Source organism: Actinoplanes sichuanensis, from assembly GCF_033097365.1.
Taxonomy (GTDB): Bacteria; Actinomycetota; Actinomycetes; order Mycobacteriales; family Micromonosporaceae; genus Actinoplanes; species Actinoplanes sichuanensis.
Genome location: NZ_AP028461.1, coordinates 10,129,918 through 10,353,559, shown reverse-complemented (window position 1 = coordinate 10,353,559; position 223,642 = coordinate 10,129,918). Strand labels below are relative to the sequence as shown.

Annotated in this window: 220 protein-coding genes, 2 tRNA genes and 2 pseudogenes (2 of these 224 running past the window's edge); 96 read left to right on the top strand and 128 right to left on the bottom strand. The window is 69.7% G+C overall.

Features of this window, described 5'->3' with window-relative positions; translation table 11 throughout:
• The 3 genes from Q0Z83_RS47675 to Q0Z83_RS47665 all read left to right on the top strand — a co-directional run.
• A protein-coding gene (locus Q0Z83_RS47675; protein WP_317790210.1) for a fumarate reductase/succinate dehydrogenase flavoprotein subunit crosses the window boundary here: on the top strand, window positions 1-1,085 show its 3' portion. 811 nt of this gene lie to the left of the window's left edge; only the last 1,085 of its 1,896 coding nucleotides appear in the window; its start codon lies off the left edge, out of view; the stop codon is at window positions 1,083-1,085.
• Window positions 1,082-2,038, top strand: a complete 957-nt coding sequence (locus Q0Z83_RS47670; protein WP_317790209.1) for a succinate dehydrogenase/fumarate reductase iron-sulfur subunit — start codon at window positions 1,082-1,084, stop codon at window positions 2,036-2,038. The genes Q0Z83_RS47675 and Q0Z83_RS47670 overlap by 4 nt, the downstream gene beginning before the upstream one ends.
• A gap of 161 nt (window positions 2,039-2,199) precedes the next feature.
• Window positions 2,200-2,778, top strand: a complete 579-nt coding sequence (locus Q0Z83_RS47665; RefSeq protein ID WP_317790208.1) for a GNAT family N-acetyltransferase — start codon at window positions 2,200-2,202, stop codon at window positions 2,776-2,778.
• Between the two features lie 73 nt (window positions 2,779-2,851).
• On the opposite strand, the gene Q0Z83_RS47660 is transcribed toward Q0Z83_RS47665, so the two are convergent.
• On the bottom strand, window positions 2,852-3,622 hold the full coding sequence (locus Q0Z83_RS47660; protein ID WP_317790207.1) for a TetR/AcrR family transcriptional regulator: 771 nt from the start codon (window positions 3,620-3,622) through the stop codon (window positions 2,852-2,854).
• An 89-nt stretch (window positions 3,623-3,711) separates the two neighbouring features.
• Here Q0Z83_RS47660 and Q0Z83_RS47655 point away from each other — a divergent pair, with 89 nt between their 5' ends.
• From Q0Z83_RS47655 to Q0Z83_RS47600, 12 genes are all read left to right on the top strand, one after another.
• Window positions 3,712-5,277 carry an MFS transporter gene (locus tag Q0Z83_RS47655; protein ID WP_317790206.1) on the top strand — a complete coding sequence of 522 codons (1,566 nt, stop codon included), beginning with the start codon at window positions 3,712-3,714 and terminating at the stop codon, window positions 5,275-5,277.
• A gap of 9 nt (window positions 5,278-5,286) precedes the next feature.
• Window positions 5,287-5,922 carry an alpha-ketoglutarate-dependent dioxygenase AlkB gene (locus Q0Z83_RS47650; RefSeq protein WP_317790205.1) on the top strand — a complete coding sequence of 212 codons (636 nt, stop codon included), beginning with the start codon at window positions 5,287-5,289 and terminating at the stop codon, window positions 5,920-5,922.
• Between the two features lie 127 nt (window positions 5,923-6,049).
• The gene (locus tag Q0Z83_RS47645) at window positions 6,050-6,757 is read left to right on the top strand and encodes an ABC transporter ATP-binding protein (RefSeq protein WP_317790204.1); all 708 of its coding nucleotides are present in this window, start codon (window positions 6,050-6,052) and stop codon (window positions 6,755-6,757) included.
• Window positions 6,758-6,930: 173 nt separating this feature from the next.
• Window positions 6,931-7,650: an ABC transporter ATP-binding protein gene (locus Q0Z83_RS47640; protein ID WP_317790203.1), complete on the top strand. Its 720-nt coding sequence runs from the start codon at window positions 6,931-6,933 to the stop codon at window positions 7,648-7,650.
• Between the two features lie 2 nt (window positions 7,651-7,652).
• Window positions 7,653-8,531: a branched-chain amino acid ABC transporter permease gene (locus Q0Z83_RS47635; RefSeq protein WP_317790202.1), complete on the top strand. Its 879-nt coding sequence runs from the start codon at window positions 7,653-7,655 to the stop codon at window positions 8,529-8,531.
• The gene (locus tag Q0Z83_RS47630) at window positions 8,528-9,553 is read left to right on the top strand and encodes a branched-chain amino acid ABC transporter permease (RefSeq protein ID WP_317790201.1); all 1,026 of its coding nucleotides are present in this window, start codon (window positions 8,528-8,530) and stop codon (window positions 9,551-9,553) included. The genes Q0Z83_RS47635 and Q0Z83_RS47630 overlap by 4 nt, the downstream gene beginning before the upstream one ends.
• Window positions 9,550-10,824 (top strand): ABC transporter substrate-binding protein, encoded by a 1,275-nt coding sequence (locus Q0Z83_RS47625; protein WP_317790200.1) that lies wholly within the window; start codon window positions 9,550-9,552, stop codon window positions 10,822-10,824. The genes Q0Z83_RS47630 and Q0Z83_RS47625 overlap by 4 nt, the downstream gene beginning before the upstream one ends.
• A gap of 44 nt (window positions 10,825-10,868) precedes the next feature.
• Complete coding sequence (locus Q0Z83_RS47620) at window positions 10,869-11,615, top strand: SDR family oxidoreductase (RefSeq protein WP_317790199.1); 747 nt, start codon at window positions 10,869-10,871, stop codon at window positions 11,613-11,615.
• 11 nt (window positions 11,616-11,626) lie between these two features.
• Window positions 11,627-12,397, top strand: coding sequence for an SDR family oxidoreductase (locus Q0Z83_RS47615; protein WP_317790198.1), 771 nt, complete (start codon window positions 11,627-11,629; stop codon window positions 12,395-12,397).
• Window positions 12,394-13,374 (top strand): phosphotransferase family protein, encoded by a 981-nt coding sequence (locus Q0Z83_RS47610; protein ID WP_317790197.1) that lies wholly within the window; start codon window positions 12,394-12,396, stop codon window positions 13,372-13,374. The genes Q0Z83_RS47615 and Q0Z83_RS47610 overlap by 4 nt, the downstream gene beginning before the upstream one ends.
• Window positions 13,374-14,573, top strand: coding sequence for an acyl-CoA dehydrogenase family protein (locus tag Q0Z83_RS47605; protein ID WP_317790196.1), 1,200 nt, complete (start codon window positions 13,374-13,376; stop codon window positions 14,571-14,573). Before Q0Z83_RS47610 ends, Q0Z83_RS47605 begins: the two co-directional genes overlap by 1 nt.
• The gene (locus tag Q0Z83_RS47600) at window positions 14,570-15,172 is read left to right on the top strand and encodes a TetR/AcrR family transcriptional regulator (protein ID WP_317790195.1); all 603 of its coding nucleotides are present in this window, start codon (window positions 14,570-14,572) and stop codon (window positions 15,170-15,172) included. The genes Q0Z83_RS47605 and Q0Z83_RS47600 overlap by 4 nt, the downstream gene beginning before the upstream one ends.
• A 137-nt stretch (window positions 15,173-15,309) precedes the next feature.
• Here the strand turns inward: Q0Z83_RS47600 and Q0Z83_RS47595 are convergent, their stop codons facing one another.
• From Q0Z83_RS47595 to Q0Z83_RS47580, 4 genes are all read right to left on the bottom strand, one after another.
• Window positions 15,310-15,873, bottom strand: coding sequence for a DUF6886 family protein (locus Q0Z83_RS47595; protein ID WP_317790194.1), 564 nt, complete (start codon window positions 15,871-15,873; stop codon window positions 15,310-15,312).
• A gap of 75 nt (window positions 15,874-15,948) precedes the next feature.
• Complete coding sequence (locus Q0Z83_RS47590; RefSeq protein WP_317790193.1) at window positions 15,949-17,037, bottom strand: alcohol dehydrogenase catalytic domain-containing protein; 1,089 nt, start codon at window positions 17,035-17,037, stop codon at window positions 15,949-15,951.
• The gene (locus tag Q0Z83_RS47585; protein ID WP_317790192.1) at window positions 17,034-18,446 is read right to left on the bottom strand and encodes an aldehyde dehydrogenase family protein; all 1,413 of its coding nucleotides are present in this window, start codon (window positions 18,444-18,446) and stop codon (window positions 17,034-17,036) included. Before Q0Z83_RS47585 ends, Q0Z83_RS47590 begins: the two co-directional genes overlap by 4 nt.
• Window positions 18,443-19,072 carry a TetR/AcrR family transcriptional regulator gene (locus Q0Z83_RS47580; protein WP_317790191.1) on the bottom strand — a complete coding sequence of 210 codons (630 nt, stop codon included), beginning with the start codon at window positions 19,070-19,072 and terminating at the stop codon, window positions 18,443-18,445. The genes Q0Z83_RS47585 and Q0Z83_RS47580 overlap by 4 nt, the downstream gene beginning before the upstream one ends.
• A 102-nt stretch (window positions 19,073-19,174) precedes the next feature.
• Here Q0Z83_RS47580 and Q0Z83_RS47575 point away from each other — a divergent pair, with 102 nt between their 5' ends.
• Window positions 19,175-20,710: a long-chain-fatty-acid--CoA ligase gene (locus Q0Z83_RS47575; RefSeq protein ID WP_317790190.1), complete on the top strand. Its 1,536-nt coding sequence runs from the start codon at window positions 19,175-19,177 to the stop codon at window positions 20,708-20,710.
• On the opposite strand, the gene Q0Z83_RS47570 is transcribed toward Q0Z83_RS47575, so the two are convergent.
• A complete protein-coding gene (locus tag Q0Z83_RS47570; protein ID WP_317790189.1) occupies window positions 20,707-21,132 on the bottom strand; it encodes a (deoxy)nucleoside triphosphate pyrophosphohydrolase in 426 nt (141 codons plus the stop codon). The two genes, Q0Z83_RS47575 and Q0Z83_RS47570, sit on opposite strands and share 4 nt — an antisense overlap.
• A 184-nt stretch (window positions 21,133-21,316) precedes the next feature.
• Between Q0Z83_RS47570 and Q0Z83_RS47565 the strand changes: the two genes are divergently transcribed.
• Both Q0Z83_RS47565 and Q0Z83_RS47560 read left to right on the top strand, forming a co-directional pair.
• Entirely contained in the window at window positions 21,317-21,628 is a 312-nt protein-coding gene (locus tag Q0Z83_RS47565) for a 4a-hydroxytetrahydrobiopterin dehydratase (protein WP_317790188.1), read from the top strand.
• 48 nt (window positions 21,629-21,676) lie between these two features.
• The gene (locus tag Q0Z83_RS47560; protein WP_317790187.1) at window positions 21,677-22,039 is read left to right on the top strand and encodes a PH domain-containing protein; all 363 of its coding nucleotides are present in this window, start codon (window positions 21,677-21,679) and stop codon (window positions 22,037-22,039) included.
• A 9-nt stretch (window positions 22,040-22,048) separates the two neighbouring features.
• Here the strand turns inward: Q0Z83_RS47560 and Q0Z83_RS47555 are convergent, their stop codons facing one another.
• Window positions 22,049-22,948, bottom strand: coding sequence for a hypothetical protein (locus Q0Z83_RS47555; RefSeq protein ID WP_317790186.1), 900 nt, complete (start codon window positions 22,946-22,948; stop codon window positions 22,049-22,051).
• A 284-nt stretch (window positions 22,949-23,232) separates the two neighbouring features.
• On the opposite strand from Q0Z83_RS47555, the gene Q0Z83_RS47550 reads away from it, so the two are divergent.
• The gene (locus tag Q0Z83_RS47550; protein WP_317790185.1) at window positions 23,233-23,388 is read left to right on the top strand and encodes a hypothetical protein; all 156 of its coding nucleotides are present in this window, start codon (window positions 23,233-23,235) and stop codon (window positions 23,386-23,388) included.
• Between the two features lie 144 nt (window positions 23,389-23,532).
• On the opposite strand, the gene Q0Z83_RS47545 is transcribed toward Q0Z83_RS47550, so the two are convergent.
• Window positions 23,533-24,366 carry a nucleotidyltransferase domain-containing protein gene (locus Q0Z83_RS47545; RefSeq protein WP_317790184.1) on the bottom strand — a complete coding sequence of 278 codons (834 nt, stop codon included), beginning with the start codon at window positions 24,364-24,366 and terminating at the stop codon, window positions 23,533-23,535.
• 66 nt (window positions 24,367-24,432) lie between these two features.
• Window positions 24,433-25,365: a G5 domain-containing protein gene (locus tag Q0Z83_RS47540; RefSeq protein ID WP_317790183.1), complete on the bottom strand. Its 933-nt coding sequence runs from the start codon at window positions 25,363-25,365 to the stop codon at window positions 24,433-24,435.
• A gap of 201 nt (window positions 25,366-25,566) precedes the next feature.
• Between Q0Z83_RS47540 and Q0Z83_RS47535 the strand changes: the two genes are divergently transcribed.
• Window positions 25,567-26,016, top strand: a complete 450-nt coding sequence (locus Q0Z83_RS47535; RefSeq protein WP_317790182.1) for a MarR family winged helix-turn-helix transcriptional regulator — start codon at window positions 25,567-25,569, stop codon at window positions 26,014-26,016.
• A gap of 66 nt (window positions 26,017-26,082) precedes the next feature.
• A complete protein-coding gene (locus Q0Z83_RS47530; protein WP_317790181.1) occupies window positions 26,083-26,706 on the top strand; it encodes a phosphatase PAP2 family protein in 624 nt (207 codons plus the stop codon).
• An 84-nt stretch (window positions 26,707-26,790) separates the two neighbouring features.
• Here Q0Z83_RS47530 and Q0Z83_RS47525 read toward each other — a convergent pair whose 3' ends face one another.
• Window positions 26,791-27,393 carry a TetR/AcrR family transcriptional regulator gene (locus Q0Z83_RS47525; RefSeq protein ID WP_317790180.1) on the bottom strand — a complete coding sequence of 201 codons (603 nt, stop codon included), beginning with the start codon at window positions 27,391-27,393 and terminating at the stop codon, window positions 26,791-26,793.
• 65 nt (window positions 27,394-27,458) lie between these two features.
• Here Q0Z83_RS47525 and Q0Z83_RS47520 point away from each other — a divergent pair, with 65 nt between their 5' ends.
• Together Q0Z83_RS47520 and Q0Z83_RS47515 are read left to right on the top strand one after the other, a co-directional pair.
• The gene (locus tag Q0Z83_RS47520) at window positions 27,459-27,935 is read left to right on the top strand and encodes a GNAT family N-acetyltransferase (RefSeq protein WP_317790179.1); all 477 of its coding nucleotides are present in this window, start codon (window positions 27,459-27,461) and stop codon (window positions 27,933-27,935) included.
• Between the two features lie 4 nt (window positions 27,936-27,939).
• Window positions 27,940-28,518 carry a Uma2 family endonuclease gene (locus Q0Z83_RS47515; RefSeq protein ID WP_317790178.1) on the top strand — a complete coding sequence of 193 codons (579 nt, stop codon included), beginning with the start codon at window positions 27,940-27,942 and terminating at the stop codon, window positions 28,516-28,518.
• Between the two features lie 3 nt (window positions 28,519-28,521).
• Here Q0Z83_RS47515 and Q0Z83_RS47510 read toward each other — a convergent pair whose 3' ends face one another.
• From Q0Z83_RS47510 to Q0Z83_RS47500, 3 genes are all read right to left on the bottom strand, one after another.
• Entirely contained in the window at window positions 28,522-28,812 is a 291-nt protein-coding gene (locus Q0Z83_RS47510; RefSeq protein WP_317790177.1) for a DUF1905 domain-containing protein, read from the bottom strand.
• Window positions 28,813-28,932: 120 nt separating this feature from the next.
• Entirely contained in the window at window positions 28,933-30,018 is a 1,086-nt protein-coding gene (ychF, locus tag Q0Z83_RS47505) for a redox-regulated ATPase YchF (RefSeq protein ID WP_317790176.1), read from the bottom strand.
• A 22-nt stretch (window positions 30,019-30,040) separates the two neighbouring features.
• Window positions 30,041-30,835, bottom strand: coding sequence for an alpha/beta fold hydrolase (locus Q0Z83_RS47500; RefSeq protein WP_317790175.1), 795 nt, complete (start codon window positions 30,833-30,835; stop codon window positions 30,041-30,043).
• 111 nt (window positions 30,836-30,946) lie between these two features.
• Between Q0Z83_RS47500 and Q0Z83_RS47495 the strand changes: the two genes are divergently transcribed.
• From Q0Z83_RS47495 to Q0Z83_RS47480, 4 genes are all read left to right on the top strand, one after another.
• Complete coding sequence (locus Q0Z83_RS47495; protein WP_317790174.1) at window positions 30,947-32,419, top strand: DNA-3-methyladenine glycosylase 2 family protein; 1,473 nt, start codon at window positions 30,947-30,949, stop codon at window positions 32,417-32,419.
• A 142-nt stretch (window positions 32,420-32,561) separates the two neighbouring features.
• Window positions 32,562-33,056, top strand: coding sequence for a methylated-DNA--[protein]-cysteine S-methyltransferase (locus Q0Z83_RS47490; protein WP_317790173.1), 495 nt, complete (start codon window positions 32,562-32,564; stop codon window positions 33,054-33,056).
• Between the two features lie 41 nt (window positions 33,057-33,097).
• On the top strand, window positions 33,098-35,635 hold the full coding sequence (gene valS / locus Q0Z83_RS47485) for a valine--tRNA ligase (protein ID WP_317790172.1): 2,538 nt from the start codon (window positions 33,098-33,100) through the stop codon (window positions 35,633-35,635).
• Between the two features lie 23 nt (window positions 35,636-35,658).
• Window positions 35,659-36,198 carry a hypothetical protein gene (locus Q0Z83_RS47480; RefSeq protein ID WP_317790171.1) on the top strand — a complete coding sequence of 180 codons (540 nt, stop codon included), beginning with the start codon at window positions 35,659-35,661 and terminating at the stop codon, window positions 36,196-36,198.
• A gap of 211 nt (window positions 36,199-36,409) precedes the next feature.
• Here Q0Z83_RS47480 and Q0Z83_RS47475 read toward each other — a convergent pair whose 3' ends face one another.
• Window positions 36,410-37,162, bottom strand: coding sequence for a hypothetical protein (locus tag Q0Z83_RS47475; RefSeq protein WP_317790170.1), 753 nt, complete (start codon window positions 37,160-37,162; stop codon window positions 36,410-36,412).
• 54 nt (window positions 37,163-37,216) lie between these two features.
• Between Q0Z83_RS47475 and rmuC the strand changes: the two genes are divergently transcribed.
• Window positions 37,217-38,350, top strand: a complete 1,134-nt coding sequence (rmuC, locus tag Q0Z83_RS47470) for a DNA recombination protein RmuC (protein WP_317790169.1) — start codon at window positions 37,217-37,219, stop codon at window positions 38,348-38,350.
• On the opposite strand, the gene Q0Z83_RS47465 is transcribed toward rmuC, so the two are convergent.
• Entirely contained in the window at window positions 38,343-39,386 is a 1,044-nt protein-coding gene (locus Q0Z83_RS47465) for a 4-hydroxy-3-methylbut-2-enyl diphosphate reductase (RefSeq protein ID WP_317790168.1), read from the bottom strand. The genes rmuC and Q0Z83_RS47465 overlap by 8 nt on opposite strands.
• A gap of 47 nt (window positions 39,387-39,433) precedes the next feature.
• On the opposite strand from Q0Z83_RS47465, the gene Q0Z83_RS47460 reads away from it, so the two are divergent.
• Genes Q0Z83_RS47460 through Q0Z83_RS47445 form a run of 4 tightly spaced genes read left to right on the top strand, consistent with a single transcriptional unit; the run spans window position 39,434 to window position 41,859 of the window.
• The gene (locus Q0Z83_RS47460) at window positions 39,434-39,889 is read left to right on the top strand and encodes a hypothetical protein (RefSeq protein ID WP_317790167.1); all 456 of its coding nucleotides are present in this window, start codon (window positions 39,434-39,436) and stop codon (window positions 39,887-39,889) included.
• A gap of 9 nt (window positions 39,890-39,898) precedes the next feature.
• Complete coding sequence (locus Q0Z83_RS47455; RefSeq protein WP_317790166.1) at window positions 39,899-40,420, top strand: hypothetical protein; 522 nt, start codon at window positions 39,899-39,901, stop codon at window positions 40,418-40,420.
• Window positions 40,421-40,429: 9 nt separating this feature from the next.
• The gene (gene xseA, locus Q0Z83_RS47450; RefSeq protein ID WP_317790165.1) at window positions 40,430-41,656 is read left to right on the top strand and encodes an exodeoxyribonuclease VII large subunit; all 1,227 of its coding nucleotides are present in this window, start codon (window positions 40,430-40,432) and stop codon (window positions 41,654-41,656) included.
• Entirely contained in the window at window positions 41,656-41,859 is a 204-nt protein-coding gene (locus Q0Z83_RS47445; protein WP_317790164.1) for an exodeoxyribonuclease VII small subunit, read from the top strand. Before xseA ends, Q0Z83_RS47445 begins: the two co-directional genes overlap by 1 nt.
• On the opposite strand, the gene Q0Z83_RS47440 is transcribed toward Q0Z83_RS47445, so the two are convergent.
• Window positions 41,856-42,419 (bottom strand): DUF4245 domain-containing protein, encoded by a 564-nt coding sequence (locus Q0Z83_RS47440; RefSeq protein ID WP_317790163.1) that lies wholly within the window; start codon window positions 42,417-42,419, stop codon window positions 41,856-41,858. The two genes, Q0Z83_RS47445 and Q0Z83_RS47440, sit on opposite strands and share 4 nt — an antisense overlap.
• Before the next feature lie 41 nt (window positions 42,420-42,460).
• Here Q0Z83_RS47440 and glpX point away from each other — a divergent pair, with 41 nt between their 5' ends.
• Entirely contained in the window at window positions 42,461-43,537 is a 1,077-nt protein-coding gene (gene glpX / locus Q0Z83_RS47435; protein ID WP_378079241.1) for a class II fructose-bisphosphatase, read from the top strand.
• 66 nt (window positions 43,538-43,603) lie between these two features.
• Here the strand turns inward: glpX and Q0Z83_RS47430 are convergent, their stop codons facing one another.
• The 4 genes from Q0Z83_RS47430 to Q0Z83_RS47415 form a co-directional block, all read right to left on the bottom strand.
• Window positions 43,604-44,221, bottom strand: a complete 618-nt coding sequence (locus Q0Z83_RS47430) for a rhomboid family intramembrane serine protease (protein WP_317790161.1) — start codon at window positions 44,219-44,221, stop codon at window positions 43,604-43,606.
• A gap of 44 nt (window positions 44,222-44,265) precedes the next feature.
• A complete protein-coding gene (locus Q0Z83_RS47425) occupies window positions 44,266-45,042 on the bottom strand; it encodes a S1 family peptidase (RefSeq protein ID WP_317790160.1) in 777 nt (258 codons plus the stop codon).
• Window positions 45,043-45,108: 66 nt separating this feature from the next.
• On the bottom strand, window positions 45,109-45,798 hold the full coding sequence (locus tag Q0Z83_RS47420) for an aggregation-promoting factor C-terminal-like domain-containing protein (protein ID WP_317790159.1): 690 nt from the start codon (window positions 45,796-45,798) through the stop codon (window positions 45,109-45,111).
• A 198-nt stretch (window positions 45,799-45,996) separates the two neighbouring features.
• Window positions 45,997-47,409, bottom strand: a complete 1,413-nt coding sequence (locus Q0Z83_RS47415; protein ID WP_317790158.1) for a PhoH family protein — start codon at window positions 47,407-47,409, stop codon at window positions 45,997-45,999.
• 277 nt (window positions 47,410-47,686) lie between these two features.
• On the opposite strand from Q0Z83_RS47415, the gene otsB reads away from it, so the two are divergent.
• Window positions 47,687-48,493, top strand: a complete 807-nt coding sequence (gene otsB / locus Q0Z83_RS47410; RefSeq protein ID WP_317790157.1) for a trehalose-phosphatase — start codon at window positions 47,687-47,689, stop codon at window positions 48,491-48,493.
• 434 nt (window positions 48,494-48,927) lie between these two features.
• Here the strand turns inward: otsB and Q0Z83_RS47405 are convergent, their stop codons facing one another.
• Complete coding sequence (locus Q0Z83_RS47405) at window positions 48,928-49,698, bottom strand: isoprenyl transferase (protein WP_317790156.1); 771 nt, start codon at window positions 49,696-49,698, stop codon at window positions 48,928-48,930.
• A gap of 157 nt (window positions 49,699-49,855) precedes the next feature.
• Window positions 49,856-51,664 carry a phosphoenolpyruvate carboxykinase (GTP) gene (locus tag Q0Z83_RS47400; protein WP_317790155.1) on the bottom strand — a complete coding sequence of 603 codons (1,809 nt, stop codon included), beginning with the start codon at window positions 51,662-51,664 and terminating at the stop codon, window positions 49,856-49,858.
• Window positions 51,665-51,976: 312 nt separating this feature from the next.
• Here Q0Z83_RS47400 and Q0Z83_RS47395 point away from each other — a divergent pair, with 312 nt between their 5' ends.
• The 3 genes from Q0Z83_RS47395 to Q0Z83_RS47385 are packed head-to-tail and all read left to right on the top strand — an operon-like array spanning window position 51,977 to window position 53,871.
• The gene (locus tag Q0Z83_RS47395) at window positions 51,977-52,741 is read left to right on the top strand and encodes a sigma-70 family RNA polymerase sigma factor (RefSeq protein WP_317790154.1); all 765 of its coding nucleotides are present in this window, start codon (window positions 51,977-51,979) and stop codon (window positions 52,739-52,741) included.
• A complete protein-coding gene (locus tag Q0Z83_RS47390; RefSeq protein ID WP_378079240.1) occupies window positions 52,722-53,276 on the top strand; it encodes a GtrA family protein in 555 nt (184 codons plus the stop codon). Before Q0Z83_RS47395 ends, Q0Z83_RS47390 begins: the two co-directional genes overlap by 20 nt.
• 37 nt (window positions 53,277-53,313) lie before the next feature.
• Window positions 53,314-53,871 carry a GtrA family protein gene (locus Q0Z83_RS47385; RefSeq protein ID WP_317790152.1) on the top strand — a complete coding sequence of 186 codons (558 nt, stop codon included), beginning with the start codon at window positions 53,314-53,316 and terminating at the stop codon, window positions 53,869-53,871.
• Here Q0Z83_RS47385 and Q0Z83_RS47380 read toward each other — a convergent pair.
• The 3 genes from Q0Z83_RS47380 to Q0Z83_RS47370 are packed head-to-tail and all read right to left on the bottom strand — an operon-like array spanning window position 53,835 to window position 56,013.
• A complete protein-coding gene (locus tag Q0Z83_RS47380; protein ID WP_317790151.1) occupies window positions 53,835-54,392 on the bottom strand; it encodes a PH domain-containing protein in 558 nt (185 codons plus the stop codon). The genes Q0Z83_RS47385 and Q0Z83_RS47380 overlap by 37 nt on opposite strands.
• Before the next feature lie 4 nt (window positions 54,393-54,396).
• Entirely contained in the window at window positions 54,397-55,218 is an 822-nt protein-coding gene (locus Q0Z83_RS47375; RefSeq protein WP_317790150.1) for a biotin--[acetyl-CoA-carboxylase] ligase, read from the bottom strand.
• Between the two features lie 9 nt (window positions 55,219-55,227).
• On the bottom strand, window positions 55,228-56,013 hold the full coding sequence (locus Q0Z83_RS47370) for a hypothetical protein (RefSeq protein WP_317790149.1): 786 nt from the start codon (window positions 56,011-56,013) through the stop codon (window positions 55,228-55,230).
• A 124-nt stretch (window positions 56,014-56,137) separates the two neighbouring features.
• Here Q0Z83_RS47370 and Q0Z83_RS47365 point away from each other — a divergent pair, with 124 nt between their 5' ends.
• A complete protein-coding gene (locus Q0Z83_RS47365; protein ID WP_317790148.1) occupies window positions 56,138-57,700 on the top strand; it encodes an acyl-CoA carboxylase subunit beta in 1,563 nt (520 codons plus the stop codon).
• Here Q0Z83_RS47365 and Q0Z83_RS47360 read toward each other — a convergent pair.
• The 3 genes and pseudogenes from Q0Z83_RS47360 to Q0Z83_RS47350 form a co-directional block, all read right to left on the bottom strand.
• Entirely contained in the window at window positions 57,697-58,440 is a 744-nt protein-coding gene (locus Q0Z83_RS47360; RefSeq protein ID WP_317790147.1) for a M50 family metallopeptidase, read from the bottom strand. The two genes, Q0Z83_RS47365 and Q0Z83_RS47360, sit on opposite strands and share 4 nt — an antisense overlap.
• A gap of 23 nt (window positions 58,441-58,463) precedes the next feature.
• Window positions 58,464-58,679: a hypothetical protein gene (locus tag Q0Z83_RS47355; protein ID WP_317790146.1), complete on the bottom strand. Its 216-nt coding sequence runs from the start codon at window positions 58,677-58,679 to the stop codon at window positions 58,464-58,466.
• Window positions 58,680-60,205: 1,526 nt separating this feature from the next.
• Window positions 60,206-61,477, bottom strand: a pseudogene (locus Q0Z83_RS47350) (serine/threonine-protein kinase); the annotation flags it as partial.
• 101 nt (window positions 61,478-61,578) lie between these two features.
• Between Q0Z83_RS47350 and Q0Z83_RS47345 the strand changes: the two are divergent.
• The 7 genes from Q0Z83_RS47345 to Q0Z83_RS47315 all read left to right on the top strand — a co-directional run bounded on the left by Q0Z83_RS47345 (window position 61,579) and on the right by Q0Z83_RS47315 (window position 68,826).
• A complete protein-coding gene (locus Q0Z83_RS47345; protein WP_317790145.1) occupies window positions 61,579-61,776 on the top strand; it encodes an acyl-CoA carboxylase subunit epsilon in 198 nt (65 codons plus the stop codon).
• Window positions 61,777-61,862: 86 nt separating this feature from the next.
• On the top strand, window positions 61,863-62,312 hold the full coding sequence (locus Q0Z83_RS47340; RefSeq protein WP_317790144.1) for a hypothetical protein: 450 nt from the start codon (window positions 61,863-61,865) through the stop codon (window positions 62,310-62,312).
• Window positions 62,312-63,616, top strand: a complete 1,305-nt coding sequence (locus Q0Z83_RS47335) for a hypothetical protein (protein ID WP_317790143.1) — start codon at window positions 62,312-62,314, stop codon at window positions 63,614-63,616. The genes Q0Z83_RS47340 and Q0Z83_RS47335 overlap by 1 nt, the downstream gene beginning before the upstream one ends.
• Window positions 63,617-63,775: 159 nt before the next feature.
• Window positions 63,776-64,759, top strand: coding sequence for a S8 family serine peptidase (locus tag Q0Z83_RS47330; RefSeq protein WP_317790142.1), 984 nt, complete (start codon window positions 63,776-63,778; stop codon window positions 64,757-64,759).
• A gap of 238 nt (window positions 64,760-64,997) precedes the next feature.
• Complete coding sequence (locus tag Q0Z83_RS47325) at window positions 64,998-65,612, top strand: Maf family protein (RefSeq protein WP_317790141.1); 615 nt, start codon at window positions 64,998-65,000, stop codon at window positions 65,610-65,612.
• 517 nt (window positions 65,613-66,129) lie between these two features.
• Window positions 66,130-67,875, top strand: coding sequence for an acetyl/propionyl/methylcrotonyl-CoA carboxylase subunit alpha (locus tag Q0Z83_RS47320; RefSeq protein WP_317790140.1), 1,746 nt, complete (start codon window positions 66,130-66,132; stop codon window positions 67,873-67,875).
• A gap of 294 nt (window positions 67,876-68,169) precedes the next feature.
• A complete protein-coding gene (locus tag Q0Z83_RS47315) occupies window positions 68,170-68,826 on the top strand; it encodes a DedA family protein (protein WP_317790139.1) in 657 nt (218 codons plus the stop codon).
• Here the strand turns inward: Q0Z83_RS47315 and Q0Z83_RS47310 are convergent.
• Entirely contained in the window at window positions 68,780-70,180 is a 1,401-nt protein-coding gene (locus tag Q0Z83_RS47310) for an NAD(P)H-quinone dehydrogenase (RefSeq protein ID WP_317790138.1), read from the bottom strand. The genes Q0Z83_RS47315 and Q0Z83_RS47310 overlap by 47 nt on opposite strands.
• 87 nt (window positions 70,181-70,267) lie before the next feature.
• Between Q0Z83_RS47310 and Q0Z83_RS47305 the strand changes: the two genes are divergently transcribed.
• A complete protein-coding gene (locus Q0Z83_RS47305) occupies window positions 70,268-70,729 on the top strand; it encodes a gamma-glutamylcyclotransferase (RefSeq protein WP_317790136.1) in 462 nt (153 codons plus the stop codon).
• Here the strand turns inward: Q0Z83_RS47305 and Q0Z83_RS47300 are convergent.
• Entirely contained in the window at window positions 70,726-71,730 is a 1,005-nt protein-coding gene (locus tag Q0Z83_RS47300) for a GNAT family N-acetyltransferase (RefSeq protein WP_317790134.1), read from the bottom strand. The genes Q0Z83_RS47305 and Q0Z83_RS47300 overlap by 4 nt on opposite strands.
• Before the next feature lie 219 nt (window positions 71,731-71,949).
• Here Q0Z83_RS47300 and Q0Z83_RS47295 point away from each other — a divergent pair, with 219 nt between their 5' ends.
• A complete protein-coding gene (locus Q0Z83_RS47295; protein ID WP_317790133.1) occupies window positions 71,950-73,482 on the top strand; it encodes a methionine--tRNA ligase in 1,533 nt (510 codons plus the stop codon).
• Here the strand turns inward: Q0Z83_RS47295 and Q0Z83_RS47290 are convergent.
• The 3 genes from Q0Z83_RS47290 to Q0Z83_RS47280 all read right to left on the bottom strand — a co-directional run bounded on the left by Q0Z83_RS47290 (window position 73,439) and on the right by Q0Z83_RS47280 (window position 75,834).
• Complete coding sequence (locus Q0Z83_RS47290; RefSeq protein ID WP_317790131.1) at window positions 73,439-74,176, bottom strand: SCO6745 family protein; 738 nt, start codon at window positions 74,174-74,176, stop codon at window positions 73,439-73,441. The two genes, Q0Z83_RS47295 and Q0Z83_RS47290, sit on opposite strands and share 44 nt — an antisense overlap.
• 73 nt (window positions 74,177-74,249) lie before the next feature.
• A complete protein-coding gene (locus Q0Z83_RS47285; RefSeq protein WP_317790130.1) occupies window positions 74,250-75,200 on the bottom strand; it encodes a hypothetical protein in 951 nt (316 codons plus the stop codon).
• A gap of 1 nt (window position 75,201) precedes the next feature.
• Complete coding sequence (locus Q0Z83_RS47280; protein ID WP_317790128.1) at window positions 75,202-75,834, bottom strand: MBL fold metallo-hydrolase; 633 nt, start codon at window positions 75,832-75,834, stop codon at window positions 75,202-75,204.
• Window positions 75,835-75,941: 107 nt separating this feature from the next.
• Here Q0Z83_RS47280 and Q0Z83_RS47275 point away from each other — a divergent pair, with 107 nt between their 5' ends.
• Window positions 75,942-76,880, top strand: coding sequence for a DUF4349 domain-containing protein (locus Q0Z83_RS47275; RefSeq protein WP_317790126.1), 939 nt, complete (start codon window positions 75,942-75,944; stop codon window positions 76,878-76,880).
• Between the two features lie 167 nt (window positions 76,881-77,047).
• Here the strand turns inward: Q0Z83_RS47275 and Q0Z83_RS47270 are convergent, their stop codons facing one another.
• Both Q0Z83_RS47270 and Q0Z83_RS47265 read right to left on the bottom strand, forming a co-directional pair.
• Window positions 77,048-78,304 carry an amidohydrolase gene (locus tag Q0Z83_RS47270; RefSeq protein WP_317790125.1) on the bottom strand — a complete coding sequence of 419 codons (1,257 nt, stop codon included), beginning with the start codon at window positions 78,302-78,304 and terminating at the stop codon, window positions 77,048-77,050.
• Between the two features lie 217 nt (window positions 78,305-78,521).
• Entirely contained in the window at window positions 78,522-80,087 is a 1,566-nt protein-coding gene (locus tag Q0Z83_RS47265) for an acyl-CoA mutase large subunit family protein (protein ID WP_317790124.1), read from the bottom strand.
• A 206-nt stretch (window positions 80,088-80,293) separates the two neighbouring features.
• Between Q0Z83_RS47265 and Q0Z83_RS47260 the strand changes: the two are divergent.
• Window positions 80,294-82,230 (top strand): annotated as a pseudogene (locus tag Q0Z83_RS47260) (protein kinase domain-containing protein).
• 51 nt (window positions 82,231-82,281) lie between these two features.
• Here the strand turns inward: Q0Z83_RS47260 and Q0Z83_RS47255 are convergent.
• Entirely contained in the window at window positions 82,282-82,563 is a 282-nt protein-coding gene (locus tag Q0Z83_RS47255) for an SH3 domain-containing protein (protein WP_317790123.1), read from the bottom strand.
• A 129-nt stretch (window positions 82,564-82,692) separates the two neighbouring features.
• Between Q0Z83_RS47255 and Q0Z83_RS47250 the strand changes: the two genes are divergently transcribed.
• Entirely contained in the window at window positions 82,693-84,342 is a 1,650-nt protein-coding gene (locus Q0Z83_RS47250; protein WP_317790121.1) for a phospho-sugar mutase, read from the top strand.
• Between the two features lie 42 nt (window positions 84,343-84,384).
• Here the strand turns inward: Q0Z83_RS47250 and Q0Z83_RS47245 are convergent, their stop codons facing one another.
• The 3 genes from Q0Z83_RS47245 to Q0Z83_RS47235 are packed head-to-tail and all read right to left on the bottom strand — an operon-like array spanning window position 84,385 to window position 90,546.
• On the bottom strand, window positions 84,385-85,071 hold the full coding sequence (locus Q0Z83_RS47245; protein ID WP_317790120.1) for a GOLPH3/VPS74 family protein: 687 nt from the start codon (window positions 85,069-85,071) through the stop codon (window positions 84,385-84,387).
• 17 nt (window positions 85,072-85,088) lie between these two features.
• Entirely contained in the window at window positions 85,089-88,424 is a 3,336-nt protein-coding gene (locus Q0Z83_RS47240) for a CDP-glycerol glycerophosphotransferase family protein (RefSeq protein WP_317790119.1), read from the bottom strand.
• Complete coding sequence (locus tag Q0Z83_RS47235; RefSeq protein ID WP_317790118.1) at window positions 88,417-90,546, bottom strand: bifunctional glycosyltransferase/CDP-glycerol:glycerophosphate glycerophosphotransferase; 2,130 nt, start codon at window positions 90,544-90,546, stop codon at window positions 88,417-88,419. The genes Q0Z83_RS47240 and Q0Z83_RS47235 overlap by 8 nt, the downstream gene beginning before the upstream one ends.
• Window positions 90,547-90,794: 248 nt before the next feature.
• Here Q0Z83_RS47235 and Q0Z83_RS47230 point away from each other — a divergent pair, with 248 nt between their 5' ends.
• Window positions 90,795-91,283, top strand: coding sequence for an NUDIX hydrolase (locus Q0Z83_RS47230; RefSeq protein ID WP_317790116.1), 489 nt, complete (start codon window positions 90,795-90,797; stop codon window positions 91,281-91,283).
• Window positions 91,284-91,340: 57 nt separating this feature from the next.
• Here Q0Z83_RS47230 and upp read toward each other — a convergent pair whose 3' ends face one another.
• On the bottom strand, window positions 91,341-91,973 hold the full coding sequence (gene upp, locus Q0Z83_RS47225; protein ID WP_317790115.1) for a uracil phosphoribosyltransferase: 633 nt from the start codon (window positions 91,971-91,973) through the stop codon (window positions 91,341-91,343).
• A gap of 60 nt (window positions 91,974-92,033) precedes the next feature.
• On the opposite strand from upp, the gene deoC reads away from it, so the two are divergent.
• From deoC to Q0Z83_RS47195, 6 genes are all read left to right on the top strand, one after another.
• A complete protein-coding gene (deoC, locus tag Q0Z83_RS47220; protein ID WP_317790113.1) occupies window positions 92,034-92,963 on the top strand; it encodes a deoxyribose-phosphate aldolase in 930 nt (309 codons plus the stop codon).
• Between the two features lie 5 nt (window positions 92,964-92,968).
• Entirely contained in the window at window positions 92,969-94,393 is a 1,425-nt protein-coding gene (locus Q0Z83_RS47215; protein WP_317790111.1) for an aldehyde dehydrogenase family protein, read from the top strand.
• Window positions 94,386-95,222 (top strand): aldehyde dehydrogenase family protein, encoded by an 837-nt coding sequence (locus tag Q0Z83_RS47210; protein WP_317790109.1) that lies wholly within the window; start codon window positions 94,386-94,388, stop codon window positions 95,220-95,222. The genes Q0Z83_RS47215 and Q0Z83_RS47210 overlap by 8 nt, the downstream gene beginning before the upstream one ends.
• Before the next feature lie 93 nt (window positions 95,223-95,315).
• Window positions 95,316-96,179, top strand: coding sequence for a DNA primase (locus Q0Z83_RS47205; protein WP_317790107.1), 864 nt, complete (start codon window positions 95,316-95,318; stop codon window positions 96,177-96,179).
• Window positions 96,180-96,210: 31 nt separating this feature from the next.
• Complete coding sequence (locus tag Q0Z83_RS47200; protein ID WP_317790105.1) at window positions 96,211-98,670, top strand: transposase; 2,460 nt, start codon at window positions 96,211-96,213, stop codon at window positions 98,668-98,670.
• Window positions 98,671-98,979: 309 nt separating this feature from the next.
• A complete protein-coding gene (locus Q0Z83_RS47195) occupies window positions 98,980-99,684 on the top strand; it encodes an HAD family hydrolase (protein WP_317790103.1) in 705 nt (234 codons plus the stop codon).
• Window positions 99,685-99,822: 138 nt separating this feature from the next.
• Here the strand turns inward: Q0Z83_RS47195 and Q0Z83_RS47190 are convergent, their stop codons facing one another.
• The 5 genes from Q0Z83_RS47190 to Q0Z83_RS47170 form a co-directional block, all read right to left on the bottom strand.
• Entirely contained in the window at window positions 99,823-100,410 is a 588-nt protein-coding gene (locus Q0Z83_RS47190; protein ID WP_043533378.1) for a GTP-binding protein, read from the bottom strand.
• A gap of 1 nt (window position 100,411) precedes the next feature.
• Window positions 100,412-100,792 (bottom strand): DUF742 domain-containing protein, encoded by a 381-nt coding sequence (locus Q0Z83_RS47185; RefSeq protein WP_317797319.1) that lies wholly within the window; start codon window positions 100,790-100,792, stop codon window positions 100,412-100,414.
• A 131-nt stretch (window positions 100,793-100,923) separates the two neighbouring features.
• Entirely contained in the window at window positions 100,924-101,328 is a 405-nt protein-coding gene (locus Q0Z83_RS47180) for a roadblock/LC7 domain-containing protein (RefSeq protein ID WP_067706828.1), read from the bottom strand.
• A complete protein-coding gene (locus Q0Z83_RS47175) occupies window positions 101,325-104,765 on the bottom strand; it encodes a sensor histidine kinase (protein WP_317790097.1) in 3,441 nt (1,146 codons plus the stop codon). The genes Q0Z83_RS47180 and Q0Z83_RS47175 overlap by 4 nt, the downstream gene beginning before the upstream one ends.
• Window positions 104,766-105,219: 454 nt before the next feature.
• Entirely contained in the window at window positions 105,220-106,341 is a 1,122-nt protein-coding gene (locus Q0Z83_RS47170; RefSeq protein ID WP_317790096.1) for an adenosine deaminase, read from the bottom strand.
• A 26-nt stretch (window positions 106,342-106,367) separates the two neighbouring features.
• Here Q0Z83_RS47170 and Q0Z83_RS47165 point away from each other — a divergent pair, with 26 nt between their 5' ends.
• Window positions 106,368-107,171, top strand: a complete 804-nt coding sequence (locus Q0Z83_RS47165) for a putative RNA methyltransferase (protein ID WP_317790094.1) — start codon at window positions 106,368-106,370, stop codon at window positions 107,169-107,171.
• Here the strand turns inward: Q0Z83_RS47165 and Q0Z83_RS47160 are convergent.
• The 12 genes from Q0Z83_RS47160 to trpS form a co-directional block, all read right to left on the bottom strand.
• Window positions 107,168-107,848, bottom strand: a complete 681-nt coding sequence (locus Q0Z83_RS47160; RefSeq protein ID WP_317790093.1) for a DUF4272 domain-containing protein — start codon at window positions 107,846-107,848, stop codon at window positions 107,168-107,170. The genes Q0Z83_RS47165 and Q0Z83_RS47160 overlap by 4 nt on opposite strands.
• Window positions 107,849-107,854: 6 nt before the next feature.
• Window positions 107,855-109,132, bottom strand: a complete 1,278-nt coding sequence (locus Q0Z83_RS47155) for a thymidine phosphorylase (RefSeq protein ID WP_317790092.1) — start codon at window positions 109,130-109,132, stop codon at window positions 107,855-107,857.
• Window positions 109,129-109,845 (bottom strand): cytidine deaminase, encoded by a 717-nt coding sequence (locus Q0Z83_RS47150; RefSeq protein WP_317790091.1) that lies wholly within the window; start codon window positions 109,843-109,845, stop codon window positions 109,129-109,131. The genes Q0Z83_RS47155 and Q0Z83_RS47150 overlap by 4 nt, the downstream gene beginning before the upstream one ends.
• Before the next feature lie 115 nt (window positions 109,846-109,960).
• Window positions 109,961-111,229: an ABC transporter permease gene (locus Q0Z83_RS47145; RefSeq protein WP_317790090.1), complete on the bottom strand. Its 1,269-nt coding sequence runs from the start codon at window positions 111,227-111,229 to the stop codon at window positions 109,961-109,963.
• Window positions 111,230-111,233: 4 nt separating this feature from the next.
• A complete protein-coding gene (locus Q0Z83_RS47140; RefSeq protein WP_378079179.1) occupies window positions 111,234-112,373 on the bottom strand; it encodes an ABC transporter permease in 1,140 nt (379 codons plus the stop codon).
• A gap of 56 nt (window positions 112,374-112,429) precedes the next feature.
• Window positions 112,430-113,911 (bottom strand): ABC transporter ATP-binding protein, encoded by a 1,482-nt coding sequence (locus tag Q0Z83_RS47135; protein WP_317790088.1) that lies wholly within the window; start codon window positions 113,909-113,911, stop codon window positions 112,430-112,432.
• A gap of 159 nt (window positions 113,912-114,070) precedes the next feature.
• The gene (locus Q0Z83_RS47130) at window positions 114,071-115,168 is read right to left on the bottom strand and encodes a BMP family lipoprotein (RefSeq protein ID WP_317790087.1); all 1,098 of its coding nucleotides are present in this window, start codon (window positions 115,166-115,168) and stop codon (window positions 114,071-114,073) included.
• A 200-nt stretch (window positions 115,169-115,368) separates the two neighbouring features.
• A complete protein-coding gene (locus tag Q0Z83_RS47125) occupies window positions 115,369-115,596 on the bottom strand; it encodes an SCO4848 family membrane protein (protein ID WP_317790086.1) in 228 nt (75 codons plus the stop codon).
• A gap of 21 nt (window positions 115,597-115,617) precedes the next feature.
• Window positions 115,618-115,989, bottom strand: a complete 372-nt coding sequence (locus Q0Z83_RS47120; RefSeq protein WP_317790085.1) for a hypothetical protein — start codon at window positions 115,987-115,989, stop codon at window positions 115,618-115,620.
• A gap of 7 nt (window positions 115,990-115,996) precedes the next feature.
• Window positions 115,997-116,917, bottom strand: coding sequence for a YihY/virulence factor BrkB family protein (locus Q0Z83_RS47115; protein ID WP_317790084.1), 921 nt, complete (start codon window positions 116,915-116,917; stop codon window positions 115,997-115,999).
• Between the two features lie 21 nt (window positions 116,918-116,938).
• Window positions 116,939-117,469, bottom strand: coding sequence for a 2'-5' RNA ligase family protein (locus Q0Z83_RS47110; RefSeq protein ID WP_317790083.1), 531 nt, complete (start codon window positions 117,467-117,469; stop codon window positions 116,939-116,941).
• A 6-nt stretch (window positions 117,470-117,475) separates the two neighbouring features.
• Window positions 117,476-118,501: a tryptophan--tRNA ligase gene (gene trpS, locus Q0Z83_RS47105; RefSeq protein ID WP_317790082.1), complete on the bottom strand. Its 1,026-nt coding sequence runs from the start codon at window positions 118,499-118,501 to the stop codon at window positions 117,476-117,478.
• 133 nt (window positions 118,502-118,634) lie between these two features.
• Here trpS and galE point away from each other — a divergent pair, with 133 nt between their 5' ends.
• The 3 genes from galE (at window position 118,635) to Q0Z83_RS47090 (ending at window position 121,682) form a co-directional block, all read left to right on the top strand.
• On the top strand, window positions 118,635-119,609 hold the full coding sequence (gene galE / locus Q0Z83_RS47100; RefSeq protein WP_317790081.1) for a UDP-glucose 4-epimerase GalE: 975 nt from the start codon (window positions 118,635-118,637) through the stop codon (window positions 119,607-119,609).
• A complete protein-coding gene (galK, locus tag Q0Z83_RS47095) occupies window positions 119,606-120,751 on the top strand; it encodes a galactokinase (protein ID WP_317790080.1) in 1,146 nt (381 codons plus the stop codon). Before galE ends, galK begins: the two co-directional genes overlap by 4 nt.
• A gap of 112 nt (window positions 120,752-120,863) precedes the next feature.
• A complete protein-coding gene (locus Q0Z83_RS47090; RefSeq protein WP_317790079.1) occupies window positions 120,864-121,682 on the top strand; it encodes an ATP-binding protein in 819 nt (272 codons plus the stop codon).
• Here the strand turns inward: Q0Z83_RS47090 and cysN are convergent.
• From cysN to Q0Z83_RS47040, 10 genes are all read right to left on the bottom strand, one after another.
• The gene (gene cysN, locus Q0Z83_RS47085) at window positions 121,666-122,964 is read right to left on the bottom strand and encodes a sulfate adenylyltransferase subunit CysN (RefSeq protein WP_317790078.1); all 1,299 of its coding nucleotides are present in this window, start codon (window positions 122,962-122,964) and stop codon (window positions 121,666-121,668) included. The genes Q0Z83_RS47090 and cysN overlap by 17 nt on opposite strands.
• The gene (gene cysD, locus Q0Z83_RS47080; protein WP_317790077.1) at window positions 122,964-123,875 is read right to left on the bottom strand and encodes a sulfate adenylyltransferase subunit CysD; all 912 of its coding nucleotides are present in this window, start codon (window positions 123,873-123,875) and stop codon (window positions 122,964-122,966) included. Before cysD ends, cysN begins: the two co-directional genes overlap by 1 nt.
• 55 nt (window positions 123,876-123,930) lie before the next feature.
• Complete coding sequence (locus tag Q0Z83_RS47075) at window positions 123,931-124,803, bottom strand: 3'(2'),5'-bisphosphate nucleotidase CysQ (RefSeq protein ID WP_317790076.1); 873 nt, start codon at window positions 124,801-124,803, stop codon at window positions 123,931-123,933.
• Between the two features lie 30 nt (window positions 124,804-124,833).
• Complete coding sequence (locus Q0Z83_RS47070) at window positions 124,834-126,549, bottom strand: sugar transferase (RefSeq protein WP_317790074.1); 1,716 nt, start codon at window positions 126,547-126,549, stop codon at window positions 124,834-124,836.
• Window positions 126,550-126,648: 99 nt separating this feature from the next.
• The gene (gene pth, locus Q0Z83_RS47065) at window positions 126,649-127,236 is read right to left on the bottom strand and encodes an aminoacyl-tRNA hydrolase (protein WP_317790073.1); all 588 of its coding nucleotides are present in this window, start codon (window positions 127,234-127,236) and stop codon (window positions 126,649-126,651) included.
• Between the two features lie 85 nt (window positions 127,237-127,321).
• Window positions 127,322-127,927 carry a 50S ribosomal protein L25/general stress protein Ctc gene (locus tag Q0Z83_RS47060; RefSeq protein ID WP_317790072.1) on the bottom strand — a complete coding sequence of 202 codons (606 nt, stop codon included), beginning with the start codon at window positions 127,925-127,927 and terminating at the stop codon, window positions 127,322-127,324.
• A gap of 398 nt (window positions 127,928-128,325) precedes the next feature.
• Window positions 128,326-129,306, bottom strand: a complete 981-nt coding sequence (locus Q0Z83_RS47055) for a ribose-phosphate diphosphokinase (protein ID WP_317790071.1) — start codon at window positions 129,304-129,306, stop codon at window positions 128,326-128,328.
• Between the two features lie 111 nt (window positions 129,307-129,417).
• Window positions 129,418-130,857 (bottom strand): bifunctional UDP-N-acetylglucosamine diphosphorylase/glucosamine-1-phosphate N-acetyltransferase GlmU, encoded by a 1,440-nt coding sequence (gene glmU / locus Q0Z83_RS47050; protein ID WP_317790070.1) that lies wholly within the window; start codon window positions 130,855-130,857, stop codon window positions 129,418-129,420.
• A gap of 86 nt (window positions 130,858-130,943) precedes the next feature.
• A tRNA-Gln gene (locus Q0Z83_RS47045) sits at window positions 130,944-131,015 on the bottom strand.
• A gap of 17 nt (window positions 131,016-131,032) precedes the next feature.
• Entirely contained in the window at window positions 131,033-131,884 is an 852-nt protein-coding gene (locus tag Q0Z83_RS47040) for a helix-turn-helix domain-containing protein (RefSeq protein ID WP_317790069.1), read from the bottom strand.
• A gap of 245 nt (window positions 131,885-132,129) precedes the next feature.
• Between Q0Z83_RS47040 and Q0Z83_RS47035 the strand changes: the two genes are divergently transcribed.
• Window positions 132,130-132,732 carry a TetR/AcrR family transcriptional regulator gene (locus Q0Z83_RS47035; RefSeq protein ID WP_317797318.1) on the top strand — a complete coding sequence of 201 codons (603 nt, stop codon included), beginning with the start codon at window positions 132,130-132,132 and terminating at the stop codon, window positions 132,730-132,732.
• Window positions 132,733-132,767: 35 nt separating this feature from the next.
• Here the strand turns inward: Q0Z83_RS47035 and Q0Z83_RS47030 are convergent, their stop codons facing one another.
• The 5 genes from Q0Z83_RS47030 to rsmA form a co-directional block, all read right to left on the bottom strand.
• Window positions 132,768-133,229, bottom strand: coding sequence for a DUF4383 domain-containing protein (locus tag Q0Z83_RS47030; RefSeq protein WP_317790068.1), 462 nt, complete (start codon window positions 133,227-133,229; stop codon window positions 132,768-132,770).
• A 78-nt stretch (window positions 133,230-133,307) separates the two neighbouring features.
• Complete coding sequence (locus Q0Z83_RS47025; RefSeq protein ID WP_317790067.1) at window positions 133,308-135,107, bottom strand: ABC-F family ATP-binding cassette domain-containing protein; 1,800 nt, start codon at window positions 135,105-135,107, stop codon at window positions 133,308-133,310.
• A gap of 7 nt (window positions 135,108-135,114) precedes the next feature.
• Window positions 135,115-136,068, bottom strand: coding sequence for a 4-(cytidine 5'-diphospho)-2-C-methyl-D-erythritol kinase (locus Q0Z83_RS47020; protein WP_317790066.1), 954 nt, complete (start codon window positions 136,066-136,068; stop codon window positions 135,115-135,117).
• Window positions 136,065-136,640, bottom strand: a complete 576-nt coding sequence (locus Q0Z83_RS47015; RefSeq protein ID WP_317790065.1) for a Uma2 family endonuclease — start codon at window positions 136,638-136,640, stop codon at window positions 136,065-136,067. Before Q0Z83_RS47015 ends, Q0Z83_RS47020 begins: the two co-directional genes overlap by 4 nt.
• Window positions 136,637-137,524 carry a 16S rRNA (adenine(1518)-N(6)/adenine(1519)-N(6))-dimethyltransferase RsmA gene (rsmA, locus tag Q0Z83_RS47010; protein ID WP_317790064.1) on the bottom strand — a complete coding sequence of 296 codons (888 nt, stop codon included), beginning with the start codon at window positions 137,522-137,524 and terminating at the stop codon, window positions 136,637-136,639. The genes Q0Z83_RS47015 and rsmA overlap by 4 nt, the downstream gene beginning before the upstream one ends.
• Window positions 137,525-137,604: 80 nt before the next feature.
• Between rsmA and Q0Z83_RS47005 the strand changes: the two genes are divergently transcribed.
• Window positions 137,605-138,027 (top strand): hypothetical protein, encoded by a 423-nt coding sequence (locus Q0Z83_RS47005; RefSeq protein ID WP_317790063.1) that lies wholly within the window; start codon window positions 137,605-137,607, stop codon window positions 138,025-138,027.
• Window positions 138,028-138,069: 42 nt separating this feature from the next.
• Here Q0Z83_RS47005 and Q0Z83_RS47000 read toward each other — a convergent pair whose 3' ends face one another.
• The gene (locus Q0Z83_RS47000; protein ID WP_317790062.1) at window positions 138,070-138,966 is read right to left on the bottom strand and encodes a TatD family hydrolase; all 897 of its coding nucleotides are present in this window, start codon (window positions 138,964-138,966) and stop codon (window positions 138,070-138,072) included.
• A 79-nt stretch (window positions 138,967-139,045) separates the two neighbouring features.
• On the opposite strand from Q0Z83_RS47000, the gene Q0Z83_RS46995 reads away from it, so the two are divergent.
• On the top strand, window positions 139,046-140,080 hold the full coding sequence (locus Q0Z83_RS46995; RefSeq protein ID WP_317790061.1) for a hypothetical protein: 1,035 nt from the start codon (window positions 139,046-139,048) through the stop codon (window positions 140,078-140,080).
• A 49-nt stretch (window positions 140,081-140,129) separates the two neighbouring features.
• On the opposite strand, the gene Q0Z83_RS46990 is transcribed toward Q0Z83_RS46995, so the two are convergent.
• Window positions 140,130-141,380: a PKD domain-containing protein gene (locus tag Q0Z83_RS46990; protein ID WP_317790060.1), complete on the bottom strand. Its 1,251-nt coding sequence runs from the start codon at window positions 141,378-141,380 to the stop codon at window positions 140,130-140,132.
• A 142-nt stretch (window positions 141,381-141,522) separates the two neighbouring features.
• Window positions 141,523-143,328 carry a methionine--tRNA ligase gene (gene metG, locus Q0Z83_RS46985; protein ID WP_317790059.1) on the bottom strand — a complete coding sequence of 602 codons (1,806 nt, stop codon included), beginning with the start codon at window positions 143,326-143,328 and terminating at the stop codon, window positions 141,523-141,525.
• Between the two features lie 120 nt (window positions 143,329-143,448).
• Between metG and Q0Z83_RS46980 the strand changes: the two genes are divergently transcribed.
• Window positions 143,449-144,408 (top strand): hypothetical protein, encoded by a 960-nt coding sequence (locus tag Q0Z83_RS46980; RefSeq protein WP_317790058.1) that lies wholly within the window; start codon window positions 143,449-143,451, stop codon window positions 144,406-144,408.
• A gap of 60 nt (window positions 144,409-144,468) precedes the next feature.
• On the opposite strand, the gene rsmI is transcribed toward Q0Z83_RS46980, so the two are convergent.
• Window positions 144,469-145,326 (bottom strand): 16S rRNA (cytidine(1402)-2'-O)-methyltransferase, encoded by an 858-nt coding sequence (rsmI, locus tag Q0Z83_RS46975; protein ID WP_317790057.1) that lies wholly within the window; start codon window positions 145,324-145,326, stop codon window positions 144,469-144,471.
• 75 nt (window positions 145,327-145,401) lie between these two features.
• Between rsmI and Q0Z83_RS46970 the strand changes: the two genes are divergently transcribed.
• Window positions 145,402-146,985, top strand: a complete 1,584-nt coding sequence (locus Q0Z83_RS46970) for a dolichyl-phosphate-mannose--protein mannosyltransferase (protein WP_317790055.1) — start codon at window positions 145,402-145,404, stop codon at window positions 146,983-146,985.
• 441 nt (window positions 146,986-147,426) lie between these two features.
• Window positions 147,427-150,309: a bifunctional polysaccharide deacetylase/glycosyltransferase family 2 protein gene (locus tag Q0Z83_RS46965; protein ID WP_378079178.1), complete on the top strand. Its 2,883-nt coding sequence runs from the start codon at window positions 147,427-147,429 to the stop codon at window positions 150,307-150,309.
• Here the strand turns inward: Q0Z83_RS46965 and Q0Z83_RS46960 are convergent.
• Window positions 150,238-151,482: a GAF domain-containing sensor histidine kinase gene (locus tag Q0Z83_RS46960; RefSeq protein WP_317790054.1), complete on the bottom strand. Its 1,245-nt coding sequence runs from the start codon at window positions 151,480-151,482 to the stop codon at window positions 150,238-150,240. The genes Q0Z83_RS46965 and Q0Z83_RS46960 overlap by 72 nt on opposite strands.
• Window positions 151,483-151,598: 116 nt before the next feature.
• On the opposite strand from Q0Z83_RS46960, the gene Q0Z83_RS46955 reads away from it, so the two are divergent.
• Window positions 151,599-152,102, top strand: a complete 504-nt coding sequence (locus tag Q0Z83_RS46955; RefSeq protein WP_317790053.1) for a DUF2199 domain-containing protein — start codon at window positions 151,599-151,601, stop codon at window positions 152,100-152,102.
• 9 nt (window positions 152,103-152,111) lie between these two features.
• Window positions 152,112-152,567, top strand: coding sequence for a GNAT family N-acetyltransferase (locus Q0Z83_RS46950; protein ID WP_317790052.1), 456 nt, complete (start codon window positions 152,112-152,114; stop codon window positions 152,565-152,567).
• Here Q0Z83_RS46950 and Q0Z83_RS46945 read toward each other — a convergent pair.
• The 10 genes from Q0Z83_RS46945 to Q0Z83_RS46900 all read right to left on the bottom strand — a co-directional run bounded on the left by Q0Z83_RS46945 (window position 152,564) and on the right by Q0Z83_RS46900 (window position 161,320).
• Window positions 152,564-152,773, bottom strand: coding sequence for a helix-turn-helix domain-containing protein (locus Q0Z83_RS46945; protein WP_317790051.1), 210 nt, complete (start codon window positions 152,771-152,773; stop codon window positions 152,564-152,566). The genes Q0Z83_RS46950 and Q0Z83_RS46945 overlap by 4 nt on opposite strands.
• Before the next feature lie 35 nt (window positions 152,774-152,808).
• On the bottom strand, window positions 152,809-153,252 hold the full coding sequence (locus Q0Z83_RS46940) for a hypothetical protein (protein WP_317790050.1): 444 nt from the start codon (window positions 153,250-153,252) through the stop codon (window positions 152,809-152,811).
• A gap of 98 nt (window positions 153,253-153,350) precedes the next feature.
• Entirely contained in the window at window positions 153,351-154,187 is an 837-nt protein-coding gene (locus Q0Z83_RS46935) for a hypothetical protein (protein WP_317790049.1), read from the bottom strand.
• A complete protein-coding gene (locus Q0Z83_RS46930; protein ID WP_317790048.1) occupies window positions 154,165-155,211 on the bottom strand; it encodes a type IV toxin-antitoxin system AbiEi family antitoxin in 1,047 nt (348 codons plus the stop codon). Before Q0Z83_RS46930 ends, Q0Z83_RS46935 begins: the two co-directional genes overlap by 23 nt.
• A 101-nt stretch (window positions 155,212-155,312) precedes the next feature.
• Window positions 155,313-155,386: transfer RNA gene (locus Q0Z83_RS46925), tRNA-Ala, on the bottom strand.
• A gap of 199 nt (window positions 155,387-155,585) precedes the next feature.
• Window positions 155,586-156,344 (bottom strand): divisome protein SepX/GlpR, encoded by a 759-nt coding sequence (sepX, locus tag Q0Z83_RS46920; RefSeq protein ID WP_378079180.1) that lies wholly within the window; start codon window positions 156,342-156,344, stop codon window positions 155,586-155,588.
• Between the two features lie 118 nt (window positions 156,345-156,462).
• Window positions 156,463-157,101 (bottom strand): GNAT family N-acetyltransferase, encoded by a 639-nt coding sequence (locus Q0Z83_RS46915; RefSeq protein ID WP_317790046.1) that lies wholly within the window; start codon window positions 157,099-157,101, stop codon window positions 156,463-156,465.
• A complete protein-coding gene (locus tag Q0Z83_RS46910; protein WP_317790045.1) occupies window positions 157,102-158,415 on the bottom strand; it encodes a molybdopterin molybdotransferase MoeA in 1,314 nt (437 codons plus the stop codon).
• On the bottom strand, window positions 158,412-159,302 hold the full coding sequence (locus Q0Z83_RS46905; protein WP_317790044.1) for a UTP--glucose-1-phosphate uridylyltransferase: 891 nt from the start codon (window positions 159,300-159,302) through the stop codon (window positions 158,412-158,414). Before Q0Z83_RS46905 ends, Q0Z83_RS46910 begins: the two co-directional genes overlap by 4 nt.
• Before the next feature lie 41 nt (window positions 159,303-159,343).
• On the bottom strand, window positions 159,344-161,320 hold the full coding sequence (locus Q0Z83_RS46900) for a diguanylate cyclase (RefSeq protein WP_317790043.1): 1,977 nt from the start codon (window positions 161,318-161,320) through the stop codon (window positions 159,344-159,346).
• 81 nt (window positions 161,321-161,401) lie between these two features.
• On the opposite strand from Q0Z83_RS46900, the gene Q0Z83_RS46895 reads away from it, so the two are divergent.
• The 3 genes from Q0Z83_RS46895 (at window position 161,402) to Q0Z83_RS46885 (ending at window position 163,813) form a co-directional block, all read left to right on the top strand.
• The gene (locus tag Q0Z83_RS46895) at window positions 161,402-162,133 is read left to right on the top strand and encodes a 5-formyltetrahydrofolate cyclo-ligase (RefSeq protein WP_317790042.1); all 732 of its coding nucleotides are present in this window, start codon (window positions 161,402-161,404) and stop codon (window positions 162,131-162,133) included.
• Between the two features lie 312 nt (window positions 162,134-162,445).
• On the top strand, window positions 162,446-162,799 hold the full coding sequence (locus Q0Z83_RS46890) for an FmdB family zinc ribbon protein (RefSeq protein WP_317790041.1): 354 nt from the start codon (window positions 162,446-162,448) through the stop codon (window positions 162,797-162,799).
• Window positions 162,800-163,303: 504 nt separating this feature from the next.
• Window positions 163,304-163,813: a hypothetical protein gene (locus Q0Z83_RS46885; protein ID WP_317790040.1), complete on the top strand. Its 510-nt coding sequence runs from the start codon at window positions 163,304-163,306 to the stop codon at window positions 163,811-163,813.
• 267 nt (window positions 163,814-164,080) lie between these two features.
• Here the strand turns inward: Q0Z83_RS46885 and Q0Z83_RS46880 are convergent, their stop codons facing one another.
• Window positions 164,081-164,260, bottom strand: coding sequence for a hypothetical protein (locus Q0Z83_RS46880; RefSeq protein ID WP_317790038.1), 180 nt, complete (start codon window positions 164,258-164,260; stop codon window positions 164,081-164,083).
• A 64-nt stretch (window positions 164,261-164,324) separates the two neighbouring features.
• Here Q0Z83_RS46880 and Q0Z83_RS46875 point away from each other — a divergent pair, with 64 nt between their 5' ends.
• Entirely contained in the window at window positions 164,325-164,651 is a 327-nt protein-coding gene (locus Q0Z83_RS46875; protein ID WP_317790037.1) for a translation initiation factor 2, read from the top strand.
• A gap of 220 nt (window positions 164,652-164,871) precedes the next feature.
• On the opposite strand, the gene Q0Z83_RS46870 is transcribed toward Q0Z83_RS46875, so the two are convergent.
• On the bottom strand, window positions 164,872-165,351 hold the full coding sequence (locus Q0Z83_RS46870; RefSeq protein ID WP_317790036.1) for a DUF2231 domain-containing protein: 480 nt from the start codon (window positions 165,349-165,351) through the stop codon (window positions 164,872-164,874).
• 187 nt (window positions 165,352-165,538) lie between these two features.
• Here Q0Z83_RS46870 and Q0Z83_RS46865 point away from each other — a divergent pair, with 187 nt between their 5' ends.
• Window positions 165,539-165,973: a Fur family transcriptional regulator gene (locus Q0Z83_RS46865; protein WP_317790035.1), complete on the top strand. Its 435-nt coding sequence runs from the start codon at window positions 165,539-165,541 to the stop codon at window positions 165,971-165,973.
• Between the two features lie 280 nt (window positions 165,974-166,253).
• The gene (locus Q0Z83_RS46860) at window positions 166,254-167,108 is read left to right on the top strand and encodes an oxygenase MpaB family protein (protein ID WP_317790034.1); all 855 of its coding nucleotides are present in this window, start codon (window positions 166,254-166,256) and stop codon (window positions 167,106-167,108) included.
• A gap of 120 nt (window positions 167,109-167,228) precedes the next feature.
• On the opposite strand, the gene Q0Z83_RS46855 is transcribed toward Q0Z83_RS46860, so the two are convergent.
• From Q0Z83_RS46855 to Q0Z83_RS46825, 7 genes are all read right to left on the bottom strand, one after another.
• A complete protein-coding gene (locus tag Q0Z83_RS46855) occupies window positions 167,229-168,116 on the bottom strand; it encodes a RecB family exonuclease (RefSeq protein WP_378078123.1) in 888 nt (295 codons plus the stop codon).
• A 32-nt stretch (window positions 168,117-168,148) separates the two neighbouring features.
• Window positions 168,149-168,766: a MarC family protein gene (locus Q0Z83_RS46850; RefSeq protein ID WP_317790033.1), complete on the bottom strand. Its 618-nt coding sequence runs from the start codon at window positions 168,764-168,766 to the stop codon at window positions 168,149-168,151.
• A 139-nt stretch (window positions 168,767-168,905) separates the two neighbouring features.
• Complete coding sequence (locus Q0Z83_RS46845) at window positions 168,906-169,760, bottom strand: PHP domain-containing protein (protein WP_317790032.1); 855 nt, start codon at window positions 169,758-169,760, stop codon at window positions 168,906-168,908.
• A gap of 41 nt (window positions 169,761-169,801) precedes the next feature.
• Entirely contained in the window at window positions 169,802-170,614 is an 813-nt protein-coding gene (locus Q0Z83_RS46840) for a PH domain-containing protein (RefSeq protein WP_317790030.1), read from the bottom strand.
• 9 nt (window positions 170,615-170,623) lie between these two features.
• Complete coding sequence (locus tag Q0Z83_RS46835) at window positions 170,624-170,782, bottom strand: hypothetical protein (protein WP_170167336.1); 159 nt, start codon at window positions 170,780-170,782, stop codon at window positions 170,624-170,626.
• Window positions 170,783-170,913: 131 nt separating this feature from the next.
• A complete protein-coding gene (locus Q0Z83_RS46830; protein ID WP_317790029.1) occupies window positions 170,914-171,576 on the bottom strand; it encodes a DUF6758 family protein in 663 nt (220 codons plus the stop codon).
• 78 nt (window positions 171,577-171,654) lie between these two features.
• On the bottom strand, window positions 171,655-172,287 hold the full coding sequence (locus Q0Z83_RS46825; protein ID WP_317790028.1) for a TrmH family RNA methyltransferase: 633 nt from the start codon (window positions 172,285-172,287) through the stop codon (window positions 171,655-171,657).
• A 560-nt stretch (window positions 172,288-172,847) separates the two neighbouring features.
• Here Q0Z83_RS46825 and trxA point away from each other — a divergent pair.
• The 4 genes from trxA (at window position 172,848) to Q0Z83_RS46805 (ending at window position 176,639) form a co-directional block, all read left to right on the top strand.
• Complete coding sequence (gene trxA, locus Q0Z83_RS46820) at window positions 172,848-173,309, top strand: thioredoxin (RefSeq protein WP_317790027.1); 462 nt, start codon at window positions 172,848-172,850, stop codon at window positions 173,307-173,309.
• A 126-nt stretch (window positions 173,310-173,435) separates the two neighbouring features.
• Complete coding sequence (locus Q0Z83_RS46815) at window positions 173,436-175,355, top strand: intein-containing Rv2578c family radical SAM protein (RefSeq protein WP_317790026.1); 1,920 nt, start codon at window positions 173,436-173,438, stop codon at window positions 175,353-175,355.
• A gap of 225 nt (window positions 175,356-175,580) precedes the next feature.
• Complete coding sequence (locus Q0Z83_RS46810; protein ID WP_317790025.1) at window positions 175,581-176,018, top strand: CoA-binding protein; 438 nt, start codon at window positions 175,581-175,583, stop codon at window positions 176,016-176,018.
• 150 nt (window positions 176,019-176,168) lie between these two features.
• Window positions 176,169-176,639: a DUF4190 domain-containing protein gene (locus Q0Z83_RS46805; protein ID WP_317790024.1), complete on the top strand. Its 471-nt coding sequence runs from the start codon at window positions 176,169-176,171 to the stop codon at window positions 176,637-176,639.
• A gap of 311 nt (window positions 176,640-176,950) precedes the next feature.
• Here Q0Z83_RS46805 and Q0Z83_RS46800 read toward each other — a convergent pair whose 3' ends face one another.
• The 3 genes from Q0Z83_RS46800 to Q0Z83_RS46790 all read right to left on the bottom strand — a co-directional run bounded on the left by Q0Z83_RS46800 (window position 176,951) and on the right by Q0Z83_RS46790 (window position 179,586).
• Window positions 176,951-177,889: an SDR family NAD(P)-dependent oxidoreductase gene (locus tag Q0Z83_RS46800; RefSeq protein WP_317790023.1), complete on the bottom strand. Its 939-nt coding sequence runs from the start codon at window positions 177,887-177,889 to the stop codon at window positions 176,951-176,953.
• Window positions 177,890-177,979: 90 nt separating this feature from the next.
• On the bottom strand, window positions 177,980-178,600 hold the full coding sequence (locus tag Q0Z83_RS46795) for a hypothetical protein (protein ID WP_317790022.1): 621 nt from the start codon (window positions 178,598-178,600) through the stop codon (window positions 177,980-177,982).
• A gap of 80 nt (window positions 178,601-178,680) precedes the next feature.
• Window positions 178,681-179,586: a DMT family transporter gene (locus tag Q0Z83_RS46790; protein ID WP_317790021.1), complete on the bottom strand. Its 906-nt coding sequence runs from the start codon at window positions 179,584-179,586 to the stop codon at window positions 178,681-178,683.
• Between the two features lie 134 nt (window positions 179,587-179,720).
• On the opposite strand from Q0Z83_RS46790, the gene Q0Z83_RS46785 reads away from it, so the two are divergent.
• On the top strand, window positions 179,721-180,419 hold the full coding sequence (locus Q0Z83_RS46785) for an HAD family hydrolase (protein WP_317790020.1): 699 nt from the start codon (window positions 179,721-179,723) through the stop codon (window positions 180,417-180,419).
• A 95-nt stretch (window positions 180,420-180,514) separates the two neighbouring features.
• Window positions 180,515-181,009, top strand: a complete 495-nt coding sequence (locus tag Q0Z83_RS46780) for a hypothetical protein (RefSeq protein ID WP_317790019.1) — start codon at window positions 180,515-180,517, stop codon at window positions 181,007-181,009.
• 67 nt (window positions 181,010-181,076) lie between these two features.
• Here the strand turns inward: Q0Z83_RS46780 and Q0Z83_RS46775 are convergent, their stop codons facing one another.
• A complete protein-coding gene (locus Q0Z83_RS46775; RefSeq protein WP_317790018.1) occupies window positions 181,077-181,946 on the bottom strand; it encodes a PhzF family phenazine biosynthesis protein in 870 nt (289 codons plus the stop codon).
• 27 nt (window positions 181,947-181,973) lie between these two features.
• Between Q0Z83_RS46775 and Q0Z83_RS46770 the strand changes: the two genes are divergently transcribed.
• From Q0Z83_RS46770 to Q0Z83_RS46760, 3 genes are all read left to right on the top strand, one after another.
• The gene (locus tag Q0Z83_RS46770; RefSeq protein WP_317790017.1) at window positions 181,974-183,242 is read left to right on the top strand and encodes a magnesium transporter MgtE N-terminal domain-containing protein; all 1,269 of its coding nucleotides are present in this window, start codon (window positions 181,974-181,976) and stop codon (window positions 183,240-183,242) included.
• Window positions 183,239-183,784, top strand: coding sequence for a DUF1003 domain-containing protein (locus Q0Z83_RS46765; RefSeq protein WP_317790016.1), 546 nt, complete (start codon window positions 183,239-183,241; stop codon window positions 183,782-183,784). Before Q0Z83_RS46770 ends, Q0Z83_RS46765 begins: the two co-directional genes overlap by 4 nt.
• 76 nt (window positions 183,785-183,860) lie before the next feature.
• Complete coding sequence (locus Q0Z83_RS46760; protein ID WP_317790015.1) at window positions 183,861-185,012, top strand: Mrp/NBP35 family ATP-binding protein; 1,152 nt, start codon at window positions 183,861-183,863, stop codon at window positions 185,010-185,012.
• Here Q0Z83_RS46760 and Q0Z83_RS46755 read toward each other — a convergent pair.
• A complete protein-coding gene (locus tag Q0Z83_RS46755) occupies window positions 185,009-185,428 on the bottom strand; it encodes a Sec-independent protein translocase family protein (RefSeq protein WP_317790014.1) in 420 nt (139 codons plus the stop codon). The genes Q0Z83_RS46760 and Q0Z83_RS46755 overlap by 4 nt on opposite strands.
• A gap of 71 nt (window positions 185,429-185,499) precedes the next feature.
• Window positions 185,500-186,762, bottom strand: a complete 1,263-nt coding sequence (locus Q0Z83_RS46750; protein ID WP_317790013.1) for a S1C family serine protease — start codon at window positions 186,760-186,762, stop codon at window positions 185,500-185,502.
• Window positions 186,763-187,014: 252 nt separating this feature from the next.
• Here Q0Z83_RS46750 and Q0Z83_RS46745 point away from each other — a divergent pair, with 252 nt between their 5' ends.
• Complete coding sequence (locus tag Q0Z83_RS46745) at window positions 187,015-187,623, top strand: O-methyltransferase (RefSeq protein ID WP_317790012.1); 609 nt, start codon at window positions 187,015-187,017, stop codon at window positions 187,621-187,623.
• On the opposite strand, the gene Q0Z83_RS46740 is transcribed toward Q0Z83_RS46745, so the two are convergent.
• Together Q0Z83_RS46740 and Q0Z83_RS46735 are read right to left on the bottom strand one after the other, a co-directional pair.
• Window positions 187,620-189,011 (bottom strand): leucyl aminopeptidase family protein, encoded by a 1,392-nt coding sequence (locus tag Q0Z83_RS46740; RefSeq protein ID WP_317790011.1) that lies wholly within the window; start codon window positions 189,009-189,011, stop codon window positions 187,620-187,622. The genes Q0Z83_RS46745 and Q0Z83_RS46740 overlap by 4 nt on opposite strands.
• 77 nt (window positions 189,012-189,088) lie before the next feature.
• Window positions 189,089-189,256, bottom strand: coding sequence for a DUF3117 domain-containing protein (locus Q0Z83_RS46735; protein ID WP_317790010.1), 168 nt, complete (start codon window positions 189,254-189,256; stop codon window positions 189,089-189,091).
• Between the two features lie 274 nt (window positions 189,257-189,530).
• On the opposite strand from Q0Z83_RS46735, the gene Q0Z83_RS46730 reads away from it, so the two are divergent.
• Together Q0Z83_RS46730 and Q0Z83_RS46725 are read left to right on the top strand one after the other, a co-directional pair.
• Window positions 189,531-190,331: a PaaX family transcriptional regulator gene (locus Q0Z83_RS46730; protein ID WP_317790009.1), complete on the top strand. Its 801-nt coding sequence runs from the start codon at window positions 189,531-189,533 to the stop codon at window positions 190,329-190,331.
• 29 nt (window positions 190,332-190,360) lie between these two features.
• A complete protein-coding gene (locus Q0Z83_RS46725) occupies window positions 190,361-191,161 on the top strand; it encodes an enoyl-CoA hydratase-related protein (RefSeq protein WP_317790008.1) in 801 nt (266 codons plus the stop codon).
• Between the two features lie 3 nt (window positions 191,162-191,164).
• On the opposite strand, the gene Q0Z83_RS46720 is transcribed toward Q0Z83_RS46725, so the two are convergent.
• Genes Q0Z83_RS46720 through ndhC form a run of 5 tightly spaced genes read right to left on the bottom strand, consistent with a single transcriptional unit; the run spans window position 191,165 to window position 193,599 of the window.
• Window positions 191,165-191,668, bottom strand: a complete 504-nt coding sequence (locus Q0Z83_RS46720; protein WP_317790007.1) for a hypothetical protein — start codon at window positions 191,666-191,668, stop codon at window positions 191,165-191,167.
• Between the two features lie 4 nt (window positions 191,669-191,672).
• Window positions 191,673-192,245, bottom strand: coding sequence for a DNA-3-methyladenine glycosylase I (locus Q0Z83_RS46715; RefSeq protein ID WP_317790006.1), 573 nt, complete (start codon window positions 192,243-192,245; stop codon window positions 191,673-191,675).
• Complete coding sequence (locus Q0Z83_RS46710) at window positions 192,242-192,712, bottom strand: SRPBCC family protein (protein WP_317790004.1); 471 nt, start codon at window positions 192,710-192,712, stop codon at window positions 192,242-192,244. Before Q0Z83_RS46710 ends, Q0Z83_RS46715 begins: the two co-directional genes overlap by 4 nt.
• Window positions 192,709-193,167 (bottom strand): DivIVA domain-containing protein, encoded by a 459-nt coding sequence (locus tag Q0Z83_RS46705; RefSeq protein ID WP_317790003.1) that lies wholly within the window; start codon window positions 193,165-193,167, stop codon window positions 192,709-192,711. The genes Q0Z83_RS46710 and Q0Z83_RS46705 overlap by 4 nt, the downstream gene beginning before the upstream one ends.
• A 54-nt stretch (window positions 193,168-193,221) precedes the next feature.
• Complete coding sequence (gene ndhC, locus Q0Z83_RS46700) at window positions 193,222-193,599, bottom strand: NADH-quinone oxidoreductase subunit A (RefSeq protein WP_317790002.1); 378 nt, start codon at window positions 193,597-193,599, stop codon at window positions 193,222-193,224.
• Window positions 193,600-193,771: 172 nt separating this feature from the next.
• Between ndhC and Q0Z83_RS46695 the strand changes: the two genes are divergently transcribed.
• Together Q0Z83_RS46695 and Q0Z83_RS46690 are read left to right on the top strand one after the other, a co-directional pair.
• A complete protein-coding gene (locus Q0Z83_RS46695; protein ID WP_317790001.1) occupies window positions 193,772-195,637 on the top strand; it encodes a 2-oxoacid:acceptor oxidoreductase subunit alpha in 1,866 nt (621 codons plus the stop codon).
• Window positions 195,630-196,640: a 2-oxoacid:ferredoxin oxidoreductase subunit beta gene (locus Q0Z83_RS46690; RefSeq protein WP_317790000.1), complete on the top strand. Its 1,011-nt coding sequence runs from the start codon at window positions 195,630-195,632 to the stop codon at window positions 196,638-196,640. The genes Q0Z83_RS46695 and Q0Z83_RS46690 overlap by 8 nt, the downstream gene beginning before the upstream one ends.
• Here the strand turns inward: Q0Z83_RS46690 and Q0Z83_RS46685 are convergent.
• On the bottom strand, window positions 196,637-197,653 hold the full coding sequence (locus tag Q0Z83_RS46685) for a potassium channel family protein (RefSeq protein ID WP_317789999.1): 1,017 nt from the start codon (window positions 197,651-197,653) through the stop codon (window positions 196,637-196,639). The genes Q0Z83_RS46690 and Q0Z83_RS46685 overlap by 4 nt on opposite strands.
• A gap of 102 nt (window positions 197,654-197,755) precedes the next feature.
• On the opposite strand from Q0Z83_RS46685, the gene Q0Z83_RS46680 reads away from it, so the two are divergent.
• A complete protein-coding gene (locus Q0Z83_RS46680) occupies window positions 197,756-198,223 on the top strand; it encodes a phospholipase (RefSeq protein WP_317789998.1) in 468 nt (155 codons plus the stop codon).
• Between the two features lie 310 nt (window positions 198,224-198,533).
• Here Q0Z83_RS46680 and Q0Z83_RS46675 read toward each other — a convergent pair whose 3' ends face one another.
• Both Q0Z83_RS46675 and Q0Z83_RS46670 read right to left on the bottom strand, forming a co-directional pair.
• Entirely contained in the window at window positions 198,534-201,161 is a 2,628-nt protein-coding gene (locus Q0Z83_RS46675; protein ID WP_449701850.1) for an ATP-binding protein, read from the bottom strand.
• A gap of 496 nt (window positions 201,162-201,657) precedes the next feature.
• Window positions 201,658-201,879 carry an FmdB family zinc ribbon protein gene (locus Q0Z83_RS46670; RefSeq protein WP_317789996.1) on the bottom strand — a complete coding sequence of 74 codons (222 nt, stop codon included), beginning with the start codon at window positions 201,877-201,879 and terminating at the stop codon, window positions 201,658-201,660.
• Between the two features lie 342 nt (window positions 201,880-202,221).
• Here Q0Z83_RS46670 and Q0Z83_RS46665 point away from each other — a divergent pair, with 342 nt between their 5' ends.
• A complete protein-coding gene (locus tag Q0Z83_RS46665; RefSeq protein WP_317789995.1) occupies window positions 202,222-203,817 on the top strand; it encodes a lytic transglycosylase domain-containing protein in 1,596 nt (531 codons plus the stop codon).
• A 109-nt stretch (window positions 203,818-203,926) separates the two neighbouring features.
• Window positions 203,927-204,946: a GNAT family N-acetyltransferase gene (locus Q0Z83_RS46660; protein ID WP_317789994.1), complete on the top strand. Its 1,020-nt coding sequence runs from the start codon at window positions 203,927-203,929 to the stop codon at window positions 204,944-204,946.
• A gap of 164 nt (window positions 204,947-205,110) precedes the next feature.
• Here the strand turns inward: Q0Z83_RS46660 and hemB are convergent, their stop codons facing one another.
• The 8 genes from hemB to Q0Z83_RS46620 all read right to left on the bottom strand — a co-directional run bounded on the left by hemB (window position 205,111) and on the right by Q0Z83_RS46620 (window position 213,253).
• Window positions 205,111-206,097 (bottom strand): porphobilinogen synthase, encoded by a 987-nt coding sequence (hemB, locus tag Q0Z83_RS46655; protein ID WP_317789993.1) that lies wholly within the window; start codon window positions 206,095-206,097, stop codon window positions 205,111-205,113.
• Window positions 206,098-206,152: 55 nt separating this feature from the next.
• On the bottom strand, window positions 206,153-207,739 hold the full coding sequence (locus Q0Z83_RS46650) for a bifunctional uroporphyrinogen-III C-methyltransferase/uroporphyrinogen-III synthase (RefSeq protein ID WP_317789992.1): 1,587 nt from the start codon (window positions 207,737-207,739) through the stop codon (window positions 206,153-206,155).
• Window positions 207,736-208,659, bottom strand: a complete 924-nt coding sequence (gene hemC / locus Q0Z83_RS46645; protein ID WP_317789991.1) for a hydroxymethylbilane synthase — start codon at window positions 208,657-208,659, stop codon at window positions 207,736-207,738. The genes Q0Z83_RS46650 and hemC overlap by 4 nt, the downstream gene beginning before the upstream one ends.
• Window positions 208,656-209,951 (bottom strand): glutamyl-tRNA reductase, encoded by a 1,296-nt coding sequence (locus Q0Z83_RS46640; protein WP_317789990.1) that lies wholly within the window; start codon window positions 209,949-209,951, stop codon window positions 208,656-208,658. Before Q0Z83_RS46640 ends, hemC begins: the two co-directional genes overlap by 4 nt.
• Window positions 209,948-210,694, bottom strand: coding sequence for a redox-sensing transcriptional repressor Rex (locus Q0Z83_RS46635; RefSeq protein ID WP_317789989.1), 747 nt, complete (start codon window positions 210,692-210,694; stop codon window positions 209,948-209,950). Before Q0Z83_RS46635 ends, Q0Z83_RS46640 begins: the two co-directional genes overlap by 4 nt.
• A gap of 232 nt (window positions 210,695-210,926) precedes the next feature.
• On the bottom strand, window positions 210,927-211,565 hold the full coding sequence (locus tag Q0Z83_RS46630; protein WP_317789988.1) for an HAD family hydrolase: 639 nt from the start codon (window positions 211,563-211,565) through the stop codon (window positions 210,927-210,929).
• A gap of 9 nt (window positions 211,566-211,574) precedes the next feature.
• A complete protein-coding gene (locus tag Q0Z83_RS46625) occupies window positions 211,575-211,820 on the bottom strand; it encodes a glutaredoxin family protein (protein WP_317789987.1) in 246 nt (81 codons plus the stop codon).
• Window positions 211,817-213,253 (bottom strand): class I adenylate-forming enzyme family protein, encoded by a 1,437-nt coding sequence (locus Q0Z83_RS46620; protein WP_317789986.1) that lies wholly within the window; start codon window positions 213,251-213,253, stop codon window positions 211,817-211,819. The genes Q0Z83_RS46625 and Q0Z83_RS46620 overlap by 4 nt, the downstream gene beginning before the upstream one ends.
• 394 nt (window positions 213,254-213,647) lie before the next feature.
• Between Q0Z83_RS46620 and Q0Z83_RS46615 the strand changes: the two genes are divergently transcribed.
• Both Q0Z83_RS46615 and Q0Z83_RS46610 read left to right on the top strand, forming a co-directional pair.
• Window positions 213,648-214,571: an ECF subfamily RNA polymerase sigma factor, BldN family gene (locus Q0Z83_RS46615; protein WP_317789985.1), complete on the top strand. Its 924-nt coding sequence runs from the start codon at window positions 213,648-213,650 to the stop codon at window positions 214,569-214,571.
• A 175-nt stretch (window positions 214,572-214,746) separates the two neighbouring features.
• Window positions 214,747-215,895: a DUF5667 domain-containing protein gene (locus Q0Z83_RS46610; RefSeq protein WP_317789984.1), complete on the top strand. Its 1,149-nt coding sequence runs from the start codon at window positions 214,747-214,749 to the stop codon at window positions 215,893-215,895.
• 127 nt (window positions 215,896-216,022) lie between these two features.
• On the opposite strand, the gene Q0Z83_RS46605 is transcribed toward Q0Z83_RS46610, so the two are convergent.
• From Q0Z83_RS46605 to Q0Z83_RS46585, 5 genes are all read right to left on the bottom strand, one after another.
• Window positions 216,023-217,024, bottom strand: a complete 1,002-nt coding sequence (locus tag Q0Z83_RS46605) for a lysophospholipid acyltransferase family protein (RefSeq protein WP_317789982.1) — start codon at window positions 217,022-217,024, stop codon at window positions 216,023-216,025.
• Window positions 217,021-218,085 (bottom strand): NAD-dependent epimerase/dehydratase family protein, encoded by a 1,065-nt coding sequence (locus tag Q0Z83_RS46600; RefSeq protein WP_317789981.1) that lies wholly within the window; start codon window positions 218,083-218,085, stop codon window positions 217,021-217,023. The genes Q0Z83_RS46605 and Q0Z83_RS46600 overlap by 4 nt, the downstream gene beginning before the upstream one ends.
• Before the next feature lie 76 nt (window positions 218,086-218,161).
• Window positions 218,162-218,263 (bottom strand): 30S ribosomal protein bS22, encoded by a 102-nt coding sequence (locus Q0Z83_RS46595; RefSeq protein ID WP_007465623.1) that lies wholly within the window; start codon window positions 218,261-218,263, stop codon window positions 218,162-218,164.
• Between the two features lie 163 nt (window positions 218,264-218,426).
• On the bottom strand, window positions 218,427-218,639 hold the full coding sequence (locus Q0Z83_RS46590; protein ID WP_014447695.1) for a helix-turn-helix domain-containing protein: 213 nt from the start codon (window positions 218,637-218,639) through the stop codon (window positions 218,427-218,429).
• Between the two features lie 184 nt (window positions 218,640-218,823).
• Window positions 218,824-219,744: a proline dehydrogenase family protein gene (locus Q0Z83_RS46585; protein WP_317789978.1), complete on the bottom strand. Its 921-nt coding sequence runs from the start codon at window positions 219,742-219,744 to the stop codon at window positions 218,824-218,826.
• Window positions 219,745-219,829: 85 nt separating this feature from the next.
• Between Q0Z83_RS46585 and Q0Z83_RS46580 the strand changes: the two genes are divergently transcribed.
• Window positions 219,830-220,369 (top strand): CGNR zinc finger domain-containing protein, encoded by a 540-nt coding sequence (locus tag Q0Z83_RS46580; protein ID WP_317789977.1) that lies wholly within the window; start codon window positions 219,830-219,832, stop codon window positions 220,367-220,369.
• Here the strand turns inward: Q0Z83_RS46580 and Q0Z83_RS46575 are convergent.
• Window positions 220,356-221,165: a sugar phosphate isomerase/epimerase family protein gene (locus tag Q0Z83_RS46575; protein ID WP_317789976.1), complete on the bottom strand. Its 810-nt coding sequence runs from the start codon at window positions 221,163-221,165 to the stop codon at window positions 220,356-220,358. The genes Q0Z83_RS46580 and Q0Z83_RS46575 overlap by 14 nt on opposite strands.
• An 85-nt stretch (window positions 221,166-221,250) precedes the next feature.
• Between Q0Z83_RS46575 and Q0Z83_RS46570 the strand changes: the two genes are divergently transcribed.
• Window positions 221,251-222,093: a hypothetical protein gene (locus Q0Z83_RS46570; RefSeq protein ID WP_317789975.1), complete on the top strand. Its 843-nt coding sequence runs from the start codon at window positions 221,251-221,253 to the stop codon at window positions 222,091-222,093.
• A gap of 32 nt (window positions 222,094-222,125) precedes the next feature.
• On the opposite strand, the gene Q0Z83_RS46565 is transcribed toward Q0Z83_RS46570, so the two are convergent.
• The gene (locus Q0Z83_RS46565; RefSeq protein ID WP_093619604.1) at window positions 222,126-222,809 is read right to left on the bottom strand and encodes a response regulator transcription factor; all 684 of its coding nucleotides are present in this window, start codon (window positions 222,807-222,809) and stop codon (window positions 222,126-222,128) included.
• 29 nt (window positions 222,810-222,838) lie between these two features.
• Window positions 222,839-223,642 carry the 3' portion of a sensor histidine kinase gene (locus tag Q0Z83_RS46560; protein ID WP_378079108.1) on the bottom strand. 477 nt of this gene lie beyond the right edge of the window, so the window shows 804 of its 1,281 coding nt (coding positions 478-1,281); its start codon lies off the right edge, out of view; the stop codon is at window positions 222,839-222,841.

The following is a 223,642-nucleotide window of genomic DNA, read 5'->3' as shown; positions in this document are numbered from 1 at the left end:
GTGACGGCGGGGTGCTGCGCAACTCCGAGGGCAAGCGGTTCATGTTCGACTACGTCCCCGACGTCTTCCGCAAGATGTACGCGGAGACCGAGGAGGAGGGCGACCGCTGGTACACCGACCCGGACAACAACCGCCGCCCGCCCGAACTGCTGCCCCGTGACGAGGTGGCCCGGGCCATCAACAGCGAGGTCAAGGCGGGTCGCGGCAGTCCGGCCGGCGGTGTCTATCTGGACGTGTCGACCCGGATGCCGGCCGAGCAGATCATCCGGCGGCTGCCATCGATGCACCACCAGTTCAAGGAGCTGGCCGACGTCGACATCACCAAGGAGCCGATGGAGGTCGGCCCGACATGCCACTACGTGATGGGTGGGGTCGAGGTCGAGCCGGACACCGGTGCGGCGCTCGGCACGGTCCAGGGTCTGTTCGCGGCGGGTGAGGTGTCCGGCGGCATGCACGGGTCCAACCGGCTGGGCGGCAACTCGCTGTCCGACCTGCTGGTCTTCGGCAAACGGGCCGGGGAGCACGCGTCGGCCTACGTGGACGCGCTGCCGGCCCGGCCGAAGCCGTCGAAGGTCGACGTGGCGGCGGCCGTCGAGGTGGCGCTGGCGCCCCTGGTGAATGCGGGGGGCGAAAACCCGTACACCTTGCAGCAGGATCTTCAGGCGGTGATGGGTGACCTGGTCGGCATCATCAGGCGCGAGGGCGAACTGTCCGACGCGATGAAGAAGCTCCAGGAGTTGCGGGTCCGCGTCGCGAACGTGGGCGCGACCGGCGGCCGGCGGTACAACCCCGGCTGGCACCTGGCTCTCGACCTGCGCAACATGCTGGTCGTCTCGGAGTGCACGGCCAAGGCGGCGCTCGAACGGGAGGAGTCGCGCGGCGGCCACACCCGCGAGGACTTCCCGAAGATGAGCCCCGAGTGGCGGCGCGTCAATCTGGTCTGCTCGCTGGAGGAGTCCGGCGAGGTGCACCTGGAACGCAAGCCGGTGCCGCGGATGCGCGACGAGCTGTTCAACCTGTTCGAGCGCAGTGAGCTGGCCAAATACCTGACCGAAGAGGAACTGGCCGAGAGGGAGGCAGAGTGAAACGCCGATTCCGTGTCTGGCGCGGCGACGCGTCCGGCGGCGACCTGCTCGACTTCGACGTCGAGGTGAACGAGGGCGAGGTCGTCCTCGACATCATCCACCGGTTGCAGGCCACCGAGGCGCCCGACCTGGCCTGCCGGTGGAACTGCAAGGCCGGCAAGTGCGGCTCCTGCTCGATGGAGATCAACGGCAAGCCCCGGCTCGGGTGCATGACCCGGATGTCCACGTTCGAGGAGAACGAGACCATCACGATCACCCCGATCCGGACCTTCCCGGTGATCCGTGACCTGGTCACCGACGTGTCCTTCAACTACCAGAAGGCACGGGAGACGCCCGCGTTCGCCCCGCCGGCCGGTGTCGCCCCCGGCGAGTACCGGATGCAGCAGGTCGACGTGGAGCGCAGCCAGGAGTTCCGGAAGTGCATCGAGTGCTTCCTCTGCCAGAACACCTGTCACGTGATCCGCGACCACGACGAGAACAAGCCGGCCTTCTCCGGCCCGCGCTATTTCATCCGCGCCGCCGAGCTGGACATGCATCCCCTCGACTCCCTCGAGGACCGCAAGGAGTACGCGCAGGCCAGCCAGGGTCTCGGCTTCTGCAACATCACCAAGTGCTGCACCGAGGTCTGCCCCGAACACATCAAGATCACCGACAACGCGATCATCCCGATGAAGGAGCGCGTCGTCGATCGGCGTTACGACCCGCTGGTCTGGCTGGGCCGCAAGATCCTCCGCCGGGACCAGCTCGAACACTCCGGCGCCCCGTCCACTGTCAACCCGTCGCTGTCCAGCGCCCGCCTTCCCGAGGGCGCGCCCGTCGGTCCCGACGGCCACATGGACATCGCCGAGCTCGCGGCACCCCTGCAGGGCGGCCTCTCGCCGTTCGGCGAGGACATCGAGTTCCCCCTCCCGCCGGAACAGGTCACTTACCACCATCCGGATCCGAAACCCTGAAACCCCCATGCGGTACGGGGTGGACAGCCCCACCGAACCACCCCGTCCCGTCGGCTACGACGCGACGCCTCAGCCCGGCCCGGCCGAAACGCGGCCGCCGGGCTGAGGCGGCGGCTCCCGCGCCCCTGCTGTCCGGTCGCCTGCTGTCCTAGAGTCGACGGGTGCCCTCGCTTGTCACGCCCGCGCTGCCCGCGGGTTCTCTCGCGTCCATGGACCAGGCGGTGATCACCGGAGACGGCGTGCTCCTGCGAGCATGGACGACCGCCGACATCCCGTCCGTAGTAGCCGGATTCGCCGACCCCGATATCCAGCGATGGCACTGCCGAAGCCTGGACGACGAGGAGGCGATGGCCTGGATCGCCAGATGGCGGGTGGGCTGGCTGATGGAGACCGAGGCATGCTGGGCAGTCGAAGTCGACGACGTGGTGGCCGGGCAGATCGGCCTCCGACAGATCGACCTCGCCGAAGGCACGGCAGCCATCTCCTACTGGACACTCCCGAACGCCCGGGGGAAACGAGTCGCCCCGAGAGCCCTGGAGGCACTGACCACCTGGGTTTTCGCCGAGCTGGGCCTACACCGGCTAGAACTGAGCCACTCCACCGCGAACGCCCCGTCCTGCCAGGTGGCCGTCAGATGCGGCTACCTGCTGGAAGGAACCAAACGCAGCGAGGCTCGCCACGCCGACGGCTGGCACGACATGCACGCCCATGCCCGCTTGGCCACTGATCCCCCCGCCTGACCGCCCAGCCTGATCCCACGGCTCGCTACCTCAGCCGGACCGCCTTGCCGGTCCGGCCTTCAGGATCCGGCCTTCAAGATCCGGCCGGGGCCCCGCCGCCGCCCTCGCCGGCTGCCGAGCTGCCTGCGCCGGCCAGCCAGAGTTCGAGGCCGTCGAGGATGCGCTCCAGGCCGAAGGCGAAGCTCTGGTCCCAGACCTTGTCCGGCTCCATCTCGATGACGCCGCTCTCCTCCCGCCACTTGGCGTACTCCGGATACTCCCCCGCCGCCTTCTCCATGAACGGCTCCAGGCTCTTGCGCAGCTCGGCCGCCGACTGCCCAGATCTGATGACCGCGGCGCCGACCGCCGCCTCGGTGGTCGCCGAACCGATCACATGCGCCGTGATCAGCGAATGCACATGGGACAGGGTCGGCCCGGTGAACCCGGCCGCGGAGAACAGCCCGACGCTCCGATTACTCATCCGCATCACGTTGGGCCCGATGGTGGGCCGCACCCCGAGCATCCCGATCACCCAGGGATGCCGCAGCAGCATGGCCCGCATCCCGCCGGCCATCACCGAAACCCCGATCCGCCAGGGCGCGTCACCGGCCTCCGGAACGTAGACCTCCCCCATCACCTCGTCGACGGCCAGTTCGAGCAGATCGTCCTTGGTGGCGACGTGCCAGTAGAGCGACGTGGCGCCGGAGCCGAGCCGGGCACCGAGCCGGCGCATGCTCAGCCCGGTGGTGCCCTCGGTGTCGAGCAGCTCGATCGCCGCTCGAACGATCTGCTCACGGCTAAGCGTCGGCTGGCCGGTACGCGCACGGGCGGGGCGGGTCCACACCGAGTCGGTGAAGTCGGGCATGTGTTCATCTTAAGGGTCCTCGCACACTGTTCGAGTCGAGTAGTACAGTGTTCGAGCCAACCCGAACACTGTACGAGGGAGGAGTTTCGATGGCCGATCGTCACCCGCGACGCTGGCTGATCCTGGGCGTTCTCTGCCTGAGCCTGCTCGTGGTCGTCGTGGACAACATGGTCCTCAACATCGCGATCCCGTCATTGATCCGCGATCTCGGCGCGAGCACCGCCGACATTCAGTGGATCATCGACGCGTACATCCTGGTCTTCGCCGGTGTGCTGCTCACCGCCGGCAGCCTCTCCGACCGGTACGGCCGCCGCCGTGGCCTGGTCATCGGCCTGGTGGTCTTCGGTGGCGCTTCGGCGCTGGCCACGCTCTGCCAGACCCCCGGCCAGCTGATCGCGGTCCGTGGCGTGATGGGCCTGGGAGCCGCGTTTCTGATGCCGGGCACGCTCGCCATCCTGACCACGGTCTTCGCCGAGGATGAGCGCAAGAAGGCGATCGCCATCTGGAGCTCGGTCCTGATGCTCGGCGCCCTCGGTGGCCCGACACTGGGCGGCCTGCTGCTGGAGCACTTCTGGTGGGGCTCGGTCTTCCTGCTCAACATCCCGATCGCGATCCTCGGGATCATCGCCGCCCTGGCGATCATCCCGGAGTCGAAGGGTCCGGCCACCCGCCCCGACACGGTCGGCGCGCTGCTCTCCACGATCGGCATGGCCGCCCTGGTCTGGGGTGTGATCTCGGCACCCGGGCACGGCTGGGAGTCACCGCGCACCGCGGGCGGTTTCGTGGTCGCCCTGGTCGCGCTGATCGGGTTCGTCCTCTGGGAGCGCCGGGTCGACGAACCCATGCTGCCGCTGTCGCTCTTCGGCGATCGCAACTTCCGGGGTGCCAGCCTGTCTCTGGTACTGCTCTCCTTCTCGGCCGGCGGGGTGATGCTGGCGATCACGCAGTACCTCCAGTTCGTTCTCGGTTACGAGCCGATCCGGGCCGGGGCCGCCTTCATTCCGATGATCGTGACGACGATGGCCTTCAACGGCATCGGCGTGGTGGTGGACAAGCGGTTCGGCGCGCGGGTGGCGCTGGCGGCCGGGCTCCTGCTGGTGGCGGGTGGATTCGCGGTGCTGGCGTCGCTGGATCCCGCGGACGGCTACCTGAAACTCGCGGCCGCCCTGGTGATCATCGGAATGGGCAGTGGAGTGGCGTCGCCGGCCGCGGTGGGAACGCTGCTCGGAGCACTACCACCGGAGCGGGCCGGCGTCGGGTCAGCGGTCAACGACACGGTGCAGCAGGTCGGGACCGCGCTGAGTGTCGCGGTGCTGGGCAGCGTGCTGACCACCGCCTACCGCGCGGCCATGCCGTCCGGCACCACCGGTCCGGCACGGGACTCGCTCGGTGACGCCCTCGGCGTCGCGGCCGCGACCGGTGACGCCGGGCTGGCCGATGTGGCCCGGGCGGCGTTCGTCGACGCCATCGCGGTCACCTCTCTCATCGGTGTGGTGGGCGGGATCGCGGCGGCGGTGCTGGCCGCCGCGGTGTTGCGCCCGAAGCCTGCCACGATTCCGGGCGACCCCGATCCGTTGTCCACAGAAGCCGTATCCGGTCCGCCGTTGTCCACAGACACGGAGCCGAAACCGGCCGGGATCGAACGCCCGTACTAAAGTGGCGCCATGACCAGCGCTTACCAGCCATCGATGTTCGACCTGATGTCCGGGCCGGCTGAGGCGGTCACGTCCTTGACCGGCCGCCTCACCCGGCATCGACTCACCGCCGGCGCGTGGGTCGACGTGCTGCCCGGCTGGCTGCACGGCTCGGACGCCGTCTTCGAAACCCTGCTCGGCATCGACTGGCGGGCCGAGCGGCGCAAGATGTATGACGACGTCGTCGACGTCCCCCGGCTCCTGCGGTGGTTCGGCCCGCGGGAGCAACTGCCACATCCCGCCCTGGTGGCGGCGCGGGGCGAGCTCAACCGGCACTACGCCGAGGAGTTGGGCGAGGAGTTCGTGACCGCGGGCATGTGTCTCTACCGCGACGGCCGCGACAGCGTGGCCTGGCACGGTGACACCATCGGCCGGTCGGCCACCGAGGACACCATGGTCGCCATCGTCTCGTTCGGGTCGCCCCGCAACCTGCTTCTTCGACCACGGGCCGGTGGCCACGAGACGCTGCGGTTCCCGCTCGGGCACGGCGATCTGATCGTGATGGGCGGGTCCTGTCAGCGCACCTGGGAGCACGCGGTGCCGAAGACGGCGAAAGCGGTCGGACCGCGGATCAGCGTGCAGTTCCGGCCGGCCGGAGTGGCCTGATCAGAGCTCGTCGGTAACGCGGACATTGCAAGTGGTTGACGAGTCCGCCGAGAAAGTTACACTCCAAGTGTAAATAGTTGATGCTCCATCTCCCTTACAGGACTTCCACCGGTCCGGCGAGGCGGTCATGTCAACAGATTCCCAGCTCAAGGAGCTTGCGCTCCACGACATCACGGTCCGCTTCGGCGGCCTGACCGCCCTCGACAATGTGTCCCTGCGCGTGGCGCCGGGACGGATCGTCGGCGTCATCGGGCCCAACGGCGCGGGCAAGACCACCCTTTTCAACGTCATCTGTGGTTTCGTGCAGCCGACCTCCGGGTCGCTCACTCTGGACGGGAGCCCGTGGCGGCCCCGCCCACACCACCTGAACCGTCTGGGCATCGCCCGGACCCTTCAGGGGGTCGGCCAGTTCGCCGGCATGACCGTGCTGGACAACGTGATGGTCGGCGCCCGTCACCGGCACGCGGAGTCCGAGGCGCTGGCCGCACTGGACCGGTGCGGTGTCGCACGTTATGCGGGCGCCTATCCGGGTGCACTGCCATACGCGATCCGTAAACGCATCGAGCTGGCTCGCGCCCTGGTGGCGAAGCCGCGCATTCTGATGCTCGACGAGCCGGCCGGCGGCCTGGACGCCGACGAGATCGCCTGGCTCGGCGCTTTGATCAAGGAGACCGGCACCACCGTGCTGTTGGTCGAGCACCACATGGACCTGGTGATGTCGGTCTGCGACGAGATTCTGGTCCTCGACTTCGGAAAACCGATCGCAATCGGCTCCCCAGCCGAGATCAGCGCGAACCCCAAGGTCACCGAGGCCTACCTCGGCGCGGCGGCCTGATCTTCCTCAGCTTCATCTGTGTCACGGGGGCCTGACCGGCCTCTGACTTCGCATATCCGGAAAGCCGGTCGTGTCCCGGCTCTCTTCGGCATACCCGAAACACGTCTATGAGCGGCCCCGAAGGAAGGAGCGCCGATGATCACGCATACCCCGGAGTCGGCCGGAGAAGGCCGATGAGCGGCGCATTGCTGCAGGTCGAAGGCCTGACCGCCGGGTACGACGCGGCGCCCGTACTGCATGACGTCGACCTCACCGTCCAACCGGGAGAGATCGTCGCCGTGCTCGGGGCGAACGGTGCCGGCAAGACGACTTTGCTGCGCACTCTGTCCGGTCTGGTCCGCAGCACACGCGGCCGGGTCATGCTGGACGGCGACGATCTGGCCGGCACCAAAGTGGAGCATCTGGTGCGGCGGGGCATCGCGCACGTCCCCGAGGGCCGTGGCGTGGTCACCGAGCTCACCGTCGACGAGAACCTGCGGCTCGGCGGTCTGTGGCGGCGCGACCGGGCCGACGCGAAAGTCGCTCTCGACGAGGTCTACGACCTGTTCCCGCCCCTGGCGCAACGCCGGACCTTCGCCGGGCACCAGTTGTCCGGCGGCGAGCGGCAGATGCTCGCGCTCGGCCGGGCGCTGATCGGCCGGCCGCGGTTGCTACTGCTCGACGAGCCGTCCCTGGGCCTCGCGCCGAAGGTGACCCGGCACATCATGACCCTGCTGCGTGACCTGCGGGAACGTACCGGGCTCGCGGTTCTGCTGGTCGAGCAGAACGTACGCAGCGCCCTCTCCATCGCCGACGAGGGCGTGGTGCTCTCGCTGGGCCGGGTGGTGGTGCGCAACAAGGCGTCGGTGCTCCGTGACGACGCCGACCTCCGTCACGCCTACCTGGGGTTCTGAACATGAGCGAGTTCATCTACCTCACCTTCGACGGGCTCAGTCGCGGGCTGGTCTATGCCGCTTTCGCGCTGGCCCTGGTGCTCATCTGGCGGGCCGCCCGGATCGTCAACTTCGCACAGGGCGCGATGGCGGTGTCCACCGTGTACGTCGCGTACTCGGTCACGAACGCCACCGGTTCGTACTGGCTGGGGTTCGCGGCGGCGCTGCTGGCCGGGCTGGCGCTGGGCGTCACCGTCGAGCGGGTGGTGATGCGGTTCGTCGACCACTCGTCTCCGCTCAACGGGGTGGTGGTCGCGCTCGGGCTGGTCCTGATCATCCAGGGCGTGCTCGGCATCGTCTACGGCAACGAGTTCCTGCCGTTCGCGACGCCGTTCAGCCGGGACGCGTTCGAGGTCGGTGGGGTGGCGATGCTGTCCCGGTACGACCTGTTCGTCTTCGCGGCGGTGGGCACCGTGGTCGTCGCTCTCACGCTGCTGTTCACCCGTACCGCCATCGGGTTGCGAATGCGGGCGGCGGCCTTCGCTCCGGACGTGTCCCGGCTGCTCGGGGTTTCGGTGGGCGGCATGTTGACGCTCGGCTGGGCGCTGGCGGCGGCGGTGGGCTCACTCGCCGCGATCCTGGTCGTCCCCACCGAGCTGGGTGTGCATCCGACGGCGATGGACGTGGTCTTCGTATCGGCGTTCGCGGCGGCCGTGGTCGGTGGCCTGGACAGCCCGATCGGCGCGGTCGTGGGTGGGCTGATCGTCGGCGTCCTGCTGTCGTACGTCAGTGGATACATCGACGTCACGGTCGCCCCGATGGCGGTTCTCGCCCTGCTCGTCGTGGTCCTGCTGGGCCGGCCGGGCGGGCTGTTCTCCAGCTCGAAAGCGAGGGTGGCATGACCGCGATCGAGGCCCGGCCGGAGACCGGGGCGAAAGCACTACCCGAAGCGAAGCGTCGCCGGCGCGTGCATCCGGTGATCGTGATCGCGGCCGCCGCGGTCCTGGTGGTCGTGCTGACCTACGTGCTGCCGCCGTTCCGGAACTATCAGCTGGCCACGGTGGGCGCCTACTTCTGTGTGACCGCCGGGCTGACCGTCCTGACCGGACTCAACGGTCAGTTGTCTCTGGGCCACGGCGCACTGATGGCCACCGGCGCCTACACGCTGGCACTGACTCAGAACAAATGGGAGAACCTACCGGTCAGCTTCGCGGCCGCGGTGCTGGTCACGACCCTGTTGGGCGCGATCATCGGCCTGGCCGCGGCCCGGTTGCGCGGTCCCTATCTGGCCGGGCTGACGCTCGCCGTGGCGATCGTGGTCCCGTCGGTGACCAGCACGTTCGACGAGACGTTCAACAGCGATCAGGGCCTGTCGGTGTACCTGAACCCGCCACCCGAGCAGTATCCGATGGAGCAGTGGCAGGCCTGGCTGTGCTGGAGCGCGGCGCTGGTCGTGGTGCTGCTGCTGGCGCTGCTGGTGCGCGGCCGGTTCGGGCGTGACCTGCGTGCGGTCCGGGACGACGAGACCGCCGCCAAGCTGGCCGGGATCAACATCGCACGTACCCAGGTGCTGGCTTTCGTGGTGAGCGCCGCCTGCGCCGGGGTGTCCGGCGCTCTCTTCGCCTACCTCGCGCAGAGCGTGTCGCCTGGCGCGTTCCCGTTGACGCTCTCCCTGTTCCTGGTCATGGCGATCGTGATCGGCGGGCTGGGGAGCCTGTTCGGCGCATTGTGGGGCGCGCTGCTCCTGGTCGTGCTGCCCACGTTGTCCCAGTCCCTCGGCGAGCAGGCCGGTTCGCAGCGGTTGGAGGGCAACCTCGCGCTGATCGTCTTCGGTGTCGTGCTCGTCGTCGTCATGCTCGCCGCCCCGGGCGGCCTCGCTTCGATCCCATCCCGAATTTCACGCCTGATCAGGAGGAACCGATGAAACGGATAACGACGGCGGCTCTGTCCGTCGTGCTGCTGGCCGCGGCCACGGCCGGCTGCACGAACGACGGCGGCGGCAGCACTCCCAGCGGCAGCACGAACGTGCCCGGGGTGACCGACACGGAGATCGTGGTCGGCACGCACATGCCACTGACCGGCCCGGCCGCGGGCGGCTACTCGAAGATCGCGCCGGCGACGAAGGCGTACTTCGACTACGTCAACGCGAACGGTGGCGTGCACGGCCGCAAGATCACCTACAAGATCAAGGATGACGGCTACAACCCGGCGAACACCCAGACCGTGGTGCGTGAGCTGGTGTTGCAGGACAAGGTCTTCGCGATCCTCAACGGCCTCGGCACGCCCACGCACACCGGCGTGCTCGACTTCCTCAAGACCAACCGGGTGCCCGACCTCTTCGTGGCCAGCGGCAGCCGGAGCTGGAACCAGGCCGACAAGTACCCGGGCACGTTCGGCTTCAACCCGGACTACACGGTCGAGGGGAAGATCCTGGGCACCTACATCAAGGAGAACCTGGCCGGAAAGAAGACCTGCTTCCTCGGGCAGGACGACGACTTCGGGCGGGACAGCCTGGAGGGCGTGCAGAAGATCCTCGGCCCGGTCGCGGCCAAGGAGAGCTACGTGACCAGCAACCCGAACGTCGGGCCGCAGATGGGCGCGCTCAAGGCGGCCGGCTGCGAGGTGGTCGTGCTGGCGACTGTGCCCGGTTTCACTGCCCTGTCGATCGGTACCGCTGCGAAGATTGCGTTCAAACCGCAGTTCGTGGTCAGTAACGTCGGCGCCGACCCGACCACCGTCGGGAAGACGCTGGGTGCCGCCGCGCCCCTGATGGAGGGCCTCGTGGCAGCCAACTACCTGCCGCTGAACACCGACGAGGCCAACCCGTGGATCCAGCTGTTCAAGAAGGTCAACGCGGAGCACAACGGCAATGCCGAATTCGACAACAACATCGTCTACGGCATGTCGGTGGGCTACCTGTTCGTGCAGGCGCTCCAGTCGGCCGGCAAGGACCTGACCCGCGAGAAGATCACCGAGGCCGTGCAGAAGAACGGCTTCCAGGGTCCGGGCCTGGTGCCGCTGCGCTTCTCCGCACAGGATCACTCGGGGTACGCCGGCGAGCAGCTCACCAAGGTCGAGAACGGCAAGGCCGTGTACTTCGGCACCCCGTACACCACCGACGACGGAGACGGTCCGGTCACGGCATACCAGGGGCAGGCCGTGACACCGCCACAGAGCGGCGTGCCTACCGCGTAATATCTGCACACAAACTGCAAAAACACGACTCAGGAGGTTGAGCGATGGCTGACCAGGTAGCAATCGTGACCGGAGCAAGCCGGGGGATCGGGTTCGCCATCGCGCAACGGTTCGTCACCCAGGGGACGAAGGTCGCCGTCACCGGACGTGACGCCGACGCCCTCGAGGCCGCCGTGAAGGAGCTCGGCGGCCCCGAGGTGGCGATCGGTGTGGCCGGCAAGGGTGACGATCCGGCGCACCGGGCCGCCGTGGTCGACGCGGTGCGGGAGCGGTTCGGGCCGGTCACCACACTGATCAACAACATCGGGATCAATCCGGCGTACGGCCCGCTGGCCACCCTCGATCTGAACGCCGCCCGCAAGATGGTCGAGGTCAACCTGATCGGCACGCTGGGCTGGATCCAGGAGGCGCTGCGCGGTGGCCTGGCCGAGACCGGCGGCTCGATCGTCAACATCTCGTCGGTCTCCGGTGTCCGCCCGGCGCCGGGGATCGCGTTCTACGGCACCACCAAGGCCGCCCTCATCCACCTCACCGAGGAGCTCGCGGTCGAGTTGGCCCCGAAGATCCGGGTCAACGCGGTCGCGCCCGCGGTCGTGAAGACGCGGTTCGCCACCGCCCTCTACGAGGGGCGGGAGGCGGAGGTGGCGGCCACGTATCCGCTCCAGCGGCTCGGCAACACCGATGACGTGGCCGGCACCGTGGCATTCCTCTGCTCACCGGAGGCCGGCTGGATCACCGGCCAGACCATCGTGATCGACGGCGGGCTCACCCTGACCGGGGCCGTCCAGTGACCAACGGATCGGTGAAGCGGGTCGTCGTGACGGGCGCGGGCGGCGGGATCGGGGCGGCACTGGCCCGCCGGTTCGCCGCCGACGGCGCAAAGGTCGTGGTCAACGATCTGAACGCGGAAGCGGCCCGCTCGGTCGCCGGTGAGATCGGCGGGCTCGCGGTGCCCGGTGACGCGGCCAGTGAGCAGGACGTTGCGCACCTCGTCGACACGGCCTGGGGCGAACTGGGCGGGATCGACCTGTTCTGCTCGAACGCCGGGGTGCTGTCGGCCGGCGACGAGACGACACCGGACGCCCAATGGCAGCGCGACTTCGGGGTCAACGTGATGTCGCACGTCTACGTGAGCCGGGCGCTGCTGCCGCGCTGGCTGGACAGCGGTGAGCCGAAACGGCTGCTGATCACGGTGAGCGCGGCCGGTCTGCTGACCCTGCTCGGGAGCGCCACCTACTCGGTGACGAAGCACGCTGCTCTGGCCTACGCGGAGTGGTTGCGGGCCACGTACGCCCATCGGGGTCTGATCGTGCAGGCGCTGTGCCCGCAGGGTGTCCGCACCGACATGCTGACCCGCGGAAACGATCGCGGCAGTGGCGCGGCCTCGCTGCTCGCCGAGGGCGCGCTGCCGCCGGAGGCGGTGGCCGACCTGGTCGCCGGAACGCTTACCGACGGCCGGTTCTTGATCCTCCCGCATCCTGAGGTCGAGGGCTACTACCGCTTGCGCGCGAGCGATCCGGACCGTTGGCTGGGGGGCATGAACAAACTCCAGCGCGGATTCGAGTCCAAGTGAGGGGCCTTGACCTGGAGAAACTCCAGGCCTATCTGGACAGCCCGCCGCTATCCGGGACGATGTTCGCGGGCGGTAAGTCGAACCTGACCTACGCGGTCACCGACGGCGTCAACCGCTGGGTGCTTCGCCGGCCGCCACTCGGGCACGTGCTGCCCACCGCGCACGACATGGTGCGGGAGCACAAGGTCCTCGACGCCCTCTCCCAGGCCGGGTTCCCGGTGCCGAAACCGGTGCGACTCTGCACCGACACCGAGGTCATCGGGGCGCCGTTCTACCTGATGGAGCACGTCGACGGCACCATCTACCGGGACGCCGCGCTGATCGAGAAGATCGACTTTCGGGCGCTGACGTTCACCCTCGTCGACACGCTCGCCGATCTGCACTCGCTGGACCCGGCGGCGATCGGGCTCGGTGACTTCGGCAAGCCGGAGGGCTTCAACGCCCGGCAGGTCCGCCGGTGGAAGCAGCAGCTCGACGCGTCCCGCAGCCGGGAGCTCTCCGGCATCGACGAGTTGCACGCCCGGCTGGCCACCGACATCCCGGCCGGCGGCCCCGGCGCCGTCGTGCACGGTGACTTCCGCCTGGACAACGTGCTGGTCAGCGACGAGTTGGCGGTCAACGCGGTGCTGGACTGGGAGATGTCCACACTGGGCGATCCGCTTAGTGACCTGGCGTTGATGCAGATCTACGCCGGCCGTCCGCTGTTGGAGCGCGACGGCAAACCGTTCGCGCCGATCGACATCCCCGGGCACCCCACGCTCGACGAGATCGCCGCACGCTACGCCGAACGCAGCAAGCGTGACGTCAGCGACCTGCACTGGTACGTCGGCTTCGCCGCGTTCAAGCTCGCCGTCATCCTCGAGGGCGTGCACTTCCGTTACACCAAGGGTCAGACGGTCGGCCCCGGCTTCGACACCGTGGGGGCCATGGTTCCCGCCCTGGTCGAGCAGGGCCACCGAGCGCTGGAAGGACACTGATGGACTTCGAGTACGACGCGAAGACCGAGGATTACCGCAAGCGGCTACTCGCCTTCATGGACGAGCACGTCTATCCCGCGGAGGCCACGTTCCACAGCGACGGCTGGGGCCCCCCGGCCGCCCTGGAGGGCCTGAAGGCGGCCGCCAAGGAGGCCGGTCTGTGGAACCTCTTCCTCCCCGGCGACCACGGCGCCGGCCTCACCAACCTGCAGTACGCGCCGCTGGCCGAGATCACCGGCCGCAGCCCGGCGGTGGCGCCACCCGCGCTGAACTGCGCTGCTCCGGACACCGGCAACATGGAGGTGCTGGCCGACTTCGGCACCGACGAGCAGAAGGAGAAGTGGCTCAAGCCGCTGCTGGCCGGTGAGATCCGGTCCGCCTTCGCGATGACCGAGCCGCAGGTCGCCTCGTCGGACGCCACCAACATCGGCACCCGGATCGACCGGGACGGTGACGACTACGTCATCAACGGGCACAAGTTCTACATCACCGGCGCGATGAACCCGAACTGCAAGATCTTCATCGTGATGGGCAAGACCGACGTGAACGCGCCACGGCACCTGCAGCAGAGCCAGATCCTGGTGCCGCGGGACACCCCCGGCGTGACTGTCGAACGGGGCATGACGGTGCTCGGCTACACCGACGGCGACCACGGCGGTCACGCCGAGGTGATCTTCGAGAACGTACGGGTGCCGGCCACCAACCTGATCGGCGAGGAGGGCGGCGGTTTCGCCATCTCCCAGGCTCGTCTCGGGCCGGGTCGGATCCACCACTGCATGCGGCTGATCGGCATGGCCGAGCGGGCGCTGGAGCTGATGTGCACACGGGCGCTGGTCCGGACCCCGTTCGGCAAACCGCTCGCCGAGCAGGGCGTCATCCAGGACTGGATCGCCGAGTCCCGGGTCCGGATCGAGCAGGCCCGGCTGCTGGTTCTCAAGGCGGCCTGGCTGATGGACACGGTCGGCAACAAGGGCGCGCACACCGAGATCCAGTCGATCAAGATCGTGGTGCCGTCCACCGTGGAGTGGATCGTCGACAAGGCGATCCAGACGCACGGGGCGGCCGGGCTCGGGCAGGACTTCCCGCTTGCCGGACTGTTCGCCAGCGCCCGTATGCTGCGACTCGCCGACGGGCCGGACGAGGTGCACAAGCGTTCGCTGGCCCACCGTGAGCTCAAGCGTTACCGGAGTGGTTCGTGACCAACCCACCGACGCGCGTCGACGGGCGTACCGCGCGGTCCGAGCGGACCCGCAACGCGATCATCGACGCGCATCTCCAGCTGATCGGCGAGGGGGACATGCGCCCCACCGCCGATCGGGTGGCCAAGCTGGCCGGGGTGTCACTGCGCGCCCTGTGGAGCCACTTCGCCGACATGGAAGCGCTGATGGCGGCCAGTGGCCAGCGTGTCCTGGAGCAGCGCGACGCGTCGTACCGGCCGATTCCGGCGGATCTTCCGCTGGCCGACCGGATCGAGGCGTTCTGCCATCAACGGGCCCGCCTGCTGGAGGAGATCGGGCCCGCGGCGCGGGCCTCCGCGCTGAAGGAACCGTTCTCGGCCGGGTTGCAGCGTTACCGCAAACTGCACACCTCTCGGGTACGCGATGAGTTGACCTCCACCTTCCCGGCCGAGATCGGCAGTGACGAGGAGTTGCTCAACGCGCTGACCGCGGCGAGCCTGTGGCCGACGTGGGCTACCTGGCGTGACGCGATGGGCCTGCCGGTGGAGAGCGCCCGCGCGGCACTCGCCCGGATGGTGACCGCCCTGATCAACCCGGCCGGCGCCTCAGCCACCCGCTGAGCACGGCGCACCGAAGATCAGGACACTGAAGAGCGGTCCACCGCAGGGCGGGGCGCCGAAGAGCGGCCCGCCGGAATGTGGGACGCCGAACGGCGGCCCGCCGGAAAGCCGGACGCCGAAGGGCGACCCGCCGCAGATCAGGGCATCGGAGAGTGGCCCGCCGCGGGGCGGGGTGCCGCGTTCCCGAGGCGGATGCCGCTGAAGGCGACCGTGCTGGCGGTGACCCGGTCCCAGAACGGCCACAGGTTGTCGAGCAGACGCAGCTGGATTCCGGCGGCGGCGTGGCATTCGATCAGGTCGCCGACCGGTTCCGGTGGGCCGAGCGGCTCGACCGGTTCGGTGGCCACGTGCGCGTGCGACTCCGGCTCCCCGAACGGGCGGAACGGCCCGGCGGGGAGCCGGTACACGTACAGCCTCGTGGTGCGCAGCGCCTCCCACCAGGCGTATTCGATCGCGTGGACGCGTTCGCCGCAGCCCGCCCCGATGATCCGGTCCCGGTCGTGATCGGTGGTGACGCCGGGCCGCACCCAGGCGAGGGCGCGCGGGCACTGCCGCGGGAACCAGTAGTCGGGCGCCCGATCATGATCGAGCGCCCAGACGTAGGCCTCCGGCTGTTGCGCGGTGGCCGCGACGTGCGGCACGAACCGCGTGATCGTCGGATCCTCGGAGAAGTGCAGCACCTGACCCGGTTCCGGACGCATCCTTCTTTCCTATCGCACCGCGGCCCGGCCGGTCCGCCGTCGTCCCGTGAAGTGCGAGACAGCGGCGGGTGCCGGTCAGAGGATGGCCACCGAGCGGGCGCCCTCGCCTCGGGACATCCGGTCGAAGGCGGCCGGCACGTCGGCCAGCGTGATGCGATCGGTGATCAGGTGGTCGAGCGTGAATTTGCCGTCGAGCACGTCGCGGGCCAGGGCCGGGATCTCCAGGTCGGTGTCGGCCTGCCCGTAGACCGAGGCCCGCAGGGTTCGCGCCGACGAGAAGATGTCCAGCGCACTCAACTGGACCATGTCGTCGGCCGCGCCCATGCCGACCACGGTGACCTGGCCGCCGGACCTCGTGGCCCGCCACGCGGCCCGGATTGTCGAGGCTCGCCCGACACATTCGATCGCGTGGTCGGCGCCGCGCCGCTCGGTGCGGCCCCGGATGTCCTTGGACAGGTTGTCCGACGAGACCACGAAGTCGGTGGCTCCGGCCGCTTCGGCGAGCCCCTTCTTGGCTTCGGTGACGTCCACCGCGATGACCTGCGCCGCACCGGCGGCCCGGGCCGCGGTGACGACCGACAGCCCGACTCCACCGAGCCCGATCACCACGACCGATTCGCCGGGCGCGACACGGGCGGTGTTGCGCACCGCACCGGTCCCGGTCAGAACCGCACACCCGAGCAGCGCGGCGAGATCGAACCCGAGTTCGGACGGTACGGGGATGACCGCGTTCTCCGGCACCACGACCTGTTCGGCGAACGCCCCCACGCCGAGTGTCACGTGGACCGGTGCGTCGTCGAGGGTGATGCCGTTGGACAGTGCCGCCACACCGTGCGAGGTGCTGCACAGCCACGGTTCGCCGTGTTCGCAGTACCAGCAGTTGCGGCAGGCCGGCTGCCAGTTCAGCACCACGTGGTCACCGACGGCGGCCCGGGTGACGTGCTCGCCGACCTCGACCACCTCACCGGCCGCCTCGTGCCCGAGGATCAGCGGGTGCGGCGGACGCAGCGTGCCGTTCACCATGGACAGATCGGAGTGGCAGACCCCGGCGGCCCGCACCCGCACCCGGACCTGGCCGGGACCGATCTCGGGCAGCCGGAGTTCGGCGAGTTCGGCGGGAGCGCCGGCGTCCCGGACGACCAGGCCGGTCATGTAAGCGGTCATCGCTGAATCGCCTTCACCTGCTGGAACTCGGTCAGCCCGTAGGCGCCCAGCTCACGACCGATACCTGACTGCTTGTAGCCGCCGAACGGCGCGAACGGGTTGAACGAGCCCCCGTTGACGTCGACCGCGCCGGTGCGCAGCCGACGGGCCACCGCTACCGCCCGCGCGTCGGATCCCCAGACGGCGCCGGCCAGCCCGTACTTCGAGTTGTTGGCGATCGCCACCGCCTCGTCGTCGTCGCCGAACGGGATGATCGACAGCACCGGCCCGAAGATCTCCTCCTGGGCGATTTCACTGTCCGGATCGACGTCGGCGAAGACGGTCGGTGCGACGAAGTGCCCCTGGCCGGGAACGGGAGCGTCGAGGCCACCGGCGACGAGCCTGGCCGTGGCGCGCTCGATGAAGCCGCGGACGCGTTCCTTCTGGGCCGCCGAGGCGAGCGGTCCGAGGCGGGTGGCCGGGTCGAACGGGTCGCCCACGGTGTATCCGGCGGCGGTCTTGGCGGCCAGTTCGACCGCCTCGTCGTAGTGGCTGCGGTGCACGAGCATGCGGGTCCACGCCGTACACGTCTGGCCGCTGTTGAGGAACGCGTTGCCGACGCCGACCTTGACCGCTTTGACCACGTCGGCGTCGTCGAGGATGACGTTGGCGGATTTGCCGCCGAGTTCGAGCGACACCTTGGCGATCCGGTCGGCGGCGGCGTGGCTGATCGCCGCACCGGTCCGGGTGGAGCCGGTGAACGACACCATGTCGATGCCGGGGTGCCCGGCGATGGCCGAGCCGACGGCCGGGCCGGTGCCGGTGACCAGATTGAACACGCCTGGCGGCAGGTCGGCTTCGGCGAACGCGTCGGCCAGCAGGTACGCGGTGAGCGGGGTCAGCTCGCTCGGCTTGAGGACCACCGTGCAGCCGGCCGCCAGGGCCGCGCCGACCTTGGCGACGACCTGATGCAGCGGATAGTTCCACGGGGTGATCGCGCCGACCACACCGATCGGTTCGTGGACGACCAGCGAGTTGCCGATCGTCTCCTCCAGGGCCGGCTGGTTCGCGAGTTCCGCGTACCCGGCGAGGACCGTCAGGGGAAGGCCGGCCTGGACCGCCTTGGCGATCTTGAGCGGGGTGCCCAGTTCGAGGCCGACGATCCGGGCGATCTCGTCGGCGCGCGCGGCCAGCGCCCGATGCAGCCGGGTCAGGGCCGCGCCGCGCTCGGCGGGCGTCAGGCCGAATGCCCAACCGTCGAAGGCGGCGCGGGCGGCGGAGACGGCGAGGTCGACATCCTCGGCCGTGCCGGCCGGCACATGCCCGAACACCTCCTCGGTGTACGGGTTCTCGACTCCGATGCGCTCTGCGGAGGCGGCCGGCACGTAGGCGCCGCCGATCCAGTGCTCATCACGGAAGACCGACGTCATCGGCGTACCCCCTGGTCGTAACGGTCGGAAAGGCTGTTGATCAGCAGGTCGAGCCCGAGCTCGAATGCGCCCTCGTCGACGGCGTCGCGATGCGCGGCGAGTTCGTGGGCCCGGTGCAGGTGTGGAAAGCGGTCGTACAGCTCCGGGTCGGCCTCGAAGCCGAGGGCGAACGACCCGAGCGCGGAGCCGGTGATCAGGTATCGCATCAGCGCGCCGATGTGGGTGGCCCGCGCCCGGGACCAGCCGGCCTCGATCAGCGCGCCGTAGACGGCCTCGGCCATGGCCAGCCCGGCCGGTCGACGGCCGGGGCCGGTGGCCAGCACCGGGACGATGTTCGGATGTGCGGCGAGCACGGCGTGGTACGACTTCGCCCACATCCGCAGCCCCGCACGCCAGTCGTTGCCCCGAAAGCCGGAGATGTCCACCTGGGCGACGACCGCCTCGGCGACCGCGTCGACGATCTCCGCCTTGGTGGCGAAGTGGTTGTAGAGCGACGGCCCCTGCACGCCCAGTTCGGTGGCGAGGCGTCGCATCGAGCAGGCGTCGATCCCTTCCGCGTCGATGAGCGCGGCGGCCGCCTCGACGATGCGCTCCCGGGTGAGGAGGGCTTGCCGAGGGCGGGCCATAGGAGAACTCCTGAAGAAAGACGAAATCAACACTGGACGTGTAAAAACTTACGCCGCTAGTTTAAGCACAGCTGCGACGTACATCACTAAGGGAGATCAGTAATGACGACGCTTTCCCTCGCCACCGTTCTAGCCGAGGCGGCCCGTCGGTACCCGGAGAAGGTAGCGATCGTCGACGAGGCCGGGGGCCGGATTCCCTATCGTGAACTTTGGGCGCAGACCCGGTCGTACGCCGCGGGTCTGAAGGAATTGGGCATCGGCCCCGGCGACACGGTGGCCGTGATGATCCCGAACGTCGCCGACTTCCCCCGGGTCTACTACGCCGCACTGGCCGTCGGCGCCCGGATCGTGCCGGTGTCGCTGCTGCTCAACGCCGAGGAGGTCGGCTATGTGCTGTCCGACAGCGGCGCCAAGCTGCTGGTCACGCATTCGGCGTTCCTCCAGGTCGGCGCGGCTGCGGCGGCCGCGACCGGCACGCCGTTGGCCAATGTCGGCCCGCTGCCGGAGGGTCTGCCGCAGTATCCGCCGCGGCTGGACCAGATCTCGGTCGGCCTGGAGCCGGTCCGGACCTACACGACGGTCGAGGCCGAGGACGTCGCGGTGATCCTCTACACCAGCGGCACGACCGGGAAGCCGAAGGGCGCCCTGCTCACCCACCTGAACCTGGTGATGAACGCGGCCGTCAACGTCTTCGACGTGCACCCGCTGACCGGCGACGACGTGGTGATGGGCTGCCTGCCGCTGTTCCACACGTTCGGCCAGACGGTCGGCATGAACGCGACGTTCCGGCTGGGCGGGACGCTGGTGCTGCTGCCGCGGTTCACCGGTGAGGCGGCGATCGAGCTGATGATCCGGGAGAACGTCACGATCTTCCACGGCGTGCCGACCATGTACATCGGACTCCTGGAGGCGGCGGCCAAGGCCGACCGCCTGCCACAGCTGAAGCTGTGCGTGTCAGGTGGCGCGTCGCTTCCGGTGGCGGTCCTGGAGAAGTTCGCGGCGGCTTTCGGTTCGACCATCTGGGAGGGGTACGGGTTGAGCGAGACCTCCCCCACGGCGACCACCAACCAGCCCTCGTTCGGAGCGAAGCCCGGCACGGTCGGGCACCCGATCTGGGGTGTCGAGGTGGAGATCGCCCGCCCGGAGGTGCCGGAGAGCATCGAGTTCGTGCCGGACGGCGAGCTCGGTGAGATCGTGATCCGCGGGCACAACGTGTTCGCCGGATACCTGAACCGACCCGAGGCGACCGCGGAGGCCCTGGTCGACGGCTGGTTCCGGACCGGTGACCTGGGGGTGAAGGACGAGCAGGGCTTCATCAGCATCGTCGACCGGACCAAGGACCTGATCATCCGTGGCGGCTTCAACGTCTACCCGCGTGAGGTGGAGGAGGTCCTGGCCCGGCACCCGTCGATCCAGCAGGTCGCGGTGATCGGGGTGGCCGACGAGACGCTGGGCGAGGAGATCTGCGCCGTCGTGGTCCTCGAAGACCAGGGCCTGGCCGCGGACGAGCTGATCGAGTGGTCGAAGGAGCGGCTGGGCAAGCACAAGTACCCGCGTCAGGTGCGGTTCACCGAGTCGCTGCCGCTCGGCCCGAGCATGAAGGTCCTGAAGCGGGAGCTGCGCAAGCAGTACAGCTAAACCTTGAGCAGTGGTGGCAGCTCGGCGACGATCGGTACGTCGGCGGGCAGCCACGGGACGGTGTCCAGCTGGTCCACGGTCAGCCAGCGCATGGAGCGGTGCTCCAGCGCCTCCGGGACGTCGCCGCCGAGCAGTTCGACGGCGTAGACCCGGAGCACGGCCCGGCCGTGGGCCAGTGGCACGTCCGGGCCGACCCGGGCGCCCACCTCGACGCGTACGCCCAGCTCCTCGGCACATTCGCGGGCCAGCGCCTGCTGGTCGGTCTCCCCCGGCTCGACCTTGCCGCCGGGGAACTCCCAGCGCCCGGCCGCCTCCGGCGGGGAGCTGCGCTCACAGGCGAGGACCCGCCCGGCGGTGATGATCACAGCCGCAACGATCACCCTGGGTGATGGCGCCGGTTTGACGTATTGTTCGGGCCGCATGCGATCCAAGATCTCACGAAAGTTCATCGTTCAGGTTGCCCGCTGGTGCCCTGATCGTCACGCAAACACGGATATGTGGGCGTGGACATGGGTGGCTGGACGGACGAAACTGTGGGACACCGACCATGACGATCCGGCGACAGTTCGGCCACAAGCCGGCAACGACGCTAAGGGGGGTGCGCGAGTGCGGGCGAGAAGACGCCGGGACACCGGCGCGGACTATCTCAACGACGCCCTGGCCTTACTGACCGGCTGGACCCGTGACGGCGTTCAGTTGCGCCGCGATCTGGCGTGTGACGACAGTCAGCACGCCGCCTTGACGGAACGTATCAAGGTGGCCGCGGACACTCTGCACATACGACCAAGCATCCGGCGAATCAACGGTCACACTCAGATCTGCCTGGGGTCGCAGGACGGAACGGCCATCACCGACGGTGAGGTCACCCTGGCGGCTCGGATCGAGGACTTCTACCGGACCGTGGTCGAGAGGTCATGATCCGACGTGGTCGCAGACCCCTGATCGATCGGTACTACGCTGCGCCGCATGACTGACGTGGTGTACGACGACAAGGGTCAGCTCGAGCAGATCCAGGACGGTCTGCTGGAGGGCGAGCAGATCATCGCGGTCTATGACGCGATCGGCGCGGGGACCGGTTTCATCGGTCTCACCAACCGGCGGATCATCATCCAGGACCAGTCCTATGTCGGGAAGCGGTTCGCCATCACCAGCATCCCGTATTCCCGGGTCAGCAGTGTCAGCGTGGTGAGCAACAAGAGCTGGGCCGGCCAGTTCTTCTCCTCGGGCACGATCGCCATCGCGGTCGGCACGGTCACGTACGAGATCGAGTTCCGTGGCTCGGACAAGGCCCACCACGTGCACAACCTGATCCTCAGCCAGGCGTCCTGACGCTGTCTTCTAGCGCCCGCCGACCGCCTGCGTGAGATCCCACACGTACCGGCGGCCGGCGGGTTTCTCGTCCCGCCACACCACCTCCCAACGGCCCCGCGGGTCGCGTTCCGGCTCGCTGAACCGGCCGTACCCCTGCCGCTCCTTGACGCTCGGCGGCTGATCGCTGTCCGGGAAGCTGAAGGTGACCTGGAATCTGGTGAACGCCGACGGGCTGCCGCTCGCGGCCGGCAGCCGGTCCTCCCAGACGAGTTGATCCCAGCCGCGTTCGCGCAGCGGCCCCCACAGTCCGCGTGGCCGGTACTCGACCTGCCATTCGGTCGGTGTGGTCATCGCCGGGTCGAAGATCAGCCAGACCCGCAGCAGCCGGCTCTGTTCCAGCGGCAGTGACGTGATGTGCCCACCGATCGGCCGCAGCGTCTTGAACGAGATCTCGTCGAGTCGGGTGATCCGGTCGGTGTCGGTCGGCACGATCGGGCGCATGGTCCGGTGGGTGACGAGCGGTTCCGGGGTGGTGATCCGCTTCTCCACGATGCGGTCGCTGTCGTCGTCGGAGCCGATCGTGACGAGCACCTCGACGGTCTCCGAATAGAGCGGCTTCTCGCGTTCGCTGATTCGCTGAATGGCGTCGAGATAGTGCTGGTGGCCGGCCTGCTGGAGGGTGAGCAGCCGGGTGGCGTCCTGCAGATCGGCCTTCAGTTCGCGGATCTTGACGACGAAGGCGAGTTGCCACAGGCGGACCACGAAATAGAGCAGGCAGGCCAGGAAGACCGCGGTGAACGCCCATTGTGCGAACCGGATCGGGATCCCGGTGAGCTGTGCGATGCCCGACGCCAGGCCGATGAGCATGGCTGAGACGTTCAGGGTGCCCCTGAACAGGGTCTGCGAGATCGTCGGAGTATCCGGCATCGTCCCAATGATGGCGAAACGATCGTTACCGACAAATCCTCATAAAGAGTGAATAGCATCGCTTGGGGACGGCTGATCGCCTGATATCCGGTGTCCGATCAGTGGACCGGACATGCCACTCCGGCCCACCCGCGACTATTTTTCCCGGCCGCCTCTTGCACGCTGTTTCCGGACCGCCGCATGCTACCGGGAGTTCCACCAGAATCGATCCTCGACCCCCCCGGAGGCGATCCCCGGTGCTGAGCCACCTGCAGAGGCCGTTGACCCGGAGATATCGGACCGAGATGTTCGGTCACGACCTCGACGTCGTGCCGATCTCCGGCGGAGGTGAGGGCGGGCAGCCACACCGGCGGCTGCTGATCGGGCACAACGCCATCTTCGCCGCGGCGATGCTGCTCTCCGCGGTGCTCGTGGGTCTCGCCACGGTCGCCCTGCACTGACACCGGCCGCCGCAGCGAGACCACGCGCGTCAGCTTCCGCCTTCGCCGCCCTTGCCGGTCATGGTTCTCCTCTGACGTTCGTGATGGACTCCGGGAGTCCCAACGCGTCCAGCCTAGGTCAGGACGCGGGTCGGCAACGGCGTCTCAGCGCAGCATCACCGAGCACGCGTCGGCGACCTCCAGGACCAGGTCCTCGACCAGATCGATGGCGATACTCAGCCGCAGCGGATCGCCGTCGACCGCGCCGAACACCGCGTCCATCCGCGCCTTGAACCGCTCCGGCGCGCCCGGCAGCAACCCGGCCGCGGCCACCGCACCCTTCTCGTTGATCAGCCAACGCCCGGCCGCCCCGTGCAGGGCGTGTGCGCAGACTCCGGCGATCCGGAACAGGCACCCGGAGACGTACGAGCTGTCACCTCGCGACACCGCCTTGCGGGCCACGCCGATCAGGAAATCGGCCTCCCACAGCCCGGCCACCAGCGCTTCCGCCAGCGGGCGGGGAAAGACCAGGGCGCGACGCCGCAGCCGCTCCAGCTCTCCGGTCGGATCCGCCAGGATCCGGCTCAGGGCCAATTCGCCGGGGTACGAGAAATCGGGCACCCCGAGTGGATGGCCGGCCTGAACGTGGAACGAGTAGCGCCCCTGCTCGGCGTCGGCCCAGCAGCGGTGCACCCGGTCGGTGTCCCGGTAGATCCAGTCGACCGGATGGCCGTCGATCCGCAGCCATCCGCCGCCGTCCACCCAGGGGCCCCAGCCGCCCGTCGCGGTCACCCCGGCGCCCGGCCCGGCCACCTCGGTGGCCAGCTCGCCGAGCCGGCCGGTGTCCAGCGGCGACCGGTAGTAGAGCCCCAGGTCGGTGTCCGAGTCCGCGGTGTGCGTGCCGCGGGCCCGGCTGCCGCCGAGAACCACGCCGACCACCCCGGGAACGGTCAGCAGCCGGTGGGCGAGATCGGTCAGCCGGGTGTCGGTCAGCGCCATGGCATCACCGTGTTCCCCGGGCGGCCCGGGCGCAACCACCGGTGACCGTCAACACAGTTCTGACCGTCAACACAGTTCCGCGGGGTCCAGGAGCGCCTCGACCTCCTCGATCCCGTTCTCGCGGAGAAGCTCCAAGTCCTCGTCCGTGATCAGGATCTGGCCGTCGTTCGCGAGCGGGATCGGGTCCTGGATCGGTTCCGCCGGCCCGTCGGTCGGGCAGGCCATCGCGGTCCGCCCGAACGGCAGGCAGATACCGAGGATCTGGTCACAGTCCACATCGGGTTCGATCCGGCGGGCCGAACCGACGACGATCACCCGGTTCTGCGGTTTCTTGGTGACCGTGCTGCCGAGCAGCCGCCGGGCGGTCGGCTTGCCGTCGGTCAACGTCACCATGTAGCGCAGGGTCTGCTCACCGGCCGCGCCGCGCGTCTCGACGCGGCGGGTGCCGCGGAGCATCGACGGATCGCGGATCACCTCGGTGTCGAACGGGACGACCTTGGTCTCGACCTCGGTCCGGGTGGCGATGACCGGCGCGGCCGCCGCGCGGCGCCGGGTCGGTGCCTCCGCGAGGGTACGGGCCGGACGCTGCCCGGTCCGGTCGGCGCGGTCGTCGGCGATCCGGGCCCGGCTGAGCTGATCGGTCGCGGCCGCGATGTGCGGTGCGGGCGCTTTCCGGCCGGCCACCACGGGTGCCGCGGTGCTCTCGCCCGCCGCGGTGTCCTCGGCCGGCGGTGCGGGCGGCGGCGGTGTCTCGCCGTGCCGCGGCGGCAGCGGCTCGGCGGCGGCCGCGGCCCGGCTGACCACCTCCGGGTCCTCTTCCAGACGCGGCGCCCCGAGATCGGCGTCGATCGGCTGAGCGGAGATGTCGCTCGCGCCGGGAGAGGTCATGGTGGAGACCGCGCCGGCCACGCCACCACCCACGATCACGAACATCGCACACGCGCCGGCGGTCATCCGGACGCCGAACGGCAGTCGGGCCCACCAAGACTTTCGTGGCATTTCGAGCAGATGCTGCCAAGAGTCACTAGTTGTCTGGTTTTGCACCAAAGCATTGTTACTTCCTCCGGTTCGTTGGCAAGCCACTGCCTGTCACCCGAAAAGCTGACGCCCGCGCCCCGAAACCGATCCCACGCGTTGCTCCGGCGAGGCGCAAAGTCGCCTGCCGACTCCCGGATGCGCCCTCGCCGTACGATCGATGCCATGCCCGCGCCTGTGCCCCTCAGCCCGGACGAGGAGGCCGTGATGCGCGCCCTCGGCCGGTTTTTGCTGGTCATACCGCGCGCTCTGGACGCCGACCTGATCCGCGAGCAGCGGATGTCCGCCAGTGAGTACGCGGTGTTGCGCCACCTCTCGGAAACCCCGGGCCACCTGATGCGCATGAGCGAACTCGCCATCGCGTGCGACATGTCACTCAGTGGCATGACACGCCTCGCCGCCAAGCTCGAGTCGCTCGGCTGCCTGCGCCGCATCCGGTGTGAGGAGGACGCCCGCGGCGCCAACGCGGTCCTCACCGAGAAGGGCATGGAGCGGCTGCGCGAGGCGTGGCCCACCCATCTGGCCAGCGTCCGCCGGCACATCTTCGACCACCTCGACGGCCTCGACCTGCGGCGGTTGGCGAACGCCTTCGACGCGATGGCCGCCGAGCATTGATCTTGCGCGCGTCTTTCCGCGTTTCGTGTCCTCGGCCCGGGGCCTCCGGGTTGCGATGATCTAACCGTGCTGAACGCTGCCGCAACCGACGACACCCGGACGGCCCCGGGCGCTCTCGACCGGATCGCCACCGTCGTCTCCGAGGTGCTCGCACCCGCGGTCCTGGTCGCGGTGCTCCTGCTCACCGTCGGCTGGCACGCCGGCGACACGCCGGGCGTCTCCCGCTGGTGGGGACTGCCGGGCGCCCTGTTCGCCGCGGTCATCCCGCTCGGTTACGTCCTGCACGGTGTCCGCCGCGGCCGGCTCACCAACCACCACATTCCGGAGCGCGCCGACCGGCGGGTCCCGCTGCTGTTCGGCACCGCGTCGCTGATCGCCGGCCTGGTGCTGATGCTGGCCCTGGGCGCACCCCGTGAGGTGCTCGCCCTACTCGCCGCCGGTGGTGTCGGTCTGGCCGCGTTCGCCCTGGTCACCCATTGGTGGAAGATGTCCATCCACGCCGGCGTGGCGGCCGGCACGGTGTCCGCACTGACCGCCGTCTACGGCGAGATCGCCCTGCTCGGCGCACCCCTGGTACTGCTCGGCTGCTGGGCGCGGGTCCGCCTCACCGCGCACACCCCGGCCCAGGTGGTCGCCGGCGCCCTGGTCGGCGCGGCGATCGCCGGCACCGTCTTCCCCCTGCTCCGCTGACCCGCGAGCACCTTTCAACAGGCCGTAGGCGGCCAGGGTGCCCTCTCCGCTGATCCGCAGAACCCCGCCGGGGCGGGAGCTCTGCTAACCCGCAGCGCCCTCCAGCAGGCCGTAGGCGGCCAGGGCGGCGTCGAGCATCCGCTCCTGGTCGGCGGCCGGAAACGCGGCCGGGTCGGCGGCCGCGTAGGCGGCCACCCCCTCGGTCATCGCGATCAGCGCCAGGACCACCGTGGCCACCCGCCCGGCCGGCCACTCCGGAGCCGCGGCCGCGGTGAGCCGCTCGATCCGCTCCCGCCAGGCCCGGTTGTTGCGCCGGTGCTCGGCGATCAGTTCGTCGTCGGTGACCGCAGCGGCCAGGAAGCCCATCCACACGATCGCCTCCTGCCGGGTCTGCTCGTCGAGCGCCATCGACTGGTGCAGGACCGCCCGCAGCGCGGCCCGGGGCGAGCCGGCCTCCGCCTCCAGCGCCTCGACCCGGGCCCGGGTCACCTGATGCAGCAGTTGACGGGCGTGCAGCAGAAGCGACTGCCGATTCGGGAACCGGTGCATGACCAGCCCGGTGGTACACCCGGCGGCGGCCGCGACGGCCCGCACGGTGAGCCGCTCCAGCCCCTGCTCGGCCAGCACGCTCCACACCGCCCGGGACAGCGTCTCCCCCTGCGCCGACCGATCCGCAGCTCGTGACACGAGTCGCACCCCTCCCTATTCGGAACGGATGTTACCGTAACGCTTGTTACGAACGGAGGCCCGCCTTGACCTGGACCATCGAACCGCGACCCTGGGACGATCCCGCCGGCACCGCACTCCGCGCCGCCCAGCGCACCGAGCTCGACGCCCGCTACGGCACCGACGACCATGAGCCGGGCACTCCACCGTCGGCCGCCGACATCGACCTGTTCCTGGTGGCTCTGACCGCCGACGGCACCCCGGTCGGCTGCGGCGCCCTCCGCCGCCTGGACCCGACGACTGCCGAGGTCAAGCGGATGTACGTGACGCCAGCGGCTCGCGGTTCGGGCGCCTCCACCGCGATCCTCCGGGCTTTGGAGGCCGCCGCCCTGGATCGAGGCTGGACCACGATCAGGCTGGAGACGGGCCCGGCCCAGCCGGAGGCGATGCGCTTCTACGAACGAGAGGGCTACCAGGAGATCCCCCTCTTCGGCGCCTACATCGGCTCCGACCTCTCGGTCTGTTACGAGCGAGCCTTGGCCCTCAGCAGTCCGCTACCCTAGTCCCATGACGGCCCTGCCCGAGTGGATGCACCCACCACGCGTGGAAGGCTGGTTCGCGGAAGACCTGGACCGCCTTCCCGAGGCTCCTCGGCACACCGAACTCATCGACGGAGCACTCGTCTTCATGATTTCGCCGCAACGCGCCTGGCACAGCCGCCTCATCTTTGCCCTCCGGCAATCGCTCGCAGCACAGGCGCCGGCAGGCTTCGAGGTGGATCAAGAGATGACGATCCGGCTCGATAAATACAACCGGCCGGAGCCGGACGTTCTGGTGTCGAGTACCGCCTACGACCCCGACCGCACGTATTTCACGCCGGATGAGGTGCGACTCGTCGTCGAAGTCGTCTCTCCCGAATCGGCTCACCGGGACCGCACTGTCAAACTCCGCAAATACGCCGACGCGGGCATCCCTCATTACTGGCGGATCGAGGACGAGAACGGGACACCGGCCGTCCACGTCTACGAACTGGACGAGCCGACGAAGACGTACGTCGCCTCCGGCATCCACCGTGAGGTGCTCCGCCGGCCGGTGCCGTTCGACATCGACATCGACCTGGCCGGTCTCACCCCAGCACGGTCCTGACGATCAGGATCTGCCGGCCGGGCGCAGGGTGACCGTGACGTGGTCGCCTTCGCCGACACCTTCGGCCTTTCGGACGGTGTCCTTGAGTGGTACCAGGTAACGGCCGTCTTTCGGGAACAACGCCGTCCGGAATTCGGTGCCGCCGAGCACGACCTGCACCGGTACCTGCCCCCAGTAGATGAGCGACCGGGCTGCTTCCTTGAGTTCGGCGCTGTCAGCCTTGGACATGGCGACGAAGAAGAAGGGTGCGGGCCCCCGCCACTCGATGATCTCGCCGTCGAAAACCCATTCCACAGTGACTGATTGAACCAGCACCTACGGCCGGATGCCGCCTGCAGGCCGATGGTGCGCCACCCGGCGAAGGCCGCGTGGGATCGCACGAACCGACCCGACGCGGCCCGACAGGAGCCGGAATCAGACGTTGAAGCGGAACTCGACGACGTCACCGTCTTTCATGATGTAGTCCTTGCCCTCCATGCGGACCTTGCCGGCGGCCTTCGCGGCGGACATCGAACCGGCGGCGACCAGGTCGTCGTAGCTGACGATCTCGGCCTTGATGAAACCGCGCTGGAAGTCGGAGTGGATGACACCGGCCGCCTCGGGGGCGGTCGCACCGACCGGGACCGTCCAGGCGCGGGCCTCCTTCGGGCCTGCGGTCAGGTAGGTCTGCAGGCCGAGCGTGTCGAAGCCGACCCGGATCAGCCGGTTGAGGCCGGGCTCGGACTGGCCCGTCGACTGGAGTAGCTCCAGGGCGTCGGCCTCGTCCAGCTCGATCAGCTCCGACTCGATCTTCGCGTCCATGAAGACGGCCTCGGCCGGGGCGACCAGGGCACGCAGCTCGTCGAGGAACGCCTCGTTGCCCAGCTCGGTCTCGTCGACGTTGAACACGTACAGGAAAGGCTTCGTGGTCAGCAGGTGCAGCTCGGCCAGCAGCTCCAGCTCGACGCCGGCCGCACCGGCGCCCTGGTAGAGGGTGACACCGTCGTTGAGCAGCTTGAACGCGGCCTCGGCGGCGGCCACCGTGGCCGCCTTCTCCTTCTTGAGCTTCGCCTCTTTCTGCAGGCGGGGCAGCGCCTTCTCGACCGTCTGCAGGTCGGCGAGGATCAGCTCGGTGTTGATCGTCTCGATGTCGTCGGCCGGGGACACCTTGCCGTCGACGTGCAGCACGTTCGGGTCGGAGAACGCGCGCACCACCTGGCAGATCGCGGAGGCGTCACGGATGTTGGCGAGGAACGCGTTACCGCGGCCCTGGCCCTTGGATGCGCCGCGGACCAGGCCGGCGATGTCGACGAAGCTCACCGGCGCCGGCAGGATCTTCTCACTGCCGAACAGCTCGGCCAGCTTGTTCAGCCGCTCGTCGGGCAGGCCGACCACGCCGACGTTGGGCTCGATCGTCGCGAACGGGTAGTTCGCGGCGAGCACGTCGTTCTTGGTCAGGGCGTTGAACAGGGTGCTCTTGCCGACGTTGGGCAGGCCGACGATTCCGATGGTGAGGCTCACGGAACGCCAGTCTACGCAAGCCTCAGCGGAAGAACTTCCGCAGTTCGGCGGCCACGGTTTCCGGCTTGCCACTGTCGTCGGCGGCGAGATGCCCGACGCCGGTCAAGGTCACCCGACGCACTCGCGGCAGGACGGGCTCAAGACCGTTCAAGACCCCGGTGAGGTACGCCGGGGAGCGGTCCCCACCCAGCAGGAGCGTGTCCGCGGTCACCGCCCGGTACAGGTCGAGTGGCCCGGCCGCGTCCTCGACGACGGCCGCGTCCAGGCGCATCGTCGGGATCATCTCCCCGATCCGCTTACCCTCCCCGGCCCGGATCACCAGACCCAGGAACGGAATCAGGGCTGCTCGGGGCACGTACCGCAAATCGCCTGTGCCTTTGACGACCGTGACGAAAGCCGCAGCCCGGTGACCACGGGAGAGCTCCTTCTCGAAGCGTGGAAGCCACGCGACCGGGTCATGATCACCGTATTTGAGCGGCGGCTCGTAGAGCGCGAGCCGCTCGACCGGCAGCTCCATCGCCGCCCGCAGTGCGATGACCGCGCCCGAGCTGAGCCCGAACACGTTGCGCGCGCCGGTCTCGTCGAGCACCGCCGCGAGGTCGTCGATCTCGGCCCGCAGCCCGTGGCCGACCCGCGCCGGACCGCTGTGCCCACGACCACGGCGATCCGGGACGTAGACGGTGAAGTCGCCGGCCAGCGACCGGGCCAGTTTCGTGAAGTTCGCCGAGCTCTGCATACCGCCGTGCAGAAGCACGACCTTGGGCCCGCCCCCGAAGACGCGCCACCGGATGTCGGTCCTTGCCGCTTGCGCCATCATGCCGTCAACCGTAGTTGACACTTTCGAACCCGTCAACCTTGGTTGACAATCGCACGGTCATGTCCGAATCCCGCCAGCCGAACCGGCCCGGAGCGGAGCAGACTCGACCACATGGAGCTGGACTTCGAACACTGCTACCGGGCCGTCGACAGCCGTGACCCGCGGTTCGACGGCTGCTTCTACACGGCCGTACGCACCACCGGCATCTACTGCCGGCCGTCCTGCCCAGCCGTCACCCCCAAACGGGAGAACGTCACGTTCTACCCCAGCGCGGCCGCCGCCCAGCGCGGTGGATTCCGGGCCTGCCGCCGCTGCCGGCCCGACGCCGCCCCCGGCTCCCCCGAATGGGACACCCGTGCCGACACGGTCGGACGCGCCATGCGCCTCATCGGTGACGGCGTCGTCGACCGCGAAGGCGTACCCGGACTCGCCGGACGCCTCGGATACACCGAACGGCACCTCAACCGCATGCTCACCGCCGAACTCGGCGCCGGACCGCTCGCACTCGCCCGCGCCCAGCGCGCCCAGACCGCCCGCATCCTCGTCGAGACCACCGACCTGGGGCTGGCCGAGATCGCCTTCGCGGCCGGATTCGGAAGCGTCCGGCAGTTCAACGACACGATGCTCGAGGTCTACGCGCGCTCACCCAGCCAGATGCGCGAGAAACAGCCCGTCGGACGAGGTGAGGCGGGAGTCGTCAATCTGCGGCTCGCGTACCGGCCGCCGCTGCACGCGGAATCGCTGCTCGCCTTCTTCGCCGGGCGGACGCTGCCCGGCGTCGACGAAATCGTGGACGGCGCGTACCGGCGCGGGCTGAATCTGCCGCACGGAAGCGCGACCGTCTCCCTACGGCCCGGGGACCGGGTCGTTCATGCGACGTTGCGGCTCGATGACGTTCGGGATCTTGCGCCGGCGGTCGCCCGATGCCGGCGACTGTTCGATCTGGACGCTGATCCGGTTGCCGTGGACGGGTTGCTCGGGGCTGATCCGGCGCTGGCCGGGGCGGTGGCGGGTGAGCCCGGGGTTCGGGTGCCGCGGGCGGTCGACGGGTTCGAGATGGCTGTGCGGGCCGTGGTGGGTCAGCAGGTGAGTGTGGCGGGGGCGCGGACCACTCTGGGGCGGATCCTGAAAGCGGCGGTGGGCTCGGTCGTCACCCTCATTCCGGGGGAACCCACCCCCATCCCCCAAACCGATACCACCGCGCGGCTCGCCGGTTTCCCACCGGCCGACATCATCGCCGCCCTTCCGGACACCGCCTTCGGCATGCCGGCGGCACGCCGCGACACCATCCGGGCCTTGGCCGAGGCGGTAGCCGACGGCAAGCTCGACCTCGACCCGACAGCCGACCGCACCGAGACGGTCGCCCGCCTGACCGAACTGCCCGGCATCGGCCCGTGGACCGCCGGTTATGTCGCCATGCGCGCGATAGGCGACCCCGACGTCTTCCTCCCCACCGACCTGGCGGCCCGCCGCGGCGCCGAGGCTCTCGGTCTGCCCGCCACCGCAAAAGCCCTTTCGTCGTACGCCGAACGCTGGCGCCCGTGGCGCTCCTACGCCCTGATCCGCCTGTGGCGTGCCGCGTGACCGAACCTACCTCTCGGCGGCCCCGTCCCGACGGTTGTCCACATTGCTGAAACCACCGCACGAGTTGTCCACAGGCAGGCCACTTGCCGGCCCACGCGCCACGAAATCGCGTCACGCTGTAACCCTCGACGAGGAGGAAACGATGTTGCTTCATTCGACTCTGAACACCCCGGTCGGCCCGTTCACCGTGGTGGTGGCGCAGTCCGGCGCGGTCCGCGCGGCCGGGTTCACGACTGATGTGGCCGAGCTGCTGAAACTGGTGCATCCGGTGTTGCTGGAGCCGGCGCGACCGGGCGATCCGGGTGCGGTGGGTCCGGCCGTCCGGGCGTATCTGGACGGCGACCTCACCGCGATCGACGCGGTCGATGTGGAGCAGCACACGGCCGGCGCGTTCATGTCGCACGCGTGGGCGGTGATGCGTGACATCAAACCGGGCGCCCCGGTGACCTATACGGGCTTCGCCGAACTGTCCGGCCGCCCGGCTGCGATCCGTGCCGCGGCGGCGGCCTGCGCGCGCAATCCGGTGGCGCTGTTCACGCCGTGTCATCGGGTGATGCGGACGGACGGGTCGCTGGGCGGCTACCGCTGGGGGCTGCACGTCAAGGAGTGGCTGTTGAAGCACGAGTCGGCGGCGTAATCGCATGGCGACGCGGTGGTGCCGGTCCTACGCTGACCGGCATGACTGATACGGGAACCGGGCGTCACGGTCTCCCCGAGCGGCCGTCTCTGGACGGGCTCGAGGAGAAGTGGGCGCCGCGCTGGCAGGAGGAGGAGACGTACGCGTTCGACCGCTCGAAGGAGCGGGCCGACGTGTATGCGATCGATACACCTCCGCCGACCGTATCGGGCTCGTTGCACATCGGGCACGTCTTCTCGTATACGCACACCGACACAGTCGCCCGGTTCCAGCGGATGCGCGGCAAGTCCGTCTTCTATCCGATGGGGTTCGACGACAACGGGTTGCCGACGGAGCGCCGGGTTCAGAACCTGTTCGGTGTCCGATGTGATCCGTCGTTGCCGTATGACCCGTCGTGGGAGCCGCCGGCGAAGGCGCCGAAGGATCCGGTCTCGATTTCGCGGCGTAATTTCGTCGAGTTGTGTGGTCGGCTGACGGTCGAGGATGAGAAGGGGTTCGAGGCGCTGTGGCGGCGGCTCGGGCTGTCGGTCGACTGGGGTCTGACGTACACGACGATCGGTGAGCGGGCGCGGGCGGTTTCGCAGCGGGCTTTCCTGGCGAATCTCGCGGCCGGTCAGGCGTATACGGCGGAGGCGCCGACGCTGTGGGACATCGGGTTCCGGACGGCTGTCGCGCAGGCGGAGCTGGAGGATCGGCAGCGGCCGGGCGCCTACCACCGGTTGCGGTTCCGGGGGCCGGACGGGCCGGTCGACATCGACACGACGCGGCCGGAGCTGCTGCCGGCGTGTGTCGCGCTGGTTCATCACCCGGGTGATCCCCGCTTCGCGGGTCTCACGTCGGTTCGCACGCCGCTCTTCGACGTCGAGGTCCCGGTTCGGGCCCATCCGCTCGCGGCAGCCGACAAGGGTACGGGCATCGCGATGGTCTGCACGTTCGGTGACCTGGCCGATGTCACGTGGTGGCGGGATCTGGCTCTGGACACGCGGGTTGTGCTGGGCCGGGACGGCCGTTTCCTGCCGGAGGCACCGCCGGGTGTTCCGGCCGCCGCCTATCAGGGGCTGGCCGGGTTGACGGTCAACGCGGCGCGCGCCGAGATGATCCGGCTGTTGCGGGAGTCGGGTGATCTGCTCGGGGAGCCGGCGCCGATCACGCATCCGGTCAAGTTCTACGAGCGTGGTGACCGGCCGTTGGAGATCGTGACGAGTCGGCAGTGGTTCATCCGTAACGGCGGGCGTGATCCCGGGCTGCGCGGGGAGCTGCTGGGGCGGGGCCGTGAGCTGCGCTGGGTTCCGGAGAGCATGCGTCACCGCTATGAGCATTGGGTCGGTGGTCTGACCGGTGATTGGCTGATCAGCCGACAGCGGTTCTTCGGTGTCGCGATCCCGGTCTGGTATGGGCTGGACGCGAACGGGGAGCCCGACTATGACCGGCTACTGCTGCCGGATGACGCGGCGCTGCCTGTCGATCCGTCGTCGGAGTGTCCGCCCGGTTGGTCGGAGGAACAGCGTGATGTTCCGGGTGGTTTCACCGCCGACCCGGATGTCATGGACACGTGGGCGACGTCGTCGTTGTCTCCGCAGATCGTCACGGGGTGGAGTACCGATCCGGATCTGCATGCCCGTACCTATCCGATGGATCTGCGCCCGCAGGGGCAGGAGATCATCCGGACCTGGCTGTTCTCGTCGGTGTTGCGGGCCGGTCAGCTGGCCGGTGGTCTGCCGTGGCGGCGTGCGGTCCTGTCCGGCTGGATCCTCGATCCGGACCACAAGAAGATCTCGAAGTCGCTGGGCAACGAGGTGGAGACACCGATTCAGCTGCTGGAGCAGTACGGGTCGGACGCGGTCCGGTATTGGGCGGCGTGTGGCCGTCCGGGGGCGGATCTGGCGTTCGAGCCGGCCCAGTTGAAGGTCGGGCGGCGGCTGGCGATGAAGCTGCTGAACGCGTCGAGGTTCGCGTTGGGGCTGGGTGCGGCGGAGGCGCTGCGGCAGCCGGTGACCGAGCCGCTGGACCGGGCGATGCTCGGCCGGTTGACTGAGGTGGTGCTGACGGCGACGGCCGCGTTCGACGACTATCAGCACACCGACGCGTTGCAGGCGACGGAGACGTTCTTCTGGACGTTCTGCGACGACTACATCGAGCTGGTCAAGAACCGGGCGTACGCGGAGGGGCCGGCCGGTGATTCGGCTCGGGCCGCGCTGGCTACCGGGTTGTCGGTGTTGTTGCGGTTGTTCGCGCCGTTCCTGCCGTTCGTCACCGAGGAGATCTGGTCGTGGTGGCGGTACGGGTCGGTGCACCTGTCGACGTGGCCGACGCGGTACGAGTTGTCGCGGGTGGCGCCGGAGAGTGATCCGTCGTTGCTCGATCTGGCCGGTGATGCGCTGCGGCAGGTTCGCCGGGCCAAGTCGGACCGGAAGTTGTCGATGAAGACCGAGGTTCCGCTGGCCGAGGCGCTCGGGCCGGCTGACCTGCTTGATCGACTGGAGTCGATCGATGGTGATTTCCGGGCGGCGGCGCGGATCGGCAAGCTGGACCTGCTTCGGGACCGCACCCCAGAGCTGGTGATCGCCTGCGCATTCTGAGCGGGGCGGCCACCATAGGAGGCATGTCGATCGCACCTGAGGAGGTCCGGGCTCCGGCTCGGGACGCGATGTTGTTCCGGTCGTCGCCGGCCCGGACCTTCGTCATGGTGTTCGTGGTGCTGATGGTGGCCTACCTGGCGGTCTCCCCGGTGGTGGGGTGGATCGCCGGGGACAGCGGGGACCCGTGGTGGGTGACCGCGCTCCAGGCGGTGCTGGTCGGCGCCGCGGCGGCCGGGGCGTATGCGGTTTCGGCTCGGGCGGCACTGCCGACGTGGGTGCGGGTGTCGTCGGGTGGGCTGGAGCTGGCCGCGCAGGAGTCCGATCCGATCCTGCTGGATTGGGCGGACATCGCGGCGGTGGTGATCCGCCGGGAGGGGCTGCGGACGGTTCTGGATGTGGTTCCGGCGGACCTGGACAGCGTGCATCAGGTGCAGGAGGGCGACAGTGGTGGGCCGGTGCTGGCGGACACACCGCGCGGGCCGGCGTTCACCGCGGACCTGACGCAGATCTGGCCGAGCCCGCGGGCGCTACGCCGCGCGATAGACCGCCACCTGCCCCGCTAGGCGATCGACCGCCACCGGTCCCGCCACGCGCTCAGCCGCCGCCGAACCCGCCACGCGCTCAGCCGCCGCCGAACCCGCCACGCGCTCAGCCGCCGCCGAACCCGCCACGCGCTCAGCCGCCGCCGAACCCGCCACGCGATCGAACGCCATCCGTCCCGCCCGGCGATCCAACGGCACCCGCCCGGCAAAGCGATCGAACGCCATCGTCCCGCTAGAAGTCGAAACCGCCGAAATCGCCGCCACCGAAATCGCCGCCGCTGAAGCCGCCGAGATCGCCGCCGCCGCTGAAGTCGCCGGCGGCCATGTCTCCGCCGGCGAAGTCGCCGGACGCGAAGTCGCCGCCGAAGTTTCCGAAGTCGCCGAATTCGGGGGAGAACAGGGCGTCGAAGATGAGCATGCCGCCGAGGACTCCGGCGCCGGCGCCGAGCGCGGTGCGCCAGACGGGTGTCGAATACCAGCCGGCCGGCACCGGGCGGCCCTCGACCCGGCCGCCCGGGTAGTAGTAGGGGGTGTCGGCGCCGGGGCGCGGGCCGGCTTTGTAGGAGTGGCCCTGCACGGTCACCTCACGTTCGTGGGTGATCTGGCCGGTGTTGTGGGCGGAGCTGAGCGGCGGCAGGTCGGGGCCGGGGTCGAGGCCCATGGCCAGGCGGGCGGCGCGGGCGTAGGTGAGGCCTTCCAGCGCCGACTCGCGGGCGAGTTGGAACTGCCGTACCGAATTGGCGGTCTGTAGCTGGCCGCCGGCGGCGTTGTAGCGTTCGCTCGCGTCGGCGAGGGCCTGCCGGGCTGCCGGCTCCTCGGAGGTGAGGTTCATGACCTGGCCGCCGAGCCGCTCATACCAGCGGTGGGCGTCGGCTCGGGCGTCGTCGAGTTCGGTCTGGCGGCGGGCTTTGCCGCCTCGCTGGGTGGCGGCGATGGCCAGGCCGGCGAGCACGACGATGAGCAGGATCAGCAACACGCCCTTCATGTTTTCCACGGTACCCCCGCTTGTCGTGGACGCCCGGTCTGGCAATCTGCGGTGGTGACGTTCTCGACACTGGCTGTGATTCTTGTCTGTCTCGCGGTGGGCGCGGCGGTCGGCTGGCTCGCGGCGCGGGCGCGGGCGGCGACCGACATCGCCCGTCTGGAGGCGACGGTGGAGGCCGCCCGGGATGGTGAGCAGCGGCTGGAGCAGTCGTTGCGGGCGCTGTCCTATGAGGCGACGGCGCAGTCCCAGGAGGCGGTGGCGCGGGCGGTGGCGCCGTTGCATGACACGTTGCGGCGGTACGAGCAGCGGGTCGCCCAGTTGGAGCACGACCGGATCGACGCGTATGCGGAGTTGCGGGAGCAGGTCCGGGCGATGGGTGCGGTGTCGGGTGAGTTGCGTACCGAGACGCGGCAGTTGGTGGCGGCGTTGCGGGCGCCGCAGGTGCGGGGCCGGTGGGGTGAGCACCAGTTGCGGCGGATCGTGGAGGCGGCCGGGCTGCTGGAGCACTGTGATTTCGCGGAGCAGGTGACGGCGTCGACGGATGAGCAGGGGGTGCGTCCGGACCTGGTGGTGCGGCTGCACGGCGGCCGGACGGTGGTGGTGGACGCGAAGGCGCCGCTGGAGGGTTATCTGTCGGCGATGGAGGCCCGGGACGAACACACCCGGGACGGGCATCTGGATCAGCATGCCCGGCATCTGCGGGCGCATGTGGATGCGCTGTCGGGGAAGCGGTACTGGTCGGCGTTCGAGTCGGCGCCGGATTTCGTGGTGCTGTTCGTGCCGGCGGATCCGTTTCTGGATGCGGCGTTGCAGCGGGATCCGGCGCTGATGGAGCACGCGTTCCGCCGCAACATCGTGCTGGCGACACCGGCGACGTTGATCGCGATGCTGCGGACGGTGGCGTATTCGTGGCGGCAGGAGGCGCTGACCCGGAACGCGGCGGCGGTGCACGGGCTGGCGCGGGAGTTGTACGGCCGGCTGTCCACTCTCGGTGACCATGTGGACAAGCTGGGTACGGCGCTGGGTGGTGCGGTGACCGCGTACAACCGGGCGGTGGGGTCGCTGGAGTCGCGGGTGCTGGTCAGCGCCCGCAAGCTGGCCGAGATGGGTGTCTCGGACGAGGAGCTGTTTCCACCGGTGCAGGTCGAGACGGCTCCCCGTCAGCCGCAGGCGCCCGAGTTCAGTTAGCGGCTCGCGCGGCCGCGGCGGCCTTCATGTCCCTACGCAGTTCCTGCGGCAGGGAGAAGGTGAGCCGTTCCTCGGCCGTCGTGTACTCGGTGACCTCGCCGAAGCCGCGGTCGGCGAGGTGGGCGAGGACCTCCATGACGAGGTCCTCGGGGACGCTGGCGCCGGAGGAGACACCGACCGTGGTGGCGCCGGCGAGCCACTCGTCCTGGATCTCGGAGGCGTAGTCGACGAGGTGGCCGGCGCGGGCGCCGGCGCCGAGGGCGACCTCGACGAGCCGCACCGAGTTCGACGAGTTGGTGGAGCCGACGACGATGACGACGTCGCAGTCGGGTGCGATCTCTTTGATCACGTGCTGCCGGTTGGATGTGGCGTAGCAGATGTCGTCGCTGGGTGGTGACTGGAGCAGCGGCAGCCGGGTCTTGAGGCGCGCGACGGTCTCCATCGTCTCGTCGACGGAGAGGGTGGTCTGGGACAGCCAGACGACCTTGGCCGGGTCGCGGACGACGACGTTGTCGACGTCGTCGGGGCCGTCGACGAGCTGGATGTGGGCGGGTGCCTCACCGGCGGTGCCGATGACCTCCTCGTGGCCCTCGTGGCCGATGAGCAGGATGTCGTAGTCCTCGGCGGCGAACCGTTTGGCCTCGTGGTGGACCTTGGTGACCAGGGGGCAGGTGGCGTCGATGGCTTTGAGGTTGCGCTCGCGGGCCTGCTCGTGGACCTCGGGGGCGACACCGTGGGCGGAGAAGACGACCGTCGAGCCCTCGGGGACCTCGTAGTTCTCCTCCACGAAGATCGCGCCTCGGGCTTCGAGGGTGCTGACCACGTGTTTGTTGTGCACGATCTGCTTGCGCACGTAGACCGGGGCGCCGTAGAGCTTCAGCGCCTCCTCGACGGTCTGCACGGCGCGGTCGACACCGGCGCAGTAGCCACGCGGTTTGGCGAGCAACACCCGCTTACGAGGTTCAGTCACCAGGCCATGGTACGTGCCCGGCGGCACCGGCTGCCGGTGGCGAGACGTGCGGCACAGGGGGTGCATACTGCGCGGTCATGACGGGTCGCATCATTCGGTTGACGGTGGGTCAGGTGAGTCTGACCTTCGGCATGTTCTGGCTGGTCATGAATCTGACGGTGGCGGTGGACAGGCATGTCTTCACGGGTCTGGCGATGGCCGGTGGCGGGTTGGTGCTGCTGCTGTGGCGGCGGATCCGGCTGCCGGTCCGGCTGGTCGGGGTCGTCTCGGTGGTGGTGGGTGCGGCCGGGACGGTGGCCGGGCTGATCGTCCGGACGGTCAGCACGGGTGGCATGTTCGGCTGGTTCGAGGATCGGGGCTGGCCGTTCGCGTGGCTGGCTCGTGGTGGGCTGGCGGACAGTCCGGACGAGGCGCGGCGGCTGGCGGTCGCCGGTGGCTGGGGCGTCGACTGGACCCGCCTTGCCGCGGATGTGGTCGTGTGGGCGTACACCGGCCTGGTGTTGATCTGTCTGATCGGTCTTGCGGTGCGCGCCCAAAAGGGCCGCAAGGCTCCCGAACTGCCGGAATAATCCCTGGTTATGAGCATGGAGCAGTGGCCGTCGATTCCGGCCGTGCTCCGTGTGATGGCGGGCTGGTTCCTGCTCGGGATCGGGCTGCTGAATCTGGCCGTGGAGTTCGACGGCGGGCTGACCGGCGCGTATCTGATCTTTCATCTGATGATCGCGGCCGGTGGGGTGCTGCTGTTGCTGCGGCGGCGGCCGGCGCCGGGACGGGCCGGGTTCGCGCTGGCGGCGGCTCTGGTCGGGGTGGCGATCGTGGCGACGACGGCGCCCGGCTCGTCAGGGTGTTGCATGGCGGACTATCCGGGGCGGCACGGGTTTCCGTTCCCGTTCCTGGGTGTCGGTGGTGGCCTGCACGTGGATCCGCTGTACCTGGCGGCCGACGCGATCTTCTGGGGTTGTGCCGGCCTGTTGACGGTGGTGGTGCTGGCGGTGGCCGAGCGGGCGATGCCGGAGCGTCGCACGCCTGTCGACCTGAGCCGGTACAACGCGTACGCCGAGCCGTCGCCGCGCGGCGAAAATGTCGGTGGGCTTACGTAATCTGGCCGGGTGAACGAGCCCGAGAGCGCGCCGCGCAGTTCCGCCGACGAGCCGTGGCCGGTCCGTGTGGTGAGTCAGAAGATCACCGCCTGGATCAGCCGGCTCGGCTGGGTGTGGGTCGACGGGCAGGTCGCGCAGATCAGCCGCCGCCCGGGGTCGAATGTGGTTTTCCTGACCTTGCGTGACCCGTCGGCCGATCTGAGCCTGACCGTCACGACCAGCCACGACGTGCTGCACGCGGGGGCGCCGGAGCTGGCCGAGGGCGCCCGGGTGACGTTGCATGCCAAACCCGAGTTCTATCCGGGCCGCGGCACGCTGAGTCTGCGGGCCGACGAGATCCGTCAGGTCGGCATCGGTGAGTTGCTGGCCCGTCTGGAGAAACTGAAACGGCTGCTCGCCGCGGAGGGCCTGTTCGCCCGGGAGCGCAAGCGGCGGCTGCCGTTCCTGCCGGGCCGGGTCGGTCTGATCACTGGGCGGGCCAGTGCCGCCGAGCGTGACGTGTTGATGAACACGCGTCGGCGCTGGCCGTCGGTCGACTTCCGGGTGATCAACGTGCCGGTGCAGGGGCCGACCGCGGTGGCGCAGATCATCGACGCGTTGAAGGTGCTCGACGGCGATGACACGGTCGACGTGATCGTGATCGCGCGGGGTGGGGGCAGTGTCGAGGATCTGCTGCCGTTCTCCGATGAGGCGCTGTGTCGGGCGGTGTTCGCCGCCCGCACCCCGGTGGTCAGCGCGATCGGCCACGAGACCGATGCGCCGCTGCTCGACTATGTGGCCGACCTGCGGGCGTCGACGCCGACCGACGCGGCGAAACGGATCGTGCCCGATCTGGCCGACGAGCAGCGGCTGATCGCGCAGGCGCGGGGTCGGCTCGACCGGGCGGTGCTCGGCCTGATCGACCGGGAGCGGCACCGGATCGAGGCGTGGCAGTCGCGGCCGGTGCTGGCCCGGCCGGAGGCGCTGATCGGTCAGCGGGGTGTCGAGGTGACGGCGTTGCGTGACCGGGCCGGCCGCAGTCTGGAGCATCGGATCCGCCGGGCCGACGACGCGTTGGAGCACACCGTGGCCCGGCTGCGGGCGTTGTCTCCGGCGAAGACGCTGGAGCGGGGTTACGCGATCGTGCAGCGTTCCGACGGCCAAGTGGTCCGTGCCGCCGGCGAGGTGGCGGCGGACGACATTCTTCGGGTCCGGCTCGCCGACGGTGAGCTGCGAGCAGCGGTTATGGAGAGCTGATGAGCGACGAGAAACTGTCCTACGAGCAGGCCCGCACCGAGCTGGCGTCGGTGGTGGAGCGGCTGGAGCAGGGTGGCGGCACGCTGGAGGAGTCGCTGGCGTTGTGGGAGCGCGGCGAGAAACTGGCGGACGTCTGTCACCGCTGGCTGGACGGGGCGCGGGAGCGGATCGAGGCGGCCCGCGCGGCCCGCGCCGACGATTAGAGCGACGCGGCCAGCTTCTCCAGGTTCGTGGTGTCGGCGCTGTTGCCGATGATCACGATGGTCCTGGTCTGCTCGGTGAGGATCAGTGCGGTCTCGCTCTCCCGGCCGGTGTATCGCATCCAGGTGCGCTCGCCGCTGCGGTAGGCGCCGGTCCGCTGCCCCTCCGCGCCGACCTCGGCCGGGACCAGGGTGGCCGGTGCGATGGTGCTCTGCACCAGCAGGATCGGCTTGTCGTCGGGGTCGACGTAGCCGAGACGCAGGGTGGCGCCGGTGTCCTCGCGGCGGAAGTTGGCCGACGTCACGTGCCAGCCGTCGCCGAGCCCGGTCGGCTGGGCGACCGGGAACTCACGGGTGGCCAGCTCGATCGACGACGTCGGGTCGACCGAGATCGGCTTGTCGCCGTCGAGGACGACCCGGTAGAAGGTGAGGAACAGCGCGATCGGCACCAGCAGCACCAGCAGGGACAGGATCATGTCGCGCGGGCGGCGCTCCTCGCGGGCGGCGAGGCGCGGTGAGGCGGCGGGTGCGGGCGATTCGGAGGCAGGTTCCACGAACCCCATTGTTAACCACGTCGCTGAAACGGGACTCAACACGTCCTCGGATGCCAGGATCGGAGGCATCCACTGCCCCGCAACGTCGCGAGGAGGCCGCCGTGCCCGCCCGAGTCCCTCAGGATCTCGACCGCAACATCGCCCTCGACCTCGTCCGCGTGACCGAAGCCGCCGCCATGGCCGCCGGTCGCTGGGTCGGCCGAGGTGACAAGAACGGCGGTGACGGTGCCGCCGTCGACGCCATGCGCAAACTCATCAACTCGATCCAGATGCGCGGCGTCGTCGTCATCGGTGAGGGTGAGAAGGATGAAGCGCCGATGCTCTTCAACGGGGAGCAGGTCGGTGACGGCACCGGCCCGGAGGTGGACGTCGCGGTCGACCCGATCGACGGCACCACCCTGATGAGTAAGGGCATGCCCGGGTCGATCGCGGTGCTCGCGGTCGCCGAGCGGGGTGCCATGTTCGACCCGAGTGCGGTCTTCTACATGGACAAGATCGCGGTCGGCCCGGATTGTGCGGATGTCGTCGACATCGACGCCGGGGTGAAGGAGAACCTGCGCCGCATCGCGAAGGCGAAACGGTCCAGTGTCTCCGATGTCACGGTGTGCATTCTGGACCGTCCGCGGCACGCGAAGCTGGTCGAGGAGGTGCGGCAGGCCGGCGCCAACATCAAGTTCATCTCCGACGGTGACATCGCGGGTGCCATCTCGGCGGCCCGGCTGGAGTCCGACGTCGACGTTCTGATGGGCATCGGTGGCACGCCGGAGGGCATCACCGCGGCTTGTGCCCTGAAATGTCTCGGCGGCACGATTCAGGCGAAACTGTGGCCGCTCGACGACGCCGAGCGGGAGAAGGCGATCGCCGCCGGCCACGACCTGGATCGGGTGCTCAGCACCGACGACCTGGTCACCGGCGACAACTGCTTCTTCGTCGCGACCGGCGTGACCAGCGGTGACCTGCTCAAGGGGGTGCGTTACCGGGCGGGCGGCGCGCACACCCAGTCGATCGTGATGCGGTCCAAGAGCGGCACGATCCGGGTCATCGACTCCTACCACCGCCTGGAGAAGCTGGCCCTCTACTCGGCTGTCGACTTCGACGGCCATCTGCCGACGGTTCCGCTGTCCTGACCCTTTCCGGTCAAGATCTGCTTCTGGTACGGCGGGGCCGCACCCCGCCGTACCGGATGCCGGTTGTCAGCGACGCCGGAAGACCACCGCGGCGACCACCCCGCCGAGCAGGCCCAGCAGATGCCCCTGCCAGGAGATCCGCTGGTCGGTGGGTAGCACGTTGAACAGCTGATACCAGTAGAGCAACCCGATGAACCCGGCGACCGCGAAGTGCCACCAGCTGCGTTCGACGAGGCCACGGGTCAGCAGCAGCCCGAGATAGCCGAAGATGACGCCGCTGGCCCCGACCACCACCGTGTTCGGGTCACCGATGAACCAGACACCGACGCCGGCCACCGCCATGATCACCACGGTCGACCAGATGAACCGGCGTGCCCCACCGGCCAGGACGAACGTGCCGAGCAGGATGAGCGGGACCGCGTTGCCGTAGAGATGCTCCCATCCGTCGTGCAGGAACGGGCTGAACAGGATGCCGTCGATGCCCTCGGCCGAGCGGGGGATGATGCCGCCGGCCAGATCGAGAGTCCCCGGGCCGAGAGCGATGTCGATCGCCTCGATCAGGAACAGGGCCGGAACCACGGCGCACATCGTCACGAACGCGCGACCCAGCGACGCGTAGAAAGCCTCGGTACCGAACCGTGCCGCCTCGTCCGAGCGTGCGGCGGTCGCCCATTCGTAGCCCATGTGTTCGATGGTGGCAGGAGCGGGCGAGCACGGCCACCCGAGCGTCAGCTCAGCTTGCGGGCGGCCGCCTGGATGTCGGACCGGAATTTGGCGATCTGCAGGTAGACGCCGAAATAGCCGTCGCGGGCGCAGCCGAGTCCCCAGCTGACGATGCCGACCTGCACCCAACGGCCGAGCCGGTCGCGGCGGACCATCGGCCCGCCGGAGTCGCCCTGGCAGGTGTCGACTCCGCGGCGGCCGGCGCAGATCGATTCGTCGCGGACCAGTTCCACACCGGCTTTGCGGTACGCCTTGGCGCACTCCTCGTCCGGGATGGTCGGCACCGTCGCGTAGTGCAGCCGGCGCTCCTGCTGGGGCGACGATTCGCGGGTCTGCCCCCAGCCCATCACGGTGAACCGGCCCCGGTCGACGTCGTCGGGGGTCAGCGGCAGGGTGGGCAGGCTCAGCTCGCGCTCCAGGCGGACCACCGCCCAGTCGTCGCCGCTGGTCTCGGTGACGAAGTCCGGGGAGCGGTAGACCGCCACCGATTTGACGGTGATCGCGGACCTCGACTGGAGGTCGGTGGCGCCGGCGGTGACAGTGATCTTGTCGTTGGGGCCGGTCGGTCCGACGCAGTGCCCGGCGGTGAGGACGACCCGGGGTGCGGTCAGCGCGCCGCCGCAGCCCATCGACAGCCGGACCGCCCAGGGGAACCGGCCGTCGCCGGCGACCTTGCCGCCGACGACTTCGCGTACCGGCGGTCGCCCGGAATCCGCCCGGGCGGGACGATCAGTGGCGGTGAGGGCACAAACCAGAAGGCAGAATGCCGCTTTCCGGACCATGTGGACATTTGATCACAGCAAAACGGGGCCGCGCGGAAAGCCGCGCAGCCCCGTCGCGAGGTTCTGTCAGTACCAGCCGACGTTCTGCGAGTGGCTCCACGCACCACACGGAGTGTCGTAGCGGCCCTTGATGTAGCCCAGGCCCCACTTGATCTGGGTGGCCGGGTTCGTCTTCCAGTCCGAGCCCTCCGACGCCATCTTGTCGCCGGGCAGAGCCTGCGGGATCCCATACGCCCCGGAGCCGCTGTTGAGGGCCTTGTAGTTCCAGCCACTCTCCTTCTTCCACAGCTTGTCCAGGCACGGGAACTGGTCGAGCCCGAAGCCGTCCTCCAGCATCAGCGCGCACCCGATCTTGCGGCTGCCGCTGTACTCGTTGCAGGACGACGGGATCTCCCCGGTGTAGGCGACCGGGCCGGAGGCCTCCTCAGCCTTCTTGGCCTCTTCGGCCTCCTTGGCCTCGATGACCTCTTTCTCCAGCTTGCGCGCCTTGGAGGCGGCGGACTGGACCTCGGTGGCGGCCTTCGCGGCGGCGGCCTCCTCGGCGACCACGCGGTGCGCACGGGCCGCGGCGTGGTCGGCCTGACGCGCCTTCAACAGCCGCATCTCGTCCTCATTGGCCTGCAGGACCAGCTGCGCCTGAGCGCTCTGCTGCTGGTCGTCACGGTTCTGGCCCAGGTACACACCACCGGTGAGACCGAGTACGAGAAGACCGACCGAGGCCGCACGGACACCCATCCGGCTCCAGAGCCGCTTCACGAAGATTCCCTTCGTCGGGGGCAAGGAAGCGGCGCGTCAGCACCCCGGTCGGGGCGGACCGCGCCGCATGTTGCTCGCCGAACACCATGGCGCAACGTGAAGTAGATGTGAAACGCCAGCGTGGCTATGTGACTTTAGTCACACGACTTACCGGGTGAATCCGGCACGAATTAGCCACGCTGGCGTTCTCAAGATCTCTTAGAGCGGGATTTCCTCCAGCAGGTCGGTCACCACCTCGGCAATCGGCGAACGTTCCGACCTCGTGAGGGTTACGTGCGCGAAAATCGGGTGGCCCTTCAACGCCTCGATCACCGCGGTGACGCCGTCATGCCGACCGACCCGCAGGTTGTCCCGCTGGGCGACGTCGTGGGTCAGCACCACTCGCGAGTTCTGCCCGATCCGGGACAGCACGGTCAGCAGCACGTTGCGCTCCAGCGACTGCGCCTCGTCGACGATCACGAACGCGTCGTGCAGGCTCCGGCCCCGGATGTGGGTCAGCGGCAGCACCTCCAGCATGCCGCGGGCCATCACCTCCTCGACCACGTTGGCGTGCACCACCGCACCCAGGGTGTCGAAGACCGCCTGCGCCCAGGGCGACATCTTCTCCGACTCGCTGCCGGGCAGATAGCCGAGCTCCTGGCCGCCGACCGCGTAGAGCGGACGGAACACCACCACCTTCTTGTGGCGGTTGCGCTCCATCGTCGCCTCCAGCCCCGCGCACAGCGCCAGCGCCGATTTTCCGGTGCCGGCCCGACCGCCCAGCGACACGATGCCGATCTGCTCGTCCATCAGGATGTCCAGTGCCACCCGCTGCTCCGCCGAGCGGCCCCGCAGCCCGAACGCGTCCCGGTCGCCACGGACCAGCTTGATCGACTTGTCCGGATTGACCCGGGCCAGCGCCGAACCGCGCGGCGAGTGGATCACCAGGCCGGTGTGGCAGGGCAGATTGTCCGCCTCCTCCACCTCCAGCTCCTCGCCGGAGTAGAGCGAGACCACCTGCTCCTCGGTCAGCTCCAGATCGGCCATCCCGGTCCAGGTGGGGTCGCTGGCCTGGCCGTGCCGGTACTCGTCGGCGGTGATGCCGACCGAGGCGGCCTTCACCCGCAGCGGCATGTCCTTGCTGACCAGAGTCACCTCGCGGCCCTCAGCGGCGAGCCCCAGGGCCACCGAGAGGATGCGGGTGTCGTTCGAATCGTTGCGGAAACCCTGCGGGAGCGCGCTCTGATCAGCGTGGTTCAGCTCCACCCGCAGTGTGCCGCCCTCGTCGTTGCAGAGCACCGGCTGGTCCAGACGGCCGAACTTGATCCGCAGCTCGTCCAGCATCCGCAGCGACTGCCGGGCGAACCAGCCCAGCTCGGGGTGGTGACGTTTGCCCTCCAGCTCGGAGATGACCACGAGAGGCACGACCACCTCGTGGTCGGTGAACCGGCGGAAAGCCGCCGGGTCGGACAGCAGGACCGAAGTGTCCAGAACGAAGACCCTGCCGGCAGTGGCGGGTTCCGCGTCGGCATGCCTGTCCCGGGTCCTACGGCGACCCGTCGAGGCACGGCTGCTGGAGACTTTTTCGGCCGGGTTCTGGTCGACCCCGGCATCGGTACGGCGAGATGTCACAGGCCTGCTCCAGCGGGCGTGCAACCCGGTCCGCCCGCGGTCCGCCACCTACCGGTCGCCGGCCCTCTGCACGGGGTCGGATTGCGGTCCCCGTGGCGCAGTCGTCGCAGGTCCGGGCCGACCGGCTGGCCCGGGATGACCCCGTGCCATGACTCAAACGCTAGCGGTCAACTACGTCCCGCGGTAGTGCGCAAAATCGGGCACTGGAGGGTGACGCTCGCCTCCCGGCCAAATCGCCAGGCTTAAAAGACGACCACTCGCGGGTAATCTGACTCCCGTGGCAGAGACTGTGCGTCCGATACACCCGCTGACCACCGACGAAGCGTGGGCGTTCACCGCGTCCCGCGCCTCCGCTACCACGTTCTTCTTCGACTTCGACGGTGTCCTCTCACCCGTCACCGACGACCCAGACGCCTCCCAGCCGGTGCCCGAAGTGCTCGGCGTCCTGGAGCGTCTGGCCGACTCGGTCGCCCGGGTGGCCATCGTTTCCGCCCGGCCGGTCAGTTTCCTGCGTTCCCGGTTCGCCGACCTCGACCACGTCGACCTGCACGGCCTCTACGGCCTGGAGGTCTGGCACGACGGCCAGGTCGTCACCGAGCCGGCCGCCCTCGACTTCGTGCCGGCCATGACCGAGCTGGCCGACCAGGCCCGCACCGAGCTTCCCGCCGAGATCCTCGTGGAATACAAGCGGTTGTCCGTGGCCCTGCACTACCGCACCGCCCCCGATCAGGGCCGCACCGTCGAGCGCTGGGCCCACGAGCAGGCCGAGCGGCTCGGTCTACGCATCCAGCACGGCCGCATGGTGGTCGAGCTGAAGCCCCCGGTCGACCAGGACAAGGGCATGGTGATCACCGAGGGCGTCCGCAACGCCGGCTGCGCCTGGTATTTCGGCGACGACATGTCCGACATCAAGGCGTTCGACGCGCTCCGCGCCCGCGAGGCGGTCGACCCGGCCTTCTTCGGCATGGCGGTCGCCGTCGCCAACCCGGAGACCGGCGCCGAGGTCTCCAGCGCCGCCGACCTGACCCTCGAATCCCCCGACGCGGTGGCCGCCTTCCTGACCGAGGGCCTTCGCCGCTTCTGACCCCTATGCGGTACGAGCCAGGCCGCTCTCACCGACGTGGGCCGCCCCGTGGCGGCCCACGCGAGGCAGGCCTCCGGTCCCGGCCGAAACACGTCCGCCGGGCCGCATCCGCCGGTCCCGCTCAAACCGGGCCGGGCGCGGCCCGGAAGCCGTGACGGTCGGCGGCTATGGGGATACGGCCCCTGTCTGGGCGCGGGGTGGCCCCTGTTTTTTCGGCGCGGGGTGGCCCCTGTCTGGGCGCGGGGTGGCCTTTGGAGGATGTCGGCCACCGCATCAGCCCGGCGGGCGCGCTTCGGCCTCCGGCGATGTCGGGGTCGCGGGGGAGCCAGGGGACGGGATGGGATCGCTGTGGCGGCCTGGCCGTACCGCATGAGGGTCGGCAGCGGCGAGGACCCTCGGCGCGGAAGGCGACCGACCCGTCTCGGATTCGAAGGTCAGGCGCCGTAGCGGCGCTGGCGGGAAGCGTAGGAGCGCAAGGCCCGGAGGAAGTCGATCCGACGGAAGTCGGGCCAGTTGGCGTCGTGGAAGTAGAACTCCGAGTGGGCCGACTGCCACAGCAGGAAGCCGGACAGGCGCTGCTCGCCGGACGTGCGGATGACCAGGTCGGGGTCGGGCTGGCCGCGGGTGTAGAGGTGCTCGGCGATGTGCTCGACGTCGAGGATCTCGGCCAGCTCCTCGATGGTGCCGCCGGTGGCCGCGTGCTCGTAGAGCAGGGAGCGGACCGCGTCGGTGATCTCGCGGCGGCCGCCGTAGCCCACCGCCATGTTGACCTCGACACCGTCGCAACGGTCGCGGGTCTTCTCCTGCGCGGCCTTCAGGGTGGCGGCGGTGGCGGCGGGCAGGATGTCGAGGGCGCCGACCATGCGCAGCCGCCAGGGGTTGCCCTCCTCGGCGAGCTCGGTCGCGAGATCCTCGATGATCTTGACGAGGGGGTCCAGCTCGGCGGCCGGGCGGCGCAGGTTGTCGGTGGCCAGCAGGTAGAGCGTGACGTGCTCGATACCCGACTGGTCGCACCAGGTCAGCAGGTCCTTGACCCGGGTCGCGCCGACACGGTGGCCGTCGTTGGGGTCGACGAAGCCCATCTCCCGGGCCCACCGGCGGTTGCCGTCGCACATCACGCCGATGTGTTTGGGCACGGGCTTGCCGGCCAGCTTCCCCGCCAGCCGCCGTTCGTAAAAGGTGTAGACCAGAGAACGCAGACTCATCACCCCAAAGCGTAGCCACCCGCGCCAGAGGCTCAAGCGGGGCGGGGCCGCATGGGGCCGTCCGCGAGCAGGATGCGCCCGATCGTGCGATCGCGGGCATCCGCCGACCGGCCGGTCCCGCCCGGGCGCCGTTGCCGCGGGCGGGACCGTCCGGTTGTCATGCGTCGGCGAGTCGCGCCTTCAACGCGTCGAGCTCGGCCCAGAGCACGACCGGCAGCTTGTCGCCGAACTTGTTGAACCACTCGGTGACCTGCGGGATCTCCGCGGCCCACTCGGCCGGGTCGACCCGCAGCGCCGCCGCCAGGTCGGCCGGGTCGAGGTCCAGCCCGGTCAGGTCGAGCGCCTCCGGGGTCGGCACGTGACCGATCGGTGTCTCGACCGCGTCGCCCTTGCCGTCGAGACGCTCGCAGACCCATTTGAGGACGCGGCTGTTCTCGCCGAATCCGGGCCACAGGAACCGACCGTCGTCGCCGCGGCGGAACCAGTTGACGTAGAACACCTTCGGCAGCTTGGCGGCGTCGCCGGACGCGCCCTTGGCCATGTCGATCCAGTGCTGGAAGTAGTCGCCGGCGTGGTAGCCGATGAACGGCAGCATCGCCATCGGGTCGCGGCGGACCACGCCGACCTGGCCGACCGCGGCCGCGGTGGTCTCCGACGACAGGGTGGCGCCCAGGTAGACCCCGTGCACCCAGTCGCGGGCCTCGCTGACCAGCGGGATGGTGGTCTTACGGCGGCCACCGAAGAGGATCGCGTCGATCGGTACGCCACGCGGGTCGTGGTACTCGTCGGCGAGGATCGGGCACTGCTCGATCGGCGTGCAGAACCGGCTGTTCGGGTGGCTGGAGACCGCGTCCGACTCGGGCGTCCAGTCCTTGCCCTTCCAGTCGGTCAGGTGCGCGGGCGGCTCGCCCATGCCCTCCCACCAGATGTCGCCGTCGTCGGTGAGCGCCACGTTGGTGAAGACCGAGTTGCCCTTGGCCAGGGTGCGCATCGCGTTCGGGTTGGTGTGGAAGTCGGTGCCGGGTGCGACGCCGAACAGGCCGAACTCGGGGTTCGTGGCCCATAGCCGGCCGTCCTCGCCGAACCGCATCCAGGCGATGTCGTCACCGACGGTCTCGACCTTCCACCCGTCGAGAGTCGGCTCCAGCATCGCGAGGTTGGTCTTGCCGCACGCCGACGGGAACGCGCCGGCGATGTACCGGACGACGCCTTCCGGCGAGGTCAGCTTCATGATCAACATGTGCTCGGCGAGCCAGCCCTCGTCACGGGCGGCCACACTGGCGATCCGCAGCGCGAAACACTTCTTGCCCAGCAGCGAGTTGCCCCCGTAACCCGAGCCGAACGACCAGATCTCCCGGGTCTCCGGGAAGTGCGAGATGTACTTCGTCTCGTTGCACGGCCAGGCGACGTCCTCCTGGCCCGCGGTCAACGGCGCGCCGATCGAGTGCAGTGCCGGCACGAAATCCGCGTTCGCCGTCTCGAGGGCCGTGAGGACCTCGGCGCCCATCCGGGTCATGATCCGCATGCTGGCCACCACGTACGGGCTGTCGGTCAGCTCGACGCCGAACATCGGCTCGGCCGCGTCGAGCGGGCCCATGCAGAACGGGACGACGTACATCGTCCGACCGGTCATGCAGCCCCGGTAGAGCCCGGTCATCAGCTGCTTCATCTCGGCCGGGTCCATCCAGTTGTTGGTGGGACCGGCGTCGGCCTCGTCGACCGAGCAGATGTACGTGCGCTCCTCGACGCGCGCCACATCGGACGGGTCGGTGCGCGCCCAGAACGAGTTCGGCTTCTTCTCGTCATCGAGTCGGACCAGGGCACCGGACTCGACGAGCTCATCGGTGAGACGGGTCCACTCGGCCTCGGAACCGTCGCACCAGACGATGCGGTCGGGTGTGGTCAGGGCGGCGACCTCGTCGATCCACGCGAGCAATCGCGGGTGCGAGGTAGGGGGCTGAGTCAAGGTGAAGCTCCTTCGGTCGGCACTGACCTATGACTGACCTGCCGGTAAACCGGCTCTGTCATGGGGGAGTCACGTCAGCGTAAGCCCGACTGAGCATTGAGTTCATCGGTTGCACCTGTGGACAACCGCACAATCTTTGGTTGCTTTGCGCGCAGACGAGCGATTCTTCGCCGCAAAGCGCAACTGTGCGCAAGCCGGCCGGTTCCGGGCCGAGCCACACCGTCGCTCTCGACAACTTTCACAAAAAGGACTTATCGGCTTAGACTTTCGCGTAATCGGGCTTTCCTCGCAGTTCCGGCCACAGGAGGCGGAATGACGATCCCGGGCGACGACGCGGACTCGGACACCGGCCTGTTGGCCGCGGTCCGGGCCGGCGACACCGCCGCGTACGGCACGCTCTACGAGCGGCACCACGTGGCAGCCCGCAAGTTCGCCTTCGGACTGGTCCACGATCCCGCCGACGTCGACGACCTGGTGGCCGAAACGTTCACCAAGGTGTTCGCCACGCTGCGCGCCGGCCGGGGACCCCTGGTGGCGTTCCGCGCCTACCTGCACACCACCATGCGGCACCTCAGATACCAACGGGTGCGGCTGGACCGGCGACTGGAGTTCACCGATGACCTGACCCGGTACGACGCCGGCGAGCCGTTCAGCGACCCGGCCCTGGACCGACTGGAGCGCACCTTCGCCGCGGCCGCCTTCCGGCAACTACCCGAGCGCTGGCGGGACGTGCTGTGGCAGACCGAGATCGAGGGCAGCACCCCCGCCGAACTGGCACCCCGGATGGGCCTCACCCCGAACGCGGTCGCCGTCCTCGCCCATCGCGCCCGCGAGGGTCTACGCAGCCTCTATCTCCAGCAGCACGTGGCCGCGGCCGACCACCCGGAGTGCCGCTGGGCCGGCGAGCGGCTCGGCGGCCAGGTGCGGGGCAGACTCGCCCCACGTGACGCGCATCGCATGCGAACCCACCTCGGATGGTGCTCGGAGTGCCGCAACAGGCTCGCCGAGATCCGTGAAGTCGACGGATTCCGTCACGCTCCGTATCGGCAGCGTCACCATGTCGAGACGTCCGGTTAAGACCCGGCAACGAGGACGGCGCTGGGTGACCAGCCCCGGTACCCTCGGATCCGTGCCCCCCAAACTTCCCCAGGCGTTCACGCTGCGCTCCCGGATCACGGGACTCGTCCGCGAGTTGGGCAAATTCGGCATCGTCGGCGGGATCGCCTTCACCGTCGACTTCGTGCTCTTCAACGTCCTGCTGTGGGCCGGACTGGAGCCGTTGATCGCCAAGGCCGCCTCCACCGTGGTGGCCACCACCATCGCGTTCTTCGGCAACCGGTTCTGGACCTGGCGTGACAGTGAGCACACCAGCATGGCCCGGCAGTACACGACTTTCTTCGTACTGAATCTGATCGGCCTGGGTATCGCTCTGGCATGCCTCGCGATCAGCCATTACGGCCTCGGGCAGATCTGGCCGCAGTTGCAGAGCCCGCTCGCCGACAACATCGCCGGCGTCGGAGTCGGGACAGTACTCGGTACCATGTTCCGCTTCTGGTCCTACCGCCGATTCGTCTTCCGGGTCACTGCCGCCCCGGCGTCAGTTTCCCAGTGACTCGGCGTAACCGCCCCCGTTCCCGTAAGGTTGCCCAATGCCCTCAGCCAGTCCGCTGACGGAACGCCTCCGCCGGCTCGCCCCCGAAGCCATCGCCTTCGGCATCATCGGGGCCGGCAACACGCTGCTGTATCTCGCGATCTACTGGGTGGCGATGCCGATCGGGCCGGTGAAGGCGAGTGTCCTCGCCACGGTCATCACCACCACCCTGGCGTACGTGGCGAACCGTTACTGGACCTACCGGCACCACACGCGGACCGCGCTGCGCCGGGAGTACACGCTGTTCTTCGGGTTCAACCTGGTCGGCATGGTCATCCAGTCCGGCATGACCTACCTCGGCAAGTACGGGTTCGGCCTCTCCGAGCACGACGACAAGTTCCTGCTGCTCGGCATGACGACGCTCGGCATCGGCATCGCCACGATCTTCCGCTTCTGGGCGTACCGGACGTTCGTCTTCCTGAAGCCGCCGGTCGACGGCCACGAGGGCGCCATCACCGACATGGACGCGACCGCCGGGTTCGCCGAGCTGAGCGCGATCGACGAGCCGGGCAGCGTGGCTCACCTCGATCTGCGGCCCGAGCTCGACCCGCGCTGAGGCTGCTCTTCCTCTTCCTCCTCGTCCGGCTCGGCCGCCGGCGCCAGCTCGATCAGCTCATAGAGGGTGGTCTGCACCAGCGGCGCGGCGGGGACCCCGGCCAGCACGGCCCGCTGATCCCCGATCGAGTCGATGGTGAGCGTGCCGCTGCCGAAGAGACGGTCCAGCAGTGACTGGGTCATCGAGTGGTCGTTGATCCGGTTGAGCGGCAGGTCACGCCGCTCCCGGTCGACGATGCCCCGCTGGGTCAGCAGGCGCTCGCCGGTCAGCACGAACTCGGTGCAGCGCCAGTCGAGCAGCGGGTACAACCCGTACCGACCGCCGTAGTAGGCCATGATCGCCGCGACCAGCAGCAGGCCGATCCGGCCGCCGTCGGTCGACGGCAGCAGCACCACACCCATGATCAGACCGGCCACGGCCAGCAGCAGCACGATGGTCGGCAGCACCACTGCCTTCCAGTGCGGACGCAGGTGGAGGACGATCTCCTCCTCGTCCGCCAGAACATCCTCCGGGAACGCCACGCCGTCAGCGTACGTGCAACACATCCCCCGCTGAGACACGGAATTCCGCGCCTTCCTCCATACGGATCACCAATTGGCCGTCCCGATCCACGGCCAGAGCCTCACCGGTCCGCTCATCGCCACCGGGCAGCAGCACCCGCACCCGACGGCCGATCGTGGCGCAGTGTCGCTGGTAGGCGGCGAGCAGCCCGCACATCTCGGCGTCACCGCCGGCCTCGCGCCATCCCTCGTACCACCGGCCGATGCCGCGTAGCAGCGCCCGCAGCAGTGGGCTGCGGTCCGGTTTGTCGGCGCCGGCCACCAGCAGTGAGGTGGCCGGGACACCGGTGGTCTCCGGCAGCTCGTCGATCCTGGTGCTGACGTTCAGGCCGATCCCGATCACCACGGCGTCGCCGGACACCTCGGCCAGGATCCCGGCGCATTTACGGTCGTCGACCAGCAGGTCGTTGGGCCACTTCAGGGCGGCGTCCACCTCGGCCACCCGGGCCACCGCCTCGACCAGCGCCACGCCGGCGAGCAGCGGCAGCCAGCCGAACGCCGACGCGGGCACCCCGGGACCCGGGCGCAGCAGCACGCTCGCGGTGAGACCGGCCCGCGGCGGCGACACCCACTGCCGGTCGCGGCGGCCGCGGCCGGCGACCTGACTCTCGGCCACCACCACGAGACCTTCCGGCTCACCGGCCGCGGCGGCCGCCGCGGCGTCGGCGTTCGTCGAGCCGGTCTCCTCCCGCACCTCGATCCTCGACCACAATCCACCGGGTACGACCAGAGCACGATTGAGTGCCCGGGCGGACAACGGCGGGCGGTCGAGCTCGGTGTAGGCCATCCCGGAAGCTTAGTGTGGACCGGCGCTGTGCCTGCTCACGTAGGGCCGGGGACGCGGGCTGGGCCGGCTCTCGGCGTCGTCGTCATCCTGCCGGTCTCGCTGGTTCCACGTCGGTGACCGTGGCGGCCACTCCGGCATCGGCCCGATCGGTGGCACCGCGGGCGGGTCGAACCCGGTCGCCGGTTCGTAGTCGGGCACCGGGGGCAACGCGGCGATCTCCGGCGAGTTGAAGAGCTCGTCCGGCAGCGGAGTCCAGTAGTCGCCCGGCTGCCCGCGGTCCACGTCCAGGTCCAGGTCGGTGTAGCGGCCGGCGTAGCCACCCGGGTTCTCGATGTCGCGCCGCGCCCAGGCCGGGCCGTCCGGCTCCGGTTCGCGGCGGCGCCTCCGGGGCGGCCACGAGTCGTCGCCGGGATAGCCGTTCTCGTAGCCGAGGCGCTCGTCGTCGTCGTACGGCGGCTCGTCCTCGTCTTCGTCGGCCAGCCCGATCGAGGCCAGCCCGCTGGGGCTCACCTCGCCCTCGACCCGGCCCTCCGCCGGGCGGCCGCTGAAGGCGGCCGCCAGCCGTCGCCGGCGCTCGGGCCGGGACTCATCACCCTCGTCGGCGCCGGCGTCCACCGTGGTTCGCGGTCCGGGTCGGGACCTCGCCACGGATTCCGGGCGCCGGCGGCGAGGGGATGAGCCGGCACGGTTCGCCCGACGAGCGCCGCCACCGAAGATCACGGTGCGGAAGCTGATCAGTGTGGCGAGGCCGCCTGCGATGAAGGCGAGCCCGGCCGCGGTCATCCAGTTCGTCACGCCGGTAGTAACGAATGGGGCATTGGGTATGAAACGCACGCGTAGCGACGCCCTCCGTGTGCGACGCCTCCCGGTTACGATGCTGATCGTTGCCTTAACGATCGCTCAGAGGGTGGAGACCTTCGTGACGACAGAGCCCGACATCCACACCACCGCCGGCAAGCTCGCCGAACTCGCCCGCCGCACCGACGAGGCCGTGCACGCCGGATCGGCCCGCGCCATCGAGAAACAGCACGCCCGCGGCAAGAAGACGGCACGCGAACGCATCGAGCTGCTGCTCGACAAAGACTCCTTCGTCGAGCTCGACGAACTGGCCCGGCACCGGTCCACCGCCTTCGGACTGGAGAAGAACCGGCCATACGGCGACGGCGTCGTCACCGGACACGGCACCATCGACGGGCGCCAGGTGTGCGTCTTCTCCCAGGACTTCACGGTCTTCGGCGGCTCCCTCGGCGAGGTGTTCGGCGAGAAGATCGTCAAGGTGCTCGACCTGGCCATGAAGATCGGCTGCCCGATCATCGGGATCAACGACTCCGGCGGCGCGCGCATCCAGGAGGGTGTGGTCGCGCTCGGCCTCTACGCCGACATCTTCTTCCGCAACGTCCGGGCCAGCGGCGTCATCCCGCAGATCTCGCTGATCATGGGGCCGTGCGCGGGCGGTGCCGTCTACTCCCCCGCGATCACCGACTTCACCGTCATGGTCGACCAGACGTCGCACATGTTCATCACCGGGCCGGACGTGATCAAGACGGTCACCGGTGAAGAGGTCGGGATGGAGGAGCTGGGCGGGGCGCGTACCCACAACACCCGCAGCGGCAACGCGCACTACCTGGCCAGCGACGAGGAGGACGCGATCGAGTACGTTCGCGCGCTGCTCTCCTACCTGCCGAGCAACAACCTGGACGAGCCGGTCGTGTTCGACTCGGCCGCTTCACTCGAGGCGGACCTGGAACTCGACACCCTGATCCCGGATTCGCCGAACCAGCCGTACGACATCAAGAAGGTCGTGGAGACCGTCGTCGACGAGTTCCTCGAGGTCCAGCCGCTCTACGCGCAGAACATCGTGGTCGGCTTCGGCCGGGTCGAGGGCCGACCGGTCGGCGTCGTGGCCAACCAGCCGATGAGCCTGGCCGGGACGCTCGACATCGCCGCCTCGGAGAAGGCCGCCCGATTCGTGCGCACCTGTGACGCGTTCAACATCCCGGTGCTGACCTTCGTGGACGTACCCGGCTTCCTACCTGGCACCGGCCAGGAATGGGACGGCATCATCAGGCGCGGGGCGAAACTCATCTACGCGTACGCGGAGGCGACCGTACCCAAGGTCACCGTCATCACCCGCAAGGCGTACGGCGGGGCCTACGACGTGATGGGGTCCAAGCACATCGGGGCCGACGTGAACTTCGCCTGGCCGACCGCGCAGATCGCGGTGATGGGTGCGCAGGGTGCGGTCAACATCCTCTACCGGGGCGAGCTCGCCGCCGCCGAGGACCCCGCGCAGCGCCGCACCGAGCTCATCCAGGAGTACGAGGACACGCTCGCGAACCCGTACATCGCGGCCGAACGCGGTTACGTGGACGCGGTCATCCAGCCGTCACAGACCCGCGCCCAAGTGACCCGCGCGCTGCGGATGCTCCGCACCAAACGCGAGACGCTGCCGCCCAAGAAGCACGGCAACATCCCGCTCTAAAGGCTCAGTCCGCCCTCGGGCAGCCACTGACCGGCCAGCAGGAACGCGCCGGAGACCAGGGCGATCAGGTTCACGACGAGGAAGACGCCGACCCAGAACAGCGCCGGCAGATGGGTCAGCCGGGCCAACTGGTCGGCGTCCGAATCGCGCATCCGGCCCCGACTGCGCAGACTCTGCAGCTCGAAGACCGGGCGGACACCGCCGAAGAGCAGGAACCAGACCCCGGCGTACGCGAAGGCCGCCTGCGTCTCCGGCTCCGCATACCAGGACACGGCGAACACGATCGCGCCCGTGACCAGCAGCGACACCACACCGAACAGGTTCCTGATGTTGATCAGCATGAGGAGCAGCAGCACCACGGCCAGCCACAGCAGCAGCGTGATCCGGTTGCCGCCGAGCAGCCAGGCACCCAGCACACCGACCAGCGACGGCGCGATATAGCCGCCGAGCAGGGTGAGGACCATGCCGAGACCGGTCGGGCGGCCGGCTGACAGGGTCAGGCCGGACGTGTCGAATTCCAGGCGGATGCCCTTCAGCTTGCGGCCGGTCAGCAGCGCGATCAGCGCATGACCGCCCTCATGGGCGATCGTGACGGCGTTACGGGCCACCCGCCACACCGGTCGAACCGCCACCGCGAGGAACCCGGCCACCGCCGTGAGCAGCACCAGCATCCCGGGCGGGTCGGGCTGCGCGCCCAACAACTGGTCCCAGAGATCAGTCACACCGTCGATCGACAACACGCCGGGGACTGTAGCCGATTCCGCTATGCGCGTCGCCTGACCACGGCCTTGGCCGGTTCCGGATTGCGGCGGCCCAGCGACCGGGCGGCGTACACCCCGCCGGCGACGGTGACCGCGAGCAGCGTCAGAACCAGCATCAACGTGAGCAGACCGGCGGACGCCACGATCGCGACGTCGGCCGCCGCCACCAGCATCCACAGAGCGATCGTCGGCTTACTGCCGTGCCGTCGGCAGTTCATGATGCACCTCCATCCGTGATGCTGGATAACTACCCAACATCACGGATCTCACGCACCTACTTCGCCTGGAACCCCGCGTAGATGTTCTGCAGGTCGCCCTTGGCCGCTTCCCAGTCGTCGGCCACCGTGTACCACGTCAGCACGTAGGTCGTGCTCTTGACCACGAACACCCGACGCACCACCCGCTGCGTGGTGCCGCCACTCGCGTTGCGGTAATACTCGAGGTCAGCGGCTTGGATGCCGTTGAAGTCACGGAGGATCGGACCGGTTTTGTCATAGCCGGTGTTCCGGTCGCTCTTCAAGTAGTCGACCGGGTCGTTCTTGCCGGGCACGATGTCGACGCGAATCTGCCGGCCGTTGCCCCAGTCGAGGGTCGTCCCGGTGCTGCCACCACGGTACGACACGCTGTTCGGCACCGGGAAACGCCAGCCGTCGCCCTGATACATACGCCAGCCGGCCGGGATCTCGGGACTCGCCGACGACGGCGCCGGACTCGATTTCGCCGGACTCGGTGACGTCCCGCTGCTCTGCTTCGGGCCCTCCGACTTGCCGCCACCCGGCTGCACCTGCGTCGTCGGGTTGACCTGCGCCTTCGTCGGATCCTTGTCGTCCGGGTCGTCGTTACCGAACGCCTGCACCACGATGATGCCGACGAGCAGCAGGAACGTCAGAACGATGCCCAAGCCGATCGCGGCCTGGCGGCGGGTCAGCGTCGTGCCGAGGATGGTTATCCCGGTGGTACGGCGAACGACCGGCCGCATCTGCATGGGCGTCCACGCCGGACGGTTCGGGCGGGAGAACCCGGGATCCGACCCCAGATCGCCGACCACCTGGGTGGCGGGTTCCGCGGCGGTGACGATGCGGCGGCGCGGCGGCACGCTGACCACCGACGTCTTGTCGTCGTCGGACGGACGTGGGCGTGCGGCCGGGAGCAGCAGGGAGGTCTTCTCCTCCTCGACCGCGGCGACCACGGAGGTCTTGTCCTCGGCGGCCGTCTCCTCGGCGACCGTCTCCTCGGGCTCCGGCTCCGTCTTTTCGACGGCCTCCGGCTCCGGGTCGGCCGCAGGCTCCGCCTTCTCCTCGGCGGCCGCCGGCTCCGGGTCGGTGGATTCCGCTTCGGCCTCGGCCGGCTCGGGCGTGTCGACCGGCTCGGGAGCCGGGGTGACCGCCTCGGCGGCCTCGTCGACAGTGGCCGGTTCGTCGGACTTCTCCGCCTGGTCGTCACTGTCGGCGGGCTTGCCGTTACGTGGGGTCACCACGGGGAAGCCCGAGGTCGCCTGAGCGAGGGAACGCTCGTGCTCGGGCGCGGCCTGCTTGCGACGGTTGGCGGCCACGTCGGCGGCGGTGAAACCGGTACGCAACGCGTTGGTGGGCGCGTTGCTACCGACGGCCGACGGCGCGTCCGTGGAACCGGACGCCGCTCCGGCACCCGACACCTGGGGCGACGCTTTCCCGGCACCCGGCACGGAGGCCTGACCGGCGCCCGACACGGGGGCCTGACCAGCGCTCGACACGGGGGCCTGACCGGCACCCGACACCGGAGCCTGACCCGCGGCGGGACGGGGTGTCCGCCCCGCATCCGGGCGTGGCTTCTGGTCGCCACCCGAACGCGTGGAGGTGCCCGCTCCGGGTGGGGGCGCGTGGCCCGTACCAGAAAGGGGTTGGAAATCGTCGCGAACCGGAGGCGTATCGACTCGCGTCGGGTCGAGGGGTTTGGCGCCGCGTCGCGGCGCCTCCGGCGGCTGGCCGCCGACCTGGGCTTTTCCGGAGGCGAAAGGCATCGGACGCCCGTCGGCGCCGGGCGGCTGAGCGACCGGAGGGCGAGGATTGGGTACGACCGGGGCCGAACCCGTCGCGGTCGCCCACCCCGAGCCGGGCAGCACCGGCGGGCCGCCCGGGCCACTCGGCAGCGACGGACGCTCCCGACCGGCGCCGGGCCGGCGCATCGTCGGGCTCATCGGGAAAGTGATCTTGCCGCGGCGACCGGCGGCCCGCGACAGCAGCCGCTCCGCCTCCTCCGCGTTGATCCGGTGCGCCGGGTCCTTGCGCAACAGACCGTTCAGCACCGGTTTCAGCGGCCCCGCGTTGCGGGCCACCGGCACGTTCTCGGTGGCCAGCGCGGCCAGCGTGGCGATCGCCGACGGACGGGCGAACGGCGAGGCACCCTCGACCGCGGCGTAGAGAGTGGCGCCGAGCGACCACAGGTCGGCGGCCGGACCAGCCGTGCCGTCCCGGGCGCGCTCCGGAGCGATGTAGGCCGGCGAACCGAGCACCAGACCGGTCCGTGTCACATTCGGATCACCGGGGACCGTGGCCAGACCGAAGTCGGTGAGCACCACCCGACCGTCGGCCCCGAGCAGGACGTTGCCCGGCTTGACGTCACGGTGCACGACACCGTTACGGTGCGCGGCCCGCAGAGCGTTCAGCACGCCGAGGCCGATCTCCGCGGTGCGCAGCGCGTTGAACGGCCCGTCCTGCGCCAGAGTGTCCTGGAGGGAACGTGAGGCCACATACTCCATCACGATCCACGGGTCGGCGTCCGTGCTGAGCACGTCGAAGACACGCACCACGTTGATGTTGTTGAGCCGGGCGATGGCACGGGCCTCGCGAAGGGAGCGCTCGCGCATCTCCTGCCGCTCGCCCGGGGTCAGCCCCGGAGGCGGCACGAGCTCCTTGATCGCCACTTCTCGGTGCAGGACGACATCGGTCGCTCGCCAGACACGTCCCATCCCGCCCTGACCGAGCGGCGCGACGAGCCGGTAACGATCAGCGACAACGAGTGGGGGAGAAGAAGACATCACGCAGAAAATACCTGGTTCTGTCGAGCGGCCGCGAATTGATCAGCCGAGTGTGGGACACGTGTCACCGGATCTCCGGCCCCAGGTCGTACGCTCGGTTGATGAATGCGGAACCGCTGGTCAGCGTCGTACGAGGAAGCCTAGACGATCATGAGGTGGCAGCGTTGGCCGCCATCCTGACATCTCGATCCACTTCGGTCAATTACCCCACGGCACCCCAAGCCCCCTCAGATTGGCTCCGCTCGGCCCGCCCGGCAGCCACCCCACGAAGCTGGCAGACGGCAGCCCTCCCCCACTGAGGCGTCATCCACAGGGGGCGGTAGCACTGGCGCAGATTCGCTAACCTCTCAGAGTCATTCGCCGCCGATCGATGGAAGGACGCCACTTGTCCGAGTACAGAGACTCGCCCGGGTGGTTGGGCAATGTCGAATACACCGATTTCGGCGCCATCGAGGCGGACATCAACGCCATGGAGCAGTTCGCGGCGCAGTTGAAGTTCGACATCGAGCAGCACTACGCCCCCTACGCGGACGCGGTGAGCGACACCATGATCAAGCAGCTCCCCGAAACGAATTTCTACGAGCTGCACCTGTTCCTGTACGCGCACGATCAGGTACAGATCGCCACTCAGATGAACGTGGCCGGTTACACCGACGGCACCTACAAGTTCGCGAGCGCCGCGAGCGGCATCAGCGAGCAGTACCGCGGTGCGGACGCCTTCGCCCGCGCCAAGGTCTCCGACGTGACCGCCCAGTTCGAGAAGACCGGCGAGACCGGGGCGCCGTTCCCGAACAGCACGGAAACCCAGACCGAGATCATTCCCGGGGGCGAATGATGGCCGAGGATCCTTACGGCGGAATCAGCGGCACCAGTTGGGCCGGCATGTCGGTCGAGGCCATCTGGGGACTACTCAAGGACCACAACAGCGGCCCACATCGAGAGATGGGCGGCGCGTGGGAGAGATCGGCCATCCTCCTCGAGAACCATTTGCGTCAGGTGCGGTCCTACCGAGACCGACTGGCCGACGCATGGCCTCCCGAGAGGAGCAAGGCCTCATACGCCTACCTGGAACGCCTTGAGCAACTCATCACCAGCCTCGAAGAGACCCGGCTCGCGGCCAACATCAACAAGCGCGCGCTCATCAGCGCGATCGACGCCGTGGACGAGAGCAAGACGGCGCTCGACCGCATCCAGAAGGAATACGCGCAGAACCAGTTGAAGCTCCAGGAGTTCGAGAAAGCCCAGCAGGAAACCGCGCTGGCAACCATGGATCCGTTGCCCACAACGCCTCCGGTGCCTTACAGCCGGCAGGCCGAGCTCGAGCAGCAGGCCCGCAACACCATGCAGTCCCTATCGGCCGAACTCGCTGCCGCCCAGACCACCTTCATCGCCCCGATGCCCTACTCCTTGCTGTCCGGAATTGACGGAAGCCCCGACACCATTGGTTCGGGCGGCAGCGGAGCTAGCATGCCGTCGATGATTCCGCCTTTTTCTCCACGGCCTATGAATCCATCGAAGATATCGAAGCCCACCGTCCCCAATTCGGGAAATAATAGGGGAACAGAAGCACCCAACGGCAGCGGTCCAGGGTCATCCAAACCCTCCACGGAGGGACCTGTCCTGGGCGGCACAAAGACTCAACCTCCACCGACAACTTTAATTCCGCCAACCACGGGAAACCCTCCGCCAACCACGACGCCGCCTTCCAATGCACTCAACCCCTTGACATTCACACCAGGATCCCCCTCCTCAGCTCCACTTCGCCCCCCGACAACGAACATCGCGCCGATCGGCACGATGCCGCCCAATACCGGAGCGCGAGGAACATCACTTCCCCCTGGAGGAATGATCGGAGGATCGCCAAACGGATTGATCGGCGGCTCTCAAACTGGCGGCCGAACTTCACCGGCAGGATCATCGGCCCGCAGCACGCAACGAATTAATCCAATTGGCGGCCTGATTGGACAGGACGGCACTGTTGCAGGAGGGCGCAAAGGCCACTCCCGGGCCAGCGAAGACCGGAACCCGCAACACTGGGACCCGGACAATCCCTGGCAGACAATAGAAGGAATCGATCCAGTCCTACTTCCTTCCGAAGAGCAACGAATCAATCCAGGCCCCACCATTGGTGGACGCTAGGTGAGGCCTGAAGCAATAGCAGCGACACTCGGAGCAGCTACGATCGCGGCTTCCATCGCCTTAATCTCGCCCGCTTATGCCGACACGGTACGAGAACAGCAATGGCATTTGCAAGCGCTTAAGGTTACCCAAGTCCACCAGAGCACTAAAGGAGCCGGAGTGACGGTTGCCTTAGTCGATAGCGGGGTATTCCCCCATCGCGACCTAACTGGAAGCCTCAGACGAGGAACCGACACCGTCTCAGGCGGGGACGGCAAGGGCCAGATCGATAAGGATGGCCACGGCACCCGCATGGCTGGCGTCATAGCTGCACATGGACACGGCAATACCGACGGCATATTGGGATTAGCTCCCAGCGCGTCCCTGATTCCCATAAAAGCCATTGGGGCACGCGATAACGGCAAGGGCCTTGCCGACGGCATCGAGTGGGCCGCAACAGCAAAGGCTGATGTTATCAACGTTTCGGTCTCAGCCGGAGCTTCCCGAGCTATCAACGATGCGGTCGAAAAGGCGATCGTTGCCGACGCTATTGTCGTAGCTGGAACAGGAAATACCTGGGAGAATCTAAAGCTAGGATATCCGGCCGCCTTACCAGGCGTCCTTGCCGTTGGCGCCTCTAATAGACAAGGCGTGCATGCCGATTTCTCAATAACCGGCCCGGAAGTTGGGCTGTGCGCTCCCGGAGTTGATATAGCAACAACCGGAATCGGCAATAAATACGAGAAGGCCGATGGCACTTCCGAGGCGGCGGCGATTGTTTCGGGGGCGGCTGCTCTCGTTCGGGCTAAGTTTCCGGGGCTTTCTGCGGCTGAGGTTATTCATCGGCTTACTGCTACTGCTGATGACAACGGGCCGCCTGGGCGGGATGACCAGTGTGGGTATGGGGTTCTCAACGTCGTCAAGGCTCTGACTGCTGATGTGCCTCCTCTCAATCCGTCGGGTAGCGGTGGGGCGGCTTCGCCTTCTGCTGTTTCTTCGGCTGGGAGTGTGGCGCCTTCGGGAGCGAGCGCCTCGCCGGCGGTGGCTGCTCCGGAACCCGCTGGTGGCAATCTGCCGCTCTTCGCGGGGATCGGGGCCGCAGTTGTCGCCTTGGGAACGGTTCTTGTGCTTCTGGTCCGACGGCGGCGGCGGGTCTCCTCCTGACGTGACCGGCCTCCTCCCAACATCGCGGGTCTGAGTGCAGACTCTCCCCAGCATCTTCCGGCGGGAATCTCCCATGACGGCTGGCGGCTTTGGGCGGAGCCGCGGGGCGGCGAACTCAAAGCGGCGAACTCAAAGCGGCGAACTCAAGCCGGCGAGCTGGCGGTTTGGTGGAGAACGTGGCTGAAACACGCCGGTTGCTCACGGTTTTATATCGGTGGGGCTTGTAGGCTCGATTGTCGTGCAGACCGACATCGTGTATCGCCTGATTCTTGCCTCGGCCAGCCCTGCTCGGCGGGCGCTGCTCACCGGGGCCGGGATCGACGCTGAGGTGATCGTCAGTGGCGTGGACGAGAGTGTCGTCGATGCTGATGACGCCTATACGACCAGTCTTGCCCTTGCTCGGATGAAGGCTCGTACCGTCGCCGCCAACCTGCCCGCGGATCCGGCTGCGCTGGTGCTGGGGTGTGATTCGGTGCTGGCGTTCGAAGGGGAAGTGTTCGGGAAGCCGGACAGCGCCGACGAGGCGATCAAACGGTGGACCGCCATGCGCGGGAAGTCCGGAGTGCTGCACACCGGGCATCACCTGACCGGCCTGGTCAGCGGGCTTCAGGCCGAGGCGGTCGGTACTACGACCGTGCATTTCGCTGATGTCACCGACGCGGAGATCGAGGCCTATGTGGCGTCGGGTGAGCCGCTTCAGGTGGCGGGAGCGTTCACGCTCGATGGGCGTGGGGGCGCCTTCGTCGAGCGGATCGAAGGCGACCCGGGCAATGTGATCGGTCTCTCACTGCCGCTGCTGCGGCGTCTTCTCGCCGACATGAACGTTCCGATCACCTCCCTCTGGCGCCGCTGAGCATTCGGCGCCGCCCTTCGAAACTGCTACGTCCGCCTCCGTGAATGACACCTCGTCCGCCGAGGCCAGCGCCGGGACGGCCAGGTGGCGCGGCGGCGCGGGGCGGCGCAGCGGCGCGGGGCGGCGCAGCGGCGCGGGGCGGCGCAGCGGCGCGGGGCGGCGCAGCGGCGCGGGGCGGCGCAGCGGCGCGGCAGGGGCAGGGCGGCGCGGGGCGGCAGGGCGGAGCGGCGCGGCAGGGCGGAGCGGCGCGGCAGGGCGGAGCGGCGCGGCAGGGGCGGGGCGGCGGGGCAGGGCGGCGCGGCAGCGAACACCGGACCGAGGCAGCCCTTGACGGCAGCACGAACCCGGAACCGCCGGCAAAGACGATCCAGAGAGTGAGATGCTGCACCCCACCGAGCGGCCAAAATCGGTGAATTAGGATTAACTTACCGGGCTTCGAGGCACCGCCGGGGAACGATCCGGAATCGGGCGGATTCATCGGTCCGGAACGACCTGAGTAACCGTTAGGCTCATAGCCGTGCGGAAGATACTGATCGCCAACCGTGGCGAGATCGCCCTCCGGGTCATCCGGGCCTGCAAGGACGCCGGCCTCACGAGCGTCGCCGTCTATGCCGACAGTGACCGGGACGCGCTGCACGCGCGCCTGGCCGACGAGGCCTACGCGCTGGACGGTGAGACCGCCGCCGACACGTATCTCCGCATCGACAAGCTGCTGGACGTCGCGAAGCGGAGCCAGGCCGACGCCGTGCATCCGGGCTACGGCTTCCTGTCCGAGAACGCCGAGTTCGCGCAGGCCGTACTCGATGCGAAGTTGACCTGGATCGGGCCGACGCCGCAGGCGATCCGGGACCTGGGCGACAAGGTCACCGCGCGGCACATCGCGCAGCGGGCCGGCGCGCCGCTGGTGCCGGGCACCGCCGAGCCGGTCGCGGACGCGGCCGAGATCGTCGCGTTCGCCGAGGAGCACGGGCTGCCGGTGGCGATCAAGGCGGCGTTCGGTGGTGGCGGCCGGGGGCTGAAGGTGGCGCGCACGATCGAGGAGATCCCGGCGCTGTTCGAGAGCGCGACCCGGGAGGCGGTGGCCGCGTTCGGGCGTGGCGAGTGTTTCGTGGAGCGCTACCTGGATCGGCCCCGGCATGTGGAGGCGCAGGTCCTGGCGGATACGCACGGGACGGTCGTGGTGGTCGGCACCCGGGACTGTTCGTTGCAGCGCCGCCATCAGAAGCTGGTCGAGGAGGCGCCCGCTCCGTTCCTCTCCGACGAGCAGCGGACGAAGATCCACGAGAGCGCGAAGGCGATCTGCCGCGAGGCCGGTTACCACGGCGCCGGGACTGTCGAATACCTGGTCGGTCAGGACGGGACGATCTCGTTCCTGGAGGTCAACACGCGTCTGCAGGTCGAGCACCCGGTCAGCGAGGAGACCACGGGCATCGATCTGGTGCGGGAGCAGTTCCGGATCGCCGCCGGTGAGAGACTGCGGTTCACCGAGGATCCGGCGCCGCGCGGGCACGCCATCGAGTTCCGGATCAACGGTGAGGACGCCGGGCGTGGCTTCCTGCCGGCTCCGGGCATGGTGAGCCGGTTGGAGTGGCCGTCCGGGCCGGGGGTGCGGGTCGATTCGGGTGTCACCGAGAAGGACGTGATCGGCGGCAACTTCGACTCGATGCTCGCGAAGATCATCGTGACCGGTTCGACGCGGGCCGAGGCACTCGAACGCTCCCGGCGGGTGCTGGACGAGACGGTGATCGAGGGCATCGCCACGGTCCTGCCGTTCCACCGGGCGGTGATCCGCGACGAGGCGTTCACCAGCGAGCCCTTCAGCGTGCACACCCGCTGGATCGAGACCGAATGGGTCAACGAGGTGCCGCCGTTCGCGGCGCCGACGGCGCCGGACGGCGAGAAGGAGGAACGCGAGACCGTCGTGGTCGAGGTGGGCGGGCGACGCATCGAGGTGCGTCTTCCCAAAAACCTCGGCAATGGTACGGCTACCGGCCCCGCGGCCAGGCGGTCTCCGTCTCGCGCGCAGGGTAAGGCGCAGGCCAAGGTGGCCACCGGCGCCCTGACCGCCCCGATGCAGGGCACGATCGTGAAGGTCGCCGTGCAGAACGGTGACGAGGTGGCCGAGGGCGACACGATCGTGGTGATCGAGGCGATGAAGATGGAGCAGCCGTTGCAGGCGTCGAAGGCGGGCACGGTGGCGGGCCTGTCGGTGGAGGCGGGCGCCACGGTGACGGCCGGCACCGTGATCTGCGAGATCAACTAGAGATATTCGATCTCGAGCCGCGAGCGTTTCCGCCGTCCGAGTTCAGTCCCCCGCGCCGGCCGCCCCCACGGTGATCAGGGGCGGGCCGCCGATACGGGACCTACCGACGGCCCGCGGCTGCGCGCCGACGCTGCGACGCGAGCGACTCAACCGTACGCCGGGCACCCGCGACGCAGGTAAACCGGGAGCGTACGCAGGTGCCGGGACGTAGCGTGCTGCAGTGAACACAGCGCTTTCTCAGCCGCTCTGAAGCAGAATGCCGGGAGTCCCGAAAGCCGCGAGGTGGCCGCAACGATGACCGAACTGCTGACGCTGTTGGCGACGCCGGCGTGGGCCTACCTCGCGCTGTTCGCGTTTCTGGCGGTCGACGCGCTGGTCCCGGTGGTGCCCACCCAGGCCATCATGATCACATCCGGGGCTCTCACGGTGTACGGCAATCTCGACCTGGCCCTGGTGATAGCGGTCGGTGCGCTCGGCATGTTCGCCGGCGACGGCATCGCCTTCGTGCTGGGCCGCTCGACCGGGTCCCGGCTCAGCTCGCTGGTGGCACGTTTCACACCACGCAACGAGATGACCGAGTCCCGGACCCGCCGGGCGGCCGAGCGGTTCACCCGCGGTCTGCGCCGGCCCGGCCCGCTCGTGGTGCTGCTCTGCCGGTTCGTGCCGGGCGGCCGGATGGCCTCCGGATTCAACGCGGGCCGCACCGGCTACCCGATCCGCAGTTTCGTCGGGTATGACGGGGCGGCCGCGCTGACCTGGGCCGCCTACGGCGGACTGGTCGGGCACCTCGGGGGCACCGCGATCACCCAGTCCGCCTGGCGGCTGTTCGCCCTGGCCGCCGTGGCCGCCGTGGTGTTCGGCACGGCCGGCTGGGCGTTGGCCCTCTTCGGCGGCCGCCGGGAGGCTATTGGATCTCGTGCAGCATCAGCTGACGGGCCGCCTCCGCGATAGACCCGGAGAGCGACGGGTAGATCGTGATGGTGTGCGCCAGCTGATCGACCGTCAGATTGTTCTCGATCGCCATGGTGATCGGCAGGATCAGCTCACTCGCCTTCGGTGACACCACCACCCCGCCGACGATCTGGCCGGTCGCCGGACGGCAGAACAGTTTCACGAACCCGTCCTGGAGCCCGGACATCTTGGCCCGCGCGTTGCCGGTCAGCGGCAGCATCACCTGGCGCGCCGGGAAACGACCCGAGTCGACCTCGTTCTGCGAGACCCCGACGGTGGCCAGCTCCGGGTCGGTGAAGACGTTCGCCGACACGGTCCGCAGCCGCAGCGGGGCGACCGCCTCGCCCATCGCGTGCCAGATGGCGATCCGGCCCTGCATGGCCGCGACCGAGGCGAGCGGCAGGACCCCGGTGCAGTCACCGGCCGCATAGATTCCGGGGACGTTGGTACGCGACACCCGGTCCACGGTCACGTAGCCGCCGTCGGAGACGTCCACCCCGTACTCCCGCAGGCCCAGATCGGACGTGTTGGGAATGGCACCGACCGCCATCAGCACGTGCGAGCCCTCGACGACGCGGCCGTCGGAGAGCGTGACCCGGACCCCGTCGCCGGTGTTCTCCACCGCGTCGCCCCGGGACTGGCTGAGGATCGTCATGCCCCGCTCCCGGAAGACCCGCTCGATCGCCATCGCGGCGTCGGCGTCCTCGTGCGGCATGACCCGCTCACGGCTGGAGATGAGCGTCACCTTCACACCCATCGCCAGGTAGGCGCTGGCGAACTCGGCACCGGTCACCCCGGAACCGATCACCACGAGGTGGTCGGGCAGCTCCTCGAGGTCCCACACCTGGCGCCAGTCGAGGATCCGGTCCCCGTCCGGCCGGGCCGTCGGCAGCACCCTCGGGGTGGCGCCGGTGGCCAGCAGCACGGTGCCCGCCTCGACCGCATAGGTCTCCCCGCCGTGCGGGGTGATCAGCACCTGGTGGGTGTGTCCGAGCCGGTCCTCACCGAGCCGGGCCCGGCCGTGGACCACGTCCACCCCGGCCTTGACCAGCTTCGTCTGGATGTCACCGGACTGGGCGAGGGCGAGTTTCTTGACCCGGTCGTTGACCGCTTTCGCGTCGACGCTGACCCCGGCCAGGCCGGAGGACCGGATCCCGAACCGCTCCTCGTGGCGATAACCGGTCATCACCTCGGAACTCGCGATGAAGGTCTTGGACGGCACGCAGTCGGTGAGAACACATGCTCCGCCCGGCCCCTCCGACTCGACGAGCGTGACGTCCGCCCCGAGCTGTGCCGCGACCAGAGCCGCCTCATATCCGCCCGGTCCGCCACCGATGATCACGATCCGACTCACGACAAACCGACCTCCAAAAACCATTAGGTGTGCCGACACGCACTCCTCATATTCTCACCACCGCTTGCTACGACTATCGTCGTCGCCGTGCGTCACTACGCCGCGTATGGCTCGAACATGGATCCGGCCCGCATGCTGGCCTACTGCCCACACTCGCCGATGGTCGGCGTGGGGTGGGTGGAGGGCTGGCGCCTGACCTTCGCCGGTGAGGGAGAAATTGGCTGGGAGGGGGCGGTAACCACGATCGTCGAGTCACCCGGCGACCGGGTCTTCGTCTCGCTCTACGACGTCCACCCGTGGGACGCGTCACAGCTCGACGAGGTCGAGGGGGTGACGGCTGGTGCCTACCAGAAGGTAACCGTGCGTGTATCGACGCTCGACGGTGACGTACCGGCATGGGTCTACGTCTTCGCCGGCTACGAGGGCGGCCTGCCGACCGCGTGGTACCTGTCGGAGATCGCGAACGCCGCCGAGAAGGCCGGCGCGCCCGACGACTACGTCGCCGATCTGCGCGGCCGGCCCACCGGAACGGCGTCGCCGGAGCCCTAGACGGCCTCGGTCTGGGCGGCCTCGGTCTGGGCGGCCTCGATCTGGGCGGCCTCGACCGTGGTGCGGTAGATGTTGGCCCGGTACAGCGCGTCCATGCCGACCTTGAAGTACAGGCTCGCGGCATCGGTCGGGTTGGCCAGGTCGACACCGAGGCCGGCCTTCGGCCGTCCGTTCGCGGCGTAGGTCGCGAAGGCGCGGCGCAGCAGGGCCTCACCGATCCCCCGCTTGCGGTACGCCCGGAGCGTCGCCAGGTGCTTCACCCAGCCCTCGTCGGTGTCCTCCCCACCGTCGCTGGACTGGAGGGCGCCGACGATCCGGCCGTCCGCCTCGGCGACGAACCACTCGTCGAACGGCACACCCGGCTTGGTGACCTGGTCGAGCCAGCCGTCGAACGGGATCGCCAGGTGGTCGGAGTCGACGAAGGCGTCCTCGATGACCGCGTGGAAGGCTCGCATCTCGGCCTCGTCGTCGTGCCGGACCGGGCGGACCGTGATGCCGGCCGGCGGCTCGGGCGCGACCGGCGAGAACCCGTCGAGCGACATCTGCATCCGGGCGAACTGCTTGAGGAACACGAATCCGGCGTCGGTCAGCGCCTCGATCAGCTCGGTCTCGCCGGGGATCGCGCCGGCCCGGACCTCGTACACCCGATGCCCCAGCTCGGCGGCGCGCTCGGTCATCCGGACGAGCAGCTGTTCGAGCAGCGGTTTCAGAGCGGGCAGGCCGCTGCCGGGCCAGAAGTACACGTTGGCCATGTCACGGGCGCGGCCGGTGGAGTTGCCCGGGAACGACCAGCCGACGATCTTGCCGGAGTCGTCCAGGGCGAGCAGGCAGTCCCGCTCCATGTCGGTGTTCGGCGTGGTGAGGTCCTCGCGCACCTCGTCGGCGGTGTAGTCGGGCTCCCCCACCGCGGCGATGTCGCTGGCGTGTACCAGTTCGAGGATCGCGGGTACGTCGTCGAAGGTGGGCCGGCGGGTGGTCCAGCCCAGGGGAAGTTCCGTCATGCGGGCATCGGACCACGCCGCCCGCGCCCCTGCCAACCGAGTTTCGCGACCCGCCGCGGGCGCCTACCATGACCGCATGCAGCCGCGCCACGAGTCGATGATGCGCCCCTTCCCGGGGCTCCTCGCCGTGCGCTGACCACATCACACGAGCCGGCCCCGTCCCGTCGGGGCAGCGGTTCGTCGTCTTCCCCGTCCGGGACCGGGCGGAAAGAGACGATCATGAACAACTTCTACGTCACCACCGCCATTCCGTACGTCAACGCCGCCCCGCACCTCGGGCACGCACTGGAGCTGGTGCAGGCCGACGTGCTGGCCCGGCACGCCCGATCCCGCGGGCGCCGGGTGCGCTTCCTGACCGGCACCGACGACAACGCCCTGAAGAACGTCACCGCGGCCGGTCTCGCGGGAGTCGAGGTGCGCGCCTTCGTGGACACGAACGCGGCCCGGTTCGCCGCGCTACGCGAGCCGCTGTCGCTCTCCTTCGACGACTTCATCCGGACCAGCGCCGACCCTCGGCACACCACCGGGGTGGCCCGGCTGTGGCGGGAGTGCGCCGCCGCGGGCGACTTCTACCGGCGTACGTATCAGGGCCTCTACTGTCCCGGCTGCGAGCAGTTCTGGGCACCCGCCGAGCTGGCCGGCGGTCTCTGCCCCGAGCATCTGACCGCGCCGGAGCCGGTCGCCGAGGAGAACTGGTTCTTCCGGCTCTCCCGCTACTCCGGCCGGATCCTGGAACTCCTCGAGTCCGGTCGGCTGCGGATCGAGCCGGCCGCCCGGCGCAACGAGGTGCTCGCCTTCGTCCGGGCCGGGCTCACCGACTTCAGCGTGTCCCGACCGGCCGCCCGGGCCGGCGGCTGGGGCATCCCGGTGCCGGGTGATCCCGACCAGGTCGTCTACGTCTGGTGGGACGCGCTCACCAACTACGTCACGGCCCTCGGGTACGGCCGCGACGACCCCGCCTACCGGCAGTGGTGGGCCGGTCCGGGCGAGCGGACGCACGTGATCGGTAAGGGCATCGTCCGGTTCCACGCCGTCTACTGGCCGGCCCTGCTGCTCTCGGCCGGGCTGCCGCTGCCCACCTCGATCCTGGTCCACGACTACCTCTCGGCGGACGGGGCGAAGCTGTCCAAGAGTGCCGGCAACGCGGTGGACCCGTTCGCGCTGGCCGCCCGGTACGGCACCGACGCCGTGCGCTGGTGGCTGCTCCGCGAACCGGCCCGGGTCGGCGACACCGACTTCACCGTCGACCGGCTGGTCCGCCGGGCCGACGTCGACCTGGCCAACGGGCTCGGCAATCTGGTCAACCGCACCCTGGCACTGGCCTGGAAGCATCGGGCCGGACGGGTGCCGGAGAGCGTGCCCACGGGCGCTCTCGGTGCCGCGTGCGACAGGCTGCCCGAGCTGGTCGACCGGGCACTGCACGACTTCGACTTCCGGGCCGCCACCGAGGCGCTCTGGGCGGTGGTCGATGAGGGCAACCGGTTCGTCGAGGCCGAGCGGCCGTGGGAGCCGGCCGCCGCCGACCGGCTCGACACCGTGCTGGGCGCCCTGATCGCGGCCTGCCGGCTGGTCGCCGCCGAACTGACGCCGTTCCTGCCGGACGGCGCCGCCCGCCTGCGCGACCGTCTCCTGACCGGCGACCGGGTCGCCCGCCCGTCACCGGCCTTCCCGAGGCTCGGTGCCGGCGGCCCGGCCGAGGCCACCCGGCTCAGCGGGCCAGCCGGTGCCCCAGGGACTCCAGCAGCCCGGTGAACTCGATGCGCTCGGACTGGTCGAGGGCCGCGTAGGCCTGCCCGGCCAGGGAGTCGGCCACCGCCTCGGACCACATCAGCCGGCGGATCAGCGGACCGGCCGGCGGATAGGGGCCCTGCCAGCCGAGCGCCACCGCGCCGGTCTCCCCCTCGGGACCGGCGATGATCGCCTCCAACGGGGTGAGGCCACTGGCCCGGACCGCGAGGACGTGCACGCCGAGGCGGTGCTCGTGCAGCTGGTGCAGCAGCATCGCGGCTCGCGCCCCGGGCGTGCCGTCCGGCGCCGGCATGGCCCGCCACGCCGCGTACAGCGGCAGGCCGGCGGTGTCCACGTGGTCGGTGATCCGGTCCGCCAGGTCGATCAGCCGGGCCAGCCGGGGGAAGCCGCCGAGCTGGTCGGCGCCCCACTTGCACAACTCACCCAGGTGCCATTTGGCGACCTCGCTCGGGGCCGACGCCTTGACCGCGGCCTCCCAGCCGTCGGTGACCGCCTCCGGCGAGATGAACGCCAGCACCGCGGCCACCGTCTCGGACCGCACCTCACCGAGCGCCCCGGCCCGGGCCGACACGTGATAAGCCCACCCGGAGAGCCCCAGCAGACGAGCGCCCTGGAGGGTCCGGGGAGATTCCGAGAAGGCCCGGAGGATCGCGGCGAGTCCCGTGCGAGCGTGGGCGGCGGCCTGTTCGGGGGTCACCTGCCCGATTCTGCTCCCCTTGACCGTCTAAAGAAAATCTCCATCGATCGTCCGAAGAGAACGCTCCACCGACTCATGTCGCGTTCAGCTCGTCGAGGGCCGCCTGCACGTCTCCGACCCGGCGGCGGGCGGCCGCGGCTTCACGTTCGGCGGAGCGGCGGGCCAGTTTGCGGCGGGCCACGTCGGCGACCGCCTCGGTACGCCGTCGTTCCAGCTCGGCGAGCTCGGCGTCGAGGTCCTCGACCAGGTGGCCGGCCTCGCGTTCGGCGTCCTCGGCCCGTTCCAGCCGCCCGTCGGCCCGTCGCTCGTCGGCCCGCGCGGTGTTGAGCTCGCGTTCGAGATCCCGTCGGCGCCGCTCACTCTCCCGGCGTCGCTGTTCGTCCGCACGGCGCCGCTGTTCGGCGGCGGCCCGCTCACCCGCCGACTCCGAGGGCGCCTCCGCGGCCTCGACGGCATCGACATCGGCGTCGGCGTCGGCGTCGACATCGGCGTCGACATCGGCGTCGGCGTCGGCGTCGGTGACCAGGCGCAATCGAGGTCGCGGCACCTCACCGAACCCGGCATAACTGACCGCCCGGATCAACCGCCCCGACCGCACCTGTACGGCGATCTCCGGATCGGCCAGCGCCGCCGTGAACGTCGCCTCGACATCACCGAGCGGCAGTTTCCCGGCCGCCGTCCCGGATTCCTCGACGGCCAGCCGGCGGGCCGCCGCGACCAGCGACGACACGAACACGCGCCGCTGGGTCGACAGCTCCCGCAGCTCGTCACCGCGCAACTCCCGCTGGGCGGCACGCAGCGCGGTGGACAGGTCGACCAGTTCCTCGATGAGTTCCGGCCGGCGCAGTGCCACCAGGTTGACCACCCAGGCCGCCACGGTCGGTTTCTTCAGCGCGGCGAGCCGTTTGGCGGCGTCCCGGTCGCCGGATTTCCGGGCGTCCTCGATCGCGGCCGCGCGGGCCGCCACGAACCCGTCCGGTGGCGCCTCGTAGAGCCGCCGGACCACGACGTCGATGGCGAGCACGTCAGTCCAGCTGGGTGCCCGGCGCCACCTGCCGGAACTTCGTCTCGGAGAAGCTCTCCAGGTGCTTGCCGTAGACGGCCGCCCCGCGCTCGTTGACCAGCCCGTCGTGCAGGGCGAAGGCGCGCCCCGGCCGGACCGCGCGGACGAACTCCAGCGACTCGGCGATCGTCGCCCACGGTGCGTTCAGCGGCACGAACAGCGTCTCCACCTCGATGTCCGGCACCACGAACGAGTCACCCGGGTGGTAGAGGACCCCGGCCCCGTCGTCGACGGCGAACCCGAGGTTGGCGAAGACCGGCACGTACGGATGGATGATCGCGTGTTTCCCGCCGAAGGCCCGGACCCGGTGACCGGCCGCCTCGAACTCCTGCCCGGCGGTGACCGCGGTGGTCGCCGCCGCGACGCCGTCGAGCAGTGGCAGCACCGCCTCGTGCGCGAAGATCCGCAGCTCCGGCCGCCGTTCGACGGCCGCCGTGACCGCCGCGACGTCGAGGTGATCGAAGTGCTCGTGGGTGATGAGCACCGCGTCGGCACCGTCCAATGCAGACGACTCGGAGAATTCGCCCGGATCGACGACGAGTACCCCGGCGCCTTCGATGCGTAGGCAGGAATGCGTGAACTTCGTGACGCGCACGGGACCCCTCCGCTGCTGACTTGTTACCCCTCACCCCGCAGTCTGCCGGAACCGGGATGTGTGTGCCGCACGTCCCACGGTCAGTGAAGACTCAGATCGGAGCTGCCATGCGGAAACGGGGAATCATCGCGGCGTTGCTGGCGGGCCTACTGCTCGCGGGTTGTAGCGCCGACGGATCGGATACGAGCGAGGGCGCCGCGGTCCAGCCGGCCGCGGGGAAGGCCGAGGCCGGCGGGCCGATGGCCGACCAGGCCGCGGAACAGGCCGGCGGCGGGGCCGCACCGAACCAGGCCAAGGACACCACCGCGCAGGCTCCGGACCTGCGGGTCGACCAGCGGTCGATCATCTATACCGGATCGATCACGGTCCGGGTGAAGAACGTCAACGACGACGCCGCCAAGGTCACCGGGATCGCGGCGGGCGCCGGCGGATTCGTCGGCGGCGACGAGCGGCACAGCGGCGACGGGTCGTCCACGGCGACGATCAAGCTGCGCATCCCGGCCGACAAGTTCTCCGCCGTGGTCGACCAGCTCGCAGGCCTCGGTGACGAGGAGAACCGCGGCATCAACACCGAGGACGTCACCGAGGCGGTCGTCGATCTGGACGCCCGGATCGAGGTGCAGAAGGCCCGGGTGGAGAGTGGCAAGCGGCTCCTCGCCGAGGCGAAATCCCTGGACGACCTGGTGATGCTGGAGCGTGAGGTGGCCACCCGGGAGTCCGATCTGGCCTCGCTGGAGGCGAAGAAGCGCCGGCTCAGCGATCTCACGTCGCTCTCCACGATCACCGTGATCCTGCTCGGCCCGAACGCGACCGTGAACGACGACGGCGACGAGCCGGCCGGGTTCCTGGGTGGGCTCGCCAACGGCTGGAACGCGCTGGTGGCATCACTCGGTGTGCTGCTCACGGTCCTCGGCGCGCTACTGCCGTGGATCATCGCCTTCGGCCTTCCGGCCTGGGCGGTCATCCATCTGGTGCGGCGCTACCGGCGGCGCGACGACTCTCCGATGGTCACCCCGGCTGCCGAGGCTCCCACTTCGACCCCTTGATGTCGTACGGAAGAAAAAGCTCCAACCGCAACCATGGTCGCCCGGTGGTGACCACCGCGAGGTCGGCCCGGCGCACGGCCGCAACGCGGCCGCCGGGCTGATGCGGTGGTCACCGGCCGGTTCTCAAAGCTGTCCGCGACAGCTCGGGGAACCGGCCGGATCTCGACCTAGAAGGCGCCCGTGGACAACGCCGCCAGCGCGGTGTGGGTCATCACCCGGACGCCGTAACCGATGCAGCTCTCGTCCACGTCGAAATCGCCCTGGTGCAGGTCGTGGCGGACGTCCGAGCCGGGCCGGCCGGTGCCGAGCCGGATCATCGCGCCCGGCACGTGCTCCAGGTAGAACGAGAAGTCCTCGCCGCCCATGCTGAGCTCGGCCTCGACCACCCGGTCGGCGCCGAGGGCCGCCCCGGCCGCGCCCGCGATGACCGCCGACGCCATCCGGTCGTTGATCACCGGCGGGACCCCGCGGATGTAGTTGACGTCGACCTCGGCGCCGGTCGGTGCGACCACCTCGCGGATCAGCCTGGTGATCAGCTCGGGCGCGTCCCGCCAGGCCTCCCGGCTGAGCACCCGGACGGTGCCGCGCACCTCGCCCGCGCCGGGGATCGCGTTGAACGCCTGCCCGGCGTGCACCGCGCCCCAGACCAGGGACAGCCCGGCCCGTGGGTCCATCCGGCGGCTGAGCAGCGCCGGGACGTCGACGATGATCCGGCCGAGCGCGTGCACCAGGTCGGCGGTGAGGTGCGGCCGGGCGGTGTGCCCGCCCGGGCCGGTGAGCTTGACCTCGACCGCGTCGGCGGCCGCGGTGAACGGGCCGGAGCGGACCCCGACCAGCCCGGCCGGCAGCTGCGGGTAGCAGTGCAGCGCGTAGATCGCGTCGACGTCCTTGAGGCCGCCGGCTGCGATCACCTCGGGCGCGCCGGACGGCATCGCCTCCTCGGCCGGCTGGAAGATCAGCCGGACCCGGCCGGGCAGCAGTCCCTGCTCGTTGAGCTGGGCGAGCGCCATGCCGAGGCCGAGCACGATGGTGGTGTGCACGTCGTGGCCGCACGCGTGCGCCTGACCGTCGACGGTGCTCCGGTACGGCACGTCCTTGAGGTCCTGCAACGGCAGCGAGTCGATGTCGGCCCGGAACGCGATGGTGCGCGGACCCTCGCCGATGTCGCAGATGACCCCGTTGCCGCGCGGCATCATCCGCGGGGAGAGGCCGGCGACGACCAGCTCCCGGGCGATCAGGGCGGCGGTCTCGAACTCGGAGTGTGACGGTTCGGGATGGGCGTGAATGTGCCGGCGAATCGCTACCAGCTCGGCGCCCCTCGATGCGAGCCAGCGGTCCAGCCGGCCGGGGAGCGGGTCGGTGCCGGGCAGTTGCCCGGGCCACGACGTATCGGCGCCTTCCGGCGCCTCCAGAGCAGTAGTCACGTCGGCTTCCGTATCACTCTCGAAAATTCGTCGGTTTACGCAACGCGCGACAGCTTAGTCCGAATTGAAGTAACGCTGTGTAACGGTCGCGTAAAGAGGTGCTCACGCCCCGGCCCGAGGTGAGGCGGGCTCTCGGGAGATCGTCCCGGCCCGCCAACCCCTCAACGGGTAGTGGATCGCGGAGGTGACGCGACACACTACTGGTACGTCGAGCAGCTCAGAACCGTTCGACGGGGCGGTGCACGCCCCATACCCCGCGGAGGGTGTGACACACCTCCCCTACCGTGGCACGGAGGCGCAAGGCCTCTTTCATCAACGGTAGGACGTTCACACTTCCGGCGGCGGCCTTCGCCAGATCTTTCAATGCGTCCTGGACAGCCGGGTCGTCCCGGTCCTCCCGAAGTCGCGCGAGACGGGCCACCTGGGCGACCTCGATGGCCGGATCGACCCGCAGCGGCTCGTACTTCTCCTCGGCCTCGGCGGCGAACCGATTGACCCCGACCACGACACGCTCGCCGCTGTCGATCTCGGTGGCGATCCGGTACGCCGACGACTCGATCTCACCCTTCTGGAAGCCCTGCTCGATGGCGTCGACGGCGGAGCCGAACTCGAAGACGCGGTCGATCAGCGTGGAGGCCTCCCGTTCCACCGCGTCGGTCAGGGCCTCCACGGCGTACGAGCCGGCGAACGGATCGACGGTTCCGGTCAGCCCACTCTCGTAGGCGAGCACCTGCTGGGTGCGCAGGGCCAGCCGGGCCGACTTCTCGGTGGGCAGGGCGATCGCCTCGTCGTACGAGTTGGTGTGCAGCGACTGGGTGCCGCCGGCGATCGCACCGAGCGCCTGGATCGCCACCCGGATCAGGTTGACCTCCGGCTGCTGCGCGGTCAGCTGCACGCCCGCGGTCTGGGTGTGGAAGCGGAGCATCAGCGACTTCGGGTTCTTCGCGCCGAACTCGTCCCGCATGATCCGCGCCCACATCCGGCGGGCCGCCCGGAACTTGGCGATCTCCTCCAGCAGCGTGGTGCGGGCGACGAAGAAGAACGAGAGCCGGGGCGCGAAGTCGTCGACGGCCAGGCCCGCGGCGATCGCGGCACGTACGTACTCGATGCCGTTGGCCAGGGTGAACGCGATCTCCTGCGCGGGCGAGGCACCGGCTTCGGCCATGTGGTAGCCGGAGATCGAGATGGTGTTCCACTTCGGGATCTCGGCCTTGCAGTAGGCGAAGGTGTCGGCCACCAACCGCAGCGACGGTTTCGGCGGGAAGATGTAGGTCCCGCGGGCGATGTACTCCTTGAGGATGTCGTTCTGGATGGTGCCCTGCAGAGCCGACCCGGGCACCCCCTGCTCCTCGGCGACCAGCTGATAGAGCAGCAGCAGCACCGAGCCCGGCGCGTTGATCGTCATCGAGGTGGAGACCCGGTCCAGCGGGATGTCCTTGAAGAGCAGCCGCATGTCGTCGATCGAGTCGATCGCCACGCCGACCTTGCCGACCTCGCCGTGCGCGATCGGGTCGTCGGAGTCGTAACCCATCTGGGTGGGCAGGTCGAAGGCGACCGACAGGCCCATCGTCCCGGCCGCGAGCAGCTGGTGGTAGCGGGCGTTCGACTCGGCGGCGGTCCCGAAACCGGCGTACTGCCGCATGGTCCACGGCCGTTCGGTGTACATCGTCGGATAGACGCCCCGGGTGTACGGGTATCGACCGGGCTCGTCGGCTCCGGCGCCCGCGGGCACGTCAGCAGGGCCGTACACCGGCTTGATGGGAAACCCTGACTCTGCATTCACATGTCGAATCCTAAGACCCGTTAAGGCGTCCGACCGTGAGGAATTTGCCACCCTGCGTCCCCCGGTGGTCAACCCTCGGCCACTCCACCATTACGGAGGGTCGAAGTGTCGTGAACAGTGACGTCGTGACTTTCATTCGGGGGGTGACGGCAGGCAAGATAGCGGGGTTGGTCGACGGCCCCTATACCCCCTCGGTGGCATCCTCAGTGACTCAATCTCCGACGTGGAGCGGCGGTAACGCGGCTCCCCCCAGCGGACGCGCCGCCCCGGGCACGCTCATCGGCGGGCGGTACACGCTGCGCGCCGCGGTGGGTCACGGCGGCATGGGAACGGTGTGGCGGGCGGCGGACACGCTGCTGCGCCGCGACGTGGCCATCAAGGAGGTCATCCTGCCGCCCGGCCTCGCGCCGAGCGACCGGGACGCGATGTATGAGCGGACCATGCGCGAGGCCCGGGCCGCGGCCGCGCTCCAGCACCCGGCCGTGGTGCAGGTCTACGACGTCGTGCACGAGAACGGCCGTCCGTGGATCGTGATGGAGCTGCTGGACGCGCGCAGTCTCGCCGACATGGTGATCGAGGACGGCCCGGTCTCCCCCCGCGTGGTGGCGAAGATCGGCATCGCGCTGCTCGGCGCCCTGGAGGTGGCCCACGCCCACGGGGTGCTGCACCGCGACGTCAAGCCGGCGAACGTGCTGATCTGCGGTGACGGGCGCTGCGTGCTGACCGACTTCGGCGTCGCCCGGATGCCCACCGACGTGCAGCTGACCACGCCCGGCATGGTGCTGGGCTCGCCGCACTTCATCTCGCCGGAGCGGGCCATGGGCCACGACTTCGGCCCGCCGAGCGACCTGTTCTCGCTGGGTGTCACGCTCTACACCGCGATCGAGGGCCGTCCGCCGTTCGACAAGGGCGACCCGATCGAGACCATGCACTCGGTCGTCGAGGACCCGCCCGCCCCGGTCGTCCGGGCCGGTTCGCTGACCCCGGTGCTGATGGGCCTGCTGGAGAAGAATCCGGCCCAGCGGATGGACGTGCAGACCGCCCGCACCATCCTGCGGCAGCAGTTGGCCGGCCCACTGGCCAGCAAGAACCCGCCGCACATGATGACCGACCCGTATTCGGTGGTCCCGTCGCCGCGGCCGGTCAGCCCGGCTCCGGCCGAGACCCAGCAGATCCCCCCGCAGCCGTCCGGTCAGATCGGTGGCCGCGCGATGCTGACGCCCGGCGAGTCGCTCACCGACCACCTGGCCAAGCTGGATCAGCAGAACCAGGGTGGTCGCCGGCGTGCTCCCGAGCCGCCGGTCCCGGCCGGTCCGGGCGCGAGCCTGCCGACCGGCGCCATGCCGGCCCACAAGCTGCCCAACAACAGCGGCCGCCCCGGTGGCGACACGACGAGTGTCATCCCGCCGCAGGGCCCGTGGGGCCGGCAGCCCGGCGGCGCCCGCCCCGGCACGGTGGTGATGAGCCCGGCCGCGAAACGCCGGGCGCTGGTCGACAAAGTGGTCGGCACCGCCAAGGAGACCTCCGGGAAGGCTGTCACCACGTTCAAGTCGTGGCCGCGCAACAAGCAGCTGATCTCCGGTGGCGCGGCCGCAGCCGTGGTCCTGGTGCTGGTGCTGGTCTTCGCCATGAGTGGGTCGGGTGACCCCGCGCCCACCACACCGCAGGCCGGTCCGCAGCCGAGCAACGCGGCCGCCGCCGACGTCCAGACGCAGCCGTACAAGGGCAATGCCGCGGTCAGCGTGAACGTGCCGGCCGGCTGGACCCGATCGGCCGGTGGCGTCTACGTGGAGTACATCGATCCCACCGACAAGACCACCAAGGTCCGCATCCTGGTCGAGCCGGGCAAGGTCACGCCGACCAAGTTCGTCACCCAGACCGCTCCGGCCGGGCTTAAGAAGGGCAGTCCTGCCCCGACCCGTTCCAGTCGATCGCCACCCAGGAGGTGACGATCGCCGGAAACCCGGGTGCCGAGTTCGAGTACACGTGCGGTGACGGCGACGCGATGCGGCACGGCATCTGGCGGATGACCACGGTCGGCGGCAAGATGTACAGCTTCTTCCTGACCACGACGGATGCGAAGTTCGCCGACTACCGGAAGTACTACGACGTCATGGCGGAGTCCTTCCAGCTCAACCTGTGACGCATGTTCGACGATGAGGGGCCGGCGCGAAAGCGTCGGCCCCTCATCCGTTCAGCACGGGTTGTCGGCCCCGCCGTTGCTGAGGTAGGCGTCCGAGATCCAGCCCTCCGGGTCTCCGACGGCCGCGAGGTGCACGCGGGACCAGGTGCGGTAGGTGGTTCCGTTACGTGTGACCGGGTCACCCTGGACGTAGCACCAGGGGTACATGTCGGTGCCCGAGGAGAACCGGTCGATCACGCCGCAGGAGCTGTGCGGTCCCCGCCGCATCGCCACGTCCGACCCGGTGACGCGGATGTAGGCGGGATTGTGGTTGTCGTTGTCCGATATCGTCACTCACAGTGACACTCGCCGTGACCCTACATCGCTTTCCATCACTATTGAAGAACATCTATCACCTTGCTGGAGGCTCGGGGTGTTCACGCTGCGAGGACCATCCGATCCGCACTGTGCTATCAATCCCTGATGGCACCAGAAGTTGATGTTGACCTGATCGCCCGGGCCGAGGCCTGGCTCGCCGACGATCCCGATCCGGCCGGCCGGGCCGAGTTACGCGCGGTCCTGGACGGTCTGCCGGGCACCGCGGTGGAGCTGACCGACCGGTTCTCCGGGCCGCTCACGTTCGGTACCGCGGGGCTCCGCGGCCGGCTGCGCGCCGGGCCGAACGGGATGAACCTCGCGGTGGTGACCCGCGCGGCGGCCGGTCTGGTCGGCTGGCTGGCCGCTCAGTGCGGCGACGGCCCGCTGGTCATCGGCTACGACGCCCGGCACGGCTCGCGGGAGTTCGCCGAGCGGACCGCCCGGGTCGCGACCGGGGCCGGGCGGGCGGCGCTGCTGCTGCCGGGCCCGCTGCCGACGCCCGTGTTGGCCTACGCGGTGCGGGCGCTCGACGCGGTGGCCGGTGTGATGGTCACCGCCAGCCACAACCCGCCGCAGGACAACGGTTACAAGGTCTATCTGGGCGCGAGCCTGGGCGGACCGGCCGGGTCCGGGGCACAGATCGTCCCGCCCGCCGACGCCGGCATCGAGGCGGCCATCCGGGCGGTGCAGAGCGCCGCGTCGGTTCCGCTGGGCGATCCGGGCACGGTCCTCGGTGCGGAGATCCTTCAGGGGTACGTCCGGAGCGCCGCCGCGGTCCTGTCCGAGGCCGGCCCGCGTGACCTGACCATCGCGTACACCCCGATGCACGGGGTCGGCGCGTCCACCGCGGCCGCCGCGTTCGCCGCCGCCGGTTTCCCGGCCCCGGCGATCGTCGCCGAGCAGGCCGAGCCGGATCCCGCCTTCCCGACCGTGGCGTTCCCGAACCCGGAGGAGCCGGGCGCCATGGACCTGCTGCTGGCGTTGGCCGCACGGACCGGCGCGGACCTGGCGATCGCCAACGACCCGGACGCCGACCGCTGTGCCGTGGCGATCCCGGCCGGTGACGGGTGGCGGCCGCTACGCGGTGACGAGCTGGGCGCGTTGTTGGCCGACCACCTGATCCGCCGTGGTGTTCCCGGCCTGTACGCGACCACGATCGTCTCGTCGTCGCTGGTGGGCCGTCTGTGCGCGGCGCGGGGTGTGCCCTACGCGGAGACGCTGACCGGCTTCAAGTGGATCGTGCGGGCCGCCGAGGACCTGGCGTTCGGCTACGAGGAGGCGCTCGGCTACTGCGTCGCCCCGGCTCTGGTCCGCGACAAGGACGGCATCACCGCCGCGCTGACCGTGGCCGAGCTGGCCGCCGCGTTGAAGACCGAGGGCCGCACCCTGGCCGACCGGCTGGACGAGCTGGCCGCCGAGTTCGGGTTGCACGCCACCGATCAGCTGTCGGTACGCGTGGACGATCTGGCCGAGATCGGGCGGGCGATGGGCCGGGCCCGGCAGAACCCGCCGGTCACCCTGCTCGGCACGACCGTGACCGAGGTGGTGGACCTGCTCCCGGAGAACGACGTGCTGACGTTCCGCACCGCCACGGCCCGGGTGGTGATCCGCCCGTCGGGGACGGAGCCGAAGCTCAAGGCGTACCTCGAAGTGGTCGAACCGGTCGCCGAAGGCGGCCATGCGGCAGCCCGCGACCGTGCGGCGACCGCTCTCGCCGCCCTGCGCACCGAGATCGCGGCAACGCTCGGCGTGTAGTGGATGCCGTCCCGGGGCTTCGCCGAGCCCCGGGAGACGGCGTCAGATCGGCTTGGGAGCCCCGAGGGCGGCCTGGATCGCCCGGCCCAGGGTGGCCACCACCAGAGCGACGCTGGGCCGCACGATGGAGTCCTCCAGGGACACGTCACCGACGAAGCCGGCGTTGCTGGCGATCTCGGCGAGCCGCTCGTGCGCCCGGTCGGCCTCGTCAGCCGGCAGCTTCAACGCCGGCTCCATCCGCGCCGCGACGAGCAACGTGGCCAGCGCGGCCGTCCGCTCGTCGGGCAGGGTGTTGCCGATCAGCGCGGCGGCCAGGCGGCTGCGGATCTCCGCCTCGTACGCCGGGTCCGTGGTCGGGTAGCGGTGCACGTGGATCACACCCAGCTGGGTCTCGTCCACGTCCTGCACCACGCCCCGGGCGCACAGGTCCTCCAGCACCCGCGTACGCAGCCGGTGCCGGAGCCGCTGGAGCCACTGGGCGGGCGTGTGCGGCTCCTCCGTCGTGATCTTCTCCAGCACGGCGTCGGCCACCGGGTCGCCGAGCGGCGTGGCGTCCACGACCTTCAGGTATCCGTCGGCCGCGTACGCAACACGATTCGCCAGAGCGAGATCGATCAGGACGGCTGCGGCCATACCGAGATCGAGGCCGATCCGGGATCCGGTCGCTTTACCGCTCTGGTCGTCGTACGCGAGGAGAAGCAGTTCCTCGGCGAGGGGGATGGACGTCATGTCCGAACGATAGTTGCTCAACGCCCGGCCGCCATCATCCAGTCGACGAGCTTTGCCGCCGCGCCGCCCTCTCCACCGGCACCGTGCGTCGCCGCGAAGGCCTCCGCCCGGTGCCGGTATTCGGCGACGATCGCCGGAATGTCCTGAAGTGCCGCCGCCACCTCCGCCGAGTCCCGCAGCAGCGGACCAGGGGCCTCCCGCTCCAGGTCGACGTTGAGGCCCGGGGAGCCCTCGAACTCCTCCAGGTCCGGCACGTAGAGCAGAGCCGGCCGTCCGGTGCTCGCGTAGTCGGCGAGCAGAGCCGAGTAGTCGGTGACCAGCATGTCGGTCGCGAGTAGAAGTTCACTCACCTGGGGGTACGCCGTCACGTCGAGCACCCCGTCGACCTGGCCCATCACGTCGTCCGGGACGCCCGGATGGCGGCGCACCAGCAGCCGGTGGTCCGGCGGCAGGGCGGTGGCGACACCCAGCAGGTCGAGCAGCCGGCCCGGGTCGCTGGCCCCGCGCCGGCGCAGGTCGGACGGGCGGCGGGTGGGGGCGTACAGGACCAGGCTGGTCTTCTCCGGCAGCCCCAGCAGTTGGAGCACGTGCGCCTTGGCGGCGTCCCGATCGATTGCGGAGAGCAGGTCGTTGGCCGGGCGGCCGTACTCCAGCACCGTCCCGTCGAAGCCGAACTCCTCGCGCAGCACCGGGGTCGCGGTCGGGCTCGGTGAGGCCACCGCGGTCCACGACGCCGCGTCCGAGCGCAGCTGGTCGATCAGGGTCTGGCCGAGCGGGTGAGCGCTGGCCAGGGCGCCGGAGCGGGCCACCGGCCAGCCGCCGGCGAGCCGCAGCACCACCTGACCGGCCGCGGGCTTGAACCAGAGCGGCAGGTTGTCGTTGGTGACCACCCATCGGCTGGTGGCCAGCGCCGCGTACCACTCCTCGGAGCCGAGCGAGACCGCCTCGACGCCGTCCGGCAGCGGCTGGCCCCGGTCCACGGTCCAGAGCACCGGAGGTGCGTCCGGTCGGGACCGCAGCTCGGCGAGCAGCGCGGCCGGGTCGTCGAAGAAGCGCCGGCCGGGTGCGGCGTCGAGCAGCACCACCTCACGCAGCTCGGGCCGTCCGGCAGCCGGGAAGTACCGCTTGAGCAGCCGGTTGTGCTCCTCCGGACCGGTCTCCGGAACGATCAGGTCGAGCACCGCTCGGTCGTTCGGCCCACCGCGCATGCGGCCCTGCACGCCGTGTATCTCCGGACCGTCGAGCGGCAGCGTGGCCAGCACCGCGGCGTCGAAGGCCAGCGGCGTCGTCGTGTCGTGACGGTTGCCCGGAGCCCGGAACGTCAGGTCCCAGGTGCCGGCGACCAACGGCAGACGGCCGGCCAGGGTCGGCACGCCGGCCGGATCGACCGCCACCTCCCAGCGCCCGTCCACCACCTTCAACGGCAGGCCCAGGTCCTTGCGGCGGCCACGCAGGCGCAGCAGCAGCTGTCCCTCGGCGGGCACCGGGCTGTCGCCGCTGAGCACCATCACACCGTCCGGCCGCCAGCTGATGTCGGTGACCACCGGACCCTGCGGGCGGGTGGCGATGGAGACGGCACGGTTGCTCTCGGCGACCGTGGTGAAGACCTCGTCGCTGCCGTACGGCGTACGCATCGCCTGGTAGTCGTCCCCGGCCATCAGCCGGACCGTCTCACCGGTCACCAGCTCCAGCACGAACCGCTGCCCGTAGTGGCCTTCGGCGTGGTTGTCGTCGCGGACGTCGAGCGCGATCCAGGCCAGTGGCACCCGGGCGGTGAACTCGCGTCCGTCCTCGGCGATCTCGGCCGTCACCGTGTGCGTGACGATGCCCGCGGCCCGGCACAGCCGGATCTGCGCGCTGTCCCGCCGCTGCCGCAGCCGGCCCACCAGGACCAGGTCGTCGCCGTCGCGGTGGGTGCCGGTGAGCCAGCCGTCCGCCTTGATCACGGAGACCCGCAGGTCGCCCTTGGCCGCGAACGGCATCACCCAGACACCCGGTGCCACCGGGATCCGGGGCATCGGCTCGGTCCAGTCGGTGGGCACCCGGACCACCGTCTTGCGCAGTTGGAGACCCTGGTTCACGGCGGCCGCGATCGTCCACTGGCCGGGCTGCCAGGAGGTACCGGCACGCAGCGACTCGGGCTTGAGCCGGAGCACGAAGCCACCGGTCTGCGAACGCGACCAGATCGGGATCCGGCGGCCCTCGGCCGGGTTGCTGGCCCAGAAGACCTTCAACCGGCCCGTACGGGTGGACTGCGCGGCCGGCGAGCCGATCGAGCCGGCCAGCACGAGCTTGCCGTTCTCCCAGGTGACCGAGCGGACGACCGCCTCCACATGGGACGCCTTGACCGGCTTGGCGTTGAGCCGGTAACCGTGGTCGATGAGCTCGATCAGGTCGTCGAAGCGGCCCTGGTTGATCAGCTTCCAGTGCGGGCGGATCTCCACCGGCAGCTCGGTGATCGCCGACGGGTCGACCTGCTTCAGGTATGCCCGGGAAAGCTCCATGAACGTCGACTGGAACTCCGGCGTCGCCGACGGCAGGAACTTGAAGTAGTTGCTGAGCTGGTCCTTGATGGAGAGCTTCAGGAACTCCTGGCGCAACTCCTTCTTACCGGCCCGGTCGAGAGCCTTGGCCGCCAGGTCGATCGAGTAGAAGCGGTCCACCAGGTTGCGCAGATCCCCACCGGACTGGGTGATCGACCGTACCGCCCCTTCCCGGAGGCGCCAGAAGTAGATCGTCCCGGCGACCACCGCGACCTTCTTCGCCAGCGCGTGCGCGGGCACGGTGACCGGAGCGTCCTCGTAGAGCCGACCGACCGGGAACTCGAAACCGTGCCGGTCGTAGAAGCTGCGCCGGAACAGCTTGTTCCAGATCGTCCGGTCGGCCAGCAGCGCCGGCCGGAGGGAGACGTGGGCGTCCAGTCTGGTCTTGGTGATCGCGGTCTTGTGCGGGGCGCCCCGGTGGGTGCCGCGCGAGGTCAGCCGCACCACACCGCCGGTGGCGAAGTCGGCGCCGTCGGCCAGCGCACCGACCAGCACCTCGTACGCGTGCGCGGCGAGCAGGTCGTCACTGTCCACGAAGGCCAGGAACTCGCCGTTCGCGGCCGGCATACCGGCGTTGCGGGCCGCGCTGAGACCGGCGTTGGCCTGCCGGATCAGCTGGAACCGCGGGTCGGCGGCGACATACTCCTCGGCGATCGCCGGCGAGCCGTCGGTGGACCCGTCGTCGACCAGGATGACCTGCAGGTTCGAGTAGGTCTGGGCGCGCAGCGAGTCCAGGCAGTCCCGCAGGAACGGTTCGACGTTGTAGATCGGCACGATCACACTGACCAGGCCGGGCACCAGTTCAGACAAGGGGTTCCCCCAGGAAGACGCGCCGGACGACCCGCTCGGCGGCGTGACCGTCCTCGAGGGAGCAGAACCGCTCCCGGAAACGGCCCCGGGCCTGCCGGGCGGCCTCGTCGTCGATCGCACCGCTACGGAACGCGTCGACGAGCGCGTCGAAGGTGCGGACGAACGTGCCGGGATGGTCGGCTTCCAGATCGAAGGAGACACCGCGCACCGCTTTGTAGACCTCCCAGTCCGGCGCGAAGATGACCAGCGGCCGGTTCAGCACCGCGTAGTCGAACATGACAGACGAGAAGTCGGTGATCAGCGCGTCGGACGCGATGGCCAGCGTCTCGACCGACGGGAAACTGGACACGTCGAGCACCCGGGGGTGCCGTGGCGGGAAGCCGATCGAGTCGTAGAAGTAGTGGCCGCGCAGCAGGATCCGGACGTTCGGGCCGAGCGCCTCGGCCAGTTCGTCCACGTCCAGCGGCGGGGTGAAGACGGAGTGCCACTCGCGGTGCGTCGGCGCGTAGAGCACGACCTGCTCGTCGGCACCCAGGCCCAGCTCGGCCCGGGCCGCGGCGACGTCGTCCGGGCCGGCCAGCGCCAGCCGGTCGTTGCGCGGGTACCCGGTCTCCAGGGTCTCCCCCTTGATCGGGAACTGCCGGTCCCAGAGCAGCGTGGTGTGCCGGTTCGCGGTGATGCTGAAGTCCCACTTCGCGAGGTTCAGCCGCATCCGGTCGGGGTTGAAGTTGCCCAGTGACGCCGGGAAGCGCGGCTGGTCCAGGCCCATCGTCTTGAGCGGTGTGCCGTGGTGGGTCTGCACCTGGATCTGGCCGGCCCGCTTCACGACGTCCGGCGGGAACGTGGCGTTGTTGATCATGTACTTGGCGCGCGCGATCGTCCGGTAGTACGCCTTCGTCCCCGGGTGCACCACGGTCACCCCCTCGGGCACCGCACGGGCACCGGGCTTGACCACCCAGACACCACGGACCTGCGGGGCCAGTTCCTTGGCCTTCTCGTAGATCGCGGCCGGGTTGCAGGCGTAACCGCGGAACCAGTACGCCCCGTACACCGCCAGGTTCTCGTCGATCGGCAACCGCAGCTGCTGCTTGTAGTAACGCAGCAGGTTCGCCTTGCGCAGCGTCGTCTTGGCCTTGCCGGCCGCGCCGCGGGCCTTGCCGACCACTCCGCCGGCCGCACCGCGGCCGCCGCGCAGCAAGCGGTACGCCGAGTAGGAGTCGGCGGCGAGCAGCTTCAGTCGCAGCCCGCCGAGGCCACCCGGGCGCGGCGAGGTCCGCTTCTCGTGCTTACGCAGCAGTCCGGAGATCTCGGTGAACATCGCGCGCCGCGCCTTGTCCGGCACCCGCGAACCGTTCTCCATGATCCCGAGCAGCTCACCGATCGCCCGGTTGAGCACCCGGCGGCGGAGCTTCGGCTCGGCCTGCTCCACAGCGGACAGGCTCAGCGCCCGGTCCCACTGCCGGACCGCCTCGATGTGCCGCTTCGACTTCCCGCGCAGTGAACCGGCCCGGTCCAGGCGGCGGATGTAACAGGGCGGTTCGAGCGTGGCCACGTTGTCGGTCGCGGCGAGCACCGCGTAACCGAAGGCGAGATCCTCATACCACTCGGACTCGAAACGGATGCCGGCGTCGATCAGGAACTGCCGGCGCACCACCAGGCCACCCAGCGGCGGCGGGGCCACGGTCAGCGCCTCGGCACCGGTCCGCGCCTTCTTCGGGGTCACGAAACGGGACACCTTGCGGTTCCAACGCTCCCGGGCCACCCCGACCAGCAGCACGTCGGGTTTCTCCTCGAGCAGCCGCGCCTCGACGGCGGCCAGGGCACCCGGGGCGATCCGGTCGTCACCGTCGACGAACCACACGTACTCACCCGTCGCCCGGTCCAGCCCGGCGTTGCGCGCGGCACCCGGACCGACATTGCTCTCCAGGTGGACCGCGACGACCCGCGGATCAGCCGCGGCACGCTCGTCGATGACCTGGCCGGAGTGATCGGGGGAGGCGTCGTCGACCGCCACTACCTCCACACCCTCGACGGCTTGCTGGCGCAGGATCGAATCCAGACATTCGTTTAGATAGCCCTGCACTTGCCACGCAGGCACGACTAAACTGGTCAAGTTCGGCATATGTGGACGCAGACCATCCGTGTGACGTCGTCGAGGAAGCGCCCACAGTATCATCGACGCCAACGGAGACCGTCATTAAGATGACCATCTAACTTCGGCCCCGCAGCGGCGGCGATAGGCTGTGCGGGCTGCGGTTTCCGGACCGTTGGAGCGGCTTCGTCCGCGGCGGCGACCACGAGTGGACGATCAGTCTCGTTTCCTCCACCTGTCGGCCGATGCACCTCCCCTAGTCAGGCTAGGGTGCTCCGGTGCGAGCAGTCCTGGCAACCCTCGGATACGTCTTCTCCCCCGACCGCGGCCGCATCCTGATGATCAGGCGCGACGCCCGGCCCGACGACATCCACTACGGGTACTACAACGGTCTCGGCGGCAAGCTGGAGCCCGGCGAGGACGTGGTCGCGGGCCTGCGTCGGGAGATCCGCGAGGAGGCCGGGATCGACTGCACCGGCGTCGAGCTCGCCGGGACGATCTCCTGGCCCGGTTTCGGCCGCGACGGCGAGAACTGGTTCGGTTTCCTCTTCCGGATCACGTCCTGGACCGGCACGCCGCACGAGACGAACGACGAGGGCAGCCTGCACTGGGTCCCGGTCGACGAGGTGCTCTCCGGGTCGCTCCCGATGTGGGAGTCCGACCGCCACTTCCTGCCCCTGGTCTTCGCCGAGAAGCCCGAGGTGTTCCACGGCGTGATGCCGTTCGCTTCCGGCAAGGCGCTGAGCTGGGACTTCAACACCATTTAGGGGTACGGCCAGCCGGCCCGGGAAAATCGGTGTGTGGCCGGCCGTACCGCATGCGGGTCAGAAGCGGCGCATGCCGCCGAACTGGCGGTCACCGGCGTCACCCAGGCCGGGCACGATGTAGGCCTTCTCGTTGAGGCCCTGGTCGATCGACGCGGTGATCAGGCGCAGCGGCAGGCCCGAGCCCTTCAGTCGCTCGACGCCCTCGGGGGCGGCCAGCACGCAGCAGATGATGATGTCGGTGCAACCCCGGTCGGCGAGCAGGCGGCAGCAGTGCAGCAGCGAGCCGCCGGTGGCCAGCATCGGATCGAGGACCAGCACCGGCTGGCCGGTCAGATCGGCCGGCAGCGACTCCATGTAGGCGCGCGGCTCGTGCGTCTCCTCGTCACGGGCAAGGCCGACGAAGCCCATCGACGACTCGGGCAGCAGCGCGAGGGCGGCGTCGGCCATGCCGAGGCCGGCCCGGAGCACCGGGACGATCAACGGCGGGTTGGCCAGCCGGGTGCCCTCGGTGGGCGCCACCGGGGTCTCGATGGGGTATTTCTCGACGGCGAAGAGGCGGGCCGCCTCGTAGACCACCATGGTGGTCAGCTCGTGCAGCGAGGCGCGGAAGACACCGGAGTCGGTGTCGGTACGGCGCATCGCGGTGAGCCGGGTCTGGGCCAGGGGATGATCTACGACTAGGACGTCCACGGCTGACAACCTATCGCTCAATCAAGATCAACTGTCACAGGGTTGCGTAGAATCCCTTTCATGACTGTGACAGTGTCCGCCGGTCTGTCTGATCTCCGCTCCTTCCTGCACGGCCTGCCCGGGGTCGACAAGGTGGGCGTCGAGGCGCGGGCGGCGGCGCTCGCCACCCGTTCGATCAAGACCGACGCCAAGGCAAAGGCCATCGACCTGGCCATTCGCATGGTCGACCTGACCACGCTGGAGGGCGCCGACACGCCCGGCAAGGTGCGCGCGCTGTGCGCCAAGGCCCGGCGTCCGGATCCGGCCGACCCCTCCTGCCCCTCGGTCGCCGCGATCTGCGTCTACCCGGCCATGGTCAAGGTCGCGGCCGAGGCGCTCGCCGGCTCCGAGGTGCACCTGGCCAGCGTGGCCACCGCCTTCCCGTCCGGGCAGGCGCCGCTTGCGGTCAAGCTGGCCGACACCCGTGACGCGGTGGCCGCCGGGGCCGACGAGATCGACATGGTGATCAGCCGGGGCGCGTTCCTGGCCGGTGACTACACCAAGGTCTTCGACGAGATCACGGCGGTCAAGGAAGCCTGCGGCAGCGCCCATCTCAAGGTCATCCTGGAGACCGGCGAGCTCGGCACCTACGACAACATCAGGCGGGCGTCCTGGCTGGCCATGCTGGCCGGCGCCGATTTCATCAAGACGTCGACTGGCAAGGTGGCGGTCAACGCGACGCTGCCGATCACGCTGGTGATGCTGGAGGCGGTCCGGGACTTCCGGGAGCGGCACGGCCGGATCATCGGGGTCAAACCGGCCGGCGGCATCAAGACCACCAAGGACGCCATCAAGTACCTGGTGCTGATCAACGAGACCGTGGGCGACGACTGGCTCGACCCGGACCGGTTCCGGTTCGGCGCCTCCTCACTGCTCAACGATCTACTCATGCAGCGCACCAAGCTCACCACCGGCCACTACGCCGGTCCGGACTACTTCACCCTGGACTGAGGCCCATGTTCGAGTACGCACCAGCTCCGGAATCCCGTTCCGTAGTAGAGATCGCCTCGTCCTACGGGCTGTTCATCGACGGCTCATTCGACGGCGGCAAGGACGGCAACGTCTTCAAGACCGTCAACCCGGCCACCGAGGAGGTGCTCGCCGAGGTCACGTCGGCCGGCTCGGAGGACGTCGACCGGGCGGTGGCCGCCGCCCGCCGCGCGTTCGGCCCCTGGTCGGCGCTGCCCGGCGGCGAGCGTGCCAAATACCTGTTCCGGATCGCCCGGATCATCCAGGAGCGGTCCCGCGAGCTGGCCGTCCTGGAGTCGCTGGACAACGGCAAGCCGATCAAGGAGTCCCGCGACGTCGACCTGCCCCTGGTCGCGGCCCACTTCTTCTACTACGCGGGCTGGGCCGACAAGCTGGCCTACGCCGGGTTCGGCCCCGACCCGCAGCCGCTCGGTGTCGCCGCCCAGGTCATCCCGTGGAACTTCCCACTGCTCATGCTCGCGTGGAAGGTCGCCCCGGCACTGGCCACCGGCAACACCGTGGTGCTCAAGCCGGCCGAGACCACCCCGCTGTCCGCGCTGTTCTTCGCCGACGTGTGCCGCCAGGCCGAGCTGCCGGCGGGAGTGGTCAACATCGTCACCGGGGCCGGCGACACCGGGGCCTACCTGGTGGCCCATCCGGATGTGGACAAGGTCGCCTTCACCGGCTCGACCGAGGTGGGGCGGGCGATCGCCCGTACCGTCTCGGGCACCGGCAAGCGCCTGACCCTGGAGCTCGGTGGCAAGGCGGCGAACATCGTGTTCGACGACGCCCCGATCGACCAGGCGGTCGAGGGCATCGTCAACGGGATCTTCTTCAACCAGGGACACGTCTGCTGCGCCGGATCGCGGCTGCTGGTTCAGGAGTCCATCGCCGACGAGCTGCTCGCCTCCCTGAAACGGCGGATGGCCACGTTGCGCGTCGGCGACCCGCTGGACAAGAACACCGACATCGGCGCGATCAACTCGGCCGCACAGCTCGCCCGCATTAAAGAATTGTCGGAAATAGGGTCCGAGGAGGGCGCCGAGCGCTGGTCGCCGGAGTGTTCGCTGCCGGACCGGGGCTTCTGGTTCGCGCCGACGATCTTCACCGGGGTGACCCAGGCACACCGGATCGCCCGGGAGGAGATCTTCGGGCCGGTGCTCTCGGTGCTCACCTTCCGTACCCCGGACGAAGCGGTCGCCAAGGCCAACAACACTCCGTACGGGTTGTCCGCCGGCATCTGGACCGAGAAGGGCTCCCGGATCCTCGCCGTGGCCGACCAGTTGCGGGCCGGTGTGGTGTGGGCGAACACGTTCAACAAATTCGACCCGGCGTCGCCGTTCGGCGGCTACAAGGAGTCCGGCTACGGCCGCGAGGGTGGCCGGCACGGACTGGAGGCGTACCTTGCCTAAGGCATCCAAGGTCGTGGAGACGGCGACCCGGCTCACCGTCCGCAAGACCTACAAGCTCTACATCGGTGGCAAGTTCCCGCGCAGCGAGTCAGGACGGACGTTCGTGGCAGACGGCGACAACGTGGCCCTCGCCTCCCGCAAGGACGCGCGGGACGCGGTGCTCGCGGCCCGGGCCGCCCAGCCGAAATGGGCCGGCGCCACGGCGTACAACCGGGGGCAGGTGCTCTATCGGATCGCCGAGATGCTGGAGGCCCGGCGGGCCGAGTTCACCGCGCTCGGCGTGCCCGCCGACGAGGTGGACGCCGCGATCGACCGCTGGGTCTGGTATGCGGGTTGGTCCGACAAGATCGCCCAGGTGGCGGGCGGCGCCAACCCGGTGGCCGGCCCGTTCTTCAACATCTCCGCGCCGGAGCCGACGGGTGTCGTCGCCGTGATCGCCCCGGCGTCGCTGCTCGGTCTGGTCAGCGTGATCGCCCCGGCGATCGTGACCGGCAACACGACCGTGCTCCTGGCCGCCGGCCCGCAGGTGGCGATCACCCTGGCCGAGGTGCTGGCCACCTCGGACGTGCCGGGCGGCGTGGTGAACCTGCTCACCGGCCGCTACGCCGAGACCGCGCCGTGGCTGGCCTCACACGACGACGTGAACGCCCTCGACCTGACCGGCGTGGACCACCCGGACCTGGCCGCCGAGCTGGAGCGGGCCGCCGCCGGCACCCTGAAGCGGGTGCTCCGGCCCCGGGCAGCGACGGACTTCACCGCCGATCCGGGCCTGCGCCCGATGACCGCGCTGCTGGAGACGAAGACGGTATGGCATCCGAAGGGCTACTGAGGCCACCGGGGACGCTGTCACACAGCGTTGCCGACTAGGGTGTGTGCCCAGAGTCACCACGTCCCAGCACTCCCACATCACCCGGAGGTCACCGTGACCAGCCAGTCCGACGAGCCCGAGGCGTCCGCGCCGGTGGCGGAGAAGTCCTCGCCCGTGGGGTCTTCCGGGCGGGACCTTTGGGATCAGGTCCGCATCGAGCCGGTGGAGATCGCGCTGCCGGGTGGGGTGGGTCTGACCCTCCGGGCGTACCGGAAGGCGTCCGAGCTCGAGCCGACCGAGGTTCAGATCGACGAGGACGACCCCTTCGAGGCCCGCAAGCGGCGCCACGAGGAGGATGAGGAAGAGGTCATCGTCGACGAGGAGTACCAGGCGCTCCTCGCCGAGGGTGAGGACGGCGAGGGCAAGGGCGAATCCGCCGAGGAGCCGGACCCGGCCGACTTCGAGGACGAGCCGGCCGCCCAGGCGGACGACGAAGAAGTACCCATGTTCCTCAGCCACAAGGGCCGACTGCTCGCCTTCAAGAGCGCCGAATCGCTCGTCTCCTTCCTTCGTTCGGGTGCTCCGCACGATCTCGCACAATTGGACACCTGGGGTGACCTGGCCGAGCGGGTACAGTCGAGCGACATCGACCCGCAGCCGGAGGATCGCTACGAGCTCGACCTCGTGGTGGAAAACCTGCGGGGCGGACACGACACGTGGGATCTGCCGCTGCTCATCAACGCCGGCGAGGTGGCCCGTGACCTGGGTTACGCACTCCGTATCAAACCGGTGATCCTGGCACTGGCGCCGGGCTCGCCGCTCGACGATCTCGACGAGTCCCTCCGGACCGCCGAGAAGGGCGGGATGGGCGGATTCTTCGGACGTCGCCGGCTGAAGAAGATCGGAGCTCAGCAGGCCAGTCTGGGTTGGCGCTCGGTGATCGGGAAGATCTCTGCCGCTGTGGACTGGCGTGACTGACCGATTACCAGGGAATATCAATCCTTGGCCGTTGAGAGGTACCCCCGGGGAGGAGGACGACGCCGTGGCGCTCGTGCGCGTGTACTGCGGTCTGGCGTCGGCTGATGATTCGGTGCGTTCGGCTTCGGCCGCGCCGCTGACCATCGCCGTGGTGGACGACGCAGGCCGGTTGCTCGGCGTCCATGAGATCAGCGACGACCCGGCCGGTTACGCCCTGCTGGGGACGCTGCTCGTGGAACGGACGACGGGCTTCAGCGACGCGGCGGTCGCCGCCGACAGCGACGATCACGTCGTCACCTCGCTGCTCACCGCGGCCGGACGGCCACTCGTGGTGGTCGACGACGACGATGCCGACGACTTCGCCGAGCGCTTCTCCGACGACGACTCCCCCGAGGAGATCTCGGCTCCGCTGGCGGCCCGCCGGGCCGTCGGCCTGGCCCGGGCTCTCCAGGCCGGCGCGATCGCCGCGGTGACCCTTCCGGCGCCGCGCGAGCTGGTCAGCTACAAGCCGGTCCTCGCGGCGCACGTGGCCATGCTGGTCGGGCGCAACTCCGCGGCCGTCGCCCTGCGCGAGGTGCTCCGCGAGCTGTACCCGGCCGCCCTCCGGGCGTACCCCGACCCCGCGCACCACCTGGCGCTCGCCGTTCTCGACGCGGTTCCCGAGCCCGGCCGGCTGACCGGCCGGGCCGGCGACCCGACGCATCTCCTTCGGGAGATCGCCGCCGAGCTGGCCCGCGCCGGCGCGGGCAGCGAGAGCGAGCTGATCGCCGCCGTCACCGCTCTGCACGTGGCGATCAGCGAGTCGCCGCGCCGTGGTGGCGTCAACAAATCTCTCGCCCCGGCCGCCGCCGACGCGGTCCGCCAGGCGATCGCGGCCGTCCGCTCCTGCGACGCCGCCTGCTCCGCCCTGGTCGGCACGCTCGCCGCCCGGGCCACCCCGCCCGCTGCCGGCTCCGGTGTCGGCCGCCGAAGCGCGCGCCGCGAGCCCGCTCCGCTCCAGCCGGTGCCGAGCGGCGACAACGGCTCCCGGTTCGGCCGCCGTGGCCGTCCCGAGCCGTCCTCGACAGGCAGCGGACCGGCTGTCCCGCAGCCGATGACCGCCCCGCCCGTCGCACCCGACCCGATCGGCCCGCCGCCGATGGCCCCCGCCGCGGCGAACGGCCTGCCCGGCCGTGCAAGCAACCCGCTGAACCGACCGGTGTCGGTTCCGCCGCCGCCGCCCGGCATGACGCCGATCACACCCGGCTCACGCCCGGTACCGGGTTCGCGTAACCCGGCCGTCCCGTCATCGGTGCAGCCGGCCGGGTCCAGCCCGGCCGACGCCGGCGAGCCGTTCCGGGCGACCCTGTCGAACGCGGAGCTGACCCGGGCCCGCGCCGAGCGCCAGCGCACGGTCATCCCGCCGCGCCCGACCACCCGCCAGCCGGCCGCCAACGGCTCGGCCGCCGGTCCCACCGACTTCAGCCTCCCGATGCCGACTCAGCGGCCGGCGCAGGAGATCGCGGAGCCGGGTTCCCGAGCCAATTGGCCACTGCTGAACACGGAGAAGGACGAGGTCGCCCGCCCCGACCTGCCGTCGCGCGGTTCCGACCTGCCTTCGCGCGGCTCGGACCTGTCAACCCGCGGCTCTGACCTGCCTTCGCGGGGTTCGGACCTGTCCACCCGCGGCTCGGACCTGCCCTCGCGGGGTTCGGATCTGCCTTCGCGCGGTTCGGATCTGCCTTCGCGCGGTTCGGACCTGCCTACTCGCGGCGAGTTGGCGTCCCGCGGTGACCTGCCGTCCCGGCCTACTTCGTCGCGTCCGTCGCCCGCCGCGGCTTCGGTCAGCTCGCCCACCGGTGGCCGGGTCCGCCCGCCCTGGCAGGACAACCTGGAGCCGCCCGCCCCGCTGCCCAAGGAGCCGGCGCTGCGCCTGGTCGACCAGGCCCGCAACAGCACCGGCCGGGCTCGTCTGCCCGGGCTCGACCAGATCGGCGGCACCCCGCCGCTGCGGGTGGTCGACGACGAGCGACCCAAGATCACCGCGCTGGACCGCAGCTCGGCGCCGCCGGTCCCGTCCGACAGCAGCGACGGCGATCTGCTGATCTTCGCGGCTGCCCGGTCGGCGTGGTTCACCGGCACCACCGACTCGGACGGCGACGTCAACTGGTCCAACCCGAACGACAGCGGCTGGCGCGCCGCGCAGAAGGCGGCCACCCCGGCCATCGCTGCGGAGACCTCGGCCGGCCTGCCGAAGCGGGTACCCCAGGCCAACCTGGTGCCCGGCTCCCCGCTGCGCGAGGAACGCCCGCTCCGAATCGTCCGGGACGCCGCGTCGATCGCCGCGCACACCACCGGCTACTTCCGTGGCTGGCGTCGCGGGCAGGAGATCGGTGGTTTCGCGATGGGTGGCCGGCCGGGTCGCGAGGCCGCCGGCGGCTGGGACTTCAGCCGCGACGGCCAGCCCGCCGACGAATACCGCAACAACAACGCGGGGTACGGCGGCCGCTGACCACACCGTAAGCCGACAGAAGGCCGCACCCCTCGGGGGTCGCGGCCTTCTACGGTTGTCGCGCGGCTCACGTGCCGGTCCGACCCGCGCCTCGGACGACAACGCCCGGCCGATGCCCGACTCGCCTGCCGACCCACGGTCCGGCCAAGCCGCAGACAGCAACGCCCGGCCGATGCCCGACTCGCCTGCCGACCCACGGTCCGGCCAAGCCGCAGACGGCAACGCTCAGCCGGTGGTCGACTCGCCTGCGGACCTGCGGTCGGATCCGTGGCGCGGACGGCCACGGACGGCCGGGTTGATGATGGCGGGATGCGTGCGATCGTCTTCGACTTCTTCGGGACCCTGACCGACCCCTCCGCCGAACTGCTCCGCAAGGAGACTCTCCAGACGACCGCGGTGGCGCTCGGCGTGGATCCGGAGCGGTTCTGGACGGCGATGGCGTCGAGCTTCCCGGAACGTGTCACCGGCGCCTACGGCGGAACACGGGACACCCTACGGACGATCGCGAGGCGATGCGGGGCGGATCCGGACGAGGAGCGGCTCGACCAAGCGGTGACGACCCACCACGCGGGCGCTGAGCGCGTCCGCACGCCCCGTCCGGAGGGCCTCGCGGTACTCGACCACCTCCGGGCTCGCGATTACCGCCTAGGGCTCATCAGCGACTGCTCCAGCGAGCTGTACGAGGCATGGCCGCGGACCGTCTACGCGCCCCGCATCGACGCTCCGGTGTTCTCCTGGCGGGAGGGATACCGCAAACCCGACCCCCGGCTGTACGCGACAGCCGCCGCTCGCCTCGGAGTCCCGGCCGGCGAGTGCTGGTTCGTCGGCGACGGCGGCAGCCGGGAACACGACGGTGCCCGCCGGGCCGGCATGCGCCCGGTCCTGGTCACCAACGCGGCCTATCCGGGGGTCGGCGGCCTGCGCACTGATCCCGACAGCTACCTGCCCGAGCACCGCGTCGACGACCTCGATGACTTGATCCGTTTGCTGGGATCGAGCCATGACATCGGGTGATCACTCATATACGATGGCGATCGGCCGGAAAGCGCGCGAAAGCCCCGATCCGGCCTACCGATGTCTCGGCTGGCCAGAGCGGGGCTTTCCACCGCCTTTTTGAGCGGAACGCCTGCTGAAGTGGGTGCTACTGCTTGATCAGGCAGGTGCCGTGGCGCGGGTCCGACGCATCGTCAGCACATACTCGACGAGCGAGATGAGGACGTTCTTCGTCGACTCGCGGTTACGGGCGTCGCAGCTCACGACGGGCACGTCGGACGAGACAGCCAGAGCGTCCCGTACGTCCTGCGCGTTGTGATACTGCATGCCGTCGAAGCAGTTGATCGCCACCAGGTACGGAAGGCGACGGTGCTCGAAGAAGTCGATGGCGGCGAAGCAGTCGGCGAGCCGACGCGTGTCCACCATGACCACCGCACCGATGGCGCCCCGGACCAGCTCGTCCCACATGAACCAGAACCGCGTCTGGCCAGGCGTTCCGAACAGGTAGAGGATCAGGTCGCGGTCGATGCTGATCCGGCCGAAGTCCATGGCGACGGTGGTCGTCATCTTTCCCGGCACCTGCCGGTTGTCGTCGACACCCACACCGGCCGAGGTCATGATCGCCTCAGTGGTCAGTGGGGTGATCTCCGAGACCGACCCCACCAGCGTCGTCTTACCGACGCCGAAGCCACCGGCGATGACAATCTTCGCCGATGTCACGCGTCCCGCAGCGGGACGGTGCGACATGTCAGAGCCTGCGAAGTCCACTCAGCACCCTTTCCAGCAGTTCCGTGCCTACCGCGTCGGTCTCGTCTTCGAGCGAGGTGGGCTCGTACACAGCGACCAGACCGTCAGAGGCCATGTCCGCGACGATCACACGTGCCACACCGAGCGGCAGTTGCATGCGTGCCGCGATCTCCGCCAGCGACTGAACTCGGCCGCCGTCGCACATCGCCGCGATGTACTGATGCTCGCTTCCACCCTGCCCGCCGCGACCCATTCCGGAACGCCCGCGCACGGTTGTCTCGACCAGCGCTTCCAGCGCTATCTCAAGCTTCGGCCGGGTCCGACCGCGGGTCATGGCGTACGGCCTGACCAGCGCACCAGTCGGCTCATCGCGTTCAGGCATCGTCACCGTCAACCCCTCCCTCGGCCCCTCGAAGTGTATTGGTTATCAAAGCTTTTACCAGTAGCCGGCTGAGCTTACTCGGGCCGTAAAACACCAGACAAACGCCCTGATGTCCCCGGCCCACTACCGCTTCAGCCCAGCACCCCGGCCGCCGAGCGCGGCGCGGGCGTCAGAGCCTCGCCGACCCGGTCGACCAGGAGAGCCATCTCATAGCCGACCTGACCGACGTCACAGCTGCGCGCCGCGAGAACCGCGAACGACGAACCGTCGGAGATCGACATCAGGAACAGGAAACCGTTGTCCATCTCGACGACCGTCTGGAGGACGGCGCCACCCTCAAAGCATCGAGCGGCACCCTGCGTCAGGCTTACCAGGCCGGACGCGATGGCCGCCAACTGGTCGGCGCGGTCCCGGGGGAGGTCCCGCGATGACGCCAGGAGCAGCCCATCGGCGGAGACCGCGATCGCGTGCGCGACCCCGGGAACGCGGTCGGCGAAGTTGGCCAGAAGCCAACCCAGATCCTGCGTAGATGTCATGCCTCATGCTCCTTGCCAGCCTGCGAGGGCTGCTGCCCTCCCGGAGTGTCCTCCAGGTTGGTCGATTGTTCCTTGGTGCGACCGCGCTGCACACCGCGGTGGTACGCGGAGAGTAGCCCGCGAACCCCCTCAGGCGTACGGCGCTGGACGGAGGTACCGCCCCGGTCGACACCGCCGGGGACGAGTTGAGCCATCGGCGTGCGCTTCGGAAGGCCCGCCGTGGTGGTGACCTCGACGGGTGTCTCGGCAGCCGCGCGGGCCGCCTGCCATCCGTCGTCGGCCGCTGTCCGCCAGGGGTTAGCGGCCGGGGCGCCACCGTTGCTGTAACCTGCCGCAGCCGCAGCCGGAGCACCAACAGTAGCCGGATCGAGGTTGCGGGACTCGGGCGATGCCGCCTGCTGCGGCACACCCGCGGTGCGGACCGGTTCCCCGGTCGGGATGCGCTGCGAGACGACCGACTCCTCGCCGACCCCGGAGACCTTGGGGTGGGTCGGGGCGTCGTTTCCGCCCGTCGTCGTGGTGAACCACGCCGACTCCAGCTCCCGGAAGATCGGCAGCTCCATGGTCTCGTCCGCGAACGGGACGGCGCCCTCGCGGGCCGAGGCCATCTGCGCCGCGGCGGTGGCCTGAGCTTCCGCCGGGTCGGGCGTGGCCGGCAGCGCGGGCGTCGCCGGGACCGGCGCCGTCTGCGGACCGGTCGGCCGCGACATCTGCGGCTGCACCTCGAAGTTCTCCGGGCGGAACCGCGGGATCTCGGCAGTCATGTCGAGCGCGGCGGCCAGGTTCTCCGGGACGTGCGGGGTGGCGGGCTCGCGCTCCGCGGCGACCGGCGGCCAGGCCGGCGGTGCCGAGGCGAACGAGTTCCGCTGGTCGAGCGGTGATCCGGAGGTCGGCGAGGCCGACACCGGCTCGATCGGACCCGACGAGTACGGCGAGGCCGAGATCGGCGGGGCGGGCGACACCGGCGGCGCCGAGATCGGCGGAACCGGGGGCGCCGAAACCGGCGGCATGAACGAGTTCGGTCGCTGGCTCTCCGGGTTGGCCGGGAGCTGACGCGGGATGGTCGTACCGAAGCCGTTGATGTCGTTGTCCGGGCGGAAGTCTCCGCCGTTGCGACGCTGGGCCAACTCGTCCAGGCCGGCGAAGCCCTGCGGGCCGGACGGCAGCGGCGGGATGACCTCGTTGCTGCGCGGACCGTGGAACCCGTTGGCCGAGCCGTTGCCGTTGCCGTTGAAACCGCCGCCGTTGAACCCACCGAAACCGGCCGGAGCCGCACCGGTGAGGTCGGACCACGCCGGGACCGCGCCGTTCGAGCCGTTGGAGCCCGGGTAGCCGTTCGACCCGTTGGAGCCGGGGTAGCCGCTCTCCAGGGCCAGCGGCTCACCGAAGCCCGGCAGGCCGGAGCCGGGGCCGCCGTCGAACGCGCTCCGGCCCTGGACCTGGGCGGTAGCCGCTGCGGCCAGAACGGAGACGGGCAGGCCGACCTCGGCGACGGTGCCGCGCTCACGGTCCGCGGGCCGGAGCTCGACCCGGACCGCGTGCCGGTTCGCCAGCCGGGCGACCACGACCAGGCCCATCATGCGGGAGACGGCCACGTCCACCGTGGGCGGGTTGGCGAGACGCTCGTTGAGGTCGCGGAGCTGCTCACGGCTGATACCGATGCCGTGGTCCTCGACCGTCAGGATGGCGTTCTCGCCGACGCGCCGGGCCTCGACCAGAACGTTGGAGTTCGGCGGGGAGAAGGCGGTCGCGTTGTCGAAGAGCTCGGCGACCAGGTGGACCATGTCGTTCACGGCGTGCGCCGCGACCTCGATGTCCCGGTCGATCATGCCGAACTCGATGCGGGTGTAGTGCTCGACCTCGGACTGCGCGGCGCGGAGCACGTCGATCAGGGCGGCCGGCTCACGCTGGACACGGGTCGAGTCGGCGCCCGCGAGAACCAGGAGGTTCTCGTCGTTACGCCGCATTCGGGTGGCCAGGTGGTCGAGCTGGAAGAGCTCGGCCAGACGGTCCGGGTCCTCCTCGCCGCGCTCCAGCCGGTCCAGGTGACCGATGAGCCGGTCGACCAGGATCTGCGAACGGCGGGCGAGGTTGACGAACATCGTCGCGACGGAGGCACGGAGTGCGGCCTGCTCGGCCGCGGTGCGGACCGCCTCGAGGTGAACCGCGTTGAACGCCTCGGTCACCTGCCCGAACTCGTCCCGGCTACGGACCGGGAGGGGCTCGGCGATCTGGTCGGCGACCTGGGCCGGGGTGAGCGACGCGGAGAGCGCCGGGTCACGCAGCCGGGACACCGCGTGCGGCAGACCGAACTGGGCGACCGCGAGAGCACCCTGACGCAGCTCACGCAGCGAGCGGGCCATCGACCGGGCGACCAACCACGCGAAGAGGATGGCCAGCAGGAGCATGCCGAGCAGCAGGCTGGTCTCCAGGAAGACGTCCTGGTTGGTCTCGTCACGCAGCTCGGTGGCGTCGGACACGATCTTCTTGTCGAACTCCACCTCGACCTGCCGGAACAGGTCGTTGTAGCCGGCCAGCGCCTCCTCCCATTGGGCGGAGTTGAACGGCAGTGGTGCGGTGCCCTGGGTGGGGCGGAAGTCCAGCGGATCGGTGTAGTTCTCCGCGGCCTGCCGCTTCGGGCCGGTCACCGTGTTCTCGAAGTAGTTGGTCTCTTCGGTGGTGCCGACCGCGTTCAGGGTCTCCACCGCCAGCTCGTAACCGGTGACGGTCTCCAGCAGGCTGCGGCGATGCGTGTTGTCGAACTTCTGGTCGGCGACCATCTCCTGGCCCAGGTAGCGCTGCTGGGAGATGTAGTCCTTGGCCCGGGCGACCGCGGCGACGACCCGCAGGTGGTCGCTCAGCTGCTGGTCGTTGGCGAGCTGGGCGGAGATGTCGCGAACCTGGAGAAGGTCCTCGATGAGACGGGTGTAGGTGTTGAGGATGTTGCCCTCGTCCTCGTCACCCTTGGCGACCCGGCTGCGGACGGCCGGCAGGTCCTCGATGTTGCGGTCGAGGCGGAGGAGAAGCTGACCCACGTTGTCCGGGACGTCCTCCAGAGCGCCCTTCTGCTGAAGGTACGGCTCCTTGGCGTCGTCGACCTCGGGGGCCTCTTCGTTGTACAGCTTGACAGCGGCCTTGAACGGCTCGCTGTTCTTCGGGCTGTTGGCGATCATCACGCCATAGGTGCGCTCGGCCTGAAGGTGGTCGACCAGACCACCGGCGGCCTCGGAGAGCACCGAGAGGGTGCGTGCGCGCTCCGCGTTACTGGCTTGGTCGATGTGGTCGACGAGGCCGTTGACACCGACGACGATCGTTGCCACCGTCGGCACCAGCATGATCAGGCCAAGTTTGGACCAGATCGGTAGGTCTCGGAGTCGACCCGCAGGTCGACTGAGACGCGACATGACGCCATTCGCGCTGTTGGGGCGCTTGCTCACGTCACCGTCCTCCTGATTCGGGCCCGGCATTCGGCTCGCCGGGCACCGCACACGGCCGACTCGCCGACGTCGGGCCCCCGAGATTCCATCACGACAAGTGTCAAAGAGAAAGAGCAGGCGGACACGGACCGGTTGTGTGACGCGATGTTGCAACCTCGTAGTTGGACATCGCCGGTCTCAATATCACTGCCTGTGGAGCAGCACATCTCTCAAGGTCACTTACTCGATCGGCGCAGCGTTGGGGGGTGGGTGCAGGCCGATCGGGTCCCGATCGTAGTCGATCGCGATAGAAGTGACGATGACTCGGTTCCCCGCGATCGGCAAGGCAAGGCCGCAGAGTATGCCGACTTTGCAGGCGGCAGTCTAGCCGAACGGCGGGGAGCCCGAGGCGGACGGTCGATTTCTTTTGACGTACGTTCGTCCTGATCCTGATTTGACCTGCTATAGCGGGATCTCAGGCGACCAGCTTGGCGTACGCCGGCTTGATCACCTCGTTGATGAGCGCCAGCCGCTCGTCATACGGGATGAACGCCGACTTCATGGCATTGATGGTCAGCCACTGGAACTCCAGCCAGCCCCACCCGAACGCCTCCGACAGCAGAGTCAGCTCCCGGGACATCGACGTACCGCTCATCAGCCGGTTGTCGGTGTTGACCGTGACCCGGAACCGCAGATCGTGCAGGAGCTTGATCGGGTGCTCGGAGATCGACGGGGCGGCGCCGGTCTGCACGTTCGACGACGGGCACAGCTCGAGGGGGATCCGCTTGTCCCGGACGTAGGCGGCGAGACGGCCCAGCACCGGCGGTGCCGAGTGGGTGCCCCCGGTCGGTGACGGGGCGCTCGGCCCGTCCGCGGTGACCGTGATGTCGTCGACCAGCCGTACCCCATGGCCCAGCCGGTCCGCGCCGCACCACTGGATGGCCTGCCAGATCGACGGCAGGCCGAAGGCCTCGCCGGCGTGGATGGTGAAGTGGAAGTTCTCCCGCTGGAGGTACTCGAAGGCGTCCAGGTGCCGGGTGGGCGGGAAGCCCGCCTCGGCGCCGGCGATGTCGAAGCCGACCACGCCGCTGTCCCGGTAGCGGACCGCCAGCTCGGCGATCTCCTGCGAGCGGGCGGCGTGCCGCATCGCGGTGAGCAGGGTGCCGATCCGGATCGGGGTGCCGTTGGCGGCCGCCTCGGCGCAGCCCTCGCGGAACCCGGCGTGCACCACCTCGACCACCCGGTCCAGTGTGAGGCCGCGTTCCAGGTGCTGCTCCGGCGCGTACCTGATCTCGGCGTAGACGACGCCGTCGGCGGCCAGGTCGAGGGCGCACTCCTTGGCGACCCGGTGCAGGCCCTCCTCGGTCTGCATCACCGCGACGGTGTGAGCGAAGGTCTCCAGGTACCGTTCCAGCGAGCCGGAGTCGGCGGCGGCGACGAACCACTCGCCGAGTCGTTCCGGATCAGTGGAGGGCAGTTGGTGTCCGACCTTCTCGGCCAGCTCGACGATGGTGGCCGGCCGCAGTCCACCGTCCAGGTGGTCGTGCAGCAGGACTTTCGGGGCCTTGATGATGTCGGAGTGTTCGATGCCAGCCATCAGAAGAGCCTAGAGGGAAGCGCTCGATGATCGACGGAGCAATTCCGTATCTGCGATGCCCGGTGTGCCGGGAGCCACTCGCCCGGCAGGAACGGGCACTGCGCTGCCCGCGGCGGCACAGCTTCGACATGGCCCGGCAGGGGTACGCCGACCTGAGCGCCGGACGGCTGCCGCACGTCGGTGACAGCGCCGAGATGGTGGCCGACCGGGCCGATTTCCTGGCCGCCGGGCACTACTCGTTCATCGCCGAGGCGCTGGCCGAGTATGGGGCCGAGGGGCTCGTGCTGGACGCCGGCACCGGGACCGGTGATTACCTGGCCCGGTTCCTGGAAGCCGCGCCGGAGGCGGTCGGCCTGGGCCTGGACGTCTCCAAGCCGGCGCTGCGGCGGGCGGCGAAGGCGCATCCGCGGGCGGCTGCCGTGCTGACCGACCTGTGGCGGCCGCTGCCGGTCGCCGACGCCGCCGCGAGCGTGATCCTCGACGTCTTCGCGCCACGCAACGGCGCCGAGTTCCGCCGGGTGCTCCGACCCGGCGGGCTGCTGCTGGTGGTCACTCCGGCCGCCGATCACCTGGCCGAGCTGATCACCGCACACGGGCTGATCCAGGTCGACCCGGACAAGGCGGCCCGGGTCAGCGGCAGCCTCGGTGAGCACTTCGCCCAGGTGTCGAGCATCACTCTGCGGCGGGAGTTGAAGCTGACCGCCGCCGAGGCCCGGACGCTGATCGGAATGACCCCCAGCGCCCGGCACGTGCCGGCGGACGACCTGCCCACCCGGGATCTGACGGTGACCGTGGCCGTCGACCTGGCGGTCTACCGGCCGCTCCGCTAGACGGACAGGTCGACTTCCTCCCATTCCGGGGGCGCGTCGTGGTACGGCCCCTGGAACACCACCGCCCACTCGAGGGCCCACCGCCGCTGGCCGATCGCGTTGCTGTCCACCTCGCCCGGCAGCGGCCGGCCGCTCTGCTCCGCCTCCTGGTATGCCCAGTCCAGGCAGTAGTAGAGGTCCAGCAGGACCGCGGCCTCGATCGGGTCCCGGACCGCGACCAGTGAGCGGGACCGCCAGCTGGTGAACGTCTCCCCCGCCGGCAGATCGGGCATCTGGGCCATCATCCGGTCGTCGGGCGCCACCGTGGGGTCCAGGTGCCGGCTCAGGCCGAGCAGCCACGCCAGTGCGAAGACCGCGTCGTGGTGCAGCACGAACGAGCGATGGTCGCCTTTCGCACCGATCACGAACTGCCACTCCGGTGGGGTGACCTGTTCCACCAGGTGTGAGCCGAGCAGCCAGCTCATCGCGGCCTCGGTGGGCATGCCGAAGCAGCGGGCGACGACGACGTGCAGCACCGAGGCGCGGGCTTCCAGCTCCGCGGTCGGACGCAGCTCGACGGTGTCACCCGCCTCCCAGACCAGTGGGAACGCCAGCGGGGGCAGGGGCAGGCCGAGACGGGCCAGCTCGTCGAGACTTGCCTCGCGGACCGCGCGGGGGTCGGGGGCGGCCTTCTGCATGGCGGCTCAGGCTATGCGGTCGAGCAGGAGCGGGGAAGAGGTGGGCTGTCCGGCCCCGACGGTGATGGCGCCGATGGCGTCGGCCCGGGCCGCGGGGATCCGTGCCTCGTCGTCGGCGCGCAGTTCCAGCAGCACGTCACCGGCCTTGACCCGGTCGCCCGGGCGGACCCGCAGCTGCACCCCGGCGCCGAAACTGACCGGGTCCTCCTTGCGGGCGCGACCGGCACCGAGACGCCAGGCGGCGATGCCCACCCCGTACGCGTCGATCGAGGTCACCACACCGTCCTCGGTGGCCCGCAGCTCCTCGGTGTGCGCGGCGGTCGGAAGTGGCGCGTCCGGGTCGCCACCCTGGGCCCGGATCATCGCCCGCCAGGTGTCCATCGCCTGCCCGCCGGCCAGCACCTTCTCCGGGTCGGCGTCCACACCGGCGGCGGCCAGCATCTCCCGGGCCAGCGCCAGGGTGAGTTCCACCACATCGGACGGTCCGCCGCCGGAGAGGACCTCCACCGACTCGGCGACCTCGTTGGCGTTGCCGATGGCCAGGCCGAGCGGGGTGCTCATGTCGGTCAGCAGGGCGACCGTGGTGACGCCGCTGTCCTTGCCGAGCTGGACCATGGTGCGGGCCAGCTCCTGTGCGGTCGCCAGATCCTTCATGAACGCGCCGGTGCCCACCTTCACATCCAGGACCAGCGCGCCGGTGCCCTCGGCGATCTTCTTGCTCATGATCGAGCTGGCGATCAGCGGAATCGCTTCGACCGTGCCGGTGACGTCGCGCAAGGCGTACAGCTTGCGGTCGGCGGGCGCCAGGCCCTCGCCGGCCGCGCAGATGACCGCCCCGATCTCCTGCAGCTGGCTCTTGAACTGGTCGTTGCTGATCCGGGCCTGCCAGCCGGCGATCGACTCCAGCTTGTCCAGCGTCCCGCCGGTGTGGCCGAGACCACGGCCGGACAGCTGGGGCACGGCCACCCCGCACGCGGCGACCAGTGGGGTCAGCGGCAGGGTGATCTTGTCGCCGACACCGCCGGTGGAGTGTTTGTCGGCGGTCGGCCGGGTCACCGAGGAGAGATCCAGCCGCTCGCCGCTGGCGATCATCGCCGCGGTCCAGCGGGCGATCTCGGCGGGCGTCATGCCGCGCAGCAGGATCGCCATGGCGAGCGCCGACATCTGCTCGTCGGCCACGACACCCTTGGTGTAGGCGTCGACCACCCAGTCGATCTGGGCGTCGGTGAGCACGTGGCCGTCCCGCTTGGCCCGGATCACGTCCACCGCTGCAAATGCACTCACGGCTTTTCCTCTTCCCAACGCTGCGGGATGCCCTCCGGGGCCTCTCCCTCGCCGGCCCAGGACAGGCCGCCCTCGGCATCCACCACCACGACCCGCGGAGTACGGACCAGACCCCAGGCCACCGCGGCGGCCGTCGTGGGCAGGTTCGGCCCCTCCTCCAGGATGCCCTTCTCCTCGGCCGAGCCCGGCTCGCCGGACGACCGCTCCCAGTAACCCGTCCAGATCGTCGTGCCACCGGAGATGTCCGGGTGCACGAAGACCGTCCCCCGGCCACGCCACTTGGCGAGATCGGCCGGGACGTCGGCGGCGCCGACCGGACCGGTGACCCGCTCCATGTCCTCGTAGCCGAACGCGTGCGGCAGCAGCTCGGTCATCCGCAGCGGCCGGGGCAGCGCCTCGACCAGCAGCTCCGGGCCGCCGTGCTCCCAGAGCAGCTGACGACAGCGGCCGCACGGCATCAGCGGGGCGCCCGTCGCGTCGACGCAGGAGATCGCCACCAGCCGGCCGCCGCCCGTCGCGTGCAGCGAGCTGACCAGGCCGCACTCGGCGCACAGGGTCATGCCCAGGGAAGCGTTCTCCACGTTGCAGCCGACCACCATCCGGCCGTCGTCGACCAGGCCGGCGACGCCGACCGGGAAGTCCGAAACCGGCGCGTACGCCCGCCGCATCGTCTCGATGGCGGCAGCTCGCAGGGCCGCCCAGTCGATCTCCATGACGCCGATTCTGCCGTACGGGCGAGAGGGTTTTCACCGCGGCACCGGTACCCGGAACCAGTAAATGATCATGAAACAGGGCGGAAACCCCGGGCTGCCGCCCTGTTTCAAATCCTTAACCCTTGATGTACGGCACACCGTCCGCCGCCGGGGCACGGACCCGGCCGACCAGTCCCGCCACCGCGATCAGCGTCGCCAGGTAGGGCAGCATGTTCAGGAACTGGCTCGGCACCGGGCTGTCGATCGCGCCCAGGTAGGTCGCCAGCTTCTGAGCGAAGCCGAAGAACAGCGCCGCACCGAACGCGCCGACCGGGGTGAACCGGCCGAAGATGAGCGCGGCCAGGGCGATGAAGCCGGCGCCGGCGGTCATGTTCTTGGTGAAGCTGCCGGTCGCCACCAGCGTGAAGTAGGCGCCGCCGAGACCCGCGACCACACCACCGAGCAGGACGTTCAGGTAGCGCAGCCCGCGTACCCGGATGCCGACCGTGTCGGCGGCGGTCGGGTGCTCGCCGACCGCCCGGGTCCGCAGGCCCCACCGGGTCCGGTTGAGCCCGAAGTGGATCACCACGACCAGCGCGAGCGCGATCCAGACCAGCAGGTTCGCCTCGAACAGCACCGGGCCGATGACCGGGATGTCGGCCAGGCCGGGGATCCGCCACTCGGGCATCTGCGGCGGCGTGTTGTAGGTCTGGGCGTCGGGTTGCATCAGCCGCTCGTAGAGGAAGCCGGTGATGCCGAGCGCGAACAGGTTCAGCACCATGCCGACGACCGTCTGGTCGACCAGGTAGCGGATCGAGAGCACGGCCAGGATCGCGGCGATGATCACGCCACCGATCGCGGCGCTGATCAGACCGGCCCAGACGCTGCCGGCCATGGTGCCGATCAGTGCCCCGCCGAAGGCGCCCATCAGGAACTGGCCCTCGATCGCCACGTTCACCACACCGGATCGCTCACCCAGCACACCGGCGAGCGCCCCCAGGATCAGCGGCAGCGCCAGTTGCAGCGTGCCGTCGGTGGTGTCCACCAGCGGCATGAACTCGCCTGCCACCTGCCAGCACAGGAAGGACAGCACGAAGGTCAGGATGCCCACGCTGAGCAGCGCGTTGGACCATCGCTTGAGCAGCCCGGCGAAGAGCACACCACCGGCGGCCACGGTCATCAGGCCGAAGAGCACCGCGCCGAACTGGCCGTTGATGGAGAGTGCGGCGCCCTCGGCGTCCTCGCTCAGCGTGAACCGGGCGGTCTCGCTCGGCGCCAGCGCACCGAACACCCCGGCGGCCAGGCCGCCGATCAGGATGAGGGCCAGGCCGAGGCGGCGCTGCCGGGTCCAGAACGGCTCCGGCGCGGCGACCTCGGTCGGCTCCTGCACAGTCGCGGTCGACATGTCCTCAGCCCTTCGCCAGGGAGGCGCCGAGCCCGGCAGCACGGGCGGCACGCAGTCGGAAGATCGCCTTCACCAGAGCGGGGGCGGCGATGAAGATGACGATGAGCGCCTGCAGCACGGTCACCAGCTCCAGCGAGATACCGGAGAAGGACTGCATCCGGTTGCCGCCGGCCCGCAGGGCACCGAACAGCAGCGCGGCGAAGAAGGTGCTCCACGGACGGTTGCGACCCAGCAGGGCGACCAGCAGGCCGTCGAAGCCGATGTTGCCGGCCACCGACGGGGTCAACGCGTGCGCGGTGCCGAGCACCTGGGTGGCGCCGCCGAGACCGGCCAGGCCACCGGCGATCGCCATGAGCAGCACGTACGTCCTGCTGACGCTGATGCCGGCGGTCTTCGCCGCGTGCGGGTTGGAACCCACCGCGCGCAGCTCGAAGCCGAACGCCGACCGGTTCAGCAGCCACGCGACCCCGACCGTGACCAGCACGGCGAGGATGATGCCGAAGTGCACGCGGAGCACACCGCCGGGCGACGGCAGCATCGCCGAGTCGGCGACCGCCTTGCTGATCGCGTCGGTCCGGCCCGGCGCCTGGATGCCCTTCTGGATGACCAGCCAGGACAGGAAGAGACCGGCCGTGTAGTTGAGCATGATCGTGGTGATCACCTCGTGCGCCCCGGTCCGGGCCTTGAGGAAGCCCGGGATGAAGCCCCACAGCGCGCCGCCGAGGATGCCGGCGACGATCGCGACGATCAGGTTCAGCACGATCGGCAGGCCGAACGTGAAACCGGCCACGCCCGCCGCGATGCAGCCGAGCACGGCCTGGCCCTGGGCGCCGATGTTGAACAGGCCGCCACGGAAGGCCAGCGCGACCGACAGGCCGGTGAAGACCAGCGGTGCGGCGTAGGTCAGGGTCTCCGACAGCGGCGTGAACGCCTGCTGCCAGGTGGCGGTGCCGGCGAACCAGGCCGAGAACACCTGCGGGTCGCCGAGGGCGCCCTTCAGCAGATCGCCGTACGCCGTGCTGATCAACACCCAACTGGCGTCCAGCGCGTCACTCGGACGGGCGGTGAAGTAGCCGAATTTGGCCAGCACGTCCGCATCCGAGACGACGATGAGAACCGCGCCGATGAGCACGGCCAGAACCATCGACAGGGTGGTCAGCAGGACGTTGTTCGCGGACCAGAGTCTCCGCAGGAACCCGGTCACTTCTCCCCCTCCGGCGTGGCGCCGGTGATGCCGGCCATGAGCAGACCGATCTCCTCGCGTGGCGTGTCGGGCGAGACGATGGCCAGTACCCGGCCGCGGTACATCACCGCGATCCGGTCCGCGAGGCCGACCACCTCGTCCAGTTCGCTGGAGACCACCAGCACCGCGGTGCCCTGGTCACGCTCGTGGATGATCCGGTTGTGGATGAACTCGATCGAGCCGACGTCCACACCACGGGTCGGCTGCGAGGCGATGAACAGGCGCAGGGGACGGGACATCTCCCGGGCCACCACGACCTTCTGCTGGTTGCCACCGGACAGAGTGCCGACCGGGGTGGCCGGTGACTGGCAGCGGATGTCGAACTGCTCGATCCGCTCCTTGGCGTTGCCGTCGACCTTGCTCAGGTCGAGGCTGAAGGCGTTGCCGTACGGGCTGCGGTCGTACATGTCGAGGACGAGGTTCTCCGCGACCGAGAACTCCTTGACGACACCGTCGTGGCTGCGGTCCTCGGGGATGTAGCCGACACCGGCTCGCAGCACCTTCTTGGTGCTCATCCCGACCAGGTCGTCGTCCTCGAGGTGGATCGAGCCGGCCCGGACGTCACGCAGGCCCATCACGGCCTCGACGAGTTCGGTCTGGCCGTTGCCCTGCACGCCCGCGATGCCCAGCACCTCACCGGCGCGGACCTCCAGGTCGACGCCGTCGACCGCGCGCACGCCCCGGTCGTCGTCGGCCACCAGGCCGGAGATCTTGAGAACGCTGCGGCCCGGCTCGGCCGGCGTCTTGTCCACCTCGAGGCTGACCGCTCGGCCGACCATCAGGGCGGCCAGCTCCTCCTCGGTGGTGTCCGGGGTCGCGGTGCCGACGATCTGCCCGCGGCGGACCACGGTGATCCGGTCGGCGATCGCCTTGACCTCTTTGAGCTTGTGGGTGATGAAGACGATCGACTTGCCCATCGCGGTCAGCGACCGCATGACGGTGAGCAGTTCCTCGGTCTCCTGCGGGGTGAGCACGGCGGTCGGCTCGTCCAGGATCAGCAGGTCGACCTCGCGGGTCAGGGCCTTCACGATCTCGACGCGCTGCTGTGCGCCGACCGGTAGGTCCTCGACCAGGGCGTCCGGGTCGACCGGCAGGCCGTACTTCTTCGAGGTGTCGATGACGTCCCGGCGGGATCGCCGGCGGTCGAGCCAGCCGAGCGGGCCGCCGCGGGTCTCCTCGGCGCCGAGCGCGATGTTCTCCGCCACGGTGAAGACGGGCACCAGCATGAAGTGCTGGTGGACCATGCCGATGCCGGCGGAGATCGCGTCGCGGGGGCTCTTGAAGACGCGGGGCTCGTCGTTGACGAGGATCTGGCCCTCGTCCGGCTGGAGCAGGCCGTACAGCTGGTTCATCAGCGTCGACTTGCCGGCGCCGTTCTCCCCCAACAGGGCGTGCACCTCGCCGGGTTCGACGGTGATGTCGATGTGGTCGTTGGCCACCAGGTCGCCGAAGCGCTTGGTGATGCCGCGCAGTTCCAGTTTCAGCGGAATCTCCCGACGTCGGGTGCTAAGCCTGGTGGACGGTGGAATGCGAGCCGCCGCTCGGCTGCGGGAGGTTTCCCGCGGCCGGGCGGCGGCCAGATGTTACCTACCCGAGGGTCACTTCGGCGCGCTGACCGACTCGACCTTGACCTTGCCGCCGATGATGTCGGCCTTCAGGGTCTCGAGCTCGGTCTTGAGAGCGGCGTCGACCTTGCTGTCGAACTGGTTGAACGGGGCGAGCGAGACGCCGTCGTTCGCCAGGTCACCGACGTAGCCCGGGGCCGCCGCGAGGGCCTCGCCCTTGGCGCCCTTGACCACGGCCTCCTTGACCGCTTCCTCGATGTTCTTGACCACGGTGCTCAGGAACACGTCGCAGTACTGCGAGGCGCTCTTGCAACCGTCCTGGTCGACCCAGATGACCGAGACCTTGCCGCCGGAGTCCTTGGCGACCTGGGCGGTGCCCAGACCGGTGCCACCGGCGACCGGCATGATCACGTCGGCGCCCTGGCCGACCAGGGTCTGGGTGATGCTCTTGCCCTTGTTCTGGTCGATGAAGCTCTCGGCGAAGTTGCCGTTCTGAGCCTTCTTGTCCCAGCCGAGGACCTGGACGTTCTTGCCCTTGACGGTGTTGTAGTGCGCGACGCCGTCGGCGAAACCGTCCATGAAGATGGTCACGGGGGCGATCTTCAGACCGCCGTAGGTCGCGACCTTGCCCGACTTCGAGTAGCCCGCGGCCAGGTAGCCGGCGAGGAACGCCGCCTGGTGGGTCGCGAACTGCATCGGGTAGACGTTGGAGTTGCCGCTGACGCTGTCGACGATGCCGAACTGCGAGCTCGCGCTCTCCTTGGCGACCTTGGTGGTCACGTCGCCCATCAGGCCGCCGACCGCGAGGATGAAGTTGCAGCCCTGCGAGACGTAACCACGCAGGCCGGGCTCGTAGTCGGCCTCGGAGGAGGACGCCACGTACTTCGGGTCTACGTTGCCGGCTTCCTTCTGGGCGGCCTGCAGGCCGGCCCAGGCCGACGCATTGAACGACTTGTCGTCGATGCCACCGAGGTCGGTGACCATGCAGGCCTTGTAAGCGGCGGCGGCAGCGCTGCTGGAGCCGGAGCCGGGAGTGGTCTCCGTCGGCGCCTCACCACATGCGGCGGCAGCGAGCGTCAGCCCACCTGCCGCGAGAATCGCCACGATCCGCTTCCCACGTACTGGGCGCAAGACGCCCTCCTTCCGCTGCACACCGAGGTCCTGTTACTCGGGTGAATCTCAGGTCGGGAGCGTATCCCCGGGCCAGGACCGAGACCGGACATCGGTACGGACTGTTGGCGCACCGTTATACCGCCGCAATCACCCTGGTGGTGGCGCGTCGCTTTCGGCTGGTTCAGGAGGGAATTGCGCCCGTGACGCGAAACACTGAGTTAACGTTCAGCGCTGCGCCATGCCCGGACGCCGAGCACACCGACGGTCGTCCCGATGGCGAGTGACGCGATGATCAGGACGGCGTGCACCCACAGGAACGCGGTCGGTGTCGAGCCGTCGAAGGAGCGGTCGTCCTTCCAGATCGCCACCCCGAACCGGGGCCAGATGACCCAGGTCCAGACACCGACACCGATCAGGAACGCCGCCCAGCGCTTGTTGATCACCACGGGGCCAGTATCCCAGTGCGCTCAGGCGGTCAGCCTGCCGGCTATCCGGCGCCAGCCGGCCAGCACCTCGGCCGGCTCCGGTGGCTCCCCCTGATACTCCTGAGCCACCAGCGGCTCGAAGTCGTCCTGTTCGTCCGGCGCGTCCCGGGCCAGATCGATCTCGCGGCGGATCGCCTCCACCCCGGCCAGGGCCAGCATCGGCTCGACCACGGCCATCAGGTCGTCGTCGATCACCACGGCCCGGGCCAGCGCCAGCGCGTGCTGATGTTCGTACGGCCCGCAGACGATCGGCTCCCAGTCCTCCGTCTCGTCGAGTGATCCGAAGGTGATGACCCACGGCTGCTCGGCGATCGGCGATCCGGGTGGCAGGTGCAGCGTCACGAGGGTGCCCATCGGCCCATCATCGCGGGCGGTCGTGCCGGATCCAGAGGTTTTGCCCCACGGGGGCGGTCTTGTCGTCGGCCGACAGATCGACCACCCGGCCGTGTGGGCTGGTCGCCGCCCAGCTCGCGCCGAACAGCAGCAGCTGGTTGAAGACGTAGAGGTAGACCAGCGCGCCGACGGCCGAACCGACCAGCCCGTACGCCGGGTTGCGCTCGACCAGCCCGACGAACGACTTGCCGACCGTGTTGAGCAGCATGATGCCGATGCCGACCTGCAGCACCGGCGGTGCCATCCGACGGGCCGTCATCCGCAGTCGGGGTACGGCCGCCAGCAGGGCCGCGGCCAGCAGCATGTTGACCGCCAGGGTGAGCACCCAGCTCACCACCGACAGGGTGGTCGCGAAACCGCCGCCGGCCATCCAGTGCAGGAACCGCTCCAGGCCGTAGACGGCGAGTTGGGAGAGGGCCAGCAGGAGCAGCAGCCCGATCAGGACCATCAGGTCGACGGCCTGGCGGACGCCGATGTAGCCGGGTTGCTCGCGCACCCGCCAGATCAGCCGCTGCGACGACCGGATCGCCTCGACCCAGCCGATGCCGGTGAAGGTGAGACCGATCAGGCCGACGATGCCGACGCTGCCCTTACTCTCCAGAATGGCCTGGATGTCGAGGAACGGCAGGTTCTGGTGGAGGAAGTCGCGGACCAGGTCGAGCAGTTCCACGTTGGCGGTGAGCAGCCAGCCGAAGACCGAGTATCCGATCAGCAGGAGCGCGAAGACCGCGAAGAAACCGTAGTAGGCGATGGCCGCGGCCAACCGGCCACCCTGGACGCTCTCGTAGCGCAGGATGGCCCGGCAGAAGTGGTCGAAGTACGGCGACTGGTAGCGGACCGCCAGAATCCGGGCTGTGGTGGCGTCGAGGGCCCGGTCGATCGGATTCACCGGCCGACCGTATCGGACACTTCAGCTTCCGAGTGGGAAGTCTCGGCGTGGCCGCCAGGGTCCCTCGCCGCCGTGGGAGAACAGGGTGAACGCGGAGACCTCGAAGATGGCCGAGAAGCCGGCCAGGTCCTCGAAGACCGCGTCCAGCGCGGCCGCCGGCACATCCTGGGCCACGGTCACATGCGGATGGTACGGAAACCGGGTGTCCCGGTTGATGTCGTCGGAGCGGGTGATCGCCTCGGCCAGCAGCTCGCACTCGCTGATCCCCTGGGCCAGCGTCACGAACACCACCTCGGTGATCGGCCGGAACGTGCCGGTCCCCCGAAGGTGGACGGTGAACGGCTGCTGGGCCGACGCAATGTCCTCGAGATGCTTCTCGATCGCCGGCAGCGCGTCGGCGGCCACCTCGGTGGGCCCGAGGAGGGTGACGTGCGCGGGCGTCCAGGCGGCCTGCGGGTCACCCGCCTCGGCGCGCCGACGGGTCAGCGCCGAGCCCCAGGGCTCCGGGATGTCTACGGCGACGCCGATACGGGTGATACCGGGCTGGGTCATGCCTGCTCAGGCTTCGCGCGCGGGGCTGAGGAAACCCACGTTCCGGTACGCCCGGGCGAGGGTCGTGGCGGACACGGCACGCGCTTTCTCGGCGCCGACCGCGAGCACCTTGTCGAGCTGGGCCGGGTCGTCGAGGTACAGCTTGGTCCGCTCCTGGATCGGCTTGACGAAGTCGACGAGCACCTCGGCCAGGTCCTTCTTGAGGTCGCCGTAGCCACGCCCGTCATAGGCCTCGAGCAGCTCGTCGATGGCCCGGTTGGTGAGTGCCGCGTAGATGGTCAGCAGGTTGCTGACGCCCGGCTTGTTCTCCTCGTCGTAGAGGATCTCCCGGCCGGTGTCGGTGACCGCCGACTTGATCTTCTTGGCCGAGCGGGCCGGGTCTTCGAGCAGCTCGACGATGCCGTTCGGCGAGGAGGCCGACTTCGACATCTTGATCGACGGGTCCTGCAGGTCGTAGATCTTCGCGGTGTCCTTGACGATGTACGGCGAAGGCATGTTGAACGTCTTGCCGAACCGGGTGTTGAACCGCTGCGCCAGGTCACGGGTCAGCTCGAGGTGCTGCCGCTGGTCCTCACCGACCGGGACCTGGTCGGCCTGGTAGAGCAGGATGTCGGCGGCCTGCAGGATCGGGTAGCTGAACAGGCCGACGGTGGTGCTGTCCTGCCCGGCCTTGGCCGACTTGTCCTTGAACTGGACCATCCGGCCGGCCTCACCGAAGCCGGTGATGCAGCTGAGCACCCAGCCGAGCTGTGCGTGCTCGGGCACGTGGGACTGGATGAACAGGGTGCAACGCTCCGGGTCGAGCCCGACGGCGAGCAGCTGGGCCGCGGAAATCCGGCTTCGGTTCCGCAGGGTCGCCGGATCGTGTCCCATGGTGATGGCGTGCAGGTCGACCACGCAGTAGAACGCGTCGTGCGTGTCCTGCATCGACACCCAGTTGCGCACCGCGCCCAGGTAGTTGCCGAGGTGGAAGGAATCGGCGGTCGGCTGGATGCCGGAGAGCACTCGCGGGCGGCGGGCAACGTCGGACATGGCCGCCATTGTGTCAGCCCCGGCCCGGGATCCGCGAATCCCCTGCCCGGTCGCGCCGATGTTCGAACCTGTTGACCTTTGATCGTTTATGGGGAATTCTAGGATCGTCCGCACCAGAGAAGGGGCCTCAGTCGTGAAATTGCTCGTCACCGGCGGCGCCGGTTATGTCGGCAGCGTGACCAGCAGGCTACTGCTGGACGCGGGCCACGAGGTGGTCGTACTCGACAGTCTGCGCACCGGGTTCCGGGAGGCGGTCGCCCCGGACGCCACCTTCGTGCAGGCCGACATCGCCGACGCCGCGCAGGTGCTCACCCCGGACGCCGGCTTCGACGCGGTGCTGCACTTCGCCGGTCTGATCGCGGCCGGCGAGTCGATGGTCGCACCGGAGCTGTACTGGCATGAGAACGTGGTGAAGTCGCTGGCCCTCCTCGACGCGATCCGCGCCGCGAAGGTACCGCGTGTCATCTTCTCGTCCACCGCCGCGGTCTACGGCAACCCGGTCGAGTTGCCCATCACCGAGTCCGCGATCAAAGCCCCGACCAGCACGTACGGGTCGACGAAGCTCACCTTCGACCTGGCGCTGACGTCGGAGGCGTTCGCGCACAGGCTGGCCGCCGTGTCGCTGCGCTACTTCAACGTGGCGGGCGCCTACATCGCCGAGGGCCACGAGATCGGCGAGCGGCACGACCCGGAGACGCACCTGATCCCGATCACTCTTCAGGTGGCCGCCGGCAAGCGGGAGAAACTTCAACTCTTCGGTGACGACTACCCGACCGTGGACGGCACCTGCGTGCGCGACTACATCCACGTGGCGGACCTGGCCCGGGCACACCTGCTGGCCTTGGGTGCGACGGTTCCCGGCGAGCACCGCATCTACAACCTGGGCAACGGCAACGGCTTCTCCAACCGGCAGGTGGTCGAGGCGGCCCGCGAGGTCACCGGCGCCGAGATCCCGGTGGAGGTGGCCGCCCGCCGCGACGGCGACCCGGCCACCCTGGTCGCCTCCTCCGACCGGGCCCGCGACGAGCTCGGCTGGACCCCGCAGAAGAACACCCTGCAGGACATGATCGGCGACGCGTGGACCTTCTACCGGAAGCACGTCGCATGAGCAGCGTCAGCGAAACCGCGAGAAAAACCTTCCTCGAGGCGTACGGGACTGAGCCGGCCGGGCTGTGGGCGGCGCCCGGACGGGTCAACCTGATCGGCGAGCACACCGACTACAACGACGGGTTCGTGCTGCCCTTCGCGCTGCCGCAGCGGACCGTCGCGGCGGCCGGTCCGGCCACCGACGGCCGCTGGTCGGTCTGCTCGACGCTGGCTCCGGAACCCGTCGTCTTCGGGGTCACCGATCCGGGTGACGTGACGGGCTGGGGCGCGTACGTCGCCGGTATCGTCTGGGCCCTGCAGGACGCGGGATTCGAGGTTCCGCCGGCACGGATCGCGCTCGCGTCCGACGTACCCCTCGGCTCGGGTCTGTCGTCGTCGGCCGCGCTGGAGTCGGCCGTGCTCACCGCCCTGATCGACCTCGGCGGTCTGGATGTGCCGCCGGAACGGCGGCCGGCGATCGCGCAGCGAGCCGAGAACGTGTATGTGGGCGCGCCGACCGGGATCCTCGACCAGTCCGCGTCGATCCGCTGCCGGGAAGGGTATGCGCTGTTCCTGGACTGCCGGTCCTACCAGGTCGAGCAGATCCCGTTCGACCTGACCGGCGAGGGCCTGGCCATCCTGGTGATCAACAGCAACGCGCCGCACCAGCACGTCGACGGTGAGTACGGCGAGCGGCGCAAGAGCTGTGAGGCGGCGGCCACCGCGCTGGGTGTGCCGGCGCTGCGTGACGTCTCCACCGCCGAGCTGCCACAGGCGCTGGAGCGGCTCGACGACGACGTGCTGCGCCGCCGTGCCCGGCACATCGTCACCGAGAACCAGCGGGTGCTGGACACCGTGTCGCTGCTGCGTTCCGGCCGGGTCCGGGAGATCGGGCCGCTGCTGACCGCGTCGCACGAGTCCATGCGCGACGATTTCGAGATCACCGTGGACCAGGTCGACGTGGCCGTACAGGCTTCGCTGGACGCGGGAGCGTACGGCGCCCGGATGACCGGCGGCGGTTTCGGCGGTTGTGTGCTCGCCCTCGTAAACACCGACCGGGCCGATGCGACCGCGGCCGCTGTCGCGGCCGCCTACCAGGAGCGGGGTTTCACCGCCCCGACGAGTTGGGTCGCCACCGCCGGACCCGGCGCGGGCCGGATCTGAGACACCGGGACGGCCACCCCCATCCGAGGGGTGGCCGTCAGCCGTTCACCTGATCACCCGCAGGAGCGAGACCAGAGGCTCATCGACCGGCGCCCGGCTATGGTGACGAACCATGGGGGTAAGCCCACCGTATCTTCACGATGACACCGAGCGAGACGACACCGAACGAGGCGTCACCGTCAGCGTCGAGGCCGCCGAGGACGCCGCCGTCTCGGTACTCACGGTCCGTGGATCGTGGGATGCCCAGCTGAGCCTCGACGCGTCCGTGACGCTGCGGCGGTGCCTCACCGATCATCCGGACGGACTGATCGTCGACCTGTCCGGTCTGCGGGATCCGCACAGCGAGAGCGCTTCCACCTGGATGACCGCCCAGACCTTCGCGGCCGGCCTCGATCCGCCCGTGCATCTGGCCCTCTGCGTCCCGCCGGACCTTCCGCTCGCCGACCGCATGCAGAGCCTCTGCGCGGGCCGGTTCCTGCCCGTCTACGCCAAGGTACGCCAGGCCCGGGTGGCTCTGGCCGGACGGATCCCCGGCGATAAGCGGCTGAGCATGACCCTGCGACCCGACCCGGAGGCACCGAGCCTGGCCCGGAACCTGGCCAGCGACGCCTGCCTGGCGTGGGGCCTGGTCCACCTGCTGCACCCGAGCCGGCTGGTCATGTCGGAGCTGGTCACCAACGCGGTCGAGCACGCCCACACCGACATCCGGGTGATGGTGAGCCGGCGCGGCACCGGACTGCAACTGTCCGTGGCCGACGGGGACCCCCGCCTGCCGCGGATCCTGCCAGTCTCCCGTCCGCGCCCGGACCTACCGCTCGACGAGCGGGGCCGCGGGCTACGGACGGTGGACGAGACCGCCGCCCAGTGGGGCGCCGTCCCGACCGAGGCCGGCAAGATCGTCTGGGCGACCGTGGTCAGCGCGCCTCGATGATGATCCCCGCGCCGACCGTCCGGTTGGTGCTCTCATCGATCAGGATGAACCCACCGGTGGTCCGGTTGCGCCGGTATTCGTCGGCCAGCAGCGGCACTGTCGTGCGCAGCTTCACCCGGCCGATCTCGTTGAGGCTCAGCTCGCCCGCAGCCTCGTCGCGGTGCAGCGTGTTCACGTCGAGCCGGTACTGCAGACCACGCACCACGGTCCGGGCCGACCGGGTGGTGTGCTTGATCGCATACTTGCCGCCGACCCGCAACGGGGCCGTCTCGTCCATCCAGCAGACCATCGCCTCGATGTCCTGCGCGACGGCCGGCTTGTTCTGCGGGCGGCAGATCATGTCACCGCGCGAGATGTCGATCTCGTCGGCCAGCCGGACCGTCACCGACATCGGCGGGAACGCCTCGTCGATCGGGCCGTCGGCGGTCTCGATCGCGGCGATCGTGCTGGTCAGCCCGGACGGCAGGACCATCACGTCGTCACCCGGCTTGAGGATGCCGGAGGCCACCTGACCGGCGTAACCCCGGTAGTCGGTGACCGTGGTGGACTGCGGCCGGATCACATACTGCACCGGGAACCGCACGTCGACCAGGTTGCGGTCGCTGGCGATGTGCACGTGCTCCAGGTGGTGCAGCAGCGACGGACCCTCATACCACGGGCTGTTCTCCGACCGGCTGGCGATGTTGTCGCCGTTGAGCGCCGAGATCGGGATGATCGTCAGGTCCGGTGCGTCGAGTTTCGCGGCGAACGAGGTGAACTCGTCGGCGATCCGCTCGAACACCGCCTGGTCCCAGTCGACCAGGTCCATCTTGTTGACGCACAGCACCAGATGCGGCACCCGCAGCAGGCTGGTCAGGAACGCGTGCCGACGGGACTGCTCGACCAGGCCCTTGCGGGCGTCGACCAGGATCAGCGCCAGGTCCGCGGTGGACGCGCCGGTCACCATGTTCCGGGTGTACTGAATGTGCCCCGGGGTGTCGGCGATGATGAACTTGCGCCGCGGCGTGGCGAAGTAGCGGTACGCCACATCGATCGTGATGCCCTGCTCCCGCTCGGCCCGCAGGCCGTCGGTGAGCAGCGCGAGGTTCGTGTACTCGTCGCCGCGGGACGCGCTGGCGCTCTCCACCGCCTCGAGCTGGTCCTCGAAGATCGTCTTGGTGTCGTACAGCAACCGGCCGATGAGGGTGGACTTACCGTCGTCGACGCTGCCCGCGGTGGCGAACCGCAGCAGATCCATACCGCGGGAAGCGGCGGCGTCAGGCTCGAGAACTGCCTGGCTCATCAGAAGTAACCCTCTCGCTTACGGTCTTCCATCGCGGCTTCGCTGACCCTGTCGTCGCCCCGGGTGGCGCCACGCTCGGTGATCCGGGTCGCGGCGACCTCGTCGATCACCTTCTCCACGGTGTCCGCCTCGGAGAGCACCGCCGCGGTCTGCGACGCGTCACCGACCGTCCGATACCGCACCCGGCGAACCTCGGACGTCTCACCGTCACGCAGCCTGATGAACTCGTTGACCGCGTAGAACATCCCGTTGCGCTCGACGACCTCACGGTCGTGGGCGTAGTAGATGCTCGGCAGCGGGATGTCCTCCTTGGCGATGTAGTGCCAGACGTCCAGCTCGGTCCAGTTCGACAGCGGGAACACCCGGATCGACTCACCCGGGTGGTGCCGGCCGTTGTACAGCGCCCACAGCTCGGGCCGCTGGTTCTTCGGGTCCCACTGGCCGAAGTCGTCGCGGAAGCTGAACATCCGCTCCTTGGCCCGCGCCTTCTCCTCGTCCCGGCGGGCACCGCCGAAGAGCGCGTCGAACCGGTACTTCTCCTGGGCGGCGAGCAGCACCGGCGTCTGGATCCGGTTACGGGTGCCGTCCGGCAGCTCACGCACCAGGCCGGTGTCGATCGCCTCCTGCACGCTGGCGACCACCAGGTTCAGGCCGAGCGTGGCGACCCGGCGATCCCGGTACTCCAACACCTCGGCGAAGTTGTGGCCGGTGTCGACGTGCATGACCGGGAACGGGATGCGCGCCGGCGCGAACGCCTTCTCCGCGAGGCGCAGCATCACGATCGAGTCCTTACCGCCGGAGAAGAGCAGCGCGGGGCGCTCGAACTCGGCCATCACCTCGCGCATGATGAAGATGCTCTCCGCTTCGAGTGCATCCAGATGCGATACGCGATAGGGCTTCGTCTGGCTCATGGGTTCTGTCCCCAGACCTTTCTCCGGTGTCGGCCGGGCAGGGCAGACGTCATTGTTACGGAAGATGCCTCTGCAACGCAGCAAGCAACCGAGGAGCGAGATCTTTACGACAAACGACCAGGTCAGGCAACTTCGGATCAGCCTGGTTATAGGCCAACGGGCTGCCGTCGACACGGGAGGCGTGCAGGCCAGTGGCCAACGCCACAGCCACCGGGGCGGCCGAGTCCCATTCGTACTGGCCACCGGCGTGCACGTACGCGTCCGCCTCGCCGTTGATCACCGCGGCGATCTTCACCCCGGCCGAACCCATCGGCACCAGTTCGGCGCCCAGATCCTCGGCCAGCGCGGTGACGAACGCGGGCGGCCGGGTCCGGCTCGCCGCGATCCGGATCGCCCCACCGGTCGCCGACTCCAACGGCATCGGCGGGTACGCCGGCGGCTGATCGGTGGCGAGCGTGCAGTGCCGGGCCGGCATCGCCACGGCACCCGCGGTCAGCCGAACCGGCGCCGACGAATCCGCCGTCCACAGCGCCACGTGCACCGCCCAGTCGTCGCGGCCCTCCTCGGAGAACTCACGGGTGCCGTCCAGCGGGTCCACGATCCAGACCCGGTTCGCACCGAGCCGGTCCGGATGGTTGCCCTCGGTCCACGCCACCCGCGAATGCTCGTCCTCCTCGGAGAGCACCGCGTCAGCCGGCCGCCAGCGAGCCAACTCGGCCCGCAGCAGGTCGTGCGCGGCCTGGTCACCGGCAGCCTTGAGGGCCTTGCCGTCGGCGTGACCGGTCTCCGCCCGGACCTGCAGCAGGATCTGCCCGGCCCGGTCGGCGAGCCAGCGAGCGAAAGCGGAGTCGTTGACCGGCGGTGTGCCGCCCTCGCCGGCGTCCCGCGGACCCGTTATGCGTGCCGACGCCTTCGTCTGCTCGCTCATCTCTCGCTCCCTCACTCCAGTACACGCCTGTCAGTACGCTCCCGACGACCGCGCCACGGCGGTCACCGTCCTGAGCAGGATCACCAGATCCAGGCTCAGCGACCAGTTCTCGACATAGCGCAGGTCGAGCCGGACCGCCTCCTCCCAGGAGAGGTCCGACCGCCCCGACACCTGCCAGAGGCCGGTCATCCCCGGCTTGACGGCCAGCCGGCGTCGCACATCGTCGGCGTAGGCGGCCACCTCGGTGGGCAGCGGCGGCCGTGGCCCGACCAGCGACATCCGCCCGGACAGAACGTTCAGCAACTGCGGCAGCTCGTCCAGCGAGAACCTGCGCAGCCAACGCCCGACCGGGGTGACACGCGGGTCGTCGCGGATTTTGAAGAGCACACCGTCGTGCTCGTTGAGGTGCGTCAGCTCGGCAAGCCGGGCCTCAGCGTCGACATACATGCTGCGGAACTTGAAGATCCGGAACAATCGGCCATCACGTCCCACGCGCACTTGGCGAAAGAGTACCGGGCCGCGTGATGTAAGGCCCACACAGAGCGCCACGGTCAAGAGCACCGGACCGAGAACGATCAGAAGCAACAGCGCACCGAGCCGATCCACCAGCTCCTTCACCAGCCGCGACCCACCATGCAGGCGGGGATGCTCGACGTGCAGCATCGGCAGACCGTCGAACGGCCGGATCGTGGTCCGCGCACCCGCCACATCCACGAGCGCACTGGCCACCACCAGATCCACCTCGTCGCGTTCCAGCCGCCAGGCCAGCCGGCGCACCGACACACCATCCAGCTCCGGACAACTCAGCACGACCACCGTGTCGGCGTCGGCCCGCTCCACCGCGGTCGCCACATCGTCGAACGAACCGTAGACCGGCAGATCCACGACCCCGATCCCGTCGGCACCGGGCGGCAGGCAGGCGCCGACCACCTCCAGCCCGTGATACCGCTCCCGCCGCAACTGCCGGGTGATGCCGATGACCGACAGCTCGTGACCGACCACGATCACCCGCCGAAGGTTCTCCCCCCGAGCCCGCGCCAGATGCAGCCGCTTACGCAGCAGAAACCGCAACACCACGATCGCCGCCGTCGCCAGTGGAAAAGCCACCAGGACATAGGACCGGGCAAGATCAAGATTCAGCGCGTACGAGACGACGGCCGCCCCGCCGATCAGCCCCGCACCGCCACGCAACACCCGCTGGTACTCGTCGGAACCCACGAACAGATACCGCCGCTCGTACGCCCGAGCCGCCACCAACACCAGCAGCAGAGCCACCGGCAACAACGCCGACCAGATCAGATACATCCGGTTCCAGGCGGTCACCGAATCACCGAACCGGACGACGAACGTACCCGCCCCCGCCGCGACACCGGCCGTCAGATCCGCCAGAACGAGCATGCGCACATAGCGCCGCTCCCAGTCCTGCCGACGCGACATCGCCGCATGCCGACCCCGAGCCCGAACGAACGGCCGGGTCGCCATCGACTTGTCACGGGCGGCCGACACATGCCGCTCCGCCGCCTGATTACGAGTGAGATCAGATTCACCCTGCACCGCCTGCGGCGCGGCGTTCTCCACCCCCGCCGCGGGCACCGGAATACGGGCATTACGTCCACTCCGGCGTTCCGCGGGCCGCTGCGGGCCCTGATTCGCGGCCCTCCCCGCGCTCCCACCGACCGCCGCCGGCAGAGCCGCCGTGGGTTCGGTCAACGCGCCCGCCCGGTCCTCGGACACGTCCTGCGACATCCTCGAACCCCTCCCGTCACGTCGGCCACGCACCGAATTCGTGCGTCGGAGTGACCAACGGACGGGCCGCGAGAGCGTCACGGCGTCGTCAGACGGAGATCAACTTCCGTGGTACTTGTTCTGCGCCCACTCGACACCCTCGACGACGACCGCCTCCACCACGTCAGCCGCCCGGTCCACCACGAAATCCAACTCCTTGCGCTCCGCACCGGAGAAGTCGGAGAGCACATAGTCGGCCGGCTCCTGCCGACCCGGCGGCCGGCCGATGCCCACCCGCACCCGCGCGTACTCCTTACTCGCAAGCGACTTCGACATCGAGCGCAGCCCATTGTGACCGCCCTCGCCACCGCCCCGTTTCGCCCTTACCTGCCCGAACGGCACATCAAGCTCATCATGCACCGCGATCACCTGAGTCACCGGGACTTTGAAGAACTGCGCCAACGCCACCACCGGAGCACCCGACAGGTTCATGTACGTCAGCGGCTTCAACAAGATCAGCTTCGGACCACCGAACCCCAGACGCCCCTCGGCCACCTCGGTCTGCGCTCGCTTCGCCCGCCCGAACTTCGCACCGGTCCGAGACGCCAGCAGATCGGCCACCATGAAACCCACGTTGTGCCGATTACCGGCATACTCCCGGCCCGGGTTACCCAGACCGACCACCAGCCACGGCGCCTCGTCGCTCACTACCCCTGCCTCCACATACACATCAGGGAAAGTGCCACCCGGCACTTTCCCTGATATCTGGCTTACCGCTGCTGCGAGACGGAGACTACTCCGCGCTCTCGCCCTCCGCCGGGGTCTCACCCTCGGCCGGAGCCTCCTCGTTCGACTGAGCCGCGTTGATGACCGCGAGCACCGTCTCGGCGTCGACGGCCAGCTCCACGCCCTTCGGCAGCTTCACGTCACCGGCGGTGATGTGCGAACCCGCCTCGAGGCCGTCGATCGACGCCTCCAGCTCGGCCGGCAGGTGCAGCGCCTCAGCGATCACGGCAACCGTGTTCGACTCGTGCACGATCAGGGTGTTCTTGGCGGCCTCACCGGTCAGGGTGACCTGAACGTCCACCTGGATCTTCTCGCCACGCTTCACGATGAGCAGGTCGACGTGCTCGAACGTGTCACGGATCGGGTCACGCTGGATCGCCTTCGGCAGGGCCAGAGTGGCACCCGAGTTGCCGGCGATGTCGATCGTGAAGATCTGGTTGATGCCGCCGTGGCGGATGGCGGCCGCGAACTCACGAGCCGGAAGGGCGATGTGCTGCGGCTTCTCGCCGTGGCCGTACAGCACGGCAGGCACAAGGCCGGCCCGGCGCGTGCGGCGAGCACCACCCTTGCCGAACTCGGTGCGGGGCTCGGCGCTGATCTTTACCTCGGACACGGGGAAACTCCTGAAACTCTTCGATGCGGGCTGCGTCTAAGTCTGCGGCTGCGGTATCCGGCAGTGCTGCGGTGGCCACCTCAAGCGGTGCGGGCCGCCAGAGGTAACGGTGTTTCGGCGCTGCCGGGCAAGGGGGCGCGCTGGGCACAGGCCCGGAGCACCGCGTCGATGACGGCGCCTCGAGCAGGCTGCGAACCTCAACAGCCCACGAAGCACCCTCGCCGTGGCAACCGCACTAGCTTACCTGCCACGATCGTGCATCGGTCAGCGGGTCCGCCCGGCTCGCGACGCCTGCGAAAAAACCACCCTGGTGATGCAAGTTGCACCACACGTTTCACCACAGCCCAGCACACGAGAAAGGCGCCCACCGCCCGGCGGACGCCTTTCGGTAAATCTTGTTAGCTGAGACCACCGAACAAAGTGGTCACCGAGCCGTCGTCGAACACCTCACGGATCGCCCGAGCCAACAGCGGCGCGATCGACAACACAGTGATCTTGTCCAGCCGCTTCTCCGGCGACAACGGCAACGTGTTCGTCACCACCAACTCACTGATCCTGCTGTTCTTCAACCGCTCCGTCGCCGGATCCGACAACAACGCATGCGTCGAGGCCACGATCACATCAGCCGCACCCTCCTGAAAGAGGATGTCCGCCGCCTTCGCGATCGTCCCACCAGTGTCGATCATGTCATCGACGATCAGGCACACCCGACCCTCGACCTCACCGACCACCCGGTTCGCCACCACCTGATTCGGCTTCAACGGATCACGAGTCTTGTGAATGAACGCCAGCGGGCAACCACCCAACCGGTCCGTCCACCGCTCCGCCACCCGCACCCGACCCGAATCCGGAGCGACCACCGTCATCGGCCGCCCCGCATACTTCTTCTGCACATAATCGGCGAGCGTGTCCATCGCGAACAGGTGATCCACCGGCCCGTCGAAGAACCCCTGAATCTGCGCCGTATGCAGATCCACGGTCAGAATCCGGTTGGCCCCCGCCGTCTTCAGCAGATCAGCCACCAGCCGAGCGGAGATCGGCTCCCGACCACGATGCTTCTTGTCCTGCCGCGAATACGGGTAGAACGGCAGCACCACGGTGATCCGCTTGGCCGAACCCCGCTTCAGCGCGTCGATCATGATCAGGGTCTCCATGACCCACCGGTTCACCCCCTCGGTCACCGACTGGACGACGAACGCGTCCGACCCGCGCACCGAGTCCTTGAAACGAACGAAAATCTCCCCGTTGGCGAACTCATACGAATCCGCCGGCGTCGGCGCCACACCGAGCACCTGGCCGATCTCCTCCGCCAGCTCGGGGAAACCCCGGCCGGAGAAAAGCATCAGACTCTTACGGTTCTCGGCGACGATGCTGCCCATCGACTCGCTGCTCCCGTGGATAGGGGGTGGGGTTCGCAGTGAAGTATCCCTTGCGGCAACGTAACCGCCACGTTTCGAGGCCCTCAGGTGGGATGGCTCACCCCCACTGGATCACTCCTGGTCAGGAGTGATATTCGCAGCCTCAGCGGCAGACGCCGAAACCGTGCCCGGCCGGCGACGCACAGTCCACCCCTCGATATTGCGCTGCTGCGCCCGAGTCACACCCAGATTCCCCGCCGGAACATCCCTCGTGACAGCACTCCCCGCCGCCACATACGCCCCCGGGCCGATCTCCACCGGCGCCACCAGCACCGAATCCGAACCCACGAACGCCGCCTCACCCACCGTCGTGTGACTCTTACGCACACCGTCATAGTTGGCGAAGATCGTGCCCGCCCCGATGTTGGCCTTCGCACCGATCGTCGCGTCACCCACATAGGTCAGGTGCGGCACCTTCGCACCCTCACCCAACTCGGCATTCTTCGCCTCGACGAAACCACCGATCTTCGACTTCGCCGCCAACCGCGTCCCCGGACGCAAGAACGAGAACGGACCCACCGACGCCGCCGGACCCACCGACGCGCCGATCGAATGCGTCCGCAACACCGTCGCACCCGCCGCCACCGTCGTATCGATCAACGTCGTGTCCGGCCCGATCACCGCACCCGTCGCCACCGAACTCGACCCGAGAATCTGCGAATTCTGATCCACGACCGCATCCGGCTCCAGCGTCGCGGTCACATCGATCCACGTCGTCGCCGGATCCAACAGCAACACCCCGGACCGCATCCAGGCCTCATTCACCCGATCGCGCATCAACACCCGCAACCGCGCCAGCTCGGCCCGATCGTTACAACCCAGCGTCTCGACGGCGAACTCCGCCACCTCGATCGCCACCGGATGCCCCTGAGCCGCCAGAATCCCGAAGACGTCGGTCAGATACTCCTCGCCCTGCGCGTTGTCCGTCGACAGCTTGCCCAACGCATCACGCAACAACACCGCGTCGAACACGTAGATCCCCGAGTTGATCTCCCGAATCCGGCGCTCCTCCGCCGAGGCGTCCTTCGCCTCCACGATCCGCTCCAGATTGCCGTCCGCGCCGCGCACGATCCGGCCCAGCCCGCCCGGCACATCCACCTCGGCACTCAACACCGTCGCCGCGGCGCCGGCCCGCTCGTGCGTGGCCAGCAGCGCCTCCAGCGTCTCCGGACGCAGCAGCGGAACATCACCGCTGAGCACCACCACGGTGCCGGCCAGATCCGGCGTCGCGTCGAGCGCGATCCGCACCGCGTGACCGGTCCCGTTCTGCTGGGCCTGCAGCACGGGCGTCGCCTCCGGCGCCACCTCGGACAGGAACGCGGTGATCTCGTCGGCCTTGTGCCCGACGACGACCACGGTCCGGTCCGTCTTGATCGCCACCGAGGTGGCCAGCACATGACCGAGCAGAGTGCGCCCGAGCAGAGGCTGAAGCATCTTCGGCGTCGCCGACTTCATCCGCTTACCCTCACCAGCGGCAAGGACGACGACGGTACGGCTGGGGGCCTGGCTCACGCGGCAACTCCATTGATTGGCGGTGGCCTCGAGTGAGGGCGACGAACGCCGCCCTCAGCCATCCGGTTCGCATATCACAGAAGTTGCTCGGCCGCCAGGACTCGAACCCGGAAATCTAGGACCAAAACCTAGAGTGTTGCCAATTACACCACGGCCGAAAGGTTCTGGGGACAGACTAGCCGCCCGTCAGACGATCGCGATAAGCGGCCGATGCCTCATGGACGACCGCTTTGACGACACCCTCCATCCGCCAGTAAAGGTCCCGGCTTTTCGGAGCGGTGATAGTCAGGCAGCCATGGTAGTCCTCCCCGACATTCATACGACGCGTCTGGGGCACGTGTGTCTTGATGGTCGTCTTCTTGAACCGATCCCTGGGAATCCTCAAGACATCGGCCCACCAGGATGCGGCCGCCTCCGCGTCGGCCGTTTCATGGATGCTCACCCGATAACCCAACTCGTCGAGGCGATAGCCGTTGATCTGCAGAAACCTCAGGATGAGTGACAACAACCCGGGATCGCTGTTGATGAAGGCGAACCGGTCCGCACGTGCCCACGGCTTCGACTTGGCGCCCTCACACCAGTAGGCGATGGCACCGAGCAGAAGCACGTCGCGTTCCGAGAGTTCACCGACGTCGACGGCTGACTTCTCCCACGTGTCACCCTGACGACGGTCACGATCGGCACGAAACTCGTCCCAGCGGCCTGCGATCCGCTTCTTCGCCAACTCCCGTTTCTCCTGAGCCCGCTCACTGTCCGGGTCCAACGGCACGTGGCCGACCCAGTTGAATGCCGTCGACTTGGCGACACCCAGCCGGGCCGCGATGTCGTTGATCGACCAGCCCGCCTCCCGCAAGGCCGCCGCCTCACGTCGCTTGTCGTCCTTGGCATTGGGGCGGCGGGTCCACTCGGGCGGCTCGATGCCACGCAGCCAGTCGGTCAAAGTGCCGTTGCCAACGCCGAAGATCTTCATCAGCTGGGAGCGGGACAGTCCCGGATCGACCCTCAGCCGCCGCGCCTCGGCTCGCATGTCATCCTCGCGCGAAGCTGTCTCGAACTCAGCTGACTCAAACCTAGTCGGCTCGGACCTAGTCGATTCAGGCCTAGTCGACTCAAACCTAGCTGTCTCATAACTACTAGTCATGAGGGAAGCGTAGAGAGGTTTTGCGAGGACGTGTAAGGGCTTGGATGTGCCATTCCTGGCAGGATGGCCGGGTGACTGAGCAGGTCGACGACAGCAGCAGCAGCAAGCAATCACCGGTGCCGCGGGTCCGGATGCCGGCCGCCCAGCGCAGGGAGCAACTGATCACCGTCGGGCGGCAGCTGTTCGCGGAGCGGGGTTTCGATGCGACCACTGTCGAGGAGGTGGCGGCGCGGGCGAAGGTGTCGAAGCCTGTCGTGTACGAGCACTTCGGCGGCAAGGAGGGGCTGTATGCGGTGGTGGTCGACCGTGAGGTGCGTGCGCTGTTGGATCGGATCACGACGGCGTTGACCGCGGGTCATCCGCGGGAGTTGCTGGAGCAGGCGGCGCTGGCTCTGTTGGATTACATCGACGAGGAGCCGCACGGGTTTCAGGTGCTGGTTCGTAATTCGCCGGTGTTGTCGGCGTCGGGGAACTTCTCCAGTGTGATGAATGATGTCGCTCATCAGGTGGAGCACATTCTGGGGGCGGAGTTCAAGAGTCGGGGTTTGGATCCGCGGTTCGCTGAGTTGTATTCGCAGGCGCTGGTCGGGATGGTGGCGCTGGTGGGCCAGTGGTGGCGGGAGGCGCGTAAGCCGAAGAAGGAGATGGTGGCGGCGCATCTGGTGAATCTGGCCTGGAACGGGTTGTCGCATCTGGAGCCGAAGCCCGGATTGCAGACGCGCCGGGTCCGCTGAGTGCGGACCCGGCGCGGCCGGTGGTGCTGGGTGTTTCAGGCGGTGCGGCCTTCGCGGACCTGGCGGGGGGCGCCGGTCTGGGATTGGGGGGCGGTCTTGCTGTAGAGGCTGACGGTGATCAGCAGCAGGCCGGCCAGGTAGGTGACGATGACGGTGGACATGGTGAATCCGAAGAAGTTCACCTCGTCGGTGCGCAGCACGCAGAGTGAGTAGCTGCCGAGGACGAGTAGGGCCCAGCCGAGGTATTGGTCGACGGCGGCGTCGATGTTGCGGCCGACGACGGTGGCGAGGATCACGAGTGCGCCGAGGGCGAGCGAGATGATGGACCACAGGACGTTGCTGCCCTGGCCGAGTGCTCGGACGCCGGGGCCGGTGAAGGCTTCGCTGGACGTCGAGATGAACCCGATGATGCCGAACGCCACCAGGTAGGCGCCGACGACGAAGCCGACGATCCGGTAGATCGGCCGAAGCGGGTGATTGACCGGGGTGTGCGCCATGGTTCCGTCTCCAAGGTCAGGTGTCTTCGAGCAGATTCTCGCGTATCCCCGACAAGCGGCGCAGGCACACCCCCCGGTTCAGCTTTCGGACAACTGCTCGGCCAACTCGAGCCAGGCCTCTTCGGTTTCGGCTTTCTCCTGCTGAACGGCTTTCAGCTGGGCTTCGAGCTCGACGAGTTTGTCGTAGTTGCTGCCGTGTTCGGCCAGGCTTTCGTTGATCTTGGATTCCCGGTCGGACAGCTTCTCCATCTGGCGTTCCAGTCGGGCGAGGTCTTTTTTCGCCTGGCGGAGCTCACCGGCGGAGAGTCCGCTTGCGGCCGGCGGTGTTTCGGCAAGACCCTTCGACGGTACGGCCGGAGCGCCCGGAGTGGTGACGCGGGCGAGGTACTCGTCGATCCCTCTGGGCAGGTGCACGAGCCGCCCGTCGCCGAACATGCCGAACACCTTGTCGGTGACCCGCTCGACCAGGTAGCGGTCGTGACTGGCCACCACCATCGTGCCGGGCCAGGAGTCGAGCAGGTCTTCCAGCGAGGCCAGGGTGTCGGTGTCCAGGTCGTTGGTCGGCTCGTCGAGGAGGAGCACGTTGGGCTCGGTGGCGAGTAGGCGCAGCATCTGCAGGCGCCGCCGCTCGCCGCCGGACAGGTCGCTGACCGGTGTCCAGATTCGTTTGTCGGTGAACCCGAACACTTCGGCGAGTTGGCCGGCGGAGAGCTCGCGGTCGCCCAGTTTGACCCGTTTGGCGACCTCTTCCACGGCTTCCAGCAGGCGCAGGTGGCCGGGTAGCTCTTTGAGTTCCTGGGAGAGGAACGCGGGCCGCACTGTGGAACCGGTGACCAGCCGTCCGCCGTCCGGCTTGGTGATCCCGGCGAGCAGGCGCAGCAGGGTGGTCTTGCCGGCTCCGTTGGCGCCCAGGATCGCGATCCGGTCGCCGGGGCCGACCTGCCAGGTCAGATCGTGGAAGATCGGTTTCGGGCCGGCTTTGAGCTCGATCGTCTCCAGGTCGTAGACCTGTTTGCCGAGCCGAGTGGTGGCGAGGCGCTGCAGGCTGACCTGGTCGCGCACCGGTGGTACGTCGGCGATGAGCTCGTTTGCGGCGTCGATGCGGAATTTCGGTTTGGAGGTGCGGGCCGGTGGGCCGCGGCGTAGCCAGGCGATCTCTTTGCGCAGCAGGTTCTGGCGGCGGGCCTCGATGGAGGCGGCGACCCGCTGGCGCTCGGCGCGGGCCAGGATCCAGGCGGCGTAGCCGCCCTCGTAGGTGTGCACCTGCTCGTCCACGACCTCCCAGGTCATGGTGCAGACGGCGTCGAGGAACCAGCGGTCGTGGGTGACGACGAGCAGGGCGCCTCGGCGGGTGAGCAGGTGTTTGGCGAGCCAGTCGACACCCGCGACGTCGAGGTGGTTGGTGGGCTCGTCGAGGATCAGCAGGTCACTTTCGCGGACCAGGAGTGCGGCCAGTGCGACGCGGCGGCGCTCGCCACCGGACATCGGGCCGACCGGGGTGTCCAGGCCGAGGTAGCCCATGCCGAGGCCGTCGAGGATCGTGCGGACGCCGGCGTCGCCGGCCCACTCGTGCTCGGCGCCCATGCTCTGTGGCAGCCAGGCGGTGCCGAGCACGACGTCTCGGACGGTCGCCTCGCCGGCGAGGGTGAGTGCCTGTGGGAGGGACGCGACGCGCAGGTCACGGCGGTGGGTGACCCGGCCGGTGTCCGGCTCCTCGGATTTGGCGAGCATGCGGAGAAGGGTCGATTTACCTGCGCCGTTGAGACCCACGATGCCGATGCGGGCGTCGTCGTCCAGCCCCAGTGACACGTCGGTGAGCAGCTGACCGGCAGCTCCATAACCCTTGCTGACCCGGTCCAGGTTGATGATGTTGGCCACGATGCGCCTAGATTACCCGCGCGCCGGGCTGCGGTCCGCGGGCGGTGACCGCGGCTCGGCATACTTTCGCGGCGGTGAGATCGGCGGCGATCTCTTGGGCGTGTGCGGCGTCGGCGGCGAGGAAGACGCAGGTGGGGCCGGAGCCGGAGACGATCCCGGTGATGGCGCCCGCTTCCTGGCCGGCTTTCAGCACGTCGGCGAGTTGGGGCCGGAGTGAGAGTGCGGCTGCTTGGAGGTCGTTGCCGAGGGCGGCGCCGAGCACCTCGGGGTCGCGTTGGCGCATTGCGGCCATCAGCTGGTCGGGGCCGCCCAGTGGCTCGGGTGGGGCGGGCCGGTCGGTGGCGCGGAGCCGGTCGAGCTCGCGGTAGACGGCGGGGGTGGACAGGCCGCCGTCGGCGATGGCGACCACCCAGTGCCAGGTGGTGGGGCGGGCCAGGATGGGGCTGACCGCTTCGCCGTGGCCGGTGCCGAGGGCGGTGCCGCCGTGCAGCAGGAACGGGATGTCGGAGCCGAGTTGGGCGCCGACTTCGGCGAGTTCGTCGCGGGACATGCCGAGGCCCCAGAGCAGGTCGCAGGCGATCAGGGTGGCTGCGGCGTCGGCGCTGCCGCCGGCCAGGCCGCCGGCCAGCGGGATGCTCTTGCGCAGGTGTAGCCGGGCGTATGCCGGGACGCGGCCGCGGGCGGCCAGTGCGCGGGCGGCCCGGATGATCAGGTTGGTCTCGTCGAGCTCCAGCTCGCCGGTGCCCTCGCCCTCCATGGTCAGGGTGAGGGTGTCTCCGCGGCGGGCGGTGAGCTCGTCGAACAGGCTGATCGCGTGGTAGACGGTGTTGAGCTCGTGGTAGCCGTCGGGCCGGAGCGGGCCGACGGCGAGGTGCAGATTGATTTTCGCCGGCACGCGAACCTTGACCGGGCCTCGATGCGGACGTGGCTCGTCATCGTCCGGGCCCCAGGCCTCCGTCACGGAGTGATGTCCCGGATCGGGAGCCTGATCTCGAACGGCGCGCTCAACACCAGCTCCGTGTCCGAGTCGCCGACCAACTCGTAGCGGCCGCCGACGAGGTCATAGGCGAAGACGTGGAGCGGGTCCTGCTCGATCCGCCAGAAATGCCGGATGCCGGCGGCCTCGTAGCCCGGCGGTTTCTCCATCCGGTCGCGCCGTTTGGTCCCGGGAGAGACGATCTCCACCGCAATTTCGACCTGGTCCGGCAGGAAGTAGTGGTGTGAGTTCACGATCGGCTGGCGGAGCAGGACCACATCCGGCTCGAAACTGTCCCGGGCGCTGATCGCCACGCCGACCGCGGTGGCCGCCAGGAATTGCTCGGGTGCGTGCTGCCGGAACCACAGCCACAACAGATTCCCGATGGTCTGATGGCCGATCGTCGGGGAGGGAACCAAAATCATGACTCCGTCACGAAGCTCGACGCGGGGGGCGTCATCGGGCAGGTCGAGGATGTCCTCGAGGGTGAAGTTGGCCAGGCGCTGCCTGGTCAGGTCGAGCGCCCACGGGGCACGACCGATCGGCTCCGCGGTCATGAGTCCACCTCCTCGGGCTGCGCACCGGACGGGCTGAGCTTACCGCCGGGCCCTGACAGTTTTGCCGCCGCGGCGATCGCGGCGAACTCGCCGACGGTCAGTGCCTCGCCTCTGGCCTGCGGGCTGACCCCGGCCGCACGCAGCACCGACTCGGCCTTGTCGGGGCCGCCGGCCCAGCCGGCGAGGGCGGCTCGCAGGGTCTTGCGGCGTTGGGCGAACGCGGCGTCCACGACGGTGAACACGTCGGTCCGGTCGGCGTCGGCGGGTGGCTCGCGTCTGGTGAAAGCGACCAGCCCGGAGTCCACGTTGGGCACCGGCCAGAAAACCGCGGGCGGCACCTTGCCTGCTGCTTTGGCCTCCGCATACCAGGCGAGTTTGACCGAGGGCACCCCGTAGACCTTCGAGCCGGGGCCGGCGACGAGCCGGTCGGCGACCTCTTTCTGCACCATCACCAGGCCGCCGCGCAGGGTGGGCAGTTCGGCCAGCAGGTGCAGCACGACGGGGACGGCGACGTTGTAGGGCAGGTTGGCCACCAGCATGGTGGGCGCCGGGTCGAAGGCGTGACCTTTGATCTTGAGGGCGTCGGAGAGGTGGACGGTCAGGTGGGGTGCGGTCACCGTCTCGGGTAGCGCCTCGGCCAGGGTGGGGTCGATCTCCACGGCGTGCACGTGCCGGACCGTCGCGGTCAGGCCGAGGGTGAGGGAGCCGAGCCCGGGGCCGACCTCCAGGGCCACGTCATCGGGGTGCAGCCCGGCCGCGGCGACGATCCGGCGGATGGTGTTGGGGTCGTGCAGGAAGTTCTGGCCGAGCTTCTTGGTCGGCGCGACGCCGAGGCGCGCGGCCAGTTCCCGGATCTCCGCCGGGCCGAGAAGTGTTTCCGCCATGGCCAGAGCCTACGGTGAGCCGCCGGAGCCCCTGGACACCGCCGGGTAGGCCACTGGACACCGCCGGGTAGGAAGGATTCATGACGAAGTTGCTGGAGCTGCGCGCAGTGGTGGAGGCGGCGCCGGATGCGGTCGCCGCCGTGCTGCTGGACGTCGGTCCCGGCGGTCGTTCGCCGCTGGCGGCTACCGGCACGATCGAACACGACGACGGTGACGAGTTCGTGGTGATCCAGGAGGGCAGCCGGATCACGGTGACCGTGGACCGGGCGGCCCGGTCGGTGTCGCAGCAGGGTGAGTGGTGGTATCGCGGGGTGACCTCGGTCGAGCCGGATCCGCGTGGGTCGCTGGTGGTGCATCGGGTCTTCAACGTGGCGCCCGGACATCGTTGGGCGGTGCGGATGGTGTCTCGTGGCCCGTTGAACGCGGCGCCCACCGCTTTCGCCACCCAGCTCGAACAGTTGAGCCGGCTGCTGGGCGCCGCCGCCTGGGTGATCACCGATTAGGAACCCGGTTGAGCGGGGCGGGCGGCCGTACCGCATGAGGGGTCACCAGGGGCCGAAGACCTCGTCGCCGTTGGCGGAGATGGTGGCGCAGAGGGTGTCGAGGTCGGTGCCGGAGGCATCGGCGAGGGCGCGCATGGTGATCGGGATCAGATACGAGGCGTTGGGGCGGCCCCGGTACGGCGTCGGGGTGAGGTAGGGCGCGTCGGTCTCGACCATCATCTGGGTCGGTGGGGTGATCGCGGCGGCGGCGCGCAGGTTCGCGGCGCTGGCGAAGGTGACCGTGCCGGCGAAGCTGAGGTAGTAGCCGCGGCGGACGCAGTCGGCGGCGAACTCGGCGTCGCCGGAGAAGCAGTGCAGGACGACCCGGTCCGGGGCGCCCTCTTCGTCGAGGACGCGCAGGACGTCGGCGTGGGCGTCGCGGTCGTGGATGATCAGGGCCTTCCGGTGGCGTTTCGCGATGGCGATGTGGGCGCGGAAGCTCTCCTCCTGGGCGGCGCGGCCTTCCTCACCGGTGCGGAAGGTGTCCAGGCCGGTCTCGCCGACGCCACGGACCCGGGGGCGGGCGGCCAGCGCCTCGATGTGGCGGAGCGATTCGTCCAGATCGGACAGCCGGGGTGCCTCGTTCGGGTGCAGGGCGACCGCGGCCAGCACCGAGTCGTTGCGGTCGGCCAGGTCGGCGCCCCAGCGGGACGAGTCGATGTCCACTCCCACCTGCATCAGCCGATCGATGCCGCTCTTCGCCGCGGCGGCGATCAGGACATCGATGGGGTCACCCTCTCCGGTGACACCGGCCTCCTGGATCGTGAGGTCGAGATGGGTGTGGCTGTCGAAGACCGGAACCGCTAGTGGCTCCGGCGCCGGCGGGAATTCGCCTGCTCGGCGGGACTCCTTGGCGCGACGGCGGTCTGAAGGAGACTGGCCGGGGGTTGCTGAAGGCATGTGAGACATTCTGCACGCCGTGTTTTCCGGTAACCGGGAGTTCATCCGATATCCACCGTGGTCACTTAGGTTGCGGCCCGTGACCGTGACCGGTGAGGACAGCGATCTGGGCGCCGACCCGCTCGACCCACCCCTGATGGCGCCGCTTCGCCGTGACCTGAACTGGCAGCAGGTGCAGGCGATGAGCCAATCCATCGGTTACCGGGACGACGCCGAGCTGCGCCGGATCCGGGCGACCGCGGCGATCCGTCGTGGCACCCGGATGACCAAGGTGCTCTCCCCCGCGCAGGTCGCCGGTCATCTCGGGGGCTGGCTTCCGTACGGCTTCTGCTACCGCTCGTGCGACATCGCCCACCTGACCGAGCCCCGCGAACTGGGGCTGCTGCGCACTGACGGGATGTCCGACGACCATGTGACGTTCGCGCTGCGGTGGCGGGCCGTCGATCCGGTCGACTACGAGGTTCCGGCCGGGGCGGCGCAGCCGGGTCTGCCCGGTCTGCCGGGGCATTCGCGGATCGGGGCGATGGTGCTCGGCACCGGGTTCAGCCCGAGCACCGATGATCTGATCCCGGAGTACATCACCGCCGGTTTCGCTGATCTGCCGCTGTCGGCGAACGCCCAGTTGCTCGCCTATCTGCCGGGCGGTGACGAGGTGGTGCTGTACACGTACCAGCCGGAGCAGCACGGGTGGTTGCGGCTGGCCGGTCCGCGCTGGCGGGGGCTGTTGTCCGAGATCCCCGGGGGCAGCCCGGATCGCGAGTATGTGCCGTGCACCGCGGCGGCCTCGTCGCGGCTGGTCGGGCGGATCGACAGCAACGAGTACGAGGCGGTCGCCGACCCGCCCGGCGAGTTCCGGGTGCGGGCGCTGACCCGGGCCGCGCGGTACCCGGTGCAGACCCTGTCCCGGCGGGCCGAGCAGGCGCGCTGGCGGGGTGTGCCGTGCTGGGTGCTCCAGCGCGACGAGACGTGGGCCCGGCTGCGGCTGCTGCGCCCGGACGCGGACACGATCAACGCGGTCGGGGCCCGGTGCTACGAGCGGGGCGTCTACGAGGCTTGGGCGCCGATCGGTGAGATCACCGACCATCACATCGCGGAGATCGGGTACCAGCTCTGAAGACGGCGATGCCCCGCCGAGCCGTGCGGCTCGGCGGGGCATCGGTGTCTCAGCTGCGGGTGATCTTCGCGGTACGGGAGGTGCCGCGGTAGTTGTCCGCCCAGTCGTACGCCCATGCGCTGACCTGGAAGAACTGGTTCTTGCCGAGGCCGGCCGGGAGGGTCAGCGACCACTTGCCGTTGACGACCTTCACCTTGACACCGGTGTAGGTGCAGTACTTCTGGACGTCGGCCTCGGTGTAGTAGCGCTTCCACTTGCGGGCCGGGGTCAGGCAGTAGGCCTTGCCGGTCGAGGTGACCCGGTACGCGGTGACGCCGACGTGGCGCAGACCGGACTGCTTGTCGCTCACCGTGCCCTTGATCGTCTTCCAGGAGCTCGCCCGGTTCGTCGAGGACGGCTTCTTGATCGTGAGGCCGGGCCGCGTGACGTCCTTGACGATGTTGATCTTCGCGGCGGTCTGGAAGTAGGCGTAGCCCTTGTCGTTACCCCAGGAGACCTTGAGCGCCCGGACGCCGGAGATCCGGCCCTTGCCGTTGCGGACCCAGGTCCCCTGGGCGGCGTCCCACTTCCAGTAGTAGTGGATGTAACCGCTCATCGAACGCTGCGACGCCTTGTGCTCGGAGAACGAGCCGTCGGCCCAGTCGATCCGGTAGGTCTTCGCGCCGGCAGGCACCTTGTTGATCTTCACGTTGAAGAGGGCGCCCTGGTAGACGGCCTTCTTGTTGAGCGTGATCTGGCCGGCCGGGATGGTCACCGCGACGGTCTTGGCCGGGATCGCCGAGACGTTGCCGGCCGGGTCGGTGATGGTCACGGTGACCTTGAAGTTACCGGCCCGGTTGTACTGCTTGGTGGCCGTCTCCGCGGTCGGGCTGAGCACGGTGCTGGTGCCGTCGCCCCAGGTGACCACGCGCTTCAGGGTCGCCTGGTCGTCACCCTCGTCCTTGAACTCGGTGGTCTTCTGGCCGATGACGACGCGCTGGCCGGTCCACACCGAGGTGTAATTGATCCGGAACGAGCCGGTCGGCACCGTGGTGTCCGGGTCGGCCGGGACCGGCTCGGTCGTGCCGGGGTCGGTGGTACCCGGGTCGGTGGTCCCGGGATCGGTCGTCCCGGGATCGATGGTGCCCGGGTCGATGGCGTCCAGAGTGGAAGCGGACTGCTCGGTGACAGTCGCCCCGCCCTGACCGGTCGGAGCACCGTCGGGCGAACCCGGGATCGCGTAGGCGGGCGAGCCCACCAGGGCGCTGCCGGTGACGAGAGCAACCGCGACCACGGCGGGCCGCGTGAAGCGAATCTTCACAGAACTCCTTCGAGGGGTGAGAGCCACACGAAGGAGCTGAGCAACCGATACGGACACGTATCGATGAAACGCCCCCGTTCCCCCGTGGCACCGATGAACCTACCGTTCGGTACCACGAGGGATCAACGCATTTGAGAGTGCCTCAGGACTCCTCGCCGCCGAGGCGGGCCAGCTCCTCGTCCACAACGGACGGATCGAGCTTCCGGAAGACCGGTTTCGGCGCGGCCAGCGGAGTACCTGCGGTCAGCGGCACCGACTCCCAGCGGGCGCCGACGGTGTAGTCGCCGGTCAGGATCGGGTACGCCGGGCCGCCGTCGAGATCGTCGACCTCCTCGATCCGCGGCATCGGTGCGTGCACGCCCTCGCCGCCGAGCAGCTCGAACACCTTCTGCGCGGAGTGCGGCAGGAACGGGGTCAGCAACGTGTTGGCGTCACTGACCACCTGCAGCGCCACATGCAGGATGGTGGCCTGACGCGGCTTGTCCTCTTCGGACTTCAGCTTCCACGGGGCCTGCTCGGACAGATACTTGTTGGCCTCGGCGACCACCCGCATCGCCTCGCCGATCGCCGCTTTCTGCCGGTGCTTGCCGATCAGCTCGCCGACCGTGGCGAAACCGGCCTGGGCGACCGCCAGCACCGCGCGATCCTCCTCGGTCAGCTCGCCGGCCGCCGGAATCTCACCGAAGTTCTTCGCGGCCATCGAGACCGACCGGTTGACCAGGTTGCCCCAGCCGGCGACCAGCTCGTCGTTGTTACGGCGGACGAACTCGGCCCAGGTGAAGTCGGTGTCGTTGGACTCGGGGCCGGCCGCCGCGATGAAGTAGCGCAGGGCGTCGGCGTCGTAGCGCTCCAGGAAGTCACGCACGTAGATGACCACCCGACGCGACGAGGAGAACTTCTTGCCCTCCATCGTCAGGTACTCACTCGACACGACCTCGGTGGGCAGGTTCAGCCGGCCCAGGTCACCCGGGACACCGGCCTTGTCGCCCTCGCCGGAGTAGCCGAGCAGCAGGGCCGGCCAGATCACCGAGTGGAAGACGATGTTGTCCTTGCCCATGAAGTAGTAACCGAGCGCGTCCTTGCCCTGCGCGTCGGCCGACCACCACTGCCGCCACGCCTCCGGGTCACCGGTGCGCCGGGCCCACTCGACGGACGCCGACAGGTAGCCGATGACCGCGTCGAACCAGACGTAGATGCGCTTGTCGTTGCGGTCACGCCAGCCGTCGAGCGGGATCGGGACGCCCCACTCCAGGTCACGGGTGATGGCCCGGGGCTGGAGGTCGTCGAGCAGGTTGCGGGAGAACTTCAGGACGTTGGGCCGCCAATTCTCCCGGCGGTCCAGCCAGCCGCCGATCGCCTCGGCGAACGCCGGCAGGTCCAGGAAGAAGTGCTCGGTCTCGACGAACTGCGGGGTCTCGCCGTTGATCCGGGAACGCGGGTTGACCAGCTGCTCCGGATCGAGCTGGTTACCGCAGTTGTCGCACTGGTCGCCGCGGGCACCGTCGTAGCCGCAGATCGGGCAGGTGCCCTCGATGTAGCGGTCGGGCAGGGTGCGGCCGGTGGACGGGGAGATCGCACCCAACGTGGTTCGGGCGACGATGTAGCCGTTGCGGTGCAGACCCTCGAACAGCTCCTGGACGATCGCGTAGTGGTTGCGCGTGGTCGTCCGGGTGAACAGGTCGTAGGAGAGGCCCAGCCCGTGCAGGTCCTCCACGATCACCCGGTTGTAACGGTCGGCGAGCTGCCGCGGGGTCACCCCGTCGGCGTCGGCCTGCACCTGGATCGGGGTGCCGTGCTCGTCGGTGCCGGACACCATGAGCACGTCGTGGCCGGCCATCCGCATGTACCGGCTGAAAACGTCGGAGGGCACCCCGAAACCGGAAACATGACCGATGTGGCGCGGGCCGTTGGCGTAGGGCCAGGCAACCGCGGCGAGAACGTGACTCATGACGTACAAGCGTAGTGACCGTCCACGGCGACGCGCGAACGGATAGCCGTCATGCCGATTTGTCCCGACACGCCCGATCAGTGACGTGCTCGGCGCAGAGCCACGGCGTTAGATGGACAGGTGACCGGAAACCAGCCACAACCAGCGGAAACACCCCACGATGAGGGCAATCCCTGGGCGCTGCCCGAGAACGAGTGGTGGCACGACACGGCAGTCCCACCGGAGCCGCCGGCCGCCGGGCCACCCGTCACCGCCCGGGCCCGCGACCTCACCGACCACCTGATCGATCGGCCCGTCGAGCAGCCGGCCGCCACCACCGGCGAGCTGATGATCATCGCGCCGGCCGCCCGACCGCCGTCGGAAGCGCCGTCCGCCCGGCCACTGTCGGAAACGCCGTCCGCCCGGCCACTGTCGGAAACGCCGTCCGCCCGGCCACTGTCGGAAACGCCGTCCGCAGCGGAAGGAAGGGCGGCCGAGGTGCTGGCCGCCCCCGAGGTCGAGGAGCGGCTGGCCAACTCGCCGTTCTGGATGAGCGAGGAGGAACGCGACGCCGCCGACCCCGAACCGGCCGCCCGGCACCGCCCGATGCCCGCCGACCGGCCGCTGGCCCCGCTGCTCTACCTGATCCTGCTGAGCCTGGTCGCGGCGTTCTTCGGCTGGGTCAGCGCGGAGCCGTTCTGGCTGGCCGTCGGGCACGGCGACCGGGGGTACGCGACCACCACCCGATGCCACGGGAGCGGGCTGACCCAGCGGTGTATCGGACAGTTCGCCGCCGATGGCTTCTCGGTCACTACGGTGACGCTGCTCGGGGTGGACGGGGACGGACGGCAGCCGGGGGCGGTCACCCCGGCCCGGATGGTCAGCCCGGGCAGTGATCAGGCGTACACCGCATCGGACGGGTCGCTCATGCACCTGCGGTGGGGGCTCGGGTTCCTGCTCGTGCTGGTGTGCGGGTACGGCATCGCGGAGACCACCGGGGCGCGGCGCCTGCCGTCGCGGCCGGCCCGGCGCGGGGCGACGATCGCCAGCTTCCTCGGGCCGATCCTCATGCTGGGCGGGTTCCTGGTGGCGGCCTATTGAGCGGCACCGGGAGCACGCCGACGCCTCTCGCGTGAAACCGGCACGCGTAGCCGTACCAGATCAGCGGTTTTCGTGGACCAACGCGTAGACCTCGCGTTTACGCAGACCGTGAGCGTCGGCGACCTGCTGGATGGCGTCGCGGCGCGAAGCGCCCGCAGCCTCGCGCTCGGCGACCTCGGCCCGCAGCTGGTCGTCGTCCGGCGCGACCGCCGGCCCGGCCGGCGCGCCCGCCACCACCAGGGTGATCTCGCCGCGCGGCTGATCGGCGGCGGCGCCGGCGGCCAGCGCGCCGAGCGTGTCCCGGCGGATCTCCTCGTAGGTCTTGGTCAGCTCGCGGCAGATCGCGGCCGGCCGGTCCGCGCCGAAGATCGCCGCCAGGTCCTCGCAGGCGCCGACGATCCGGTGCGGCGCCTCGAAGAAGACCAGCGTGCGCGGCTCGGCGGCCAGCTCCCGCAGCCGGGCGCGCCGGCCGGAGCCGGACCGCGGCAGGAAACCCTCGAAGACGAACCGGTCGCTGGGCAGGCCGGACAGGGCCAGCGCGGTGGTCACCGCGCTCGGGCCGGGCGCCGCGGTGACCGGGAAACCGGCGTCGAGCGCGGCACGGACCAGCCGGTAGCCGGGATCGGAGACGCTCGGCATGCCACCGTCGGTCACCACGGCGACGACGGCGCCGGATCGCAGGGCTTCGACCAATTCGGGGGTACGCCGTTCCTCGTTGCCTTCGAAGTAGGAGACGACCCGCCCGCCGATCGTGACGCCGAGGTCCCGGGCCAGCCGCGCGAGCCGTCTGGTGTCCTCCGCCGCGACGACGTCCGCCGAGGTCAGGACCTCCCGCAGGCGGGTCGAGGCGTCGCCGGTGTTACCCAGCGGGGCGCCCGCGAGCACGACCCGTCCGCCGGCTTCTTCTCCATGAGGCATCCGAAAAGTCCATCACATGACAGGACGCGCCGACGGCGGGCCTACGTTCTCAGCGCGGGGGCCTACGATCGCGGGGTGACGACGGCGGCGACAGCTGAGACAGAACTCACCACCGCGGACTCCCCCGCCGAGACGGAGTCGTCCCCGGGCGTGCGAGCCATCCCAGAGATCGTCCGGCGGCGCCTGTCGACGCTGGACCGGAGCTTCAACCCGTACTCGTGGCTGGTCACCGTGATCATCACGGTGATCGCCGGGATCCTGCGATTCGCCGGGGTGGACAAGCCCAAGGGTTACATCTTCGACGAGGTGTATTACCCGACCGACGCGTGGGACATGCTCCAGCACGGCTTCGAGTGGGACGAGAAGGTCAACGGCGCGGCGTATGTGGTGCATCCACCGCTGGGCAAGTGGCTGATCGCCCTGGGCGAGATCCCGTTCGGCAACACCGAGATGGGCTGGCGGTTCTCCACCGCGGTGGCCGGCACGCTGATGGTGCTGATCTTCATCCGGGTCGCCTACCGGCTGTTCCACTCGATCGTGCTGGCCGGGATCGCCGGTCTGCTGATGGCGCTCGACGGTTTCCAGATGGTGCTGTCGCGGACCTCGCTGCTGGACATCTTCATCGGGCTGTTCATCCTGATGACCTTCGCCGCCCTGGTGCTCGACCGGGACCACTACCGGCGCAGCTGGCAGCGGGCCCTGGAGAACGGCTACGACCCGTCGGCGACACCGCACATCCCCCGGTTCATCCCGTGGTGGCTGCTGGTCTCCGGGATCACCTTCGGCATGGCGTGCAGTGTGAAGTGGAGCGCGCTGTTCTTCGCCCCGTTCTTCGCCGGTCTGGTGCTCGTCTGGCGGGCGCAGGCGCGGCGCTCGGCCGGGGTGCGCGGGCCGATCATCGCCGGGATCCTCGGTGACCTCGGCTGGCTGGCGCTCACCTTCCTGCTCACCATCGGGGTCTACCTGGCCAGCTGGACCGGCTGGTTCGTGACCGACAACGGCTACTTCCGGCACTACCGGGCCGACAACGGGTGGAGCGAGCCGCCGATCATCGGCGCTCTGCAGAACCTGATGCACTACCACGAGGAAGCGTTCAAGTTCCACACCGGACTGACGCAGAAGCACACCTACCAGTCGTGGCCGTGGCAGTGGCTGCTGCTGGGCCGCCCGGTGGCGTTCTACTGGAGCTCGGCCGGCGGCTGTGGTGCGCCGAGCTGCGCGGCCGAGATCCTGCTGGTCGGTACGCCGATCCTGTGGTGGTCGTTCCTGCCGGCGCTGGGCGTGATGGCCTGGTTCGGCGTGGCCCGGCGCGACTGGCGGGCCTACGCGATCATGACCGGCGTGGTGGCCGGGCTGGTGCCGTGGTTCTACTTCGCGGTCAAGGACGGCCGGACGATGTTCTCGTTCTACGCCATGCCGGCGCTGCCGTTCCTGATCCTGGCGGTGGTCTACGTCCTCGGGGCGATCATGACGCCGACCAGCGGGATGACCTCGGGGGCGGCGCGGACCGACCGGCAACTGGTCGGCACGGTCGTGGTGAGCACCTACGTGATCCTGGTGGCGCTCTGTTTCGCCTACTTCCACCCGATCTTCGTGGGCACGATCATGCCCTACGACGACTGGTCGGTGCGGATGTGGCTGGGCGGCCGCTGGATCTAGCAGGCCCGCCGACCCGAGGCGCCTGAAACAAAGGGCGCGCCCCGATCGCCTGCCACGGGGGAAGCGGGCGATTGGGGCGCGCAAGAGAAGCTTAACGAGCGGAGATGTCCCGCACAACGGGTGGTCACGCGAGATTGTCCGGTCGGTCCCATCATTCCACCGCTTCGGACATAAGCCACTTAACCTGCAAATAGGTTAAATCGTTTTGCGAGAAATGCTCGAAAAATCAGTCAGGAATACGACAGTAAATAGCCGGGTACGGCGGCGTAACCTATTTTGCCCGCGCCCGGCACCACTGCTCAGCGGAATGGCCGCCGTCGGACGACGCACCTGCCCCCACCGGGCCAAAGACCATTCGTCCCATTTCACATAATCGGTCGGCTGTCCCCCTTGTGAGTGATTCGTGCCAAGATCGCAATAAATGTTCATAGGCTTCGCCGGGTGACATCGCAGGAGCCCAAGAACACGCACGACACCGACATCGCCGCGGCCGAGACGGAAGTGATCACCGTCCCGGAGCCCGCGCCGGTGTTCGTGGACTCCACCGGCCGGCGCAGCCGTCTTCTCCGGCGGGTCGCACTGGCCTTCGGTGTCCTCCTCGTCGCCTACGGCGGACTGGTCGCCATCAGCCTCGCCGGCGGGCCGGTGAGCTCGAGCGCCGTACTGCCGCTACCCGGACTCGACGACGAGGACGAGGACGACGACGAGCCGCAGGCCCGGCCCACTCCGGCCCCCGCACCGACCCCGTCGGTCTCCCCGGCCCGCCGGGTCGTCGAGTCGGGTGTCCGGGACGGCGCCGAGCAACGCCGGCCCGTCGCCTCCACCTCGGTCAAGGCCTCCGCCAGCGCGTCCCGGTCGGCCACGCCCAAACCGACACCGTCCGCCAGTTCCGGCAGCCCGACCCCCCCGGCCGCTCGAATCCACGACGGCGACCCAGCCGTCCACTCCCGACCCGAACCCGACCACGAGCGGGCCGGCCACGCCCGGCGTGCCGCCCAACAAGCCGGTGCCGTGAGCGCCCGCCCGTCCCGCGGCCGCATCCTCCCGCCGCCCCGGGTACTTCTCGGCGCGATGCTCGCCGGTTTCTTCGTGGCCGTGCTGGTCGTACAGGCCTACATCAACGCCGAGTTCACCGGTGACCACATCCAGGACGAGGTGGGCGACCAGGCCGGCGTACCGTCCGCGATCCTGCGCGGCGGCCCGATCATCAACACCACGGGCGGCCAGCAGAGCACCACCCGGCTGCCCGAGCGGACCATCGCACTCACCTTCGACGACGGCCCCGATCCGGAGTGGACCCCGAAGGTCCTCGACGTGCTGCGCCGGCACGACGCACACGCCACCTTCTTCGTGGTCGGCTCCCAGGTGGCCCGCAACCCCGAGCTCACCAAGCGGGTGGTCGACGACGGCAACGAACTCGGCCTGCACACCTTCACGCATCCCAACATGCAGCGGCTCGCACCGTGGCGACGGGAACTCGAGCTGTCCCAGACCCAGATGGCCATCGCCCGGGCCACCGGAGTGCGTACCAACCTGGCCCGGTTCCCCTACTCGTCGAAGAACGCGGCGATCGACGAGGTGAACTGGAAGCTGATCAAGGAGGCCGGCGCTCTCGGCTACCTGGTCGTGGTCAACGACACCGACAGCAACGACTGGCAGCGGCCCGGACCCGACAAGATCGTCGCCGACGCCACTCCACCGGCCGACCAGTCCGCGGTCATCCTGTTCCACGACGCCGGCGGCGACCGCTCGCAGACGATCGCGGCCCTCGACCGGTTCATCCCACAGATGAAGGCCCGCGGCTACCGGTTCACCACCGTCACCGAGGGCCTCAACCTGGGTATCTCCGCGCAGACCGGCGCGCAGGCCCTCACCCCGCTGCCACTGAACCCGCAAGCACCGGACGGTGACGCGTGGCGGGGCCTGGCCGTGCTGTGGACCGTGGGCCTCGCCGACGGCATGGTCGCCGTGATCGCCCTGCTCTTCGTGGTGGTCGGGGTGCTCACCATCGGGCGTACCCTGCTGCTCCTGCTGCTCGCCGGCCGGCACGCCCGGCAGCGCCGCAGACCCGACTGGCAGTGGGGTCCACCGGTCACCGAACCGGTGTCGGTCATCGTCCCGGCCTACAACGAGAAGGAGGGCATCGAGGCCGCGGTCCGGTCCCTGGCCGGCGGCGACCACCCGGAGATCGAGGTGGTCGTGGTCGACGACGGATCCACCGACGGCACCGCCGACCTGGTCGACCGGATGAACCTGCCGAACGTGCGGGTGGTCCGGGTACCCAACGGCGGCAAACCGAACGCCCTCAACACGGGCGTGGCGATGGCCCGGCACGACCTGATCGTCATGGTCGACGGCGACACCGTCTTCGAACCCGAGTCGCTGCGGCTGCTGGTCCAGCCGTTCGCCGACCCCACGGTGGGAGCGGTCGCCGGCAACGTCAAGGTCGGCAACCGGGAGACCACCGTCGCCCTCTGGCAGCACATCGAGTACGTGATCGGCTTCAACCTGGATCGCCGCCTCTACGAGGTGATGAACTGCATGCCGACCGTGCCCGGCGCGATCGGCGCGTTCCGGCGCGAGGCGCTCGCCGAAGTCGGCGGGGTCAGCGACGAGACCCTGGCCGAGGACACCGACGTCACCATGGCGATGTGCCGGGCCGGCTGGCGGGTCGTCTACCAGGAGAACGCCCGCGCCTGGACCGAGGCGCCGACCACCATGGAGCAGCTGTACCGGCAGCGGTACCGGTGGAGCTACGGGACCATGCAGGCGATGTGGAAGCACCGCAAGGCGCTGTCCGACTCCGGGCCGTCCGGCCGGTTCGGGCGGGTCGGGCTGCCGTTCCTCGCCCTCTTCGGGCTGGCGCTGCCGATGCTCGCCCCGGTCGTCGACATCATGCTCGTGTACGGCCTGGTCTTCTGGGAACTCAAGGAGACCGCGGTCGCCTGGCTCGGCATGCTGGCCCTGCAGTTGTTCACCGCGGCGGTCGCGTTCCGGATGGACCGGGAATCGTTCAAGCCGCTGCTCACACTTCCGTTGCAGCAGTTCGCGTACCGGCAGCTGATGTATCTCGTGCTGCTCCAGTCGGCGACCACCGCGCTGACCGGCGGGCGGCTGCGCTGGCACAAGCTCAACCGGGCCGGGCTGACCCGACCGCCGGCGGCGACCCCGGTCCGGGTGCCGGCCCAGAAGAGACCCGCAAGCCCGTCCCCGGTCGAACTGCAGCCGATCGGGGACGGGCGGGCGTTCGATTCAGGCGATCGCCAGATCCCGGATCAGCTCGGCCGGGTCCATCGACGCGTACGGGAACACGACGTGCAATGACGTGCCGTCGCCCGGACGGTCGGACAGGGCGACGGTGGCGTGGTGGGCGTCCAGGATCCGCTTCGCGACGGCCAGTCCGCGGTCCGGGCCGGGCACGTCCGCCGGATTGGCGATCGCGCCGTAGTACAGGTGCGGGAACAGGTCGGGCCGCATCCCGTCGGGTAGGTCCATGTCGTCCAGCCGTACCGTCGGGCCGGACTCCATCTCCGTGCCCACCCGGACCCGGCCGCCCTCCGGTGTGTACTTCACCGCGGCGAAGAGCAGGTGCGTCAGCACCTGTTCGAGGCGCACCGGATCGGCGATGATCGGCAGCGACGGGCCGCCCGCCTGGTTGAGGATCCAGATGTGCTTGCTGGCCGCGATCGGCCGGACCGCCTCGACCGCCCGCTGGGTGACCCGGGTCAGGTCGCACTGCCGCATGTGCAGGCTCTCCCCGCCGAGCCCGGCATCGGCCATCGTGGTCAGGTGGTCGATCAGTTCCCGGAAGCCCCGGCAGTGCGCCGCCGTCGCCCGGGCGACCAGGTCACCCATCTCGGCGTCGTGGTAGCCGGTGTCACCGAGACGTTCCAGGTAGGCCGACATCAGCCGCAGCGACGACCGCAACTCCCCGCCGACCAGCCCGGCCAGGTCGTCCTTGCGGCGCTCCAGCTCCTGCAGCCGGGCCGTGGTGTTGGCCAGCGCGAACGCGTACCGCCGCAGCTCCAGCTGGGCGGTGACCTGGCGAGCCAGAGCACGTAGGGCCTGCTGCTGCTCCACGTCCAGCCGACGTGGCTCGGTGTCCATCACGCAGAGCGTGCCGAGCGCGAACCCGTCGGTGGTGAGCAGCGGCGCGCCGGCGTAGAACCGGATCCCGCCCTCGGCGGTCACGATCGGATTGTCGGCGAACCGTTCGTCCTCGCGGGCGTCCGGCACCAGCATCAGGTCGCGTTCGAGGATCGCGTGGGCGCAGAAGGAGACGTCCCGCGAGGTCTCCGCAACCTCGGTGCCGGTCTGTGCTTTGGCCCACTGCCGGTCCGCGTCGACCAGGCTGACCGCTGACATCGGCGCCGCGCAGACACCTGCGGCGAGCGCCACGATGTCGTCGAAGTCCTTCTCCGGGGGGCTGTCGAGTATGTCGAGTGAGTAGAGCGCGGCCAGCCGCTCGATCTCGTTGTCGGGCAGTGGTGCTTTCATGGGGCGTCACCTCCGAGACTTGCTTCAGAGGTACCACCCAAAAGTAGCAATTTTCGCGTTTCTCCCGGAACTGGCGGTGCCCGCAGGCTCCTGACGAGCGGATATGCTTCGCGGCCATGAGCACCGAGCAGTTCGCCTGCGGCACGTGCGGGGCCTCACACGACGGGCCTCCGCTCAGTTTCGCCGCCCCGGCGCCGGACTACTGGCAGCCGGAGATGGCCGGACAGGAGGGCTGCCTGCTGGACGCCGACATCTGCGTCATCTCCGGCGAACAGTTCTTCGTCCGCGGCCTGATCGAACTGCCCGTGTGGGACACCGGTGACATCTTCACGTACAGCATGTGGGTGTCCCTGAGCCGGCCCAGCTTCACCCGCGCCGTCGACGTGTGGGAGCAGCCCGGCCGCGAAACGGAGCCGCCCTACTTCGGCTGGCTTTCCAACATCATCGCGGGGTACGAGCCATCGACGCTCAACCTGCGGACGAACGTGCACACCCGAGCCGTGGGACAGCTGCCGTACATCGAGCTCGAACCCACCGGGCACCCGCTCGCCGTCGAACAATTGGCCGGCGTCACCCGGGCCCGAGTGGAGGAGATCGCCTCGTTCCACCTGCACCGCTAACCTGCTCGAATGGAACTGCGGACGATCGATCCCCGCAACTACGAGGCGGCCCTGGAGATCTCGGTCCGGCCCGACCAGGCCGACCTCGTCGCACCCGTCGTGAAATCGCTGGCCGAGGCGTACGTCTTCGGCGAGCAGGCCTGGCCGCGCCTCATCTACGACGGCGACGAACTGGTCGGTTTCGTGATGGCCTTCCTCGACATCCCGTGGACCACCCCGGACGACCCCGACCGGCGCTCCGGCCTGTGGCGCCTCAACATCGCCGCCGGACACCAGGGCAGCGGTTACGGTTCCTTCGCCGTCGAGGCGGTCTGCGCCGAGATCCGGGCCCGGGGCGGCACACAGGCGTACGTCACCTATCACGAGCGCGAGGGCGGCCCGGCGCCGTTCTACGCCCGCCTCGGCTTCCGCCCCACCGGCGAGATAGCCGACGGCGAGACCGTCGCGGTCCGCGACCTCGGTTAGCCCCGCGCCACCGCGGCTTCGCTGGCGAGCGTCAGCTTCCCGCCATCGCCCTGTTCGATGATGCCGACCGCCTCAGGCACGGCGTCCCCCAGCAGCCAGCGGAGGCTGACCCGGGCCGCAGCGGCGACCTCGGCCTGGGTCCGGCCCTGATCCTGTCTGGCCTGACGGACGGCCAGACCCAGATCGCGCGCGTTGGCGATTATCATCGCGCCCCCACCGTGTGCATGAACGTGCACACGCGTCATTTCTTCCGGCGGACGGCGTAGGCGACGGCTCCGTTCGCGTCGTCGACCGCGGTCACCTCGACCGAATGCCCCTCGGCGTCTGCGGGAATCTCCAGATCAAGCGCCCCGAACCCACCGGCCGGCGCACAGGCCCGCAGATCCTGCTCCACCAGCGCCGCACCGATCCGAAACCCCACCCGCAGAACGCCGTTACCGGAGCAGGACACGATGAGCCGGTACCCGCCGGCTTTCCACTCGGACTTCGGATCCTCACGACGCAGCGGATTCTCCGGATCGAGCAACTGCGCGTCGGCGACGATGTTCTGAACGGCCGCGGTAGCCGCGGTCTCCTCCGGAGACAACACGACAGGCGATCCGGTGGGCACGCCCATCTGCTCCCCGGACGGCCCACAGCCGGTCAATCCCAAAACCATCACGAGGAGTACGGCACTCAAGCGCACGATCGCCAGCGTAGGACCCGCCACACCGCCGCCAGCCGTTGTTCAGTTTTCCGCGCCGTTCAGAAAAACTGAACAGGCCTGAAAACCGAACATCGTGATCAACCGACCCCCAAGCCACGCGCCATCGCATAGAGCAGGGTCGCGCGTCGACGCGGGTCGTCCGACCAGCCGGAAGCGTTCGTGACGTTCATGTGCCGAATCAGGATCTCGCCAGGCACCCCCGGCCAGCGACCGGCTATCTCGGACACACGTGTGGCGCCGACGATGCCCGCAATCTCCTCACCGAGCATCCGAACCGCCGCGGCCGTACTGTCCAGATCCTCCGCAACGAGCAGATCCTGGCCGCGCTCTGTCTCATAGACGTAGGTCTCGACAGCGGGTGCCGTCGAGTACCAGTACATGACGGTGGCGATATCGGAAGCGTCCTTGTACTCGCCGTATGCGCTGCGATCCAGCCACGCGACGAGTTTCAAGGCGGCATACCCGGCCGCGCTGGGAATCCGGATGGTCCCCGCGGACGGCAACTCCAACGGGTGAGCGACCGCGAAGACCTCGCTGAAGCCCCACACACTGATCGGTTCCCGGCGAGTCGCGGGCACGACCGTCCCCGGCGGATTCTCCACCGGCCCGAACGGCATCAGGTCGGCGACCGTCTGCGCGACCTGAAAGCGGATCCCGGTGTTTCCGGCCGGCCGGAGATTCCCGACCAGTTCGTCGTACGCGGCCCAGTTCGCCATCGCGAGCCCGAGGTCGATATCGGACGTGGCACGTAGCGGGAACTCGTGGCCGAACGCACTCTGCAGAATGTCCCGGCAGTGCGCCCCGACCAGTAGGACCTCGCTCGGGCGCAGCCGCGCGGACTTCGCCAGGAGCTCGGTCATCACCCCGTCGACCAGGTGAAGCAGCGACGGATCAGCTCGGCCCAGATCCAGCATGATCGTCCCTCCACGTTCTTGCCACCTGCACCAGACGGGCATCTCCGGCGGCCATCAGGTCGGCATAGACCAGGGGCCACGGCGCATTCCCCGCTTTCGCCGCCGACAGCTCCTCGGTCGAACGTGGCGACGTCCAGAACTTGCGGCGCACGAAGATGTTGTCAACACGATCCGGGTTCCTGGTCCAACGATTGGCTATGGCCAGTTTCGGGTCCCACGAATCCACGTAGACGGTCAGCGTCGCCGGGCGCACGATGTCCACACCTTCGGCCGCCTCACCGCTGAGGTATGCGGCCTGCTCACGTACGAACGGGCGGCTGGGGTCGCCGGAGAATCGTGCGACCTGAAGGTGCGGGCCGAGGCCGGTCGGATAGGCCGCGGTCCAGAGATCGAGCAGCTCGCCGAATCGGGCCGGGCTCACAGCGGACCCCGCCAGGTAGCCGGCTTCGCCGAGCCGGGTCAGCACATCATGAGTCTGCCCAAGTGAGGTCCCGGCGGCCGCCGCGATGTCCCGCTGCCGTTGACCGGCCAGGTCCGGCCAGGCGAGCAGCGCCAGGATGACCTGAGCCCGGACTCGGCTGAAGAGATTCGACGGACGCGAGACAGCCAGATCCGAACGGCTCGGGCTCTGTTCATCCGCAGACGCGGCGCGGCCCCGCACATCGATGAGCACACCGTCGAACGTGATGTACGCGTTACCCAGAGCATCCAGGAACTGCACGTTCGCCTCGCGGAAGGCCTCAGCACTGCGACGACTGATGCGGTCACCGACGACCAGGAGCGGCCGGTCGCCGGATGGCATGCCCTGAGCCAACGAGGTCAATGTCATCGAGCGAGCGATCCCAACCACATACGTGCTGGTGGCGCCACCCCTCGACAGCTCGATCACAGCGTTCGCACGACCGTCCGGATCGATGCTGGAGGATGTAATCGCGAGACTGATGCCGAACTGGCGCAGATGCTCCCGGGCGGGCTCCAGAAGCCGCTCCACCTCGCCGGACGTCACGGGTGTTCGGCTTTTCACGCTGTTCAGTCTATTTGAACACCACCAAGAACTGAACAGCCTCCGGTTTACGGCCGAAAACAAAAACGCCCAGACCGAAGTCCAGGCGTTTCAATGTTGGGTGGAGCTGTGGGGATTTGAACCCCAGACCCCCTCGATGCGAACGAGGTGCGCTACCAGACTGCGCCACAGCCCCTTGGTCTTCCGGTGACCGCGTCACCTTGGAACCGTTGAAAGGCTAACAGGTCATCTCGCCCCTTCGCGAACCACCCCTCCCAACAACGTCCGGGAGGGCAACAGCCCGGATGGTGCCCTGGTGGCCGGGACTGTCGCCTGCGTCGCCCCGGGAGCTACGGGACGGCCGGAACATGGCGGGTGCGGGCTGGCCGTACCCCCTAAGAGGCGTTGTGCCGACGCCCGCCGGCCTCGTAAGGACGACCGCGCAGACCGCCTCGCCGCCGATAGGAGACCGAGCCGCCGTTGGCCGCAGCCGGCAGGGGCAGGTCGGAGGGCTCCCGGTCGAGGCCCATCGCCGCGCGCCGGACCGCTTCGCGTTGGGCGGCCAGGCGGCGCTGGGCCTCGCGGCGGGCGGCGGCGCGGCGGGCCTGTTCGCGGCGGACCTCGGCCTGGCGGGCGGCGAGCCAGGCCGATTCGCGGGCCTGGATCCGACGGCGGCGGCGGTCGGCGATGGCACGGTTGCGCAGGTGTACGAGGTACAGCCCGAGCAGACTGCCGGTGACCGCGAAGCTGATCCAGAAGCCGGGCCCGACCGCTACCACGCCGACCAGCTCGATGGCGTTGAGCAGGACGAGCGCGGCGAAGACACGGCGGCGCCGGACCACCGCGGGGGCGCCCCGGCGCGGCGGGGTGCGGCGGGTCGGGCGCCTGCCGGTGACCAGGCGGAGGCGGCGCTCCGGTGGCGTCACCGGATCACTCGTTGGGGCGGGGACCGTAACCGTGACCTGGCGGGCGGGGTTGATCGGTCGGCGTCCGGGCACGGTTCGGAGACGGCGGCGGCGCTGTAGCACCCGCGCCGTCGAGGACGCCCGTTCCGCGGCGAGCCGCTCGGTGGCGTCGTACCGGCGTACCAGCGCCGGGGCGAGAGCGAGCAGGCCCGCCGCGGCGAGGACGGCGAGGAGCACCGAGGTCGGCACCGTCACCGCTCCGATCCGCCACGACGAATGACACGTGGAATGACACGACGAATGCGAGGTTACGGGCGGTAGCCGTGATATTTCGCGCGCCGCGCCGGTAGCGTTGCGACGTTACCGATCATGAACTGGTGCGGATGCGGCGCCAGCGCGCCAGCAGGCCTCCCTCGCCGGCGACCTCTTCGCTGGTCATCGCGTAGCCGAGGTGGTCGCGCCAACCGCCGTCGATGTGCATGTAGCGCTGGTGGTACGCCTCCTCGCGGAAACCCAGCTTCTCGACGACCCGGCGGCTCGGCCCGTTCTCCGGCCGGATGTTGACCTCTATCCGGTGCAGCCCGCCCGGCCCGAAGGCGTGGTCGACGGCGAGCGCCAGCGCGGTCGGGATCACCCCCCGGCCGGCGACCCGGTGGTCGACCCAGTAGCCGGCGTACGCCGACGCGAACGCCCGCCGCACGATGTTGCCCAGGTTGACGTGCCCGACGAGGCGTTCCCGGCCGTTCTCGACGAGGCAGACGGCGAACGGCATGCTGTCGCCGTTGCGGGCGGCCCGTTTCATGTCGCGGTAGACGTAGCCGTAGGTGCGTGGCGAGTTCATCTCGGCCCACGGGCCGGGCGGCGCCGACTCCCACGGGGCCAGCCAGGCCTGGTTGGCGATCCGCACCTCGGACCAGGCCCGGGCGTCTCCGCGTTTGTACGGCCGGAGCAGCACCGCCCCGTCCGACAGCACAGCGGGCCAGCCGGGTGTGGTGGCCCCGAGCATCTATCGCCTCCGGTCGAGCAGCAGAACGTCGACGGTCGAGCCGGCGGCCGCTGTGGTGACCCGTTCGCCGAGCACCAGCAGGCCGTTCGCCTCGGCCAAACCGGACAGAGTGTACGGCCCACCGGCGAGCGGCTGCACCGTGTAACCACCACCCCGGCGTTCTGCCACGTAGGCGGGCCGGAACTCGCGCAGACCGCCCGGCGACGACACCGTCTCCAGCAGGTGTGCCTTGATCCCGGGCCGGAAGACCGGTTCCGCCCCGGCGAGCAACTGGATCACCGGCCGGGCCAGCACCTCGAACCCGATGAGCGCGGCGCCGGGCTCGCCGGGCAGGCACACCACGGGGACCTCCTCGCCGCCGACCGTGCCGAAGCCGAGCGCGGTGCCGGGGCAGAGGGCCACGTCGGTGAACTCGACGGTGCCGCGGCCGGAGCCGGGCCGGGACAGCACCCGGCGCAGCATGTCGCCGGGTCCGGTGCCGGTGCCACCGGTGGTGATGATCAGGTCGGCGCGCAGCGTCTGGTCTTCCAGCAGGCCACGCAGCCCTTCCGGGTCGTCGTCACAGATGCCGATCCGGTACGCCAGCGCGCCCGCCTCCACCGCGGCCGCCGTGAGGGCGTGCGAGTTGGCGTCGACGACCTGGCCGGGCTGGCTGGGTCGGCCCACGTCGACGAGCTCGTCGCCGGTGGCCACGACCACCACCCGTGGGCTGGGCCGGACCATCACGTGCCCGATCCCGGCGGCGGCGAACAGGGCCACGGTCGGCGGGGTGACGTAGGAGCCGGCGGCGGCGAGGAGCTGCCCGACGGCGACCTCCTCACCGGCCCGCCGAACCCCGGAGCCGCGTTTCGGGGCGTGCAGGATCTCCACCGCGGCCATGCCCTGATCGGTCCAGTGGACCGGGACGACGACGTCGGCGCCGATCGGCAGCGGCGCCCCGGCCGCCACCGAGAAGCAGGTGCCGGGGGTGAGCCGGACCGGCCGCCAGTGTGCCGCCCCCATGTCGCCGACCACGTTCAGCCGGACCGTGCGGGCGGTGTTCTCGAACTGCCCGAACGACGGGTGCGACCCGATGCGCCCGGCGCCGGCCAGGTCTTCCCATCGGGCCGCGTACCCGTCGATCGCGGCCTGGTCGAACGCCGGGTACGCGTGTGGGGCGACCACGTCGGCCGCCAACACGTTCCCGTGCGCCTGGGTGAGGTCGAGGTCGAGCGGAGGCAGCGCCCGGAGCCTGCGCAGCACGCTGCCCAGGTACTCGGCGAGAGGCATCAGCTCGTTGGAAGCGGCCGCCTCGCGATCGGCCGTGGCGGTCATCCCTTCCGGCCGCCGACGAATTCGGTGAGCCAGGCCCGGAACTCCTCGCCCAGGTCAGGTCGCTGCACCGCGAGCTGGACGACGGCCTGGAGATAGCCGAGCGGCATACCGGTGTCGTAGCGGTGGCCGCGGTAGACGATGCCGTGCACCGGCACACCGTCGGCGAGCATCGTCGCCATAGCGTCGGTGAGCTGGATCTCGCCGCCGTTGCCGGGCTTGGTGTCGGCGATGACGTCGAAGATCGTGCCGGGCAGCACGTAGCGGCCGAGCACCGCCAGGTTGCTCGGCGCCTCCTCCGGGGCCGGTTTCTCGACCAGGCCGGTCACCTCGACGACATCCGGGTCGTCGGTGGTCTTGACGGAGGCGATGCCGTAGCGGGCGGTCTCGTGCGGGGCGACCTCCATGAACGCGAGGACGATGCCGCCGGTCTTCTCCTGCAGGTCCAGCATCGCCGGGAGCAGCGGCTTGTCCTCTTCGACGAATTCGTCGCCGAGCAGGACCGCGAAGGGGTTGTCGCCGACGTGCGAGGCGGCGGTACCGACGGCGTGGCCCAGGCCGAGCGCCTCACCCTGACGAACCGTGTAGATGTCGGCGAGTTCGCTCGAACGGCGTACCGCGGCGAGCCGCTGGTGGTCGCCCTTCTCCTCCAGCCGCGCCTCGACGTCGGGGCGCCTGTCGAAGTGGTCGACCATGGCGGTCTTGCCCCGCCCGGTCACCAGGAGGACGTCGGTGATGCCGGCCGCCGCCGCCTCCTCGACGATGTACTGCAGGACCGGCCGGTCCACCACGGGCAGCAGTTCCTTGGGCACGGCCTTGGTGGCCGGCAGGAAGCGGGTTGCGAGACCCGCGGCCGGGATCACCGCCTTGACGGCGCGCTTCGTCGTCATACAGTCACTTCACCTTCGCTGGTTCCGGACATGCCGCGAGACTATCGGCCACGGCCATGTCGCGGCGGCTGCGGCCCACCAGTGATGGCGGTCGCGGCATCCAGATGCCCCTCCGGGAGGGCTGGGGAAACCCGTTCCGCGAGCCGGTACGTGTCCCGGCCGGCGTTCTTCGCCGCGTACAGCGCCTCATCGGCCGCATCCAGCACGTCCTGCGCGGTCGCACCGTGCTCCGGGAAGACCGCGATACCGATCGACACGCTGATCGGTATCCGGTCGGCGAGGCCGGGACGGCGCGGGTCGACCGGCACCGGCCAGTCCCGCACCGCGGCGCCCAGCCGCTCGGCGACTATCACCCCGCCGTACGCGTCGGTCTCCGGCAGCAGCACCACGAACTCCTCCCCGCCCTGACGGAACGCCACGTCGACCTCGCGGAGCCCGATCCGGATCCGCCGCGCGAATTCGCCCAGCACCTGATCACCGGCCGGGTGGCCGTACGTGTCGTTCACCTCCTTGAAGTGGTCCAGGTCGAGGACCAGGACGGTGAGCATCCGGCCGAACCGGCTCGCCCGCTCCACCTCGCGGCGCAGCACCTCGCGCAGATAACGGTAGTTCCAGAGTCCGGTCAGCGGATCAGTCAAAGAGAGACGTTGTGCCTCCTCGTGGACCCGGACGTTGTGCACGGCCACCCCGGCCTGACCGGCGAAGGTGCGCAGCGTACGCAGATCGGCGTCCTCGAAGGCCGGACCACCCAGCCGGTCGTAGAGCGCCAGCACACCCAGTACCGTCGGCTCCGGCCCGCTCTCCTCGTCCGGTGGCGCGCAGATCGGAACGGCGAGATACGAGTCACAGGCGGGCTCGTCCGAAACGCACCCGGAGGTGCCCCGCGACGGCGTCCCGGTCGCGGCGACCCGCCCCAGCACCCCACGACCCGGTGTCAGACGCCGCTGGGTCAGCTCGGCCGGCGACAGGTCCCACGCCCCGGTCAGCCCGGCGCCGCAACGGGCCGCCAGCCGCCCGTCGCCCGGGTCGGTGAGCAGGATCAGCCCGGCCCGCGCGGCGGTGGCGGTCATCGCGGTCCGCAGGATCACCGGCAGGATCCGGTCCAGGTCGTGGGTGCTGGACAGGGTGTCGCCGAGAATCGCGAGATGCCGGCGCAGCTGGTCCCGGCTCGCGGTCAGCGCCTGCACGTAGGACTGGAGCTCCCGGGTCATCCGGTTGAACGTCCCGGCGAGCCGGCCCAGTTCGTCCGGCCGCGGGATCGGCACGCGGGTGTCCAGGTCGCCGTTCGCCACCCGGTCGGCGGCCCAGGCCAGATCACCGAGCGGGCGAGTCGTGGATCGGGCCAGCCAGCGGGCGGCGATCACCGCGACGACCGCGGTGGCCAGCACGATCAGCAGCAGGATCAGGTAGCGGGCGGTGGGTCCGGCGGCCGGGACGGTCAGGGTCAAGGTCAACGGCCGGCCCGGTTCGGCGGACAGGTTCCGGTCGGCGGTCCCGGCGGCCGCGGCCGCGCTCTCGCCCAGCCGCACGGCTACGCCGGCGGACGCTCCGAGTCGGTCCAGCATGGCGGCGTCGACCCGCTGGGCGGCGGTCACGGTGATCTCTCGGGTGTACGCGGCCGCGGTCATCGCCGTGGCCTCCTCACGTCCGGCATCGGGGCCGGCGCAATCCCGATGGCCGGTCGCCGCCGGGTCGCCGGTCATCGCGGAACGCGCCAGACTCGACTGTTCGGTTTCGGTCATCCAGATCTCGGTGGCCAACCCTCGGGCGACCAGCTGGTCGGCGACCGCCTGACGGTCTCCGGCCGGAACCACGGCGACCGCATCCGCCGAAGCCTGCAACTGGCGGCAGATGGCGCCGATCGCCACACTGACTGTTGTCGCAGCGTGGTCGAGGCGTTCGGTGGTCCGCTCCCGGCTCACGGCGTTGGCGGTCAACGCGACGAAGACGGACCCGAGCAGGACCGGACCGAGCACGACCACCAGGAAAGCGCTGGTCAGCCGGCCACGTAGTGTCACACATCCTCCCGGGAGTGGCCCTCTTTGGAGCGATGCTGACATAGTGTGCACCGTTTGCCGGTTTTCAAAAGGGGGTGTTGCATGTCGGATTTAACCCCTGATGCGGAAAAATCACATCAAATCAAGATCGCGCTCCGCGCACGGCTGCTCACGGTGCGTCGATCACTTCCGGTCACCGCGCTCGACGCCGCGGCCGCCAAAATTCAAGGTCAAATTCTTGCGCTGGTACGCCGTACCGGCGCCCGTTCCATCGCCGCCTACGTCCCGATCGGACCCGAACCGGGCGGCACCGACCTGCCGGACCGCCTCCTGGCCGCCCTGCCTCGAGACGGCCGCCTGCTACTCCCGGTCCTGCTCCCGGACAACGACCTGACCTGGGCCGAACTGACCGCCCCCACCTCGCCCCCCGCCGCGCAGTCGTCCCCCACCAGCACCGCCGATTCCCCGACACCCACTCCGGGCCCGCCCACCTCGGCTCCCGCCCCTTCGATCCCCGGCTCTTCGCTTCTCGTGGCAGGGCCGCGCGGGCTGCGTGAACCCGGCGGGCCACGACTCGGGGTCGAGGCGGTCCGCTCGGTGGACCTGCTCCTGGTACCGGCACTCGCCGTCGGACCCGACGGAACCCGGATGGGCCGCGGCGGCGGATCCTACGACCGGGTGCTGGCCCGCCTACCGGATCTCGGCCCCTTGACCGTGGCGCTCCTGCACGACGGCGAGGACGTGCCCTTCGTCCCCGCCGAACCCCACGACCGCCGGGTCCATGCGGTGATCACCCCCACCGGCGGCTTCTCCCGCCGCCCGCACGCCTCTTGAGGGGTCGCCCTATCTCGTCGGGAGCCGGTTCCGGCTTTCAAGGGCTGCTGCCGGCCTCGCCGTCACCACCGCCTTCGCAGCCACCACCGCCTTCGCAGCCACTGCCGCCTTCGCAGCCACTGCCGCCTTTTCGAGGGGGCACCCGCGGCCGCTTCGACGGTTCGTGGATGTGCCGGTCGCGCCTCGCTGTGATATCACCCACCGGCCGGTTCTCCCTCAGGCCGAGCGCCGAGTGGACGAATTGACCTCCGATGCCGCAACATTGGCACTCGGAGTTGGCGAGTGCCAGCAGCCGATTGATCCGGAGGAGCCGTGCCTACCTACCAGTACGCCTGCACCGAGTGCGGTGAGCAGCTTGAAGCAGTGCAGTCCTTCTCCGACCCGGCGCTCACCGAGTGCCCGAACTGCCAGGGCAAGCTCCGCAAGGTGTTCAACTCGGTCGGCATCGTCTTCAAGGGTTCGGGCTTCTACCGCAACGACTCCCGGTCGGGCAGCGTGAGCTCCGAGAAGTCGGCCACCGGCTCCGGCGACTCGACCACCAAGAAGGCCGACACGGCGGCGTCGTCGTCGACCGCTTCGACAAGCACCTCGTCGAGCTCGTCCACGAGCAGCAGCACGACTGCGTCGTCGGGCGGCAGCGGTTCGAAGGCCGCCGCGACCCCCTGATCCCCACCACTGAAGCATCACTCGCGCGCCGAGCCCCTCCCCGGGCTCGGCGCGCATTCGTTTCCCCGTCCCGGGCTCGGCGCACATTCGTTTTCCCTGCCCGGGCCACGGCGGCCGAGCGGACCCCATACCTCTGCCGCCGTCATCGGATCGCCGCCGCCTTGTGCAACCGGCTCCGGCGGCTCGATCTGGCCGACTACTTCGATACGGGCGACACCGAACTCGCCGCCGCCCTCCGACCCGGCGCCCAAGGCCTGTCCTGGTGGCAGAGTCGGCTAGCAGGTTCGGCTCGGCGGCGACGCGTTTCCACAGTGCCGGGTTGTCCACAGCGTCTCCGCGCCGGAGACCGCCGGCCGCCTAACGTCGGTGACAGCCGTCGGCGGGCGCCTCTGACAAGCCGTTCCGCAACGAAGCCGATCGGCCGTCTCCCCCGACGGTGCGAGGTGTCCGCCGACGGCCGATCAGGGCTGATCCGGGTCTGATCAGGCGACGATTGGAGGTTCGATGCCCCGCGAGCGACAGGCGCCGGCTGATGAGCGTCTCGATCCGGTGCGATGGCATCGGCCAGGCCGGGGCACGCTGCTGCGCCTGCTCTCGGTCACCGTGTTGTTGCTCACAGCGGCGGCGGTTCTCTGGGTCAAGCCGACCGGCTGTGTCCCGGTCGAGGCCGGGCCGCAGACTTCCGAACCGTCCGGCCGCGCTTCCTCATCACCCGGCCCGCCGACGGCCACCGCCGCCAGACCGATTCCGTCGGGAAGCGTCGGCGTGCCGGTGCGCCTGGCCGACCCGACAGCGCTGACCGTGGTCCGACCCGGCAACCGGGTGGACCTACTCCGGATCGAGAGCGACCGTGACCGCACCACCGCCGTCGCGAGCGCGGCCCTGGTCCTGGACGTGACCGGAGCCGACGACCCGGTCACCGGCGGACTCCTCCTGGCCCTCGATCCGGCCGAGGCCAGGCAGGCGATCTCCAGTGCAGGCCGAGGCTTCGCCATAGTGATCCGCCCAGGCTGACCACCGAAAACCGACTCAGCTCGACCCACAGACAGGCCGACTCAGGAAAGCCGATCAGGCGCACCCTCAGAAAGGCCGCCCAGGCGCTCCTTCAGAAGTCCGCTCAGGCTTACTACCGGAATTGACCGCTCAGGCGCACCCTCAAAAGGCCGCTCAGTATTGCTCCCGGGAAGACCGCGAAGGCTCACTCGCGGGAAGACCGCGGACGCTCACTCGCGGGAAAGGTGGTGATGGGACCGACCAGGACTACGTGTCGGTGGACGGCGATCAGTCCCAGTGCGGCGGACGGTCCTCCAGCAGGCGGTCGTCGTTGGAGTAGGACCGCTCACCCCAGCCCCGCTCGGTGTCGTCACGGGTCTGTTCGGGCAGTACCGGCGCCTCTTCGGACTCGAAATCGACCTCGCGCTCGGCGTCGTTGTCACGCTCAGGGTCGTCCAGGATGTCCACGACTAAGAGGGTAAGCCGACAGCGGCGCGGCCGTCGTCCCCCTCCGGTTGTACCGTCGGTGAACGTGAGCTCCCCCACCAGCGTCCCGGACGACGACGCGTACTGGCAGCGCCCCGACCCGGCCGCCGAGCCGCTCGGGCGGCCTGAGCCTGCGCCACCGGTCCGGCCCGTCGAATATCAGGGACCGCCGCGCGCCGATCCACCCCCGGCCGACTGGCGCCCGCCGACGATCGCCCATCCCCCGTCGCCGAGGCAGATGCCACCGCAGAACTTCGAGGCCATCGACGACGCGGAGGGTTCGGCGCGGACTGTCACGTACGGCATCGGCTTGGTCGCGGGGGCCATCGCCCTCATCATCGTCTGCCTGCTCTGCGCCCGCCTGGTCTTCTGAAAGGCAGGCCGCCACCAGCCGATGCGGCCGGGGCCGGCCCGGCGCGGCCCGGGCCGGCGCGGGTCGGGCCGGCGCGGGTCGGGCCGGCGCGGGTCGGGCCGGCGCGGGGCCGGCCGATGCGGCCCGGGTCAGCCGTCGGACGGTGACCGCGTGACCTGGCGGGCAGGTCAGCGCGGTCACGGTCCGGCAGGCGGCGACGCCGGGCAACGAGCGGCGAGGATCAGTAGGTTCCCCACACGGCGGTCGCGCCCGAGTCACCGGTCTGGTAGAGGTACCAGACGGTCACGCCACCCAGAATCAGCAGGACCACCGCGAAGCCCAGGTCGGCGAGCTTCGGCAGGGCCGCCGACTTGCGGCTGGTGAGGACGACCAGGATCAGGCTGAGCACGCCGAGGGCGAGGGCCAGCCAGAACGTGGTCGTGCCGTTCGACATGTGCCCGTCGAGGATCTCCTTGCCCTTGTCGGAAACACGCTGCTCGCTGAGCAGGCGGTTGTAGAACTCGGTTCCGGAGAGCTTGGTGATCAGGGCGGCGACCGGCGCGACGACCGCCAGCAGCGCCACCGCCCAGCCGATTCGGGGGCGCAGGGACGCGGCGAACCCGTAGACGATCGCGCCGAGGGCCAGCAGGGGCACGAAGATGACGGCGGCATGGAGCACGAGAACGTGTACCGGCAAACCGTTGACCTGGTCTAACACCATTCCTCCTAGTTCCCGGCGGTGCTCCGGGCGGGTGATCCGGGGTGAGGGCCAGCTTAGAAGTTATCTGACTGCGCAAACATCCCCTTACCGCCAAGTCGTGATCGAAACGCGTCCCAGACAGCCGCCGAATGCCGGACGGTAAGGAGCCCGGGTTGGTGATTCGGTTCCGCCGTGTTGTCATGGACGGATGTCGACCGGTGAAGAACTCCTGCGTGAGCACGGATTGCGGGTCACCCGTCCCCGTCTCGCGGTGCTCGAGGTTCTGACCGGCGGCGGGCACCTGGAGGTGGACGAGATCGCCCAGCGGGTGCGGGGTCGTCTCGACTCGGTGTCGACCCAGGCGGTCTATGACGTGCTCGGCGCGCTGTCCCGCGCCGGGTTGGCACGGCGCATCGAGCCGGCCGGCAGTCCGGCGCGCTACGAGGCCCGGGCCGGCGACAACCACCATCACATCGTCTGCCGTGGCTGCGGGGCGATCGCCGACGTCGACTGCGCGGTGGGCGAGCGTCCCTGCCTGATGCCGGCCGATGTGCACGGCTTCGAGTTGGACGAGGCGGAGATCACCTTCTGGGGCCTGTGCTCCTCCTGCCGGTCTCGCCGGAACGCTGACATCGCCTCCTGACCAGCGGCCCCGGCTGCGAACCGACGGACATCCCCGCCCCTTACCGACCCGGCGATCCCGCTCCAGGCCGATAGACGATCCCGCCCCTTACCGACCCGGCGATCCCGCTCCAGGCCGATAGACGATCCCGCCTCTTGTCGGACCCCGGCTCCACGGCCAACCGACTGGCGACCCCGCCCCTTACCGATCAGGGGCATCCCGAACCGGCCGGCGACCCCTTCTCCGGGCTATTCAAGATCAAGTAGTGCTTCGTGTCGAAGGCGCGTGGCACGCTGGATGCATGTCGGGAGACGTCGGCCTGTTCGGACCGGACTCGGTCACCTGGAAACTCCATCGCGAGCCGATCCTGATGCTGGGCGGTCTGCGCTCGCTCTACCTGCAGGCGCTGCACCCGCGGGCGGTGGCCGGCGTGGCACAGAACTCCGGCTATCGGGCCGATCCCTGGGGCCGGTTGGTCCGCACGTCCGACTACGTCGGCACGGTCATCTTCGGCACCACCGACCAGGTCGACAAGGCCGCGAGCCGGTTACGGCGGTTGCATGCCGGCATGACGGCGACCGATCCGCGTACGGGTGAGCGGTTCCGGATCGACGAACCCGACCTGCTGCGCTGGGTCCATGTGGCCGAGGTCGAGTCGTTCCTGACGACCGCGGTCCGGGCCGGGGTGCGGCTGACCCCCGGCGAGGTGGACCGCTACTACACCGAGCAACTGCGTTCGGCCGAGCTGGTCGGCTTGGACCCGGCGACGGTGCCGTCGACGGCGGCCGAGGTGGCGGCCTATTTCGAGGCGGTACGCCCAGAGCTCGCACTCACCCGGGACGGTGCGGAGGCGGCCCTGTTCCTGACCGTGCCACCGGTGCCGGAGCACTGGGGCGGTCTCCCGCTGCGCCTGGGACTCACGCTGGGCCCAGCCCGATGGGCCTACTTCGGCGTCGCCGGCACGGCGATCGGTCTGCTGCCGTCCTGGGCCCGCAAGATCTACGGCGGTCTCGGTTGGCCGACCACCGACCTGGCTGCCGCTCTCTCGGTCCGCGGCCTTCGCGCTGTGATCCGGGGTGTCCAGTCAGCCTTGCCCGAGCAGTACCGGGTGGCCCCGCTGCACCGAGCCGCCCTGGATCGAGCCGGCCACCCCTGACCGAGCCCACCAAAGCCGAAACGAGCGCAAAAACCACAAAAGGCCAGCCCACAAAGGGCGGCGCCGCGAAGGGCGGCGCCGCGAAGGGCGGCGCCGCGAAGGGCGGCGCTGGCGAAGGGCTCAGGCGCTCAGGTGCTCGACCGCCGTCCAAGGATCCTTGGCCGCCACCGAAGCGCCGGCCGGGCAGACCTTGCGGAAGTCGCACCACCCGCAGAGTGACCCCGGATTGACCGGAAACTCCGCATCCGGGTCGGCGCCGCCGGCCACCGCCTTCTCCGCCGCCATGATGTCCTGCGCCGTCTCCTCGGCCCGCCGCACCTGCCGGGCCAGCGACTCCTCGGTGTGCTCGTGGGCCACCACCGCCCCGGTGGGCAGGTGGTGCAGCTCGACCCGGCGACATGGTCGCCGGAACATCCGCTCGGTCGCGAACGCATAAAGCGCCAGTGCCTGGGAGCCTCGGGCGTCGTCGGGTGAAAGCCCGGACCGGCCGGTCTTGTAGTCGACGATGACCGCCTCCGGCCCGGCCGGACCCATCCGGTTGTCGATCCGGTCGGCGCGCCCGTTGAGCGCGAGGATGCCGGTCTTGGCGGCGACCACCCGCTCGACACCGAGCGGCTCGTCCTCCGGGTCGAGGGTGGCGACGTAGCTCTCCAGCCAGTCGAGGGCCCGCTGGTAGGTGACCCGCTCCTGCTCGACGTCGCGGTAGCCCTCACGCACCCAGGTGGCCTTGAGCAGGCTGGGCAGCGACTCGGGGACCCGCCGCTCGGGGGAGGCCATATACCAGTTCTTCAGCGCGGTGTGCACGCTGGCGCCGAGCGAGTTGTGCGCCCAGGGCGGACCCTTGGGTGGGCTCGGCCGGTCGATGTACGAATACCGGTATCGCCGTGGGCAGTCGGTGTAGGCCCCGAGCTTGCTCGGCGTGCAGACGAACAGTCGCTCGGGCATGCCGGCGAAACCGAGCTGCTCGGGAACGGCGGGCTTGGTGGCACGTCGAGTGGGGGGCACCATCCCATCCTGCCGGCACCCCCCGACAATTCCGGTCAGGGCAGGGCGGCGTACGACTTCACGAAGGCATTGATCGCGTCGGCGATGAGCTGCACCGCGATGGCCGCCAGCAGCAGGCCCGCGATGCGGGTGAGCACCTCGATGCCGGCCGGACGCAGCAGCCGGACGATCACGCCGGAGAAGCGCAGCACCAGCCACACACAGGCCATCACCGCGAGGATCGCGGCCGCCAGGATCAGGTACTCGTCGGCGCTCTCGGCCCGCTGCACGTACAGCATGGTGGCGACGATGGCGCCCGGCCCGGCCAGCAGCGGGGTGCCGATCGGGACGAGGGCGACGTTGCTGGTGCCGCCCTGTTCAGCGGGTTCGTCGGTTTTGCCGGTGAGCAGCTGCAACGCCACCAGGACGAGCAGCAGACCGCCGGCCGCCTGGAGCGCGGGCAACTGGACGTGCAGGTAGTCGAGGAGGGTCTGCCCGGCGACGGCGAACCCGACGATCACGCCGAGGGCGAGCAGCACGGCCTGGGTGGCGGCCTTGTTCCGCGCCTTCGCCGGCATGGATCCGGTGAGGCCGAGGAAGACCGGGACCATGCCGGGCGGGTCGACGATCACCAGGAGCGTCACGAAGAACTCGCCGAACAGCTTGACATTCACCCGTGCAGGCTATGGGTCGTCACTCGTCGAACGCAGTTCGGTGCGGCGAGCGTCACCCGAGGACGGCACCACGCCGCAGTGAAAAGCGCGAGCGTCACCCCAGGACCGGCACCACGCCGCAGTGAGAGGCGCGCGAGTGTCACCCCAGGACCGGTACCCCGGTCGCGGCGGAGACGATCTTCTCGTACATCTCGGGGGCGGTTGTGAAGGCGCCGAGCTGAACGGTCTTGTGCGTACCGTGGAAATCGGACGATCCGGTGACGGCGAGGCCGAGCCGTTCCGCCAACGCCCGGATCTGGGCCCGCTCGGCGGGCGAGTGGTCCTCGTGGTCGGCCTCCAGGCCGAAGAGGCCCGCCTCGGCCAATGCGGTGATCAGCTCGTCGGGCACGACCCGGCCGCGTTTGGTCGCCCGGGGGTGGGCGAAGACCACGACGCCGCCGGCTTCCCGGACGGCCCGGACCGCATCGAAAACATCAAGATCAGACTTTGGTACGAAGTACCTGGCGCCCAGCCACGCGGACTCGAAAGCCTCGTTGGTGGTCTTCACCAGACCGGCTCTGATCAGGGCCTGTGCGATGTGCGGCCGGCCCACCGAGCCGCCGGCGGCGTACCCGTACACCTCTTCCCAGGTGATCGGCACGCCGTCGGCTCGCAGCTTGGCGACGATCCGTTCGCCGCGCTGCTCCCGATCCTCGCGGAGCCCGGCCAGTTTCGCCGCGAGCACCGGCTCGGCCGGGTCGAACAGGTAGGCCAGCAGGTGCAGCGGGATGGCCGGCTCGGCACCGCGCCAACGGCAGGACAGCTCCGCGCCGCGGACCAGCCGCATCCCCTCGGGGCGGGCGGCTGCGGCCTCGGCCCAGCCGCCGGTGGTGTCGTGGTCGGTGATCGCCATGACGTCGAGGCCGGCGGCCGCCCCGGCTCGGACCAGTTCGGCCGGGGTGAGCGTGCCGTCGCTGGCGGTGGAGTGACAGTGCAGGTCGATACTGGTCATCACTGTCACGCTACCGCTGAGCGCCGCTGCGGGCGGCGCCCAGGTCAGGCGTCGTCCCCCTCGTCGTCCTTGCCGAGCCGGGCCTCGACGGCCTGCGGCTCATACATCTCCTCGACCACACGCAGGTACAGCTCGTTGGGGTTGGGCAGGTGCTTGACCTCGCGCAACGCCTGATCCTGGCCGGCCGATTCGAGGACGAACGTGCCGTAGCTGAGCATCCGGCCGAGGGCGGACTGCTCGTACTTCATGTCGGTCACCCGGAGGAGGGGCATCATGGCCACCTTGCGGGTGACGATGCCGTTGACCACCATCACGCGCTTGTTGGTGAGGATGAACCTGTCGAAGTACCAGTCGAAGACCTCCCAGGCCACCCAGCTGATCACCCCGAGCCAGACCAGCACGGCCACGGTGACCAGGCCGTTGATGTTCTGTTTGGTCAGGAAGCCGGCGAGGTAACCGAGGAGGAGCGTGGCGGCGGCACCGATGCCCACCGGCTTGGCCAGGTGGATCCAGTGCCGTTTCCACTCACCGCGGTAGCGCTCGGTGGGGAACAGGTAGCGGGCGACCAACGTGGTCGGCTCGTCCTCCAGGGGCAGGAACCGGCGCGGCCCACCTCCACGGTCGAGCCCTTCGAGCTCCTCCGCGGTGAAGCTGGGCGCCTCGTACTCGTCGGTCTCGTCGAAGGTGTCGTCCACTCGACGACGTCGCCCGTAGGCTGCTTCGTCCCCATAGGGCTCGCCGTCCGGGTAATCAGGATCATCGTCCAGCGAGGGGTCACGCCACCCGTAGCTGTCGTCGTCGTCCTGAGGGCGGCGTGCGCCCTCACCTCGCGGGTCGCGCGGCTCACCAGGATCCATGTAGAGATGCTATGCGACGAGGTCGGTGAAGAACGTGCCGAAGCCCTCGGCGATGTCGGCGATCGTGCCTCCGAGTGACTCGAACACCGACGCCGCGGCGGTCGGGTTGAAGGCGATGAAGAAGATCAAGAATGCAATACCAAGCCAGGTGAGGACCTTCTTGACCATGGGGGCCTTCTCCTCCGGTGCGGGTTAAACGCTCAGCGCCGCGGCAATACCGACGGTATCAGCTTCGTCGCTTCGTGTGAACAAAGTGGCCAGAAAGTCGATTGCCATTGGGGCCGGTCACACCTAAGTGATCAGGCACGACCGTGCAGGTAGGGCGACGGCGCCCCGAACACGAGCTCGGGCGGCACACCCTCGGAGAGATCGTGCAGGACGACGTGCTCCGCGAGAAGATAGCCCGCGCTCGCGGGCCACGCTACCGCATAGAGCCACATTCCTTTTGCCTCACTCACGTAGGCGCTGCGATCCTCCGGCGACTTGACACACCACAGTGGAGTGGGGTGCCCGGCCGCCTTGATCTTCGCATGTGGACCGGCATGGGAGCCACGGTCGGCGAGCGCCTCGGAGAGCAGGTGGCCGGGGTCCAGCCCGGGGATACCGGCGAACCGCGTACCCAGCCCGACACCCGGCTGCTCGGCGATCAGGATCAGGTCCGCCGGCCCACCGCCGAGCGGCTCCGGACCACTGCAGGCGAGAACCGTGGCGCGCACCCCGAACCGGTCGTCACCCGACCAGCCGGCCCCGGTGACCATCCACCCGGACGGCAGCGGCCAGGGACACCAGAGCGGTATCCGCTCCGCGCTCGACGCCGACTCCCGCAGCACCGTCCCGACTATCTCCGCGCTGATGTGCTCGGCGACGTGGAATGGCGGAACGTCGCCACAGTTGTCGCACCGCCAGCTGCTGTGCATCAGATCCGGTTTCCGAACCTGCGCAGCGCACCTAGGGCAACTCACCGTGACACCCACACTCCATACCGTGCTGGTCGGGCGGCGCGGCGTCAAGCGAATCGGCCGAAGACGGGCCGATCCGGGTCAGTCCGGCGGCGGCCCGGCGTGCGCCCGGATCCAGGCGTGCATGGCGATTCCGCTGGCCACCCCGGCGTTGATCGAGCGGGTGGAGCCGTACTGGGCGATCGAGAAGAGCTGATCGCACGCCTTCCGGGCCGGCTCGGACAGACCGGGGCCCTCCTGACCGAAGAGCAGAACGCACCGGCGCGGCAGCGTGGTCGTCTCCATCGGGCGGGAACCCGGCAGGTTGTCGATACCGATGATCGGCAGGTCCTCGGCGGCCGCCCAGGTCACGAAGTCCTCGATCGCCGGGTGATGCCGCACGTGCTGGTACCGGTCGGTGACCATGGCACCCCGGCGGTTCCAGCGCCGCTGGCCGACGATGTGCACCTCGGCGGCGAGGAACGCGTTGGCGTTGCGCACCACGGTGCCGATGTTGAAGTCGTGCTGCCAGTTCTCGATCGCGATGTGGAACCCGTGCCGGCGGGTGTCGAGATCGGCGACCACGGCCTCCCGGGTCCAGTAGCGGTACCGGTCCACCACGTTGCGCCGGTCGCCCAGTTCCAGCAGCTCGGGATCCCAGTGGTCGCCGGTCGGCCGCTCACCCGTCCACGGGCCCACGCCGACCTCGGTGGATTGGTCCTCGCCCGCGGTCATGGGGCGTTAGGCTACCGATTCGGCCGGCGGGCCACCGACAGGGTGATCACCACGGCGGCGAAGTCTGTGACGCGGGCACCGCGAAGTCTGTGACGCGGGCACCATAGACGAGTGGGCCGCATAGACGAGAGGAAATGCCGGAGCAATTCGGCAGGAGACGCAATGAGCGGCGGGGCCCTCCCCGGCACCCGCCGCCCACGCTCTGTTGGGAAAGAGTTTGCCTCACCGTCCGTATCCATGTGAAGGACTTTCGTTTGTGAGGCAGCTCACATTTAGGTTAGTTAACTATTTCGGCCCACACTCGGGATCGCTCCCATTGGCGGCGGGTAGCCTGGGCATATCGCCTAGATCATACGATCAATCAACGAAGTGGCGTCTCGATCGTGTCAGCAAACAGACACCAAGCGCCTACTATCCGTTACGATGAGGCGCCCGTGTCGTTTGCGGGTGTGAAACCCGGAACGTGCCGCACGCCACGTGTCGCGGCACTCAGTACGGGAATGACTAACGGGTACCCGGAGTTTCACCCGACGAAAGCGATTCCCGCAGACGGAGGCATCATGGCGACGGTTACGCTGACCACAGCGAACTTCGACGAGGTCACCAACAAGGACGGCATCGTCCTGGTCGACTTCTGGGCCAGCTGGTGCGGGCCCTGCGTCCGCTTCGCGCCGACCTACGAGCGCTCCTCGGAGAAGCACCCGGAGATCACCTTCGGCAAGGTCGACACCGAGGCCGAGCAGCTGCTCGCCGCCAAGTTCGACATCCGGTCGATCCCGACGATCATGGCGATCCGCGACGGCGTCGTGGTCTTCGCCCAGCCCGGCGCACTCCCCGAGTCCTCGCTCGAGAGCCTGATCGAGAAGGTTCAGGAGCTCGACATGGACGAGGTGCGCGACCAGATGGCCGCACACCGCAAGGCCGCGCACGGCGAGACCGCCGAGGCCGCCGAGCCGGAGAAGGCCACCGCGGCCGCCGAGGAGCCGACCAAGGAAGAGGCGACGGCAGCCGGCCGTAGCTGACCCGATACACAACGCAAAGGCCCGTGGATCATTCGATCCGCGGGCCTTTCGGCGTACGCTCCGTTGTGTACACCTGTTCGAGGAAGGTCATGGACACCGCCTAGAACGTGTGTTCGAATACTCGCCATGCGATGGTCCAATCTGTCGGCTCGGCCCGGTGACGCCACGCTCCTGGACAGGGCGGCGCCGGCGGCTCCACCCCTGCTGCCGGTGCTGCCCGGTGCGACAGTCCGCACCTTCGACACGCCCGGGTTCGCGGGCATGACCTTCTACGAGGTGCGCGCGAAATCCCTGATCAACCGGGTTCCGGGGCAGTCACGGGTGCCGTTCGAGTGGACCGTCAACCCCTATCGCGGCTGCTCTCACGCCTGCACCTACTGCCTGGCCGGGGACACGCCGATCCTGCTCGCCGACGGCTCCACGCGGCCGCTGGCGCAGATCCGCCCCGGCGACGCGGTGATGGGCACCATGGGCGCCGGGGCGCACCGCCGCTACGTGCCGACCACCGTGCTCGACCACTGGGAGACGAGCAAGCCCGCCTTCCGGGTCACCCTGGCCGACGGCACCCGGCTGGTCGGCAGCGGCGACCACAGGTTCCTGACCGACCGGGGCTGGCGGCACGTCAGCCCCGCCGAGCCGCACCTGCCGGCTCTGGCGATCGGCGACCTGATGTTCGGGGTGGGCCGGTTCGCCGACCCGCCCAAGGAGTCACCCGACTACCAGTCCGGGTTCGTCTGCGGCCTGGTCCGGGGGGACGCCGCGGACGGCGGAACGGCGGCGGAGAGCGACGCCTGGGTTCGGGCCGACGGCTATCTCGACGACGTCTCGCTGACCGAGGCGGTCCGGTGGCCCGAGATCCCGACCGGCGACTGGTTCCGGGGCTTCCTGGCTGGCGCGTTCGGCGCGGTCGGCCGTACCGACCGGCTCGCCGTCACGTTCGCCTGCGGCGACGCGGCCTACCTGCGCCGGATCGCGGAGGCGCTGACCCATCTCGGGCTGGCCGCTCGCGGGCCGGGGCCGCTGCGACCGGGCATGGTCGGCCGGGTGGAGACCGAGCGGCATCTGGAGGCCGCTCTGCGGTTCCGGCACCTGACCGGGGCCTCGATGAGCGCGCTGGACGCCTCCGGGGTGGGGGTGCGCCGGGAGCGGCGGCTCGCCGTGGTCGACATCGAGGAACTCGGCCTCACCCTGCCGCTCTTCGACATTTCGACGGGCACCGGCGACTTCATCGCCGACGGAGTGGTCAGCCACAACTGCTTCGCCCGCAACACGCACACCTACCTCGACCTGGATTCCGGTCACGACTTCGACACCCGCGTGGTGGTGAAGGTCAACGCCGGTGAGCTGATCCGCCGCGAGTTGGGCGCCCCGCGCTGGTCCGGCGCGCCGATCGCCATGGGCACGAATGTGGACGTCTACCAGCGGGCCGAGGGGCGCTACCGGTTGATGCCGGAGATCCTGGCGGCGCTGCGCGACCACGCCAACCCGTTCTCGATCCTGACCAAGGGCACCCTGATCCTGCGCGATCTCGATCTGCTCCGGCAGGCTGCCGAGGTGACCCGGGTCGGCCTGGCCTTCTCGATCGGCTTCGTGGACGAGACGATCTGGCGCTCGGTCGAGCCCGGCACGCCGAGTCCGCGCCGCCGGCTGGAGACGGTTCGCCGACTCACCGACGCCGGATTCCGCGTCGGTGTGCTGATGGCCCCGATCCTGCCCGGCCTCACCGACACCGAGGAGTCGATCGACGAGACGGTGGCGGAGATCGCGGCGGCCGGTGCCACCGGGGTCACGCCGATCCCGCTGCACCTGCGGCCGGGGGCCCGCGAGTGGTATGCGTCGTGGATCGGTCGGGAGCATCCGGAGCTCCGGCCGCGATACCGGGAGCTGTTCGGCAACGGCTCCTACCTGCCCCGGGCCTATCAGGACGAGATCGGCGCCCGGGTGCGGATGGCGGCCCGCCGTCACGGCCTGCACAACCCGTCGCCCGCCACCGCCCGCCAGACGCCCACTCCGGCGCCGTCCAACGCCCAGATGACGCTGCTCTGAAGGCACCCCGGGGCTGAGCGAGGCGGCGGCGCCGAGCGCGCGGGCCGAACCGGGCGCGCGGACCGAACCGGGCGCGCGGGCCGACCGCGCGGGCCGAACCGGGCGCGCGGGCCGACCGCGCGGGCCGAACCGGGCGCGCGGGCCAACCGCGCGGGCCGAACCGGGCGCGCGGGCCGACCGCGCGGGCCGAACCGGGGCGGTGGGCGCCCGGCATAGAGTCGATGTATGCGGAGTGCTCAACAGATCCTGGCCGAGGCGAAGGTCATCGCGGTGGTCGGAGCGTCCCGTGACCCGTTCAAGCCGGCGCACACCGTGCCGCTGCAGATCCTGCGGCACGGCTGGCGGATCCGGCCGGTCAACCCGTTCGTCGACGAGGTCTTCGGCATCCCCACCGTGCCCACGCTGGCCGACCTGGACGAGCCCGTCGACCTGGTGAATGTCTTTCGGCCCGCTCGGGACGCGGTGGACGTGGTGCGGCAGGCCGTCGCGATCAAGGCGCCCGCGGTGTGGCTGCAGAGCGGCATCGTGTCGGCCGAGGCACGGCGGATCGCCGCGGAGGCCGGGATCGACTACGTCGAGGATCGATGCCTCGCCGTGGAGCGCGCGGTGGGCCGGCTCACGCGGTTGTCCGGAGTCGAAATCCCAGGTGACACGCGCTCGTAGGCTGTCTGAGTCCTTCACCCGCTGTACGGTGCGAGGACTCGAGGAGGACCTTCCATGACCTATCCACCGGATCCGTATCAGCCATCACCGGACCCCTACCGGCCGGCGGATCCGTATCAGCCTGCGCAGCCCCCGCCCAGCGATCCGACGATGCCGTACCCGGGGCCGTCCAGCGGATCCGGTTTCCCGCCACCGCCGTCCAGCGGATCCGGTTTCCCGCCACCGCCGTTCAGCGGATCCGGTTTCCCGCCACCGGCACCGCCGTATGGCGGCCCGGCCTACGGGCCGCCGCCGGACAAATCGCCGTTCGGAGCGCCCGGTTACGGGGCGCCGTACTCGCCGTACGGGCCGCCGCAGAGCACCAACGCGCTGGCCATCGCGTCCCTGGTGTGTTCGATCGCGGGCGTCCTGACCTGCATCAGCGCTCCGGTCGGCATCGTTCTGGGGCACATCGCGAAAAAGCAGATCAGGCAGACCCACGAGGGCGGGGAGGGGCTGGCCACGGCCGGGCTGTGGGTCGGCTACATCCTGACGATCATCGGCCTCATCGTGGGTGCCCTTTACGCCGCGCTGATCATCTTCGCCATCGCCGAGGGCTCCAGCGGGTCCGGCACGTTCTGACGGCACCGGAGCGAGAGACCACGGCGCCGCGGGAAAGACCAAGGCACCACAGGAAAGACTGCGGCGCCGCGGGAAGGACCACGGCACCACAGGACGACCACGGCACCGCGGAAAGACCACGGCACCGCAGGAAGACCCCGGCGCCATGAGAAAACCACAGCACCGCTGGAAAGGGCGCGGCACCGCAGGAAAGACTGCGGCGCCATGAGAAAAACCACGGCGCCGCAGGAAAGGGCGCGGCGCCGGGGAAAGCCGGCGGCATGGGGACCGCGACGCCAGGGGGCCGGACCGGCCCCCTGGCGATCCGCCGGTCAGCGGAACTGGGCCTCTCGGACGCTGTTGCCACCGTCGACGACGAGCATCTGGCCGGTGATGTACGACGAGGCCGGCGAGCAGAGGAACGCCACCGCCGCGGCCACCTCGTCCGGCGTCCCGGGCCGGCCGATCGGTGTGCCGAGACCCTGCTTGATCTCGGTGACCGTGGACGCGGCCGTGTAGATCGTGCCGGGCGCCACACAGTTCACGTTGATGCCGTCGGCGACCAGCTCCATCGCCAGCGCACGGGTGAGACCGACCACACCGGCCTTGGCCGCCGCGTAGGCCGCCTCGGTGGGCAGCGCGTTCACCGGGCCGGCGGTGGCGGCGAGGTTCACGATCCGGCCCCAGCCCCGCTCCGACATGCTGCCGCAGAACGCGCGACTGCACAGGAACGCGGTGCTCAGGTTGCGATCGATCTCCGATTTCCACTCGTCGTAGGTGAGCTGGGCGACCGGCCGGAGCACCTCGGGACTGGCCCGGCTGGCCAAACCCGCGTTGTTGACCAGCACCTCGACATCACCGAGCTGGTCGGAGATGGCGTCGGCGAGGGCACCGACCTCGGACTCGTCGGTGAGATCGGCCACGAAACCGGTCACACCGAGCTCGGAGGCGCGGTCGTGGATGCGGCGGGTGGTGGAGACGATCGCCACCCGGGCGCCGAGATCACGCAGGCGGCGGGCCGTCGCATACCCGATCCCGTCGGGGCTGCCGGCACCGGTGACCAGGGCGACCTTGCCGTCCAGGCGGAGCGTGACGGGCGCGTCGCCGGACACCTCGACCAGTTCGGCCTCGACCAGGTCCTGCATGTCGGAGCCGGACGGGCGATCGGCGTCGTTGGCGGGTGAGCCGGAGTTGGGTGGTCGGCCGTCGGCGGGACGTGTGGTGTCGCGCCGGGACGGGCTGCCCCCGGTGGAACGGGCGTCGAAGACCATGCGGCGATCCTGCCTGCTCCGGCAGGCCGGGGCAAACATCGTGTCACTGTGGCGTTCGTGCCGACCGTAATCCGACACGGTCGGAGGCTGTTACGGAGCGGTGCTCAGCGGGCGGACGGGACCCTCCTCGACCAGCACCAACGGCGCCCCGTCACCGTATCGGGAGCGGAATTCGCGACGTGTCGCCTCGAGGTCGAGTGTGCCGATCTCGACACCCGCCCCGTCGTGACGACTACCCACCGTGGTGATGTGGATGCCCTGTGCCGACCAGTACGGCAGGTCGGCCACCACCCGGTCGTGCCACTCGGTGAGTTCCGCCACCGCGTGGGCGGCGTCCCGGACCACTACGCAGTTGTCCTCGGCCGTGTTCCTGATGAAGGCGTCGAAAGCCTCCGACGGAACCCGGTACACGATTGCCCGTACCCTCGCCTGATCGACCTCGAGGCCCGCGAAGCTGTCGGCGAACCGCTCGCGCCCGGCCCGGTCGATCCGTTCCATCGCGGCGGTGAGCCGCGGCGGCGTCGCCGGCAGCCGCCGGGAGCCGAGCGTCGTGAAGTGCGGTGGGTGATGGAACTCGCAGCCCGCCGTGCGCCAGCCGCCGGTCGGCCCGGCCGGCGGCGAGGGATCGGCGTCGTCGCCGGTGGCGCAGCCGGGAGTGGTCATGACGAGCGCCCCGGCGAGGAGCAGCCGGACCACTCGTTCGCGATGCATGGCATCCCCCTTCAATACCCGCCCGGGACAACGAGCGGCAACTGCCGACGTTCCGTCATCGACAGGGAGGATCGGTTACATCAGCGACGAATTAGCTTGAAAGAGGCCTGTCCGAGAATGAACACCGCGACCCCGGACACCAGCAGGACCAGTCCGGGCAGCGACTCCGCACGCGGCGTCTGACCCAGCCACCACCAGGCGAGGAACGCGGCACCCGGCACCTCCAGCAGGATCAGCACGCTGACCGTGGTCGCCGAGGTGTGCTGGAGTGCGTAGTTGAACATCGAGTGCCCGAGCAGCTGCGCACCGGCGACCAGGGCCAGGATCGCCGCCCAGGTCCGCCCGTCGTAGCCGGTCAGATCCACCCCGAAGGCCAGGCAGACCCCGAGCAGCAGGACGGCGCACGTGCCGTAGCAGATCCAGGTGTAGGTGGTGGTGCTGAGCTCGGTGCGGGCCCGCTCGCCGAGCGCCGTGTACACCGCCGCGGCGAGTGCTCCGAGCAGTGCCAGCACGTCGGCCAGGACCGCCTGCGAGGAGACCCCGAGATCGACTCCGGTGGCCCAGGCCGCGCCGGCCACGGCCAGGCCGATGCCCAGCCAGCCCGCCGTCGACGGGCGCCGCCCCTGTGCGGCCGCGATCAGGCCCTGCCACACCGGCTGGGTCGCGACGAGGGCCGTCGCGGTGGCCACCGAGCCCAGTTGGACGCTCGGCATCCAGGTGGCGAAATGGGCGGCCAGCGCGATACCGGCCAGCACGCAGAACAGTCCGGCCGGGCCGCGGGCGGCCCGTTTCACCTCGGCGCGACGCGGTCCCAGTGCGATCGGGGTGAGCACCAGGCCGGCCAGGCTGTTACGCCAGAACGCGATCGCCAGCGCGGGGGCGGCCGCGAACGCGATGAGCGGCGCCGACGACGAGACCGCGAGCACCGCGACGGTCAGGGCGATCACGGTCGGTGCGGCCACTTGAGCCGATGAGCGCACATTCATCCCCGGCCATCGCTTCTTGCGCAGCCGACCAGTGCACTTGGTAACTGTCTATTGGCTGACAGTGATGGACTCGCTACAGTCACCGACGGCTTACCGCCCGTTTCCATCCCTCGATGTCCTGGAGGACGATTTACATGCCCGCGTACCGTGCGGTCGTGTTTGACTTTTTCGGCACTTTGACCCGGTCTGTCCAGCGTGGCCCCCAGCACGCGGCGATCGCCAGGTCTCTCGGCGCCGATCCCGAGGCCGTCACAGGCGTCCTCGACCGTACCTTCCGGGCCCGCGCCTGCGGCCGATACGGCTCCGCGGAGGCCACCCTGCGCTGGGTCATCGAGCAGGCCGGCGGGCGGCCACGCCCCGGCGCGATCCGCGCCGCGATGCCCGCCCGTGTCGACGCCCTCCGCGCCGACACGCAGCTGCGACCGGAAGCGGTCAGCGCCCTGACCGCCATCCGGAGTCGTGGCGTGCGCACCGCGGTCGTCAGTGACTGCACCCACGAACTCCCCGCCTTCCTGCCCGGTCTCCCCGTGGCTCCGCTGCTGGACGCTCAGATCTACTCGGTCGAGCTGGGTGTCTGCAAACCGGACCCGGAGATCTATCTGGCCGCGTGCGCCCGCCTCGGCGTCGAGCCGGAGGACTGCCTCTACGTCGGTGACGGCGGCAGCCACGAGCTCACCGGAGCCGCCGCGGTGGGCATGACGCCGGTGCGACTGACCGCTCCTGATCTCGCCAACCATCTCGTCTTCGACGCCGACACCAACTTCGCCGGGCGGACGGTGCGGTCCCTCACCGAGGTCCTGGCACTCCTGGATCCGGTCCCGGCTCTTCTCTGACCCGATTCGGTACGGCCGGGAGCCCGCAACCACCGGGCCGGCTGGGTGGTTCCCGGTGGGGCGCTCACCGCCCCGTGCCGTGGGAGGATGGCGCGGTGAGCTCTGGGGTGCTGGATGAGGCGATCAAGAAGGCGGCCATCGCCTGGATCTCCGTCGGGGACGGGCCGGCCCACGCACTCTGGTGCATGCCGGTGGAGGCCTCGCTGGTCGTGGTGAGCGGGCCGGGTGAGCAGTTCGCGCCGGGGCTGGCCGAGGCACAGCGGGCCACGATCCGGTTGCGCGGCGACCACGGCGGCCTGATCGTGCAGTCTGAGGCGACGGTGACCCGGCTGGTCCCGGATTCCGAGGAGTGGACCGAGATCGCGCCCCAACTCGCCGGCAAGCGCCTCAACGCCTCGGGTACCGCCGACGAACTGGTCGCCCGCTGGGTGGCCGACGGCTGCGCCCTGGTCCGGCTGACCCCGGCGACCGAGACCGCGGTCGGTTCCGCCGATCTGCCGGCCGATTCGCAGGCCGCCCCACCGCGCGAGACCCCGGCCCGGATCGAGACCCGCCGCCCGTTCCGCCTTCACCGCGTGACGAAGCGCTGACCCGGCTGGTCGCCAGTCCCGGCCCGGCCGGGCCGGGACAGCGCTGAGAGCCAGCCGTGCTCTGGGGTCAACCGATGAACGGGGGGACCGCGATCTCGCCGGCGGCCACCGGGTGGACGTGGCCGGTCACCGTGGTCGAGATCGCGACGCCGGCGGCGGCCGTCACCGTGCAGTCGAGGCGGGACGGGCGTTTCATCTCCATGCCCTGGTGGATCCGGTAGGCCGATGTGCCGTCCGGCGGGAGTCGGCCCGCGGCGACCAGCCAGACGCCCAGGGCCAGGGCGGCCGATCCGGTGGCCGGGTCCTCGTCGACGGTCCACGTGGCGGAGAAGACCCGGGCGTAGGCCTCGGCACCGGACCAGGCGAACACACTCAGGTCGGCGCAGCCCGCCTCCTCGGCGGCCCGCGGGTTGACCCGTACCCGGGCGAGCGCCTCCCGGCGTACCGGAAGAAAGACCCAATCAAGACCACAGCCTGCGGTACGCGGGGCGGCCTCGCCGTCGAGATCGGCGGCCGTCAGGCCCGCCGCGGCGAGCAACGGCGCCGGATCGAGTGGTTCGCCGAGCGTCGGGGCGGCCCCGGTGAGAGTGGCCGAACCGGCCGCGGTCACGGTGATCGGCAGCAGGCCGGCGCCGCACTCCTGGACCACCTCGCCCGGCTGGAGCAGGCCACGCCGCATCGCGGTGACCGCCGACCCGACGCTGGGATGCCCGGCGAACGGCAACTCGATGGTCGGCGTGAAGATCCGGACCCGGTGGGTGGCGCCGACGGTCACCGGCGGGAGCAGGAAGACCGTCTCCGAAAGGTTGAACTCACGGGCCAGCGCCTGCATCTGAACGGTGGCCAGATCGGCGCCGCCGAACACCACGGCCAGCGGATTGCCGGCGAACGGCCGATCCGTGAACACGTCGACGATCTCGTACGCCACGGTGGACATGTCCGGACCCTAACCTAATCTGAGGTCGTGACCATGGGGACGAGGGTTTACCTGGCTCGCCTCGCCGGTCTTCCGGTGTTCGACCCGAACGGCGACCGTGTCGGGCGGGTTCGTGACGCCGTGGTCCGGTTACGCACCACGAACCGTCCGCCGCAGGTGGTCGGGCTGGTGGCCGAGATGGCGCTGCGGCGACGGATCTTCCTGCCGATCGGGCGGATCACCAGCATGGACGCGGAGGCGGTCGTGCTCGGCACCGGCTCGCTGAACCTGCGGCGCTTCGAGAAACGGCCGAACGAGCTGCTCGTCGTGGAGGACCTGCTGGACCGCCGGGTGTCGGTGGCGCCGGACGGCGACGGGCCGGAGCAGTCCGGTTCGGTGCTGGACATCGGCATGGAGCTGAACCGGAACACCGAGTGGATCATCACGCGGGTCGCGGTTCGCGAGCACACCGGGCGGCTGACCCGGCGCGGGCACGTCTATCAGGCCGAGTACGACCGGGTCCGCGGCATGGTCGGCCCGGCCGACGCGCAGGGCACCGCCAACCTGATCGCCCTCCTCGACCAGCTGCGCCCGGCCGACGTGGCGAACGCGCTGCAGGACATGCCGGACGCCCGCCGGAACGAGGTGGCCGCGGCCATGGACGACCGGCGGCTCGCCGACGTGCTCGAGGAGCTGCCCGAGCACGACCAGGTGGAGATCCTGGTCGCCCTGGAACGGGAACGTGCCGCGGACGTGCTGGAGCGGATGGACCCGGACGACGCCGCCGACCTGCTGGCCGAGCTGCCGCAAACGGAGCAGGCGGTACTGCTCGACCTGATGGAGCCGGAGGAGGCGGCGCCGGTACGCCAGCTGATGAGCTACCGGCCGGGCACCGCGGGCAGTGTGATGACCTCGGAACCGGTGATCCTCACCCCGGACACCACGGTCGCCGAGGCGCTGGCCCGGATTCGTAACCCGGAGCTGTCATCGGTGGTCGCCGCCCAGGTTTTCGTGGCCCGCGCGCCGGCGGCCACACCGACGGGTAGGTACCTGGGCATGGTGCATTTCCAGCGACTGCTGCGGGAACCACCGGCGTCGATCGTGGGCGGGCTGGTGGACAGCGGGATCGAGCCGCTGCGGACCGAGACCGGGCTGCTCGAGATCACCCGGCGGATGGCGACGTACGACCTGGTGGCGATGCCGGTGGTCGACTCGACGAACCGGCTGTTGGGCGCGGTCACCGTCGACGACGTGCTGGACCATTCACTACCGCGGGACTGGCGTGACCGGGACGCCCACGACGAGGGGGCGGCGTGACCGAGCGCAGGGACCGGCTCGACCAGCCGCGCGAGCCGGGGCGGGTGCAGCTGCCGAAATTCGATCCGGAGGCGTTCGGCCGCTGGTCGGAGAGCATCGCGCGGTACATGGGGACGGCGAAGTTCATCGTCTACATGACGGTGGTGATCGCCGCCTGGTTCGCGTGGAACACGCTCGCACCGGAGAACCTGCGTTTCGACCCGTACACGTTCACCTTCCTCACGCTGGTCCTGTCGTTGCAGGCGTCGTACGCCGCGCCGCTGATCCTGTTGGCGCAGAACCGGCAGACCGATCGCGACCGGCTGATCATGGAAGAGGATCGACGTCGGGCCGCGATGCAGAAGGCCGACACCGAGTTCCTGGCCCGCGAGATCGCCGCGCTGCGGATCGCCCTCAACGATGTCGCGACCAGGGATTTCCTCCGCACCGAGCTGTCCCGCCTGGCCGATGAACTGGATGAAGCAGCGTTGAGGCGGGAGAAGCGGGCACGTCAGGACGAGGCCTCTTCGCGACCCGCCTCGACCGACCCCTACGAGGACTGAATCGCCTGGTCTCCACGTCGCGAACAAGCCTCACCGGGAGGAGGAGCACTCCTGACCTCGACGTAGCATGGGCTGCATGTCCGCTCCTGCATCCACGCTCGAGGACGCCATCCAGGCCGCTCTGGCGACCGTGGACGATCCCGAGATCCGCCGCCCGATCACCGACCTCGGCATGGTCTCGGGCTTCACCGTGAGCGACGGCCTGGTCAAGGTCGATCTGTTGCTCACCGTCGCCGGCTGCCCGCTGCGGGACAAGCTGAACAACGACATCACCGCCGCCGTCACGAAGATTCCCGGCATCGACCGGGTCGAGATCAACTTCGGCGTGATGAACGACGAACAGCGCAAGGCGCTGCAGACCACCCTCCGGGGTGGCGGCGCGTCCGCCGAGCCGGTCATCCCCTTCGCCCAGCCCGGCTCCCGGACCAGGGTGTATGCGGTGGCCAGCGGCAAGGGCGGCGTCGGCAAGTCGAGCGTCACGGTGAACCTGGCCGCGGCGCTCGCCAAGCGGGGTCTGTCGGTCGGCGTGATCGACGCGGACATCTACGGCCACTCGGTGCCTCGGATGCTCGGTGTCGAGGGCAAGCCGACCCGCGTCGAGGAAATGATCATGCCGCCGCAGTCGCACGGTGTGAAGGTGATCTCGATCGGCATGTTCACCGCCGGCAACGCCGCGGTGGTCTGGCGCGGCCCGATGCTGCACCGGGCGCTCCAGCAGTTCCTCGCCGACGTCTACTGGGGCGACCTGGACGTGCTGCTGCTCGACCTGCCACCGGGCACCGGTGACGTGGCCATCTCGCTGGCCCAGCTCCTGCCGAACGCGGAGATCCTGGTCGTCACCACCCCGCAGATGGCCGCCGCCGAGGTGGCCGAGCGGGCCGGTGCGATCGCCCTGCAGACCCACCAGCGCCTGGTCGGTGTGGTGGAGAACATGTCGTGGCTGGAGTTGCCGGACGGTTCGCGCATGGAGGTCTTCGGCGCGGGCGGTGGTGAGACGGTGGCCGACTCGCTCTCCAAGACGATCGGCGCCCGGGTGCCGCTGCTGGGTCAGATCCCGCTGGACACCCGGGTGCGTGAGGCCGGCGACGGCGGCACCCCGATCGTGCTGGCCGATCCGGAGGCCCCGGCCGCCAAGGCGCTGGACGGTGTCGCCGACAAACTGGCGGTCCGTCGTGAGTCCCTGGTCGGCAAGCCGCTGGGCCTCATGGTCAACGCTCGTAAAGGTTAGGTCGCGTCGAGGTCGTAACGCGGCGCCGGTCGAGGAGCCTCGGCCGGCGCCGCCGTCTGCGATGCGCTGCCTTTGCGGATGTCGACGGCCGAGGCTACGTCGTTCAGCTCCGCCTTGACCCCGTTGAGGTCCTGTTTCACGTCGTCGAAGAGGTTCTGCAGGGGCTTGCGCAGCGCCTGCTCGTCCTCCTCGCTGAGCAGATGCTTACGGATGAACGCCTTCGGGTGCAGGTCTTCCAGCTGGATGTCGGTGCCGAGCTCACGGCTCAGGTCAGCGGTCGCACCCTGAGCCATGTTGCGCAGCCCACGCAGCATCTTCAGCCCGTCGCCGAGCACCTTGGGCAGACGCTCCCCGAAGATCAGCAGCGCGAGCATGAGCAGCGCGCCGATCTCCCACCAGTTCAGATTCTCGAACACGTCCGGCCTCCCAGGCTTCCCGCGCCAAGACTACGCACGCTCCCTGTGTGAACGCAGCCCGCCCGGACCCTTCAGTTGGTGTCCGCGGCGAGGGTCACCGATGTCGAGGCGGTCTTGCTGCCGCGCCGGTACTCGACCGCGACGACCGAGCCCGGGGCGTATTTCCGCACCATGGCGATCAGGCCGATGCCGTCCTCCAGCGGGTGCCCGTCGAGCTTGGTGATCACGTCGCCGGCCTTGAGACCGGCGCCGGCGGCCGGACCGGCCGGCTGGACCGACTGGAGGCGGGCGCCGATCGAGGACTCCCCGGTCATCACCTCGGCGCCGATCACGGTGCGCCGGGCCTTGCCGGTGTCGATGATGTCCTCGGCGATCCGCTTGGCCTGGTTGATCGGGATGGCGAAGGCGAGGCCGATGTTGCCCGCCTCGGCGGTGGTGCCGCCGACCGAGCGGATCACCGAGTTGACGCCGATGACCCGGCCTGCGCCGTCGACCAGCGGACCACCGGAGTTGCCCTGGTTGACCGCGGCGTCGGTCTGGATGGCCGCGTAGTAGCGCCGGGTGCCGGACTCCTCGCCGGCCTGGATGGTGCGGTCCAGCGCGCTCACGATGCCCTGGGTCACGGTGTTGACCAACGCCAGCGGTGAACCGAAAGCGAGCACCGGGTCACCCACAGCGATCTCGTCGGAGTTTCCGAGCGCGACCGGGATGAGGCCCTCTTTTGCGACTTTGATCACTGCGACATCGGACTCCGGGTCGCGCCCGACGAGGGTGGCGGCAGCCGTGGAGCCGTCGTGGAAGGAGACCGACATGACGTCGTCGGCGCCCTCGACCACGTGATCGTTGGTGATCACGTAGCCCTCGGTGGAGACCACGAAACCGGACCCGATCGCCCCGCTGACCCGGACCGTGACGACGCTCGGCTGGACCCGCTCGACCACGCCGCCGTACGACTCGGGGGCTCGCTGGGCGGACTCCGGAACGTTCTGCCCGGTGGCACCGAGCTCGGTGTGGTTGCCCTCGACGTAACCGCCGCGCACCGCGAAGAGGAAACCGAGCGTGCCGCCCACGCTGCCCGCGAGCAGGGCTGTCACCAGGCAGATCACCAGGGTTGAGGCGACCGAGCGACGTGGTGCGTCCGGGTTCGGTGGGGTCTCCAGCGGGGTGCCGCCGGTGGACTGCGGGGTCGGCAGGACCACCGCCGACGGAGAGTACGGATCGCGCCACGGATCGGCCTGCCCACCCGACCACCACGGCGACGGCTGCTGCGGCTCGCCGGGCGGCGGGTGCGCAGAGGACGTCGGTGGCCGGCTCCAGTTCCAGCCGTCGGTCACGTCGGTGCCTCCACTCCGCTAGCCCGGCTCCGCGCATCCAGGATGACACGGATTCACCGGTTCACACCTTGCCACGGGTCCGCACCTGCGCCGAGTGGGTTGTTTATCCATCGACGGCGCGGTGCATCACCGGAGAACATCGCTCTACTCTCTTATCCGATGTGCGCGGTTCCGCCGCGAGCATCCATTGCCCGTACGGAGGTCGTCATCATCGGTCCTGCTCGTTCATTCGGTCAGCCGGCGGCGCAGTCAATGCCGTTCGCCGAGACCTTCGCCACCGAGGACCCGGTCCTGCAGACCGCGCGTGCTCTCGCGCACGAGCTCGGCCTGCCCTGTGTCTCCCCGGGCGCCGGCTCCGTGCTGAGCCTGCTGGCCGCCGCCGGCCGCGCCAAGGCCGTCGTCGAGATCGGCACCGGCACCGGGGTGAGCGGCATCTGGCTGCTCCGCGGCATGCGCCCGGACGGGGTCCTCACCACCATCGACGTCGAGCACGAGCACCAGCGGATCGCCCGGCGGATCTTCCAGGAGGCGGGGTACGCGTCCTCGCGTACCCGGATCATCAGCGGCCGCGCCCTGAACGTGCTGCCCCGACTCTCCGACGGCGCCTACGACCTGATCTTCGTGGACGCCGACACCACCGAGTTCGCCGCCTGCACCGAGGCCGCCCTGCGCCTGCTCCGGCCGGGTGGGGTGCTGATCGTGAACGGTGCGCACGCCAACGGCCGGATCAGTGACCCGGCCGCCCGCGACGTGGACACCCTCACCGTCCGGGCGACGGTGAAGGCGATCCGCGAGTCTGAGGAGTGGATCCCCGCGGTGATCTCGTCAGGCGCCGGGCTGCTGGCCGCCGTCAAGCGCTAAGCGGAGGCGTCCCCGCCGAGCGAAGTGAGGTAATTGAGCAGAGTCCGGGCGCCCCAGCCGGTGGCACCCTTGGTCAGCTCCAGGTCGTGCGCCTCGGCCCAGCTCGGGGCGGACATGTCCAGGTGGGCCCAGCGGGCGTCGCCGAAGAAGTCGCGCAGGAACAGGGCGGCCATCACCGAACCCGGCCCGCCCGGTGCGCTGACCCGGTCGGCGATGTCGCTGCGCAGATTCTCCAGATAGTCGTCGGAGAGCGGGAGCCGCCACATCTGCTCACCGGCGTCGGCTCCGGCCTTGGCCAGCTCGGCGGCGAGCGTGTCGTCCGGGCTGAACAGGGCGGCCGTGCGCTTGCCGAGGGCGACCGCGTTCGCCCCGGTCAGGGTCGCCAGGTTGATCACCAGGTCGGGGTGCAGCACGTCGGCCGCGTAGCCGAGCGCGTCGGCCAGCACGATCCGGCCCTCCGCGTCGGAGTTCGTATTCTCGCTGGTCGAGCCGTCGTAGTGGGTGATCACGTCACCGGGGCGGAAGGCGGAACCACTCACCGCGTTCTCGGCCAGCGGGGTCAGCGCGGTCACCCGTACCGGAAGATTCAGGTCGGCGGCGCCGAGGGTCGCGGCGATGACCGCGGCCGCCCCGCCCATGTCCTTCTTCATCAGCTTCATGCCGTCACGCGGCTTGATCGAGATGCCGCCGGTGTCGAAGGTGATGCCCTTGCCGACCAGGACCACATGGGTGGTGGCGCCGGGCGGGTTCCAGGACATCTCGACGAACCGGGGCGGTGACACCGAGCCACCGCCGACCGCCAGCAGGCCACCGAACCGGGCCAGTTCCTCGCCGGCGCGCACGGTCACGCTCACGCCCGGGCGTGTCGCGGCCTCGGCGACGACCTGCCCGGCGAGCCACTCCGGGTTCTTCACCGACGACGGTGTGTTCGTCAGGTCCCGGGCGAGCCAGGCGGCCCGCGCCGCGACCCGCGCTCGGGTGATGCTCTCGGCGTGGGCCGTGCCGTGGATCCGTACCTCTCGGGTGCGGGGTCCGCGGGGTGCGTCGCGATATCGGTATCCGCCCAGCCACAGGCCCTCGGCCAGGCCGCGCACCGCCTCGGCGGTGGTGCCGGCGGGTAGGTGGACCTCGAGATCCTCGTCGTCCGCGGTCTCCCGGATCGCGGCGGCACCGGCGGCACGCCAGTCCGCCTCGCCACCGTCGCCGATCCCGGCGAGCAGCACTCGGGCCGGGCTCCGCAGCGGCCGCGGGAACACCGTGATCCGGCCCCTGGTCGCGGCGCCGTCGGTCGCGGCGACCAGCGCGGACATCTCGTCGTCCAGCTCGGGGCCGACCGGGACGACCCGGGTGGACGTATCGGGCACGTCGGTCAATCGGATGTCGAACACGGGAGGATGACCTTTCCGTAAGACGTGGAAAGCCCGCCGGTACGGGCGGTACCGTACCGGCGGGCTCGCGTGAAACGTCAGCCGGCGATCTGCTTCAACGCGTCACCCAGCGCGTTGGCCTCGTCCGGGGTCATCTCCACGACGAGACGGCCACCACCCTCCAGCGGGACGCGCATCACGATGCCACGCCCCTCCTTGGTGACCTCCAGCGGACCATCGCCCGTCCGCGGCTTCATCGCCGCCATCTTGTCTCCCCTCAGACCTACGTCAGGGTCGGTGGGTTGCCCCACAGCCACTTGCTCCTGGAATGCCAGCAGCCTCGTCACGTGCTCAGCCCCACGTGACGCGGTGCTCGTTTCCGACCGGCGGCCCGCTCAGGCCGTTTCACGTCTTCACGTGTCGCGACCCACCGTGCCGATCAAACATTTTCCCTGATGAACACCGGCGATCCCAAACCCAGCCCGGGCGGATGTGACAGCGTCTAGCATATCGTCTTTCGGGCTGTCACAATGTGCGGTCATGCAGGCGCGGTCCGCACTCTTCGACCTGTACGGCGACTACCTGCGCGCTCGCGGCTCCCGAGCCCCGGTCGCGGCCCTCGTGAGGCTGCTGGCCCCGCTCGACATCGCGGCCCCGGCGGTGCGTACCGCTGTGTCGCGAATGGTGCGACAGGGATGGCTGCATCCGCTACGCCTGGCCTCCGGACCGGGTTATCTGCTCACCCCCAAGGCCGCCCGCCGGCTGGACGAGGCCGCCGCCCGGGTGTACCGGACCGGTCGCGGCGGATGGGACGGCCGCTTCGACATGATCCTGCTCCACCAGCCTGTGGTCCGGCAGGACGCGCTGCGTCTCACCTATCTGGGCTACGGACCACTCAGCGATCAGGTATGGGTGGCGCCGCGCGCGTCAGAGGAGGTCGAAGCGGTGCTGAGCGAGACCGAGGCCGGCTATGAACGGTTCAGCGCCAGCCACACCTCGGGATCGGACATCGTCGGGCGGGCCTGGGACCTGAAACGGATCGGGCAGGCGTACGAGGAGTTCGTCGAGACGCTACGCCCGGTCATGAAGGGGGTGACTCCACGAAGCACCGACGAGGAGGCGTACGCCGCCCGGTTCCGGCTGGTCCACGCGTGGCGCTCGTTCCTCTTCCAGGACCCACAGCTGCCCACCGCTCTGCTGCCGCCGGGCTGGCCCGGGGTGAAGGCCGCGCTCTTCTTCGACAAGCACGCGACCCGGCTGCGCCCGGCCGCCGACCGGCACGTGGAACGTTGCCTGCAATCGGCCGTGCGTGGTGGACGTGTGGGATTCTCAGATGTATGACCGCCATCCAACCGCCCCACCCGCCACCCATGAACGGACTGAAGGCGGACTCATTGCTCGTCGACCGCACTGACGCGGTCGTCACCCTGACCCTGAACCGCCCCGAGGCGATGAACTCGTTCACCGTCGACCTCAAGGAAGCGCTGCGGGACACGCTCGCCCAGTTGGAGAGCGACAGGTCGTGCCGGGCGGTCGTGCTGACCGGCGCCGGCGGCAACTTCTGCGGCGGCCAGGACCTGAAGGAGCACGCGACGCTGCTGGCGGCCGGCTCCACCGACCTGAACACGGTGCAGGTGCACTACAACCCGATCGCGCAGCGGCTGGCCAGCATGCCGAAACCGGTGATCGCCGCGGTTCGCGGGATGGCGGCCGGGGCCGGCGCGTCGCTGTCGCTGCTCGCCGACTTCCGGATCGGCGGCCCGAAGACCAGCTTCCTGATGGCCTTCGCGAACGTGGGGCTGGCCGGCGACAGCGGCATCTCCTGGTCGCTGCCGCGGATCGTGGGCCACGCCCGCGCGGTCGAGCTGCTGCTGCTGGCCCGGCCGGTGAAGGCGGACGAGGCGTCCCGGATCGGCATGCTCACCGAGCTGCTGGAGGACGACGAGCAGGTTCTGCCACGGGCACAGGAGCTGGCCGCCCGGCTGGCCGCGGGCCCGACGATCGCCTACGGCGCGATCAAGCGGGAGCTGTCCATCGGTGACGCCGGCACGCTCTCCGACGCCCTGGCCGCCGAGGCGCAGGCCCAGGCCATCTGTGGCGCGACCGCGGACCACTCGGCCGCGGTCAACGCCTTCCTGAACAAGCAGAAGCCCGAATACCAGGGCCGCTGAGGACTACTCGTCCTCGTCTTCCTCCTCGGGGTCCTGGTTCGCCTCGGCCCCGAGGACGAAGGCCTGCATGGCCAGCTCGTCACCGGACGGCCAGACGTAGGTGGGCAGCTCGGCCGGGCCGAGCTCCAGCACGTGCGACCAGAACTGACGGACGGCCTCGGCCGGGTTCGCCGCCTCGATCGGCATGGCGACGCTGACCAGCCAGGCCTTCTTGTCGGCGGGCGGGCCGAGGCGCCGGGCATACCGCTGGAAGGTCTCCTCGTCGATCGCGCCGGCCGACCCCTCATACGGGATCGCCTCGTCGAAGGCGCGACGTAGGTACCACAATGCGAGCTCGCCGTCCGATTTCTCCACCCGCGCCAGGGCCACGACCTGCTCCTCGGCGACCAGCAACACCTCGTCACCGACGGTGGCGGAGTCGACGGCGGGCACCGTCACCGCGTCGTGCTGGAACAACCGCTCGGTCGCCCACTGCCCTTCCGGAATGATCACCACGAACTGAGCCATGGTGTCATCTCATCACGGGCACCCAGCAGTCCGTGAGGTGGTCGTCGACCATGCCGGTGGCCTGCATCAACGCGTACGCGGTGGTGGGTCCGACGAATTTGAAGCCCTGCTTCTTGAGCGCCTTGGCCATCGCGATGGACTCGGGTGTGGTCGCCGGGACGTCGGCGCGGGTCTTCGGCCGATCCCGTCTCGCGGGCGCGAACGACCAGAGCAGCCCGGTCAGGTCCAGCCCGACCGCCACCCGGGCGTTGTGCAGGGCCGCGTCGACCTTCATCCGGTTGCGGACGATGCCCGGGTCGGTCATCAGACGGGCGGCGTCGGCCTCGGTGAACTCGGCGACCTTCTCGATCGAGAACCCGGCGAACGCGGCCCGGAACGCCGGCCGCTTGCGCAGGATGGTGATCCACGACAGGCCGGACTGGAACGCCTCCAGGGTGAGCCGCTCGAAGAGGGCGTCGTCACCGCGGACCGGCTTGCCCCACTCGTCGTCGTGGTAGGGCGCGTAGTCGGGTGTACTGCCGCCCCAGAAGCAGCGGGGACGACCGTCGGCGCCGATCACGATGCCGGTGTCGGTCACGGGAGGCGACCCTGCTCGACGAGGCGGGCGAACCGTTTGAGGGCACCGGTGAAGCCCAGCTTCGAACCGGGCCACAGGACCGGCCAGGCGATCTTGCCGACCGCGCCGGCCGGCAGTTGGAACCACTCGTGCAGGACCACCTGGGTACGGTCGCCGGACATCGCGGTGCAGCGCATCGCCCCCGGGCCCTTCAGCACCTTGCCGCAGTGCACGACGCGCACCTCGTACGGCGCGTTGACCTTGACCACCCGCAACTCGTCGCGAAGGGTGGCCGGGCCGAGCGCGGTGACCGCCTCGACCAGGCTCCCCTCGCCGCCGTCGCCCTCGACCACCCGGACCCGGGTGAACGGGATCCAGTCCGACTGCTTCTCCCAGTCCATGAACGCGGAGAAGACCTTGGGCGCGGGCGCGTTGACGATCACCGTGGCGGTGAACTCACCTGGGCCTGCCTCCGAGTCGTTGCTCATCTCTTCTCCACCGGCTCCTGGACCGGGTCGTCCTCGACGGACGGCTCCATCGGGATGACCGGCGGCTCGGGGACGGGCGGGACCGCGGCGGTCGGGGCGAGCGCGGCCTCGCGAGCCTTGCGCAGCGCGTCGGCGTCGTCGAGCCGGCCCTCGCGCAGCGCGGCCACCTCGGCCTCGAGCACGCCGATCAGCTCACCCTTGTAGCCGATGTCGTACGCCGCCCGCTGCAGGGCCTGGTCGACCTGAGCCATCCGGTAGCCCCGCCAGACCGTGTCGAACCTGGTCCGGGAGATGTCCTCCTCGCCGAGGGGACGGTCACCGGGCAGCGGGACCGCACGGCCGTCGGGCTCGACCGGGGTCAGGCCGGGGTCGCCCCCGCTCAGCAACACGGTCACGCCGAAGACGATCGTCGCGACGACCAGAGCCACGACGATGAAGAGCAGAAGCTGACCCATGCGCACGATGTTGACATGTCCGCTTTCCGGAGGCGAGACCGCCACCCGTCTGGATCAGGTCCAGCGGAGGATCTTCTTGCGCCAGGCGTAGACGATCCCGAGCGCGAGCACCGCGACGAAGATGCCCATCTCCGCGATGGACAGGCCGCCGAAACCGGGACGATCGAAGATCACCGCCCACGGGAAGAGAAAAACCGCCTCTACTGCGAAAAGCACGTAAAGGTACGCGTAAACGTAATACCGGATCTGCGCCTGCGCCCAGTCCCCGCCGACCGGATCGATGCCGCTCTCATAGGAGATCCGCTTGCCCGCCGGTTCCGCCGGACGGCCCGGCCGGAGCAGCCGGTTCGCACCGAACGCGGCAACGAACAGCAGGACACCGGCGGCCAGGACGAGACCGAGAACCGCATACGAGCCCAGATATCCCTCCACGATCGTGCAGCCTACCGAAGAGCACTAGCTCGCCGTGGTACCTGATGGCTACTGTGGGCAACGGTCCGCGGCCCCTTCGTAAGGAGCGGCGACGTAGTGTGGAAGTGACGATCTGCGGGCCGGCTCATCGACACTCGTGACGCAGCCGACCGCGCCTTTTGGAGGTTGAATCGTGGCCGCTCCCGAGAAGCCAGTCGAGAAGCGAGTCGAACAGCTGGACCGGGTGGTCATCCGATTCGCCGGTGACTCCGGTGACGGCATGCAGCTCACCGGTGACCGGTTCACGTCGGAGACCGCCCAGCTCGGCAACGACATCTCGACGCTTCCGAACTTCCCGGCGGAGATCCGCGCACCAGCCGGGACCCTGCCCGGGGTCTCCAGTTTCCAGGTGCACTTCGCCGACTACGACATCCTGACCCCCGGCGACGCGCCGAACGTGCTCGTGGCGATGAACCCGGCCGCGCTCAAGGCGAACCTGGCCGACCTGCCCGCCGGGGCCGACATCATCGTCAACACCGACGAGTTCACCCGCCGCAACCTGACCAAGGTCGGCTACGCCGTCAGTCCCCTGGAGGACGGCTCGCTCGACGAGTTCGCGGTGCACCCGGTGGCCCTCACCTCCCTGACCCTAGGCGCGCTGGCCGAGAGCGGCGTCTCGAAGAAGGACGGCGAGCGGGCCAAGAACATGTTCGCGCTGGGGCTGCTCAGCTGGATGTACTCGCGGCCGTACGAGTCGACGCTCCGGTTCCTGGAGCGCAAGTTCGCCAAGCGGCCCGACCTGGTCGCGGCGAACAAGGACGCGTTCCGGGCCGGGTGGAACTACGGCGAGACCACCGAGGCGTTCTCGGTGCGCTACGAGATCAAACCGGCGAAGATGCTGCCCGGCACCTACCGCAACATCACCGGCAACCAGGCGCTCGCGCTCGGGCTGGTGGCCGCCGCGGTCCGGTCGAAACTGCCGCTGTTCCTCGGCGCCTACCCGATCACGCCGGCCTCCGACATCCTGCACGAGCTGTCCAAGCACAAGCGGTTCGGCGTCACCACGATGCAGGCCGAGGACGAGATCGCGGCGATCGGGGCGGCGCTCGGCGCGTCCTACGGCGGGGCGCTCGGCGTCACCACCACCTCCGGGCCCGGCGTGGCACTCAAGGGCGAGACCATCTCGCTGGCCATCGCGCTGGAGCTGCCGCTGGTGATCGTCGACGTGCAGCGGGCCGGCCCGTCGACCGGCATGCCGACCAAGACCGAGCAGGCCGACCTCAACATGGCGCTGTACGGCCGGCACGGCGAGGCGCCCCTCGCGGTGATCGCACCCAAGTCGCCGTCCGACTGTTTCCACGCGGCGCTGGAGGCGGCCCGGATCGCGCTGACCTACCGCACCCCGGTGATCCTGCTGTCCGACAACTACGTCGCCAACGGGTCCGAGCCGTGGCTGCTGCCGTCCGTCGACGAACTGCCCGACCTGCAGGTCTCGTTCGCCACGGCGCCCAACGCCGAGGACGGGCGCTTCCTGCCGTACCTCCGCGATCCGGAGACGATGGCGCGGCCATGGGCCGTGCCCGGGACGCCGGGCCTGGAGCACCGCATCGGGGGTCTGGAGAAGGCCGACAAGACCGGCGACATCTCCTACGACCCGGCGAACCACGAGTTCATGGTCCGCACCCGGCAGGCCCGCATCGACGCCATCGGAGTTCCCGATGTGGACGTCGAGGATCCGTCCGAGGCGGCGAGTGTGCTGGTGCTCGGCTGGGGCTCGACCTACGGCCCGATCGGCGCGGCCTGTCGTGCGCTGCGCCAGCGCGGGCTCACCATCGCGCAGGCGCACCTGCGGCACATGTCACCGCTGCCGGCGAACCTCGGTGAGGTTCTGGCCGGTTACGACAAGGTCGTCGTCCCGGAGATGAATCTCGGTCAGCTGGCCGCCGTGATCCGGTCGAAGTACCTGGTCGACGCGGTTCCGTTCAACCAGATCAGCGGCCTGCCGTTCACCGCCGCGACGCTGGAGAGCATGCTGGAGGACGTGGTCAAGAATGGCTGAGACGGTCGCTCTGAAACTGACCGCCAAGGACTTCAAGTCGGACCAGGAGGTCCGCTGGTGTCCCGGCTGCGGTGACTACTCGATCCTCGCCGCGATGCAGCGGTTCATGCCGGAGCTGGGCATCCCGCGCGAGAAGATCGTCTTCGTCTCCGGCATCGGCTGCTCGTCCCGGTTCCCGTACTACATGAACACCTACGGGATGCACTCGATCCACGGCCGGGCCCCGGCGATCGCGACCGGGCTGTCCACGTCCCGCCCCGACCTGAACGTCTGGGTGGTCACCGGTGACGGCGACGCCCTGTCCATCGGCGGCAACCATCTGATCCACGCGCTGCGGCGCAACGTGAACCTGAAGATCCTGCTGTTCAACAACCGGATCTACGGCCTCACCAAGGGTCAGTACTCACCCACCTCGGAGATCGGCAAGATCACCAAGTCGACGCCGACCGGCTCGGCGGACACCCCGTTCAACCCGCTCTCGCTGGCGCTGGGCGCCGAGGCCACCTTCGTGGCACGGACCATCGACTCGGACGCCAAGCACCTCCAGTCGGTGCTGCGGGCCGCCGCCGAACACCAGGGTTCGGCGTTCGTCGAGATCTACCAGAACTGCAACATCTTCAACGACGGCGCCTTCGACCTGATCAAGGACGCCGACACCCGGGACGCCCATCTGATCCGGCTCGAACAGGGCGAACCGATCACCGTCGGCAACCTCAACGTCGTGCACCCGGAGGGCAGCTTCGGCCTGAAGGTGCAGGAGGGCGGCACGCCGATCATCCACGACGCGACCGTGGACGACCCGGCGTACGCGTTCGCGCTCAGCCGGCTCTCCGGCTCCGATCTGAACACCACCCCGATCGGGATCTTCCGCAGCGTGCAGCGGCCGTCCTACGACGAGATCGTCCGCAAGCAGGTGCTCGACGCGCAGGCACAGGCCACCGGAACCCCGGAGGAGATGCTCGACGGCCTGCTGAACTCGGGCGACACCTGGACGATCGTCTAGACGCTGACCCCGCTGGGGACGCTTTCGTCGTCGCGGATGTAGACGAGCAGGTCGCCGGTCTCGATCGTGACGGCCTGCTCGCCACCGAGCGGCAGCACCTTGCCCCGGCGGATCAGCGCCACCACCAGGGTGGGCAGCTCCCGGGGATTGCGGCCCACCTCGGCCCGCTCGGCGGACCGCATCGCCAGCGCCATGCCCTGACCGGGGGTCAGCAGGTCCTCCACCACGTCGATCAGCGGCGGCGCGGTGGTGGTCAGGCCCAGCAGACGACCGGCCGTCGACGACGACACGATCACATGGTGGGCGCCGCTCTGCTTCAGCAGCGCGGCGTTCTCCTGCTCGCGGACCGCTGCGATGATCCGCACCTGGCCGGCGGTCAACTGGCGCACGGTCAGCGTGATCAGCACCGACGCCTCGTCCCGGTCGGTGGCGATGATGACCGACTTGGCGTTCTTCACATCGGCCTCGTTCAGCACCGACGACCTGGTGGCGTCACCCTCGATCACCACGAAGCCGCCGGCCGCGGCCTGCCGGACGCCCGCCTCACGGTTTTCCACGATGACGATCCGGGACTTGTCGTACCCGGTCTCCAACAGCGCGGCGACCGCGGCCCGGCCCTTCGTGCCGTAACCGCAGATGATCACGTGGTCCTTCAACTTGCGCCTCCACCGGCTGACCCGAAGGCCCTTGCGGTACTGGTCGGTCAGCACCTCCAGTGTGGTGCCGACCAGGATGATCAGGAAGAGGACCCGGGCCGGGGTGATGAACAGGACGTTCACCAACCGGGCCGCCTGGGTCTCCGGCGTGATGTCGCCGTAGCCGGTGGTGGAGAGTGAGACGACCGCGTAGTAGAAGCAGTCGAGCAGGGTCAGGCCGTCCTCGTTGACGTCCCGATAACCGTCCCGGTCGAGGTAGATCACCGTGACCGCGAGCAGCACCAGGGAAGTCGCCATCAACAGCCGGAGCCCGAGAGCTTTCAGCGGTCCCTGCCGGACCAGAGGTAGATGAATCATGGAACCGCCCGCACGCGATCACCTTAACGGTCAAGCTGAAGGACGTATCCCAGGACATCACATCAGTCACCGGCCGCGCGTCGGAGGTCCCACATGCCCCACATGGCGGTAACCGCGGCCCTCGTCGCCGCAATGCTCCCGGCGGCACCCGCCACACCCGCCGCCGCCTCGCCCGCGGTGGCGGCCTCACCCGCGGTCACCGCCTCCCAGAGTCGGGACGAGATCCTGGCGGGCTGGACCCAGCCGACCGCGGAGAGCACCGCCGCGTGGCTCGCCGCCCGCCGTGATCAGGCCCGCTGGGCGGCTTACCGGTTCGACTGGTCCAGCGACGTGTGCTCGCGGGCGCCGGACGTCCCGGCCGGGTTCGACTTCGCCGACGCCTGCCGGCATCACGACTTCGGCTACCGCAACTACCGGGCCGATCTCGCCCGGCACAAGGACCGGCTGGACGAGGTCTTCCGGGCCGATCTGCGCCGCACCTGCGATCGGCGGCACATGCTCGCGCAGCCGTTCTGCAACGGCATCGCGTTCACCTACTACGAGTCGGTCCGGTTCCTGCCCAGACCATGATTCATTCGGTACGCCCGGAACCGCCGGCAACCGCAGACCACGCCGCCCCGCCGGTGCCCCGCGACGCCCGCGGCCGGTCCCGGCCGCCGACGCGACCGCCGGGCTGAATCCGATGGCTGAGGCGGTGGGGCGGCCCGCGACCGTTGAGCCGAATCCGAACGGCCGGGCGGTTAGTGCGGCCCGCGACCGCCGGGCCGAATCCGAACGGCCTGGCCGGTGGGACGGCCCGCGACCGCCGGCCGCCGACTACGGTCGGAACGCCGGGCCATGATCGGCTCGGGTCACGGCTCGCGGTCTCCGTACCAAATGATCATCTGACTATCTGAGCGAACCGGGCGGCGCCGTTCTCCAGGTCGGGGTGTTCCACCGCCAGGGCCATGGCGACTATCCGGTCGAAGCCGATGCCGGCGCCGTCGGCGTAGGCCGCGTCGAAGGCGGCATCGCCGAGCGCGGCCCGCAGCGAAGCCTGCTGGGCCGACCAGAACGCACCGAACGACGCGGTCCGGCGAGCGCCGTGGGCCGCCTCCGCGCCACCGAACAGCACCGTCGCGGTCGCCGGATCGCCGCCCAGCACACAGCGGACCGCGATCGCCGCCACCGCGTCGGCGGCCGCACCCCGGAAACCGTGCCGCAGCCGGGACCGCAACGCCACCACCAGGTGATCATGAGCGGCCACCAGGTCGCCGCGACGCAACGCGACCATGCCGAGCAGCCAGTCGACGGCCCGGCGGCCGCGGTCCTCGGGACGGGCGGTCTCCAGATGGCGCGCGGCACCGAGCAGTTCGGCCGCCTCGGTCAGCGCGTCCCGGCGCCAGAGCAGCTCGGCCAGCGAGAGCACGGCCGGGAACGCGGCGTGCGGTACGCCGGCCCCTTCGGCCTGAGCGATCACCGCACGACAGTCCCGCTCGGCGGCGCCGAGATCATCTACGGTCAGCGCCAGACGGGCGACGTTGAGCCGGACCGCGAACTCCGGCCCCTCGTCGACCGCCTCCACCGTGCCCTCGGCGAGGTCCAGGTAATGCTCCTGCTCGCCGCGTTCGGTGCTGAGACCGGCGTGCATCAGGTAGGCGGCGCCCAGGTCCGACGGCGGGACGTCGGCGGGCAGCCGGCGATAGAGCGCGTCGAGTAGTTCCCGACCCTCACGGGTCTCGCCATGCTCACGCCACCACGGGTCGAGGGCGGTGGCCAGCCGCAGCCCGGCGGCCACGTCACCGGTCTCGGCGGCCCAGCGCAGGGCCGCCTGCCACTCCCCCACGTACGGGCTCAGCTCGGTCAGCGACAGGGTGCGGACCTGGTCGTCGGGGTCGGTGGTGACCCGGTCCAGGGTGTGCAGCGACCACGTGAGATGCCGTTCCCGGGCAGCCGGCTCGTCACCGGTCGAGGCGAGACGGCGCAGCGCGTACGCCCGAACCTGCTCGGACAGCCGGTATCGGGGTCCGGGCAGCACCTCGACCAGCGACTTGTCGGCGAGCTCGGAGAGGGCGCTGAGGGCCTCCGGGTCGTACCACTCGACGGTCTCCAGGTCGACCGGCCCGGCGAATACGGCGAGCCGGCGCAGCAGCTCGGCCGCGCGGCTGCCCAGAGTGCGGTAGGACCAGGTCAGGTTGTTGGCCAGGCTGGCGTGCCGGCCGTCACCGGCGGCGTCGTTGTCGAGCGCACCGAGCGGGTCGTCGAGCCGCCGGGCCAACTGCTCGGCCGGCAGCAGCCGCAACCGGGCCGCGGCCAGTTGAATCGCCAGCGGCGAACCCTCCAGCCGGGCGGCGAGCCGGGCCAACTGCGGATCGCCGTCTCCCGGCCGCCCGCCCTGCGCGGCCGCCGCCCGGTCCCGGAGCAGGGCGAACGCGTCGGCCGGCACGAGCGGCGGGATCCGCCACACGGTCTCCCCGGCGAGCGCGAGCGGCGCCCGACCGGTCGCCACCACATCCAGGCGGCGGCAGCGGCTGAGCAGCCGGTGCACCATCGTGGTGGTCAGCGCGGGCGCCGCGTCACACGTCTGCAGCACCACCAGCATGCGGCGCTCGGCGCACTCCTCGACCAGCGTGTCGATCATCGGGCGGCCCGGCTCGGGGCGCAGGCCGAGGGCCGCGGCCAATGCGGTGGGCAGGCCTTTCGCCGCGCCGGCGGCATCGATCGTCCAGACCCCGCCGGGGTACGCCGGAAGCAGCTGCTCGGCCACGGCATGGGTGAGGCGGGTCTTGCCGGATCCACCGGGACCGACGACCGTGACCAGGCGGTGGTGACTGATCAGGCCGGCCAGCTCGGACAACTCGGTCCGGCGGCCGACGAACGGGGTGTGCTCGGCGGGCAGGTTGTGTCGGGGCGCCTGCGCGGTCCGGGGGCGGGGGAAGTCCCGTTCCAGGCCCGGCGCCATCACCTGGAACAGCCGCTCGTCGTCGTCGAAGCCGCGTAACCGGTAGGCGCCCAGGTCGAGCAGGTCCACGGTGGCCAGCGTGGCGGCGGCCGCGGCACCTGTCGAACCGCCCGTGGTGGCGGCGTAAGTGGCGGTCACCGCGAGGGCCGTCGCTTCCGAGCAGAGCACCTGGCCACCATGGGCGGCAGCGGACACCCGCGCGGCCCGGTGGACTTCGGCGCTCGCATACTCCTGGCCGATCGGCACCGCGCGGCCGGTGTGTAGACCCATCCGGACGCGGGGCACGGCGTCGGCACGGGGCCAGTCATGAGCGGACAGTCGACGCTGCGCTTCGACACACGCCGCGACCGCCGCGTCAGCGTTCGAGAAAGCCACGAAAAAGGAGTCACCCTCAGTGAGGAGCTCGACACCAGAAAAGTCGTCGAATACTCCGCGTAGCACTGCTCGATGCGCTCCGAGAACATTCCGGTACGCCTCACCGAGCATCCGGGCAAGTCGCGTCGAGCCCTCGATGTCGGTGAACATAAAGGTCACCAGGCCACTGGGTAGCTCGATCCGTCCCGACACGGTGGAACCTCCGCCCCCTTTGGGAAGTCGCGAAACATGCTGCCGTTTCTCTGCGTTACCGCCCATCCTAGAAACGGACGGTAATCATGTGCCCGCCATGGCCGACCCCTTACGGAGGACATCCTGATCGCGGCATCGACCGGAGGCATACGGGACTACGCGTCTCGTAACGAAAGAGATCGAACGCGGAAACGCCGTGCGCGGCCAAAACCGTGGGGGCGCGCGGGTGTACCCGTATGGGGCAACGAATCGCCACCGGGAGCAAGGAGAAGGTCACCGGCCGAAGTCGACAGCCGCGCGGCCGGACCGGGAGGAGCCGCCCGGCCGGACCGACAGAAACCTCGCGGTCCGCTCGGGAGAAGCCTCGCGGCCCGACCGGCAGAAACCTCGCGGCCCGCTCGGGAGAAGCCTCATGGCCCGACCGGCAGAAACCTCGCGGCCCGTCCGGGAGGGGCCGAGCGGCCGGGTCGGGAGGAGCCGAGCGGCGCCGGACCGATCAGCAGCCGCAGCCTCCGCCGCAACAACCTCCCCCACCGCCGCCGCCGGACGGACCGGGCGTGGCCGCGCCGCCACGGCCCGTGACAGCGACTGTGGACAGCAGCTTGACGGTGTCGGCGTGGCCCTGCGGGCAGTCCGCCGGGTCGCTCGCAGCACGCATCGGACGGCTGACTTCGAACGTGGCGCCACACGACCGGCACCGGAACTCATAACGCGGCATCCGACCAGCGTAGGGCCCGTGCGGTAGGCAGCGCACGGCGAGTTCGGCGAGGAGTTGCCGGACCGTTGCCGAGGCGTTGTCCACAGGCGGCCGACGTACCTCCCGAGAGTGGTTTCCGGCGGGTAGGGTCGACCCGTGGTGGAGGCGTCGAACAACCCAGCAGAGCGGCCGGAGCTGCGATCCGCGGCTCCTCATCAGCGTGGGCCGCTGGCTAGTTCGGGCGCGGCCCCCGTCGACACCTCCCCCGCCTCCGCTGAGCCCGCACCCGGACCCGCCCCCGTTAAGCCCGCACCCACCTCCGACTCCGCCTCCGCTAAGTCCGCACCCGCGTCCGCTGAGCCAGTGTCCGCATCGGCCGCGGCTGAGGCGGCATCCGCATCGGCCGACACCGCGGAGCCGCGGCCTGCCGCGAAGTCTCACACCGGGACGCCGCAGGCCGGGCCGGCACCGACCTCGCCCTCCGAGACGGCGCCGACGGCGGCCGCGCTCTCCGACCCGCTGGCGGGGCGGGACGGCACGGGGGTGCCCGCCGCGACCACACCGGACATCGGTAAGGCTTCCGGCGACACCGCGCCAGCGTCCGCCGACAAGGCGAAGGGCGCCGGAGCAGCCCCACCCGAGGACGCAAAGCCGGGCGACACGAAACCAGGCGACGCGAAGCCAGGCGACGCGAAGCCAGGCGACGCCAAACCGGGCGACACGAACCCGACCGACGCAAAGCCAGGCGACACCAAACTGGGCGACGCCAAACCAGGTGATGCGAAGCCGAGCGACACGAAGCCGGGCGACACGAAGCCGAGCGACACGAAGCCGGGCGACGCCAAGCCGGGCGACGCCAAGCCGGGCGACGCCAAGCCGGGCGACGCCAAGCCGGGCGACGCCAAGCCGGGCGACGCCAAGGCTGCCGGGGATCCCAAGACCGCGGGCGACACGAAGTCAGGCGATGACTCCACGCCCGCGAGCGGCGCGAAACCGGGTGCCGAGGGCAAGGCGGCCCCGGGGAAGGCGCGGCGGCGGTTCCGGCCACTGCACGCCACCGGACGGGCCGCTCGCGGGGTCTACGCCTGGACCAGAGGGCCGGCCGGCCGGGTCGTGGTGCCCGGTGTCCTGGTGGCGACGCTCGTCGTGCTGGCCGGATCGTTCGGGGCCTACCTGGTGCCACAGGCACTGGAGGCGAAGCCGACACCCAGCGCCACTCCCACGTTCGGTGCCGATCCGCAGGGTTCGGTGCCGCCGGCGGTGTGGGAGTCGCCCGGAAACCAGCCCGGCCTGCCGGGGACCGGGACGTTGCCGAGTTACCCGGTTCCGGGCGCCACCACCGGCCTGCCGGGCGTGCTGCCCACCCAACCGGCGGTGAACGCGGCCCGGCCCGCCGACGCGCTGGCCGCCTGGGCCGAGCAGACCGGCACCCGGGTGGGCATCCCGGTGGTGGCGGTGCAGGCTTACGGCTACGCCGAGCTGGTGCTCGCGCAGACCAACCCGGGCTGCCGTCTGGACTGGACCACGCTCGCCGCGATCGGCAAGGTGGAGTCGTCGCACGGCAGCTTCAACGGCGCGGTGCTCGGCGCGGACGGGGTGGCGCAGCCGACGATCCTCGGGCTGCCGCTCGACGGCCAGGGCGGTCGGCAGCTGATCGCCGACACCGACCGGGGCGCGCTCGACGGCGACACCGCATTCGACCGGGCGATCGGGCCGATGCAGTTCATCCCGTCGACCTGGAAGGAGACGGCGGTCGACGCGGACCGGGACGGCGTGGCCAACCCGAACGACATCGACGACGCCGCACTGACCGCGGCGACCTATCTGTGCAAGGGCAGCCGCGACCTGTCCAAGCCGGACGCATGGTGGGACGCGATCCTGTCGTACAACGCGGTCCGGCCGTACGCGCAGAAGGTGTTCGCGACCGCCGACGACTACGGCCGGCGCAGCAAGCTCTGACCTGAACGGTCGCCGAGACATCGGTGATCATAGCGACGCTCTGTGAGTACCGCGTACTTTTGCGTGGTCAGCACTTCCCTGAAGGTCTCACAAACGGCACGATGTACGAGTGAGGGTGCGTGAATGGGATCCCCGCTCCGCGTCCGCGACCGAGATCAACTCGCTCGTGGAGACGGTGAACGCGGTCCTGGCGGTAGATCTACCGGATGATCCACCCTGGCGGGACGTGCAGGTCAGGGAGTATCTGGCCGAGACCATGCCGGGCGAGCGCCGGATCACCTGGATCGCCGAGGACGATCGCCTCCCGGAGGGCGAGGGAAAGATCTTCGGGCACGTGAACATCCTGTTGCTCGGCGACATCGGCGTGCTCGAGGTGGTGGTCCGGCCCGAATTGCGGCGTCGCGGGCTGGGCCGGCAGTTGCTGGCGGTGGCGGCGCGGCGGGCCTATCTGGAGGGTTTCTCGTCGATCGGCGTCGAGGCGATCGGCGGCACGTCGGCGATCCCGTTCTACGAGTCCCTCGGATTCGAGCGGGAGTATGTGGAGACCCGCAGTGTCCTCAACCTGAACACGGTGGACTGGCTCGCGCTCGGCGGGATGGCCAGCGGGATCAGTGCCGGTTACCGGATCGAGTACCACCCGGGCGGCCCACCCGACCATCTGCTCGCCGCCTACGCCCAGGCCAAGGCCGAGGCACAGCGGGACGACGACGATCTGGACCTGGCGCCCCGATCATCGGATCCGCAGCGGCTGCGTGACTCGCTGGAGACGCTGCACAAGCGCGGCCTGAAACCTTACATCGTGCTGGCGATCCACGAGTCGACCGGAAACGTGGCCGGACTGACCGAGGTGGTGGTGCCGGCGCAGCATCCGGAGCGGGCCGATCAGTACGACACGATCGTCGTCCGGGAGCATCGCGGCTACGGCATCGACCGGGCGATCAAGGCACGGATGCTGTTCGAGCTGCGGGCCGCCGAACCGACGCTGGGTCAGGTGCAGACGTGGAACGCGCAGCACAACGAGTCGATGCTGAAGGTCAACGCGGAACTGGGCTACCAGTCCGACCGTGACTGGTTCGAATACATCGCCGACGTGACGCAGCTGGTCCAGTCCCTGGAGCCGACCGACTGACCCGGCTGGTCCTCAGGGCTGTCCCGATGCGCCGGGACAGCCCTCACAACCAGCCGTTACCACCGGATCAGCCCGGCGGTCGCGTTTCGGCCGGACGGGCCGCCTGCCTCGCGTGGCCGCCACGGTGGGTGTGGTTCGGCGAGGGGCGGCCGACGGCGTACCACCTAGCGGTTTCGAATGAGATTCGCCGCCTCGACGGCCCAGTAGGTGAGGGTGATCTGGGCGCCGGCGCGCTTGATCGAGGTGAGCGATTCGAGGATGACGCGCTCGCGGTCGATCCAGCCGTTCGCGGCGGCCGCCTCGACCATCGCGTACTCGCCGGAGACCTGGTAGGCGGCGACCGGAACGGTCACCCGGTCGCGGATCGCGGCGATGATGTCCAGGTAGGGCAGTGCCGGCTTGACCATGACGATGTCGGCGCCCTCGGCGATGTCGAGGTCGACCTCGCGCAGGGCCTCGCGGAGGTTCGGCGGGTCCTGCTGGTACTGGCGGCGGTCACCCTGCAACGTCGACTCGACGGCCTCACGGAACGGGCCGTAGAAGGCGCCCGCGTATTTCGCGGAGTAGGCGAGGATCGCGATGTCCTGGTGGCCGGCCGCGTCGAGGGCACGGCGGATGACGCCGATCTGACCGTCCATCATGCCGGACGGGCCGACCATGTGGGCTCCGGCGTCGGCCTGGGCGACGGCCATGTCGGCGTAGATCTTCAAGGTGGCGTCGTTGTCGACCGAGCCGTCACCGGCGAGCACACCACAGTGGCCGTGCGAGGTGAACTCGTCGAGACACAGGTCGCTCATGATGACCGTGGAGTCGCCCAGCTCGGCCCGCAGGTCGCGGAGGCCGACGTTGAGGATGCCGTCCGGGTCGAGACCGGCCGAACCGGTCTCGTCCTTGTTCGCGTTGTCCGGCACCCCGAAGAGCATCAGGCCGCCGACACCGGCCGCGACCGCCTCGGCCGCGGCCTTGCGCAGCGATTCGCGGGTGTGCTGGACGACGCCCGGCAGCGAGCTGATCGGTTTCGGCTCGGTCAGTCCCTCCTTGAGGAACATCGGGAGGATCAGCTCGGACGGGGCGAGCCGGGTCTCCTCCACCAGCCGGCGGATGGCCGGGGTCCGGCGGAGACGTCGCGGGCGGATGTCGGGAAAGGCCATCATGTGCTCCCGGGTGCGCGCCGGCCATCCGTGGCCGGCGCGCCTCGTCAGAGGATCAGCGGAAACGCAGAGCCGTCGGGCCCTGCACCTTGGAGCCGCGGCGCTGCTTGGCCGGCATCGCGGCCAGCTTCTCGCGGAGCTCCAGTGCGTACTCGGCGAGCGCCTCGACCAGGTCGGGCACCGAGGCGTTCTGCGGCTGGGTGTCGACCCGGAGGCCGAACTCGACGGCGGTCTCGGCGGTCTTCGGGCCGATCACCGCGACGACCGTACGGGCGTGCGGCTTGCCGGCGATGCCGACCAGGTTGCGGACGGTCGAGGACGAGGTGAAGAGCACCGCGTCGAAACCGCCGGACTTGATCGCGTCGCGGATCTCGGCGGGCGGCGGGGCGGCGCGGACCGTCCGGTACGCCGTGACGTCGTCCACCTCCCAGCCGCGCTCGATCAGCCCGGCCGCGAGAGTCTCGGTCGCGATGTCGGCCCGCGGCAGCAGCACCCGGCCGACCGGGTCGAGGATCTCGTCGTGCGGCGAGAACTCGGCCAGCAGACCGTCCGAGGACTGCTCGCCGGCCGGGATCAGCTCCGGCTGGATGCCGAACGCGCGGACCGCGTCGGCGGTGGCCTCACCGATGCAGGCGATCTTCACGCCACCGAAGTGCCGGGCGTCCAGGCCGTGCTCGCCGAACTTCTCCCAGACCGCGCGGACCGCGTTGACCGAGGTGAAGATGACCCACGCGTACCGGCCGTCGACCAGGCCCTTGACGGCCCGCTCCATCTGCGCCGGGGTACGCGGCGGCTCGACCGCGATGGTCGGCACCTCGCACGGGATCGCGCCGTAGGCACGGAGCCGGGCGGACATCGCGCCAGCCTGCTCCTTGGTCCGCGGGACGAGGACCTTCCAGCCGTACAGCGGGCGGTTCTCCCACCAGCTGAGGCTGTCCCGCTCGGCCACGTCGGAGCCGACGGTCAGCACGACCCGGCCGGTGAAGCCGAGCGCCGCCGCGACGAAGCTGTCCACGGTCGAGGTGGTGGTGTACTGCGTCTCGCCGGTGCCGTCACCCGTGACGCCGACCGGGACACCCGGCTCGACACCCGCGGCGAGCAGCCCGTCCCGGACGGCGGCGAGGTCGCCGGCGTCCACGGCCACCGCGAAGGAGCCCTTCTGGGCGGCCGTGGCGAGCGCGTCGAAGTCGAGGTTGGTGACGTCGTCGACGTCGGCGGCGATCCGCACGCCGGGCAGCGGCACACCGGCGTAGGTGGCGACGCCCTCGGCCTGCCCGATACCGGGGATGACCTCGAAGTGCACTGCGGTCCGCGCGACCGCCTGCACCTCCTTGACCACCGAGTCGTGGCCGAACGGGTCACCGGCGACCAGGTGTACGGCGGACAGGCCGGACTTGGCCGCGGAGAGCAGCACCTTGGCGACGTCACCGGGGGCGCCCTCGGCCGGGCTGAACTGCGCGTCCTCCTTGGCGTCGGAACGGATCGCGCTGAGCAGGGAATCGGGCACGCCGCGGTCGTAGACCACCTGGTCGGCATCGGTCAGCGCCGCATACGCGCGGCGGGTCAGCAGCTCCGGGTCGCCGGGTCCGGCGCCGATGAACGCGATGCGTCCGGCTGGCTTACGGGCGGTGCGGGTGGTCATTCTGTGCTCCCCATCAGGGTATCGGCTCCGGCGTCGAGGAGATCGATGGCAAGCGCCTTGCCGATCTCCGCCGCGCCGGCGGGCGTTCCGGTGCGCGACAGTCGGACGGCTCGGACGCCATCCGGGCTGATCACGGCACCGCGCAGGTAAATCTCGTCACCGTCGTCGCCCTCGGCGATCTCGGCGTGTGCCGCGACCGGGGCGGAGCACCCGGCCTCTAGCGTCGCGAGCATCGACCGCTCCGCCACCACGGCGGCGCGGGTCGGTGCGTGATCGAGAACGGACAGCAACTCGATCAGGTCGGTGTCGTCGGCCCGGCACTCCACGGCCAGCGCACCCTGAGCCGGGGCGGGCAGCATGAGCATCGGGTCGAGCGTCTCGGTGATCTCCGCGAATCGGCCGAGACGTGCCACTCCGGCCCGGGCGAGAACGACGGCGTCGAGATCTGCCTCGGGTCCGAGTACCCGGGCGATTCGCGAGTCGACGTTCCCTCGGATCGGCGTGACCTGCAACTCTAGGCCCAAAGCCCGTAGTTGCGCGATTCGGCGCACCGCACCGGTGCCGATGGTCGAGCCCGGCGGGAGCTCGGCGAGGGTCAGTCCGTCCCGGGCGATCAGGGCGTCCCGAGGGTCCTCCCGCACCGGCACGGCCGCGATGTGCAGGCTCGGAGGCTCGGCGGTGGGCAGATCCTTGTACGAATGGACAGCGAAGTCGATCTCACCGGCCAGCAGCGCGTCACGCAGCGCGGAGACGAAGACACCCACACCGAGCTGGGCGACCGGGGCGGCCGAGCGGTCACCAGGGGTGACGATCCGGACCAGCTCGACCGGGCGGCCGGTGGCAGCGGTCAGCGCGTCGGCGACCATCTGCGACTGGGTGAGCGCCAGGGCGCTACCCCGTGTGCCGAGACGCAGCGTCATGCTTTCCCCCCGATCTCAGGTACCGCGTCGGCCTGGGTGGCGAGCGGGACGTCCAGGTCGAACAGTTCCCGGAGCAGCGCGGCGTACTGGTCGCCGCCGGGTTCGGCGGCGAGCTGACGGACCCGCACGGTGGGTGAGTGCAGCAACTGCTGGACGACCCGGTGCAGGGTACGGGAAACATCCGCCCGCTGCTCCTCGGTGAATTCCGGCCGCCGGGACATCAGCTTGCGCATCTCCGCCGACACCACCTCCTCGGCGCGCGTCCGCAACGCCGCCACCGTGGGTGCGATCTCGGCACCGCGCAGCCAGCCGAGGAAGTTCTCCACCTCGCCGGTGACGATCTGCTCGACCGCTGCGGTCTCGGCCGCGGCCGGGTTGGTGCGCCGGCTGTTGGCGAGGCTGTCGATGTCGACGACGGTCAGGCCGGGCAGGCCGACGGCGTCGGGCGCCACGTCCCGCGGGACGGCCAGGTCGAGGACGATCAGGTCCTTGCCGACCCGCTCCAGTCGCTCGCGGGTGAGCACCGGCTCGGTGGAGGCGGTCGCGCACACCACGATGTCGACCTCGCGCAGCACCTCGTCCAGCCGGGCGAACGGGACGGCGACGGCCCCGTAGGCCTCGGCGAGCCGGTCGGCCCGCTCGTGGCTGCGATTGGTGATCCGCAACGGGCCGACACCGGTACGGGTGAGCGTGGCCACCGACAGCGAGCCCATCGCCCCGGCCCCGATGATCAGGGCGGACCGGCCGGTCAGGTCGCCGCCGAGGTGCTCGGCGGCCACGTCGAGGGCGGCCGTGACGACGCTCTGCCCGGCCTTGTCGATGCCGGTCTCGGCGTGCGCCCGCTTGCCGACGCGCAGGGTCTGCTGCATCAGCTCGTGCAGGAGCCGTCCGGCCGAGTCGACCTCGGTGGCCGCGTGGTACGCGTCGCGCAGCTGCCCGAGGATCTGAGCCTCGCCGACGACCATCGAGTCGAGACCGGACGACACCCGGAACGAGTGCCGGACGGCGGCCTCGCCGTAGTGCACGTAGAGGTGGCCGGCCAGCTCGGTGGCCGGGATGCCGGAATGCTCGGACAACACGTTGCAGATGTCGCCGAGGCCGCCGTGGAAGCCGCTGACCGCCGCGTAGACCTCCACCCGGTTGCAGGTGGAGACGACGACCGCCTCGCCCACGTAGGGCTGGGCGACCAGGCGCTGGAGCAGCTCGGGGACTGACGACTCGGGGATGACCAGGCGCTCGAGGACCGCGACGTCAGCCGTCCGGTACGAGGCGCCGATGCTCAGCAGGTTCACGACCCGACCGCCTCCTGATCGCCGCTCGCCGGTGGCGCGGATCGGCCGCCGGGCAACGCGGTCAGAGACGCCTTGCGGTGCTCGTGGAACGAAAGGATCTGCAGCTCGATGGCGAGATCCACTTTACGGACGTCAACGTTGGACGGCACCGACAGAACCCCCGGGGCGAAATTGAGGATGCTTGTCACTCCCGCGGCGACCAGCGCGTCGGCGACCGCCTGGGCGGTGCCGGGCGGGGTGGCGATGACTCCGATCGCGATCGACTCCTCGGCGGCGATCCGCTCCAGGTCGTCGGTGTGCTGCACGGTGAGGCCGTTGATCTGCTCGCCGACCTTCTTCGGATCGGCGTCGAAGAGCGCCACCACCCGGAAACCACGGCTCGCGAAACCGGCATAACCGGCCAGGGCGTGCCCGAGGTTGCCGACGCCGACCAGACAGACCGCCCGGTTCTTGTCGAGGCCCAGGATGTACTCGATCTGGTCGACGAGCAGGGCCACGTCGTAGCCGACACCGCGGGTGCCGTACGAACCGAGGTGCGACAGATCCTTGCGGAGTTTCGCCGAGTTGACCCCGGCCGCCGCGGCGAGACCCTCGCTCGACACCGTCTCCGCGCCGGTCTCGGCGAGGTGGTGAAGGGCACGAAGGTACTCAGGCAGTCGCGCGATGGTCGCCTCCGGCAGATCCGGGAAGGCCGGGACGCCATCGGCTTCGCCGGGCGTGCTTCCGTGACGTTGCTGACTCATCTGACTCCGTGCCGACGAGGCGAACCTGCGGTGAGCCCCGTCTGTGCGATACCGGTGGAACCCTCGTGGGGTGGCTGTGGTAGCGGGGCTCGTCGGAGTCACAGAGTAGGCGCTTGTGAAGGCGTGCACAAATCGCGATCTTGTCGGGACAATTGGACAAGATCGACCCGGCTGTGTTAGTCGGGCCGACCTGTCGAGTATTACCTTTCGAACCCCGCCAGGGCCACTCAGCTCAGAGTGACATGGCCATCTTTACCGCCTCTACCAGCGTGTCGGCGACCGGACGCCCGGATTCACGCAACCGTGCGGGATCGGTGAACCCGCCCGTGTACAGAACCGCGTGTCCGCCGACCGACTCGGCCGCGTCGGCGTCGTCGAGCGAGTCTCCGATCATCACCACGTCGGCGCCGTCGACACCGAGTTCGGCCAGGTGAGCGGCGAGATGCGCGGCCTTGAACCCACCGCCCAGCTCGGTCCGCAACCCGTCGATCCGGGCGAACAGCCCGGCCAGGCCGTAGCCCTCGACGGCCGGGACCAGCTCGTGGTGGAACCACATGGAGAGCAGCGACTGACTGCCCGGCCAACTCTTGATCGCCGCCTGCGCGTCGGCGGCCAGCGTCACATCGGTCAAACCGAGCCGGTACGCGTCGTGGAAGATCCGGTCCAGTCGGCCGAACTCCTCCTCGTCGATGGCGCGGCCGAGCATCTCGGCGTAGAAGTCGGCGACCGGCCGCCGGAAGGTCCGCCGGTGTTCGTCGGAGCCGACGTCCCGTCCGCCCGCCGAGGCGAAGGCGACGTTTGTCGACGACACGACCAGGTGCAGATCGTCGAGAAGGGTGCCGTTCCAGTCCCAGACCAAGTGCTTCGTCACCCGGCGAACCTACAGGCGGGGCTCACCCGGCTGTCGAGCCAAATCCCGCAGGAGCCGGTCCTCCTCGATCCGCCAGTAGCCGTGCTCCTTGCCGTCCAGCAGCAGGACCGGCACCCGATCGCCGTAGTCGCGCTCCAACTCGATGTCGGAGTCCACGTCGATCCTTGTCCAGCCGTCCGGTGCGATCCGGTCCAGCGTCTGCTCGGCGACCTCGCACAGGTGGCAGCCGGTCCGGCTGATCAGCGTCAGTCTCACAGGTCCCTCTTCCGTACCTTGCCGATCACGTTCCGCGGGAGCTCCTCGACCAGTTCGACACCGGGCAGCTTGAACCGGGCCAGCCGGGCCGCGCAGTGCACCTGCAGCTCGGTCGCGGTGGGCGACGGGTCGCCGGAGACCGTGACGTACGCGTACGGCCGCTGCCCGGTCGCGATGTCCGGCACGCCGACCACGGCCACGCCGGTCACCCGCGGATGCGCCATCAGCACCCGCTCGATCTCGGCCGGGTAGACGTTGAAGCCGTTCACCAGGATCAGCTCGCCGATCCGGTCGACGAGCACCAGGTCGCCGTCGCCGTCGGCGTAGGCGATGTCCCCGGTCGGCCACCAGCCGTCCGGGTCCGGCCCGTCCCGGCCGTCCGGCCAGTACCCGGCGAACAGGTTGGCGCCGCGCACCACGATCTCGCCCGGGTCGGTGCCGGCCGACTCGGCCACTTCGAGGTCCTCGTCGATCGACGCGGTGCCGTCCCGCCACAACTCGGCGCCGGCCGCGGTACGCAGCAGCAGCTCGACACCGGGCAACGGCCGGCCGATCGAGCCGCTCTTGTCCCGGTCGCTGACCGCCGTCGTGGTCAGCACCGGTGCGGTCTCGGTCAGCCCGTACCCGATCAGGATCGCCCGGCCGGTCAGTTTGCGGAAGCGCGCGGCGACGCCGGTGTCCAGCGGCGCCGCGCCGCACACCGCGGTCCGCACGCCGCTCAGAGCCGTGCCGGCCGACGGGACGGCGGTCCAGGCCTGGTACATCCCGGGCACGCCGACGGTGACGGTGACACCGTGCCTGGTGATCAGATCGAGCGTCGCCTCCGGTTCGAACCGCTCGGCCAGCACACCCGTCGCCGCGTGGTGTGCGACGCTGCCGAGCCCGGTGTTCAGCCCGTAGGCGTGGAAGAACGGCACGGCGAGCAGCAGCACGTCGTCCGGCCCGACGACGGGCGGCTCGATCCGGTCGAGCTGATCGTGGTTCGCGGCGAGCGCGGCGTGGGTGAGCATGGCGCCCTTGGGGCGCCCGCTGGTCCCCGAGGTGTAGAGCAGAACCGCAAGATCATTCGATTTCGGTACGGCCGGAGCGGCGCCGGTCTCGTCGGCGCCGGGCGGCCCGTCCACCACCAGCGAGGCGCCCGAGTCGGTGATCGCATGGTCGCGCTCGTCGGCGGTGTAGCCCGGGTTGAGCGGTACCGCGACCCGGCCGGCCCGCAGCACCCCGAAATAGGCGACCGCGAAATCGACGGTATTGCCGAGCACCAGTGCGACCCGATCGCCCGGGGCGGTGCGCGACGCGATCCAGCGGGCCGCGGCGGACACCCTGGTGTCCAATTCCGACCAGGTGACGACGGTGTCTCCGGCGATCAGCGCGGGGTGGCCGGGGCGGCGCCGGGCGGCCTCGGCGACCGCGTCGCGGGCGGTTTCCTCCACGAGGCCCGAGTCTGGCACAAAGCGGCCGCCACCGGGACGTCGGACAGCCCGTCCGTCCGGAACGCGGCTTCTTCGGCCAAGGTGACCTTGACGTGGCTTGCCGTGTTAGTGCAATTCGCGGCTTTGCGCGCAGCGCACACACTGTGCGACTCCGCGTGTCCGAAGTCGGCAATACTTCCGCACTGTGTAACGGAATACACACCAACGGGTGAGGTTGACCGGTCTATACGCCGGTTACCCACCCATTTTGTTGTGATTGACCACTTTTGTTATGAGTGACCCACCCTCATCCCGAGGAGGCCGCTGTGCCACGCAAAGCACGGAATCACGGTGAATTCACGTCTGGCGGGACGAATTCGCTGTCGCCGGAGGCCCGCCGGGCTGAGGAGGCGCAGTGACTCATGTGTACGCGGAGGGTCCATACCACCGCGACGTCCTGCACACGTTGCGCGACACGGCCGGGGGGATGATCGTCAACGCCATCCGGGGCGACAGCCCCAAGCAGACCGGGAGCCGCCGCACGCCCAACGGGCCACCCACGGTCGCCTCACCGAACACCGCGAACGGGAAGTTCGGCGCCAGCCGGCCCGGTACGCCCCGCCCGCCGGCCCAGCCCACCGCGGGCCAGCGGTCCAACCTCGGCGAGGGGGAGACCACGGCGCCGGGTGAGCACACCGTGGTCCTGCCGACCCAGAGCACCACCGGCCCGCCCACCGAGTCCGCCCCGCCGAAGGCCCGGCCGGACCGTGGTGACCCGGCAGCCGAGGTGTGGGCCCTGGTCGAGCGGGCTCAGGCCGGCGAGGCGGAGGCGTTCGGGCTGATCTACGACCGGTATGTGGACACCGTCTTCCGGTTCGTCTACTTCCGGGTCGGCAACCGCCAGCTCGCCGAGGACCTCACCTCGGACACCTTCCTGCGCGCTCTCAAGCGCATCGGGAGCTTCACCTGGCAGGGCCGCGACCTGGGCGCCTGGCTCGTCACCATCGCCCGGAACCTGGTCGCCGACCACTTCAAGTCCGGCCGCTACCGCCTTGAGGTGACCACCGGCGACGTGCTCGACGCCGACCGCGAGGACCGGGGGCCGGAGGGCAGCCCGGAGTCCGCGGTGGTCGACCACATCACCAACGTCGCCCTGCTCACCGCGGTCAAACAGCTCAACCCGGAACAGCAGGAGTGCATCGTGCTCCGGTTCCTGCAGGGCTTCTCGGTGGCCGAGACCGCACAGACCATGGGCAAGAACGAGGGCGCCATCAAGGCACTTCAGTACCGGGCCGTACGCGCGCTGAACCGGCTCCTGCCAGACGGGTTCCAATCTTGATCGAATGTGACGAGTTGTCGATCTCCGATACCCGATGGCACCGTCCGGCACCCGTAACCGGGGCCGCGTGTCGCGCGTTTGTCCGGATGCGACCCAGGGCCGTGTTCCACGGTCCGGGCGCCGACGTCGGCCGCCAGGCCGACGAGACAGTCACGAGCGAGGGGAGGTACCCACGGTGAAGTTCGCATTCCCGAACTCCCGGAGTGCCGAGCGCTTCGCGGAGCTTCTCGACGACGGTGGCGCCCGTCGGCACCACAGTCGTGGGCAGGCCGACGAGGAGATGAATCGGCTGGTCGCCATAAGCAACCGGCTCTCCACGGCCCGGCCCGGCGCACCTGTCGACTCCGAGTTCCGCGTCGGCCTGCGCGCCATGCTGGTCGCCACGGCCGAGCGGGACGGCATCGGGCGGAGCGCCCCCGAGGCCGATCCCGAGCCGGCCGCCGAGCCCGCGGCCCGGCGGCCCCTGTTCGGCCGGCGGATACGTGCCCGTGGAGCGATCGTGATCGGCGTGGCCGCCGGCGCGATGGCCGTCTCCGGTATCTCCGCGGCCAGCGAGAGCGCGTCACCCGGCGAGATGCTGTACAGCGTCAAGCGCCAGACCGAACGCGCCCAGCTGGCGATCGCCGGATCGGACGTGACCCGCGGTCAGCTCTCGCTCGATTTCGCGCGCACCCGCCTCAACGAGGCGATGGCGATGAGCGGTGACTCGTCCGACTTCGCGCTGGTGCTGGACGACATGGACGCCGACACCCGCAAGGGTGTCCGGCTGCTGACCACTTCGGCGGTGTCCCAGCAGGACACCAAGCCACTGGCCACCCTGGACGACTTCGTCGACGACCAGCGCACCACGTTCACTCCGGCACTGGAACGCCTCTCCACACCCAACCGGGACCGCGCGACCCAGTCGCTCGGCCTGTTGGAGGACGTCGTCAAGCGGGCCGAGACGCTGCGCTCCGGGCTCGGCTGCGACAAGGTGACGCCGGTCGGCACCGATGCGCTCGGGCCGAGACTGCGTGACTGCGCGCCCGAGGACGATGCCGCCGAGCCGGCCCCGGTGACACCGCAGAGCGGTCACGGCACCAAGACCGGGAACCGGCAGAACGGCCAGGCCACCACGCCGAAGACGACGAAATCGGACGCCGCCGAGCCGGTGGTGACCGGCAAGGCCGTGACACCGAACAGGTCGGCCGCGCCCGGTGCGAGCCCGACCGTCACCGGCGGGGTGACGCCGATGTTCGACGAGGAGACCGTCGACCCGGCACAGATCGACCCGCTCCCGGAGGAGCAGGGTGTGCTGGGCGGCCTGCTCGGCGACATCTTCTGACGGGGACGGCCCGGATCGCGAACATGGCGAGGGGCGGTGCCGGAGATCATCACTCCGGGGCCGCCCCTCAACCGTCACTATAGGACGGTACGGGTGACCCGCTCCAGAAGATTGGCACTCCCGCAGGTCACGGGCCGAACGGGTCCGGGCGCTTCTCCAGCAGCTCGTGCAGGGTGGCCTGGATCGTCTCGCGCACCTGGTCGGCCAGGTTGTAGACGACCAGCGGATCGTCCGCGAACTCGGTGAGATGTGCGGTCGGGATCGGCGGACAGAACTGGATCAGCCACTTGCTCGGCAGCGGGATCATGCCCAGCGGCCCCAGCCAGGGGAAGGTCGGCGTGATCGGGAAATACGGGATCCCGAGCAGCCGGGCCAGCGGCTTCAGATCGGCCAGGATCGGATAGATCTCCTCGGCGCCGACGATCGCCACCGGGACGATCGGGGTGCCGGTCCGTAGGGCCGCCGAGACGAACCCGCCCCGGCCGAACCGCTGCAGCTTGTAGCGGTCGGCGAAGTTCTTTCCGATGCCCTTGAAGCCCTCCGGGAAGACGCCGACCAGCTGGCCCGAGTTCATCAGGCGCTCGGCGTCCGGGTTGCAGGCCACAGTGGCGCCGGCCGCACGGGCCAGCTCACTCATCAGCGGCATCCGGAACACCAGATCGGCGCCGAGCAGGCGCAGGTGGCGCTGCTGCGGATGCTTGTCGCGCAGGCCGACCGTGAGCATCAGGGCGTCGAGGGCGATCGTGCCGGAATGGTTGCCGACCACCAGGGCGCTGCCCTCGGCCGGCACGTTCTCGATACCGAGCACCTCGGTCCGGAACCAGTCCCGGTAGAGGATCTTCAGCAGCGGGTGGAAGACCCGCTCGGCCAACTCCGGGTCGAACCCGAACTCGTCCACCTCGTACGCCCCGGCGAGCCGCCGCCGCAGGAACGCCAGGCCGTCGGCGACCCGCTGGTCCCAGACGTCCAGCCCGGCCACCGCAGCCATCGGCTCCGGCATCGGTTCGGGCATCGGCTCGCCCTTCTCCGGGATCGGGCGCCGACCGTTGACCCGTTGTGCCGGCGGCGGCTCGGGCAGCTTGAAATCGGTGTGACCGGGAAGCATTTCGCGATACTCGTCCTGGCTCACGGCGTCTCCTGTCCCGCCGCCGCACGAACCCGGCGGATACCGTCCAGAATCGCGTTCTCCGCGGCGGCCAGCCGAGCGGCGGTGAGCGTGGAGCCCGCCGCGTGCGTCTGGATGAACTCCTCGAACGCCTCGACGGTGGTGCGCGGGGTGAAGCCGAACTCCTTGACCAGGCGGGTCGTGTCGACCACCCGGCCGTGCACGAAGAGGTCGATCTGGTCCATGCCGATCTGCTCGACGCCGAGATTGCGGAGCAGGGCCGCGCCGGTGGACAGGGCCGGCTCGGGCAGCGGCAGGGAGATGCGGCCGGCCCGGCGGACCGCCTGGGACAGCATCAGGACGCCGGAACCGGCGACGTTGAAGGTGCCCGGATGGTCCTCGGTCACCGACCGGTGCAGGATCTCCAGGGCGTCCTCGACGTGCACGAACTGGAGGCGGGCGTCCCGGCCGAGCACGGTGGGCACCACCGGCTGGGCGAAGTAGCGGGTCAGCGACGTCTCGGCGGACGAGCTGATCATCGGAGCGAAACGCAGGACGGTAGCCGCCACCTCTGACCGGCGCCGCCGGAACCCGCGCACATACCCCTCGACGTCGAGGATGTCGCGAGCGAACGCGCCGCGCGGCACCGCTCGCGGCTCGGTGTCCTCGGTGAAGACAGCGGGGTCGCGGAACGACGCGCCGTAGGCGGCCGTCGACGAGCGCACCACGAGTTTGCGCAGCCCGGGAGCACCCTGGGCGGCGGCCAGCACCTGCATGGTGCCGATGACGTTCTGCTCTTTCATCGCGGCCCGGCCGCCGTGCCGACTGTCGGGCACGCTGGTGATCGCCAGGTGCACGACTGCCTCGGCGCCGAGATCGGCGATGGCCTCGGTGGCCGCCCGCGCGTCGGCCCGGATCCGCTCCACACCGTCCAGCAGGCCCAGAAGGCGTGCGGGCGGGTCGTGCGGATCCAGACCGACGACACGGTCTATACGAGGATCAGCGGCGAGGCGGGCGGCCACCCGAGCGCCGAGATAACGGCTGACTCCGGTGACCACGACAACGCTGGGCGGTGAGGTCACCACGGGGGCACCCTTCGATGCGCGGCCTCGATCAGTAGGCAAGTGCCGTCGGTGGCCGGACTGTCAGCCCGGCCGACGATCACTTGCCGAGACGGCGACGCTGGACGCGGGTCTTGCGCAGCAGCTTGCGGTGCTTCTTCTTCGCCATACGCTTGCGGCGCTTCTTGACCACGGAGCCCATACGAAAAGCCTCTCGAAACCATGTGGGTGGCCCGGCACGCGGCCGGGACCGGACTGGGACGGCGCCCGGAGCAGCGGCGCCAACTGAACGGCACGCGTGGACCCGGGAACCAACCGGTCCAGCGTACCGGCATGCCCCAGCCGGGCCAACACGGCCCCGGGAGTCAGGCGCTCTGTGAGAAAGCACCACGCAGATACTCGTGTACCGCGTGCTCGGGCACCCGGAACGAACGACCGACCCGGACAGCTGTGAGATCACCGCCGTGCACGAGCCGGTAGACGGTCATCTTGGAAACCCGCATGAGCGCGGCCACCTCGGCCACGGTCAGGAAACGAACCTCCGAGAGGCGTTCCTCGGTCTGGGCTGGACCCGTCATCGCGTCGCACCGATCCTTTCGCAATCCTCCGCGGCGGTAGCGGCCGGAGGGTCCCGGAAGTCCGCGGGGATGACGTGCGTGTCATCAGAACGGTATCGATACGGCTGTGACCAACGCGATACGTTCCGTGAAATGCCCAGAAAAAGTCAAGCCCGACACGCCGGATCCGTGGTGATATCGCCCGTTATTTCCGAGAAGCTACGGCTCGTGCCATGAAACCGACGTTCGCCGGGCGCTCGGCGAGGCGGCGCATCAGATGCGGATACCACTCCTCGCCGTAGGGCAGGTGGACCCGGACCGTGTGCCCGCTGCCGGCCAGCCGGGACTGCTCCTCCGGGCGCACCCCGTAGAGCATCTGGAACTCGTACTCCGTGGTGGCCCGGTCGAACCAGCGGGCCCGGTCCTCGGCGATCGCGATCAGCCGGACGTCGTGGGTCGCCACCATCGGGTAGCCCTCCCCGGCCATCAGGATGTTCAGGCAGCGGACGAACGACTTGTCGACGTCCAGCGCGGACTGGAACGCCACCGACTCCGGCTCGGCGTAGGCGCCCTTGCACAGCCGCACCCGGGAACCGGCCGTCGCCAGCTCACGGCAGTCCCCCTCGGTACGCCGCAGATGGGCCTGCAGGGCCGCCCCGGTGGACGGGAAGTCGCGGCGCAGCTCGACCAGGGTCTCCAGGGTCGCGTCGGTGGTGCTGTGATCCTCGGCGTCCAGCGTCACCGTGGTGCCCGCCTCGGCAGCCGCGGCACAGATCGCGCGCGCGTGCTCGTACGCCAATTTCTCGTCGATCCGCTGGCCGAGGGCCGAGAGCCGGACGCTGACCTCGACCGCCGGCGTCAGCCCGGCGCCGGTGAGCCGGCCGAGCACCGCGACATACTCGTCGCGGGTGGCCACCGCCTGCTCTATCGTCCGGGTCTCCTCGCTCAGATGGTCGAGGCTGACCGCCAGGCCGTCATCGGCGAGTCGGCGGCTGACCAGCAGAACCTCGTCGGCACTCGGCCCGGCGACGAAGCGCTGCACGATCCCCCGGCTGACGGGGGCCGACTCGACCAGCCGGCCGAGCCGGGCGGATCCGGCCGCGGCGAGAAACAGGGTACGGAGCATGCGCCGAGCGTAACGTCCGGACCTGGCACGGAACCCGGGCAACACATACGTGCCCCATCGGGTCAGGTGCGGCTACCGTTGTCGGGTGAACTTCGATGCGTACGCCCGTACGGCGATAGACCTCGTCAACGCAGGTCTGGACGATCTCGCCGGACTGCGGGCCCTGTTCAGCGGCGAGCAGGAATACATGCGCGACCAGGTCACCGAGAAGGACCTGGCCCCGTTCCGCCGCGCGCAGCGGCGACTGCGGGAGGTCTTCGAGTTCGGCACCTCCGGGCAGGACGGTGAGGCGGTGCGCGAGCTGAACGGCCTGCTGGAGGCCTATCCGGTGCAGCCACGCATCTCCGGGCACGACGCCAGCGACTGGCACATGCACGTGACCAGCCGAGGGTCCTCGGTCAGCGCCGAGTACCTGGCCGGAGCGGTCTGGGGCCTGTCGGTCTGGCTCTGTGAGTACGGGAGCGCCCGCTTCGGCATCTGCGCCGACGAGCGGTGCGGCAACGTCTACCTGGACACGTCGTCGAACAACTGCCGCCGGTTCTGCTCGGAGCGCTGCGCCACCCGGTCGCACGTCGCCGCACATCGGGCCCGCAAGCGCGCGGCGGCGGATCTCACCCCTGCGTGACGGCCGGGCTCGGCTCCAGATGACGACGGGCGAACTCCAGGGCCTCGCGGAGATCGGCCTCGCGGGCCGGGCGGCTCGCCGCCTTTCGCGTGTTGATCTCCAGGGCGACCGATCCGGTGAACCCGCGCCCGGCCAGTGACCTCAGCAGCTCGGCGCACGGCTGATTGCCACGCCCGGGCACCAGGTGCTCGTCACGGCCCTCGCCGGTGCCGTCGCCGAGATGGACGTGCCGCAGGCCGGTGCCCATCCGGTCGGCCATCTCCAGCGCGTCGATGCGCGAGGCCGCACAGTGCGACAGATCCAGCGTGTACGCGTCGAAGCCGGTCTCGGTCGGATCCCAGCCGGGGTTGTAGGGCACCACCCAGCGGCCGGCCATCTTGACCGGGAACATGTTCTCCACCGCGAAGGTCAGGTCCGGATGCCGGCCGCGGACCTTGGTCAGGCCCTCGGCGAAGTTGCGGGCATAGTCGCCCTGCCAGCGGAACGGCGGATGCACCACCACGGTCGGCGCACCGAGGGACTCGGCGAGCTGGGCGGCCCGGGTCAGTCGCTCCCAGGGGTCGGAGCTCCACACCCGCTGGGTCACCAGCAGACAGGGGGCGTGCACCGACAGCACCGGGACGCCGTAGTGATCGGCCAGTCCCTTGAGAGCGCCGGCGTCCTGGCTGACGGCGTCGGTCCACACCATGACCTCGAGGCCGTCGTAGCCGACGGTGGCCGCCATCTCGAACGCCGCCGCCGTCGGCTCCGGGAAGACCGAGGAGCTGGAGAGAAGCACGGGTACGCGGGAAGTCACGCCCTCCAGCGTAGCCGCGCGCCACCCAGCCGGATATATCAGCTCTAAACGGTCATGATCCACGAGTGGGCGTACGCTGACCCGGATGAGCCGCGCGACACCACCCCGGGAAGTACCGCTCGACTTCCCTCGCGAGTGGATCGAATTCCTCGATCCCGCCGACGAGCAGCACCTGATCCGGGCCGATCTGACCTGGCTGCTCTCCCGCTGGACCTGCGTCTTCGGCTCCGCCTGCCGCGGCATCCTGCCCGGCCGCGCCGAGGACGGCTGCTGCTCGCACGGGGCGTTCTTCACCGACGCGGACGACGAGAACCGGGTGAAGGCGGCGGCCGCCAAGCTCACCCCGCAGACCTGGCAGCACTACCGGCGCGGGTTCAAGAATTACACCGAGGTGGACACCGTCGACGGCAGCAAACCCGCTCGGCGTACGGCCACGCAGTCCGCCGACGGTCCCTGCGTCTTCCTGAACGACGCCGATTTCCCGGGCGGCGGTGGCTGCGCGCTGCACGGCCAGGCACTGCGGGACGGTGTGCACCCGCTCAAGTACAAGCCGGACGTCTGCTGGCAACTACCGGTCCGCCGGGAGCAGGACTGGATCACCCGGCCGGACGGCACGAAGCTGCTCCAGTCCACTTTGAGCGAGTTCGACCGCCGCGGCTGGGGGCCGGGCGGCCACGATCTGGCCTGGTGGTGCACATCGTCGCCGGACGCCCATGTGGGGACCGAGCCGATGTACGTCACCTACGCACCGGAGCTGACCGAGCTGATCGGCGAAGCGGCTTACGCCCACCTCGCCGAACTCTGCTCGGCCCGCATCAAATCCGGACTCATCGCCGTCCACCCGGCGACCACCATGGCCGAAGACACGGCCGGCGGCACCAGGCGTCGGGTGACCCGATCACGGGCGGGTCACCCGACCGCACCATAGTCGCATGCTAGTTAGCATACGACAAGGGTGAATCACGGTTCGAACTTGTAGCCCAGACCCCGCACGGTGACGATGTAGCGCGGTGCCGACGGCTCCGGTTCCACCTTGGAACGCAGCCGCTTCACGTGCACGTCCAGCGTCTTGGTGTCACCGACGTAGTCGGCACCCCAGACCCGGTCGATCAGCTGGCCTCGGGTCAGCACCCGGCCGGCGTTGCGCAGCAGCAGCTCGAGCAGCTCGAACTCCTTCAGCGGCAGCTGTACGCCGGAGCCGTCCACGGTGACGACGTGACGCTCGACATCCATCCGCACCGGGCCGGCGGCCAGGGTCGGCGTGGTGACCTCGGGCGCGTCGGCGCCCTGGCGGCGGAGCACGGCACGGATCCGGGCGACCAGCTCACGAGGCGAGTACGGCTTCGTGACGTAGTCGTCCGCCCCGATCTCCAGACCGACGACCTTGTCGATCTCGCTGTCCCGGGCGGTGACCATGATGATCGGGACCGCCGAGCGCTGCCGCAACTGACGGCAGACCTCGGTGCCGGACATCTCCGGAAGCATGAGGTCGAGCAGCACGATGTCGGCACCGGTCCGGTCGAACTGCGTCAGGGCGGAGGTACCGGTCGCAGCGACCGACACCTCGAAACCCTCTTTGCGCAGCATGTATGACAGGGCGTCGGAGAACGACTCCTCGTCCTCGACCACGAGCACGCGGGCCAATGAAGTTCCTTCCGTCGTCGGCGGCGGGCTCAGCGCCCGGCCACACCGGACTCGATCTCAATCGCCGTCGGTGACGACGAGGGGGACTCGGGGGGTCGCGCCGGTAGGCGCAGGGTGAACGTAGAACCATCGCCGAGTGAACTGGTCACGTCGACGCGGCCGCCGTGGTTGGTGGCGATGTGCTTGACGATCGCCAGGCCCAGGCCGGTGCCGCCGGTCGACCGGGAACGAGCCTGGTCAGCGCGGTAGAACCGTTCGAAGACCCGCTCGACGTCCTGCGGGGCGATACCGATGCCCTGGTCGGCGACGTCGATCTCGATCCAGTCGTCACTGTTACGCATGGTGAGCGAGACCGTGGTGTTCTCGCCCGAGTACGCGATCGCGTTCTCCACCAGGTTGGTGACCGCCGTGGCGAACTGACTGTCGTTGCCGTACGCCATGATGCCTTTCGGCCCCTCGTACGTGACGTCGATGCTCTTCGCCGACGCGGTCGTCCTGGTCCGGTCGACCACCTCGGCGATCACCCAGTCGAGCGAGACCGGCTCCGGGTTGGGCAGCGGCTCGGCGCCCTGCAGCCGGGTCAGTTCGAGCAGCTCGTTCACCAGGCGGCCCATCCGGGCCGACTCGTGATGGATGCGCTCGGCGAATCGGCGGGCGGCCAACAGATCCTCGGACTGCGCCTCGGGCGCCGCCTCGGGCATCTGGGTGGCGTCCAGCAGTGCCTCGGCCAGCAGCTGGAGCGCACCGATCGGAGTCTTGAGCTCGTGGCTGACGTTCGCCACGAAGTCACGGCGCACCCGGGCCAGCCGATGCGACTCGGTCACGTCGGCGGC

What these genes read in the sequence shown, in the direction of transcription:
- Q0Z83_RS47660 (WP_317790207.1), bottom strand. Translation starts at nt 3,622, where the DNA reads ATGCCCGACTTCACCGACTCGGTGTGGACCCGCCCCGCCCGTGCGCGT.
- Q0Z83_RS47655 (WP_317790206.1), top strand. Translation starts at nt 3,712, where the DNA reads ATGGCCGATCGTCACCCGCGACGCTGGCTGATCCTGGGCGTTCTCTGC.
- Q0Z83_RS47650 (WP_317790205.1), top strand. Translation starts at nt 5,287, where the DNA reads ATGACCAGCGCTTACCAGCCATCGATGTTCGACCTGATGTCCGGGCCG.
- Q0Z83_RS47645 (WP_317790204.1), top strand. Translation starts at nt 6,050, where the DNA reads ATGTCAACAGATTCCCAGCTCAAGGAGCTTGCGCTCCACGACATCACG.
- Q0Z83_RS47640 (WP_317790203.1), top strand. Translation starts at nt 6,931, where the DNA reads ATGAGCGGCGCATTGCTGCAGGTCGAAGGCCTGACCGCCGGGTACGAC.
- Q0Z83_RS47635 (WP_317790202.1), top strand. Translation starts at nt 7,653, where the DNA reads ATGAGCGAGTTCATCTACCTCACCTTCGACGGGCTCAGTCGCGGGCTG.
- Q0Z83_RS47630 (WP_317790201.1), top strand. Translation starts at nt 8,528, where the DNA reads ATGACCGCGATCGAGGCCCGGCCGGAGACCGGGGCGAAAGCACTACCC.
- Q0Z83_RS47625 (WP_317790200.1), top strand. Translation starts at nt 9,550, where the DNA reads ATGAAACGGATAACGACGGCGGCTCTGTCCGTCGTGCTGCTGGCCGCG.
- Q0Z83_RS47620 (WP_317790199.1), top strand. Translation starts at nt 10,869, where the DNA reads ATGGCTGACCAGGTAGCAATCGTGACCGGAGCAAGCCGGGGGATCGGG.
- Q0Z83_RS47605 (WP_317790196.1), top strand. Translation starts at nt 13,374, where the DNA reads ATGGACTTCGAGTACGACGCGAAGACCGAGGATTACCGCAAGCGGCTA.
- Q0Z83_RS47595 (WP_317790194.1), bottom strand. Translation starts at nt 15,873, where the DNA reads ATGCGTCCGGAACCGGGTCAGGTGCTGCACTTCTCCGAGGATCCGACG.
- Q0Z83_RS47590 (WP_317790193.1), bottom strand. Translation starts at nt 17,037, where the DNA reads ATGACCGCTTACATGACCGGCCTGGTCGTCCGGGACGCCGGCGCTCCC.
- Q0Z83_RS47585 (WP_317790192.1), bottom strand. Translation starts at nt 18,446, where the DNA reads ATGACGTCGGTCTTCCGTGATGAGCACTGGATCGGCGGCGCCTACGTG.
- Q0Z83_RS47580 (WP_317790191.1), bottom strand. Translation starts at nt 19,072, where the DNA reads ATGGCCCGCCCTCGGCAAGCCCTCCTCACCCGGGAGCGCATCGTCGAG.
- Q0Z83_RS47575 (WP_317790190.1), top strand. Translation starts at nt 19,175, where the DNA reads ATGACGACGCTTTCCCTCGCCACCGTTCTAGCCGAGGCGGCCCGTCGG.
- Q0Z83_RS47570 (WP_317790189.1), bottom strand. Translation starts at nt 21,132, where the DNA reads ATGCGGCCCGAACAATACGTCAAACCGGCGCCATCACCCAGGGTGATC.
- Q0Z83_RS47560 (WP_317790187.1), top strand. Translation starts at nt 21,677, where the DNA reads ATGACTGACGTGGTGTACGACGACAAGGGTCAGCTCGAGCAGATCCAG.
- Q0Z83_RS47555 (WP_317790186.1), bottom strand. Translation starts at nt 22,948, where the DNA reads ATGCCGGATACTCCGACGATCTCGCAGACCCTGTTCAGGGGCACCCTG.
- Q0Z83_RS47550 (WP_317790185.1), top strand. Translation starts at nt 23,233, where the DNA reads ATGTTCGGTCACGACCTCGACGTCGTGCCGATCTCCGGCGGAGGTGAG.
- Q0Z83_RS47545 (WP_317790184.1), bottom strand. Translation starts at nt 24,366, where the DNA reads ATGGCGCTGACCGACACCCGGCTGACCGATCTCGCCCACCGGCTGCTG.
- Q0Z83_RS47540 (WP_317790183.1), bottom strand. Translation starts at nt 25,365, where the DNA reads ATGCCACGAAAGTCTTGGTGGGCCCGACTGCCGTTCGGCGTCCGGATG.
- Q0Z83_RS47535 (WP_317790182.1), top strand. Translation starts at nt 25,567, where the DNA reads ATGCCCGCGCCTGTGCCCCTCAGCCCGGACGAGGAGGCCGTGATGCGC.
- Q0Z83_RS47515 (WP_317790178.1), top strand. Translation starts at nt 27,940, where the DNA reads ATGACGGCCCTGCCCGAGTGGATGCACCCACCACGCGTGGAAGGCTGG.
- Q0Z83_RS47500 (WP_317790175.1), bottom strand. Translation starts at nt 30,835, where the DNA reads ATGATGGCGCAAGCGGCAAGGACCGACATCCGGTGGCGCGTCTTCGGG.
- Q0Z83_RS47495 (WP_317790174.1), top strand. Translation starts at nt 30,947, where the DNA reads ATGGAGCTGGACTTCGAACACTGCTACCGGGCCGTCGACAGCCGTGAC.
- Q0Z83_RS47490 (WP_317790173.1), top strand. Translation starts at nt 32,562, where the DNA reads ATGTTGCTTCATTCGACTCTGAACACCCCGGTCGGCCCGTTCACCGTG.
- valS (WP_317790172.1), top strand. Translation starts at nt 33,098, where the DNA reads ATGACTGATACGGGAACCGGGCGTCACGGTCTCCCCGAGCGGCCGTCT.
- Q0Z83_RS47480 (WP_317790171.1), top strand. Translation starts at nt 35,659, where the DNA reads ATGTCGATCGCACCTGAGGAGGTCCGGGCTCCGGCTCGGGACGCGATG.
- Q0Z83_RS47475 (WP_317790170.1), bottom strand. Translation starts at nt 37,162, where the DNA reads ATGAAGGGCGTGTTGCTGATCCTGCTCATCGTCGTGCTCGCCGGCCTG.
- Q0Z83_RS47465 (WP_317790168.1), bottom strand. Translation starts at nt 39,386, where the DNA reads ATGCACCCCCTGTGCCGCACGTCTCGCCACCGGCAGCCGGTGCCGCCG.
- Q0Z83_RS47455 (WP_317790166.1), top strand. Translation starts at nt 39,899, where the DNA reads ATGAGCATGGAGCAGTGGCCGTCGATTCCGGCCGTGCTCCGTGTGATG.
- Q0Z83_RS47445 (WP_317790164.1), top strand. Translation starts at nt 41,656, where the DNA reads ATGAGCGACGAGAAACTGTCCTACGAGCAGGCCCGCACCGAGCTGGCG.
- Q0Z83_RS47440 (WP_317790163.1), bottom strand. Translation starts at nt 42,419, where the DNA reads ATGGGGTTCGTGGAACCTGCCTCCGAATCGCCCGCACCCGCCGCCTCA.
- glpX (WP_378079241.1), top strand. Translation starts at nt 42,461, where the DNA reads ATGCCAGGATCGGAGGCATCCACTGCCCCGCAACGTCGCGAGGAGGCC.
- Q0Z83_RS47430 (WP_317790161.1), bottom strand. Translation starts at nt 44,221, where the DNA reads ATGGGCTACGAATGGGCGACCGCCGCACGCTCGGACGAGGCGGCACGG.
- Q0Z83_RS47425 (WP_317790160.1), bottom strand. Translation starts at nt 45,042, where the DNA reads ATGGTCCGGAAAGCGGCATTCTGCCTTCTGGTTTGTGCCCTCACCGCC.
- Q0Z83_RS47405 (WP_317790156.1), bottom strand. Translation starts at nt 49,698, where the DNA reads ATGAGTCTGCGTTCTCTGGTCTACACCTTTTACGAACGGCGGCTGGCG.
- Q0Z83_RS47395 (WP_317790154.1), top strand. Translation starts at nt 51,977, where the DNA reads ATGACGATCCCGGGCGACGACGCGGACTCGGACACCGGCCTGTTGGCC.
- Q0Z83_RS47390 (WP_378079240.1), top strand. Translation starts at nt 52,722, where the DNA reads ATGTCGAGACGTCCGGTTAAGACCCGGCAACGAGGACGGCGCTGGGTG.
- Q0Z83_RS47385 (WP_317790152.1), top strand. Translation starts at nt 53,314, where the DNA reads ATGCCCTCAGCCAGTCCGCTGACGGAACGCCTCCGCCGGCTCGCCCCC.
- Q0Z83_RS47375 (WP_317790150.1), bottom strand. Translation starts at nt 55,218, where the DNA reads ATGGCCTACACCGAGCTCGACCGCCCGCCGTTGTCCGCCCGGGCACTC.
- Q0Z83_RS47355 (WP_317790146.1), bottom strand. Translation starts at nt 58,679, where the DNA reads ATGAACTGCCGACGGCACGGCAGTAAGCCGACGATCGCTCTGTGGATG.
- Q0Z83_RS47345 (WP_317790145.1), top strand. Translation starts at nt 61,579, where the DNA reads ATGAATGCGGAACCGCTGGTCAGCGTCGTACGAGGAAGCCTAGACGAT.
- Q0Z83_RS47335 (WP_317790143.1), top strand. Translation starts at nt 62,312, where the DNA reads ATGGCCGAGGATCCTTACGGCGGAATCAGCGGCACCAGTTGGGCCGGC.
- Q0Z83_RS47315 (WP_317790139.1), top strand. Translation starts at nt 68,170, where the DNA reads ATGACCGAACTGCTGACGCTGTTGGCGACGCCGGCGTGGGCCTACCTC.
- Q0Z83_RS47300 (WP_317790134.1), bottom strand. Translation starts at nt 71,730, where the DNA reads ATGACGGAACTTCCCCTGGGCTGGACCACCCGCCGGCCCACCTTCGAC.
- Q0Z83_RS47295 (WP_317790133.1), top strand. Translation starts at nt 71,950, where the DNA reads ATGAACAACTTCTACGTCACCACCGCCATTCCGTACGTCAACGCCGCC.
- Q0Z83_RS47275 (WP_317790126.1), top strand. Translation starts at nt 75,942, where the DNA reads ATGCGGAAACGGGGAATCATCGCGGCGTTGCTGGCGGGCCTACTGCTC.
- Q0Z83_RS47250 (WP_317790121.1), top strand. Translation starts at nt 82,693, where the DNA reads ATGGCACCAGAAGTTGATGTTGACCTGATCGCCCGGGCCGAGGCCTGG.
- Q0Z83_RS47245 (WP_317790120.1), bottom strand. Translation starts at nt 85,071, where the DNA reads ATGACGTCCATCCCCCTCGCCGAGGAACTGCTTCTCCTCGCGTACGAC.
- Q0Z83_RS47235 (WP_317790118.1), bottom strand. Translation starts at nt 90,546, where the DNA reads ATGCCGAACTTGACCAGTTTAGTCGTGCCTGCGTGGCAAGTGCAGGGC.
- deoC (WP_317790113.1), top strand. Translation starts at nt 92,034, where the DNA reads ATGACTGTGACAGTGTCCGCCGGTCTGTCTGATCTCCGCTCCTTCCTG.
- Q0Z83_RS47215 (WP_317790111.1), top strand. Translation starts at nt 92,969, where the DNA reads ATGTTCGAGTACGCACCAGCTCCGGAATCCCGTTCCGTAGTAGAGATC.
- Q0Z83_RS47195 (WP_317790103.1), top strand. Translation starts at nt 98,980, where the DNA reads ATGCGTGCGATCGTCTTCGACTTCTTCGGGACCCTGACCGACCCCTCC.
- Q0Z83_RS47190 (WP_043533378.1), bottom strand. Translation starts at nt 100,410, where the DNA reads ATGTCGCACCGTCCCGCTGCGGGACGCGTGACATCGGCGAAGATTGTC.
- Q0Z83_RS47185 (WP_317797319.1), bottom strand. Translation starts at nt 100,792, where the DNA reads ATGCCTGAACGCGATGAGCCGACTGGTGCGCTGGTCAGGCCGTACGCC.
- Q0Z83_RS47180 (WP_067706828.1), bottom strand. Translation starts at nt 101,328, where the DNA reads ATGACATCTACGCAGGATCTGGGTTGGCTTCTGGCCAACTTCGCCGAC.
- Q0Z83_RS47170 (WP_317790096.1), bottom strand. Translation starts at nt 106,341, where the DNA reads ATGGCTGGCATCGAACACTCCGACATCATCAAGGCCCCGAAAGTCCTG.
- Q0Z83_RS47165 (WP_317790094.1), top strand. Translation starts at nt 106,368, where the DNA reads ATGATCGACGGAGCAATTCCGTATCTGCGATGCCCGGTGTGCCGGGAG.
- Q0Z83_RS47160 (WP_317790093.1), bottom strand. Translation starts at nt 107,848, where the DNA reads ATGCAGAAGGCCGCCCCCGACCCCCGCGCGGTCCGCGAGGCAAGTCTC.
- Q0Z83_RS47150 (WP_317790091.1), bottom strand. Translation starts at nt 109,845, where the DNA reads ATGGAGATCGACTGGGCGGCCCTGCGAGCTGCCGCCATCGAGACGATG.
- Q0Z83_RS47145 (WP_317790090.1), bottom strand. Translation starts at nt 111,229, where the DNA reads ATGTCGACCGCGACTGTGCAGGAGCCGACCGAGGTCGCCGCGCCGGAG.
- Q0Z83_RS47140 (WP_378079179.1), bottom strand. Translation starts at nt 112,373, where the DNA reads ATGGTTCTGGCCGTGCTCATCGGCGCGGTTCTCATCGTCGTCTCGGAT.
- Q0Z83_RS47120 (WP_317790085.1), bottom strand. Translation starts at nt 115,989, where the DNA reads ATGGGCACCCTCGTGACGCTGCACCTGCCACCCGGATCGCCGATCGCC.
- Q0Z83_RS47110 (WP_317790083.1), bottom strand. Translation starts at nt 117,469, where the DNA reads ATGACCCAGCCCGGTATCACCCGTATCGGCGTCGCCGTAGACATCCCG.
- trpS (WP_317790082.1), bottom strand. Translation starts at nt 118,501, where the DNA reads ATGTCCGACGTTGCCCGCCGCCCGCGAGTGCTCTCCGGCATCCAGCCG.
- galK (WP_317790080.1), top strand. Translation starts at nt 119,606, where the DNA reads ATGAGCAGCGTCAGCGAAACCGCGAGAAAAACCTTCCTCGAGGCGTAC.
- Q0Z83_RS47090 (WP_317790079.1), top strand. Translation starts at nt 120,864, where the DNA reads ATGGGGGTAAGCCCACCGTATCTTCACGATGACACCGAGCGAGACGAC.
- cysN (WP_317790078.1), bottom strand. Translation starts at nt 122,964, where the DNA reads ATGAGCCAGGCAGTTCTCGAGCCTGACGCCGCCGCTTCCCGCGGTATG.
- cysD (WP_317790077.1), bottom strand. Translation starts at nt 123,875, where the DNA reads ATGAGCCAGACGAAGCCCTATCGCGTATCGCATCTGGATGCACTCGAA.
- Q0Z83_RS47075 (WP_317790076.1), bottom strand. Translation starts at nt 124,803, where the DNA reads ATGAGCGAGCAGACGAAGGCGTCGGCACGCATAACGGGTCCGCGGGAC.
- Q0Z83_RS47070 (WP_317790074.1), bottom strand. Translation starts at nt 126,549, where the DNA reads ATGTCGCAGGACGTGTCCGAGGACCGGGCGGGCGCGTTGACCGAACCC.
- Q0Z83_RS47055 (WP_317790071.1), bottom strand. Translation starts at nt 129,306, where the DNA reads ATGGGCAGCATCGTCGCCGAGAACCGTAAGAGTCTGATGCTTTTCTCC.
- Q0Z83_RS47040 (WP_317790069.1), bottom strand. Translation starts at nt 131,884, where the DNA reads ATGCGAGCCGAGGCGCGGCGGCTGAGGGTCGATCCGGGACTGTCCCGC.
- Q0Z83_RS47035 (WP_317797318.1), top strand. Translation starts at nt 132,130, where the DNA reads ATGCCGGCCGCCCAGCGCAGGGAGCAACTGATCACCGTCGGGCGGCAG.
- Q0Z83_RS47030 (WP_317790068.1), bottom strand. Translation starts at nt 133,229, where the DNA reads ATGGCGCACACCCCGGTCAATCACCCGCTTCGGCCGATCTACCGGATC.
- Q0Z83_RS47015 (WP_317790065.1), bottom strand. Translation starts at nt 136,640, where the DNA reads ATGACCGCGGAGCCGATCGGTCGTGCCCCGTGGGCGCTCGACCTGACC.
- rsmA (WP_317790064.1), bottom strand. Translation starts at nt 137,524, where the DNA reads ATGGCGGAAACACTTCTCGGCCCGGCGGAGATCCGGGAACTGGCCGCG.
- Q0Z83_RS47005 (WP_317790063.1), top strand. Translation starts at nt 137,605, where the DNA reads ATGACGAAGTTGCTGGAGCTGCGCGCAGTGGTGGAGGCGGCGCCGGAT.
- Q0Z83_RS47000 (WP_317790062.1), bottom strand. Translation starts at nt 138,966, where the DNA reads ATGCCTTCAGCAACCCCCGGCCAGTCTCCTTCAGACCGCCGTCGCGCC.
- metG (WP_317790059.1), bottom strand. Translation starts at nt 143,328, where the DNA reads ATGAGTCACGTTCTCGCCGCGGTTGCCTGGCCCTACGCCAACGGCCCG.
- rsmI (WP_317790057.1), bottom strand. Translation starts at nt 145,326, where the DNA reads ATGCCTCATGGAGAAGAAGCCGGCGGACGGGTCGTGCTCGCGGGCGCC.
- Q0Z83_RS46960 (WP_317790054.1), bottom strand. Translation starts at nt 151,482, where the DNA reads ATGAAAGCACCACTGCCCGACAACGAGATCGAGCGGCTGGCCGCGCTC.
- Q0Z83_RS46955 (WP_317790053.1), top strand. Translation starts at nt 151,599, where the DNA reads ATGAGCACCGAGCAGTTCGCCTGCGGCACGTGCGGGGCCTCACACGAC.
- Q0Z83_RS46950 (WP_317790052.1), top strand. Translation starts at nt 152,112, where the DNA reads ATGGAACTGCGGACGATCGATCCCCGCAACTACGAGGCGGCCCTGGAG.
- Q0Z83_RS46945 (WP_317790051.1), bottom strand. Translation starts at nt 152,773, where the DNA reads ATGATAATCGCCAACGCGCGCGATCTGGGTCTGGCCGTCCGTCAGGCC.
- Q0Z83_RS46935 (WP_317790049.1), bottom strand. Translation starts at nt 154,187, where the DNA reads ATGCTGGATCTGGGCCGAGCTGATCCGTCGCTGCTTCACCTGGTCGAC.
- Q0Z83_RS46915 (WP_317790046.1), bottom strand. Translation starts at nt 157,101, where the DNA reads ATGCTCGGGGCCACCACACCCGGCTGGCCCGCTGTGCTGTCGGACGGG.
- Q0Z83_RS46910 (WP_317790045.1), bottom strand. Translation starts at nt 158,415, where the DNA reads ATGACCGCCACGGCCGATCGCGAGGCGGCCGCTTCCAACGAGCTGATG.
- Q0Z83_RS46905 (WP_317790044.1), bottom strand. Translation starts at nt 159,302, where the DNA reads ATGACGACGAAGCGCGCCGTCAAGGCGGTGATCCCGGCCGCGGGTCTC.
- Q0Z83_RS46895 (WP_317790042.1), top strand. Translation starts at nt 161,402, where the DNA reads ATGTCGGATTTAACCCCTGATGCGGAAAAATCACATCAAATCAAGATC.
- Q0Z83_RS46885 (WP_317790040.1), top strand. Translation starts at nt 163,304, where the DNA reads ATGCCCCGCGAGCGACAGGCGCCGGCTGATGAGCGTCTCGATCCGGTG.
- Q0Z83_RS46870 (WP_317790036.1), bottom strand. Translation starts at nt 165,351, where the DNA reads ATGGTGTTAGACCAGGTCAACGGTTTGCCGGTACACGTTCTCGTGCTC.
- Q0Z83_RS46865 (WP_317790035.1), top strand. Translation starts at nt 165,539, where the DNA reads ATGTCGACCGGTGAAGAACTCCTGCGTGAGCACGGATTGCGGGTCACC.
- Q0Z83_RS46860 (WP_317790034.1), top strand. Translation starts at nt 166,254, where the DNA reads ATGTCGGGAGACGTCGGCCTGTTCGGACCGGACTCGGTCACCTGGAAA.
- Q0Z83_RS46855 (WP_378078123.1), bottom strand. Translation starts at nt 168,116, where the DNA reads ATGGTGCCCCCCACTCGACGTGCCACCAAGCCCGCCGTTCCCGAGCAG.
- Q0Z83_RS46840 (WP_317790030.1), bottom strand. Translation starts at nt 170,614, where the DNA reads ATGGATCCTGGTGAGCCGCGCGACCCGCGAGGTGAGGGCGCACGCCGC.
- Q0Z83_RS46835 (WP_170167336.1), bottom strand. Translation starts at nt 170,782, where the DNA reads ATGGTCAAGAAGGTCCTCACCTGGCTTGGTATTGCATTCTTGATCTTC.
- Q0Z83_RS46825 (WP_317790028.1), bottom strand. Translation starts at nt 172,287, where the DNA reads ATGACCGCGGGCGAGGACCAATCCACCGAGGTCGGCGTGGGCCCGTGG.
- trxA (WP_317790027.1), top strand. Translation starts at nt 172,848, where the DNA reads ATGGCGACGGTTACGCTGACCACAGCGAACTTCGACGAGGTCACCAAC.
- Q0Z83_RS46815 (WP_317790026.1), top strand. Translation starts at nt 173,436, where the DNA reads ATGCGATGGTCCAATCTGTCGGCTCGGCCCGGTGACGCCACGCTCCTG.
- Q0Z83_RS46810 (WP_317790025.1), top strand. Translation starts at nt 175,581, where the DNA reads ATGCGGAGTGCTCAACAGATCCTGGCCGAGGCGAAGGTCATCGCGGTG.
- Q0Z83_RS46805 (WP_317790024.1), top strand. Translation starts at nt 176,169, where the DNA reads ATGCCGTACCCGGGGCCGTCCAGCGGATCCGGTTTCCCGCCACCGCCG.
- Q0Z83_RS46800 (WP_317790023.1), bottom strand. Translation starts at nt 177,889, where the DNA reads ATGGTCTTCGACGCCCGTTCCACCGGGGGCAGCCCGTCCCGGCGCGAC.
- Q0Z83_RS46795 (WP_317790022.1), bottom strand. Translation starts at nt 178,600, where the DNA reads ATGCATCGCGAACGAGTGGTCCGGCTGCTCCTCGCCGGGGCGCTCGTC.
- Q0Z83_RS46790 (WP_317790021.1), bottom strand. Translation starts at nt 179,586, where the DNA reads ATGAATGTGCGCTCATCGGCTCAAGTGGCCGCACCGACCGTGATCGCC.
- Q0Z83_RS46785 (WP_317790020.1), top strand. Translation starts at nt 179,721, where the DNA reads ATGCCCGCGTACCGTGCGGTCGTGTTTGACTTTTTCGGCACTTTGACC.
- Q0Z83_RS46775 (WP_317790018.1), bottom strand. Translation starts at nt 181,946, where the DNA reads ATGTCCACCGTGGCGTACGAGATCGTCGACGTGTTCACGGATCGGCCG.
- Q0Z83_RS46760 (WP_317790015.1), top strand. Translation starts at nt 183,861, where the DNA reads ATGTCCGCTCCTGCATCCACGCTCGAGGACGCCATCCAGGCCGCTCTG.
- Q0Z83_RS46745 (WP_317790012.1), top strand. Translation starts at nt 187,015, where the DNA reads ATGCCGTTCGCCGAGACCTTCGCCACCGAGGACCCGGTCCTGCAGACC.
- Q0Z83_RS46735 (WP_317790010.1), bottom strand. Translation starts at nt 189,256, where the DNA reads ATGGCGGCGATGAAGCCGCGGACGGGCGATGGTCCGCTGGAGGTCACC.
- Q0Z83_RS46730 (WP_317790009.1), top strand. Translation starts at nt 189,531, where the DNA reads ATGCAGGCGCGGTCCGCACTCTTCGACCTGTACGGCGACTACCTGCGC.
- Q0Z83_RS46725 (WP_317790008.1), top strand. Translation starts at nt 190,361, where the DNA reads ATGAACGGACTGAAGGCGGACTCATTGCTCGTCGACCGCACTGACGCG.
- Q0Z83_RS46720 (WP_317790007.1), bottom strand. Translation starts at nt 191,668, where the DNA reads ATGGCTCAGTTCGTGGTGATCATTCCGGAAGGGCAGTGGGCGACCGAG.
- Q0Z83_RS46710 (WP_317790004.1), bottom strand. Translation starts at nt 192,712, where the DNA reads ATGAGCAACGACTCGGAGGCAGGCCCAGGTGAGTTCACCGCCACGGTG.
- Q0Z83_RS46705 (WP_317790003.1), bottom strand. Translation starts at nt 193,167, where the DNA reads ATGGGTCAGCTTCTGCTCTTCATCGTCGTGGCTCTGGTCGTCGCGACG.
- Q0Z83_RS46690 (WP_317790000.1), top strand. Translation starts at nt 195,630, where the DNA reads ATGGCTGAGACGGTCGCTCTGAAACTGACCGCCAAGGACTTCAAGTCG.
- Q0Z83_RS46685 (WP_317789999.1), bottom strand. Translation starts at nt 197,653, where the DNA reads ATGATTCATCTACCTCTGGTCCGGCAGGGACCGCTGAAAGCTCTCGGG.
- Q0Z83_RS46680 (WP_317789998.1), top strand. Translation starts at nt 197,756, where the DNA reads ATGGCGGTAACCGCGGCCCTCGTCGCCGCAATGCTCCCGGCGGCACCC.
- Q0Z83_RS46670 (WP_317789996.1), bottom strand. Translation starts at nt 201,879, where the DNA reads ATGCCGCGTTATGAGTTCCGGTGCCGGTCGTGTGGCGCCACGTTCGAA.
- hemB (WP_317789993.1), bottom strand. Translation starts at nt 206,097, where the DNA reads ATGGCCTTTCCCGACATCCGCCCGCGACGTCTCCGCCGGACCCCGGCC.
- Q0Z83_RS46650 (WP_317789992.1), bottom strand. Translation starts at nt 207,739, where the DNA reads ATGACCACCCGCACCGCCCGTAAGCCAGCCGGACGCATCGCGTTCATC.
- hemC (WP_317789991.1), bottom strand. Translation starts at nt 208,659, where the DNA reads ATGACGCTGCGTCTCGGCACACGGGGTAGCGCCCTGGCGCTCACCCAG.
- Q0Z83_RS46635 (WP_317789989.1), bottom strand. Translation starts at nt 210,694, where the DNA reads ATGAGTCAGCAACGTCACGGAAGCACGCCCGGCGAAGCCGATGGCGTC.
- Q0Z83_RS46595 (WP_007465623.1), bottom strand. Translation starts at nt 218,263, where the DNA reads ATGGGCTCCGTGGTCAAGAAGCGCCGCAAGCGTATGGCGAAGAAGAAG.
- Q0Z83_RS46590 (WP_014447695.1), bottom strand. Translation starts at nt 218,639, where the DNA reads ATGACGGGTCCAGCCCAGACCGAGGAACGCCTCTCGGAGGTTCGTTTC.
- Q0Z83_RS46585 (WP_317789978.1), bottom strand. Translation starts at nt 219,744, where the DNA reads ATGCTCCGTACCCTGTTTCTCGCCGCGGCCGGATCCGCCCGGCTCGGC.
- Q0Z83_RS46570 (WP_317789975.1), top strand. Translation starts at nt 221,251, where the DNA reads ATGAGCCGCGCGACACCACCCCGGGAAGTACCGCTCGACTTCCCTCGC.